This is a genomic window from Halomonas sp. AOP5-B2-8 (assembly GCF_052376475.1).
In the GTDB taxonomy this organism is placed as follows: domain Bacteria; phylum Pseudomonadota; class Gammaproteobacteria; order Pseudomonadales; family Halomonadaceae; genus Vreelandella; species Vreelandella casei.
In genome coordinates, this window is record NZ_JBQSVS010000003.1 from 344,457 (window position 1) to 553,233 (window position 208,777).

A 208,777-nucleotide genomic window follows, 5' to 3' on the forward strand; every position below is an offset into this window, starting at 1 on the left:
CATTAGGATTCATGGCGAGGTACTCAGCGGTGTCATTCACCCCGTGTTGAAGCCCCGCATGGATTAGCTCAAAGGGCAGTTCAAGCTCTTCTAACACCCACAGCACTTTTTTGACGTTGGTAGAATTGTTGCGGCCCCAAAGCGTAATCATGGCAATCCTTGTTGTGTGAGCATAGTAAGGAGGCTGAGTTTATCTCCTATCGCTACTGTTTATCTTGATAAAATTGCATCAGGCTTGAGAAGTCGAGCTTACCGTTACCCTTGGCTTTGTGTAGGGTGAACAGCGAGCGTGCGGCGGAGCCCATGGGCACAGCGGATGCGCTTTGCTGGCTAACATCCATGGCCAGACCTAAATCTTTGATCATTAGATCTACCTGAAAACCGCCCTGGTAATTTTTCGAAGCAGGTGCGTTTTCCATCACGCCTGGATAGGGGTTATACACATTTAACGCCCAGTTACCGCCAGAGCTTTGCTTCATGATTTCTGACAGCACGGCAGGGTCGAGGCCGTTTTTGACGCCCATATTGATCGCTTCGCAGGTGCCTGCCATCAGGATGGATAGCAGCATGTTATTACACACTTTAGCCACCTGCCCCGCCCCATTGTCACCGGCGTGGAAGATATTTTTGCCCATTACGTCCAGCACCGGCTTAGCTTGCTCAAACTGAGCATCGCTGCCGCCAACAATAAATGTCAGCGTGCCCGCCTGCGCGCCACCCACTCCGCCAGACACCGGTGCATCCACAAAGCCAATGCCTTTTTCAGCACCGGCAGCGGCCACACTGCGGGCGGTATCTGCGTCGATGGTAGAGCAATCAATCACCAGCGCGCTTTGCTTAATGACATCAAATAGCGGCGCGTCGCCATCCACATACAGCCCGCGCACGTGCTTGCCTGCTGGCAGCATGGAAATTACAAAATCGGCATCCGTGGCGGCGTCCTGGGCAGAGCGAGCCACTTCACATCCGTGGGATTTAGCGATCTCAAGCGTCTCGGCCGAAAGATCAAACGCACGCACGTTAAAGCCTGCTTTAGCAAGATTGGCCGCCATCGGGCCACCCATATTACCTAAGCCAATAAACGCAACAGTGGTCATTTTTATTATCCTTATTTGTTAGTGACAAAATTTAAGACAGATCGGCGAGCGGGTTTTGATCCCAGGGCGATGCTAGCAACTCGTGAATAAAGGCATTTTCAACCGATGCGACATCAGGATAGCTCCACGCAGGCTGACCATCTTTATCAACGAGCAGCGCCCGCACGCCTTCAGGGAACTCGCGATGGCGACAGCACTGTACTGAAAGCGCCATCTCAGACTGAAACACCTGCGCCAGCGACATGTGCTTGGCGCGCGTTAGCTGTTCGTCAATCAGTTTGATTGATACCGGGCTGCCGTGTGCCAAGGTTTGCTGGGCTTTGCTGAACCACTTGTTCTCGCTTTTTACTGCGGTGATCGCCGCGACGATTTGATCAACGCTGTCGTGATCCATTAGTTCGCGAATCAACGGTGAATGCTGGTAAATGGGCGCTTCAAGCTCAGCGAAGACCGGCTGCGATGTCTGTTCAAGCTCACGCATAATGCGGTTCACTACGCCGTTGGCGTCGGTATCTTCACCTTTGCCCCAGCGTGAATCAGTCAACTGCTGCAGCAGCGCATCACGGTGGTGGCTGGCAATACAGCGGTCGGCTAGGCCAAGGTGCACCGCATCCGGCGCATTAATCTGGCAGCCTGTCATGGCCAGAAAGCGCCCGGCGCCGTTCGGCAGCCTATTTAAAAACCAGCTGGCACCCACATCAGGATAAAGGCCGATGGTGACTTCCGGCATGGCTAAACGTGAGGTTTCCGTCACAACACGATGGCTGCTGGCACTTAACAGCCCCATACCGCCGCCCATCACAATGCCATTGCCCCAGCAGATGACCGGCTTAGGAAACGTGTGTAAGAGATAATCGAGCCGATACTCGGTCTCGAAAAAGCGCTCGGGGAAGCGAGGGTCGCCTTCACCGGCAATGGCTTTATACAGATTGACCACATCGCCACCGGCGCAAAAGGCTTTTTCACCAGCGCTGTCCAGCAGTACCGCCACTACCCGCTGATCTAAAGCCCAGGCATTTAAGCGGGGCAACATCTCTTCGCACATTTCAAGCGTTAGCGCATTTAGCGAACGCTCGGCATTGAGTTTAATTTCTGCAATCACATGCCCATCATGGGTGGCATGTTCGGTAAACAGTACACTGCTCATTGGCCGTCCTTATTCTCTTAAAGCTCGGTGGCGCCGTCTGCCAATACCCGGCGAGAAATGATCAGGCGCATAATTTCGTTAGTGCCTTCAAGAATTCGGTGTACCCGGGTATCACGCACGTAGCGCTCCATGGGGTACTCCTTGATATAGCCGTTACCGCCATAAAGCTGAAGCGCTTCGTCGCATACCTTAAAGCCCACATCGGTGGCAAAGCGTTTTGCCATGGCGCAGTAGGCAGTCGCATCGGGGTGGCCTGCATCTAACTTGGCCGCGGCCATACGTACCAGCTGCCGTGCGGCAACTAGCTCTGTGACCATATCGGCTAAACGAAACTGTAGCGCCTGAAACTCCGCCAGCCGTTTACCAAACTGCTTACGCTCCAGCATGTATTCGCGGGCTTTGTTGATCGCCTGCTGCGCCGTACCAATCGAGCAAGTCGCAATGTTGATTCGGCCCCCATCGAGCCCCTTCATGGCAATTTTAAAACCGTCACCTTCCTTGCCAAGCAGATGATTAGCAGGCACCCGCACATCTTCGAACGTGATCATGCGCGTCGGCTGGCTGTTCCAGCCCATCTTCTCTTCTTTACGCCCGTAGCTGATGCCTTCAGCGTTGGCATCTACCGCAAAGGCAGAAACGCCGCCGGCGCCTTCGCCACCGGTGCGTGCCATCACCACCAGAAAGTCGGTACTTCCCGCACCGGAAATAAACATCTTACTGCCGTTCAACACGTAGTCGTCGCCATCGCGCTTGGCCGTGGTTTTCAATGAAGCGGCGTCGGAGCCTGAATTGGGTTCGGTTAAACAGTAGGAGCCTAAAAGCTCCCCGGTGGCGAGTTTTTCGCCCCACTGCTTGACTGCGGCTGGCGTGCCAAAGTCTGCCAGCATCCAGGTCACCATATTGTGAATAGTGAGATAGGCGGTGGTTGAGGTGCAGCCCATGGAAAGCTGCTCAAAAATGATACTGGCATCCAAGCGCGAAAGCCCAAGCCCGCCTACGCTCTCGGGTGCGTAAAGCGAACAAAAGCCTAGCTCTCCCGCTTTACGAATCACATCAACGGGAAAGAATGCAGTTTGATCCCACTCAGCGGCGTGTGGCTCTAGCTCGTTTTGGGCAAAAGCACGCGCCATATCAGCAAAGGCAACCTGGTCTTCATTAAGCTCAAAATTCATGGCGGATCTCCGCTAATGTGCGTACACACTGGCTGTTGTCGTTATAATTGACGTTAACGTTAACTTATCTATTTACCCCCTAACAAGCAACATAACCAAGCGTGCGACCTTAGGTGTAGGAAGGGTCAGCCATCACAAAAGTAGCGCTAAAAAAAGGCGCCATACGGCGCCCAATATCGGCAAGCAAGAAGCGTTAAAGCGACTCTTCTACTTAAAGTTTTTGCGGTACATTTTGTCCAGCTCACCAATAATGCCGCTACGAAAGCTCAGCACACAAACCACAAAGATGAGGCCCAAAATTACGCTAACCCAGTTGCCTAACGGCGATTGCGCGAGGATATGCTGCAGGCTAACCACTAGCCCTGCGCCCATCAAAGGCCCCAGCAAGGTACCCACGCCGCCTAGTAGCGTCATCAAAATTACCTCACCGGACATATGCCAGTGTGCATCGGTCAACGAGGCCAGCTGAAACACAACCGTTTTGGTCGAGCCGGCTAAGCCCGCCAAGCCTGCAGAGATCACAAACGCCACTAGCTTATAGGCATCGGTGTTGTAGCCCAGCGATACGGCCCGAGGCTCATTCTCACGGATCGCCTTGAGCACCTGACCAAACGGCGAGTGTACGGTGCGCTGAATGAGCGCAAAGCCTGCGATGAATATCGCAAACACAAAGTAATACATCGACAGGTTACTGCTCAGACTGATCACTCCAAACAGATGCCCGCGGGGGACGCCGTGCAGGCCATCTTCACCGCCGGTAAACGGTGCCTGGATATACATAAAGTACACCAGCTGAGCAATCGCCAAGGTCACCATGGCAAAATAGATACCCTGGCGCCGAATAGAGAGCACACCAAACAGTACGCCTAGTAGCGTTGCCATTAACGTGCCGGCGAGAATGCCTAGCTCCGGCGTTAACCCTGGGTAGCTGGCCAGCAGGTAGCCGGTCACATAGCCGCCGGTCGCTAAGAAAGCCGCATGCCCAAAGGACAATAGCCCCGCATAGCCAAGCAGCAGGTTAAACGCGCAGGCGAACAGTGCAAAACAGAGCACTTTCATTAAGAAAACGGGGTAAACCATAAAAGGCGCCACCAGCCCCACTACAATCAACGCCAGATAAAACATATTGCGGCGAAATTTGGCGCGTTTTTGGCGTTCAAGCACGGCCGTTGGCGCTAGCGTCGTTTGAGGTTCTGTCATGTTTATGCCTCCTTACCGAATAGCCCAGCGGGGCGCAACATGAGCACGAGGATCATGACAAGAAAGATCACCGTATTAGATGCTTCGGGGTAATACACTTTGGTTAAGCCTTCGATAATCCCCATCGCCAAACCGGTGATAATAGCGCCTAAAATAGACCCCATCCCACCAATGACCACCACCGCGAATACCACGATTAGTAGGCTTGAGCCCATGGTTGGTGACACGGGATAGAGCGGCGCCGCTAACACGCCGGCAAACGCGGCTAACCCGACGCCGAACCCATAGGTAAGCGTGATCAGCAGCGGCACATTGACGCCAAAGGCCTGCATCAGCTGGGAGTTTTCGGTGCCCGCCCGCAGGTAGGCGCCTAACCGCGTACGCTCAATCATGAACCAGGTGAATAGGCACATCGCCAAAGCGGCCACCAGTACCCAGGCGCGATAAGTGGGCAAGAACATAAAGCCAAGGTTCAAGCCACCTTGAAGAATCTCGGGCGTAGCATAGCGCGCCCCGGAAACACCAAAGAAATTGACCAGCGTACCTTCAAAAATAAGCGCTAAACCAAAGGTTAGTAGCAGCCCATAGAGATGATCCAAATGGGCGATGCGGCGCAGTAAAAACCGCTCTAGCAACACACCGAAAGCACCGACCACAAGTGGTACTAAGAACAGCGCCAGCCAATAGTTAATGCCCAGATAGCGAAAGCCCAGTAGCGCAGCGAAGGCGCCCAGCATGTATTGCGCCCCATGGGCAAAATTGACGATCTTCAGTAGGCCGAAGATGACCGCCAGGCCCAGGCTAAGCAGTGCGTAAAAGGCGCCGTTCACTAGACCCAGCGTTAGCTGGCCCATGAAGACAGCCATAGGCACGCCGAATATCATCGTCATGATGTGAATCTCCTCGCCATCAAGCGGCTGGCGGCATGACGCCGCCAACCATTGCTACACATCACGTGTAAAATCACTCCAGATGAGTTCTTATCCAAATTAGCTCTTATGCAAATCAGTTCTGTACCAGCTTGCACTGGCTTTCGGATAGTGGACGGTAGGCTTCTTCGGCGGGAATAGTGCTGAGGATCTCGTAAAGGTCCCATTCACCGGTAGACTCTTCAGGCGTTTTTACCTGAGCAAGATACATGTCGTGCACCATGCGGCCATCTTCACGAATACGGCCATTGCGTGCGAAGAAATCGTTGATCGGCATCTCGGCCATTTGGGCACGAATGGTTTCAGGGTCGTCAGTACCGGCCTCTTCAACGGCTTTCAGGTAATGCATGGTGCTGGAGTAAATACCGGCTTGCACCATCGTCGGCATACTGCCCACTTCATCAAAGTAACGCTGAGACCATTCACGCGACTGCTCGTCCATATCCCAGTACCAACCGGTGGTCAGCAGCAGGTTTTGGGTGGCTTCTAAACCAAGCGCGTGAACATCGTTCAAGAAAATCAACAGGCCCGCTAGCTGCTGACCGGATTGAGTTAGACCAAACTGGCTGGCCGTGGTGATGGCATTAACGGTATCGGCTCCCGCATTGGCTAGGCCAACAATTTTGGCGCCCGACCCTTGGGCCTGCAGGATATAAGACGAGAAATCGTTAGTCGGGAACGGATGGCGGACACCGCCGACGATTTCACCACCGCTGGCTTCAACTACCTTGGTCACATCGGCTTCCAGGGCATGGCCAAAGGCGTAGTCAGCTGTCAGTAGAAACCAGGTGTCGCCGCCCTGCTCTACGACCGCTTTCGCAGTACCGTTAGCGAGCGGATAGGTATCGTAGACCCAGTGAATGTGGTTAGGGGTGCAGTGCTCATTGGTAATACTGGACGCCGCCGAGCCAGACACAATACCGAGGCCGTTATTTTCCTCAAGCACTTTAGTGACCGCAATCGACACTGAAGAGGCGACCAGACCCGCCACCATGTCTACGTTGTTCTGATCGATCCAGCCACGCACCGTATTGGCACCCACGTCGGCACTGTTGCGGTCGTCTGCGCTGAACAACACAATTGGGCTACCGTTTACGCTGCCGCCGAAATCCGCAACGGCCATTTCGAGTGCGGTTAGCCCGCCGGGGCCTGCCAAGTCACGATAAGTACCGGACATATCGGCCAGGTAGCCAATTCGAACTTCGCTATCGCTCATTTCGGCGTGAGCGGTGGAAACAGCAAAGCTAGCGGCGGCCGCAACGGCAATGCTGGCAGCCAGCTTTGTTTTCGTAAGGTTTTTCATAAAGGTCATGTTCGTCTCCTGGCCCTTAGGGCCTTTGTTGTTGTGTAACGACATACTTTTTATAGTGGTACTTATTTATAGTGATGCTTAGTTAGAGTGATGCTTAGGCGAGTAATGAAAAGGTGCGTTTTATCGGCGCGCTATACCCCTAACATGGAGTTGAGATGCTCACGGCGCGAGGGTAGCTGCGCGGCGGTAATTTCTTCGACAATCTGGCCGTGATCCATCACAAAGTGGCGGTCGGCTAGCGGTGCTGCAAAGCGAAAGTTCTGCTCTACCAACACAATGGTCATACCGCGCGCTTTTAGCTGAATTAATACCTCGGCTAGTTTCTGCACAATCACCGGGGCAAGGCCTTCGGTAATTTCATCAAGCAGCAGCATGCGCGCGCCGGTGCGCAAAATTCGCGCCATGGCCAGCATCTGCTGCTCCCCGCCGGAAAGCCGCGTGCCCTGGCTTTTACGCCGCTCGTAAAGATTCGGAAACATGGCGTAGATTTCATCTAGGCTCATGCCGCCTGAGCTAACGGTCGGGGGTAACAGTAGGTTTTCGTGAACATCAAGGCTGGCAAATATGCCGCGTTCTTCCGGGCAATAACCAATGCCTAAACGCGGAATATGGTGCGGCTTCATCGCAAGCGTTTCATTGCCATTAATCACGATAGAGCCCGTACGCCGCCCCACCATGTTCATAATCGCTTTCAGCGTAGTGCTGCGTCCTGCGCCGTTGCGGCCCAGCAGTGTCACCAGCTCGCCGCGCTTTACGTTAAAATTTACGCCGTGCAGGATATGCGATTCACCGTAAAACGCGTGTAGATCCTGAACACGTAACATTTCCAGGCTTTGAGTATTTTTGATTAGAGCAGGGTCGGTTAAAGCAGAGTCGATAGGCGCTTGCTCTTCAGCAGTATTCATACGACGGCCTCCTCTTCAGCGGCATCACTGCCCATATAGGCTTCGCGAACCAGCGGATTACGAGACACACTTTGATAGTCACCTTCTGCTAATACTGATCCTCGCGCCAATACGGTGATGCGATCACACAGGCGGCTAACAACGCTCAGATTGTGTTCTACCATCAACACGGTGCGCCCTTTCGATACACGTTTAATCAAGGCCACGATACGATCAACATCTTCTGCGCCCATGCCCTGCGTTGGCTCATCCAGCAACATCATGGTCGGGTCTAGCGCCAAGGTAGTTGCCAGTTCAAGCGCTCGCTTGCGCCCATAGGGCATTTCCACTGTCAAGGTATCGGCGTACTCACGCAGGCCCACTTCTTCCAGCAGTTCAAGGGCGCGTTCATTGAGATGATCAAGAGACTTCTCTGACTTCCAGAAATGAAATGATGTCCCTAGCTTGCGCTGCAGCGCCACTCGCACATTTTCTAATGCCGTCATATGGGTAAACACGGCTGAGATCTGAAACGAACGCACCAGGCCTAGCTGAGCAATCTGATTCGATTTTTTACTAGTGATCGATTGGCCTCGATACAAAATATCGCCGCGAGTCGGCGGTAGAAACTTTGTTAGTAGGTTAAAGACGGTGGTCTTGCCCGCGCCATTAGGACCAATCAGCGCATGAATATGCCCTTCCTGCACCTGGAGATTAACGTCGTCTACGGCGGTGAAGCCGCGAAACTCTTTGGTCAGCCCTCGTGTTTCGAGGACAGGCCCCTGAATGACATCGCTTGCACTCATAGAGTGGCAGACCTCTTATTGTTCTTGTGCTAAATCTTCACAGGTAAGCAGAAGTCCCTACCACTGCCTTGACCTGAACGTAAGGTATGTGTGCAAACTAGCAACTCTAGCCGTGGCAGCACAATTACAACTTTGGTCTATCGGCTTTATGTACCTAAACAATCACGCACCCTAAAACATTAATTATCAACAGCTTAATTGCTTTCAACGCATTTCAACTGCGCACAACTATTGCTTTACGTTAACGTAAACTTGTTTTAGCCTCATGGTCAGTGTTCCATAGGAGCTATAGCTAAGATCTATATCTAGGAACAAGCCTTTTGAGAGAACGTCGACCATGAGCAAAACTTACTCGATCAGCGAATTGGCCAGCGAGTTTGACTTAACTACCCGCAGCATCCGTTTTTATGAAGATCAAGAGTTGCTCCACCCTACTCGGCGCGGCCAAACGCGTGTTTACAGCAGCAAAGACCGGGTGCGGCTTAAACTCACTATCCGCGGCAAGCGGCTGGGGTTTTCACTGGCTGAAATTCGCGAACTATTTGAGCTGTGGGATGAGACGCGCAGCGGCAGTAAAAAACAGCTGAACTTAATGCTCAGCAAAATTGGCGAGCGGCAGGCGGCGCTTGACCAGCAAATGAAAGACATCACCATGGTGCAGCTAGAGCTTGAAAGCGCCGAAATACGCTGCCGCCAAGCGCTGGAAGAATTGTTCGAAAAAGATCCCAGCGAAAAAACACCCAAACCAAAAAAGCCGAAAGAAGAACAGTCGGGTACAAACAAGCAGCCCCAATCCCCCTCTTCCGCCAGCGTCTAGTCATCACAGTTCACTAACCGTTATCAGTACAATTTATAAAAGGTGATTGACCATGTTTTCACACTACTCAGAACTCAATTTTGGCCTCGATGACGAACTGAATATGCTGCGCGAGCAGGTCAATGCCTTTGCCGCCAGCGAAATTGCCCCGCGCGCCGCCGAGATCGATCGCAGCAACGAGTTCCCCAACGACCTGTGGAAGAAATTTGGCGACATGGGGCTGCTGGGGATTACTGTTTCTGAAGAAGACGGCGGCAGCGGCATGGGCTATCTGGCTCACTGTATCGCCATGGAAGAAATTTCTCGCGCTAGCGCATCGGTTGCCCTTTCCTACGGCGCTCACTCTAATCTGTGCGTCAACCAGATCAAGATTAATGCGACCCCTGAGCAGAAAGCGAAATATCTGCCCAAACTGATTAGCGGCGACCACGTAGGTGCGCTGGCGATGTCAGAACCCGGCGCGGGTTCTGACGTGGTGTCGATGCAGCTTCGCGCCAAGAAAGATGGCGATCGCTACGTGCTAAACGGCAACAAAATGTGGATCACCAACGGTCCGGATGCGGACGTACTAGTGGTGTATGCCAAGACTGATCCAGAGGCCGGTTCAAAAGGGATCACCGCGTTTATCATCGAAAAAAGCATGCCCGGTTTTTCTACCGCTCAAAAGCTCGACAAGCTCGGCATGCGTGGCTCTAATACCTGCGAGCTGGTGTTTCAGGACTGCGCCGTACCCGCTGAAAACATCCTGGGCGGTGAAGGCAAAGGTGTTCGCGTGTTAATGAGCGGGCTGGACTATGAGCGCACCGTGCTGGCCGCAGGCCCGATTGGCATTATGCAAGCCGCCATGGACGTGGTGATGCCGTATATCCACGAACGTAAGCAGTTCAACCAGTCGATTGGTGAGTTTCAGCTGGTGCAGGGCAAAGTCGCTGACATGTACACCACGTTGAACGCCTGTCGCGCCTATTTGTATGCCGTGGCGGGCGCCTGCGACCGCGGCCAAACCTCGCGCAAAGACGCGGCGGGGGTCATTCTTTACTGCGCTGAAAAAGCCACTCAGGTAGCGCTGGATTCTATCCAACTGCTGGGCGGCAATGGCTATATCAACGAATACCCCACTGGGCGCCTGCTGCGTGATGCCAAGCTGTATGAAATAGGCGCGGGCACCAGTGAGATTCGGCGGATGTTGATTGGCCGCGAACTCTTCACCGAAACCCTTTAGCAAGCGGGTTTCATAAACGTCTTTAACAAACGTCATTAGGGTCGCGCCATGAGTACTATCAATAGCCAAGTCAATCCGCGTAGCGATGTGTTTCAAGCCAATGAAGTCTCACTGCTCGGCGAAGTTAATAAGCTGCGCGAGCTAACGGCCAGCGTTGCCCAAGGAGGCGGTGCCAAGGCCCGCGAACGCCACGAGAGCCGCGGCAAGCTGTTTGTGCGTGACCGCATTGATCACTTGATTGATGAAGGCTCTCCTTTTTTAGAGTTTTCCGCGCTGGCGGCCCATAACATCTACGATGGTGATATCCCCGCCGCAGGTGTTGTGACTGGCATTGGTCGCGTCTCTGGCGTTGAGTGCGTCATTGTGGCCAACGATGCCACGGTTAAAGGCGGCACCTACTTCCCGCTGACCGTTAAAAAGCATCTTCGCGCCCAGGAAATTGCCCGCAAGCATCGCCTGCCGTGCATTTATTTAGTCGACTCCGGCGGCGCTTTTTTGCCCCGCCAAGATGAAGTCTTTCCTGATCGCGACCATTTCGGGCGGATTTTCTATAACCAGGCCACTATGTCAGCGGAAGGCATTCCGCAAATTGCCGTGGTCATGGGTTCCTGTACTGCAGGCGGTGCCTACGTTCCCGCCATGGCCGATGAGTCGATCATCGTTAAAGAGCAGGGCACGATTTTTCTCGGTGGCCCGCCACTGGTCAAAGCGGCGACCGGGGAAAGCATTAGTGCAGAAGATTTGGGCGGTGCGGACGTTCACGCCAAGATCAGCGGTGTTGCCGACCATTACGCCGAAAACGACGTCCATGCGCTGCAGCTCGCTCGCGCCTGCGTCTCGCGTTTGAATTGGCAAAAGCGCGGCAAGCTCGCCATGCAGGCGCCCAAGCCACCAAAACTCGACCCTGCTGAGCTGTACGGTATTGTCGGCACCGATCTTAAAAAGCCCTATGACGTGCGCGAAGTCATTGGCCGCATTGTTGATGACTCCGACTTTGATGAGTTCAAACGTTACTACGGCGAAACCTTGGTGACCGGCTTTGCGCATATCCATGGCTTCCCGGTTGGCATCGTGGCCAACAATGGCGTGCTGTTTTCAGAAAGCGCTGTCAAAGGTGCGCACTTTATTGAGCTGTGCGCCCAGCGCAAGATTCCGCTGATTTTTTTACAGAACATTACCGGCTTTATGGTTGGCTCTAAGTACGAGCACGAAGGCATCGCCAAGCATGGCGCTAAGCTGGTGACCGCCGTGGCCTGCGCGAAGGTGCCCAAGTACACCGTGCTGATTGGGGGTAGCTTTGGCGCCGGTAACTACGGCATGTGTGGCCGTGCTTATGATCCCAACCTACTGTTTATGTGGCCCAACGCACGCATTTCCGTCATGGGCGGTGAGCAGGCAGCAGGCGTACTGGGACAGGTAAAACGCGAGCAGCACGAGCGCGAAGGCCGCGAGTGGAGCAAAGAGGAAGAAGAAGCCTTTAAGCAGCCCACCCGCGAGCAGTATGAACATCAGGGCCACCCCTATTACGCCAGCGCCCGCTTATGGGACGACGGCGTGATTGATCCGCTGCAAACCCGCGATGTGCTCGGGCTTTCCCTCGCCGCGGCGATGAATGCTGAAGTTGAAGAGACGCGCTTCGGCGTGTTCCGGATGTAGGGGCAAACACGATGACTTACTCAACACTGACAACTGAAAGCGGCGTAGCGCGCCTGACCTTAAACCGCCCAGAAGTGCATAACGCCTTTGACGATAGCCTGATTGCCGAACTGAACGAGCACCTGCACACGCTGCATAAGCTTGCCACCACAGGCGAGGTGCGCGTCGTCGTGCTGGGCTCCGAAGGCAAAAGCTTCTCAGCGGGTGCCGACTTAAATTGGATGAAACGGATTGTCGATTACGATCTTGAAGACAATTTAGCCGACTCCCGCAAGCTTTCCGCGCTTATGCACGGCCTGGATACGCTGCCCTGCCCCACGGTTTGCCGTGTACAGGGAGCAGCCTATGGCGGCGCGGTAGGCCTTGCTGCCTGCTGCGATGTGGTAATTGCCTCAGATAAAGCCAAATTCTGCCTGTCAGAAGTCAAAATCGGCCTCTCGCCAGCGGTGATTAGCCCCTATGTACAGCGCGCCTTAGGTGAACGCCAGATGCGCCGCTATGCGTTAACGGCGGAAATCATCGATGCCCCCACGTCGTTAGCGCTCGGCTTAACTCACCAAGTCGTGGAGCACGAGACATTAGATACCGCCGTAGACACCATGATAGCCACACTGCTGGCGGGATCGCCTCAAGCCCAACGCACCTCTAAGGCACTGATGGCCACGGTTGCTCAAGCACCTGATGCTGATAAGACCCGCGAGCATACCTGCCAGGTGATCGCCAAGCTGCGGGTAAGCCCAGAAGGCCAAGAGGGGTTATCCAGCTTCTTTGAAAAGCGCCGCCCCGCCTGGGCCGAATCTAACCATGCATCTCACGCTTCGGAGCGTCGCTCATGAGTCACTCGCCTTTTGATACCTTACTGGTCGCTAACCGGGGCGAAATTGCCTGCCGGGTGATGCGCACCGCGCGGCGTATGGGTTTAAAAACCGTCGCGGTCTATTCCGATGCCGACGCCAATGCGCGGCACGTGCGTGAAGCCGACGAAGCCATTCGCCTTGGCCCCGCCGCCGCGCGCGAAAGCTACCTTAATATCGACGCGGTCATTGACGCTGCCAAGCGCACAGGTACCGGTGCAATCCACCCGGGCTACGGCTTTCTATCCGAAAATGGCAGCTTCGTTAAAGCCTTAGAACAGGCGGGAATCACCTTTGTCGGCCCGCCCGCATCGGCAATCGCGGCAATGGGTGATAAATCCGCGGCGAAAGTGCGTATGGCCAACGCCGGCGTGCCGCTGGTGCCCGGCTACCACGGCGATGACCAGGATGACGCCCTGCTGCGCGCTGAAGCAGACAAAATAGGCTACCCGGTGATGCTAAAAGCCAGCGCGGGTGGCGGCGGTAAAGGCATGCGCGTGGTGGAAAGCGGCGATGCGTTTCAGGCCGCGTTAGACGGCTGCCGACGCGAGTCTAAAGCCGCGTTCGGCGACGACCGCATGCTGATCGAAAAGTATCTGGTGCAGCCGCGCCATGTGGAAGTCCAGGTATTTTGCGATCGCTACGGCAACGGGGTGTATTTATTCGAGCGCGACTGCAGCGTTCAGCGTCGTCATCAAAAAGTCATCGAAGAAGCGCCCGCCCCCGGCATGACCGCCGAGCTGCGCAGTGCCATGGGCGACGCCGCTGTTCGCGCCGCTCAAGAGATAGGCTACGTAGGCGCGGGCACCGTCGAATTTTTGCTAGACGGTTCGCCAGGACAGGATGGCTCGTTCTACTTTATGGAGATGAACACCCGCCTTCAGGTTGAGCACCCGGTCACAGAGATGATCACCGGCCAAGACCTGGTTGAATGGCAGCTGCGCGTGGCCATGGGCGAACCGCTGCCCTGCTCCCAAGACGAGCTGACCATTAGCGGGCATAGCTTTGAAGCGCGGATTTACGCCGAAGACCCGGATCAAGATTTTTTACCGGCAACCGGCCTGCTCACCCGCTTTTCGCTTGATTTAGAAGGCGCGGGTTTAGACTCTTTTGAAAATCAGGATCAGGTACGCCTGGACAGCGGCGTGGAAAGTGGCGATGCGGTGTCCATGCACTACGACCCCATGCTCGCCAAACTCATCGTGCATGGCGCTGACCGTAATGCAGCGCTAGCCACGCTTAACCGCGCGCTAGCGGCCCTGGACGTGCAGGGCGTGGTGACTAACCGTGCCTTCTTAATGCGTTTGGCGACTCACCCGAACTTCAAAGATCTGGGCGCTAATAACGTCGAGCTGGACACGCGCTTTATCGAGCGCAACGAAGCTACTCTTTTCGCCCCGCGCGTCTTCAGCAATGAAGACTACGCCAGCGCAGCGCTGATTGGCCTTAATCAGTTGGCTAACGAATGCCACAGCGATTCTCCCTGGGACCGTCACGACGGCTTTCGCCTGAACGCGCCTCACACTATCCGCATTGCGCTGTGCGACCCTGCCAGTGCCCAGACTGCCGAGGGCGAAAATGCCGTGGTGATAGTGGAAGGCAAACGCAACGCCGGCGAGTCACTCTGGAACCTGACTGTCGGCGATGAAACCCTCACGGCCAGCGTACAGCCGCTGACCGGCGATGCGGTAGCGGTGACGCTAAACGGCCACCGCCGCCGGCTACAGGCGCACCGAGATGGCAACGTAGTCGTCATGGCCGACCCCAGCGGTGAAACCCGGCTATTCTGGCGGCGTATTGATGCCATCAATCACGGCCAGCATGAGGCGGAGTCTACCCTGACCGCGCCCATGAATGGCACCGTCGTCGCGCTGCTGGTAGCGCCCGGCGCGGCCGTTGAGAAAGGCATGCCGCTGATGGTCATGGAAGCGATGAAAATGGAGCACACCATGATTGCGCCTGCCGACGGCAGCGTGGAAACCTTTCATTTCCAGGCAGGCGATACCGTTAATCAAGGGGCCGTGCTGCTCGATTTTGCGGCCGACGAATAAGGAACTCATCGATGTCACTGCCTACGTCAGTCAGGCTTTTCGAAATGGCCCCCCGTGACGGCCTACAAAACGAGCCGGGGGCAATCGTTCCTAGCGCAACCAAAATTGCTCTTATCGAACGGCTTGCTAGCGCGGGCATCACGCATATTGAAGCCGCCAGCTTTGTCTCGCCCAAGTGGGTGCCGCAAATGGGTGACGCGGCTGAAGTAATGCGCGGCATTCAGCGCCAGCCAGGCGTGGTCTACTCCGCGCTTACTCCCAACCTGAAAGGGCTGGAAAACGCACTCTCCGTCGGTGTGGAAGAAGTCGCGGTATTTGGTGCCGCGTCAGAAGCCTTCTCGCAGAAGAACATTAACTGCTCGATTGCTGAGTCGCTGGCGCGCTTTGAGCCCGTACTTGAACGTGCTCACGAAGCGGGTGTGCGGGTACGCGGCTATGTGTCCTGTGTGCTGGGCTGTCCTTACGAGGGAGATATTGCCCCTGCTAAAGTGGCGGCAGTCGCCAAGGCGCTTTATGCGATGGGCTGCTACGAGGTGTCACTGGGCGATACGATTGGTGTCGGCACCCCGCTGGCGGCCAAGCGTATGATTGAAGCCACACGGCAGCACGTGCCGATCGAGCATCTCGCCGCTCACTTTCATGATACCTACGGTATGGCGCTGGCTAATTTATATGCGGTAATGGAAGAAGGCATTTGCGTTATCGATGCCGCCACGGCTGGCCTTGGCGGCTGCCCGTATGCCAAAGGTGCGTCCGGCAACGTAGCCACCGAAGACGTGCTCTATTTGCTTGAGGGGCTAGGCATTAAAACGGGAATCGACCTGCAGGCCATTATCGATACCGCCTTTTGGGTGACAGGCGAGCTAGGCCGCAAGCCAAGCTCTAAAGTGGCGTTGGCGAAAGGTCTTATACAACAATAACGAACGCCCATAGCAGCCGCCAATCAGCCTCTGGCTATCCGTCTGACAAGAAAAAATATCGGAGAGATCGACCATGTCCTCACCAGCATCCACCTTACCCAGCTACACCAGCAGCACGGCAGACAAACCTTTACTCGGCATGACTATCGGCGACAAATTCGATCAGATAGCGCACCAGCATGCCGATAACGATGCCCTGATCGTCGTGCATCAAAACATCCATTGGAGCTATCAAAAGCTTCAGGAAGAAGTTAACCGCTGCGCCCGTGCCCTGCTGTCTATCGGCGTTAAAAAAGGCGATCGCGTAGCGATCTGGGCGCCCAACTGCAGCGAGTGGACGCTAACGCAGTTTGCCACCGCTAAAATTGGCGCCATTCTGGTCAACATTAATCCTTCCTACCGAACTCATGAGCTTGAATACTCGCTTAACCATTCCGGCGCACGCTTTTTAGTCACCGCCAATCGTTTTAAAAACTCTGATTACAGCGAGATGCTGTATGAGCTAGCGCCAGAACTTAAACAGGGGCTTAACGATTGCATGGAAGGTGAACTGAAGTCGCAAAAGCTGCCAGATCTTGAATGCATCATCAACTTAAGCCACGACAAGCTGCCCGGCATGTGGCGCTGGTCAGATCTAATGCAGGAAGCCGATAAGGTTAGCCAAACCGACCTCAATGACCTGCAGGCCACGCTGCAATTTGATGATCCGATCAATATTCAGTACACCTCTGGCACTACCGGCTTTCCCAAAGGCGCCACACTTTCCCATCACAACATTCTTAATAATGGTTTTTTCGTTGCCGAAAGCATGGGATTTACGAGCCAAGATCGGCTGGTTATTCCGGTGCCGCTGTATCACTGTTTCGGCATGGTAATGGGTAACTTGGGCTGTATTACCCACGGCGCAACGATGATCTATCCGGATGAAGGCTTTGATCCAGGCAAAGTGCTTAAAGCGGTTGAGGAGCTAAAAGCCACCGCTCTCTATGGCGTGCCGACGATGTTCATCGCAGAGCTTGATCATCCTGACTTCCCTACCACCGACCTATCATCCCTGCGCACGGGCATTATGGCGGGCTCGATCTGCCCGGCCGAGATCATGAAGCAGGTGATCAGCAAGATGAATATGAAGGGAGTTCAGATCGCTTACGGCATGACCGAAACCAGCCCGGTTTCTACCCAGACCGGCGCCAATGACAGCATTGAGAAACGCGTTTCTACCGTGGGCCGTACCCAGCCTCACCTGGAAAACAAAATTGTCGACCCCGGTAACGGAGGTATTCTACCGCGGGGTGAAATCGGCGAGCTGTGTACCCGGGGCTACAGCGTAATGCTGCGATACTGGAACAATGACCAAGCCACCTTGGAAGCAATAGACGAGGCTGGCTGGATGCACACCGGCGACCTGGCCACCATGGATGAAGAAGGCTATATCCAAATCGTAGGCCGCATCAAAGACATGGTCATTCGCGGCGGCGAGAACGTTTACCCTAAAGAGGTCGAGGAATTTCTATACGCCCACTCTGCGATCTCCGATGTGCAGGTCACCGGCGTGCCTGACAAAAAGTACGGCGAAGAACTGATTGCCTGGGTAAAACTTAACGGCACTGCCGGCGACGTCACCAGTGACGATCTACGCGAGTTCTGCAAAGGCAAGATCACCCACTTCAAAATCCCACGCTACTTTAAGTTCGTTGACGAGTTCCCGATGACAGTAACCGGCAAGATTCAAAAATTCAAAATGCGCGAAATTTCCATTCAAGAACTGGGCTTGGATAAACCGGGCCTGGATCAAGAGTCAGGCTTGGAACAAGAGAAGTAATCCGCCATGCCATCCTTCCATCCGCTAGCGGACCACTATCAGCGCGCCCTGCGCGCTGATGACGTGCTGGCTCAGATCGATGCTCACTATCCGGACGGCCCCACGCTGCACCAGCTAGCCCCGTTGGATCAGCTACATATTGGCGGCGTAGCGGCCTCTTCCCGGCTGCTCGAACGGCTCAGCGCGAGCTTGGATATTCGCGCCCACCCGAAAGTGCTGGATATCGGCGCAGGGTTAGGGGGGCTGATGCGCCAAGGCGCCGCGCTCGGCTTTCAAATGACCGGGCTGGATATTACGCATGGCTTCAGCGCACTCAATAAAACGCTGAGCATGCGGGTTCATCAGCCTGAGGCGCACGTGCTTTCCTGGGTAACGGGCGACGCAAGTGCTCTGCCGTTTGCGGACAATAGTTTTGATGCGGTGCTGTTTCAGCATAGCCTACTCAATATGCCCGATGCGGCCCGGGTGCTGGCGCAAAGCCGCCGCGTAATCCGCCCGGGCGGGCAGCTAGTAATGCACGAAGTGGTCAGTGGGCCCAACGTAGCAGCACTGCGTTTCCCTGTGCCCTGGGCAGTATCGCTTGAGCACTCTCACCTGCTGAGCCTAATAGAATTAACCCAGCTGCTTGAAGCAGGTGGTTTTGCTATTGAGCACGTGGACGATTGGAGTGATACCGCCTTAGCGTGGCGCCATCGCCAGCGCCAAAAAGAACAAACGCCGCGACAGCCCGTGCTCTCGCCCCAGTGGGTGTTCGGAGAACGCTTCACCAGTATGGGCAAAAACCTAGTCGACAACTTGGCTGAAGGTGCAATTAAAGTGGTAGAGATTCAGGCCAGTTGCTAATCTGAATGCAAATAATGTTTTCTCCCCTGCGATAGGTGTACGAGAAATGCCAATAAAACGCTTGGCAAGCACCCTACTTTGTTGCTCTGTTCCGTGGTTAAGCAGCTACGCCGATGATACCCCGCCGGTAATGGCCTACACGGCTGCCGACAGCGAACTTATGCAGCTAGACAACGGTGTTATCTTGGAGGGTAGCGATCTCAGCAGCCTAGACACGTATACCACCGGCTTTCGGCTAACGGCAGGGTTTAGCCCTTGGCGGCTTCCCCAGCTGGATATCGGCGCTGAAATTGCCTATCGCGAAAGCGAAGAAGCCGCTATCGCCTCCAATATTAACCCGCTGATTATGGATACGCTGAGCTTGGGCGGCGCCATTATTGCCGGAGTTCGCATGGGCGCCTTTAGCGTCTATGCGAAATCCGGCATCACCGAATGGCGCGGTGAGAGCAATGTTGAAGGGGTCGACGAAAGCGGCAGCGCGATGCTGCAAGGCTTTGGTGCAACCATGACGATTAATCGGCTGGTCAGTCGCTTAGAGTACGAACGTATCGACGCTCCCACCCTTAGCCACCTCAATATGTTAAGCGCCTCGTTGCATCTGCCGTTTTAACGGCCTTCATCTTCTGAAGACGCTGGCGGTGTCCAAATCGGTACATCTTCGCGCTGTGGTTCGTTCCAATTCTGCTGCATAGCGCTGTTCAAAGCGCTTTCCAGCTTCATAAACAGCTCGCCGTAGCGGGGGCTGAAGCTAATACCTTGCTCTATTTCTTTCCAAACGTTAAACAGCTCATCTTCATGGGCCTCTTCATTTTGCACAAAAGCCCAGGTCATTTGCTTAGCCCGCATGGGGTGAACGCCCATGGCGGTTAGCGCATGGCCGCCCAGCTCTAGAGCAGAATGATAGGTTTCGCTTACCACATCATCGGCGCCTGCTTCTCGCAGCCGATAGCCGTGGCCACGGTCGAAGGCCCGCGCTAGCACCCAGAGCTTGGGATAGAACTGCTTGACGTGCTTAACCATTTGCACAGCGCGGTCAGGGTCGTCTATTGCGATGACGATCAACCGCGCGTTCTCAATCCCAGCGGTTTCTAGCAAATCGGAGCGGGTGGCGTCACCAAAGTAGCTTTTAATATTGATCTTACGCAGGTTCTCGATCTGCTCGATCTCATGATCCAGCGCCACAATAGGAATGTTGTTGGCGCGTAGCAAACGGCAGATAATTTGCCCAAACCGACCGACGCCAGCGACGATAACGGGCGCCTCTTCTTCGATCATATCAGCCTCACGATCATCGTTGGAGGCAGTTCTATAGTACGGCAACACTAGCCTGTCGTAGACGATAAACAGCAGCGGCGTTAAGAACATCGACAGGGCCACAACGAGCGAAAGAACCTGAGCAATATCAGCCGGTATAACGCTATTTTGTACGCTATAGGTAAGCAATACAAAACCAAACTCGCCGGCCTGGGCTAGGCTTAAGGTAAACAACCAGCCGTTACTGCCCCGCACTTTGAACAGCAGCGCCAAGCCCAGCAAGACGATGCCCTTGACCACGATAACCGCCAAGCCTAACGAGAGAATCGTACCCCACTCTGCTGCCAGCACTGAAAAATTGATCCCCGCCCCAACGGTAATAAAAAACAACCCCAGCAGCAGGCCTTTAAACGGCTCAATATTGGCTTCAAGCTCGTGCTTGAACTCACTGTTAGCGAGCACCACCCCGGCTAAAAAGGCACCCAACGCCGGCGATAAATTAACCAGGCTCATTAGTGCGGCAATGCCTATCACCAGCATTAGCGCCGTGGCGGTAAACACCTCACGCAGGCCAGAGCCAATCACATAGCGAAACAGTAAAGGTACTAGGTAGTAGCCACCAACCACCACGCTCCCAATGGCCGCCACGACCACCAGGGCATGTGCCCAGCCAGGCAGGCTGGATACTAGACTTAAGCTTGCGTGGCCGTCATCACCGCCGGCGCTCATTAATTCAGGCAGCGCCAGCAGCGGAATAAGCGCCAGCATGGGAATAACAGCAATATCTTGAAACAGTAAAACCGAGAAAGCACTGCGCCCACCTTCGGTTTTAACAAGCCCCTTTTCATTTAGCGTTTGGAGCACAATCGCAGTAGACGAAAGTGCAAAAATAAACCCGATAGCTAATGACGTTTGCCACACCAAGCCCAGCCACCAAGCGATAGCCGCACCGGCTGCCGCCGTTAGCACCACCTGAAGCCCTCCCAATCCCAGCAGACGTACGCGCATGGCCCACAGCGCCTTGGGATCAAGCTCCATGCCGACTAAAAATAGCATCATCACGACGCCAAATTCCGCGAAGTGTTGAATCGTATTAGTCTCTTGACCGACCAGCCCTAGGATGGGGCCAATGACCACACCGGCAACCAAATAACCCAATACTGACCCCAGACCAAAGCGCTTGGCGAGAGGAACCGCAATCACCGCGGCCAGCAGATAGATAAACGCTTGAACAAAGTAGGCCGTCATTATTTCATCCGCTGTAAGGGTAGAGCACGAAACCAACTAAACATGCCAAATTGGCAATAACCATCAGCCAAAAAACGACTCGGAAGCTGGTTTTTTGCGTTTTATGCCGCCACCGTTGCTGCGCCAGCAATGCCCCTGGCCAGCCACCGGCTAGTGCAAGCAGGTGAAGCAATTTCTCACTCACCCGTCGGCGGTTTTTAATCGCCGCTTTTTTATCGACAACATAAGTGATGTAGGTGATCACGCTAACCACCGCATAAAGTGCCGCAATATAAATCAATATGGTTGAACCTGAAAAAGATAAGCAATGATCGTCGCTGTTGGCTACTTACGCCGCTGAGAAGGCTTGCCACCGGCGGTAGGCTTCCCCCGCGCGATGTGTCCTTTACCCGCCCCTTTCGCGCCAGCTTTGCCCTTGGCGCCGGGTTTATTTGCGCCAGGCTTTCCTACCGTCGAGCTTTTGCCTTTGGCATGGGGCTTACCTGATCCAACAGTTTTAGCTCTTGGGTCTTTGTGTACTTTGCCGCTGGCAGCCTTGGCGCCAGGCTGGTTTTTCTTTTCAGTATTTGAACGTGCGCTGTAGTTGGGTCTGTCAATTTTAGGTTTGCTTTTCTTCTTCTCTGGCGCAGCCTCTGAGCTTTCGGTCAGCGTGACGATGGTATCGATCTCTTTAACGGTTAAATCGCGCCAGTCGCCCAGCGCTAAGCCTTTAAGCGGTACGTTCATAATCCGCGTGCGAATTAGCTGCGTAACGTCATAGCCAAAATATTCGCACATGCGGCGAATTTGGCGATTGAGCCCTTGCACCAAGGTAATCGTGAATACAAACGTCGACTCTTTGCGCAGTTTACAGCGCTTGGTCACCTTGCCGAGAATAGGTACACCATTCTGCATGCCGTCAATAAACTCATCGGTAACCGGTTTGTTCACCGTCACCTGATACTCTTTTTCATGATTGTTATTAGCGCGCAAAATCTTATTAACCAAGTCGCCGTTATTGGTTAAAAAAATCAGCCCTTGGGAGTCTTTGTCGAGCCTACCGATGGGAAAAATGCGCGCGCCGTGTTTTACAAACTCAACGATATTGTCTTTCTCGCTGGATTCGGTAGTGCTGACAATGCCCACCGGCTTATTCAGCGCAATCAGAACCAGATCGTCCTCTTCCTGAGGCTCAATGTCTTGGCCATTAACTTTAACCAGATCCCCCGCGACCACCTGGTCGCCGGTAGTGGCGCGACGACCGTTAATCCAGACGTTGCCCTGCTCCACAAAACGGTCGGCTTCGCGTCGCGAGCACATACCGCTTTCACTAATGTACTTATTAATACGAGTAGATTTTCGTAACGACATAACGCGCCATGAAGCCAATAGGTATACAAAATTAAAAGGACGAACCGGGCTGCTTCAGAAAAGCCAGCTCCTCGTCAGTCGAGGCCCGGCCCAACAGTGCATTACGGTGAGGATAGCGCCCAAAGCGATCAATGATTTCTTTGTGACGCACCTCAAAATCAAGATTATTTTCTAACCCCGGCTGGTTAAACAGCTGCATGGCAATATCATGAATCGCAGCAGACTCACTATGCATAAAGGGCATATAGAGAAATGCCCGCTGCGCACTCGCAAGCTCGGTGTCGGCACCCACTGCCACGGCCTCTTGAGCAAGCGCCAGCGCTAAGGTATCGGTAGCGAAAGCACGGGCGTCGTCACGATACATATTGCGTGAAAACTGATCCAGCACAATGATCTCGGCAAGTCGCCCTTGGGCCACTTGCCGCCAAGGATAGCACTCACACTGCGCGGCCTGGGCATGCAGCTTGCTGAATCGCTCAAGAATCGTACGATCCATCTGCGCATCTTTTTTAAACCACTGAGCTGGCGTCAACGCTTCAAACCAAAAATCGAGTACCGCTTGAGCATCTGAGGACATTGACGCCTCCTTGTTGTAGAACGTTATGCTAGAACGCTGTGAAAATAAAAACGCTTAGCCTGTGTTGCGTAAGCCAGCGGCGATACCGGCCATGGTGACCATGAGCGCACGCGAAAGGTCTGCGCTAATAGCACCGTCGGCGTCACGATTACGCTGCAGCAACTCCGCCTGGAGGCCGTGGAGCGGGTCGATGTAAGGATTACGCACATCAATCGCCTGACGAATCAACGGAGTGTTCTCCAGCAACTTTTCTTGCTGAAGAATATCGAGTACCGCATCTTCCAATGATGCGAAACGATGGCGTAACTTTTTACCAAGCGCTTTTAGCGAAGGTTCATCCACCAAGCGGTGCTCGTAATAAGCGGCAATCGCCACGTCAGCTTTGGCCAACAGCATCTCAAGCATGTCCAAGTAGGTACCGAAGAACGGCCAGTCCTTACGCATTTCCTGCAGCACTTCACGCCCGCCGGGCTGTTCAAGTCGCTTCGCAAAAGCTTCGCCGCTGCCCAGCCATGCGGGCAACATTAAGCGAATCTGTGTCCAGGCGAAAATCCATGGGATCGCACGCAGCGTTTCGACGCCGCCATCCTGACGCCGTTTAGTCGGCCGCGAACCTAGCGGCAGTCTGCCTAACGCGCCTTCCGGCGTAACTGCTCGGAAGTAAGGCACAAAATCTGGGTCTTCACGCACCACGCCTACGTAGGCGGCATGGCCGACCTTCGCGAGCTGGTCCATCTCCTCGCGCCACTGAGGTTCTGGCGCACGCGGCGGCAGCAGCGTCGCTTCAAGCACCGCACAGGCATAGATTTCCATAGAGCGCAGCGCGATATCCGGCTGGCCAAACTTGAAGCGAATCATCTCACCCTGTTCGGTCACCCGCAGGCTTCCGTTCACCGAGCCCGGGGGCTGAGAGAGAATCGCCGCATGGGCAGGACCGCCGCCACGGCCTACCGTGCCACCGCGACCATGAAACAAGGTTAAGTCCACGCCATGGCGCTCACAGACAGCCACCAGCGATTCTTGGGCACGGTACTGAGCCCAGGCTGCGGCAAGCTGACCGGCATCTTTAGCCGAGTCTGAGTAGCCAATCATGACCTCTTGACGGTCGCCAATCAGTGCACGATAGCCCGGTATAGAGAGCAACTGATCAACCACGGCGCCGGCATGATCCAGATCGTTGAGCGTCTCAAACAGCGGTGCAATCGGCAGCGTCATCTGCCCACCCACTTCTTTCATCAGCAGCGCTACGGTGAGCACGTCTGAAGGCTCTGCTGCCATGGAGATAATGTAAGTGCCCAGCGCTTCGGTGTGCTCTTGAGCAATCACTTTAAAGGTGTCCAGCACTTCACGAGACTCGGCCGAGCATTCCCAGCGGCGCGGAATCAGCGGTCGACGCGAGGCAAGCTCAGACAGCAGGAATTCTTGGCGCTTGGCTTCGTCCCACTCTTGGTAGTGGCCAAGCCCAAGTGAACTGGTTAGCTCTTCTATGACCTGGGCATGGCGGCTCGCTTCTTGGCGCAGGTCCAGCTTGGTTAGCGTCACGCCAAATACCGCGACTCGGCGTAGGGTATCAAGCAGCGCGCCGTTGGCGATGGTATCGAGGCCAACATCGCACAGCGAGCGGTAGCAGGCGAGCAGCGGCGAGTAGAGCTGATCGCGGGTTTCAATAATAGGCCCGCCGTCATAGTTACGCCCATCCAGCTCGGCTTTAGCCCAGTCGCGGGTCGCTTCGACTCTGGCTAGCAAGCGTTTGAGAACTTCGCGGTACGGTTCCGCCACATCACCGGCTTCGGCTTTAAGCGCACTATTGGCCTTCCACATGGAAAGCTCTGTTTTCAACTGTTCAAGATCGCGCAAATACAGATCGGCGGCCATCCAGCGACCCAGCAATAGCACTTCGCGGGTCACCTTAGCGGTAACGTTGGGGTTGCCATCGCGATCGCCGCCCATCCAGGAAGCGTAGCGTATAGGCGCGGCATCCAGGGGGAGCCGCTCACCGGCGGTATCCAACAGCAGGTTGTCCAGATCGCGATGAAAATCGGGCACCGCCTGCCACAGTGAATTTTCAATGACAGCAAAACCCCACTTGGCTTCATCCACCGGCGTTGGCCGCTCGTGGCGGATCTCATCGGTGTGCCAGGCTTGGCTAATCAGCTCTTCCAGGCGCCCCTGGGCACGGGTGCCACGCTCAGGATAATCTTCCGAGCTTTCAATAGCGGTTAAGCATTCATCAATCGCATCGTATTTTTGAATGAGCGTGCGGCGAATAACTTCGGTGGGATGCGCGGTCAGCACAAGCTCAACGCGCATATTGGCGAGCGTTTCGACCAGCTTACGCGGTGAATTACCTGCTTTTTTGGCACGCTCAAGCAGTTCGCCGAGCACTGGCTGGAAGCCAGGTTTGTAATCTTCAACGCGACGAAAACGCGCGCGATAGTGCTGTTCGGCAATGTTAGCCAGATTCAAAAACTGGTTAAACGCCCGAGTGACCGGCAGCAGGTCACGCTCGGGTAGCTGGCGAAGATACTCAATTAACTCACGCTGCTGCAGCGAATCACCCTGACGTCCGCGCTTGGCATGAGCGCGAATCGTTTCAATTTTATCGACAAATGCTTGGCCTAAATCATCGGCAATCGTCCGCCCCAGGCTATCGCCTAGAATGCGTACGTTATCGCGCAGGGATTCGTGTAGGTCTTGACTCATTGGCATGGCCTCCTTGCAGGGGTCGCGTCATCATTAGATTAAGCATGATTAAATCAGCAATGGCTGGGTTGTTTTTCTTGTGCTTTAGCTGCCTGCCAGTGGGCCTCCATTTCATCTAGAGAGGCATCTTCTAGCGGCCGTTGGGCAGCGCTAAGCTCGCGCTCGACATGGCGAAAACGGCGTTCGAACTTAGCATTAGTGGCGCGCAAGCACTGTTCAGGGTCTGCATTCAGCGTGCGGGCAAGATTAGTGACCGCAAACAGCAGGTCGCCCACTTCTTCTTGGGCATGCCGCTGGTCGCCGGCGGCGAGCGCTTCCTCGACTTCGGCCAGCTCCTCACGAATTTTGGCTATCACGCCTTGAGCATCAGGCCAATCGAAGCCCACCCTTGCGGCCCGTTTAGACAGCTTAGCGGCGCGACTAAGTGCAGGTAGCGTGCGCGGCACGTCGTCGAGTACCGATGGCATATCGGCGGCTTTTTCGGCGCGCGCTCTTTCCTCACGTTCTTCAGCTTTCAGCGACTCCCAGCGGCTGTTGACCTGTTGGGTTTGAAGCTCTTCGGCACTGACACCCGGTGGGCGGCGCGAGGCAAGCGTGCCGTTGGGAAACACGTGTGGATGACGCCGCAGCATCTTAGCGATCAGCGTATCGACAATATCAGCAAAGTCGAAGCGCTGCTCCTCTGCACCGAACTGGGCGTAGTAAACCACTTGGAAAAGTAGGTCGCCTAGCTCGCCGGGCAGTTCATCAAAAGCACGCCTTTCAATGGCATCGGCCACTTCATATGCCTCTTCCAAGGTGTGCGGCACGATGCTTTCCCAATCTTGCTGCAGGTCCCACGGGCAGCCCTGCTCGCTATCGCGCAGCACCTGCATGAGGGTCAGCAGATCATCCATTCGGTGGCGCATTATGCTCCTCCCTTGTGACGTTGATGCTCAGGGTCGGCATTACGCAGGCGACGCACTTCGGTGACGTTAGGCAGTTGCTGAATACGTGAAAAAAGGCGACCCAGTGACTCAAGGCCATCCACTTCTAAGGTAATCCGCAGACGAGCAATGCTCTCGTCGATATTGGTTAAGGTGTTGACGGCAAGCACGTTGACCTTTTCATTACCTAATAAGCTGGTGACATCGCGCAGCAGCCCCGAACGATCCCAGGCTTGGATTTCAATCGTCACCGGATAGCGCGTCTGGGCACGCTCGCCCCACTCTACCTCAATAATGCGTTGAGGCTCATCCAGGCGTAATTGCAAAATGTTGCTGCAGTCCTGGCGATGAACGGTGACGCCACGGCCTTGGGTGATAAAGCCAACGATCGGCTCGCCGGGCACCGGGCGGCAACAATTCGCCATGCTGGTTTTGAGATTGCCCACGCCAAGCACCGTAATATCGCTTTTCGTAGCCTTGCTCGATTGGCGCTTAGGCTTGGCAAGCAGCCGGTCGAGCTGCTCTTGATCATCGGTTTCACCGAACAGCTGCTGCGCTTGGTGCAGCACTTGGCCAATACGTAAGTCACCGGCGCCGATCGCGGCATACATATCCTCAGCATTGAGGTAGTTCACGGCCTTCGCCAATCTAGGCAGGTCAAGGTCTTCTACATCTAGGCGGCGCATCTCGCGGTCAAACAGCGCGCGCCCTTCGTCAAGGTTCTGATCCCTCGCCTGATGCTTAAACCACGCCTGTATTTTGGCTCTACCGCGAGAAGTCCGCACGTAGCCCAGGCTAGGATTTAGCCAGTCGCGGCTAGGCCCGCCTTTAGTGGCCGTCAGGATCTCCACCTGCTGACCGGTTTTCAACTTATAAGTCAGCGGCACAATGCGGCCGTTAATCTTGGCGCCCCGGCAGCGGTGGCCTATTTCCGTGTGCACACGGTACGCAAAATCGATGGGGGTCGCGACACGCGGGAGGTCAATCACGTGGCCATCTGGGGTAAAGACATAGATACGGTCAGGGGCGACATCGCTGGCCAGTCCTTCGCGAAGATCGCCAAAGCCGCCCACTTCATCCTGCCACTCAAGCACTTGACGCAGCCAAGCGATTTTTTCTTCGTAGCTACGGCTTTTAGCGTTGGTGTCATGGCCTTTGTAGCGCCAGTGGGCACAAACACCAAGCTCGGCTTCTTCGTGCATAGCGAAGGTTCGAATCTGAATTTCGAGAACCTTATTTTCCGGCCCCATAACGGCCGTATGCAGCGACTGATAGCCATTTTTTTTGGGGTTGGCGATGTAGTCGTCGAACTCGTTGGGCACGTGATGCCAGCGCGAGTGAATAATCCCTAGCACGGTGTAGCAGTCGGTCACCTCAGGCACCAAAATGCGCACCGCGCGCACATCGTGAACCTGGGAAAAGTCGATCCGCTTACGCTTCATCTTTCGCCAGATCGAGTAGATGTGCTTTGCGCGTCCATCCACGTCGTAGCGGTGAATGTGCTGCGCTTCCATCAAGGCTTTGATGGTTTCCACGACATCATGGATATAACGGTCGCGGTCCAGACGCTTTTCCGCCAACAGCTTAGCAATCGCTTTGTATTCATCTTCGTGCAAATAGCGAAACGAGAGATCTTCCAATTCCCACTTAAGCTGGCCAACCCCTAGCCGATGCGCCAGCGGGGCATAAATATCGGCGACTTCACGGGCAACCTGTAAACACTTTTCCAGCGGCGCGTCTTTGACCTGACGAAGCGCACAGGTACGCTCGGCGATTTTGATCAGCGCCACGCGCACATCACCAATCATATTGACCAGCATTTTGCGCAGATTTTCCTGCTGATTATGCTGCCCCATAGCATGGTCAGGCGCTACTGGATAGCTGATAGCGGCCATTTGCAATACGCCATCAATGAGACTGGAGACCTCATTGCCAAAACGCTTGGTGACGCCTTCAAGGCTGAGCAAACCCTCTCGCACCGAGCGGTAGAGTACAGCGGCTTCAAGAGTGGCTTGATCGAGCTTCAAATCACCAAGAATATCCGCCATTTCCAGCCCCATTCGGAAGCTAGAGCCAGGCGATAGCCAGACGCGATGCGTACGTGGTGCCTCAGTTTCCAGCGTTTCGGCTAGTTTACAGGCGTCGACTAATCGCTCTGGATCCCTTAGGCGCACATCTTCTTGCAGGCGCGTTAACCATTGTTGTATGTCTACCTGCCCGCTAGCAGTGAGCGGCTGGTCTTCACGCACTTTTACCATGACAATAATTCATCCATTCAGAGAAGCGGTCTCCACACGACCGCCTCCGTGGCTCGATGCGATGGGCGAAAATAAGCCCCGGCACTTCCAACCTATCAGCCTACAAAGCGCCTGCTTAACTAACAACAACTTAAATAATCTTTGCTTAAAACCATTTGCTTAAAACCATTTACTTAAAACTGTTTACTTAAGGCCATCCACCTAAACACCATCAGCCTCAAACAGCACCAGCGTTTCCATATGCGCAGTGTGAAGGAACATATCGGCGACGGCCACTTGCTTCACACGGTAACCCGCATGCACAAGATGTGCCGCATCTCGGGCAAGCGTTGCGGGGTCACAGGAAATATAGACCACTCTGGGTACCCGTTGATGAGCCAGCCCCTGACATATTGCTTCACCGCCGATGCGCGGCGGATCAAGCACCAGCGCGTCGCTATCACGATGGGTGGCTAACAGCGCCTTAACGTTCGCGGGGTCGCTCAAATCCCCCTGCTCACCGCTTACTACCAGCTGATTACGCGCAGCATTGTCGGCAATGCGCGCCACCATGGCGGGGCTCCCTTCTACCGCATGTACTTCGGCGCCGGCTGCTGCGATGGGCAGGCTGAAATTGCCAATACCCGCAAACAGGTCGAGTATTTTTTGCCCAGGCTTAGGCGCTAGCCATTCAATCACTTGAGCCACCATTTGCTGGTTAACCTGAGCGTTGACTTGTAAAAAATCGCCTGGCGCAAAGCTGAGCGCAAGCGGCGGCTGCCCGTCGAGCGTCAGCGATTCTTCCAGCACCGGCGGCGCACCATCCCAGTGCAGCGTGGGCGTTTCACGCCCCAGCCAAGTGCCTAACGCTACCCGCTGGCTTTGCGCAAAGGCCTTCCAGCGCTCGGCATCCGGTGCATGTTCTTTTAACTGACGGACTAACACTACCTGCGCACTGGCCGTTGCCAGTAGTTCGATATGACCTACCTGACGCGGAGCCTCTAGCGTTTGCAGCAGTTCACGCAGGGGCGTTAGCAACTGCTGTAACGAGTCAACCAATACCGGGCACTGTTCAATATCGACCAGCCGATGGCTATGGGCGGCCCGAAAACCTAGGTGGGTACTGCCTTGGCTATCCACTTTGACGCCTAACCGGGCACGCCGCCTATAGCCCTGGTCACTGCCCTGAATCGAACTAATATCGCCCAGCGTGATGCCCTGACGGGCAAAGAGATCGCGCACCACGTCGCGCTTATGCGCACGCTGCGCGTCAATATTCAAATGCTGCAAATCGCAGCCGCCGCAGCGGCCAAAGTGTAGGCATGGCGGCGTTACGCGCTGCTCAGAGGTGGTCAACAGTGATTTGATATGCGCTTCGTCGTAGCGTTTGCGCGTCAAGTGAATAGCAACATCAACCCGCTCACCCGGCAATGCCTGAGCGACAAACACGGTTTTACCGTTGGCCGCATGGGCAACACCCCGGCCATCGTGCGCTAAGCGCTCAATCACTAACGGTGAGCTATCTTCGGAGAGGGCATGCACCCCTTTGCCACCTGGCGTACCCGCTAAACCAGAATGGCCCGATGCAGGCCTTGGTGGCCGCCGCTTTCCCAACATAGCCATCGTTATACTCCTGGGGCAAAAAGGCCGGTGGAAAGATAGCGATCACCGCGATCACAGACGATAAACACGATCACGGCATTTTCCGTTTGCTCTGCGATACGCAGCGCACCGGCCAAGCTGCCACCGGAGGACACACCCGCTAAGATGCCTTCTTCACGCGCTAGACGTCGCATGTGCTCTTCCGCCTCTTGCTGGCCGATATCCAGCGTGACATCCACGCGGGGGGCTTCAAAAATAGCCGGCAGGTATTCTTTCGGCCAACGACGTATACCGGCGATGCTGGCGCCATCAGCAGGCTGCAAGCCAATAATTTGAATTGCCGGATTCTGCTCTTTCAAATAGCGCGATACGCCCATGATGGTGCCGGTGGTGCCCATGGAGCTTACAAAGTGAGTCACTTCCCCGCCCGTTTGCTGCCATATCTCAGGGCCGGTTGTACGGTAATGCGCCAGCGGGTTATCCGGATTAGCGAACTGGTTGAGCGGCTTACCTTCCCCTCTGGCTATCATGTCATCCGCAATGTCGCGAGCCCCTTCCATGCCTCCCGCTTTGCTTGCCGAAATTAATTTTGCCCCGTAGGCAGCCATTGCCTGCTTACGCTCATCCGAGGCATTTTCTGGCATTACCAGCACCATCTGATAGCCTTTAATCGCCGCTGCCATGGCAAGCGCAATACCGGTATTGCCTGAAGTTGCCTCTATCAGTGTATCGCCGGGAGAAATTTCGCCGCGGGCTTCTGCCTCTATTAACATAGACAGTGCTGGGCGATCTTTGACCGACCCCGCGGGGTTATTACCTTCAAGCTTGGCTAGCAGTGTATTGTTGCGCCCAGCGCTAATTCGCTTCAGCCGCACCAGCGGCGTATTGCCCACCACATCTTCTAGCGTAGGATAGTTTGTAAAATCGTTTTTGAGATCGTTTTTGAAATCGTTCTTGAAATAGCTCATCGAACATTCCTTATCGTAACCGTTATGCTGCATTATATCGGTGCTGCCTCGGCCTGGACAGGCAACCTCATTGAATCAGCGAGCTTCTTTCATGTCTTTGAATACCCGTCTGCTGTTTGCCTTACTCGGTCTACCCCTTTTGGTATACGCCATCATGGCCGTACTCCTGATGGTACAGAACGATGCCCAGACGCATACCATGAAAAAAGAGCGCTTAGAAAATGCTGTCGAACTAATAACACCCAGCCTCAGTGAGGCAATTGCTGATGCCGACCTTGAGCAGCTTGAGAACTTAGCGCGTCAGCTACTGAGCCTCAATGGACTGAGGACGGTTGCGGTGTTTAATGAGCAAGGCAGTCGCCTATTGTTACTTGGCAAGCCCGCCCCCGTGCCGCTGAGCCCACCGGCGGATCAGCAGCTTATTATTGATGACGATAGGTGGCGATTACGCATACCGCTCACGACGTTTAACGCTAGCGATTTAAATATCCTAGGCTGGCTAGATGTAGAAATGGAAATCCGTGCGCTGACGCTTGAGCGCTATAAATTGATTGCCAGCCTTAGCCTAGGTGGCATGCTACTGGGGCTGCTGTTGTTTTTAATCGCCTTTGCCATCAGCCGTTACGTTACCCGGCATATTGAAGAAGCCAGTCATGCTTTGTATCGCTTATCCCGCGGCGATTATCAGCTGCGTTTAGCGTCCTCGGGTGCCGCGGAACTTAATCACCTCTATACCCATGTCAATACCCTTGCGGAACACTTTCAGCAGTCACAGCGCGATATGCAAACGCAAATCGAGCAGGCCACCAGCGAGCTGCAAGCATCAATGAAAACCATTGAAGAGCAGAACATAAAGCTCGATTTGGCTCATCGCAGCGCGCTGCGTGCAAACGCTGTGAAGTCTGAATTTCTTGCCAATATGAGCCATGAAATCCGTACACCGCTGAACGGTATTATAGGCTTTTGCCGATTACTGGGCCGCTCATCACTGGACACCCGCCAGCAGGAATGGCTTCAACACGTGCATCGCGCCAGCGACAACCTGCTCATGTTGGTTAATGACGTGCTCGACTTTTCTAAACTTGAGGCCAATCGCCTGACCCTAGAAGAAGCCGATATTGATATCGTGACGCTGGTCGATGAGGTTATGGGGCTGCACGCGCCAGAAGCCCAGCGTAAGCAATTGCATTTAGTGGCGATGGTATACGACGATGTGCCGACACCGCTATGCGGCGACCCGCTACGCATCCACCAAGTATTGAACAACTTAATCAGCAATGCGCTTAAGTTCACCCATCAGGGTGAAGTGATTGTTCGCGTCATGCTGGATAACCATGAAGGGCAGCATGTGGTGCTGAGCATCAGCGTCAGTGACACCGGCATTGGCTTAAGCGACACCCATCAGCAGGCGTTATTTAACGCGTTTACACAAGCAGAGCCCAGCCATTCGCGCCAGTTTGGCGGCACCGGCTTAGGGCTAACCATTTGTCGCCAGTTGATTGAGCGCATGGGTGGCGAGATCAGCGTTGAAAGCGAGCTTGGCACGGGTACTACGTTCTCGTTTACGCTGCCAATGCTAGCGCATAAAGCCATTGAGCGCCCCCCGGAAATCAGCCTAGATAATCCCCATATACGCCTGTATGAAGAGCACCTGCCCACTCGGCATATGCTGGAGCATTTGCTTCAGCGCTGGCAAGCGATACCAATGCCATTAGATGCCTTAGAGCAGGAGCAGCTGCTAATACTGGGGTTAGAGCACAATGATTTTAGCCCCGAACGTCAAACCTATTGGCAAAACGTGATTGACCAAACCCCGTGCCCGGTGTTGGTTTTAGCCAATAGCAATAGCTTTGACCTGCCGCCACTGCGTTTAACCTATGGTGGCGAAACGCTTTATAAGCCCTTTTCACGTGATCAGTTGGCAACTTCGCTGGATCAACTGCTGTTACCTGCGCTTGTTCCCAGTAAGCCTGCCGACCATCCCAACTTGCCACCTACTGGCTCGCCGGTCTTAAAGCTGTTGATTGTGGACGATAATGCGTCGAACCGGGAGCTGCTTAAAAGCATGCTAGAAAGCCCGACAATTCACATCACAGCGGTAGAAAGCGGTCATCACGCGTTAGGGTTCGCACGCAACCATAACGTTGACATGGTGCTAATGGATATTCGCATGCCGGGACTAGACGGCGTTCAAACCACTCACGCGCTGCGCCGTCTGAGCAGCACCTGGGCACGCTGCCCGATTGTGGCCGTTACCGCCCACGTACTCAGCAGTGAGCGCGAAAAGTGGCTAGCGGAAGGTTTAGATGACGTACTCATCAAACCCATCGATGAGACGCAGCTGCACCAGCTACTGAGTAGATTTTTAAGTCATACGTATCGACTGGCCGATTTTACGACACCATCGTTCTCACCGAGGGGAACTAAAATGGCCATTAAACCACGCTATGCCACTACCAAGCCTGCGACCTTACCGGTGGTAGATTTGGAGCTGGGAGCGCACCTAGCGGGCGGCAAAGACTACCTAGCGCGCGAGCAGCTAAAGCGGCTAATTGATGGCCTTGAAGAGAGTGAAAAACAAATGCGCAGCGCCTACTCACAGCAAAACTTGGCGACGCTGCTGGATTGGGTGCACGGTTTGAATGGCGCTAGCCGCTACTGTGGTGCACCTGAATTGGCGTTGCTGGTAGAAACGCTGGAAACCCGACTTCGCACCAGTGGTTTAGACCATGTACATGGGCTCTTAGAAGACCTGTATAGAGCCATGGCAAAGCTGCGAACGTACCGTCCGCTGCTACTTAGGCATTAGTGCAGGCTCTTTTTACAAACGCTATAGGCTAATCACTGGCTTGATGGTTAAGCGATTAGCGCTCCAGCACCACGAAGGCCACAGCATACTCAGCCTCATCGCTTAGCGTGACATGGCTAGCCGTGACGCCCGCCGCTAGAAGGAGTCGTTTGGCTTCACCACTAAGCAAAAAATGCGGCTTACCCAAAGTGTCATTAAGCACCTGAATATCACACCACTGCATGCCTTCTCGCAGGCCCAGTCCGAGCGCTTTCACAAACGCTTCTTTAGCGGCAAACCGTTTGGCCAAGAAGGCGGCAGGCTGTGATTTTTGCAGCCATGCAGCATGCTCATCGGGGCCTAAAATACGCTGAGCAAAGCGCGGACCGTGACGTTTTACAGCCTGTGCAAAGCGCTCGACGCGGGCAATATCAGAGCCAATTCCCACTATCATCGCCAACATAACCTCTAAACAGATGAACCTCTAAACAGATGAACCTCTAAGCAAAGACACCGCTCATTAGTGCCCGCAGCATCCGTTATGGCGATGCTCAATATCGCCTGCATGGCCAGCGCTCGCGCCATGCGAATGATCGTGTTCCAGGTCATGAGCATCTAACGCTGCCATTAAGCCTGCCTCTTGCCCGGCAACGATCAGACGCTTCATCTCCTGCACGGCCTCTTTGAGACCCACGAAAAGCGCGCGCGCAATGATGGAATGACCAATATTGAGCTCATTAATGCCCGGCAATGCGGCAATTGCCTCAACGTTGTGATAGTGCAAACCGTGACCGGCATTGACGATCAAACCCAGTGACATGGCGTGAGTAGCGGCAACGGTTAAACGATGATATTCCGCATTCGCGGCATCGCTGCCAGACCGAGCTTGCGCATAGGCACCGGTGTGCAGTTCGATAGTGGGTGCACCAGCACGTTGGGCTGCGTCAACCTGAGCCTCCTCAGGATCGATAAACAGCGAAACGTCACAGCCTACTGCACGCAGACGCTGGCAAGCGCTCTCAATCGCGTCAAAGCCACCCACGACGTCCAAACCGCCTTCGGTGGTTAACTCTTCACGCTTTTCAGGCACTAAGCAGACATGCGCAGGGCGCACTTCCTCAGCCAGGGCCAGCATCTCTTCGGTAACGGCCATTTCCAAGTTCATGCGCGTATTCAGCATCTCGGCCAAAATACGCACGTCTCGCGGCTGTATATGGCGGCGGTCTTCGCGCAAATGCACCGTAATGCCGTCGGCACCGGCCTCCTCGGCGACTAAAGCCGCCTGCACGGGGTCGGGATAACGCGTGTCTCGGGCTTGGCGAAGTGTCGCAATGTGATCAATATTGACGCCTAACAGTATCCGAGGGGGATGCATAGTGCCTCCAACGCAGCAAGAAGATAAGAGTTAATAAGTTATTAAATACAGCCATCAAGAGCGATGACGACGGCGAGCCAAATCGAGCATCAGCTCTCGTGAGCGCAAAACAGCGGTGCCTAGATGAGGCGCCAGTGCTGCGCGCATAACGGCTTTAAGCGCATTGGCAAGCCCTTCATGCTGCCAATCGCCTTGCTCAATGTAGCGCAGCGTTCGGCCATCTAGCCCACGTTCGTCAGCGGCAAACGCCCTGCTAACGACATCGAAACGATAGCGTAAATGGGGGTCTAAAACGCCACCGTCAAGCGTCGTAAACTGCGGCGTTGCCTCCAGCGTTTCTAGCAGCGCCCATTCATAGCGGCGCAGCGCTAGCGCACGTTCGGCAGGGATCGGCAATGCTTCTAACAGCACCGTATAAAACGCGAACACGTCCGACGCCGACAGTTCTAATGGCATAAGCCGCGTGGCGATTTCATTCGCATAGAGCCCGCACAGCAGCCCTTCACCTGCCAGTAGCGCCGTTTGCCCACGAGACTCCATCAGCGTAAGCCGCTTCAACTCACGCGTACCTTGCCAAGTGACAAATAGCGGTGTGAATGGCTGCAAGCGCTGGCGCGACTTTGAACCAGGTCGCTGACCGCCGTGCGCAACGGCACGCACCCTACCGTGGTTGAGCGTTAGTAGATCTACTAACGCGCTGGTTTCACGGTAGGGCCGCCGGTGCAGCAGAAAAGCCGGCTCCGGCGGCATCGCTAGACTCAATCTAGGTCGTAACCCAGGCTTTTCAACGCGCGTTCATCGTCTGACCAGCCGCGTTTTACTTTAACCCATAGGTTGAGCATTACTTTTGTGCCTAGCGCGCGCTCCATATCCAGACGCGCCTCACGGCCAATGCTCTTGATCCGATCGCCGTTTTCACCAATCAGTATGACTTTCTGACCTTGGCGCTCGACCAGAATCAACGCACTGATATGTGTCACCCGCTCTGTTTCGCGAAACTCTTCAATTTCAACGGTCATCTGATAAGGCAGTTCATCGCCCAGTTGGCGCATGACTTTTTCACGCACCATCTCAGCCGCCATAAAGCGCATGCTTTTGTCGGTAATCTGATCTTCGGGGAAAAAGTGAACGCTTTCAGGAAGGTATTTAGCCACCTCGTCTTCTAGCGTGTCTACCTGGGTGCCGTGCTTGGCGGAAATAGGCACCACCGCGGCGAAATCGCGACGCGCACCGACCTCTGCTAACCACGGCAACAGGTCGCCTTTTTCACTCAGCCGATCAACTTTGTTAACGGCAAGAATCACCGGCGCTTTTACATGTTCCAAGCGCTTAAGAACGGCCTGGTCTTCTTCTGTCCAGCGGGTGCGGTCAATAATGAACACCACGCAATCAACGTCGCGCAATGCCTGAGTCGCCGCTTGGTTCATAAAGCGGTTAATCGCCTTATTACGATCTTTGGACATAATATGCATGCCCGGGGTATCGACATAGACAAACTGCGTCTCTTCAACCGTTTTAATGCCCATCACCTGATGCCGCGTGGTTTGCGGGCGACGTGATGTAATCGACACCTTCTGCCCTAGAATACGGTTCATGAGGGTGGACTTGCCCACGTTGGGTCGACCGACAATGGCAACGAATCCACAGGATTGGCTCATGATTTGTCTCCAGGACTTTTTTCAAGATACGAAAGCGCTTCTTCTGCCGCTTGTTGTTCAGCATGGCGGCGGCTAGGGCCTTTACCGGTGGTATGCTCAGTCAACAGGTCAATGTAGCATTCCACGGTAAAGGTCTGGGCATGCGCCTCACCCTTGACGCAGACAACTTCATAGCGCGGCAATGCTGCTTGGCGCGACTGAAGAAATTCCTGCAACCGGGTCTTTGGATCCTTTTGGGTATCTTGTAGCGAGATATTGCCAAGCCGCTCTGCATACCAATCCAATACGCGATCACGCACAACGTCCATGCCGGCATCCAGATAGATGGCGCCAATGATGGCTTCAACCGCGTCTGCCAAAATTGATTCGCGCCGATGTCCGCCGCTTTTCATTTCGCCAGACCCTAGCCGTAAACATTCGCCAAACTCCATTTCACGCGCAAGCTCGGCCAACGTTTGGCCTTTCACTAATCGCGCGCGCAGGCGTGAAAGCTGGCCTTCACGCGCCTGTGGGAAGAGCTGAAACAGCGCTTCGGCAATCACAAAATTGACAATAGAGTCACCTAGGAACTCCAGGCGCTCATTGTTACGACCACCGAAGCTGCGGTGGGTCAAGGCCAACTCCAATAGCATATCATCGCCAAAGGTATGGCCGATTCGTCGGCAAAAAGCGTTCAAGGAATTACTCACAGCTCTCCTACGTCATTGACGTTAACTAAAGTGGCATAACTGACTAAACTCAACGTAAGCAAAACCTTCATTCAATGCGCCGCACACTGGTAAAACTCGGCAACCCGCCGTCCCAGTGCATCCATACCGCAAAGGCACGACCGACAATATTTTCTTCCGGCACAAAGCCCCAATAGCGGCTGTCGTTGGAATGGTCACGATTGTCACCCATCATGAAATAATGCCCTGCCGGCACTTCCACTTCACGCATTTGCGGGCCAGGGTCGCGCGGGTTGTTATAAACAAAGTGGTCAGCGCCGCCTAGTGTTTCTGCTAACAGTAGCTGTTCAGGAGAGGCCTCAGGCCCCTCTTCAGCCAGCTCTTTAGCAATCGGCTCATCGTTGATGTAAAGCTGCTTGCCCTCATAACGAATGCGATCTCCCGGCAACCCCACCACGCGCTTGATGAAATTCACCGAGGGCTCGTCAGGGAAGCGAAATACCATCACATCGCCACGCTCAGGGTCATCAACATCGATAAAACGGGTATTCACCACCGGCAACCGCAGGCCGTAGGCAAACTTATTGACCAGGATAAAGTCGCCCACTTCGAGCGTAGGCCGCATTGAACCCGAGGGGATCTGGAACGGCTCAACAATAAAGCTGCGCACTACGAGCACGATCAACAGCACCGGAAAAAACGAACGGGCGTAATCGACCGGCCACGGTTCTTTCAGCAGCTTTTCACGGGTGGGCTCGTCTAACCCTTCCTGGGTATTGGCATCAGCTGTCGCAACACGCTGGCGACGTTTAGGCCTTAACAGCACCACGTCGAGCAGGTAAATAACGCCCGAAAGCGCAACGGCGAGTACCAGAAGTAATGAAAAATCCATAAGTGGTATTCTTTCCTAGTCGTTAACCTTGAGCACAGCAAGGAAGGCATCCTGAGGGATTTCCACACGCCCTACTTGTTTCATGCGTTTCTTACCCGCTTTCTGTTTCTCGAGCAGCTTCTTCTTACGGCTAACATCGCCGCCATAACATTTAGCCGTTACGTTTTTTCGCAGCGCTTTTACCGTTGAACGTGCCACGACCTGGCCACCGATAGCGGCCTGAATAGCTACGTCAAACATCTGCCGTGGGATCAGTTCTTTCATCTTCTCCACCAGCAAACGACCGCGATGATGGGCGTGATCGCGGTGGATAATGACCGCTAGCGCGTCTACTTTATCGCCATTAATAAGCACATCAAGGCGCACCAGCTTAGCCATCTCAAAGCGCTCGAAGTTATATTCAAGCGATGCATAGCCTTTGGAGATCGATTTCAGACGGTCAAAGAAGTCCATGACCACTTCCGACATGGGCAATTCGTAGGCCAGCTGAATCTGATTACCCAGAAACTGCATGTCTAGCTGAGTACCACGGCGCTGTTCGCATTCCGTAATGACGTTGCCAACATACTCCTGAGGAACCAAAATATTAGCGCGCACTACCGGTTCGCGCATTTCATCAACATCGGCCATGTCTGGCAATTTAGAGGGGTTGGAGACGTAATTAAGGTCGCCATTTTTCATCGCCAGTTCATAGACAACGGTCGGCGCGGTAGTGAGCAGATCAATATCATACTCACGCTCAAGGCGCTCCTGAACGATTTCCATGTGCAGCGTGCCAAGAAATCCCACCCGGAAACCAAAACCCAATGCATCGGAGTTTTCAGGCACATAGGCAAGCGAGGCATCGTTAAGTGCCAGCTTCTCAAGGGCGTCACGAAAATCTTCGTAATCATCCGCACTCACCGGGAACATGCCGGCGTAAACCTGCGGCTTAACTTTCTGAAAACCGGGCAACCGTTCTACATCGGGTGTTTTAGTGTGGGTAATGGTATCGCCCACAGGCGCGCCGTGAATCTCTTTGATACCGGCCACAACAAAGCCGACTTCACCGGCACGCAGAATATCGGTCTGCTTACGCAGGGGCGTAAAAACACCCACTTCCGTGGCATTCCAGTCGCGGCCTGTCGATTTGATGCGAAGCTTATCGCCTTTGCGCAGCGTGCCATCAAATAGCCGCACCAGCGATACAACACCTAGATAGTTATCAAACCAGGAGTCGATAATCAGCGCTTGCAGAGGCGCATCCGGATCGCCTTTGGGGGGCGGAACATCACGTACCAGACGCTCTAAAAGTGCATCAATACCAATACCGCTTTTGGCAGATACCTGGCAAGCATCGGTCGCGTCCAGACCGATAATTTCTTCAATCTCTTGCGCTACTCGATCCGGATCAGCCTGAGGCAGATCGATCTTATTCAGCACCGGCAGTACTTCTAGTCCTTGTTCAATGGCGGTATAGCAGTTAGCCACCGACTGAGCCTCCACGCCCTGTGCGGCATCAACAACTAATAGCGCGCCTTCGCAGGCATAAAGCGAACGGGATACTTCGTAGGAGAAATCGACGTGGCCCGGCGTATCGATAAAGTTCAGCTGGTAAACTTGCCCATCGCTCGCGGTGTAATCCAGCGTGACCGACTGCGCTTTGATAGTAATACCGCGCTCGCGCTCGATGTCCATGGAGTCAAGCACTTGCTCTTTAAGCTCTCGTGCGGTTAAGCCGTCGCAGGTCTGAATAAGACGGTCAGAGAGCGTCGATTTACCATGATCAATGTGTGCGATAATGGAGAAATTACGTATGTGCTTAAGTTTTCCGTTGGGAACGTCTTGGGACATCGATTCTGTTCTGCCTTAGTGGTACGCAAGCGGCCTAGATTACAGCCCGCTTCGAGAATTCAAAGCTCGAAAACAGCTGCCATTTTTTTCATAAAGGCTATTTTCGACAAAAAGATAATCGCTATTGTAGCGATATGCGCAGGATAGGAACAGCAGTCCGGCGAGAACCGCCGGACTAGGTGTGCAAAAAAGGTGTTTATTCCAGACGTAACGCGACGAACAACGAGCGGCCTTCGCGGAATAGACGTATTGGAATGGCGCGATCAGAGGGCAATCCTTCGACAATCTTCATCAGCTCGTCCGACGAGGATACGCTGCGATGATCAACACTCACCAGCACATCGCCGGGGCGAATGCCGGCATCAGCAGCGACGCTGTCAAGCTCAACCTGGCGAACCTCTACACCGCCTGGAATACTTAGCTGCTCGCGTGTCTCTTCATCAACCTCTGCCACCGTTACCCCAAGACGTACCTGATTATTACTACCGGCCTGGCTCGCCTGCCCTTCAGCATCTGGCCAGTTACCCAGCTCGACGGACTGAGAAATTTCTTCACCGTCGCGAATCAAGGTTAACGCCACCTCTGAACCAGGCTCTCCACGGCCAATCAGGCGCGGCAATGAGCTGGAGCGTTCGACCTCTTCGCCATTGACCTCAATAATCACATCGCCCGCTTGTAAACCACCCTGCGCAGCAGGACCTTCAGGATCGAGATCGGCAATCAAGGCGCCAATAGCGTTTTCCATGCCGAAAGATTCTGCTAAATCGCGGGAGACAGGCTGAATCATTACACCCAGCCAGCCCCGATCTACCCGGCCACTTTCACGCAGTTGATCGACCACATCCATCGCCACGTTGATGGGAATCGCAAACGAGACACCCATAAAGCCACCGCTGCGGGTAAAAATTTGCGAGTTAATACCAACCACTTCACCGCTTAAGTTAAACAGTGGCCCGCCCGAATTGCCGGGATTGATAGCGACATCCGTCTGAATAAAGGGCACATATGCATCGCGTGGCAAGGTGCGATTAATCGCACTCACGATACCTGCCGTCACTGAGTGATCAAAGCCAAAAGGCGAGCCGATGGCGGCAACCCACTCGCCCACCTTCAGTTCGTCGGAGTTACCTAGGGTCAGTGTCGGTAGATCAGCTGCATCAATCTTCAATAACGCCACGTCAGTTTGTGGGTCAGAGCCAATCAGCTCGGCACTCAACTCACGGCGGTCGTTCAGGCGCACCAAGATTTCATCAGCATCCTGAACCACATGAGCATTTGTCATGACATAGCCGTCATCACTAATGACAAACCCCGAGCCTAACGACTGGCGCTCTTCGCTATGCCCCTGCCCCTGCCCCTGCCCGCCATCTGGGGGCGATGGCCGGTTACCACCAAAGCTCTCTCCAAAAAAATGTCGGAAAATTTCCGGAATTTCCTGGCCACCAAACCCTTCATATCCAGGCGAACTGCTTCGCTGGATCGTTCGGCTTGTCGAGATATTCACCACACCTGGCGCGGCGGCTTCAACGAGTTCGGTGAAATCCGGCAGGCTTTGGGCATTAGCAGCCTGCCCAGCCGTTAGCAATGCCACCATGCATACCCAGAGCGTGGAAGGGAGAATCAAGCGCTTCATGCAAGAGCTCCTACTGAACGTAATAATCATCAAAGGCCGTGCAACTCGTAGCGAGGTGCGGGAGAACTAACAGACCAAGCGAGGGCGAAAGCGTTCACTTCGCTCACGCAATAATACTTTCATACTAATAGCACCCACGATTAGGCCCGCAAAAAACACCAGTGGCGCAAGCCACTGAGCAGTGCTGATTAGCGGGACTAAGCCAGCCAACAAGAGTGCCGCCATTAAGGGGAGTGCATATACAAAAAAAGCCAGCAGCGTAACAGAGGTTCGCGGCAGGCTTATGGTGACCTGTTGGCCTAATGGGTAGCACTGTTCAACTGACTGGTCGGTATCGATTGAAGCTGCACACGGAAGCGCAACGACTAATTGCCGGCTACGCTGACGGGCCAGCAGCCCTACCCCACAGCCTCGGCCCTTAGCGCACTGCTCGCAGCCTTCCTGAGCGACCACCTCAACAACAAGTCCGTCATTAGCATGGGCAACTATCTTGGCCACACGCAGCAAAGAGGCGCAGGTAGTTTCCGTCACCACGCGGCCCCTATTGAATCGCTAAGGATCTGCACGACCGCTCTCTTCTTCAGCATCTTGATCAAAAGTAATTGAGCGAGCAATTCGCTGGAGGGTAGTGACCGGCATTTCACCAATGGCAATCAACTGCCAGCGCCCCTCGTCGGTGGTGTAATGCTCAATAGCCACGGCAGATACGCCCACCTGTTGCACACCTTCGCGCAAGCCGTCAGCTTCATCTTCCTCAAGAGGTTCGACAAAAATACTCACGGTGGCTAAACCGTCGCTATAAACACGCTGCTGAACGTCGTTGCCAGAGAATGCAACCGGCTGGCCCACAAAACCTTCGGGCAACCAAGTCGTACGCCATGATGTACTGAGCGCAACCTTCGGAGAGTCTATGCGGATATTTCCGGTGTACTGCTCAGGCGATTGAAGCTGAGTAATTTGGAAGGTCTCAATAATGCGACCCTGCTGATCAATAAGCACGTGCTTGAGCAGCAGCCCTGTCTCACGATCTAACCACCACTCGTGAGCAAAACGCCATTGATCAAGAGGCTCAAAAATTAGTTTTACGGCGTCTCGACCAGCGACACGCGCATCTTCCTCAAGATCAATCTGATAATATTCTTCAAGATGGGCTGCCCACCTAGCTGGGGAAGGAAACCCACCACTGCCACTGTCTTCGGTCCACGCTAGCCTACCTACCGGCGAACGCCGCTCAATGCTGACTGAGGGGCCATCCAAATACTGCACCACCTGCTGACGTATGCCGTCTTGAATGCGGTGCGAAAGTGCCAGTGTACGCACATTGATAGCATCTATAGCCACGGCTCTTGCCTGAAAAGCATAGCAGTGGCTAGCCCATAAGCCGCGTTCTAGCCACTCGGTGCCGGTACTGGGTGTCGAAATCAAGGTATCCGCACACTCATACCCAGAATTAGCCTGAGTATCGCTTTGCGCTTGTACCTGAAGCGAAAACATACCGACCGACAGTGCCAGTACCCATGCATGCCTCACTCGCAAAGGCATTAACACCTTGAACGCTCTATTTCCCAGCACGCTCTACTCACCTAGCAGTACTCCACCGAATGATGGCAGATAATTAGCGCTGGCCCAGCGGCTCAGTTACCGCTGAAGAACGCATGAGCGGCATCCAGCTGTCGCCACTTCCGTAAGCAGCACTTTGAGTATGTTGCTCTAGGTAGGATTGCAACATGCCAATTTGATCAATATTAATGTTAGTCCCTTGCGAGGCACTAACACCCTGAGATGCCTGAGTAGAGAAGCCTGCTTCACTAATATTCATCAAGCCGCTCGGAGCTGACTGACCGCTAATGCGAAAAGGCGTTGGCTCAAACATAGGCATATCGGCATTTGATGCTATAGCAGGCTGTCTGGCTAAATTGACCGGCTGTACCTGGCTAGTCACATTAGGTGATGATGCGGCAATACCGCCACTACCCTGGCCCTCAGACAGACCGTTGCCAAAGAACTGTACGCCTGTGATCACCATTAGCGATACGGCGGCCGCAACACCCGCGCCGCGAGCGAAGGAAATTCCACCGGCACGCGTGGCAACACGCTCTTCAATATCCATGGAAGGAGCGGACTCGTCGCGCAATCGGGCCATGATGCCAGCAGAAAGATCAATACTTACATCAACCCCTCTTTCACGCTGCATCATGCTGCGTGCTAAATGGTAACGCCTCCATGTCTCTGCGGCACCGTCATCATTTGGCAGTGCTTTCAACACTCGGCGTAGCTCAAGCTCATCACTCTCGCCATCCATTAACACCGAAAGTGATTCCCGTGTGTTTTGACTCATACTTCACACCCTCACACTGTTTAAAAGAAGTACTGAGGCAACACTTGCGAGTTAAACGCACTATCACCCCGACGACTTCACTGGCCAAAACAAGTATTAACAACTGCTGCTTAAGGCCCATCTTTTCAATCTTTTGCCAATTAGCATTTTTGTCAATTAAGACAATGCCTACTAATCAAGGCAGTCAGCTCTATGACGCGTCATTTCCCAGACAGTTCACAAAAAAATAAAAGCTAATTCTTGTGAAGGCATTCCTAGCCAGCCATATTGCTTGCTACTTATGACCATCATTCATCGCGACTGTTCCGTGCCGTGGAAACAAGCGGGCGAATATGTTCGTCGACCGCTTCGCGAGCGCGAAAAATACGCGAACGCACGGTGCCTACCGGACATTGCATCACCTGCGCTATATCTTCATAGGCAAGACCATCTAACTCGCGCAAGGTAATAGCCGTACGCAGATCGTCGGGCAGGTTATCAATTGCCTGATAGACCGCTGCCTCTAACTGGTCTCTGGCAATGGCAGCTTCTGGCGATTCAGAATCTGCCAACCGACCGCTTTGATCGATAATCTCAGCATCAACAATATCTAAGTCGCTACCGGGTGGCCGACGCCCCCGCGAAACCAAATAGTTTTTCGCCGTATTGATCGCAATCCGATACATCCACGTATAAAAAGCACTTTCCGCACGAAATTTACCTAAGGCGCGGTACGCCTTAATAAATGCCTCCTGCGCCACATCCTGAACTTCAGAGTGATCGTGTACGTAGCGGCTAATGAGACCAATAATTTTATGCTGGTATTTTTTTACCAGCAGATCGAAAGCACGCGTATCTCCTTTTTGAGCACGTTCAACAAGCTGTTGGTCTGTTTCCCGAGTGCCCATTCACACGCTCCTCAAGCTCGTACGGCATGCGCCGAGCCCCATTCCTATTAGCCCTAACCTGTGGGCGTTCACAGCAAGCAGCATAGCGTCCCTTGGGCATTGATTAATAATAAGTGAAAGCAAATGGCGAACGTAGCGTTGGTACTTGTTGCCACACTCTATGATAAAGCTATATTTTTTTAACTAGCTAAGCGCGTTGACCCGCTACATTTTATAACAATATGGCGACAGTGTTACGCGTTCTGTGCGGCGCATCAAGCGCTTAATCTGAATACACAAAAACCTTGTGGCTGACACTTTTCGACTACCGATAGTTCCACAGCAATTGATTTTTACCTGCTCAGCAAGCGATAGTAGGCGCCACTTTTATCGCTCCCTCACTTTTTTCAGCCATTACGCAAGCATAGGTAGCAAGATGTCAGAACAACAGGTTAATAACCTTAACGTCCTCGCTCAAGACGTACTCACCACACCAGAAGCCCTCAAGAATGCCGTACCGCTCACTGATGCGGCAGAACGCACCGTCATTGAGGGCCGCCAAACCATCCAGAATATCCTAGATGGCAACGACCCGCGACTGCTGGTCGTTGTCGGCCCATGCTCAATTCACGATGTCGATGCTGCGCTGGATTACGCTCGTCGCCTACGCACATTAGCCGATCAAGTCAGCGACAGCCTGTATATAGTCATGCGCGTATACTTCGAGAAGCCGCGCACAACGGTGGGCTGGAAAGGCCTTATCAATGACCCGCATCTCAACGATTCCTTTGAGATCGATGAGGGCCTGCACATCGCACGCAAACTGCTGGTCGATCTTGCCGAAATGGGCCTACCTTTGGCCACCGAAGCGCTAGACCCAATTTCGCCACAGTACATGCAAGACTGTATCAGCTGGTCAGCCATTGGCGCACGTACCACCGAGTCTCAGACTCACCGCGAAATGGCGTCTGGCCTCTCCTGCCCCGTCGGCTTCAAAAACGGTACAGATGGCAGTCTCGATGTCGCTATTAACGCGCTTGAGTCTGTTGCCAGCCCGCACAATTTCTTGGGCATTAACCAGGCCGGCCAAGTGGCCATCATTCGTACGCGCGGCAATGCCTACGGCCATGTAGTACTGCGTGGCGGTAACGGCAAGCCCAACTACGACAGCGTAAGCGTGGCACTCGCAGAGAAAGAGCTGAAAAAAGCCAAGCTCTCACCCAACATCATGATTGACTGCTCTCACGCCAACTCCAATAAAGATGCGGCGCTACAGCCACTAGTACTAGAAAACGTCACTAACCAAATTTTAGAAGGTAACACTTCCATTATTGGGTTAATGATTGAATCTAATATTGGCTGGGGCAATCAGAAACTAACTGAAGACCTCAGCCAGCTTCAGTATGGCGTATCCATTACCGATGCATGCATCGACTGGGACACCACGGTAGAGGCGTTCAATCGCATGAACGACAAACTCACCGTTCCACTGGCTAAGCGTATTGCCAAGTAACACTGCGGTTTGTCACATCCAAAACTCCGCCACGGCGGGGTTTTTCATTACCGGCTGATTTCACGCCGAAATGGCGGCAGCGCATCCATCAAGGCCTGCCCATAGCGGCGGGTAATCACACGTTTATCTAGCAAGGTAATCGTGCCGCGATCGCTTTCTTTACGAATCAGTCGCCCACAGGCCTGAACCAGTTTTATAGACGCATCGGGCACGCTAATGCGCATGAAGGCATTGCCGCCCTGGCTTTCTATCCACTCTGCCAAGGTGGCGCCCACCGGGTCATCGGGTACCGCAAACGGCAAGCGCGTAATGACCACATGAGTTAGGTAGTCACCTGGCAGATCGATACCTTCAGCAAAACTAGCCAAGCCAAAAATAATGCTCCCATCGCCTTTATCAACCGCTGCACGATGCCTTTCGATCAGCTCACGCTTGGGCAATGCATCCTGCGCCAATACGCGAGCTTTAACGCCAGCAGGCAATGCCTTATCGACGGCTCGCAGCTGCGCACGGGAAGAAAACAGCACCAGCGCCGCCTCTTTGTCGGCCAACTGAGAGACAAAGCTGACGATGGCTCGCTCGTGGGCTTCTCTATCGCTAGGGTCAGTCGCCTCTTTAGGCACTCGCAACACGGCGTTGGCGTAGTCAAACGGGCTGGGTAATGCCTGATAACGATAGCGATTAGCCAGGCCCGCGCGCTCTTGTAAGCGCTCAAAGCGACCTAGCGCCGTCAACGTTGCCGAGGTTACGACCGCGCCGTGACAGCGGCCCCACAAATGCTTAGCCAGGGTGTGGGCAGCCGAAACGGGACTGGCCGAAAACTCAATTTCCGGCTCTCCAGCCACACGGCTCAGAGTGATCCAGCGGGCACTGGGCGCTTCATTAGCAACATCCTGCTCGCTGAACGCCTGCCACAAGGCATGCGCCTCTAACGCCCGCCCGTGAAGCAACGCCACGAGCGGCAACCAGGCTTCTGCCTGCTCGCGATCAAGGCCGGTCTGCTTATCAGGATCAAGGCTTTCGCGCAGAATATCGCTGATGCTTTCCAAGCAGCGCGACAACGAGGCAAACATCACCAGCAACTGCTGCGCCTGCTCCAGAAGGGCATCGGGCACCTGGCCCTTTTCGAACCGCGACTGATGGGCGGCCTCTTCGTCAGCCAGGCCGTTAGGCCGCTCCGCCAGTTGGTGCCCCATGCTAAACACGTCTCCCAGCGCGGGCTCCAGATTATGAATCAGCTCTGGCAAGCTGACTAAAAGTCGCGACACCGTTGGCTGAATAGCCAACGCCTGGTGGAGGTCGGTCAAACTGCTTCTCAGCGTTTTCAGCCAACGCAAACAGCCGTGCACCGCAAAGCGGTGGGCAAAGTGAGAAAGCGCCTTCTCAGGCAGGTGATGGCCTTCATCAAACACGAAAATACAGTCTGCCGGGTCGGGCAAAATAGCACCGCCGCCCAGCGCTAAATCAGCTAGCACAAGGTCGTGATTGGCGACGATGACGTCGGCATTTTCAAGCTCGCGCCGAGAACGAAAAAAAGCGCAAGCAGCAAAATGCCCGCAGCGCCTGCCCGTGCACTGGCGATGGTCGACCGTTAAGCGTCGCCAATGCGCATCGTCAATGGCCGCCGGCCAATTATCACGATCGCCTTCCCACTCCCCCTGGCCGTATGCCTGCGCCATATCGCTAGCGAGTACGCTAAAATCGCTACTTTGTGTTTGCAACGACTGCTCAAAAAGCGAAAGCGTTGGATTGGGGTCAGTACCTTCCAGCTCTTGATCCAAACGTGCCACGCAAACATAGCGACCTCGCCCTTTCGCTAATGCGTAGCGAAAGGCAATGCCACTATGGCTAGCCAACGAAGGTAAGTCCTGGTTGAGCACCTGCTCCTGGAGAGCGACCGTTGCGGTCGATACAATTAGCCGCTTGCTTCGCGCCTTAGCAATCGGTAGCGCGGCAATCAAATAGGCCAGCGTCTTCCCCGTACCGGTACCCGCTTCCAGCACGCAGACATGGGTATCGTTAGTCCGCTTACCCTCGCTATCACTTTCGATATTACCGAGGGTGCGGGCAATTTCGGCGATCATCATACGCTGCCCGTAGCGTGGGGTTAGCCCAAGGCTTTCCACCACGCGACGATAAGCGTCTTGAATCTCGCCTTTTAGGGCTGTATCAAGCATGCGGTCTAGAGCATACCTTCCGGCGGATGTACGCAGGGCAGCTTGTCGTTGATGTACTGCTCGATTTCCGGCAGTGAAAACGCATCTTCTTCACCGACAAAGCTAATCGAGACGCCCTTCGCACCTGCACGCCCGGTGCGTCCAATGCGATGCACGTAGTCTTCAGGGTCTTCAGGCAGGGTGTAGTTGATAACGTGGCTTACGTCTTCAATATGAATCCCACGGCCGGCCACATCGGTTGCGACCAATACCTGAATTTCGCCTTCACGAAAGCTTTCCAGAGTTTTGATACGCTGATTCTGCGGCACATCGCCCGACAGCATCGCCACGCTCACGCCGGCTTTGCTGAGCAGATCATTCAGCTTACGTACCAAATCACGACGGTTACCGAAGACCATGACGCGCTCAAAGCTTTCCTGCTGTAGCAAATTGACCAGCAAGCGTTGCTTATCGTCATCTGATACTAGGTAAACGCGCTGATCTATATCTGCCTGGCTTTCAACCGTCACTGCTATTTCAACGTGGGCAGGATCAAGCGTCCACTGGCTGGCGAGATTGAGAATGTCGTCGGTAAAGGTAGCCGAGAACAGAAATGTTTGACGCTCTTCTGTTTTCGGCGTGTAGCGAATAATCCGCTTCACGTCAGGGATAAAGCCCATCGATAGCATACGGTCGGCTTCATCCAGCACCAGTACTTCGACTTCACTGAGATCGATATCGCGCTTTTGATGAAAGTCCAGCAAGCGCCCTGGCGTTGCCACCAGAATATCGATTTTGCTACCCAGGCTCTCACGCTGCTTCTGATAGTCCATACCGCCGACGACGCTGGCCACGTTGAGCTGCGTAAAGCGTGCTAAGGCTTTGGCATCTTTTTCAATCTGCAGCGCCAGCTCGCGGGTAGGCGCAATGATCAGCGCGCGTGGTGCACCCGGCTTTTGACCATCGGGCGTGGGCTCTTCCAGGAAGTAGCTCATGACTGAGATCAAAAAGGCGGCTGTTTTACCGGTTCCCGTTTGCGCTTTGCCGACAATGTCACCACCTAAAAGCGTCTGGCGCAGAGCCTCAGCTTGAATAGGTGTGCAGTATTCAAACCCTTGGGCATGAATAGCACGCATCAGTGGCAGCGGCAAATCAAAGTCATGAAAGCGCCACTTGCCGGCCACGGCGGGCACCTGAAACTGACGAAGATCCCAGCTCGACTGGCGACGACGCGGCTTCCGACGGCGGCGTTTTGGCTTGCGGTTCTGGGCCGGTGCTGTGGTCTGTTCCGACTCGCTCATAGGCTGTCTATCTGTCCATTGCTGTGGAGGTTAGGCATCAAGAAGTGCGTATTGTACCAGGGCTTGGCGATAAGAGCGCGTCCTGCTGTCGAAGGAGGCCCAAGGCCTGTTAGAATAGCCCTCAAATCGACGTAAGGAGCGCGACATGACGCGTAAGAAAAAAACTCGCTCACTGGCCGACAAGGTCACTATACGTACCGGGCGGCGCAAAGATTACAAAAAATGGCGCCACGACAACCCTGATCAAGTGGTTTCCTCGGTGCGTTTTGTAGCCAAAAAGCAGCAGCAGCGCAAGCTTCAAGCGGTGAAAAAGCTCGCCCGCCAACAGAGCGGCCAAACCATTGCTATTCATCCTGACAAGCCTGACAGCCCTAAAGGAAGCGACTCGTAATGCGCTTGGTTTCGTTCAACATCAACGGTATTCGTGCACGTCTTCACCAGCTACAGGCACTGATCGATACCCAGCAGCCTGATGTGATTGGCCTGCAGGAAACCAAAGTACAAGACAGCGAATTCCCGCTCGCAGACGTAGAAGCGATGGGCTACCACGTTTTTTATCACGGCCAAAAGGGACATTATGGCGTTGCCCTAATGTGCCGCCAAGCGCCGCAAGACGTGTTGTACGGCTTTCCGGATGATGAAGAAGACGCACAGCGCCGCATGATTGGCGTACGCCTGCTAGCTGACGATGGTGAACCCGTAACGATCTGGAATGGCTACTTCCCTCAGGGTGAAAACGTTACGCACCCCACCAAGTTTCCGCACAAAGAACGCTTTTATGGCCAGCTCGCCAGATTGCTAAATGAACAGCATCGACCTGACGAGCGGCTAGCGGTGATGGGCGACTTCAACATTTCGCCCGAAGACCAGGATATCGGCATTGGTGAAGCTAATCGCAAGCGCTGGCTACGCGAAGGCAAAGCCAGCTTCCAACCGATTGAGCGTGAGTGGCTCGCTGGCATTAAAGCCTGGGGATTAATCGATAGCTATCGTCTTTGCTACCCCCATATCGACAATCGCTTTAGCTGGTTTGACTACCGCTCCAAAGCGTTTGACCAAGACCCCAAGCGCGGCCTGCGCATTGATTACATCCTGGTCACCAAGCCGCTGGCCGAATGCACCACTGAGTCAGGCATTGACTATGACCTGCGAGGCATTGAGCGCCCTTCTGATCATGCGCCGATTTGGAGCGATTTTAACCTAACGCTCAAAGCTTAGCTAAAACTGGCTAGCCACTGCTCTGCTTCATCGTCGCCCAACGCTGACGCTCGAGTGAACGCCTGCTTGGCCTGCTGATCGTCACCCCAGGCGTAAGCTAACTGGCCATAGGCACGCCAATCAGCGGCGGACTCGGTATGTAGCGCTAAGGCCTGCCAGGCATTCAGCGCATTTTCAACATGCTTTGCCTGCTGCCAAGCACTGGCCAGCAGGCGCAACGTCGATTCCTCACGGACAATAGCGCCTTCACTCAGCGCTTGCTCAAGATACTCTGCCGCCCGGGCAGGCGTTCCTCCCGCAAGATGCAGCTGAATTAACAACCAGCGATCCTCAGGCTGCGTTAGCTTGCCCAGCTGCCATGCCATGTCCCATAGGCCAGCGGCAACGTTTGCCTGCCCCGCCTGCTGAGCCAGCCCAGCCGCCTCTCGCCATTGAGCGGCTTCGCTTTGAGCATCCAAACCATCCAGCAAACGGCTCAGCGCCTGCTCACTCTGCCCTGCGTTTCGATAAACGGCCAGCATCAAGGTATGCTGAGCGTCACTCGGCTGTGATGTTTGTTCCAGCGCCGTCTCAAGCCAGCCAGCGGCTTCATCCCAGCGCTCTTGCTGGGCAAGCAATCGGGTTAACTGCCAGCTAACATCAGCATCTTGATGATTAGCCAACCACTCACTAAGCAGTTCAATTGCCTGGTCACGCTGACCGGCAGCGCGACGCAATGACGCTTCTTCTCGTAGCCACTGTGCCGCCTGCTCGCTATCAACGCCATTTAGTCCGCGGGCAATGGCCAGCCTATCGGCCGCCTCACCTGGCTGGTCCTGGCGCATCAATGCACCGGCTGCAAGCTGCTGATAGAGCGCGCCAGCCCAGCGGTCTGACTGATTACCGCTGGCTAATCGCTCCGCCTGCGACGTCGCCCGCTCTACAACATCACTTAATAGACCTTGCTGCAACTGACGCTGCAATCCAGTGAGATCAGCAATAACATCGCCCGGCAGCGCTGGGCTTGCAAGCGCTCCGGCAGACCAGACGCTGAGCAATACAATTGACATCAGACGTTTCATAGCGCTACCTCAACTCAAACTCGATCCGCTGGGTGGCATTGCGCAACTGATCGCTGGGTTCAAATTGCCACTGGGCAATGGCTTGCTGCGCAGCCTCTTCAAATACCCGGCGCGGCTGCGCGTTAGTGACGCGTATCGAAGAAGCATCAACGCTGCCATCACGACGAATCATAAAGGCCACTTCTACAAACCCCTCCATGCCCCGGCGCTGCGCACGCGATGGATAGCTGGGGTTAACTCGGCTAGTCGGCGTGGCCTGGCCAACGCTCACGGGCTCATTAGAGGGCGCAGGCTCAGCCTGTGGCGCGGCTTCACGTTCGGCGGGCGCTGCTTCCGAGGCACTAGATGCAGCCTCACGCTGAGTAGGCGCGGGCTCCGCGGGTGTCGGCTGAGGCCGTGGCGTTGGCGCTGGCGCTGGCGTCGGCTCCGGGGTTACTTCGGTCAATTCAGGTAGTTCACTGTCCATCTCAACCGGCTCGACAGGCTCATCCGGCAGTTCAATTTCAGGCATGCTAATCGCGCTTTCTGATACCGGCGGTGGCTCCGGTGTCGGCATAGGAGGCGGCGCCTGCTGCGGAGCAGCCTCGGCGGGTTGCGGTGCTGGGGTTTCTTGCTCAGGCGCGACGTCTGGCATTTCCACCATATTCATGGCCATGCTCATAGTTATTTTTTCTGGCGTGGGCTCCGGCGGCGTCACCAATTGCGCCAGCAGCCAAAACAAGCCTACCGCCAATACCGCGCCGCCTAATAACGACAGCCCATGTCGCATCATGGCCCGCTCCGACTCGCTGCCACCGCTACCTGGTCGACCCCCGCCTCACGTAAACGGTCCATGACTTCAATCAATAGTCCGGTGGTAGACGCGCGGTCTGCCTGGATAACGACAGAGCCATCTTTACTCAACATACCGGCCACCTGCTGACCAATCCGGTGCACGTCGACAGGACTACCGTCGACCCAGACTGCACCCTCAGGCGAAATAGCCACCAACACCTGAGCATCCGGGCGTGGGCTGGCAGCACTGGACTCAGGCCGCTCAATCTCGACACCGCTCTCTTTGACAAAGCTCGTGGTGACGATAAAGAAAATCAACATAATAAACACGACATCAAGCATCGGAGTGAGGTTAACCTCATTGCTCTCCGCATTGTTATCTATAGAACGGCGTCTACGCATCACTTTCCTCCAACGCCCGAGCCAAGCGATCATGCAGCCGCTGGTCTTCCCGACGAATAACGTGTTCTAAGCGGCTAATAAACAATAGACCCACCACCGCAATGGCCATACCGGTCAGCGTAGGCAACGTGGCTCGCGCCACGCCATCCGCCATAGCGCGAGCCTGATGGGTTTCACTTAGCGACAGGCTATCAAACACACTGATCATGCCTGTCACCGTACCCAGCAGACCTAACAAGGGGCATAGTGCCACCAGCAGCTTCAGCCATGGCAGCGGTTTGCGCAGTTTGGCCACCAATGCTTCGGCCCATACTTGGCGTAATGTTCGCGCGCTCCAACTGGTGTGATCACTGCGAGCAGCCCAGCGGTGCAGTAGCTCGCGCCTTGCCACGCGCCAAGTGATGCGGTAGTACCACCAGCGCTCCATGGCCATGGCGAAAACCAGTACGGCCACCACCGCCAGCACCACTAATACAACACCGCCAGCTTCCACCAAGCGCTCAACGGGTTCGAGCCATAGAGGAAGAGAGGACATGTTAAGTCACCGTATGAGCAGGCGCGTGAGTCTCAAGGTGGTCGGCCAATGTCGCACTCGCCTGCCCTTCGATCACATGCGTTAAATAGCGGCTACGACCAGCAAGCGCGGTCTGCACAAAGAGCAGTGGCACCGCTGTAATGAGGCCAAGCACGGTGGTAACTAGTGCTTGGCTAATCCCACCTGCCATTAGCTGGGGGTCACCGGTACCAAAGACGGTAATCGCCTGGAAGGTCACAATCATACCGGTCACGGTGCCCAGCAAACCGAGTAACGGCGCAATAGCCGCCAGCAGCTTAACCATGGGCTGGCTTCGCTCGAGCCTCGGCAGTTCAGCCAACACCGCTTCGTCTAAGCGCGCCTCCAATGCCTCGGAGGTTTGATGTTTATCCATACCCTCAAAGCGCAACAGTACACGCCCTAGCGGATTATTGGTTTGCAGCTGGCTTAGCGATTGGCGCTGACGCTGCACGCGCATGCTCACCAGCACCAGATACGCGTACTGCCCTAGGCCAACCACGAGGCCAATAATACCGAGCACCACAACGACATATCCCACATAGCCGCCCTGCTGAAAACGCTCCCATAAGCTGGGCTGCTGAGCGAGTGCTTGCAGCACGCTGCCCTGGGTTGGGTCAACGGCGAACACACGACTCTCGTCCTGAAAATAAGCAGGCAATAGCGCACCAATTTGCCGTGGAGTACGAGGCAACACCGCCAAACCGCCGTCTCCCTCGCTGCGCTGGAGCAATTCAGACGCGCTAAAAATAGCAAAATCGCCAAGCCGCACAACGGCTTGAGGCGCTATGTCGCCATTCGCGTCCGCCACCGCTAGCTCAAGGCGCTCCGCGCGCCCTGTGCTGGCGGTCAATGCGGCTAGCCGATCCACCACGTTTTCTAACTGGTGGCGCTCCAACACTTCCACATTATCCAAGCGCGGCGGCAGTGCGTCTTCACTTATTGCCAGAAGGCTGTCACCGCCTAGCTCATTGCGAATATCCGCACTGTGCTGAGCAAGACTCGCCAGCAAGCCGGACATTGCCTCACCCTGTTCAGACTGACGCTCAGTTAACTCACTGGCCTGCTGCGCCTGTTCTGCCTGCTGCGCCTGTAGCGTTTCATACTGCTGCTGAGCCTCTTCATTTTCGGTCCGCGCTTGCTCCAGCGCAGACTCCAATGCCTCCTGATCGTCTATAAAGCCCATTAGCCGCTGTTGATCACGCGTTTCGGCGGCCTCGCGGGCCTCGCGCAGCGAGGTAGTGCTATCAGTCTGCGCTATTGAAACGCCGCTGACCGCTACCAACCCCACTAGGGCACAAGCACAGCCAACTCGGCGAAGTGATAGTCGGCGAAGGGATAACCGATGCGTCGATAGGTAATCAGTAATTAAGCAAAAACGGCTCATGGATGCTCTCCCCGCGGTTCACTGGCACTGATCGAGAGCGGCAAGGTTAATAGGTCAGGGGCACGCTGGTCTTCCGCCATGCGCAGCCCGTTGCGCACTTCGCGCAGGTAGGCATCATCCAGGGCCTGCCATGCGGCGTCTTCTGCATTCCAAACGCCACCTTCACGCCCATCCGGTGTCAGGTAGTAAAAGCCGATACGTCCAATACGCAAGAAGTCCACTTCCCGCTCACGCCCATCTTGTTGCAAACGGCCGCGCCAGCTGTCGATTTCGCGCCCGTAATTAAGCTCAACGCGCCACGCTTCAAGCAGCCCGCCAATACGCTCAATGGTATCCGCGCCCTGCTCATCTTGTTGGCGTTCAACGCGCGCTAGGCGCTCATCGCGTAGAAATGGCAGATCACTTTCGATCCATTGGCTTAGCTGATCGGACATATTTTGTTCAATCACGGGAAGCGCTGCACGGGTTTCTTCAAGGGTATCTAACGCGGTAGCAAGGCGCTGCTGACGCTCGGCTTCTGAGGCTAAACGTCCGGCCAAGGAGACATTATCAGTCGTTAACTGCCGGCTTTCACGCTCTAAACGGCGCAACTCTTCTAACTGAGCGCGCGTCTGCTCATCAGCGGCATCTATCTGTTCCTGGAGAGCTGCCTGGGTTTGCTGGGCTTGTACACTTTGGGCCGCTTGAGCCACTGCTTGATCACTTGTCATTAGCGCACTACTGGCCAGCACTCCTGCTAGCCAACATCCACGCAAAGCAAAGAAAGGCCTGTTCAGCACGTCGACTCTCCGTCACTGAGTAGCGGGCAACTGCTGCCGCCCGACTAAAAACTAATTAGGTATTAGAACGATTTGCGTTCATCTTTTACGATGCATAGCCTACCATTAATAGAATTAATGACAATATTTATCATTAACAATTAGATGATTTTGCCCACCGAGCGCGCATAAAAAAAGACGCCTATTGGCGCCTTTCAGCAAAAAATCATTATGAGTGATCTGCAACGATATGCTCTCTTGTCAGCGGCGCTAACGTAAGCTGCCAAGCTTCTTCACGAGTTACCCATTTTGCTTCGGCAATTTCAGCAGCCGCTTCAACAGGTTCATCAATAACAAGACTAAACAGGTGCGCTTTTAGCATCATGCCCGGCTCATTGGCCGCGGGAGCAGTGTGTATACCTAATGGAGAGAGTTCCTCACTATTCACACTCAAGCCCAGTTCCTCTTTTAGCTCACGACACAGCGCTTCTAGCGCTGTTTCACCCGCATCGATCTTGCCACCAGGCTGCATAAAGAAGGGAGTGCTCTGCTTACGCACTAATAATAAACGCCCATCGAGATCGCTCACCACCGCAGCAGCAATTTTTAAAACGTTCGCTGAGTTGTTTGGCATGCCCCCTCCTTTATACCTGTCGCTGCATCTCTAGTACGTGGCTATATTAAAATGACCAGTCGTCGTCTTCAGTGGCGACGGCTTTACCAATCACATAAGAAGAGCCTGAGCCTGAGAAGAAGTCATGATTCTCATCGGCATTGGGTGACAGCGCGGCCATGATAGTAGGGTCAACATCAGTGACACTGCTGGGAAACAGTGGCTCAAACCCTAGATTCATCAGTGCTTTGTTGGCGTTGTAATGAAGGAATTTTTTAACATCTTCACTCAAGCCTACCTCGTCATACAGCGACTCTGTGTAGCGCACTTCGTTATCGTACAGTTCCAGCAATAGCTCATAAGCGTAATCTTTCACCTCTTGCTGTCGTGCCGGTGCCGCTTCAGCCAATGCCTGCTGGAACTTGTAGCCGATGTAGTATCCATGAACCGCTTCATCGCGAATGATCAAACGAATCAAGTCGGCGGTATTGGTCAGTTTGGCATGGCTTGACCAGTACATAGGCAGGTAAAAGCCGGAGTAGAACAAAAACGACTCAAGGAAAACGCTGGCCACTTTACGCATCAACGGATCATCAGAGCGGTAGCGCTCTAGGATCAGCTGAGATTTTGCCTGCAGTGTGGGGTTCTCTTCACTCCACCGGAACGCATCATCAACATCGCGCGTGGCGCAAAGCGTAGAGAAAATAGAGCTGTAGGAGCGCGCATGCACCGACTCCATAAAGGCGATGTTGGTATAAACCGCCTCTTCGTGAGGCGTACGCGCGTCTTCCATCAGCACCGGCGCACCAATGCTGCTTTGAATGGTATCCAGCAGCGTAAGGCCGGTAAATACTCGAATTGTCAGTTGCTTCTCTTGCTGAGTCAGTGTATTCCACGACTGGATATCGTTAGAAAGCGGCACCTTTTCGGGTAGCCAGAAATTGCTGGTTAAGCGGTTCCAGACTTCCAGGTCTTTATCATCCTGAAGCCGATTCCAGTTAATCGCGTCAACCCGCGACAAACGTTGCATGGTGTTCATGGCAGTGCTCTCAAAGCTCGGTTAGCAAACCGTAGCGTTCAATAATAGACACGGGGCGCAAAGCGCTTTGCTGGTTACAGCGTGCACGAAACACAGCCTTCCACTTCGGTGCCTTCTAACGCGCTCTGACGCAGACGAATGTAGTAAAGCGTTTTGATGCCTTTACGCCAGGCGTAAATCTGCGCTTTATTGATATCACGCGTACTGGCAGTATCCGGGAAGAACAGCGTCAGTGATAGGCCCTGGTCAACGTGCTGCGAAGCTTCGGCGTAGGTATCAATGATTTTTTCCGGACCAATTTCATAGGCGTCCTGGAAATAGTCAAAATTAGCTTCATTCAGGAACGGCGCTGGATAATAAACACGGCCAAGCTTGCCCTCTTTACGAATCTCAATTCTCGCCGCCACCGGATGGATACTGGAGGTGGAATTGTTGATGTAAGAGATCGACCCAGTAGGCGGCACAGCCTGCAAGTTACGGTTATACAAACCGTGTGCCATGACCGATGTTTTCAGCTCCTGCCAATCCTGCTGATTCGGCAAGGTAATCCCGCTTTTCTCAAACAGCTCACGGACTTTATCAGTACGCGGTAGCCACGCTTGATCGGTATATTTATCGAAGAAGGTGCCCGAAGCGTAGGTAGAGTCTGCAAAGCCTGCAAAAGTGCCGCTGTGCTCAATGGCTAAGCGATTAGACGCGCGGATGGCATGGAAAGCCACGCAGTAGAAATACAGGTTGGTAAAATCCAAGCCTTCATCAGAGCCGTAATAAATATGCTCCCGCGCCAAATAGCCGTGCAGGTTCATTTGACCCAAGCCTATCGCCCGCGACTGCGCATTGCCTTCAGCAATAGAAGGCACGCTGCGTAGATTACTCATTTCCGACACGGCCGTGAGGCCACGGATAGCAATTTCTACGCTGGTACCGATATCGCCCGCGTCCATCACTTTGGCGATATTCATCGAGCCCAGGTTACACGAGATGTCTTGACCTACATGGCGATAGCCGAGGTCTTCGTCATATTCGGTGGGCGTATTAACCTGAAGAATCTCAGAGCAAAGGTTACTCATATTGATACGGCCAGCTATCGGGTTAGCCCGGTTGACCGTGTCTTCAAACATAATATACGGATAGCCCGACTCAAACTGCAGCTCAGCCAATACTTGGAAAAACGCTCGCGCATTAATTTTGTGCTTGCGAATACGCGCATCCGCCACCATTTCGTGATACTTCTCGGTGACGCTGATATCACCAAACGGCACGCCGTAAACACGCTCTACATCGTAGGGCGAGAACAGGTACATGTCGTCGTTGCGCTTAGCCAGTTCAAAGGTAATATCCGGAATCGTCACGCCCAGCGACAGCGTTTTGATGCGAATTTTCTCGTCGGCATTTTCTCGCTTGGTATCCAAGAAGCGCAGGATATCCGGGTGGTGGGCGTTAAGATACACTGCCCCCGCCCCCTGACGGGCACCTAGCTGATTAGCGTAGGAAAAGGCGTCTTCCAGCAACTTCATAATCGGAATGATGCCCGACGACTGGTTTTCTATACGCTTAATAGGCGCTCCAGACTCACGAATATTGGTGAGCAAAAAGGCCACACCACCGCCGCGTTTAGAGAGCTGCAGCGCGGAGTTAATCGCCCGACCAATTGACTCCATATTGTCTTCAATACGCAGCAAGAAGCACGACACTAGCTCGCCACGCTGCTGTTTACCGCAGTTCAAAAAGGTAGGCGTGGCGGGCTGAAAACGTCCGCTGATGATTTCATCCACTAGCGACTTGGCCAGCGCTTCTTCACCGCGTGCAAGCGTCAACGCCACCATGCAGACACGGTCTTCGTAGCGCTCTAAGTAGCGCTTGCCGTCAAACGTCTTCAGGGTATAGCTGGTGTAATACTTAAAAGCGCCCAAAAAGCTGGGAAAGCGAAATTTGTACGCATAGGCCTGTTCAAACAGCGCTTTTACAAAGGCAAAGCTGTACTGCGCAAGCATTTCGGCTTCGTAATACTGCTCTTCAACCAAGTAATCTAGCTTTTCTTCCAGCGAGTGGAAGAAAACCGTATTCTGATTGACGTGCTGTAAAAAATACTGCCTCGCCGCCTCGCGGTCTTTGCTCAACTGCAGTTCGCCATTGGCACCGTACAGGTTGAGCATGGCATTAAGCGCATGATAATCCAGAGTACGTGTCTCAGAAGCCGCCGCTGGCCGCTTTGCTTCTGCCCCGTTTTGTGTGACTGAGTTTTTTGTGGCTACGCTTGTCGTTTCCAAAACGCTACTACTCCTTTGCGGACATTGGCGACGTCATCGTCGGTGCCAAAAAGTTCGAACCGATACAGCAGAGGGACGCTACACTTTTTCGCAATAATACGGCCAGCTAGACCATACGCATCGCCAAAATTAGTATTTCCCGCTGCAATTACCCCCCGCAGGAAGTGACGGTTATGTGCATCATTGAGAAAATGAATGACTTGCTTTGGCACTGCGCCCTGCGCTCCGCCACCACCATAGGTAGGCGTAATTAAAATAAAGGGCTGGTCGATGCGTACAGCAGGCTCATCTCTATTCAGCGGTAGCCGCGTTGCGGCGAAACCAAGCTTTTCTACAAAGCGACGGGTATTGCCTGACTTGGTAGAGAAATAAACCAACGTGCCGGCTACCGATATTTCTGCACAATTTGCCAGCATGACAATGATCTATCTAGGCCAGTGCTTGAATACGATCAGGACGGAAACCCGACCAGTGATCTTCACCTACAACGACGACAGGAAGCTGGCGATAGCCAAGCGCTTCGACTTCTTCTTGTGCACCAGACTCCGCCGTAATATCGATAACCTTATACTCAAGGCCCTGCTTATCAAGCGCACGATAGGTAGCCGTACATTGCACACACGCAGGCTTGCTATAAATCTGAATTTCCATGGATATTCCCCTGTTCAAAGCGGCATTTTTAGGATAGAGCACATGTAGCGCCTCTCCCCTCTCAAAGGCACCATAGATACTATATATAGACTACTTAAAAATCAATTCAAGCACATGTGGTATTTTTCTTTTTAGTTGTATTGACAATTCAGCGCTAACTCTGCGCCCCATAACGAAAAAACCGCCCACTAAAAAGTGGACGGTTTTTCACAGCTTTACGAGCAAACGTTGCTAGTAAATCACTGCCGTATTAGCTAATCGCTGCTTGGTAGCGACGCTCAACATCTTCCCAATTCACAACGTTAAAAAACGCGGCAATGTAGTCAGGACGCTTATTTTGGTATTTCAGATAATAGGCGTGTTCCCAAACATCCAGACCGAGCAGCGGCGTATTGCCGTGCATCAGCGGACTATCCTGATTCAACGTGTTTTCCACTACCAGCTTCTTCTCGGGCGTCAGAGACAGCCACGCCCAGCCGCTGCCAAAACGACCAACCGCCGCTTTCTTGAACTCTTCCTGGAAAGCTTCTAAGCCACCCAGTTCAGCGTCGATTGCTTTAGCAACATCACCCTGCGGCTTACCACCAGCGTTGGTCGACAGCATCTGCCAAAACATAGAATGGTTGGCATGGCCGCCGCCATTGTTGATAACCGCTTGGCGCTTGGCTTCTGGAACGCGATCCAGGCTAGCAACCAGTTCTTCAACGGGAACATCTTCAAGACCTGTGCCTTCTAGCGCGGCATTCAGGTTAGTGATGTAGGTCTGATGGTGACGAGAGTGATGAATTTCCATCGTCATCGCATCGATGTTTGGCTCGAGAGCGTCATATGCGTACGGCAGTTCGGGTAATGTATGTGCCATATCATCATCTCCTTGAGTGGCTTTCGTTGCTTACACTACTGATATGCGGTCAGCCCGCAGATTTTCAACCACCGAAGTGGTTTTCTTACTCTTTATCTTAGCACCTACAGCTTACTCTCAAGCTCAGGCAGGATCTCAAACAGATCACCGACCAGGCCGTAATCGGCCACTTGGAAGATCGGCGCTTCGTCATCTTTGTTGATCGCAACGATCACCTTGGAGTCTTTCATACCCGCCAGGTGCTGAATCGCGCCAGAAATACCCACCGCAATGTACAAGTCCGGTGCGACGATCTTGCCCGTTTGACCGACCTGCATGTCATTGGGCACAAAGCCTGCGTCTACCGCTGCACGTGACGCGCCAATCGCCGCGCCTAGTTTGTCGGCAATGCCGTCGAGTAGCTTGAAGTTCTCGCCATTACCCATGCCGCGACCGCCAGAGATCACCACCTTGGCGCCGCCTAGCTCGGGGCGGTCTGACTGGGCCAGCGCTTCTTTTACAAAGCGGGACTGGCTGTTTTCAACCACCGTATCGACCGCTTCCACAGAGGCGTTGTTACCTTCGCTCACGGCATCAAAGCCGGTGGTGCGTACAGTGATTACTTTCAGCGCATCGTCACTTTTCACCGTGGCAATCGCATTGCCAGCATAAATTGGGCGCTTGAAGGTGTCAGCGCTTTCGACGGCAATAATGTCAGAAAGCTGGCTAACATCTTTTAACGCGGCTAGGCGGGGCAGCACATTTTTGCCGGTAGTGGAGGCGCTGGCGAGAACGTGGGTGTAATCACCGGCCAGCTCAACCAGCAGCGCGCCCATGGGCTCGGCTAGCTGATGGGCGTAGACCGCGTGGTCGGCCACGCGCACCTTGCTCACGCCATCCAGTTTAGCGGCAGCCTCAGCGGCGGCTTGAACGCCTTCACCGGCAACGAGAACCTCAATATCGCCGCCGATGGCTTTAGCGGCCGCTACCACGTGAGCGGTGGCCCCGGCCAACTGGCCTTCGTGAAGGTCGGCAAGTACCAAAATGCTCATAGAATCAGCTCCTTTCAAAGCGTTTATTTAAAGTACGGGGGTCAATAACCGACCTTAAAGAACTTTGGCTTCGTTTTTCAGTTTGTCGACCAGCTCGTCTACCGAGGCAACTTTGACACCGCCCTTACGCTCAGCGGGCGACTCTACTTTGAGCAGGCTGACCTTGGAGGCCACCTCAATGCCATAGTCGGCGGGGGCTTTAACACCCAGCGGCTTTTTCTTGGCCTTCATGATGTCGGGCAGCTTGGCGTAGCGGGGCTCGTTGAGACGCAGGTCGCTGGTGACGATGGCAGGTAGCGTCAGGGCGATGGTTTGCAGACCGCCGTCGACTTCACGGGTGACGCTAACGCTGTCGCCGTCGACCGCCACTTCAGAGGCAAACGTGCCTTGAGGCAAGCCAGTCAGCGCGGCGAGCATTTGGCCGGTTTGGTTATTGTCGGTATCAATCGCCTGCTTGCCGAGAATCACCAGGCCGGGTTGCTCTTCTTCGACCACCTTGGCCAGCAGTTTGGCGACCGCCAGCGATTCCGCACGCTCATTAGTTTCAATATGAATAGCGCGATCGGCGCCCAGCGCCAGCGCAGTACGCAGCTGCTCTTGGGCAGCTTTGGGACCAACGGAGACAGCGATCACTTCCGTGGCCACGCCCTTCTCTTTTAGACGCACCGCCTCTTCCACGGCAATTTCGCAGAAGGGGTTCATGGCCATTTTGACATTCGTCAGATCAACGTCCGAATGATCCGCTTTAACGCGAATTTTAACGTTATAGTCGATGACGCGTTTAACCGCGACGAGTACTTTCATAGATTCCTCGCTTGTCTTGTCATAAAAGCCGTTAATCAGAGACAGCACCCGCCAAGCAGGCACCTCCTATCAAATACTAACGTGCTATCTAATACCGCCTTGTTAGCAAATACCGCCTTGAAACACTTAACCTAGGCGCCGCTAGGCGCTAATAGCCGAGCCACGCCCTAAAATTCATGTGCGCGTTTGATTGTCACACCGTTGAAAAACGCTACCAATTTGCCACAGCCTAGCGGCTAGCAACAATAGCCGCTGGTTCAGACCTGGATATTAGGGCTGCAAAACAACGCGTCACAACGTTGAGAAAAGCTGCTTTAGCCATCGTAGGCGTGACGTGACACAGGTATTATGCCTATGATGAGCAACAACCAGAAGCAAACGACCGTTTTAAATTAAGGCCAGCCTTTTATGCACCAGCTCTCTTGTCAGCTAGTTTCAGTAATCGGCGGCACTTAACGAGAATAAGGAGAAACCGGGTGGAAACTGTTGAACGCGATGTAATGGACTTCGATGTCGTCATTGTCGGCGCCGGCCCGTCCGGACTTGCCGCTGCTTGCCGCCTGATGCAACAGGCCAACGATGCAGAGCAAGAGTTCACGGTCTGCGTGGTGGAAAAGGGTTCCGAAGTTGGCGCGCATATTCTGTCAGGCGCGGTGTTTGAACCCCGCGCACTAATGGAACTATTCCCGGACTGGAAAGAGCGTGGCGCACCACTGACGACCCCGGCGATTCGCGACGATGTTTTCTTACTGAAAGACGCCGAAAAAGCACAGAAAGTGCCTAATGCGCTCGTGCCTAAGAGCATGCATAACACCAGCAGCGAGCAGCCACGCTACGTTATTAGCGCGGGCAATCTATGCCGCTGGCTGGGCGAGCAGGCCGAATCGTTGGGCGCTGAAATATTCCCAGGTTTCGCTGCTCAAGAGGTTATTGTTGAAGATGGCGCCGTGCGCGGCATCCTTATTGGTGATATGGGCGTCAGCGCCGACGGCACGCCCAAAGATGGCCATATGCCCGGCATGGAACTGCGCGCCAAATACACGCTGTTTGCAGAAGGCGCGCGCGGCCACCTAGGCAAACGTTTAATCAAAGACTTCTCGTTAGATGCAGGACGTGACCCTCAGCATTACGGCATTGGCTTAAAAGAGCTATGGGACGTGCCTGCTGATAAGCATGAACCCGGGCTAGTAGTACACGGTTCAGGCTGGCCGCTAGATAAGAGCACCCACGGCGGCTGGTTTCTCTATCACGCGGAAAACCAGCAGGTCGTGGTGGGCTTGATAATGGATTTAGGCTATCAGAATCCATGGCTGTCGCCGTTTGATGAGTTTCAGCGCATGAAACACCACCCGGTGCTTAGCCAGTATTTAGAAGGCGGCAAGCGGGTTGCTTACGGTGCCAGAGCCATCACCAAAGGGGGGCTAAATAGCCTACCTAAAATGACCTTTCCAGGCGGCCTGCTCATCGGCTGTGATGCGGGCACCCTCAGTTTTTCTAAAATTAAGGGCCTGCATACCGCCATGAAGTCCGGCCTGGTGGCGGCAGAGAGCGTATTTGAAGCAATCAAAGGTGGTGATGAAGGCGCGCAGGAATTAACCAGCTTTACTCAGAAATGGGAAGCCAGCTGGGCCTATCAAGAGCTGAAGGAAAGCGCCAGCTTCGGCCCTGCGATCCACAAATACGGCACCGTGGGCGGTGGCGCGTATAATTTTGCGCATCAGCTGCTGGGCAATAAGCTGCCTAACGTGCACGATACCACCACTGACTATGGGGCTTTAAAACCTGCGGCTGAGTTTGAAAAGATCAACTATCCCAAGCCGGACGGTAAGCTTTCATTCGACAAGCCTTCCTCTGTGTTTCTGTCGAACACCAACCATGAAGAAGACCAGCCGTGTCATTTGCACCTGGATGACCCGGAGCTACCGATCCGCGACAACTTACCAAAGTACGCTGAACCGGCACAGCGCTACTGTCCGGCCGGTGTCTATGAAGTGGTTGAGGATAGCGCTGGACAGCCACGTTTTCAGATTAACTTTCAGAACTGCGTGCACTGCAAAACCTGCGATATTAAAGACCCTGCGCAAAATATCACCTGGGTGGCACCAGAAGGCGGCGGTGGGCCTAACTACCCCAATATGTAATCCATACCATCAGCCGGGTTACGGCTAGCGCATAGCCGTAACCCGCTGAGCATGCGTGCTGTCTCGCCACGCTATCACAGCACGGATTGTTGCGGCGTTTCCAGCAGTTCAATGGGCGCACGACGTGCAATAAGCCGCCGCCGTCCGGCCTGATCAAAGCGCACATCAATGACCGGATCACTGGTATTTCCCTCTACTGCCGCGATCTCGCCCTCCCCAAACACCGCATGCAAAAGCCGCTGACCGGGATAAAAATGCGTGCCTGCAACATACGCTGCTTTAGCCTCTTCAACCTGCGCCGCGGCAAGCACAATATCGTCACGACCTAAGCGCATTAAATAGCGCTCAACCAATCCAACCGAAGTCACCTGCAACGAAGTCGCTGGCGCACTGCTGCTCGCCAAGCAAGACGCCACGCGCATACTGTCCTGCCAAGCGCTTTCAGCAATAAAGCGACTAGGACGATGGGCGCCACCATCATGAAGTACTAACAGTTGCTCTTGAGCCCGCGTAATCGCCACGTAGAAAAGCCGCCGCTCCTCCTCTAAGCGCTCGTCGCTGAGTGGATTATCGCGACTGTAGTGGGGAAAATCTTCCTCATTGACACCGGCCACAGCAACCAGTGGCCATTCCAGCCCTTTGGCGCCATGTACGGTACTAATAAGCACGCCACCCGCCTGATTCTCTACCGGGCGTTCTAGCAGCTCGATAAAGGCATCGGGATCTTGGACGCTCTGCGCCTGCTCAATCAGCACGTCAAGAAGCCGAACGTCCTCTTCGCCCTTGTCGCGACGCGCGGCGGCCCTCTTGAGCGTTTTTTCCGCGTCAATGCTGTCGACGACATGCCTTAACAGCTTTGCTGGCGGCCAAGCACCCAGTTGAGGCAACTCACACAGCAGCACCCAGCGTTTTTTTAACGTGCGGCGCTGGATTGGCTTCAACTCTGTCAGCATCGGCTCATGCCGCTCTGGCCACTGCTGAGTAGCGGCCAGCTGTTGGGCTAGGCGCTGCAGCCGCTCACGGGCAACAAACGGGGTCGGCTGGGAAAGCAGTAACAAGAGCTGCTGTGGGTCACGCAGAAGACCGGGACGGCGTGATAGCTTTAAATAGCCCGCCAGCGCCTGCACCAGCGGCAGACGAAAGACAAATCGATCCTCTCGCTGAAGGCGAAACGGAATCCCGGCCTGTAACAACGCCAGTTGAAACGGCACCGACAACGCCCAGCTGCGCACCAGCAAACTGGTTTCATTAAGCGCCCGCCCCTGGGCCTGCCAGTCCATCAACGCATCAAGTAGCAAGCGGCTACCTTGACCTACTAGCAGCCGGGTCTCTGGATTATTGGGTGCGGCGAGGCACAGCTGGTTAGGGCGACGCTGATTAGTGGCGATAGCATGATTAGCGGCCAGCGCCAGGGCATGGCCGTGGCGAAAGGTAGTCGAGAGCGGATAGTCGGTAGCATCGCCAAAAGTGGCGGTAAAATTCTCTAGCATGGTATCGGGCTTGGCACCGCGCCACTGATAGATACACTGATTGGCATCCCCGACGGCCATCACGCTGGCGTGAGTACCAACGAGCACGGATAAAAGACGCTGCTGCGCGGCGTTAATGTCCTGATATTCATCAATAATGACGTGATCGAGAAACCCTTCAACGCGATCCCGTAGCGCGCTATCCGCCTCTAAAGCCTGCAGTGGTCGATAAAGCAAGTCGGCATACGTCATTACAGCTTCTGACTCTAATAGCCGCTCTGCTTCGACAAAAGCGGCCGGAAAATAGTCGGTATCGGCATCCAAATTAAGCCGCTCGTAAAGCGCCTCGGGCGTTATCATTTCCGCTTTCACTAAGCCACAAAAGTGCGCCAGGGTTTCAAGCCGGTCGCCTTCCAGGGCAGCATCACGGCGCTCGACGGCATCACGCAGCACATTAAGGCTCGCTTGACGAAGTAGCCTTTCTAACTGCCAATCGGCAGATAACAAATGACGTGAGGCTAGCGCACCCCAGCGACATAGGCTTTGCGTTAAGCGGTGACCCAGCGAATGGAAGGTTCGAACATCAGGCAGCATTTGCCCGGCGGGCGCCATCGACGCTAAACGACGTTGAAAATCATCTTTCGCAGAGCGGTTAAACATTAGCACCAAAATACGCTTGGACGGCACACCGCTGGCCAATAAATACAGCACTCGGGCAGCCATAGTTGTGGTCTTGCCTGCCCCCGCCACGGCCGCTACCCGCGCGTGCCCAGTACTATGATTAACAACGGCTTGCTGTTCAGCGGTTAACTTCACGGCGCCTCGCCTGTTGAATCATCGTCCAGCTGGCCCAGCGCAAACCAGCCCCCGGCGCTGACTAAGCCAATCTCGGTCACGCCATTGCCAACATCGCGGGCCTCTGCGGCCTCAACCAACTGATAGTAGACGTTGCGATGCAGCCGTGCGGCTAGCCCAAAACGTACCGGCAGCTGCGGCACCCGCTCACCCTGGGAGTTTAAAGTAACGCTAAGCGGATGGTCGGCATCTAAGCGAACGACGTCATCAAACTGGGTGGTGAACCACCAGGCATCGTCATGAAAGTCAGCTTCAACGGCGACCAGCGGAAGATCTTCAACCTGGACGCGCCAGCGCTCAACTGGCGTCACTAAGCAGTAGCCATCGGCATTTTGGCGCAGCAACGTTGCTAGCAAACGGGCCACCTTGGTGCGGGCAAACGGCCGCCCCTCGTGCCACCAGGTGCCATCAGCATGAATACTTAGATTCATGTCACCGCAAAGCGCTGGATGCCACTCATCTAAAGGAGGGATAGCGCTGGCATTTTCTTCTGCTGAATCGCGCTGCTGTATCAATCGATCAATATTCATTACCCACCTCGTTTAATCATGCCGATGGCTCTAACGGGCTACACAAGCCCCGATTTTGCCAGCGCCTCTTTAACATGTGCGGGAGTATCAGGTGCGGCCGCACGAAAAAGTTGATAAAAATTCGCGGTGGTTTGCATCGCGACTTCATCAACGCTGATGCCCCGTTCTTGAGCAATGCACTCGGCGACGGCCACTACCCAGGCAGGCTGGTTGGGCTTGCCACGATGAGGCACTGGCGCCAGATAAGGGCTATCGGTTTCAATAAGCAAGCGATCCAACGGCAGCTGGCGGGCCAGCTCTCGCAGCGCCGCTGCATTACCGAAAGTAATAATACCCGAGAGGGAAATATAAAAGCCTAGCCGCACCGCTTCACGCGCCATCGCTAAGTCCTCAGTGAAGCAGTGTAATACACCGCCCACTTGAGGGTCGCTATACTCTCGCAGCAGGGCCAGGGTTTCCTCTTTGGCTTCTCGCGTGTGAATAATCACCGGCAGGGCAAGCTCTCGCGCGGCAATCAAATGACGCTTGAAGCGCTCATGCTGAATTTCAACCGCAACGCTATCGCGGTAGTGATAATCCAGGCCCGTTTCACCGATGGCTACCGCGCCGTATTGCTCAGCGGCGTCTTTAATATCCTCAACGCTGGGCTCCCTTTCGGGCGTATGCAGCGGGTGCAGGCCAGCCGAAATCGCTACATCTTGATGATCACGCGCTATCGCCGCTAGCGCGGGCATATCATCTAAGTTGACCGCAACGGCCAGGAACTGACTAACGTGGGCAGCGCGCGCAGCCGCCAAGGTGGCGGCGAGATCGCCTCCATGGGTCTGGTCGGATAAACGATCTAGATGACAGTGGGAATCGACAAACATGCGGGTCTCGGCAGCGAAGGAAAAGAAGCTAAACAGTGTTATTCAGAGCTGTGTTATTCAGAGAAGTATTATTCAGAGCGTGAACGAGGGCGCGACGCTATCTAACTGGCCGGCAAGCAGCGTTTCAATCCGTTCACGTACGGATGAAGCGTGCGGGCTAAAGTGCACGCCAATACCAGCAATACGTTGCCCGCTAACGCCTTCAGGTGATACCCATGCAACCTGGCCAGTCACCGAGCGACGCTGGCTTTCGCCCGGCAGCGTGAGTAATAAAAAAACCTGCTGGCCCATCGTGTAAGGCGTTAGCGTGGGAATAAAGATGCCGCCGCGGTTCAGAAAAGGCATGTATGCAGAGAGCAGCGTTGCTACATCGGGGACGTTGAGTGATAGCGCTTTCTGAGCTGTCATAGCGACCTCGTTGCACGGCGAGCGATAAGAGCGTTAACGCAGCTATGAGCGTAGCAGCGCCGCCCAGCGCACTAGCCATGCTTCTAGCACTAGCTGGGGATTGGGGTTGGCCCCCACCGACAATAGCCGCCGCTGCTCACGGGCGTAGTCCAGCAAGCGAAACCAGTCTTGCACGCGACCATTTTTAACCGCTTGACGATAGAGAGGCTCAAGATCAGGGTTGTGCAGTACCGCTGCGTCACCGGATAAACCTAAGCGAATCAAGTCTTCAAGCCATGCAATACCGTACCACAAGATGGCATCAATCGCCTGGCGATCCAAACGCGCGGCTTCTGAAACGGGCTCGGCGCCGCGCACTAACTGCTCAAAACTGTCGTGAATTTTATGGCGCAGGGCGCGCTCTTCCGGCGCCGCCAGCTCAACGGCAAGTAGCGGCAGACCGCCCGCCACTTGCCACCAAAAGTAGGCTTCATCAGCGCTGCTCAGCTGCTCAATTAGCCATCCACGGCACGCTTCAAAGGCAACGGTGGGTAACGACCACTGTTGGCAACGAGAGCGAATGGTAGGCAGCATGCGCGAAGGCACGTCTGACAGCAGGATAAACAGCGTCTTTTCACCGGGCTCTTCAAGGCTTTTAAGCAGCGCATTGGCGGCAGCGATATTCATTGCCTCCGCAGGAGAAATAACGATGACCCGGTAGCCACCCTGCTGAGCCGTTTGCGAGACAAAGCGGTTAACCTCGCGAATGGGATCAATACGAATCTGGCGTTTGCCCTCTTCCGGCGAGACGCGCAGCAGGTCCGGATGATACCCGGATGCCAGCATGGAACAGCTATGGCAGTGCCCACAGGCAAGATCTGCAGGGCCTGCACATAGCGTTCGGGCGATCAACGCTTCGGCAAGCTGCTGCTTGCCAACGCCATGGGCACCGTTAATGAGGAGCGCATGGGGCATTCGTCCTCCGTCAGCCAAGCGGATTAACTGCTGCCAGGTGGCTTGATGCCACGGCATAACGCCGGTTAATACCATTCAGCAATCCGCCCCATCAGGGCTTGACGAATTTGTGCTTGAACATTTTCTAGTGTGTGCTGGGCATCAATCACGGCAAAACGCTCGGGCGCCTGCTCGGCACGCGCTAAGTAGGCACTCCGCACGGCCTGGAAGAAATTGACGTGTTCTTGCTCAAAACGATCCCGCTGCTCTGAGCGGTCACGTAGTCGTGACTCTAGGCGTTGCTTCGCAGCTGCCTCAGGCATATCGAGCAGCAGCGTTAAATCGGGCGCAAGCCCCTGCTGAACGAACGCTTCCAATACGGCGATGCGCTCTACGGGGATGCCACGACCACCACCCTGGTAAGCAAAAGTAGCATCGGTAAAACGGTCGCACACCACCCAGGCGCCCCGGGCCAGCGCAGGAAGGATTTTTTCCGCCAGATGCTGTGCTCGGGCAGCAAACATCAACAGCAGCTCAGCGTCGACATGCAGCGGCTCTAGAGGAGCGGGGTCCAGCAGCAATGCGCGCATAGCTTCGCCGCGCTCGGTGCCACCCGGCTCGCGGGTACGCACCACCTCCAGGCCCTGGGTTTCCAAACACTCGGCGACGAAGCCTACATTAGTGGATTTTCCCACGCCCTCACCGCCTTCCAGCGTAATGAAGCGTCCACGCTTGGTCATCGTGCTTCCTTACTGTGGTGATGAATCGTCAGTGATCAATCATTGGCGAAAGATCCCGACGATTATCGATTACGAATATAGCGATTGACGGCATTATTATGCTCACGCAGCGTACGCGAGAACTGGTGAGTACCATCCCCACGGGAAACGAAGTAAAGCGTTTCACCCGGTAACGGATTCACCGCGGCCTCTAACGACGCGCGCCCCGGCATGGCAATGGGCGTGGGCGGCATGCCGTCAATCACATAGGTATTGTAAGGCGTTGCCTCACGCAGGTCAGCACGGGTAATCCGCCCGTCATAACGCTCGCCCATACCGTAAATAACCGTTGGGTCTGTTTGTAAACGCATGCCTTGCTCCATGCGCCGTTTAAACACACCGGCAATCTCATTGCGCTCCTGCGGCGCACCGGTCTCACGCTCAATTAACGAGGCCATAATGAGCGCTTGGTAAGCAGACTCAATCGTTAAGTCATCGCCGCGCTCTTCCCAAACTTCGTCAAGAATACGCTCCATGCGCGCTAGGGATTGCCGCAAAACATCCACATCGCTCATGCCTAGGTGATAGCGATAGGTATCGGGGAAAAACCAACCTTCCGGAAATACGTCTTCGCGGCCAAGCAGCGTCATGACCTCGGCATCGCTCATATCTGCTGTACGGTGTGCAAGCTTCGGTGCTGCATTCAGCAGCTCGCGCATTTGCCGAAACGACCAGCCCTCAGGAATAGTCAGCGAGTAGGTCACGACTTTGTCACTGCCCAGCAGCGCCATCATTTCCAGCCCGCTCATTTCAGGCAATAGCTGATACTCGCCGGTACGTAAACGCGGCACACGCTCTGGCTCAACCTTCGCCAGCAGCTGGAATGCCCAGGCATCGTCTACTACGCCTTGCGCCTCTAGCTGCGCAACCACCTGATTGAACCCGGCACCGGAAGGAACCTGGTAGAGCATGGGTGCATCCAGGGCGAGCGGTGCATTTAACCGACTCTGCCAATAAAAATAGCCGCCCACCACACTTGTAGCCCCAACGACCACTAGTACTAACAAAGCGGTTAATAACCGTTTCACCATGACACCTCGTTGAAAATTGCGGGGCGATACCTAATAGGATTCTGGCGCATAGCCTAATAGCTGGTGCGCCAAATGCTGCAGAGAATCCGCTTTACATGCAGGCCAGCGCTTTAGCACCGACCCGTCGGCTGCCAGTAGCGTGGTAACGGGCCACATGCCCTGAACAGAGTTCGCCACCCAGCATTGCTCCACCGCCGGCAATTGACTAAGCCGCAGCGTTGCTTGCTTTACAGCCCCTTGATCCATTAATGCAGCACTCAGGGTTCCCGCAACACCGCACTGGTCAGTCAGCGGTGTAAACACCTCCCCCGCCTGCTGCCAGAACACGTTCATGCTGGTGGCCTCCACGACAGCATCATCGCTATCGACGAGCAGGCCTTCAGCAATACCGGCATCGGTCCACTCTTGGCGAGCCAGCACATTTTCTAAACGATTAAGATGCTTTATACCCGCCAGTCGCGGCTGACGACTTAGGCGAAGGTCACAAAGCCGTACCGTGACCCCCGAACGCCAGCGCTCAGCCGACGGCTGAAATGGCGTTCGTCGGCTGAGCAAACGCGGCGCTACTGTGTCCGGCTGGGCATAGCCCCGGCCACCGCTGCCACGAGTAAGGATGATTTTCAGCACTTCCAGTGTGGCCGTAGGCGCGCCCTGCCATGTCGCGTCAAGCGACGCTGAGCAAGGCACGTTGATCCCCAGCCGCTGGCAGCCTTGCCTCAGGCGCGCCATGTGGTAATCCCACAAGACAGGCTTGCCCGCGCGCAACAGCACGGTTTCAAACACACCGTCACCGTATGCGAGCCCACGGTCATCGAAGGGCACTTGACCCTCAAACGCAGGCTCATCAGCTGACAGTGGGGGCGGTATCATCGCTAACTAAACTTTCTTAAATAGCAGCGAGCCGTTAGTGCCACCAAAGCCAAACGAGTTGGAAAGCGTCATATCAATACGCATGTCACGGGCGGTATGTGGCACGTAATCCAGATTGCAGCCTTCCTGCGTGTTATCCAAATTAATCGTTGGCGGTGCCACCTGGTCACGGATAGCGAGGATACAAAATACCGCTTCTACCGCACCAGCCGCACCCAGCAAATGCCCAACCATTGATTTGGTCGAGCTGACGGCCACGCTATTAGCGGCATCACCCAAAACGCTTTCAATAGCACGACTCTCGGCCAAATCCCCTGCGGCCGTCGACGTTCCATGAGCATTGATATAATGCAGTTTGGACACATCTATTTGGGCATCTTTAATTGCATTACGCATAGAGAGCGCCGCGCCGCGACCATCTTCGGGTGGCGAGGTCATATGGTACGCATCGTCACTCATGCCGAATCCCACTAGCTCAGCATACATGTGCGCGCCACGGGCTTTGGCATGTTCATACTCTTCAAGTACCAGTACACCGGCACCGTCAGACAATACAAAGCCATCACGATCCTTATCCCACGGACGGCTAGCAGCCTGCGGGTCATCGTTGCGCGTGGAAAGCGCGCGCGCGGCAGAAAACCCACCCAGACCAAGCGGCGTGGTGGCCATTTCTGCACCGCCACAGACCATTACGTCAGCATCGCCATAGGCAATCGTACGCGCGCTGTAACCAATATTATGCGTGCCCGACGTGCAGGCCGTCGTAATCGCAATATTGGGCCCTCTAAAACCATGCTGAATCGCCATGTTGCCGGAAATCATATTGATGATAGAGCCTGGCACAAAGAACGGTGACACCTTACGAGCGCCGCCTTTATTCAACGCGTTGTGGTTATGCTCAATCATTGGCAAACCACCAATGCCTGAGCCAATAGCCACACCGATGCGATCGGCATTTTCTTCGCTGCACTCGATACCCGAGTCTTCAACTGCCTGGGCACCCGCTGCCATGCCGTATTGGATAAATAGATCCATTTTACGGGCGTCTTTAGGGCTCAGATACGGACTAATATCAAAGTTTTTAATAGAACCACCAAAGCGCGTGTTAAATCCGCTGGTGTCGAAATGTTCAATCGGTGTAATGCCACTTTTGCCTGCAACAATGTTAGCCCACGACTCATCAACACTATTACCCACCGGAGTCACCAGGCCTAGCCCAGTTACCACTACCCTTTTCCGTGCCATCTGCTTTCCTCCATGCATCCATGGTGATGCAACCCACTTGGGTCATTTGCTGCTTAAATTTGGTCAATAGTATAACGGACTTTGAACGTTATAAGCATTGTTGCAGCAAAGCAAAAAAGCCGTCCTGCGAAAGGACGGCTTTTAAGGCGGGTGCTAGCACCCCACCCAGGTTCGATGCATCGATACAGCCCTTACTGGTGGGCGTTCACGTAATCGATGGCTTCTTGAACCGTGGTGATCTTTTCAGCTTCTTCATCAGGAATTTCAGTATCAAACTCCTCTTCCAAAGCCATTACCAGCTCAACGGTGTCGAGCGAGTCAGCACCCAAGTCTTCTGTAAAAGAAGAACTGTTTTGGATGTCTTCTTCTTTAACGTTCAGGCGCTCTGCTACAACTTTCTTCACGCGCTCTTCAATAGTACTCATTAACGTACTCCAGTCGTTCACATTAGCCGTTTTTGATAACCAGCTATTTGGAAACCGCAAGCCAAAAGCTGCGGGGTAGTTTATAGACGCCCTTGGATCGACGCAACCGCCAAGCCCAAGGCCATCAACGCATATTCATGCCGCCGTTAACGTGAAGCGTCTCGCCGGTGATATAACCGGCTGATTCACTGGTCAAAAACCCCACCGCTGCGGCGATCTCTTCAGGCGCCCCTAAGCGGGCCAACGGAATTTGCTTAAGCAGCATTTCATGCTGCGCCTCAGGCAGCGCTCCGGTCATATCAGTGGCGATAAACCCCGGCGCCACTGCGTTAACCGTAATGGCGCGCGAGGAAACCTCTCGAGCCAAAGCGCGACTAAAGCCCTCCATACCTGCTTTTGCGGCCGCATAGTTAGTTTGGCCCAGGTTGCCCATGGTTGCCACCACAGAACTAATCGACACGATACGCCCAAAACGTGCTTTGGTCATACCACGCAAGCAGGCTTTGCTTACACGGTAGACAGATTTCAAGTTGGTATCCATGACGGAGTCCCACTCGTCCTCTTTCATGCGCATCAGCAAATTGTCGCGCGTGATACCCGCATTATTAACCAAGATAGTCGGCGCACCAAAGCGCTCAGTGATGGCTTTCAACACTTCATCAATGCTGGTCTGATCAGTCACATTCAAGCATAGCCCGGCCCCGTCGATGCCATTCTCTTTGAGATCGGCATCAATTTTTTCAGCGCCGGACTCGCTCGTGGCCGTGCCAATCACAATGCGACCCTGGCGACCTAACTCGCGGGCAATTGCTTGCCCAATGCCACGACTCGCGCCAGTTACCAGTGCCACTCTACGTTCTTGCGTCATAACGTTCTGCCTTCAACCGTGTCTACACGTTAGGATAGCGATCAAAACAGCTTGCGGTCACGCTTTGCCAATCAACGCTTCACGCGCTAGCGCTAGCGCCGAGTTAAGACTGTCAGGGTCGTTCACTGCCAGCCCCTTGCTACCCTTCACGATACGCTTATTAAGACCAGTCAACACCTTTCCTGGCCCGCACTCAATAAATACCTCAACGCCCTGACCCGCCATCACTTCAACGCAGGCACTCCAGCGCACCGGCTGATACAGCTGCTCAATAAGGCGTGTACGCAGTGTAGCAATATCGGCATGGGCCTGGGCATCAACATTCTGGATTACTTTATAGCGCGGCACTCGCAGTTCAATATCCTGCATAGCCGCCTCCAACCGCTCAGCAGCGGGCCACATCAGCGCACAGTGCGATGGCACCGAAACCGGCAGCGCCATAGAGCGCTTAGCCCCCGCCTCTTGGCAGGCTACCATTGCCCGCTCAACGGCCGCTTTAGCGCCGGCAATAACCACCTGCCCCGGAGAGTTATAATTCACGGCAGACACAACATCACCTTGAGCCGCCTTTTCACAAGCGGCCTCGACAGCATCATCTGCCAAGCCAAGAATGGCCGCCATGCCGCCCTCACCCGCGGGCACTGCCTCCTGCATAGCATCACCGCGCAGGCGTACTAAATTTACGCCTTCGGCAAAGCTCATGACGCCAGCGCACACCATCGCACTGTATTCGCCCAAGCTATGGCCAGCCATCACACTCGGACGCGGCCCTTCTAACTCCTGCCAGACGCGCCAAATAGCCACGCTTGCAGAGAGCAGCGCAGGCTGGGTGCATGCAGTTGCATTAAGGGATGCTTCAGGACCTTCTTGGACGACTTTCCACAAGTCATAGCCCAAAGCATCAGACGCTTCCTCAAATGTCGTTCCCACTACACTATAGCGCTCGGCCAGCTCTCGCAGCATTCCCAACTGCTGAGAGCCTTGCCCGGGGAAAATGAGGGCAAGGGGTTGAGACATGTTGTTCACCTTTGCTCTTGTAGGCATTTGCTCATATGAGCGATAGGCGAGGCCATTGGCACATCCTGATGCCACCTAATAGCCCGCAAAAAATTCTTACCGTTTATTATCTACTCATGGCTAGCGAGCGCCATCGCTTTCAACTAATGACGCCTGCCAGCGGCCTGCGATCCTCGCAGGTAAATTGTGTTCCACTTCCTTTAGAGCCCGCTGAATAGCGTAGTAGAAACCATCGGCATGCGTGCTGCCGTGACTTTTCACCACAATCCCACGCAGCCCTAACAAACTAGCCCCATTATAGCGAACGGGATCAAGCTCTCGCTTCAACCGCTTCAACACAGGCTTGGCCAGTAGGCTTGCCAAACGACCGCTCAGACGCGACTCAAAGGCCATCTGTACGCGCTCGACCAACATACTTGTCAAACCTTCGCTTGTCTTAAGCACTGCATTACCTACAAAGCCGTCGCATACCACTACGTCCAGCTGGCCCTTAAACAGATCACCACCTTCAGCATAGCCTTCGTAGGTAAAGGCATCATCGTTAGCATACTCGCGCAACAGGCGATCGGCCTCCCGCACGCTAGCGCTTCCTTTGGTCGCTTCTGAGCCAACGTTAAGCAGCGCCACCCGAGGCATAGGCGTACCATCGACACACTGCGCCATCGCCGCACCCATTAGCGCAAAATCGAGCAGTCGACTCGCAGGCGAATCAACGTTAGCACCCAAATCAAGCAAATAGCAGCGATGCCCACCGCGGGCCGGGATTGCAGTACTGATCGCTGGGCGAGAAATACCCTTGATCATTCCCAGCTCTCGCCTTGCAAGCGCCACCAGCGCGGCCGTATTACCCGCACTAACGCCCGCATCTGCTTCGCCCTGAGCAACGCTGCGCAACATATGCGCCATGCTACTCGAACGACCTCTGCGTAATGCCCAGGCAGCCGTTGCTGATGGCATGATGCTATCGGGAGCATCACAGGCCACCAAACGCGACGCTGCCGCAGCCAAAGGCTGCGGCAAGCGCGAAAGCTCAGCAAGAATCTGCTGACGCGGGCCAAACAAAATCAGCTCTAGGCTTGGGTTTTCTACCGCAGCCCTGGCAGAGCCAGCGACAATTGCACGAGGGCCTTGGTCACCCCCCATTACATCAATCGCTAGGCGCATACCGCACCGAATCCGTTTAGCCGCTTAACAGTGCCGTTGAGACTTATACCTCAACAACCTTACGACCACGGTAGAAGCCATCTGAGGCAACGTGGTGACGCAGGTGAGTAGTACCGGTTTCTTTGTCCTGAGACAAAGTCGGGCCGGTCAGTGCATCGTGGCTACGACGCATGCCGCGCTTGGAACGAGTTTTACGATTCTGCTGAACTGCCATGGGTGTTTACTCCAAGGTATTTAAGGTAAAGGGTGCTTATTTTTTGCCTTTCAAGACATTCAGCACCGCGAAAGGGTTCGTCGCTGGCGTTACTTCTGTCGCCGCGCCTTCTGTTTTGCTGACCAGCTGCTCCGCCGAGACATGACATTCGGCTTCATCGTGATAGACCACCTGAGGCAGGCTAAGAATCAATTCATCCTCAACCACGGTCAGAAGATCCAGCTGTTCCTTTTCCACCAGCACCGGTTCATGACTCGCAGGCAGCTCGGCCGCTAAGGCTTCATCAGTGATCATTCCAAGCAGAAAGTCACTGTCCACCTGTTGAGGCAGCGGCACCAGGCAGCGTCGGCAGGCAAGCGCTAATGTCGCTTGCAAGTGGCCACGAATTTCACGACGACCTTGAGCATCGACGCCAAACTCAAGCACGACATGACAGTCGCCAGTTTGGGCACCCGCTTCATCGGCAAGACGTGGCAGCTTATCAAGCGCTACCAAGCCTTCGATTCGTTCGTGGCGGGCTGCAAGCTTATAAGGCTCAACCCGGCTGGGGAGTTGTGAGGTCAACATAGGCGCGCAATGATAGGCACTCCCCCTGCTGGTGTCAAAGCCGTCGGTGCAATTCTTCATAGCTTCCTCAATAAATAACCCGAATAGGGCTCAATAAACAGCCCATCTGGGGCTTAATCAACCCCCCAATAGGCAGGCTTAACTGCTTTCGCTACACTCTACTGCTTAGACCGCTCTACTTAGACACTGCTTTAACCTAATCACAGCAGAAACAACCGATGCCATCACGCTGCCAGGAGCTTTTGTGACTTCACCAATGATCGAACCATTAACAACCGAGCTGGTACTGGCCTCCAGCTCACGCTGGCGACGCGAGCTACTTGACCGCCTGCAGCTTCCTTACCAATGCTACTCGCCTGACATTGATGAAACACCGCGTAGCGGCGAAACACCGCATGCGTTAGTGCATCGCCTCGCGCTTAGCAAAGCCAATGCTGTTGCAACGCGCTTTCCACATCACTGCATTATCGGTTCCGATCAAGTCGCGGTATTTGAAGGCGACATTCTCGGCAAGCCGCATACGTCAGAAAAAGCACGCGCCAACCTTGCTCGCTTTTCCGGCCAGCGCGTCACATTTCTCACAGGGCTCGCACTTTTAGATACACGCCATCAGCGACATCACGTGCACGTGGAGCCTTTCGAGGTCGTTTTTCGCACCCTGAGCACCCAGGAAATCGAAAATTACGTCACCAAAGAGCAGCCGTTGGACAGTGCTGGCAGCTTTCGGATGGAAGGATTAGGCATTGCGTTGTTTGAAAAACTGGAAGGTCGCGACCCCAACGCGCTGATTGGGCTACCGCTGATCGCACTGTGCGATATGCTACGCCAAGCAGGGCTAGACCCGCTTGGCGCTTCATAACAGGCAGCCGCTTTATCTATACAGGCATACCCATACGGCGCACTCAAGCTAAAAGCGCAGCGGCGTGCTAGGCGCGCGCACACCCAACACCTCAGCAGCAACCTGGGCAAAGCGTCGCGTCAGGCGCTCAAACGGATCAAGGCTCGGCGTGTAATCAATCCATTCGGTATCGCCAACCTGCTCGCGCGCCACCTGCTCAAGGCTACCCAACTGATCGACTAAACCCAGCTCGAGGCTCTGCTCTCCGCTCCAAATCAGGCCAGAGAAAATATCCGGACTATCGCTGAGCCGATCGCCCCTTCCTGCACGCACATCGTCAATAAACTGCCGATGGGTCTGGCTAAGCACGCCCTGCCAAAACGTCTCGGCGTCGTCATCTAGCGGCTGAAAAGGATCTAAGAAGGCCTTGTTCTCGCCCGCGGTCAACACGCGACGTTCAACGCCGAGACGAGATATCGCCTCTTCAAAACCAAAGCCCGCATAGATAACGCCGATTGAGCCGACCAGGCTCACAGGCGATGCGACAATTTCGTCGGCCGCCGCGGCAATGTAATAGGCACCGCTGGCACCGATATCTTCAATGACCGCAATAATCGGCTTATCGCCTTGCTCTCGTAGCCGCATGATCTCCGCATAAATTCGCTGTGACTGCACCGGACTACCGCCAGGACTATTAATATGCAGCACCACGACGGCTGCGCTTTGCGCCTCCCAGGCGCGGTTAAGCCCCAGAATAATACGCTCAGCATTGGCAGGAGAATCACTGGCGATCACGCCATTAACCTCCACAATACCTAAATGACGCTGGGAAGGTGCGGTCGCGCTAGGATTATTCCAAAACAGCCCATAAAGCGTGGCGAATAGGACCACTAACACCACTGCGAGCATCATCAAACGGAAAAACAGCTTCCAGCGCCGCGTGCGGCGCTGCTCGGTTAAAACACCGCCGACCCAACGATCCATCATATCCACCTGCGCCAGGCGTTGACGCTCACGCAGCGTTTCAGCATCGTCTCCCGGCGCTTCGGGCACTGGGCCTACGTTTTCTGATGAAACCTCGGCCCCTTCTGTCCAGCGATCGTCACTCATAAAATATCCTTATATAGACGTAGGCTACTCGCTATGCAATCGCTCAAAAAGCTCACCGACACTATGCGCTAGCCACTTAGGACGGCTCAGCGAGAGGCGCTCTGGCGTATGCACACCATAGGTTACCCCGATGCGGTCCATGCCAATCGCTCGCGCCATTTCCAAGTCATACTCGGTATCGCCCACCATCACCGCCCGCTCAACCGGGACCGAAAGCTCTGCCAACAGCTCGGTAAGCATTTGCGGATGGGGCTTCGAGCGCGTCTCATCCGCCGTACGACTGGATTCAAACCACCCACCGCTACCCGTCTCCGCAAAAATGCGATCAAGACCACGGCGACTTTTGCCCGTCGCTACTGCCAAACGCTGCCCCTCGCGTTCGCGCAGACGAGCGATGTGTGTCTCTACGCCGGCAAAAAACATCATTGGCGTTGCGTCGGCGTGCACAAAATGGTGCGAATAGCGCTCGCGAAGCCGCTCCGCCTGAGCCGGAAGAATGCCTGGGCAAAGTTTAGCAATCGCCTCGGGCAGGCCGAGGCCAATAATATCCTCAACGTCCGGTGCTGAGAGCGCGCCCCACTCTGCTTCTAAGGCAGCAGCCTGCATGCACGAGACAATACGCGGCACCGAGTCCATCAGCGTGCCATCCCAATCAAATATTATCAGCTCGTACTGCATTACAGATCCTTCTTGGCAGGCATATAAACAAAGGGCCGCTTATCGACGGGCGCGCTTGAGGGTTTCTTCCAAAACCTCTGGCAGCGGTGCTTTAACCGTTACCGGGCGGCCATTCGTAGGCTCAGGAAAGGTCAGCGCACGGGCATGCAAGAAAAGTCGCCCCAGCCCTAGCTGCTTAGTAAGAAAGCCACTTTCACGGGTGGCGTACTTATCGTCCCCCAGCAGCGCATGGCCTGCATGGGCAGCGTGAACGCGAATTTGATGCGTGCGCCCCGTCACCGGCTCAGCTTCAATCAGGGTGACTTTCTCGAACGCTTCAACCACCGAAAAATGCGTCCGCGACACCTTCCCGTTAGGGTCAACCCTAACCCGCCGCTCCCCATTACCTGCATCAAACCGGTCCAGACGAGCGCTTTCATAGGTTTTGCGCGCAGGCCAGCGCCCGCTCACTAAGGCCAAGTAGCGCTTATCCATGCCGTGCTTTTTTAATGACTCGTTGAGCGTCACTAGCGCATCGCGGGATTTAGCAAGCAGCAAACAGCCTGACGTATCGCGATCAAGCCGGTGAACCAGCTCTAAGAAACTCAAATCATCACGCACTTGGCGCAGCGCCTCGATCAAACCAATTTTAACCCCGCTGCCACCGTGCACCGCCAGCCCTGAGGGTTTATTGAGCACCATCCAATCAGGGCCTTCCATAATGACGCTGCCGACTAACAGATCACGCAGATTATCACTGACTTCTTTCACTGCCTCACGCGGTGCCAAACGCAGCGGCGGCACGCGAACCAAATCGCCGGCCTGCAACCGGTAATCCACCTTAACGCGCTTTTTATTAACGCGGACTTCACCCTTGCGCACGATCCGATAGATGAGCGCCCGCGGCGCCCCCTTCAAACGTGTCATGAGAAAATTATCAATTCTCTGCCCTGCTTGTTCTGGGGCAATATCCACCCACTGTACTTCACGCCCTTCGGACATTACTTGCTTACTCCTGCTGTTACTCTATGACGTCAGGCTAAAAACGGCATTCTAGCGTAGACCCAAGAGCATTGCGTCAATTGCTGGTCGTTGTCTTTACTGTTATATTCAAAAATGCTCACCAGCCTAGCGCAGAAAGCTGTCTTATCTAGCGCTATCACTAGCTGATCAATAGCTAATTGGCAAAATTACTTAGCAGAATGTATCAACGCTGAGTTTGGTTAATGCGCCTGCCCGACAAACACGCAGGCCAGAGCACGAAAAACGGCACCAGTGTACGCATTGCCCGTTTTTCCGGCATCGAAATATGATCTAAAAATGCAACAAATCTGCCGCCCGTTCTTTTTGTCGGCAGATGAACGTAAGCCCAGCCCTTAACGGCGGGTAGAAACTTAAAAAACGCCACGTGCTGAGCAGCCCCTCCTTTTTCGTCACAAGGTGCCGACTGACTCAGGACGACCAGTTCAACGCTGTGCCGGTGGCCGGCGTTGGTGAATCGATGAATGCCAGGTGTTGGCGGTGTCAGCAGGGCCGGATGGACGTGACAGCCACCGGAACATGTCCTGCCTCCGCCACGTACTCAACGCCCTATTGGCCGGGTCGGCGATGACGCCCTCCCGGTTTTACGCGTCAGCATAGCTATGCGCCGAGCACAAGCACGCAGCAACCAGCGATTCACCTACGCCATGCCGTAGTTAGTTCGCCGGCACGTAACGCTATGTGAGACAACATGAAACGGATGCTTATTAATGCGACCCAGCCTGAAGAGCTGCGTGTCGCCTTGGTTGATGGACAACGCCTGTACGATTTAGATATCGAATCCGGCGCTCGAGAACAGAAAAAAGCTAATATCTATCGCGGTAAAATCACTCGTGTAGAACCTTCACTAGAAGCTGCCTTTGTCGATTACGGCGCCGACCGTCACGGCTTTTTGCCGCTTAAAGAAATCTCTCGCGAGTACTTCGTTAAAGACGTTTCCGGGCGTCCGAGCATTAAAGAAGTGCTCAAAGAAGGCCAAGAGGTCATCGTTCAGGTCGACAAAGAAGAGCGTGGCAACAAAGGTGCCGCGCTGACCACGTTTGTCAGTTTGGCAGGCCGATTTTTAGTTTTAATGCCGAACAATCCTCGTGCTGGCGGTATTTCGCGTCGCATTGAAGGAGACGAACGCAGCCAGCTCAAAGATGCTATGGGCCAGCTGACCGTGCCTGACAAAATGGGCCTGATCGTGCGCACCGCAGGCATTGGCCGCAACCCAGAAGAGCTGCAGTGGGACCTGGATTACCTAGTCCAAGTATGGGAGTCCATCACTACTGAAGCTGCTAAGCGCTCTGCTCCGTTCCTGATTTATCGTGAATCTAACGTCATCATCCGTGCCATGCGCGACTACTTACGTCAGGACATCGGCGAAGTATTGATCGATAGCCCAGAGGTTCATGCCGAAGCGCTGGGCTTTATCCGCCAGGTTATGCCCTCTTATCAGCAAAAAATTAAACTCTACTCTGATGAAGTCGCGCTGTTCTCCCGCTTCCAGATCGAATCGCAAATCGAGACAGCCTATCAGCGCGAAGTAAAGCTGCCATCTGGTGGCTCGATTGTCATCGATCACACCGAGGCCCTGGTCTCCATCGATATCAACTCCGCTCGCGCCACCCGCGGCAGCGATATCGAAGAAACCGCGCTACAGACCAACTCCGAAGCCGCCGATGAAATCGCTCGGCAGCTGCGCCTGCGCGACATCGGTGGCTTGGTGGTTATCGACTTCATCGACATGGGGCCTGCGCGCAACCAGCGTGACGTTGAAAACCGCATGCGTGACGCGCTCAAGCTAGACCGTGCGCGAGTGCAAATCGGCCGTATCTCGCGCTTTGGCTTGATGGAAATGTCTCGTCAGCGCCTGCGCCCTTCGCTGGGTGAAACCAGCGGTGTGGTTTGCCCACGTTGTAATGGCCAGGGCACCATCCGCGACGTGCGCTCGCTTTCGCTTTCCATCATGCGCCTGATTGAAGAAGAAGCCATGAAAGAGAATAGCGCGCAGATTCGCGCCATTCTGCCGGTACCGGTCGCCACCTACTTACTTAACGAAAAACGCAGCGTGTTGGCAGATCTTGAATCCCGCCAGGGTGTTCGTGTGGTGCTGCTGCCTAATCCTGATATGGATACGCCGCATTACGATGTCCAGCGCCTGCGTGATGACCATCTGGACGAAGACGACACCCAAAGCCTTTCAAGCTTTGAACTGTCTACCGATACCGAAGTAGGTAAAGAGCCTGCACCGAGCTTTGTACCCCCCGCTCAACGTGCTGAAGCTGCCGTTAAAAGCGTTACTCACAACGCACCAGCACCGGCGTCGCTACAAACTGAAGAAACAGCGCCTGCCGCCGCACCTACTGCGACCAAAGCAGCCGTAGCCCCTAGCGAGCAGCCTAGCGTTATTGGTCGCTTCATGCGCGGCTTTGCAAAGCTTCTAGGCAGCGACGATACGCCCGCTGAGCCAGCGGCTGTGGCAAAGGTTGAAACGCCAGCGACACGTCGTCCAAGTGAGCGCAGAAGCAGTCAGCGTAACAGCGAGTCTCGTCAGCGCTCCGCGCGCGGTGAGCGCAATGACAGCAATAGCAGTAGAAACGAGTCGCGCAGCGAAAGCCCTGCCAAAACTGAGCAAAAGGCTGAGCCACGCAGCAGCACGCCACGCTCAGTGAGCGATGATAATAGCGATAAACGCAGTGGCCCTAGCCGCACGCGCAATCGTCGCCGCCATCCTCAGCAAAACGAAAACACTGCGCAAGACAGCGTTAATACCGCAAAAGACAGCCACAGCAACAATGTTGCTAGCAAGCCCGCCGCCCAGAAAGAGCCGCGGCGCGAACCAGCTCGCGACAATCAGCGCGAGGAAACGGTTCAACAGCCGGCTAATGCTACCGCCCAGCCGAAAGTCCAGCAGGATGACGATAAGCCCAAGCGTACGCGTAACAACCCACGTAATCGTTCGCGCACCCAGGCTATTAATCCTCAGGCAGAAGCCGAGCAGCTAAAACTGCAGGCCGAAGCGCCCAGCGAAGCACTAGAGGCCACGCCAACGCCAAGCGAAGCGTCTATCGAACGGCCCGCAGTGGCCAGTGAAGTGCCTGTTAATGAAGCACAGACGGCGAAATCGGCAGATAACGACAATGACGCTGACAACACGACGACGGCTGAACGCCCCGTGACGGAGAATGCCAAAGCGCGCAGATCAACGCACCAGCGCCGCCAGCCGAAAGCGGCTCCGACAGCGCCTGAGGCAGAAACTACTGAGCTGCCAGAAGCCTTTGCTAAACCAAGCGAGCCGGTGACCTCAGCCAGCAACGCGCCTGAGGCAGAGCCTTCGCAAGCGACCGAAGCTGAAACGCTTACGGAGCAGCCAGACGTTCAGCAGGCCCCGCCAAGTCAACATGCGCCCCACGTTGACGAACCCTTCGTGCCTGAACGCGCTGAAACGCCGCGCGCCGCCGATCCGACCATCAGCGCTGATCAGAGTGAATCAAGCAGCAATAGCCAGTCCGCTGCCTCCAGCGACGCTGACGAAACTCACCAGCAAGCAGCCGCTTCTAGTGTTCCTGAACATATCGTTGAGGCTCAACAGCCAGCGCCTGCGGCTGAAGAACAGCCTAGCGTGATATTGCAAGGCGCTGAGCAACAGGCATCTGGACAGCAGGCGTCTGAGCAACAGGATTTTGAAAAACAAAGTTTTGAAAAACAAGACTTTGAAATCCAAGAGCCTGAAAGCCAAGAGCCTGAAAAACAGGCTGCCGAGATCAGTGCTGAACAATCAGTCGTTGAGCCACAGGCTAGCCCTGCACCAACAGCGCAAGCAGAGCCTCAGCCCAGCCTCCCGTTAGCCAATGAAGCGCAAGCTGAGACAACGACCGCTGAAGAAGTACCTGCTGAAGCATCTGTTGAAGCATCTGTTGAAGCATCTGTTGCAGCACCTATTGAAGAGATGCCGAAGCCTCGTCGGCGCACTCGTGCGCACAACGATCCACGCGAGAAGCGTAAACAGACACAGCAAGACACGCTCCCAGAATAAATTGATGGTGTGTGGCAACAGCAAAATCCCCGCTTCGGCGGGGATTTTTTTGTTTCGCATTTGCATTAGCTTATGTATTGGCGCCGCTCAGTTTAGGGCAGATTTAAGGATTAATTAAACGCGGCTCTGGCGATAGTCGTACGCCAAAGCGCGCCTCCACCTGAACAGCAATGTAGCTGGCTATTTTCATCAAGCCATGGCGATCGCCGCCACCAAAATGCACCAGCACCAGCGCCTGATGTTGATGAACCCCAAAGACACCATCACGCATCCCCTTTAAACCGCACTGGTCGATCAACCAGCCAGCCGCCAGCTTTGTCTGCCCTTTCATTTGAGGGAAATGCGGCATATCAGGATACTGACGCAGCAGACGGGCCGCCTGGTCATCAGATATCAGAGGGTTTTTAAAAAAACTCCCTGCATTGGCAAGCACCTTTGGGTCAGGCAATTTTTCACGCCTAATCGTACAGACCGCCTCAGCGACCTCAAGCGGCGTGGGCACCGGCGATAACCGAGCGGCAAGATCACCATAGCCAAGCTGCGGGGCAGGCTTTCGTGATAAGCGCAAAACTAACTGAGTAATGACTACTTTATCCGCCATCGCCCCTTTAAACACGCTGTCGCGATAGCCAAACTGGCACTCCTGCGCGCTTAACCAGGCAAGTTGGCCGGAGGCAACCTCCATGACCTGCACCGACTGAAGCGTATCGGCAAGCTCTACACCGTAGGCACCAATATTTTGCACCGGCGCCGCTCCGCAGCTGCCAGGGATCAGCGCAAGGTTCTCGATCCCCCACAGCCCTCGCCGGGCGGTCGCCATTACTAAGGCATGCCAGTTTACGCCCGCGCCCACATGCACTAGCACATGGCCCTGCTGCTGGCTGAGCCACCATTGACTAAGCGCCGGACGTACCGTCAAGCCCGGTAACTGCTCGGGCAGTAGCACATTACTGCCGCCGCCTAATAGCGTGATTGGCCACTCCTGGCAGCGCGCTTTCGCTAGGGTACTACGCAGCGCGGACAAGGTACCTGGGGCTGAAAAACGCTCAGCCCGGCATGGTAGCGCCAGCGTATTGGCGGACGTGAGATCCACATGACGAGTAATATTCAACTCAGCCACTTTAAGCACTTGGCTCGGCAAATAGCGCGCGTACTCGCTCTAAATCCTCAGCGGTATCGACACCGGCGGGATTTACTTCGCAGGCTAAAGCCACCTGAATAACGTGACCATGCTGTAGTGCACGCAGCTGTTCGAGCTGTTCGAGCTGCTCAAGACTCGACGCAGGCCAATCGAGATACGCCTCTAGGAAACGCACACGATAAGCATAAATGCCGATATGACGCAGCCATTGATCGCTCGCTAGTAGCGTGGGCGGCTGTTTAAAATGCTCGCGATCCCAGGGAATCGGCGCACGAGAAAAGTACAGCGCTCGCCCCTGCAGAGTGCGCACCACCTTGACCACATTGGGATTAAACAACGACGCCACGTCGCTAATCGGCTCTGCCAGCGTTGCTATCGATGCCTCTTGGTCCTCAGCCAGGCGCAAAGCCACCTGGTCGATCAACGCTGGAGGAATCAACGGCTCGTCGCCCTGGACGTTAACCAGCAGCGCATCTGCCGGCAAGGCCAAACTAGTCGCCACTTCGGCCAAGCGATCAGTGCCCGAAGGGTGATCATCGCGCGTCATGATCACCTCAGCGCCATAAGCCTGCATAGCATCGCGTATGCGCGCATCGTCGGTTGCAATCACCACCCGACTAGCATGGCTTTGGCAAGCACGCCGCCAAACGTGCGCGACCATTGGCTCACCGGCAATCTCAAGCAGCGGCTTACCGGGTAATCGAGAAGAGCCATAGCGCGCGGGAACAACAGCGGTAAATTCAGGAAAGGTGACGCCAGGCGTCGTAAAATCAGTAACAGCCATTAAGCGTCTCCAGTGCGTCCCGGCGACGTAGGCAGCTTTTCATCGGCATCCATTGCGCGGGCTTCTTCCAGCAGCATGACAGGGATACCTTCTTGAATGGGATAGGCCAAGCCATCGTAATGGCAGCGAAGCTCTTGCCCCTCACGATCATATTTTAGCTTAGCGTTACACAACGGGCAGACCAGCATTGCCAGCAGTTCCTTATCCATGCGAACGTCTCCTTTAGGAAAGTGCCGACAGTCGCGCTGCCAGCCAGTGCTCAAACTCTGATGGAAGCGTCGCTTCCACGTCTAATATCCAGCTATTGGGCGGTGCCAGGTCATAACACTTTACGGCGTCTTTGGCCGTCATCACCACTGGCCGCGACTCTGCAAAGCTTAGCGCCTCAGCACTAAAACGCTGATGGTCTGCTAACGGGTGCCAGTCACCCTCGACTCCGAGGGTAGATAACGTCCGAAAAAAACGCTCGGGATGACCGATGCCCGCCACGCCATGCACCGGCAATGCAAACGGCAAAGGTGTTAACGGAAAGCGAGTGCCGTCTGCCAGTCGTCGCCAGCAGACCGGTGCCAGCTGCATATGAGTGACCGGCGCAACGGGTAGCGACTGCTTTAGATCCCCATTGACGATCACCGCATCGACTCGCTGTAGCCGACTAGGCGATTCGCGCAGCGGCCCGGCTGGCAGGCAATAACCGTTACCAAGGCCTCGGGTGCCATCAACAACGAGCAGCTCGATATCTCTAGCCAGTGCCAGGTGCTGTAAACCATCGTCACTGAGAACAATATCGCACCCCGCCGCTATCAGCGCCTGCACACCCCGTACGCGATTGGGATCCGCCACTACCGGCAGCCCGGTTTGCTGTGCCAGCATAAGCGGCTCATCGCCACTTTCAGCCACCTTCGTACTGGCCGTCACTCGCAGTGGATAATGCGGCGCTTTTCCGCCATAGCCGCGCGTCACAATCCCCGGCGTGTAGCCCTGCCCCACCAGCCAACTAGCGAGCCAGGCCACCAAAGGGGATTTACCCGTTCCACCAAGGGTGATATTGCCAACCACAATGGTCGGCACCGGCGCCTTCCAAGAGGCTTTTCTTCCGCGCCGGTAGGCTTGTTCACGACGCGCCATGCCCCGCTGGTACAGAGCCCCTAGCGGTTTAAGTAGCGCTAGCCAGCGGCTGCCTTGATAAGCGGCTTTTAGCCATCGTTCTGCTAGCGTTTTCGCAGGCAGCTTCATACCGCTTCTTGGAACTGTAGTTGATACAGTGCCGCGTAGGCACCGCCCACTTCAAGCAGCGCCTGATGGGAGCCTTCCTCGATGATACGCCCTTGATCCATCACCACAATTCGGTCGGCTCGCTCAATAGTCGAAAGCCGGTGTGCAATGACCAGCGTGGTGCGCCCCTCACAAACTCGCTCAAGGGCTTTTTGAATATAGCGCTCAGACTCAGTGTCCAGTGCCGACGTTGCTTCATCTAGTATTAGCAATGGCGCATCCTTAAAGATGGCTCTGGCAATTGCCAAACGCTGACGCTGCCCACCCGACAGCATAACGCCATTTTCACCGACCGTGGTGGCATAGCCGTTGGGCAGTTTATCGATAAATTCATGCGCATAGGCAGCCTCGGCGGCTGCTTTAATCGCCTGCATATCAGGATTGGCTACACCGTAAGCAATGTTATCGGCAATCGAGGCATTAAATAGCGTCACCTGCTGAGAGACCAGCGCAATCTGCTGACGCAGCGGCCCTAGCGCGTAGTCATCAACATTGATGCCATCAATGGTAATCGCGCCCTGGCTAGACCGATAAAATCTCGGTAACAGACTAACCAGTGTCGACTTTCCGCTCCCCGAGCGCCCGACGATGGCGACTAACTCTCCAGGTGCCAAGTGAAGGTTAATGTCATGCAGTACGTCAGGCTGGTCGTCGGCGTAGCGAAAGCTGACGTTATCAATCACGACATCGCCTTTTAAACGGCTGGCTATGTGCTTTCCAGTGTCCTGTTCAGGCGACATATCCAGCAGTCCAAATAGCTCCGATGCCGCGGCCAGTCCTTTTTGGATTTCACCATTAATCTCAGTCAGTTGGCGCACTGGCTTAATCATCAGCGCTGCCGCTGTAATAAACGCCACGAACTCACCGGGCGTCATGCTGGCCATTAGCGAGGGCGACATGGCAAGCCAAACCAGCAGCGCCATGGAGATGGCCACGAGCATCAAAATCACCGGCGAGCTAACGGCGCGCGTCATGGCTTCCTTCATACTTTGACGGCGGTTCTCTTCGCTCACTCGCGCAAAGCGCTGCTTCTCATAAGCTTCAGCACCATGCGTACGCACGACGCGATAACCCGAAAGGGCTTCCGAGGCAATGTGGGTCACATCGCCCATAGAGTGTTGAATGCGTTTTGAAATACGTCTAAATCGCTTACTTACATAGCTAACCACCACGGCGATGATTGGCGTCACACCCAAAAACAGCAGTGTTAACATCCAGTTCGTCCAAAGCAGATAGAGAATCAAACCAATTACGAAGAGGCCTTCGCGAAGAATGATGGTCACTGCTTTGGTGGCTGCTCCGGCCACCTGCTCAACATGATAGGTTACTCGCGACACCAGCTGGCCGCTCGAATGATGATCAAAAAACCAGCCGGGAAGATGAAGCAAATGGGCGAACACATCGCAGCGCAGCGTGTGGATCACGTAGCGCCCAACGTAGGACATGAAATAGGTACTTAGGAAGGTGCCAACCCCACGGGCGAAAAACATAATAATGACAAACAGTGGCAGAAATAGCCGGAAGGCTGCATCTGGGTTTTGAATGCCATCAATCAGGCGCTTCATCATCTCCGCCAATGCGGTGCTTGATGCGGCATAAACCACAAACCCCACCAGCGCCAGCGCAAACGCCTGCCAATGTGGCTTAACGTAGCTCAACAACCGCTTATAGACATCCCAACTTGAATCGGTCACACGCGCTCCTGGCAATAGTGTGCAGTGCGCTGAATTCTACCTTAAGGCGGCGTGCTTCAACACCGGTTGCGTTGTCCAGATAGCTTACGTGTCGTTTTGATTTGTATGAGATCGTTAGCATCTAGCCAAAAACGCAGCGCGCCATCCTGCGCGGTGCTCCATAAACAGCTATTTTCATAGCGAAAACGTCGTACCACTTGATCAGCCGGGTGTTGGAACTGATTGCTTTTTCCTGCGCTGAAAATAACGTGCTGGGGCGTCGTATGGCGCACAAACTGAATACCCGAGCTAGTGCGGCTGCCGTGATGCCCAGCCACCAGCACACTGACCGGCGGGCGCACGTCCTGCAACATGTCGTGTAATAAGCGCCGCTCTATGTCGGCACCGACATCGCCGGTTATCAACAGTCTGTGCTCGCCTACGCTGACTTCCAATACGCAGGAGCGATCGTTAGCAGAAAGCGTATTAGCACCGGCAGGTGGCCAGAGAATACGAAAGCCAACCCCATCGCGCTCCCATGCCTGGCCTCGCGCGCAAGCAACGCTTGGCACGGGCAGTGATTCTCCTAAGGGGGCCAGCCACTGATTGACCTGGTGATCAGAGAGTAACGCCTCAACCCCACCTGCGTGGTCGTTATCGGCGTGGCTAATAATCACTTGATCAAAACGCTGCCCCGGCGACCACAGCGTCTCTAAGGGCATAAACCCACCCCTAAACCGCGGCCCTGCATCATAGAGAAGACGATAGTGCTGACTACGCAGCTCGATCAACTGCCCCTGGCCCACATCGTGCACGCTCACTCTAATAACGCCTGGCGCAAACGGCGGTGCAAGCGACCACCAAGGCAACGCAACTATCAGCGCGGTCGAAAGTAGCCGCAGTCCAGGCAGAACACCCGGCAACCCCCAGCACAGCGACAATAGCAGCAGTGCAAAGGCTAGCGGATACGTCAGCAGTCGGTCAGGCTCCCAAAGCGGCCATTGTTGCGACGACAGCGTCAGTAAAAGATGAAAAACGTTGAGCGCTGCCTCAAATATCCACCACGCCACATGGCCCACGAGAGGAAATGGCGCTAGCAGCCAGCCTAATAGCGCCGTAGGCACCATGATCGAGCTAACCCAGGGCACGGCAACTAAGTTAATCAGCGGAGCCACCGGGGCCACTCTGCCAAACGCCACCAGCACAGCGGCGGCCATGAGCGGGGCTAAGAGTAATTGCGTTCGGATCAGCGCCCAGCACCACCCTTTAATACCCCGCGGGCGTTGACGCCCCTGCCAAATAACGATTAACCATGCGACGGCAACAAAGGACAGCCACATACCAGGCCGCCATAAAGCCAGAGGATCAAACATCAGCACTAGCGCGAGTGCCAGCCACCATGCTTGCCAAGCGCCGGGGGCATGTCGACCGCTAAGTACCCACAGGCCAATTAGCGTCATCACCATTGCTCGCATAGCGGGTGGCGCCATTCCTGCAAGCACGGCGTATGCAACGCAGCCCACTGCTGCTGCCCACCATGGCCAGACTCGCATGCGCCAGTTGCCGGGAGTTAATAGCCGTGCAGCGAGCTTTGCTAATAGCAGTACAAACGAAGCTACCAAGCCAACGTGTAATCCCGAAATAACCACCAAGTGGGTGGTGCCGGTGGCATTTAGCAGCGACCAATCATCTTGTGTCAGCTGGCCGCTTTCACCTAGCGTCAGCGCCGCCAACCAGCGCTGGGTGCGTTCGCTGAGTGCTTGTTGTGATAAGAAGTCTAGCGCTAGCTGGCGCAAGGAGACGCTAGCGGTCGATAGCCGTTCAGCCTGGGGGTCCTGACGCAGATACCCCGTCGCATGAATACCTTCTCGCCAGAGCCACTGCTCAAAATTGAAAGTATGCGGATTGGCAAAACCACCAGGAGGACGCAAACGCAGCGTCATTCGCCACTGTTCCCCTGGCTTAAACACCTCATCGCTATAGGCCGATACCCGCACTTTGGAAAGTGACGAGCAGCTAGGGCGCTGCGCCGGGCTATGGCACGTATCAAGCGCAAGCAATAGTCGAGTAGCCTGAGAAGATGGTACAGAGAGCGGCTGAGCTGTTAAAACGGTTGCTTCAACAACAATATCTTCACCGCTTAACCCGGCCGGCAGGCGGCCAGACCACTCGCGCTGTACACTAATAAAAACCCATAGGCCGATTAAAAGCCAAATACCAAGACGCGGGCGCCACGTCATCACAAACAACGTAGCCACCAAACCCCATCCTAGCGCGCTGGATGTCATATCTGAAAAAGTGCTATACCAAGCAAAAATGCCCCCGCTCAGTGCCGCAAAAGCGGCTGGCATAGCAACACCGAACCGCATACAGCTCTCCTTTGCGTTAGCTCATTCACTGTCCAGCATAGCTTAAGGGCGGCGCTATATGGATAATAGGCGAGATCGATAGGTAAGAGTGTCCGCTATGCCGCGCCGATTCCTGCAGCGCTACATGCCCAAACCCGACACTATCAGGAAACAGCGCTCATTACGGTTCTTAGCGCCGCTGATTGCAGACCCGGGGTTGTGGCTTTTAACTCGCCGAAGCGTTGCGAATGCGTTTAGCGTGGGCGTGTTTTGCGCCATGCTGCCCATTCCTTTTCAAATGGTGGTGGCAGCGCTGGGCGCTCGCTTAACGCGCTGTAACTTAGCGTTATCAATCGGCCTGGTATGGATTACCAATCCTCTAACGATGCCACTCATTTTCTACGGCAACTACCGAATTGGCACATTTATACTCGGCGCGCCGGTACGGGAGGCTCCTTCTAGGATTTCAACGCACTGGATTGCCGAACAGATGCACGACATTATGCCGCCGCTGATCGTCGGATCATTAGTAACAGCGTTTTTTTTAGCCATCGTCGCCAATATTGGTATTCGCCTGATTTGGCGCTGGCACGTTTCTTATAATTGGAAACGCCGCCGCCTAAAACGTCGGCAGCGGCGTGCGCGCATCGAAGCAGAGTTTGATGACTGAGCTGGATGACTAAAGGGCGGGCGTTTGCTCGATAAGTTTTCCTGCATCCAGCTTGAGTACGCGATCTTGATGAGCAGCCAAGCCAACGTCATGAGTCACAATTACAAACGCGCAGGCGCTTTCTTTTGCCAACTCATCCATCAGTGCCAAAATAGTGGCTGCCGTGGTCTGATCCAGGTTGCCCGTCGGCTCATCCATTAAGACCAGGCTTGGATCCGTCACCAGCGCACGAGCGATCGCCACGCGCTGACGCTCGCCTCCGGACAGCTCACCAGGCCGATGATTAGCCCGCGGCGTCATGCCTACTCGCTCAAGTATTTGCATAGCGCGCTGCTCGGCCATTTTTTTCGACTGACCGCGAATAATCAGCGGCAAAGCGGCGTTTTCAACAGCGCTGAACTCCGCCAACAAATGGTGGAATTGATACACAAAACCAATATAGCGATTACGGAAGTTGCCAAGCGCCGTTTCATTTAAGCCTGCTAGCGGCTCTCCGGCAATGGTCACGCTGCCTTCACTGGGGCGGTCAAGGCCGCCCAGTAAATTCAATAGCGTTGTCTTACCTGAACCCGAACTGCCGACGATAGCCACCCGCTCTCCGGCACGCACCTGCAAGTTGAGCTGGTCCAGCACCGTAAGTTCTTGGGGCCCTTCGCTATAGACCCTGCTCAGCGCCTGGCAATCGAGCATCACCGCCGCGTCTTGGCGTGTGTTCAGAGGCATCGTATTCATAGACATCCTGGCATCCTTATTGCTGCTCTCGTTATTGCCGCTCTCATGACTACTCATAGCGCAATACATCGGCAGGCTGAACCCGCGCTGCGCGCCAAGCGGGATAGAGCGTTGATAGGAACGTCAATCCAAAAGCGGCCAACACGATACGACTGACATCACTCCACTCCAGACGTGAGGGCAGATCACTGATGAAGTAAACCCCGGCATCTAGGAACTGAATGCCCAGCGTTCCTTCGACCCAACCAATGAGGTCCGCAATCGTTAGCGCGAGCAGCACCCCCACCGCAACACCAATGGCGATACCAATAATCCCGATCGCCATGCCTTGAACAATAAAAATGCCCATAATCGAGCTTGGCTTAGCACCAATAGTGCGCAGAATGGCGATATCTGCCCGCTTGTCGGTGACGACCATGACCAGTGTCGAAACGATATTAAACGCTGCCACGGCAATAATAACGGTGAGCAGTAGCGCAATCATGCGCTTTTCCATTTGTATCGCTTGAAACAGATTACCCTGGGTAAACGTCCAGTCGCTGCCGCGATAGCCGGAACCAAGCTCATTGATAATGGCCTGGGTTTCGCTGCTAGCCGCAAACAGATCATCCAACTCTAGACGCAAACCGCCCACTGCATCGCCTAAACGCGCAAGGGTCTGCATATCTTCAATATTGGCATAAGCCAAGTTGGCATCAAGCTCAGCGCCGACGCTAAAAATACCGCTGACGGTAAAGCGCTTTAAGCGCGGAAAGACCCCGGCGGGCGTAATCGATGCTTCGGGCACTAACAGCGTGACCCGATCGCCCACGCCAACACCCAAACTGCGTGCCAGTGCCGAGCCCATCACCACGTGCCATTCACCGGGCACAAGGTCAGCCAACTTACCTTCACGCATGTGATCGCTGATGATGGACACCTTATCTTCCCACTCAGGATTAATGCCATTGACCATGGCGCCTTGATTGCGACCACCGACCGAAAACATACCCTGCTGTTCAACATAGGGCGCTGCGCCGATAACACGCTCACGCTGCATCAACTGCTCAGCCAACGACTGCCATTCAACTAAGCCTTCCCGGGACTCAATTTTAGCATGGGGCACCATCCCCAAAATGCGTGTGCGCAGCTCGTGATCGAAGCCGTTCATCACCGACAACACCAGGATAAGGACCGCAACGCCCAGCATTAATCCCAGCATTGAGGTCAGCGAAATAAAAGAAATAAAGTGGTTTCGGCGTTTAGCGCGCACGTAGCGCAGCCCCACCAGAAAAGGCAAACGATCAAGCATGGCGTGATTCCTTATCAATAAGCGCTCATGGTACGGTTTTTTTAATGTCTCTGCATGCTCAAACAGCCATTAGAGCGGTCTACACCGTGAGCGTTCACAGCGCATGCTTGCAACTTACCTCGCCACCGCCTACATTGCGGCGATTTACTGCTTGTCGCAGAGTAAGCTAGTGTTTCTAGAGGCTGCCTGCAATCTACTCGATACACTCTTCGCAAAGGGCATTCAAGACGTTGGCTACTATGACTTATCGCTTACTACCCGAATGGCATCCACAGGATGGTATTCAGCTTACTTGGCCTCGTCACGACGGCGATTGGGCGCCCCTGCTGGCTTGCATCGAAGCGACTCTTGAACGCATTGTAGTGGCCACTACGCGCTATCAACGCGTCCTTATTTGCGTACCGAATGAGCTGACGAAAGAACGCCTAGCGGCCACCTTCACGGCCTATCAAGTGCCGAGTGAACGACTACTGCTGATCGTTGCCCCCACCGATGATACCTGGGCGCGGGATCATGGGCCGATTACCGTCGTAGACGAAGATGGCCAGCGATTAATGCTCGATTTCACCTTCACAGGCTGGGGCGGTAAGTTTTCCGCTGAGCACGATAATCAGTTGACTCAGCGACTTGCTGACGCAGGCGTTTGGTCATGCCCCATAGCGTCGCGAGATTTAGTGCTGGAAGGCGGCGGCATCGAAACAGATGGCGAAGGCACTCTACTGACCACCGAAGCCTGCTTACTGAACGCTAATCGCAATCCCACGCTCTCGCGTACAGACGTAGAAGCACAGCTGGCGGCAGATTTTGGCGTTGACCGCGTGCTGTGGCTGGCTAACGGTCATCTAGAAGGCGATGACACCGACAGCCATATTGATACGCTCGCACGCTTCTGTGATCCGGCGACCATTGCCTACGTGCGTTGCGATGATCCTAATGACGCGCACTACCCGGCACTAGCGGCGATGGAGCAGGAGCTTCAACACTTTCGACAACGTAATGGCGAGCCCTACCGTCTTATTGCGCTGCCCTGGCCACAGGCCTGCTTCGACCCAGACGACGGCCATCGCCTACCGGCGACGTACGCTAACTTTTTGATCATCAATCAAGCCGTACTAGTACCCACCTATGGTGACCCAGCCGACGTCGCAGCCCTTCAGGCGCTAGCGTTAGCATTTCCAGAGCACACGCTTATCCCGATCGAGTGCAATAGCGTTATTCGCCAACACGGCAGCCTACACTGCTTAACCATGCAGCTACCCCAAGGCACGCTGGCAGCGCTCACTACTTGATAAAGGAGTCATCATGTCGACTACGCTAACCGTAGGGGTTGTTCAACAATCTGCTTGGCCAGATAAAGCCCAAAGCCTAGCCGTGAGCGAGCAAGGTATTCGCGATGCCGTTCGCCAAGGTGCTCAACTGGTGTTGCTTCAAGAGCTACATGCCACCCATTATTTTTGCCAGTTTGAGGATCCTGCCCTGTTCGACTTGGCTGAACCGCTTGATGGGCCAACGGGACAGCGCCTGGCCGCGCTCGCACAGGAGCTTGATATTGTGCTGGTCGGCTCACTATTTGAACGTCGCGCGCCGGGCCTATATCACAATACCGCAGTGGTATATGACCGGGCTAAAGGCCGCGTAGGTCAGTACCGAAAAATGCATATCCCCGATGACCCGGGCTTTTACGAGAAATTTTACTTCACCCCTGGCGACTACGACAGCGCGCGCGGCGAAGGATTTACGCCGATTGAAACTTCGCTAGGGCGCCTGGGCGTGCTGGTCTGCTGGGACCAATGGTATCCAGAAGCAGCGCGACTGATGGCTCTCGCGGGTGCGGACTTATTGCTTTATCCGACGGCGATTGGCTGGGACCCAAGCGATGACGAAGCCGAGCACGTTCGCCAAAAAGACGCCTGGACGATCATTCAGCGTGCTCACGGCGTGGCGAATGGCCTGCCTGTGATAGTAGCCAACCGGGTAGGGTTTGAAGCAGACCACTCTGGCGTTGGCGGCGGCATTCAGTTCTGGGGCGGCAGCTTTATTTGCGGACCGCAGGGGGAGCTATTAGCGCATGCAAAAGAAGACGCGGAGCAGCTAGTGGTTACACTAGACATGGCGCGCAGTGAAAACACGCGGCGTATATGGCCCTACCTGCGAGACCGTCGCGTGGATGCCTACGCAGATATGACCCGCCGCTATCGTGACTAGGTAAAGCCAAATGTTCTTCATACGTTAAACGCAACATTCGTTTCACTAGCACACAAAAACGCCTGCCCCAATGAAGATAGGGGCAGGCGTTTTTCATTCCACACTGGCGGCTGGCTAGCGGGTAGACTACTTCCAGAAATCGCGAATCGACGCGATACCTTGAGCACCCACGGCGCGCGCATGATTCGCGTCAAAGCGGGTCATGCCTCCCAGTGCAAAAACGGGCATACCTGCACGCTCAACCAATTGCTGGAAATCATGCCACCCAAGCGGTGAAACTTCCGGATGCGAGGGCGTGGTACGTAACGGCGAGAGGCTGACAAAGTCGCAGCCTAAAACCGCCGCTTTTTCCAGCTGTGTTTGGTTATGTGTTGACGCAGATAGCCATTTATTTTCCGCAATGGGACGACGCTCAAGCTGCATTAAACGTTCGCTGGTCAGATGAATACCGTCGGCATCAACCTCCTCTAGCAGCGCTGGTTCACCATTGAGAAGCAATCGTGCGCCGTGCTCGCGACACATTTGCAAGGCTCGCTTCGCGCGCGCAACGTAGGCCGCTTCGTCCAGCTGCTTTGCGCGCAGTTGAACTAAGCGGACATGATCTTCGCGCAGCGCGCGCTCTAAAAATGCATCAAACCGCGCATCGTCAGCCTCTTCCCCAGTGATCAGGTACTCGGTGGGCAGTCTTACTGCACGCAAGATAGGCAAATTAGCAGCGGGGAAGGGATAGTTTGAAAGCTCGCTCATGGGCACCCAGCGAACCGCCTGCCCTTCACGGCCAAAAGGTTCGCCAGCAAACTCATGCACCTGCCATACATCCAACAAAATATGCTTGTCAGGATACTCATGGTGCACGCGAATCAGTGGCTGGGCACAGATAATTTCAATCCCAAGCTCTTCATGCAACTCACGCTTTAGGCCTTCAAGCCCGGTTTCGTAAGGTGCAAGCTTGCCCCCCGGAAATTCCCATAGCCCGCCATGGTCAACGTTTGACGGCCGACGAGCGATCAATACTTGCTTCCGATCGGCGCTCACAATTGCAGCCGCCGCGACGTGAACCCGCCGTTTCACCTTTACACTCATTGCGTCTTTATCCACTGTCTGCGCAGCGACGCTACTGCCGCCGCTGCTATCTCACTGCGTTTGCCCTTTACCCCAGCCATCGCGTCAGCGCTGGAGGTAATTCGTTAGCTACGGTAATCCGCGTTGATAGACACATAGTCATGGGAGAGATCAGACGTCCACACCGTGGCACTTTCGTCACCGCGTCGCAAATTAATGCGAATAGCAATCTCAGACTGCGCCATCACTGCACTTCCCGCTGCTTCGGTGTAGCTGGCTGCACGTCCGCCATTTTCGACTAAGCGAACATCGCCTAAATCAATCACCACACGATTAACGTCAAAATCGCTGACAGGTGCCCTACCCACTGCTGCTAAAATACGCCCCCAGTTAGCATCCGAGGCATACAGCGCGGTTTTCACCAGCGGCGAATGCGCAACAGTGAAAGCCACATCAAGCGCCTCTTGGCGGCTGTTCGCCCCATCAACGTGAAGCGTCACAAACTTCGTTGCCCCTTCTGCGTCGCGAATAATCGCCTGAGCAAGCTCTGTCATCACCACCTGCAACGCATCGCGGAATGCCGACACGTCACCCTTATCGACAATGCTAGGCCCCGTACCGGTGGCCGCTAACATGCAGGCATCATTGGTCGACGTATCGCTGTCCACGGTGATGCAGTTAAACGAGTGGTCGACTGTCTCGCGCAGCAGGCGATCTAACAGCGGCGTCTCAATGGCAGCGTCAGTCACCACAAACCCCAACATGGTCGCCATGTTGGGCTTAATCATGCCCGACCCTTTGGTAATGCCGTTAATCGTCACCTGCTGGCCATGAACCTCCAGCGTCGCGGTTGCACCTTTCGCTCGAGTATCGGTCGTTAAAATACCCTGGCCCGCATGCTGCCAGGCGATATCGTCACTAGACAGGCTTTCAAGGGCGGGAGCCAAGCCCGCCAACAGACGATCCATCGGTAGCGGCTCACCAATCACACCGGTTGAAAACGGCAAGACATCCTGCGCCGAAACACCTACCTGCTCAGCAAGCGCTGCACAGCTGGCGTAGGCATCGCGCATGCCTGCTTCGCCGGTACCGGCGTTTGCATTGCCGGTATTAATCAGCCAAAAACGTGGTGATCGTCCTTGAGCACGGCAGTGCTCAAGGTGCTGCTTCGCCACTGCCACAGGCGCCGCACAAAATGCATTGCGGGTAAAGACACCGGATACCGTTGCTGACTCAGGTAGCTCAATAACTACTAAATCACGACGACCCGGCTTTTTAATACCCGCCATTGCCGTTCCCAGGCGCACCCCGTTAAGGGGCAGCATCTCTGGAAAAGGAACATTTCCAACTGCCATGATTCTCTCCTTTAGGCAGGCCCATATTGAGACGCTTTCGCCGTTAGCTCAGCTTGCCGCAGCACTGTTTGTACTTCTTACCCGAGCCACAAAAACACGGGTCGTTGCGACCTACTTTAGGCCCTTCCCGACGCACGGGCTGTCCATCAACGACTGGCTCATCTTGGGCATTTTCCAGCTGTTCTTCGGCAGGATCATCGTGCCGGCTTGCCGCGGTGGTCGCTTCGCGCTCCAACGTTTCACGCCGGCTACGCTCAAGGGCATCTACCTCTTCAGGTTGACGTACCTGAACGTGGCTAAGAATACGCGTTACGTCTGCTTTAATATGGGTCAGCAGGTGCTGGAACAGTTCGAACGATTCGCGCTTATACTCCTGCTTGGGGTTCTTTTGAGCATAGCCGCGCAGGTGAATGCCGCGACGCAGGTGGTCCATTGACTGCAGATGCTCTTTCCAGCGAGTGTCTAACACTTGCAGCATTACCTGCTTCTCAAAGCGCCGAATAAGCTTCTCACCCGCCGCATCAATTTTGGCGGCATAGGCTTCGCGGTGCATCGCTTGCAGTCGTTCGCGCAGCTGCTCCTCGCTGAAACGCTCATCTTCTGCGGCCCATTTAACGACGGGCACATCAAGATTAAATTCCGTCTTGAGATGCGCTTCTAAGCCAGGCAAATCCCACTGCTCGGGCAGACTCTGAGGAGGCACATAGTCGCTAATCGCCTCTTCCATTACCTCTTCGCGGATGCCAATAACGGCATCAGCAACGTTGTCGGCAGCAAGAATGTCATTACGCTGCTCATAGATAACACGACGCTGATCGTTAGCAACGTCATCGTATTCCAACAGCTGCTTACGAATATCGAAGTTGCGGCCTTCAACTTTCTTTTGCGCACGTTCAACGGCGTTGGACACCATCTTATGCTCAATCGCTTCACCGCGTTCAAGGCCTAATGCCTGCATCAAACGCTTGACACGATCAGAGCCAAACAACCGCATCAGGCTATCTTCAAGCGACAGGAAGAAACGCGTTGAACCAGGGTCGCCTTGACGCCCAGCACGTCCGCGCAGCTGATTATCGATGCGCCGTGACTCATGGCGCTCAGAGCCCACCACGTGCAAACCGCCAGCAGCTAACACGCCATCATGACGCACCTGCCACTCGGCCTTCAATTCATCAATTTGCACTTGGCTAGGGTTCTGCAGTTTGGCAACTTCAGCCTCCCAGTTACCCCCCAGCATTATGTCGGTACCACGACCCGCCATGTTGGTGGCAATCGTAATCGCACCTGGGCGGCCTGCCTGGGCAATAATTTCGGCTTCACTTTGGTGCTGCTTAGCATTAAGGACGTTAAACGTGAGTCCTGCTTCGCGCATCAGCGTGGCCAGATATTCCGATGTTTCAATCGAAGCAGTACCGACTAAAACCGGGCGCCCTGCTTCCGTCTCCGTCCTTACGTCCTTAATGATCGCTTCATATTTTTCTTCAGCGCTCAAATAAACCAGGTCGTTCAGGTCTTTACGTGCCAAGGCCCGATTGGTCGGAATAACGATCACGTCGAGGCCATAAATCTGGCGAAATTCAAACGCTTCAGTATCGGCCGTGCCCGTCATCCCGGCTAATTTCTCGTACAGCCGGAAGTAATTCTGGAAAGTGGTCGATGCCAGCGTTTGGCTTTCACGCTGTACGGTGACGCCTTCCTTTGCCTCAACGGCTTGATGCAAACCTTCCGACCAGCGGCGGCCAGGCATTGAGCGGCCGGTGTGCTCATCAACAATCACCACCTGATCTTCCGACACAATGTAGTCAACATCGCGGTTATACAGATAGCGAGCGCGCAGCGCTGAATGCATATGCTGAAGCAAATTAAGGTTTTGTGCGGCGTAAAGAGACTCTTCGACACCTAGCAGGTTTTCAGCTCGCATGAGCTCTTCAACCTTGTTATGCCCCTGTTCGGTCAGCTCGACTTGTTTTTGCTTTTCATCAACAACAAAGTCGCCGGTTACCGGGGCATCTTCATCTTCAGATGCTTCGCCTTGCTCAAGCTGCTGGGCAAGTACGTTAACCACTTTGTAAAGATCGGTATTTTCATCGACCGCCCCAGAGATAATCAGCGGTGTACGCGCTTCATCGATAAGAATCGAGTCAACCTCATCGACAATCGCGAAATGCAGTCCACGCTGTACCTTATCCTCCAACGAGAATGCCATGTTATCGCGCAGGTAATCGAAGCCAAACTCGTTGTTGGTGCCGTAGGTTATATCGCACTGATAAGCATGACGCTTCTCTTCACCGGTTTGGCCAGAGAAAATAACGCCTATGCTCAGGCCTAGAAACTCATAAAGCGGACGCATCCACTCAGCGTCACGACGCGCCAAGTAATCGTTCACGGTAACGACATGCACGCCTTTACTGGTCAGCGCATTGAGATAAACCGCCAACGTAGCGACGAGTGTTTTACCCTCGCCCGTTTTCATTTCAGCAATACGGCCACGGTGCAGCGTCATCCCGCCGACCATCTGGACGTCAAAGTGGCGCATCCCCATCACGCGCTTACTGGCTTCGCGAACGATAGCAAACCCTGGCGCTAGCAAGCTATCTAACGGTTCACCCGCATCCAGGCGCTGACGAAGCTCGGCAGTCTTGCCCTGTAAGTCAGCATCGGTAAGAGCCTCAAACTCCGCTTCAAGAGCGTTAATCTGCGGCACATTTTTATGCATGCGTTTTACTTCGCGGTCATTCTTAGACCCAACGACTTTACGTAACAAATTATTCAGCATGGAGTATCCAGATATTCACGAGCGCCCCCTCAGGAGCTACTCTTTTTTCTGCAAGCTCTTTTATTCAAGAGCAGAGACAAAGTAGCTTTATGAACGAATGTCTCGGCATGAGGGCGGGCCGCGTTGGGTCAAAACATCGCTCGCCGCGACAAGGGCTATTAGCGGGGGAAGCCAGTTAAATCGCGCCCGAATCGGCGTGACACTACGGCGACGCTGAGACCAGCGGCGCAGTGCTCGACGCCTTTTTGCAACCCAGTGCGACTGGGCGCGCAAAATAGCGGGCACCCAAAAACAGATAGTAACGTTGCGTTCACCGCCGCGAAAAGCGTCCGCGGGACTTAAGCTCGCAGGTAGGAGGCAACTTACAAGCAAACCAGCCAGCCACCAACGTGCTATACCGTAGCGGCGCTGGCGCCGCGGCAGAGCAGTTTGTACTTCAAGCGTAGGCGACATGCTGTAGACCGGCTCCTTAGCGTGGTAGGCTCTGCAAATGGGTAATCGGCTTGAATCCGCCGATGTAACGATTTAGGGGTACCTAGGAATTAAGTGTATGAGTATAAAGGTTAAGCGTTCTCACGCACAGCCCATCGCCCGTCTGCTGTCAAAGTCCGGTGATATTAGCCAGTTAATGCGCCTATCTCGCTTAATCGATCAGGCGCAGCGTCACCTGCGCGCTCATTTACCCGAAGACATGCGCGAACATATCTTCGTGGGCGGCTTTCGCGATGGCCGCCTAACCGTTATTAGTGGTCAAGCTAGCTGGCTGACTTGGCTGCGCTTCGAACAGCGCCGCCTGCTAGACCTGCTTCACCAGCTGCCTGGCTTTGAAGGCGTGAATGGCTTTACGTTTAAAGTTCGCCCAGTACGCCCCATCGTGGCCCCTGCACGCAATACTCGCAGCCTGTCATTAGATGCTGGTAAAACATTAGCTGAGTGTGCCGAAGACACCACCAACCCCGCATTAAAACGGGCTCTTGAAAGGCTTGCCTCACATGCTCGCCCACCAACCAAGCAACCGCTTTGACGAATACACAACTAGCCTCTTTAAGTGGGCCTGAAATGCATAAAGCACCACATGAGTGGTGCTTTATAAAACTGACAATTAACGATTCAGTAATGAACGCCGACCTTACGCCATAGCAGGGGCTGCATAAGAGATCGGTGCAACCGCTTTTTCTTCTTCAAAGGTAATGATTTCGTAAGCATCGGGCTGCGCCATTAGTTCTCGACACAGCTGATTATTAAGCGCGTGACCTGATTTTACACCTCGGAACTCACCAATCAGGCTATAGCCCAACTGGTATAAATCACCAATCGCGTCCAGGACTTTATGCTTAACAAACTCGTCTTCATAACGCAGGCCACCTTCGTTAACAATGCGATAATCATCTACCACGATCGCATTATCTAGACTGCCGCCTAGCGCCAGATTATTAGAGCGCAAAAACTCTAAATCACGCATAAAACCAAAGGTACGGGCACGCGACACTTCTTTAACGAAAGACGTGGTTGAAAAATCAATCAGCGCCGTCTGCTTTTGCTGTTCAAACACGGGGTGGTCAAAGTCGATCGCGAACGAGACCTTAAACCCTTGGTGGGGCAGAAAAACGGCTTCTTTATCGCCATCGGTGACGGCCACACGACGCTTGATACGGATAAATTTCTTAGCTGCATTCTGCTCTAAAATACCCGCCGACTGAATCAAAAATACGAACGGGCTAGCGCTGCCATCCATAATGGGCACTTCAGGCTCGCTTACATCAACGTAAGCATTATCAATACCGAGCCCTGCAAAGGCGGACATTAGATGCTCAACCGTGGCTACTTTAACCCCGTTATACGCAAGCGCCGTGCATAGTCGGGTATCTTCTACCAACTCAGCTTTCGCGGGCACGTGCGCAGCGGGCTCCAGATCGGTTCTAACAAACACAATCCCTGTATTGGCTGGCGCCGGACGCAAAGCCAGATGGACTTTCTTGCCAGAATGCAGGCCCACTCCGGTAGCGCGAATGACGTTTTGAAGGGTGCGTTGTCTGATCATGGATAGTAGTCGTACTCTTATGACGGTGATTACCGCAGGGAAAAAGTTATCAAACAGTGTTCACTTTAACAGTAAGCGAGCGTTTTAGCCAATAAAACGCTTGCTCACTGTTAAAGCCTGCCTGATAAAGAGGATCAATCCGCCTGGCGGCGTAGAAACGCAGGGATGTCCAGATAGTCATCGGCTTCAGTCGACCGGCGCTTTTCAGAACGTGGTTTAGCATTGGCTTCTGGCGCTTCAGAGCGGGCCGTCGCCTGCTGACGCATCACGGTTGGCTGTTGCAGTTTACGATAGTCAGATGAAGATTCTGCCGCCGAACGACGTGCCGGTTCACGCGCAGTCGTTTTAGCTTTGTGATTGCCATCTAAGCCTGCAGCCACAACGGTGACACGCAGTTCGTCGGACATTTCCATATCAATGGAGGTGCCCACAACAATAGTAGCGTCTGGAGAAGCAAATTCTTGCACCGTCGCGCCCACATCATTGAACTCACCAATCGACAGATCAGGTCCTGCAGTGATGTTAACCAGAATACCGCGCGCACCATGAAGATCGATATCTTCCAATAGCGGGCTGCGGATAGCTTTTTCAGCTGCTTCACGAGCACGGTTCTCACCCGTCGCGCCGCCGGTACCCATCATCGCCATGCCCATTTCGGACATCACCGTACGCACATCTGCAAAGTCGACGTTGATAATACCTGGGCTTGTGATCAGCTCGGCAATGCCCTGAACCGCCCCTAGCAGCACATCGTTAGCGGCGCTAAAAGCTGTCAACAGCGTGGCATTTTTACCCAACACAGAAAGCAGCTTTTCGTTGGGGATCGTAATCAACGAATCAACGTGCTGAGAGAGCTCTTTCATACCCTCTTCAGCTGCACGCATACGCTTAGGCCCTTCAAAGGGGAAGGGGCGTGTTACTACCGCAACTGTCAGTATCCCCAGCTCTTTGGCGACCTGTGCAACAACCGGCGCACCGCCAGTGCCAGTACCACCGCCCATACCGGCAGTGATAAACACCATGTCAGCGCCTACCAGCAATTCAGCAATGCGCTCACGGTCTTCCATGGCCGCCTGACGACCCACTTCAGGATTGGCACCTGCGCCCAATCCTTTAGTGATCTCACTGCCTAGCTGCAATACCGTTTTAGCTGACACGCGCTTTAATGCCTGCGCGTCAGTATTGGCGCAAATAAACTCTACGCCCTCAATATTGCTTTCGACCATATGGTTAACAGCATTGCCGCCACCGCCGCCAACACCCACCACTTTGATGACCGCACTGCTCGAGGGTGCGTTATCTACCAATTCGAACATAAGCCCCGTCTCCTGAACCGCGCTTGCGGCCCTGTCAGAAATTTCCTTTGAACCAGCCTTTAAATCTTGCCAGCGTCGAACCGTGGTCTTCCTTGATATCACGCCGGGCAAGTTCGTTGCGGCCTTTATGAGCTGCAACAACTCCCCCGTGGCTTTTCAAGCCTTGCCCATAACGCGTTTCCTGCAAGGCATAGTGCAGCAAGCCAACCCCCGTCGCATAAATCGGGTTACGGACGACATCCGCCAAACCTTTTACATTTTGAGGGCAAGCGATACGAACAGGCATATGGAAAATTTCTTCCGCCAATTCGCTAACGCCTTCCATGCGCGAAGTACCGCCGGTAAGCACTATCCCTGCAGCGACCATATCCTCATAGCCACTGCGACGTAATTCATCTCGTATTAGCGTAAACAGCTCTTCGTAACGTGGCTCTACCACCTCAGCAAGCGCCTGGCGTGATAAATCACGAGCAGCGCGATCGCCTACGCTAGGAACTTTAATCATTTCATCACTTGCCGCTAGATGCGTCAGCGCACAAGCGTATTTAACTTTGATTTCTTCTGCATGCTGCGTGGGCGTACGCAATGCCATTGCAATATCGTTGGTGACCTGGTCGCCAGCAATAGGAATAACCGCTGTGTGACGTATAGCACCTTCGGTAAAGATAGCCATATCGGTAGTGCCGCCGCCGATGTCTACCATGCACACACCCAGTTCACGCTCATCTTCTGTGAGCACGGCCATGCTTGAGGCAAGCTGCTCTAAAATAATTGCGTCTACTTCTAAGCCACACCGCCGCACGCATTTTTCGATATTCTGCACCGCGTTTAGCGCCGCGGTGACCAAATGTACCTGAGCTTCTAAACGTACGCCTGACATACCTAATGGCTCACGAATGCCGCCCTGAGCGTCAATCGAAAATTCTTGAGGTAACACATGAAGGACGCGCTGCCCTTCTGAAATAGCACGAGCACGAGCCGAATCAATAACACGCTCAATATCTGAAGGGGTTACTTCACGCTCTTTAATGGCCACGACGCCATCAGAGTTCATTGAGCTAATATGGCTGCCTGCGACGCCAACATATACCGAGTGAATATCACAGCCAGCCATTAACTCAGCTTCTTCTACTGCCCGCTGAATAGACTGCACGGTGGATTCAATATTGATCACCACGCCGCGCTTCATGCCACGCGAAGGATGCGAGCCAATACCGGCAATTTCAATTCCGCCGTCATCGGTAGGTTGACCGACTATCGCGACGACCTTGGACGTTCCAATGTCCAGCCCGACCACCATATTGGATGCGTTGGGTGAGCCTGCCATGAGTCGGTAAATCTCCTTGCGTCATGTTTAAAGGTAAATATAAATAGGGAGACGCTTAATCCAACGTTAAACATTGAAGGCGTACAACCCGAAATAATCAGTGATGTTTCTCAACTCTTGCTAAGTACAAATAGTCGAATTTAAAAACTATTTAACCAGCGCTTGGGCCATAGTATAGAAACAATAGTAGCAATACGACTAGTACAAACACACAATAATAGGCTTTGAAAGCAAAATGAAGCCTAATATCGACTTTTCAGCGATTGCAACCACTCACTTTTACACCTTATTTGCACTAAGTAATAGCATTGTTACTCATCTGGCTCCTCAAATTCACTTTCTCCATGCCACGCAACGGCAACGCCATTAGGGTAGCGAAGATCAATATAACGAATCTTGTCACCAAGAGAATATAGCTCTCGTTGCCATGACGCAGACAATCTGGCTAAGCGGACTTCGTGCTGCCGACGGCCCAACATTACCCAAACACCATCATTTAACTGTAACCGCCAAGCCCCCCTTGGCTCTAAACGCAGTTGCGTTAGATCAAGCGATAACTGTGCAAAGTGAGATTTTAACCGCTGGTAATAGCGCAATACCTCTGCACTGTTTCCGTTAGGCCCTGCTAAATCTGGGAGCCCGGACGGTGGAGAAAGCGGCGCAAAGGCAAAAGCCTCGCCCTCGGGATTAACTAAAAAGTCATCGTTCCAACGTGCAACGGGCTGCTGCTCAACCAACTCAAATACTAAGGCATTGGGCCATTCACGGGAAATACGAACTTCATTCAACCAGCCAATATTAAGAGCTCGATCACGAAGTTCACCCAGGTCTGCCGACAGCCAAGTAGCATTAACGACTAGCGGAGCAAGCTGAGTACGCAAATAATCAGCGCTCACGTACTCCCATTCGCCACGAATAGATACCCGCTCAATGGGGCGATCTAGCCACAGCCAAAGCGCACGCCCTCCGGCCCCCATGAGCAAAGCGAGCAGGATAATCCCCAACCAAGCATTACGCCTTTTCATAAGGCACTTTTTAATAAGGCATTATTCATGCTGTCACTGCTCGCTTGCGGTGTTGAGTATTTGTAGCACGAGATCATCAAAATCAATCCCAGCGTAAGCGGCCGCCTGAGGAACCAGGCTATGACCGGTCATACCCGGCACGGTATTGACTTCCAATAGCCAAAAGCGCCCTTCGCCGTCGTGCATAACGTCAACACGCCCCCAGCCCTCACAACCAATGGCGGCAAACGCCTGCTGGCAGAGCACGGCAAGTGCTGTCTCTTGCTCAACAGACAAGCCGCAGGGCAGATGATACTGAGTCGTGTTGGCGATATATTTGGCTTCGTAGTCGTAAAATCCGCCCGGCACCTCAACGCGAATCGCCGGCAGCACCTGATCGCCCAGCAGCGCGACGGTGTACTCATCCCCAACGACAAAACGCTCCGCCATGACGCGCGCATCAAATTGCGCTGCTTCTTGGTAGGCCGATTCCAGCGCTGCCTGACTTTTCACAATGCTGATACCAAGCGTTGAGCCTTCATGCACTGGCTTCACCATCAACGGCAAACCAAGCTCAGCTACCACGGCAGACCAGTCAGAGCTTGCATCCAGCATAATGCTTTCAGGCGTTGGTAGACCCATCGCGCGCCATACTTGCTTAGTGCGCTGCTTATCCATACCCAGCGCAGAGGCAAGGACACCGCTGCCCGTATAAGGGATATTGAGCAATTCCAAAGCGCCCTGTAGCGTTCCGTCTTCTCCACCACGTCCGTGCAGAGCGACAAACACCACGGAAGGCGCCAGCTGCTCCAAGCCAACTAGGCCTTTATCGCGAAGATCATAGCCACATACCGCCACGCCTTTACGCTTCAGCGCATCCAGAATCGCGGTACCGCTTTTGAGCGACACATCGCGCTCAGCAGACGTGCCGCCGTAAACCACAACGACGTTTTGTGTATTGGTCACATCAACGCTCACAGTTCTACCTCATTCATCACTAGCTGCGCCTGCGCCAGGCGAAGAGAAATTCCGCCCACATCGCCGGCCCCTTGAGTAATTAAAATATCACCGGGGCGTAGCACGTTGGCGAGCAGAGTTGGCAGCTCATGCTTATGCTCTACAAATAGCGGGTCTACTTCGCCACGTTGGCGAATAGAGCCTGCCAGCGTTCGCCCTTCTGCACCGGGAATCACGGCCTCACCGGCACTATAAACATCCAGCAGCACCAGCGTATCAACCTGGGAAAGTACCCGCACAAAGTCTTCGTACAAGTCACGAGTCCGGCTATAGCGATGGGGCTGATAGAGCATTATCAAGCGGCGTTCGGGCCAACCTGCGCGAATGGCCTGAATCACCATGTCGACTTCACGCGGATGATGACCGTAGTCATCTACCAACATGATGTCGCCATCTCCTTTTGGTGCAGGAAAGTGGCCATGCACCTGGAAACGGCGCCCTACCCCAGCAAAGCCCGCCAAACCGCTTAAAATAGCGGCATCGCTAACGCCAGCATCGGTGGCCACGACAATCGCCGCCATGGCATTTAATGCATTGTGACGCCCAGGCATCGCTAAACGTACCTTTAGCGGTTCAACGTCTCCCGGGCGCAGCGCGGTAAATGTGACTTCACCACCGCACTGAGAAAAATCTACAATGCGATAGTCCGCATCGCTGTCAAATCCATAGGTCACGAATTGGCGCTTAACTTGCTCGCAGAGGCCGCGAATGTGCGGATCATCAATGCAAAGCACCGCCAACCCATAAAACGGTAGGTTGTGCAGAAACTCGATAAAGGTGCTCTTCAGACGTTCGAAGTCACCGCCATACGTCGCCATATGATCAGCATCGATATTGGTAACAATGGATACCATCGGCTGAAGATGCAAAAACGAGGCATCCGATTCATCGGCTTCCGCGACCAAGTAATCACCGGCGCCCAAGCGTGCGTTAGCGCCGGCACTGGTGAGCTTCCCACCAATCACAAACGTAGGATCAAGCCCACCTTCAGCTAGCAGCGTCGCCGTTAAGCTGGTCGTCGTCGTTTTACCATGGGTACCGGCGACGGCAATGCCATGTCGAAAACGCATCAGCTCTGCCAGCATTTCTGCCCGGCGCACGACCGGCACGCGGTGCTCGTGGGCCCAGCGAATTTCCGGATTCGTGTCATCAATGGCGCTTGATACTACCACCACATCCGCGCCATCAACGTGGGCTTCAGCATGGCCAATATCGACACAGACGCCGCATTGACGCAGCCGCTCCACCGCGGAGGAGGCGTTCATGTCACTGCCACTAACGGTGTAACCCTGATTGGCGAGCACCTCGGCGATACCGCACATACCGACGCCACCGATGCCCACAAAATGAATACGCCGGATGCGGCGCATTCCCGGGGCCGTGGTACAACCACGCTGGGGCGTCATGGACTTGATTAAATCGGTCACGCGGAGTCTCCTAACGACACCATCGCCAAACACCCTTCCGCTAAGCGCTCTGTGGCGTCTAAATGAGCGGCTTGGCGTGCTTTAGACGCCATCATTGCCAGAGTATTCGGGACGAGCAATTCATTTAAAAAATCGGTTAAACGCTCAACGGTCAGATCTGACTGAACAACGCACTGTGCAGCACCGGCGTTTACCAGCACCTGGGCATTGATACGCTGATGGTCGTCAACCGCAAACGGAAAAGGCACCAGCAGCGCTGGCTTAGCCGCCGCAGCCAGCTCAGCGACCGTTAAGGCGCCCGAACGGCATACGACAAGGTCAGCCCAATCATAGGCAGCGGCCATGTCATCGATAAACGCACTGACCTCCGCGACAACACCGTATCGCTGGTAAAGCGCTGCTGTATCTGCGTCACGACCTTTGCCTGCCTGATGGCGCACCTGGGGGCGTTGCTCTTCAGGCAGCTGCGCCAAAGCAGGCGCCAAGCGCTCATTAAGCGCAACCGCGCCAAGCGAGCCACCCACTACTAACAATCGTAGAGCGCGCGCGGACAGTACAGTCACATCACGCGGCGCACTGCCTAGGCTGGCAATATCGTCACGCACCGGGTTGCCGATAACGTCAGCTCGCGCGCCAAAGGCTTCCGGAAAAGCCGCAAAGGTGCGCTTGGCGAAGCGTGATAAAACGCGGTTGGTGAGCCCCGCCACAGCATTCTGCTCGTGAATAATCAGCGGGATGCGCATTAGCCATGCCGCCAGCCCACCGGGGCCGCTGGCAAAGCCGCCCAGCCCTACCACAACCTGGGGTTTGAAATCGCGAATAACTGCGCGTGCCTGCAAAACGGCGCGGGTAAGATTGAGCGGCGTCTTGAGCCAGCCCATTAACCCGTTGCCACGTAGTCCGCTTACTGCAATGGTGTGCAGTGTAATGCCTGCCTCAGGAACAAGGCGATTTTCAATGCCCCTGGGGCTGCCTAGCCATTCAACGTCTACTTGCTGCGCTTGCAATGCCCGAGCGAGTGAAAGCGCTGGAAACACGTGACCACCGGTTCCACCTGCCATGATCAGCACTCTTCGACGTGCGTTCGTGGTCACATTAAACTCCTAAAATGCCTACGATAAACGCGGCTCATGGCGCGGCTTATAAGGGGTAGAGGCACGCCGAGGACGATGGCGTGTTTCGGCATCGACGCGCAGCAGTAGCCCCACCATCATACCGGTCACCAACAGGCTCGAGCCGCCATAGCTTATCAGCGGCAGCGTTAGCCCTTTGGTAGGCAGCAAGCCTGAACTGACCGCAATATTGATAAATGCTTGAGCCGCGATGACAAAGCCAATACCGTAACTGACATAAGCACCAAACAGATGGCCCGCCAGCTCAGCACGCCGCCCAACCCACATCGCGCGGGCTATAAAAAGTGTAAACAGTAAGACAACAATAATGGCGCCAATCATGCCGAGCTCTTCAGCAATGACGGCAAAAATAAAGTCGGTGTGCGCCTCAGGCAAATAGTGCAGCTTTTGAACACTGTTGCCCAAACCAGTGCCGGTAACATGGCCACGACCAAACGCAATTAACGCCTGAGTCAACTGGTAGCCCGTAGCGAACTGATCCGCCCATGGGTCGAGAAAACTGGTCCAACGCGCCAGCCGGTAGGGTTCAATAACGACCATCATAACGGCGCCAAACCCCAGCAGCCCGCCACTACCGAGCAGTAACACCAGCGATGCCCCGCTCATCATCAGCATGCCGATGACACAAATAGCGAGCACCACCATGCCGCCAAAATCGGGCGCTAGAAACAGCAGGCCAACAGGTGCCGCCAGTACAGCCAGCGGGCGCCACATGCTAAATGCCCGCTGACGCAGGTCGTAGGTAAAGCGCGACATAAACGCCGCCATGTAGAAAATAAGCCCAATTTTGGCAAACTCAGAGACCTGTAAGCTAGGCAAGGGTCCCGGCAGCGCAATCCAGCGTTTACTACCATTAATTTCTTGGCCAACGAACAGCACCAGAATCAACAGAAAAATACTGGCCATGAGAATCAGTGCGGCATTTTGGCGCCAAACTTCAAGCGGCACGCAGAGCATAAAGATACAGGCGACAATAGAGATCACTAAAAAAACGCCATGCTGGCGAGAGTAGTGAAAGGTATCTTCCAGCAGGCCAATCGATGCTGAGCTGACCATGACCCACCCCAGTCCCGCTAAAGCAACGGCTGCGATAATCAGCCAAATATCGCAAGGTAGATCGCGGGTCGTAAGTGCACTGCGCAAACGCTGAAGCCTGCTCATAGCGAGGCCTCGATGGCACGCTGCGCCCTCTGCTCTACCCAGCGTCGAAACATATCGCCGCGCTCTTGATAATTGGCAAACTGATCTAGGCTGGCACAGGCGGGGGATAAGAGCACGCAATCTCCGGGTTGAGCGAGTTTAAAGGCAGCCTCCATGGCTTCGGATAAATCGTCTACTTCTTGAACACTCACATGCTTAATTAAGGCGTCAGCTAAGCGCGGGGCATCTAAGCCGAATAGCAATACATGCCGCGCACATGAGGCAAGCGGTGCCGCTAAAGGAGAAAAATTCGCCCCCTTACCTACTCCGCCAGCCAATAGAATCAAGCGCCCGTCAAGCGAGGCGCCAATACCGTTAATGGCCGCTAACGTAGCCCCCACATTGGTGCCTTTAGAGTCGTTCACCCAGGTAACGCCGTTAATACGCGCCACTACTTCACTACGGTGCGCCAAGCCTTTAAATTCGCGAAGAGCATTACACATGGGCGCTTCGATAAAGCCTAGCGCCTGCCCCATTGCTAGCGCTGCAAGTGCGTTTGCGTAATTGTGCAGGCCGGTCATTGGCATCTCATCAACTGCCAGCCAAGGCTTATTGCCTTGCATTAACGTCAACGTATCGTGATAAAGCGCCAATCCCCACTCAGAATTTCTAGGCACTTTCGTTGAGAAGTGAGCAACCTGGGCAACAGGCTGGTCCGGCCACGTTAAAGGCTCATCGGCATTGACAACGGCGTGCTGCGCTCCGATAAAAACCCGCTGCTTAGCAGTGCGATAACCGTGCATGTCACCATGACGATCCAGATGATCTTCCGACAAATTTAAAAAAGCTGCACAGCTGGCGCCCAAACGAGGCGTTGTCTCAAGCTGGAAACTGGAGAGTTCTAGTATGAAAAGTTCAGCATTAGGATGACTGGCCAGCAAATCCAGCGCGGGAGTGCCTAAATTACCGCCGACAGCTGCATCAACACCGGCGGCAGCCGCCATATCGCCCAACAGCGTAGTGACCGTAGACTTCGCATTAGATCCTGTGATCGCCGCAATAGGTGCATGGGCTGCACGCACAAAGAGCGCAATTTCACCGACCACCATTGGCTCGCCGGTGTCAGGGTTTAACCGATCAGCAAGGCTTTCTAGTCCCGCCATACGAGGATCAAGACCTGGGCTCACTACTACCTCTTTTACATCGCTCAAATCAAGCGCTGTGAGCGCGCCACAGTGAATAGCAACCCCAGGATGAGCAGCGCGAAAGTCATCCAGCCCCGGTGGCGCGACGCGTGTATCGGCGACCATATAGGGCAGATTTAAGCGCGTTAAATGACGGCAAATAGCGCGACCTGAAACCCCTAGCCCTACTACCAGCGTCAAACCTTTAGCTACTCGAACCATCAACGGCTCCTTGTCGCACAATGCCACGCCCATTAGGCGTAGCCGTCATGACCACGTGCATTAACGAATTTTGAGCGTCGCAAGGCCGAGTAACACCAGCACTACGGTAATAATCCAGAAGCGTACGATGACGCGAGGCTCGGGCCAGCCTTTCAATTCATAGTGGTGGTGCAACGGCGCCATACGGAAGATGCGACGCCCGGTAAGTTTGTAAGATCCCACCTGAAGAATCACTGACACTGTTTCGAGGACAAAAATGCCGCCCATAATAAATAGCACTATTTCTTGGCGAACAATTACCGCCACCACGCCGAGCGCAGCGCCCAGTGCTAGCGCGCCCACATCGCCCATAAAAACTTGCGCGGGGTAGGTGTTAAACCACAAGAAACCCAGCCCAGCACCGGCAATCGTGGCGCAAAAAACCGCTAGCTCACCGGTGCCGGCAATAAACGGAATATGCAGGTAGTCGGCAAACACGGTGTTGCCGCTCGCATACGCGAAAACCGACAGCCCCATCGCCACCAGCACGGTAGGCATAATCGCCAGGCCATCCAGACCATCGGTCAAGTTCACCGCGTTGGAGCTACCCACAATGACAAAATAGGTAAGAACGATATAGAAAACGCCCAAAGGCAGGGCAACGTCTTTGAATAGCGGCACGAGCAAACTGGTTTCAACCGGCGTAGAGGCGGTGACATAAAGCAGCACCGCGGCACCTAACCCCACGATAGATTGCCAAAAGTATTTCCAGCGAGCAGGCAGACCGCGCGGATTTTTCTCAACCACTTTACGATAATCGTCCACCCAGCCAATGGCGCCAAAACCTAAGGTGACTGCCAAGACAATCCAAATATACAGATTCGTTAAGTCACCCCACAGCAAGGTACTGATCGCAATGGCCAGCAGTATCATTGCCCCGCCCATCGTGGGCGTGCCTGCTTTAGAGAGATGAGACTTAGGCCCATCATCACGCACTGCTTGACCAATTTGCCCTTCAACCAAACGCCTGATCATCCATGGCCCTAGCCACAGGCACAGCATTAATGACGTGAGGGCACCTAAAATCACCCGCAGGGTTAAGTAATTAACAACCTGGAAAGCAGATTGGTACTGCGATAAAAAATTCGCCAAGTGAAGTAACATGAACGGCGTTTACCTTATTTCATCCGAACGCAGCGCTTTAACGACATTTTCCATGCCTGCGCTGCGCGATCCTTTCACCAGCAACGTGGTATCAGGCGGCAAAGTATTAGTGACATGGCGCGTTAGCGCCTCGTGGTCGTTAAAATGCAGCCCTCGACCAAAGGCATCGCTGGCGGCACGGGCGGCCTCGCCTAGCGTCAACAGTTCATCAATCCCCAGTGCCGCGGCATAGCGGCCAATCTCTGCATGCAGCGCGTCCGACTCACGGCCTAGCTCACCCATCGCACCTAGCGCACACCAGCGGGGCGCAGGAAAGCTTGCCAGCGTATCCAAAGCCGCCTTGACCGCGCCAGGGTTAGCATTATAGGTATCGTCGAGCACATTGGCCCCACGTAAACCGGGCACAACGGCCAACCTACCTGCTAACGTTTGCAGAGACTGAAGGCGTTCAACAACCTGCTCTGCAGTAACGCCTAGCACTAATGCCGCTGCTGCCGCAGCCAGCGCATTACTGACATTATGCTTACCCAGCAACCGCAGTTGAACGCGGCCTAACGCTGCACCATTATGCATAAGCGTGAAAGCATAACGTCCTTGAGGATCACAGGAAAGCGCTGAGGCGCTAACATCAGCCAAGCTGTGAAAGCCAAAACTCACTAATCGCCGAGGTGCATTGCGCGCGGCCCAAAAGGAAAAATAGCGATCGTCGCGATTCACTATGGCTGTACCGCTCTCGCTTAGGCCGTCCAGCACTTCGCTTTTCGCCTGTGCGATCTGGCCCATTCCGCCAAACTCACCGACATGAGCACCGGTCACGTTGGTAATAAGCGCAACGTCAGGCTTTGCCATGTGAACCGTCCAGGCAATTTCACCTAGATGGTTCGCCCCTAACTCTATCACGGCAGCGGCGTGACTCGGCGCTAGCCTCAACAGCGTAAGTGGCGCACCGATATCATTGTTCAGATTGCCTTGAGTGGCTAAAACATTGCCCAAAGGTGCCAGCAGCGCCGCACACATTTCCTTAACGGACGTTTTACCACTATTGCCAGTCACGGCCACTAAAACGCCATGCCATGCTTGGCGATGCGCCCCGGCGAGCAACCCTAGACCTAAACGCGTGTCGGGGCATACCAGCTGAGGCACATCGCTATCGATAGGCGTATCGACTAAAACCGCTGCAGCGCCGAGTTCATAGGCATGTTTGACAAAGTCATGGCCATCAAAAGTAGGCCCTCTTAGCGCCACAAACAGGCACCCTGGCTCAATTTTACGGCTATCGATGACGATCGAGCTGATCAACAGCTCAGCATTGGCGGTAGGCACGGCAATGCTGAGCATTGTGGCTAGCTGACCGAGCGTCCAGCGCATCACAAGGCTCTCCGTACAGCAAAGGCGCGCAGGATCTCTTGACTGTCTTCATAGGCGTGGCGCACCCCTTGCACATCTTGATACGCCTCATGCCCTTTTCCAGCGATCAGCACCACGTCCTGAGCACTAGCATCATGAATAGCGGTCGCCACGGCCTGGCGACGATCCGCTATTTCAATAGGCTGTGCAGCAGCGGAGAAGCCTGCCAATATTTGCTGACGAATGTCTGCAGCTGCCTCATACCGAGGGTTATCATCGGTAACCACAACGTTGTCCGCGAGCTGTTCGGCGATCTTGGCCATTTCGGCACGCTTTCCCGTATCGCGATCGCCACCACAGCCAAATAAGCACCATAGCTTACCTGCACTGCCCAAGTGCGCTCGCAGCGCTTGCAATGCGCTGCGCAGAGCGTCTGGCGTATGAGCATAGTCGACGACCACACTAGGCGTATCAGTATCGCGGTAGAGCGCCATGCGGCCGGGTACGGGAGTAAGCGATGGCGCGGCCTCAAAGAGCGCATCAATCGACTCTCCGATCCCATAAAGCACAGCCATTGCCTGCAGCACATTGTCTAAATTAAAACGGCCCATCAGTTTTAACGACAGTATTTTCTCGCCTTCCGGCGTTGCAATCATTGCCTGCTGACCATGCTCAAAGGCCTGCCAGTCCATCACTCTGAACGTGACCGCCTCGTCTTGGCCCGTCGCCAAGACACGAACGCCTTTGGTGCAGCCTGCCAGCATTAAACGCGCCAACGGATCATCACCGTTCACAACGACTAAGCTAAGCTCTGAGCGACGAAATAGCTTCGCTTTTGAGGCCGCATAGGCTGCCATGCTGCCGTGGTAATCCAGATGATCGCGGGTCAAATTGGTAAACACGCCCACGCTAACGTTGACGGCCTCCAAGCGCCGCTGATCAAGCGCGTGAGAAGAGACTTCTACCGCGACACGACGAACGCCCTGCTGCGCAAGCTCGCCCAGCGCCGCTTGAAGCATCAGCGGACCCGGCGTTGTTAAACCGCTATCATTAAGCGCACCTGGACGCCCCATTCCTAACGTACCAATGACACCCGCTTTTGTTCCCAGCGCCTCGCTGAGAGCTGCGATGTAATGCGTCACTGAGCTCTTACCATTGGTACCGGTAACGCCGATGACTTCAAGATCAGACGGCACTTTAAACAGCGCGCTGCCGAACTCACCCAGGCGCGCCGACAGATGAGGAAGCGCCAACACCCGCCCCTCTAACTGCATATCGTCATCCAGGCCTTGCGCCAAGACAAGCGCAGCGCCAGCTTTAATAGCCAGCTCAATAAAATCGCGCCCGTCACGCTGGCTACCCGGCACCGCCACAAAAATGTCGCCCGGCTGAAGCTTGCGCGAATCTGTTTCGATCCGCACCTCTGCTGGGAGCGTAGGCAGGTCAACGGGCAGCGGTGACGCTGGCCATACCTGCCTGAGCGCCGTCAACACATCGCCTTGACTCAGCGTCATGCCATCTCCTTAAAAGCTACTCCGCCTCGTGATCTGGCGGCACATCTAACAAGCGTAAAGCATTACCCGTTACGCTGGAAAACACGGGCGCTGCAACGGCTCCGCCGTAAAACCCACCCTCTTTGGGGTGATCAATCATGACAACGGTAACAATTCGCGGATCTGAAATAGGCGCAATCCCAGCAAAAACACTGCGATAGGCATCAGTGGTATAGCCCTGCTGGCCTATTTTACGCACCGTGCCCGTTTTACCCCCCACGCGATAGCCTTCAACGCGTGCTCGTCGTCCGCCGGTATAGGCGGCAACCGAGGTTTCAAGAATATTAAGCAAGTCATTGGCAACCGTAGGCGACATCGCCGGTATACCCTGAGGCGGTTCAGAAAGGCGCAGTAAAGACGGCGGCAAACGTTCGCCATTGTTTGCAATAGCGGTGTAGGCACTCGCCAACTGGACCGCTGAAACGGATAGGCCATATCCATAGGCAAGCGTTGCCCGCTCGCTGCGCGACCAGCGTACTGGGGCAGGCAAACTGCCCGTCGACTCACCGGGGAAGCCGGTGCCAGGTGCCTGCCCTAACCCTAACTGATTGTACTTTTCCCAAATCGCAGTATCGCTGAGTCGTAGCGCCAAACGAGACATACCCACGTTTGAAGAGTGCTCAAGGATCCCCGCTAGATCTAACTCACCGTAGTCACGAAAATCGCGAATGGTAAACTGATCCAACCGCATCCAGCCAGGCGAGGTGTCTACCAAGGCATCACGATCTACGACACCACTTTCCAGCACGGCGGCCATTGCCAATGGCTTCATTACCGAGCCTGGCTCAAACACATCCACCAGCGCCTGATTACGCAGCCCACGAGGATCAAGCCCCGCCCGGTTATTGGGGTTGTAGGAAGGCAGGTTGGCCATCGCCAACACCTCCCCAGTGCGTGCATCCATCATCACCAGCACACCGCCATCCGCATCATGTTTGGCGACCGCCGCTCGCAGCTCGCGGTAGGCCATGTACTGGATGCGCTGATCAATCGCTAAAATCAGCTCGCCCCCTGGTTGGGCCTCACTAATCACACCCAGCTCGCGTACCAAGCGGCCGCGGCGATCTTTAATCACGCGGCGCTGCCCCGGGTGCCCGGCTAAGTAGGACTGATAGGAGAGTTCTAATCCCTCCTGGCCGACATCATCCACGTTGGTCACCCCCAGCAGCTGGGCAGCCACCTCACCGGCAGGATAATAGCGCTTATATTCACGCTGGGGATAAACGCCCGGAGTGCGCAAGTCGAGAATTCGCTGAGCGGCAGCAGGCGTCATTTGGCGACGTAAATACATAAATTCACGTTCACTATAACGCGAGACCCGCGATTCAAAATCGTCCAGCGTCATTCCTAGCGCTTGCGCTAACATCACGCGTTGAATAGCGTCTGCTGGCAATTCCTGTGGATTGGCCCACAGCGTTACTACGGGTGTAGAAATTGCCAGCGGCTCGCCATTGCGATCTGTAATCATACCCCGGTGGGCAGGTATCGCTTCATGACGAAGGGTTCTGGCATCCCCCTGACTCTGCAAAAAGGGACGATCAATAACCTGCAGAAGAGTGATACGGCCAATGAGGATCGTAGACGCCAAAGCAACGGCGATAAGAATAAAAAGAAAACGCCCGCCGCCTAAAGGAGGCGCAACGGGCTGCTGACGAGAGGTGCCGCCTCGACGCTCACGCATCATGGTCGAATCACCTCTACATCGTTGACATCGGGAATTCGCATACCCAGGCGATCAGTAGCAATTTGCTCAATCCGTGCAGGTGTTGACCAAGCGCCTTCCTCAAGCAATAGCTGCCCCCATTCAGTTTGCAACTGACTCTCCTCTTGCTCTAGCTGTTGCAACTGAGCAAATTGAACCCGCGTCATGTAAGTCGTGACGACGACGCCCAACCCAGAGGCCATGCAGAGTAAAAACAACAGGCTAATAATGACGGGCCAAGTGCGCAAACGCAGCTTAAAAGGCCATTCGGTGCGTAGCGTGGTTGCCCACTGCTCAATCCGATCCATGCTCATGATTACATCCGTTTACGCGCAGCCCGCATCACGGCGCTGCGTGAACGAGGATTAGCATCCACTTCCTCTCCGCTTGGCCGCACGCCTCTGCCCAGCGCTTCAAGGCGGCGATTCAACTGATCGTCGCGGATAGGCACGCCGCGCGGCAGATGAGTATCGCCGCGCACATGATGACGAATAAAACGTTTCACACGACGATCTTCCAATGAGTGAAAGCTGATCACAACCAAATGCCCACCGGGTGCCAGCGCCTCTAACGCGGCATCTAGCGCGCTGTCCAGCTGCTCAAGCTCACCATTGACAAAAATGCGCAGCCCTTGGAATGCTTTCGTTGCGGGATGCCGTCCTTTTTCCCAGGCGGGATGAGCGACTTTCAGCACTTCTGCTAAGTCCACCGTATGGGTGAACGGCCTTTCAATGCGCCGGGTCACCACGGCACGCGCTAGGCGTTTGGCATAGCGCTCTTCGCCATAGGTTTTGAACACGTAGGCAATATCGGCTTCGCTCGCCCGCGCCAGAAACTCAGCAACGCTTTGTCCCTGGGTAGGATCCATTCGCATGTCCAGAGGGCCGTCGCGCATAAAACTAAAGCCGCGCTCAGGATCATCCAACTGAGGCGATGAAACGCCCACATCTAGCAGTATCCCTGAAAGCTTGCCGAACACGCCCTGCTCGCGGGCAAACTCGCCCAGCTGGGCAAACTCACGCTGGGTAATGTGGAAGCGCGAATCGTCTATTTCAGCGGCAGCCGCAATGGCCTGAGGGTCGCGATCCATCGCCAGCAACCGGCCATGCTCATCAAGCCGGTCCAAGATCACGCGTGAGTGACCACCTCTCCCGAAAGTACCATCCAGATAAACACCTTGGTTGTCATTGACCAAGGCATCGACAGCACCCTCCAGTAATACGCTGGTATGGCGAAAGCGGTTAGCAACCTGTTCAGCGTCAGGAGAAGGCATGTTTCTCTCACAGAAAATTTGGGAAGGCGTGCATGCACGCCTTGGTATAAAAAAGGGGAGTCGGCCGATAAGCCGGGTTCTGTCGTGGACAGCCATTCCTCTAGGCGCTGCGTTACCACAGCGCTCAAGCAACCTACCCGGACCCAGCGCGGGCCACGCCATTGGGTCCCTATTTGGTCTTGCTCCGAGTGGGGTTTACCATGCCACGCACTGTTGCCAGGCGCGCGGTGCGCTCTTACCGCACCCTTTCACCCTTACCGGCCCCCAGCATCTATATCCGGGGGCTTAGGCGGTCTACTCTCTGCTGCACTTTCCGTCGGCTCGCACCGCCCAGGCGTTACCTGGCACTCTGCCCTATGGAGCCCGGACTTTCCTCCCCCGACACCTTTTAAGGGGTATCAGCGGCGACTGTCTGGCCAACTCCGGCGGCAAGCATACCAGCGCCCTCGCCTAGCCTCAATGCTCACCTTTGATTGCTTGCAAACGAGCGTACCAAGCTTGCTTGCGTCCACCAAGCATTCGCGCGGCAATTGCGGCTCCCTGCTTCACTCCAACACCCTCCGCCAATAGCGCTTCTAATAGCGCATCCGCTGAAATATCTTGGCGTTCACTTTGCACAACGGGCGGCGCACCGGCCACGATCACCACAAATTCGCCACGCGCTTGATTCGTATCTTCCGCCAGCTGTGCCAATAACAGCTCGGGAGTGCCATGAAGAAACGTCTCAAAGGTTTTCGTCAATTCACGTGCCAGCACTACGTCCCGCTCAGCCATCTGTTCTTGTAAGGCCTCCAGGGTATGCACGATGCGATGAGGAGACTCATAAAACACCAGCGTCTCTTCGCGGGTTTTCCAAGACTCTAACGCCTGACGGCGAGCGCCTGGCTTAGCAGGCAAAAAACCGCCAAATACAAAACGGTCTGTTGGCAAGCCTGCCCCAGACAGCGCGGTAATTAATGCACAAGGGCCCGGGATCGGCACAATATGACGATTACGAGCGCGCAGCTCACGCACCAGTACAAAACCTGGGTCGCTAATCAGCGGCGTACCTGCATCACTGATCAGCGCAATGTCTTCGCCCGCAGCAAGATAGCTGTCTAACGTATCTACCCGGCGCGCCTCATTATGCTCATGCAATGAGAGCATCGGCTTATTCAGCCCTAAATGTGCCAAAAGACGGGCACTATGACGAGTATCTTCCGCGGCAATGCGCGATACTTGCCCTAATACTCGGGCGGCACGTGAGGTTAAGTCTTCTAAGTTCCCAATTGGCGTAGCAACCACGTACAATGTGCCCGGATTATGATCTGTCATTGATGACTCTCGATTCGTTGATGGCTTGCTCTGCCGGTGCGCTATGCTTGTGCAGTGGCCTCGTCAATCGCAGGCAAGCTGCGACAGCGCAAATGGACATTTTAAGGAAGGATACATGAAACAGTCATTACGTGGCTTACTCGCCGCTGCCCTCATGGCACTTCTGGTTGCTGGCTGTGCTATGCAGCCGCCCAGCGTGGTTGACCGCGCGTCCGGCGAGGACGCCGGCCAATTACTCAGCCAGGCAGAACAACAAGCACCGGAGCAAGCCGCCAAAACCCGCCTCGAAGCAGCCAGCATTTTGGCCGGTCAAGGCGAGCGTGATAAGGCGTTTGAAACCGCCGATGCCATTGATGAAAGCCTTTTATCGGAAGGCGATCGCGTACGCTGGGCGCTGCTTTTCTCTGAACTGGCACGGGCGCTAGATGACCCACGTGCTGTGCTACGCGCCACCCAGGTACTCAACGACGAACTGCCGATGCAGGCTAATCAACAGGAAACCCTGGAGGAACGCCAGCGCTGGGCACGAGAAGCGTTAGATCAGCAGGGCATGGCCAATGTTGCGCTACCCGAGCTTGAAGGCCAAGAAATACGCCGCATTGTGGTTGCCCTACCCGAATCGGGCCCGCTTAGCAGCGTTGCCAACACCATCGCGACCGCCATGCGCAAGCACCATGACACTAAAGGTGATAACACAGAGCTCAGCTTTCTAGATGCCTCACGCTATTCACTGGATGAGCTGTACCAGCAGGCTCAGCAAATGAATGCACAGCTAATGATTGGCCCGCTTGATAAAGACCAGGTCACTCAGCTAGAACAGCGCGACAGCGTACCCCTGCCGACACTGGCGCTCAATTACGGCAGCGGTGACCACAACCAGGCACAACGCCTGTTCCAGTATGGTCTTTCCGCTGAAGATGAAGCTCGCCAAGCCGCTCGCCGCGCTTGGCAAGATGGTCACCGTCAAATGTCAATGATGGTGCCCGATAATGGCTGGGGGCGCCGCGTAGGCGAAGCCTTCTGGAACGAGTGGAAAAGCCAGGGTGGCGAAATTACCAATGCCGTTCGCTACAATCCTGAAAGCTCTGTTTCTACCGCCGTCCAAAGCGCACTCAACGTAAGCGGTGAACGTGCGCGCTTAGGCAACATTGATGCCCTCTTTCTGCTTGCCTTGCCAGAATATGCTCGCCAAGTACCACCTACGATGGATTACTACTACGCCCCCGACTTACCCATCTACGCCACCTCACATCTACACGAAGGGCGCCTACAGACTCGCCTGGATCAAGACCTTAACGACGTGATGTTCATGGATATCCCGTGGCAAATTCCGGACGCGGCCGTCGGTGGCGAAGAAGCACTGCCCTTCTCAGCCTCTTACCGCAGCTTTCGCGATGAGTCCGATGCCTCGATGTTCCGCCTAATGGCGATGGGCGTTGATGCTTACGAGCTGGCTATTCGCTTTTCTAACCTAGCGGAGTTAGAAGGTTTAAGTGGCAGCACCGGTACGCTGTCCTTGAGAAGCGACGGACGCATTTACCGCGAACTGCCGTGGGCGAAATTTCAAAACGGCGCTCCCGCACCTATTTTAATTCCTAACCTGGATAACAGTGGCGAATAATGCCCAAACCGCTCGGGCGCGCGGCGCGGCCATAGAGCAAATAGCTGCTCAATGGCTGTGCCAGCAAGGCCTCACCCTCGTTACGCAAAATCATTACGTGAAAGGGGGTGAACTTGACTTGGTGATGCGGGATGGCGATATTCTTGTGTTTGTCGAAGTCAAACATCGCACCACCACGCGCTACGGGCACCCGCTGGAAACCGTCACGCATCAAAAGCAGCAGCGCCTAATACGCGCTGCAAGGCTATATCTCGCTCGCGGCGGGCTTTCATCGCCCTGCCGGTTTGATATCCTGGCAATTATTGGCAAGCCGCCCAACCTAGAGTTTCACTGGGCGAAAGCTGCTTTTGATGCCTTTTGACTCTATCTAACCAGGAAGCCCTGATGGACTTTCAGACTCGTATACTTGGCCATTTTAACGACAGCATTGACACCAAAACCTACGCCAGCGAAGTACTTCCACCGTTTATTGAAGTGGCGAGCCAAATGATGGTGCAGTGTCTGGTCAGCGAAGGAAAAATTCTTTCTTGCGGCAATGGCGGTAGCGCAGGAGACAGCCAGCACTTCTCATCTGAGCTACTCAATCGCTTCGAGCGAGAGCGCCCTAGCCTGCCTGCATTGGCGCTCACCACCGACACATCTACGCTTACGTCGATTGCGAATGACTATAGCTATAACGAAGTCTTTTCCAAGCAGATCCGCGCGCTCGGACAGCCTGGCGATGTACTATTGGCCATTTCCACCAGCGGCAATTCCGGCAACATTGTACAAGCCATCCAAGCCGCCCATGACCGCGATATGACCGTGGTTGCGCTAACCGGGCGTGACGGTGGCGACATGGCTTCACTGCTAGGGCAAGATGACTGCGAGATTCGCGTACCCGCCACCTCTACGGCTCGCATTCAGGAAGTTCATCTACTGGTTATTCACTGCCTATGCGACCTCATTGATGAACAGCTGTTTGGCAGCGCCTAAACGCCTATTGGCTTCGAATTTTTTATCCGTATTTTTCTTACCAACATGTTTCATATATAACTATGCGTAAACCACTTGCCTCATGGAGCTATACGATGACCCAGCGCCTCTCTCCCCGCAGCTTAATGGCGGCCACCCTTTGCGCAGTATTGCTGCTCAGCGGCTGCGCCAATAACTCCGCGTCCAATCAATCTAACTACTCCCAGCGTAGTAACGATGTTGAAGCCGTTGATGCCACAATCGAGCGCGAAATTCAGCGCGCGCTAGAACGAGCCGATGCGCGCCTGGGCGATGCGCGTATACGGGCTAATAGCTTTAATGGCGCTGTCTTACTGGTTGGTCAAGTACCAAGCGAAGAGCTTCGCGACATGGCCGGCGAAGTGACCGGCAATTTGCGAGGCGTTGATGAAGTACATAACGAGCTGACCGTTGCGGCACGCCTTCCCGCCAGCCAACGGCTGACCGATACGTGGCTTACCACTAATGTCGTCAGCCATTTAGCGACCAATGATCATATCGATTCTGGAAAAATAAAAGTGACCACCGAAAACGCTAGCGTCTACCTGATGGGGATTGTTACGCGTGAAGAGTCAGACCGTATCGTCAACGCCGCTTCCGCCGTGGGCGGCGTGCAGCGCATTGTTAAGGTGTTTGAATACATCGATTAACTGCGCCGCCATTAAAAAGCCTCGCTCTTATCTAAGAGCGAGGCTTTTTTATTGCGCAATGCAGGGCTGATTACTTAACGACCCTTAGCGTTGGCTTTTTCTTCGGCTTAGCATCGTCACCCGATGCTTTTGAAGAAGCCTTGGAATTACCGCCTCCCTCAGAAACCGGTGCGGTTATCGAAAGTTCTGGCTTGACTGAAGGCTCACGCTTAACTGAGGGCTCTGGCGAATCAGAAGCGCTGGCGTCATCCTCAATATCACCAAAGGACTCGGCCCCATCTTCAAGTTCGGGCTCATGACCAAACACCATCCCCGCGCCGTTCTCACGGGCGTAAATGGCAATTAATGCCGGCGTAGGAATCATCACCTGCATCGGCTGGCCACCAAAGCGAGCATTAAAACTGATCGCTTCGTTTTCCATGAAAAAATCACGCACCGCCGTCGGCGCCGCGTTTAATACAATCTGGCCATTTTGCACTAGCTGGCGAGGCACCTCGACACCTGGCTGAGTAGCATCCACCACCAAGTAAGGAGTTAACTCATTATCTAACAACCACTCATAAAGCGCTCGGGCGAGATAGGGGCGACTCGACTTCATCTAGACTCCCTCCTCCAACAGTAAGGCTCCCCGCCTTTACTCAAAACAAGGGAGCCGAATGAATTCAAGCGCGCATCTCTTTTTCACGCTCACTTAAAGATGCCTTAAACGCTTCACGCTCAAATACTCGCGACATATACCCCAACAGCGGCTTAACCTGCTTTTCGGGCAGGTCAATATTGAGATCAGGCAAACGCCATAGAACCGGTGCTAAACAGCAATCCACCAGCGTAAACTCTTCACTCATGAAGTAAGGCATGTCTTCAAAGATCGGCGAGATACCAATAAGGCTCTCGCGTAGTTCTTTACGTGCCTTATCCGCTTCTTTTTTTCCACCGCTGCGAATTTGGTCGACCATTGGGCACCACTCGCGCTCAATGCGGTGCATCCATAGGCGACTTTGTGCACGCGCCACAGGATAAACAGGCAATAGCGGAGGATGCGGGAAACGCTCATCCAAGTACTCCATCATGACTTTGGATTCATAAAGCACCAGGTCACGATCCAATAGCGTCGGTACGCTATTGTACGGATTGAGGTCTGCCAGCTCTTCCGGTGGTTTTTCGTCGAGTACATCGACGATATCAACGGCAACCCCCTTCTCGGCCAACACAATGCGCACACGATGACTGAAATGATCATCACTACCCGAGTAAAAGATCATCGACGACCGCTTGGCCACAACACCCATGAAAGCATCCTCGCATCAAAACAATCTTGGATAATAACACGCCAGCACTCCCTTAGGGGAAGCTAGCTTGCTTTGCTTTTGTTGCCATGCTGACAGTCAAAAAGGCGCGCGACCTTTGTCGCGCATCCCATTGCCCGCCAGAACCGGCGAATTAGTGAATGTCTCGCCAATACTCGCGCTTGAGCAGGTAAGCCATCACCCCAAAAATGAAAATAAAGATCAGCACTTTAGGCGCCAATGCCTGAGCCTTAAGCCTGGAAGGCTCACCAACATAAGCGAGAAAATTAGTTAAATCATAAACCGCCTTCTGAAACTCAGCGGGTGCCAGCTCACCTGGCTCCGTTACTTTCAGCCCCTCGCAGGGTTGGCTTTGAGCCGACAACGCATTCGCGTCTCGGCCATCTTCTTCAGCGCAGACCAGCGTCTGCACACCTTGCAAAGGCTCCAGCACATTAGGCATGGCCACTAAATCGGATAGCGTATTGTTAACACCCGTCGGTCGACTAGAGTCTTGATAGAAACCAAGTAAAAAAGCGTAAATCCAATCAGGACTGCGTAGGCGCGCCTGCAGGGTCAAGTCTGGCGGCACAGCACCAAACCACTCCTTGGCATCGTCACTTTCAAGCGCTATAAGCATTTGATCGTTATAGGCTAATTCAGACGAAAAAATTAAATTTGCCTCGACCAAGTCCTGCGGGATCCCTAAATCATCAGCCGCCCGAGAAAAACGCTGATATTCTAGCGAATGACAGCCCATGCAATAGTTCACATAGAGCTTCATGCCATTTTGCAGCGACGCTTGATCCTGAAGATCCGGCTCCATCGAATGGGCCGCGCCAGCACTAGCTGCTGCCAACATGGCGGTAAAACACCCAACGACTAACACTCTCAATCGACGCTTTCTCATTAGCCGCTCACCCTGTCAGGAAGCGGCTTTGTCTTCTCAAGCTTGGTATAAATCGGCATTAACAGGAAGAAAGCAAAATAAACAAAGGTACACACCTGCGCCAACATGGTTCGTCCCGCGGTTGGCGGCAGAACACCTAAAACCCCTAGGAGCACAAAACTAACAACGAACAAAAGCAGCATCGCTTTGGACATCCATCCCTTATAGCGCATAGACCGCACCGGGCTGCGATCAAGCCAAGGCAAAACGAAAAGCACCGCAATGGCCCCTCCCATAAACACAATGCCCAAGAACTTAGCCTCTAAGCCAAACACTGAGAAGGTGATCGCACGCAGAATGGCGTAAAAGGGCGTGAAGTACCAAACGGGCGCAATATGATCAGGCGTTTGCAGAGGATTGGCGGGCTCAAAGTTGGAATTTTCAATAAAATATCCGCCGCCTTCCGGAAAATAAAACACTACCACGCAAAAAACGAACAAGAATATAGCTACGCCAACAAGGTCTTTGACCGTGTAGTAAGGATGAAAAGGTATTCCATCTAACGGCACACCTGCCCCATCTTTGCGCTGCTGGATATCAATACCGTCAGGGTTATTGGAACCCACCTCATGCAGCGCAATAATATGCAGCACTACCAGCGCCAGAATAACGAGGGGCAAAGCAATAACATGTAGCGCAAAAAAACGGTTAAGGGTAATACCTGAAATAAGATAGTCACCGCGTATCCACTGAGCTAGATCAGCACCCAACCCCGGAATAGACGAGAATAGCGAGGTAATGACCTGCGCACCCCAATAAGACATTTGGCCCCATGGCAGCAGATAACCCATAAAGGCCTCGGCCATTAATACGAGATAGATGCTCATGCCAAATATCCACACTAGCTCGCGCGGTGCCTTATAAGAGCCATATAAAAGCCCCCGAAACATATGCAGATAAACAACTATAAACAAGGCTGAAGCGCCCGTGGTGTGCATATGGCGGATCAACCACCCCCACTCTACGTCGCGCATAATGTATTCGATAGATGCAAAAGCCCCCTCAGCAGAGGGATTAAAACTCATCGCCAGCCAAATGCCTGTCAGGATTTGGTTAACCAAAACCAGCAGTGCCAATGAACCAAAACAGTACCAAAAGTTAAAATTCTTCGGTGCGTAGTAGCGGGAAAGGTGCTTTTGCCACATTTGTGTGGCAGGGAAGCGGTCATCTATCCAGCGCATGGCCCCTTTTTCAGCCTTAGACTTATTGGGTTTTTCCATCAGGCCTCCTCATCTTCGCCAATGACAATAATGTCATTGCTTGCAAAGCGATAAGGCGGCACCTCAAGATTGGTTGGCGCAGGAACGTTACTGAACACGCGGCCCGCCAAATCAAAGCGCGAGGCGTGGCAAGGACAAAAGAAGCCGCCCGGCCAGTTATCAACACCCACACCGGCGGCATCTGGCTCTGGCCGGAAAAGCGGTGAACACCCCAAGTGAGTACAAATACCCACAAGCACGCCAATTTCTGGCTTGATAGAACGCAAACCACCGGCAATATAGGCTGGCTGCTGCGGGACATTGGAATCTGGGTCTGCCAAGCTCGCCACATCTATTGCCTGCGTTCGCGCAATCATTTCGGGCGTGCGGTTAATAATCCACACAGGACGGCCGCGCCACTCAACGGTCACTCTCTGCCCTGGCTCAAGACGCGAGATATCTGCCCGAACGGGAGCACCGGCCGCCTTGGCTCGGGCACTAGGCTGCCAAGAAGCCACAAAGGGAACCGCCACCCCGACAGCCCCCACCGCCCCGACAACGGAGGTGGCCACCACGAGGAAACGGCGTCGGCTTTTGTTAATGCCGCTATCTGCCATTTCAGATCCCTCCCCCTAGCCTACCCGCTATGCTGAAAAGCCTTGCGGTGAATAATAATGACCGACCGTACACGACGATGACAATTCGGACAGCCTATCTTTTTGAGATTCCAATAAAAAACGCCCAGGTCGATGACCTGGGCGTTTTGCAGCGCTGGTTAAAATTAGCGCTTGGAGAACTGCGGACGACGACGTGCTTTGCGTAGACCAACCTTCTTACGCTCAACTTGACGTGCGTCACGCGTTACGTAGCCAGCGGCACGTAGCGAAGGACGAAGGTCTTCGTTGTAGTTCATCAGGGCGCGAGTAATGCCGTGACGAATGGCGCCAGCTTGAGAAGAGCCACCGCCACCAGCGACAGTCACAAAGATGTCAAACTGGCTTACCGTTTCAGTCAACTCAAGCGGCTGACGAACAACCATACGACCCGTTACACGACCAAAATAAAGGTCAAGGTCTTGATTGTTGACGGTAATTTTACCAGAGCCCGGCTTCATAAACACGCGAGCGGTGGAAGTCTTGCGGCGCCCGGTACCGTAATACTGCTGTGTCATGGCGAAGATTTCCTCAGATGTTCAGTTCAAGCGGCTGTTGGGCAGCATGCGGATGCTCAGCACCGGCGTACACTTTCAATTTAGTGTACATGGCGCGGCCCAAAGGACCTTTCGGCAACATGCCTTTAACGGCAGACTCGATGATGCGCTCAGGGGCATGATCAAGCATTTTGTCGAATGTCATAGAGCGCAGACCGCCCGGGTAACCAGTGTGGCGATAGTAGGTTTTAGCCTTCGCCTTGTTACCGGTCACGTGGACTTTCTCTGCGTTGATCACGACAATGTAGTCGCCAGTATCAACGTGAGGGGTAAATTCGGGCTTATGCTTGCCACGTAAGCGGCGAGCAATCTCGGTTGCCAGACGACCGAGCGTTTTGTCCTTAGCGTCGACAACATACCAGTCGCGCTGGACGGACTCAGGCTTAGCACTGAACGTCTTCATGGATGAAATCACCAGATTAAATGTATTGGGCGACTCACACCGCTTACACGGCGAAGCACCATCCCTATTTTTCTTGGTTGCTTGCATTGCAAATTGCAAGCAACGTGTAGCGAGGCGGCATTCTACAGCAAGGACCGAGACAAGTTAAGCCGCATCACCACTTTTTTACACTATCGGCAATGGCTAGGGTTTATGTGCTAACGCCAGATACTCCTGCGACTGCATTTCTTGTAGGCGTGAGAGAGTACGCTGGAACTCAAATGTCAGCTTTCCACCGCTATACAGCTGCTCGACGGACACCTCTGCCGACATCAGTAGCTTGACGCCGCGATCATAAAACTCATCGACCATATTGACAAAACGGCGCGCCTGATCATCCGTTTTGGCATCCATACGCACAACGTTAGACACCAGTACGGTATGAAACTCTCGCGCCAGCTCAATGTAGTCATTCTGGCTGCGCGGGCCATCACATAGCTCTAAAAACTCAAACCAAGCAATATCTTCATGCAGTCGGCGCGCTTTTAGCACGCGACCATTTATCTCTAACGAGGCGTCTGACTCGCCCTCATGCCCTGCTATCTCTCTGAAGCTTCGCGACAGCTCACGCTCAGCCAAATCATCCAGCGGCGAGTAAAAAATGGCGGCACGCTCTAGCGCTCGCAACCGGTAGTCCACGCCAGAGTCCACATTCACCACGTCACAATGACGATTAATAAGTTCGATAGCCGGTAGGAAACGCGCCCGCTGCAGTCCTTCTTTGTACAAATCGTCAGGCACGATATTAGAGGTCGCGACCAACACCACACCTCGTTCAAAGAGCGCTTCCAGCAGGTTGGAAAGAATCATTGCGTCGGTAATATCTTTGACAAAAAACTCATCAAAGCAGATCACTCGATACTCGGTCGCAAACTTTCCAGCAATCAGTGTTAAGGGGTTTTTTTCGCCTTTATAGTGCGTCAGCTCATTGTGAACGCGCTGCATAAAGCGATGAAAGTGAGTGCGCATTTTGTCGGAAAAAGGCAGCGCCTCATAAAATGTATCGACTAAGTAGGTCTTTCCACGCCCTACACCGCCCCAAAAGTAGAGCCCTTTCACCTGAGGCAACATGGGCTCACGCGAAGAAGAAGACTTCTTTCCCATTAGCCCCGCCATTTTGGCTTTAAGCCCCTTGTGGGCAACCAACGCCTTGGGCATGGTTGTTGGCGCCGCGACAAGCTCATCGTAAAGTCGCTGCAAGTGCTTTACCGCTAACTCTTGCGCTGCATCATATTGAAAATCATCGCGTTCTAAGTCCGCGCGATAGCGCTCTATAGGCGTCGCAGGACGCGCTTTTGGCACAGACCTACCCGCAGCAGATGTTGATGACATGCAATCGCCTCCTACAGCGTGCAAAGCGGTAGCCACAATCGTTACTACCCGCCTTAAAAGGCTGCGATTATACCCACTGAGGCACCATAACGCATGAGCGGATTGACCCGACTAGCGGACTGACGCCTATAATGGCAGTCTGTTAGTTCACAACAGCTGGCTAATAACGTCGGCTGTTATATACAAGGCGCCAGGGAGAACACTGTGGACGCAAGCTCACCATTAATCTTTGCTGTTATCGGTCTTATCGTCGGTTTTATTATCGGAATGGGCTGCTATCGCCTATTCAGCAAAAGCCAGCGCGAGACGGCCTCCATGCGCCAGCAGCTACTTGAACGCGAACATCAAATCGCCGAAATGAAGACCAGCGTAGGCAGCCATTTAACCGGCATCTATGAACGTCTCAGCAATATTCGTGATGAAGCTAACCAGCTGGAGCTTCAGCTCAAAGAGGATGCCGAGGAATGGAACATTCGGGATGCTACCATTCAGCACAGCCTTGATCTTTCCGGTATCAATTCAAAGCAGCAACCGTCAGAAGATAACACCACGCCCGCGATGCCGCGTGATTACGCTGACGGCAAAGGTGGCACGCTATCCGAAAATTTCGGCTTAAAAAGCCATGAGGTAGCCACTCCCCAGCCACCACGCTATTAATCGATATAGCAGGCCCCGACAGCCGTCAAAAGCCGTTATTCGCGACTGATGGCTAAAAACGCGCCGGGGCCCATTGGTTAGGAAGGCCTCTAGGCAGGATTATCAATATCCACAAACCGGTGTTCGATCGCATACTCATCGGCCAGCCACTCCCCCAGCGCCTGAATACCGTAACGCTCGGTAGCATGATGGCCCGCGGCGATATAATGAATCCCCATTTCGCGCGCAAGATGCGTGGTTCGCTCCGATATCTCACCCGATACAAACACCTGCGCACCGGCTTCACACGCAGAGGCAATCATGTCTTGAGCCCCGCCTGTGCACCAAGCAATACGCTCAATTTCGCCCACTTGCGGCGCTTCAACCACCAGCGGCTCACGCTGCAACGACTGCGTGATTTGTGCAGCTAACGCGTGTATCGAGCTCGGCTGAGTTAAACGCCCAGACCATAAGAGCCCTTCCCCCAGCTCACCATCAATGCACCCCTCAACTTTCCAACCCAGACGCCTAGCCAGCTCGGCGTTATTACCTAACTCTGCATGCGCATCAAGGGGCAAGTGATAAGCGAGTAAATTAATCCCATGATCGAGCAGCGTTTTGATGCGTTTCTGCTTCATACCGGTAATCGCAACAGGCTCGTTTTTCCAAAAGTAGCCGTGATGCACCAGCACCATGTCTGCCTTCCAAGCGACCGCTTCGTCCAGCAGCGCTTGGCAGGCCGTCACGCCCGTCATCACACGCTTAACACAGTCAGTGCCTGCGACCTGCAGCCCATTAATCGTAAAGTCTTTGAATTGGGCCGCGCGCAGCTGATGATCACAGGCTGCCACTAGTTGGTCGCGATATATCATGCTGACTCCTTTCGTTAATGGTTGAATTGCACCCGTGAGGAACTCGCTAAGAAAGTGTTACCATACGGCCATTGTTAAACTCGCTTCTTTTGTCACGATTGGCAAGACTGACTCGTTAAGGAATTTTTTGCATGAGACGCTATGTGCTGCCTTATTTATGGCCAGTCATCACTGGCGTATTGATCGCTTTGCTGATCTTACCGGGGCTCCCAGATCTATTATCGAACCCGTTTCAAAGCCCAGCGCCGCAAGCACCCGCCCCAGCAGTGGTCACGGTACCGGCCGTTGTCGAACCAAGCCCCAATCGCCCCGCTCCCGAGATACACCAAGCAGAACCGATGGCGCGTAACCAAGGACCTTCTAGCTACTCATATGCGGTGGATCAAGCTGCCCCCGCCGTCGTCAACATTTACTCTTCGCGCATTGTAGAGCGCGACCAGCATCCGCTGATGTCTGATCCTTTTTTCCAGCAGTTCTTTGATGACCAGGGCGATGATACGACCACCCATCAGCGCATGCTTTCGAGCCTGGGCTCTGGCGTTATCGTGAGTGACGATGGCTATGTGCTCACTAATCACCATGTCATCAACGGAGCTGATGAGATACAAGTGGCCTTACGCGATGGACGTGAGACGCTAGCTGAAGTGATTGGGACTGATCCTGAAAGCGACCTGGCAGTACTGCGTATTGAGCTAGACGATTTGCCGGTGATTGAGCTGACCGACTCAGCAGACGTGGCGGTTGGTGACGTAGCGCTGGCCATCGGCAACCCGTTCGGCGTGGGCCAAACGGTGACCATGGGCATTATCAGCGCCACTGGGCGTAATCATTTAGGGCTCAATGCCTACGAAGATTTCATACAAACCGATGCCGCCATCAACCCAGGCAACTCGGGGGGTGCTTTAGTCAATCCTGACGGCGCGCTAGTTGGCATCAATACGGCTATTTTCTCGCGCTCAGGCGGCTCACAGGGTATTGGCTTTGCAATCCCTGCCAATCTCGCCCACAGCATACTCGATGAGCTTGTCACTCAAGGGCGCGTCATTCGTGGCTGGCTGGGCATCGAGGCACAGGCACTTTCTCGCGAGCTTGCCGCCTCTTTTGGCCTGCAAACACCGCAGGGCGTTATCGTCGCCGGGGTTGTCAGTGATGGCCCAGCCGCCGAAGCAGGGCTGGAGCCTGGCGACGTACTGCTCGCCGTTGATGGGCAGGCTATCTTGGATGCGCGTACCGCAATGAGTGACATCGCCTCTATTCCACCGGGCACTTCGCTGCCGCTGACCATCGTACGTAGCGGCGAGCGTATGGACATGACGCTAGTGGTGGGCGAACGACCGCCGCCGGCTATCCCTATTAACGAAGTCGTGCCGCGCCAACGCGACTCATAATAGTGTCACGTTGGCGTAGCGGATCCGCCCCCAGCACTATTCACAAAGAAAACTACGAGAAGCTTAATCGCAGATGCGGTATTCAGCGGAGCGTGCGTGAGCCGTTAACGACTCGCCCCTGGCCAATACCGAAGCGATCTTGCCCAGCTCAGATGCTCCAACAGCAGAGCAGTGAATGATGGATGAACGTTTCTGAAAATCATACACGCCTAGTGGAGAAGAGAAACGTGCGGTGCCTGACGTGGGTAGCACGTGATTCGGACCGGCACAGTAATCACCTAAAGCTTCTGCGGTGTAACGCCCCATAAAGATCGCACCGGCGTGACGAATATCGTCTAGCCATGCCTCAGGCGCGGTGACCGATAGCTCTAAATGCTCTGGCGCAACGCGATTGATGATCGTCACGGCCTCTTCGGCATCCTGGCAATGAATGAGGGCACCGCGGTTGCGCAGCGACTCACGCACAATGCCTTCACGCTCTAAACTCGGCAGTAATCGCTCAATTGCAGCCTCGACAGCGTCCAAATGCTCGGCATCCCAACTAATTAATAGCGCCTGAGCATCTTCATCGTGCTCTGCCTGAGAAAACAAATCCATCGCCAGCCAGTCAGGATCAGTTTGCCCATCGGAAACGACCATGATCTCCGATGGACCGGCGATCATATCAATGCCCACCTGACCAAACACCGCACGTTTAGCCGTCGCGACGTAAATATTGCCCGGCCCCACAATCTTGTCGACCCGAGGCACGCTTTCAGTACCATAAGCGAGCGCGGCGATCGCCTGCGCACCGCCGATAGTGAATACATAGTCGACACCGGCCAAATGCGCCGCGGCTAGCACCAGCTGGTTTAAGACGCCATCCGGAGTGGGTACTACCATGACTATTTCACGCACCCCTGCCACATGAGCGGGAATGGCATTCATCAGTACCGACGACGGGTAAGCCGCCTTACCGCCTGGAACATAAATACCGGCGCGATCAAGCGGCGTCACTTTTTGCCCTAACACCGTGCCATCAGCTTCTTCATACTGCCAAGAATTCGGCTTCTGACGCTCGTGATAGCGCTTAATTCGCTCTGCTGCCTTCGTCAGCGCATCGCGCTGGCTGGCGGGCAAGTGGTCATACGCGTGCTTCAACTGCTCATGCGTTAACCGCAGCTCGTCCATACAAGTAGCGGAAAGGCGATCAAAACGATTAGTGGCATCGATCACGGCAGCGTCGCCATGCTGCTTAACGCTAGCAAGAATTTCATCAACCCGTGCCTGCACCGCTTTATCGGATACGCCCTCCCAGTCCAGCAAAGCATCAAGACGCTGGTGGAAGTCAGCAGCGCTGGTCGACAGGCGTGATACCGTGGCAGCAGTTTGTTCGCTTGTGAGCTCGTTCATGGATTACCTCAGATCAATCGGCAAGTGCTATCTGGCGCTTTTTGACCGCGCTTTCTAAACGCGCCAAGAGCGGCTGAATACGCTCATGCTTCATTGTCATGGCCGCTTTATTAACCACTAATCGCGTACTGATATGGGCAATGAACTCACGCGGCTCCATCCCGTTCGCCCGCAGAGTATTGCCGGTATCGACGATATCGACAATCTCATCGGCTAGGTTCATCAGGGGCGCAAGCTCCATGGCGCCGTAAAGCTTGATCACCTCAGCCTGAATCCCCTGCTCGGCATAGTAACGGCGAGCTATATTGACAAACTTAGTCGCCACACGACGCCGGGCGCGAGCAGGCAACTGGCCCTTAACCCCAGCCGTCATCAATTTGCAGCGAGCAATATCTAGATCTAGCGGCTCATACAGGCCTTCAGCACCATGTTCAAGCAGCACATCTTTACCTGCGATACCCACGTCCGCAGCGCCTAGCTGAACGTAGGTTGGCACGTCGGTCGCCCGCAGAATTACCAGTTTCACATCGGGCAGATTGGTATCAAATAGCAGCTTGCGGCTTTTGCTTAGATCCTCTGCGGGCGTGATACCCGCATCGGCCAATAGTGGCAGCGTTTCTTCAAGAATACGGCCCTTCGAGAGGGCTAAAATCAGTTGCTTACTCATCGTGTCGGCCCGTCGGTTTTAACCTGGAATACGGCGAATACGCGCACCCAGCAGCTGCATTTTCTCTTCGATACATTCGTAGCCACGATCAATGTGGTAGATCCGATCTACCAGCGTTTCGCCCTCGGCCATCATCGCCGCGATGACTAGCGACGCGGAGGCACGCAGATCGGTGGCCATCACTGGCGCGCCGGAAAGCTTTTCAACCCCTTCAATCAAGGCCGTATTACCTTCCAGTACGATCTTAGCGCCCATTCGATTAAGCTCTTGAACGTGCATGAAGCGATTTTCAAAAATGGTCTCAACCACGCGAGAGTTGCCTACGGCCACCGCATTCATAGCCACAAACTGTGCCTGCATGTCGGTAGGGAAAGCAGGATAAGGCGCCGTGCGAATATTAACGGCCTTGGGGCGCTGACCATGCATATCCAATGCAATCCAGTCATCGCCACTGGTAACCTCGGCACCGGCTTCTTCTAACTTAGCAATAACGGCGTCAAGAATGTCCGCACGGGTGCGCTTAACCTTTACCCGCCCACCGGTCATAGCAGCAGCGACCAGGAAAGTACCGGTTTCGATACGATCAGGCATTACATCGTGCTCACAGCCGTGCAGCTTCTCGACACCCTCAATAGTAATGGTATCAGTACCATGGCCGCTGATTTTAGCGCCCATTTTGATCAAGCACTGCGCCAAATCAACAATTTCAGGCTCGCGGGCAGCGTTTTCTAGAATCGTTTTGCCTTCGGCCAACGTGGCAGCCATCAGCAGGTTTTCGGTGCCGGTTACCGTTACCGTATCGAAATATATAGTGGCGCCCTTCAGGCGGCCATCGACACGCGCACGGATATAGCCTGCTTCAACGCGTATCTCCGCCCCCATGGCTTCTAAGCCACGAATGTGCAAATCCACCGGACGCGAACCAATCGCACAGCCGCCGGGTAGCGATACATCGGCCTTGCCAAAGTGAGCCAGTAAGGGGCCTAAAACGAGGATGGACGCACGCATCTTTTTAACAAGTTCATAAGGCGCGTGGCAGTGAGTAACCTGCGAACCATCCAGCTGTATGCTCAGCTTTTCGCCCATCACCGGTTCAACGCCCATACGGCCTAGCAGCTCTAGCGTGGTGGTAATATCTTGAAGATGCGGAAGATTACCAATAATCACGGGGCCATCGGCCAACAGGCTGGCACACAGAATAGGCAGCGCTGCATTTTTAGCGCCGCTTGCCCACACTTCACCGTCTACCGACCCGTTGCCGGTAATGAGTAATTTATCCATAGGAATGCCGTTATTGAACGTTCTCCGACGCAGTTTGCCACTGCGTCGGAGTAAACGTTTTGATGCTAATAGCGTGGAGAGCACCCGAAGCGATTTCGTCGCTGAGCGCAGAGTAAACTAACTGCTGACGTTTGACCGGAGAAAGGCCGTCAAAGGCTTCGCCAACCGCAATCACCTGAAAATTACAGCCTTCACCCTGGATGTGAAACTGGCATCCGTCGATACGGGACTCAAGCAGTGCTTTTACCTCGTTGGGTTGCATGGGGCAGAAAACTCCTTTGGGGTCATCGTGATTAATGAGCGTAAGCGGGTCGACATAATAAAGAAAAGCGGTGCACTTGGCGATGCCGCACTGTTAAACGGCTAGTGCCGTGGACGGGTTCTCAATTAGATCGTCCAACTCAGCCAATGACGCTAGCCGCTTAAGCGGCTCAGACAAATCAATCGCATCAACGCCGATGGCACGCTGCTGGCAAATACGCAGCCATTCAAACAGCACGCTAATAGCAACGCTGCTGGCTTTATCAACGCCGCTAAAATCAAACGTCACGGCGTCTAGCTCAGTGCTTTTCAGCCACTTAACGCCACTGGCGGCCAAATCGGCCGCCAGTGCTACGTTTACGTCGCCTATGACCCTTAGAGTCGTGGTTTCTACGTGAATAGAGACGTCAGTGTGCGAATACAGCACTGTCACGCATCGCCTCCTTGTTCCAACTCTTCAACGCCTACTTCGGGCGACCACCCATTAATGACCGCATCATAATCGCGGTTATTATCACGCATCGCCTGGTCGAACTGATTACGGAATGTTAGGCCCAAATTAATGCCATTGACGATTACATTGACCACACGCCATTCGCCACCTGAAAGTCTCAGGCTATAGCTCACGGGATACACTTGGCCGTTGTTGGCAACTACTTCCATGGCAACACTAGCTTGGTCGTCGTAGCGCTGAGCCTGCTGGGAATCCAGCACTCGCAGCTCGTCATAATCAAAGGTCACCAATCCACGCGTATAGGTGTCAATCAATGTTTGACGAAACACATCGGCAAAGCGGCTACGCTGCTCCGGCGAGGCATTGCGGAAATAGTTACCCATGACGCTGGCACCGATATAGCGAAAGTCAGCTACTTGATCGAGGCTGCTATCCACCAGCGCTTCAAGCTCATTCAAGTTATTGGCGTAGTAGTCTTCTCTACCGTCAAGATCCGCCATTAACGAACTTATATTGTCACGGATCATATCTTCGGGCGATTGAGACTGCGCCAGCGCCTGAAAAGGTAGCGACATTGCAACCAGCATGGTGGCTGCGACAAGCCAACGGCTAACGGCGTTATTTGCTTTTTTCATCACTTTAATCTCCCTGTTCGTTATCCTATGAGAACGGCGTTTAACGTCCTGTTGCCATTAACTACTTGCCATATTGGACACAAATTGTTGAATAAGTTCTTCTAGCACCAGCGCAGACTGGGTGTCACGAATCGAGTCGCCGTCTTCGAGCATGTCCGGATCACCGCCTACGCTCAGGCCAATATACTGCTCACCCAGAAGGCCCGCCGTTAAGATAGAGGCAATGGAGTCGCTAGACAGCAGGCCTTCAAGCTCGCTATTCAAGCTCAATACCACGCGGGCATCATACCACTGCTGGTCTAGCTCAATGCTTTCTACCCGTCCTACCGTTACGCCTGCCATGGTGACCCGCGCACGCGGCTTTAGCCCGCCGATATTGGCAAAGTTAGCTTCCAACTGAAACGACTGAGAGGGCGCTGAAAGCGTTAGCCCACTGACGCGCAAGCCGAGGAATACCAGGCCCAAAATGCCGGCAATCATAAACAGGCCAACACCAAACTCCATGCTTTTACTACGTCTCATGAAACGACTCCACCCATCAAAGGCCGCCAAACATAACGGCCGTCATCACAAAATCAAGCCCCAGAACTGCAAGCGACGAATACACAACCGTGCGCGTGGTGGCACGTGAGATACCTTCAGAGGTAGGCACCAGATCATATCCTTGAAAGACAGCAATCCACGTCACTACCAGGGCAAAGACCAAGCTTTTGATCACGCCATTGCCAACATCGTTAACGAAGGCGACGTTAGCCTGCATATTGCTCCAATAGGAGCCTTCAAACACGCCTAGCCACTCAACGCCGACTAAATAACCACCCCAAATACCCACCACGCTAAACCCGACGGTCAGAATAGGCAGTGACACGAACCCCGCCCACAGCCGTGGCGCCACGACTCTGCGCAATGGATCAACGCCAATCATCTCCATGCTGGTTAACTGCTCAGTGGCTTTCATTAATCCAATTTCTGCGGTCAACGCAGAGCCGGCGCGGCCAGCAAACAACAGCGCGGCCACCACCGGCGCGAGCTCACGCAGCAGAGACAGCGCCACCATTTGACCCAGCGCTTGCTCAGCGCCAAAATCGACCAAAATGGTGTACCCCTGCAGCGCCAGCACCATGCCGATAAACAACCCTGACACCAGCACAATAGCCAACGAGAGTACGCCAACAAAGTGCATTTGATGCACCCATAACCGCCACCCCTCCCGAGAGGGAACGCCGACTGCCGACTGGGCAAGAAACACCCCAGCGCGGCCTAAGGCTTCCATTAAATCGCACCCTTTGCGCCCCAGACGGGTAATACGCGCGGTGCCGTTTGAGAATTTTGACTGCATTGACCCTGCCTTTGTACATTTTGCCTATTGTCGTAGCGCGGCTTGCCCCAGAATATCGCGATAAAACGCCTCAGCGGGGTAGTGAAACGGCACGGGACCGTCGGGCTCGCCATGAACAAATTGACTAACCCGTGGATCCTGGTTGATATCCAGCGTATGCGGCGTGCCATGCGCCACTACCTGCCCATCAGCGATCAAATAGAGGTAGTCCGCAATACTCAAGGTTTCTTTAATATCGTGCGAGACCACGACAGAGGTCAGCTGTAGCGCTTGACTGAGGCGCTTAATCAGCTGAACCAAAACGCCCATTGAAATAGGGTCCTGACCAACGAAAGGCTCATCGTACAAAACCAGCTCGGGGTCTAGTGCTACGGCTCGCGCCAAGGCGACTCGCCGCGCCATTCCGCCTGAAAGCTCCGCGGGAGTTAATTCACGCGCTCCACGCAAACCTACCGCCTGCAGCTTCAGCAGCACCAGATCACGCACCATCGTGTCGGGCAAGTCGGTGTGCACGCGCAGCGGAAAGGCGACATTTTCAAACACGTCTAAATCTGAAAATAACGCACCACTCTGAAACAGCATACCCATGCGTTTACGTAGCGTGAACAGCGCTTTGCGTGAGAGGCGATGAACGTCCTGACCATCAATTAAGACTCGTCCTCGGTCCGGCGCCAACTGGCCACCTATGAGCTTAAGCAGCGTTGTCTTGCCGGTGCCACTGGGCCCCATGATAGCAGTGACTTTACCCCGCGGAATCGTCATATTGACGCCACGAAAAATCTCGTGATCGCCACGAGAAAAATAAAGATCTTCAATTTCTATGAAGGGTGTCTCTGTCATAGCTCAGTTGACTCTTAGCGCGACGCGGCTAGGGCTAACTATTATACGCCACTTGCCGCTGCCGCATTTAAAAAAACAGCGTTCTAATACATTATCGAACAACGTACTATAACTCTACTAAGCGCTATCACGCTAACCGATGTTGCGATTATTAAGCACAGCATATCTCAGCACATCTGCCCCAATAGCAGCTGAAGTACTGCCTACTAGCACTGCCAAGATGTTATTCTTAGCGCTTGTCGCCTTTTATATTTTCAATCGCCAAGAGATATCGCTATGCGCCAGCCTCTCGCCTCCCTCAGCTTACTGCGCGAAAGTGCCTTACGTACGCTGCAAATTGAGCAGGCAGCTATTGGTGGCCTGCAGGCCAAGTTAGATGAAAACTTTGACCGCGCCTGCGAGCTTATACTCGCCTGCCAGGGGCGCGTCGTGGTCACTGGCATGGGTAAATCTGGCCATATAGCCGGCAAGCTTGCCGCCACCCTAGCCAGCACCGGCACACCCGCCTTCTTTGTTCACCCAGGTGAAGCCAGTCACGGCGACCTGGGCATGATTACTCGCGCCGACGTTGTGTTGGCCCTGTCTAACTCAGGCGAAACGGCCGAAGTGACCGCCCTTCTGCCGCTACTGAAACGTTTAGGTACGCCGCTGGTCAGCATGACAGGGCGGCCTGGCTCCACGCTCGCTAAGCATGCTGATGCGCATCTAAATAGCGGCGTTGAGCGCGAGGCATGCCCGCTGGATCTCGCCCCCACTAGCTCGACCACTGCCGCCCTAGCGCTGGGTGATGCGCTCGCCGTAGCACTGCTGGAAGCCCGAGGCTTTACGGCAGAAGATTTCGCTCTTTCCCATCCGGGTGGCAGCTTAGGCAAGCGCTTGTTGCTGCGCGTGAGAGACCTTATGCACGATGGCGCACGCTTGCCGCAAATTCCGCTAGGCAGCCCGCTGCGCGACGCTTTATTGGAAATTACCCGCCAAGGGCTGGGCTTTACCTGCGTGGTTGATAGTGACGGTCGTTTAGCCGGGGTATATACCGATGGCGATCTGCGGCGCACGCTGGATCAATACCACAACTTACGCGACGTCTTAGTCGATGATGTCATGACTCGGCCAGGTAAACGTATCGGCCCCGACATACTGGCAGCAGAGGCGGTACGCATTATGGAAGAGGGCCGAATTACGGCACTCGCGGTGGTTGATGAACAACAGCGCCCGGTTGGTGCCTTACATATGCATGACTTGCTTGTTAGCGGCGTTATTTAACGTATTTATCGCAAGATTTAGCGACTTCTTAAAAGAATGGAGGCTTTATGACCCTATCTGCAGCCCTACTTGATCGACTTCGCCGCGTTCGTCTATTGGCGTTAGATGTTGATGGCGTACTCACCGATGGTCGACTTTACTTTCAGGCTGACGGCATCGAAATTAAAGCCTTTCATACTCAGGATGGCCATGGTCTAAAGCTGCTTAAGCGAGTCGGCATCCACGTCGCGCTGATTACTGGCCGCGATTCGCCCATGGTTAGTCAACGTGCCGCAGCGCTGGGTATCGACCATGTCTTTCAAGGCTGCGAGGATAAGCTCGCCACCTTGCGCGGCCTGTGCCAGCGTTTGGATATAGAGCTAGAGCAAGTCGCCTATTGCGGCGATGATCTCCCCGACCTATCGGTTATCAAGCGCTGTGGTGTCGGCATTACCGTCCCCAATGCGCCGGACTATATGCACACTCATGCCGACTGGACAACGGAACGGCTTGGCGGGCACGGCGCGGTACGCGAAATTTGCGATACTCTGCTTGAAGCCCAAGGGCACTGGAGCGCAGTGCTCGACACTTACTTGCACGGCCGCACATAAATGCTTAAGCATCTTAAAACACGCCTAGGATTAACAGGGCTTTTTATCGCCTTGGGCGTGCTATTGGTGTGGCTTGGCCCAGGCGGGCCTCAAAAAACCGCTATCGACCCAGAAGCGCAGGCCCAAGAGCCAGGGCACGTACTTCAGGATGCTGAAATCACTCTGTTTGGCGACAACGGTAACGTCTTGCAATCATTAAAAACACCGCGCCTCATCCATACGCCGCAAAGCGGGAAAACCTGGTCTGAGAGCCCTCAGGCCACCCTGTATGACAGCGATGAGCGCCAGTGGCTAGCCAGTGCCGATGTGGGCACGCTTAATACCAATACGCAGTCCCTCGTTATGTCCGGCTCCGCGCGACTTATTGCGCCAGACGAAGGATGGCAGCTGGATACTGAAGAACTGCACTATGATGGCCTCACTCAACATGCATGGAGCGAGGCACCGGTATTACTGCAACAGCCGCCCCAGCAAATGAATGCTTCACATATGGATGTATGGTTAAACGATAGCCAGGTCCGCTTATCTGACGGTGTGCGCGGCACTCATCCACCGGCCACACAACGCTAACAGGAGTCGCCATGAAAGCACTTATCTACACCGCCCTTTTTGCGCTTGCCGTGCCGCTATCCGCGGCAGCCCAAACCAGCTCGTCTTCACAACAGGCCCCCGTGGAGGTGGAAGCCGACCGCCTAGATCTTGATCAGCGCGCGGGCACCGCCGTCTACACTGGGGATGTCAATATTCGCCAGGGCGAAATGCAGCTGCGCGGCGAACGAGTGGAAATTCAACGCAATGAGGCGGGCGAGCTTTCACGGGCAACGTCGACCGGTGAGCGTGCTTATTTGCGCCATCAGGCCGAAGGGCAAGAAGGCCCGACGGAAGGCTGGGCTCGGCGGATTATTTATCACGTCGCCGAACGCCGAGTGGAGCTCGTTGATCAAGCTGAATTGACACAGCAGGACGACAAATTTACCGGAGGTCGGCTTGAATATTTCATCGACCGTGAAGTGATTCAAGCGCGCTCAGACGTTGAAGGTAGCGAGCCACAGCGTATACGCATGACCATTCAGCCTGAACAATAGAGAGTCTATCGATGGCAACTGCTGACAATGCGCCGATAAAAACATTATATGCCCACCACTTGGCAAAAAGTTACAAACGTCGCCGCGTAGTTAAAGATATTAACTTGGAAATCTCCCAAGGCAGCGTCGTTGGCTTACTCGGCCCTAACGGCGCGGGCAAAACCACGTCGTTTTATATGATTGTCGGGCTGGTCAAATCTGACGCCGGCAAAGTGGGTATTGACGACTTAGATTTAACTCGCGCTCCGATGCATGAGCGCGCAGCGGCGGGCATTGGCTACCTGCCCCAAGAAGCGTCTATTTTTCGCAAATTATCGGTTGCCGATAACATTATGGCGATATTAGAAACGCGCAAAGAGCTCGACCGCCCAGGTCGCGAAGAGCGCCTGGAGGCTCTGCTTGAAGATTTCCATATCACCCATATTCGCGACAACCTAGGCATGAGCCTCTCAGGCGGAGAGCGTCGCCGTGTAGAAATTGCCCGCTCGCTAGCGACCGAACCCGCCTTCATCTTGCTAGATGAGCCCTTTGCCGGGGTTGACCCCATTTCAGTGGGCGAGATTAAAACCATCATTCGCGCGCTGAAACAGCGCCACATTGGCGTTCTGATTACCGATCATAACGTCCGTGAAACGCTGGACATTTGCGATATCGCTTATATTGTCGGCGATGGCCATATCATCGCCAGCGGCCCCCCGGCATCTATCCTCACTAACCAGCAAGTCAGGGATGTTTATCTGGGCGCAGATTTTCGTCTGTAGGCTTATTTTTGCCCATAAATCCCGCCTTATAACGCTTTAACTACCAATGGCATGCTTATTGCACTTGCACCCAGCTCCCACTCGCACTAGGGTAAAGCATTCCGATTAACGAGTGGTTCTCAAATGGTCATGAAAGCTTCTCTTCAACTGCGCATTGGGACACAGCTGACCATGACACCTCAGCTGCAGCAGGCTATCGCCCTGCTGCAGCTATCGACTCTGGATCTTCGTCAGGAAATTCAGCAGGCCTTAGATGCCAACCCCATGCTGGAACAGGAAGATGAGTTCGGTGAAGAGGCCGTAAGCGAGCCTAAAGAGGAGGAGTGGTCAGAGAGCATTCCCACCGAGCTTTCCGTTGATAGCGACTGGTCGGACACCTATCAAGACATTGGCGGCACTGGCAGCAGCAGCGAGGGCCCTGATTTTGAGCGCCAGGCTGCCGAACAGAGCCTTCACGGCCACCTATTGTGGCAACTCGCCATGACCGATTTTAGTGTGCGTGAACAGCTGGTTTCCGAGAGCCTCATTGATGCACTAGATGCCAACGGCTATTTGACCCAGCCGCTTAATGATATTCGTGAAGGGCTACGCGCCCAGGGCATTGATAGCCTTAGCCAGCGCGAAGTCGAAACGACATTATTAAAACTGCAGCAATTCGAGCCCACCGGTATTTTTGCCCGCGACCTGCGTGAATGTTTGATGCTGCAGCTCGCCGCCCTGCCAGATGATACGCCACTGCTGGTGCCTGCTCGTAGGCTAGTGCGTCAGTTTCTTGAAGCGCTCAGCAAAGATGACATGCGCTTACTCAAGCGACGCTTAGGACTCGATGACGAGCAGCTAGCCGATGTCATCCAGCTAATTCGCAGCCTAGATCCACGCCCAGGCAGCGCTTATGGCGTGACCAACGACAGCTACATCACGCCCGACCTGGTGGTGCGTCATGATAATGAAGGCTGGCATTTAGAGCTCAATCAGGACGCCCTGCCTCGGTTAAGAATCCAACCTGATTACGCCAGCCTGATAAAGCGTGCGGACAAAAGTCAGGATAATCAGTTTTTGAAAGAACACCTGCAGGAAGCGCGCTGGTTAATTAAAAGCCTTTCGAGTCGTAACGACACGCTGCTGCGAGTGGGCCGTGAAATCATTACCCGTCAAATCGGCTTTCTCGAACATGGCGAAGAATCCATGAAACCGCTGATTTTGGCCGATATAGCCGCAGCCGTTGAAATGCATGAATCAACGATTTCACGGGTGACAACGCAGAAATATATTCATACGCCGCGTGGCGTGTTCGAGCTGAAATACTTTTTCTCTAGCCAAGTGAGTGGCCAGGATGGCGACAGCCACTCCAGTACCGCGATCCGCGCCCGCCTGAAAAAGCTGGTTCACGAAGAAGCGCCCAGCAAACCGCTTTCTGATAGCCGCTTAGTGACATTATTAGAAGAAGGTGGCATTCAAGTTGCAAGGCGTACGGTAGCCAAATATCGTGAAGCCATGGGCATTCCCTCTTCCAGTGAGCGGCGCCGTTTGCGCTAGGATCTGCCAGGTTGCAGCGAAACTCTCGACAAGGGCTTTGCAACGGGGCAAAAAGGGTTACAATCAAAAGGGCTACATATCTAAGTACTAAGTACAGTCCCTAAGTACGGTTCCTAAGCACGGTTCCTAAGTACAGTCCGATAGATAAGGAGTACGTCAATGCAAGTAAATATCACTGGTCATCACGTAGAACTGACTGACGCCTTGCGTGACTATGTTAATGAAAAGCTTGAACGTGTTGAGCGTCATTACGACAATATAACCACTGTGCAGGTCACCCTATCGGTGGAGAAAGAACGCCAACAGGCAGCCTGCACACTGCATGCAGCAGGCGCTGACTTACATGCAGAAGCCCTAGACAGTGATATGTATGCCGCTATCGATGCGCTAGCGGACAAAATTGATCGTCAACTCGTTAAACATAAGGAAAAAGCACAAGCTCGCGCCCAAGGCGCAGGTGTGCGTTAATTCAATGACGTTGGAAACCATACTCCCCCCAGAGCGCGTTCTTTTCGACGTCCCTGGGGGCAGCAAAAAAAGGGTGCTGGAATTTTTCAGCACCTTTATCGCCCAAAATACGCCCAGTTTAGATAGCCAAGAAGTGTTCAGTCGCTTAATCGGCCGAGAACGCTTAGGTAGCACAGGGATTGGTAACGGCGTGGCTATTCCACATGCCCGCAGCCCTCACTGCTCTACGCCTATTGCTGGTTTTTTAAAACTCTCAGAAGCGATTGATTTTGATGCTATCGACGGCGACCCCGTTGATCTAGTGTTTGTGCTGCTCGTACCGGAACAAGCGGATGACACACATCTCTCTTTGCTAGGCCAAGTAGCCACCATCATGAATGATGCGGATACTCGCCAGCGGCTACGCAAAGCAGGCAGTCAGCGCGAACTACTCGACCTCATTACAACTAAAATTCGTGAGCATTCAGCGGATTAAGCGACAATCAATGACCATCAAGTCCCTATTTAAGCCGTTGGATTAACGCGAAGAGAAACTCTATGCAACTGGTCATCATTAGCGGTCGTTCTGGGTCTGGCAAATCTATCGCCTTACAGGCGTTGGAAGACCTAGGCTACTACGCGATTGATAACCTTCCCGTCATGCTGCTGGGGTCACTGGTCGACGAATTACGCGACCAGAGTGATCGTACCCATCTGGCGGTCAGCATTGATGCACGCAACTTACCGGGGGCTCTTGAACGCCTGCCCTCGCTATTACAAGAGTTGCGCCAGCGCACCATTGATTTCCAAGTTATCTACCTAACCACTGATGCCCGAATTCTTCTAGAGCGTTACTCCGCCACACGCCGCCGACATCCGTTGACGCGCAATAGCGAAATGACCCTTGAAGAGGCTATCAATAAAGAAGAAGAGACCCTGCATGACATACGTGATCTAGCCGATCTATTGATCGACACATCGCGACTGTCAGTACACGACCTACGCCGCCGGATTACTGACCAGGTGGCTCACCAGCAGTGCGACCAGTTGACGTTGACGTTTGAATCGTTCGGTTATAAGCGTGGGGTACCCTTGGATGCTGACCTCGTCTTCGACGTGCGCTGCCTACCCAATCCTTACTGGGACCCAACGCTGCGACAATCGACAGGCCGTGACGCCAACATCGTTGCCTTCTTAAAAGGCTATCCCGTTGTGGATGCCATGAGTAACGATATCCAGGCATGGCTTGAGCGCTGGTTACCGGCTTATCAGAATAGCCAACGTAGCTACATGACCGTTGCTATTGGCTGCACCGGTGGTCAACATCGCTCTGTCTATATGGTGGAGCAGCTAGCAAAAAGCTTAGCGGCTCGTGTGGGCGAAGTTCAATTGCGCCACCGAGAGCTAGGCCTGCAATATACGCTGAGCGAACAACCCCCAACGCCGTTGACCAGTCTCTCCTCGACCAGCGATCAATTACCAACGACTTAAGCACGTCTATTGATTAATGACACCACTCGGCGAAAAGGAACCAGGGTGCCAGAAAGAACACTCACACTCACCAATCAACGCGGACTACATGCCCGCGCGGCGACGAAACTAGTTAAATGCGGCCAACAGTTCACGGCTAATATACGTGTCTATAAGCAGCAGCAGGCTGCCGATGCCGCTAATATTATGTCGCTATTAATGCTCGCCGCCCCGTGCGGTACTGAGCTAGCTATACACGCCGAGGGCGACGACGCAGAACAGGCGCTTGATGCGATTCAAGCGCTGTTCGAGGCTCGCTTTGAGGAAGATCAGTAGCCATTTACGCCGATTAGTTACCGGCTACTGTCATCGCATCAATCAACCAGCTACCCGTGTGCACGCTGCCACGGGTATCGGTATCATCACCAATGCCCACTAGGCCCGCGAACATCCGCTCCAGATTACCAGCGATCGTAAACTCTTCGATCGGGTATTGAACCTTACCGTTCTCGACCCAAAAGCCGGCCGCCCCACGGGAGTAATCGCCGGTAACGCCATTAACGCCCTGGCCCATCAGCTCCGTCACCCAAATACCTTTCCCCATCTCTTGCAGCAGTGCTTCGCGAGGCTTCAGCGGTGCTGTCAGGCGTACATTGCGCGCCCCACCAGCATTGCCCGTAGTCTGCATACCCATCCGCCTAGCGCTGTAGGAAGACAGCATATAGCTTTCGATACGCCCCTCATCGATAAAGCGATTATTGCGCGTTTGCACCCCTTCGCCATCAAACGGTGAGCTCGCGGTAGCGCCCACTTCCATGGGTCGCTCTTCAAGGCTAAACCAGTCGGGAAAGAGCACAGTACCAAGCCGATCACATAAAAAAGATGACTGGCGATACAACGCTCCACCGGCGATACCGCCCAACAAATGCCCGATCAAACCACCGGATAACGACGGATCAAACAGCACTGGAAAGGTCCCCGTGGGCGGACGCTGAGCACCCAGCCTACGCAGCGTGCGTGCGGCGGCTTCACGCCCCACGTCAGCGGGGTCACGCAGTGCTCTGGGATCACGCGCAGAGGTATAGTCGTAGTCACGCTGCATGCCGCCGTCATCTTGAGCAATCAGCATGCATGATAGTGAATGGCTACTGCCTTTTTGAGTGCCTAAAAAACCATGGCTATTGGCATAAACGCGCACCCCTTCACCGCTGGACAGCGAGGCACCATCCGACTGAGAAATACCTTCCACGTCACGCCCCGCCTGCTCGCAGGCAAGCGCTAATTCAATCGCTTCATCCGTGGTAAGCGCCCAAGGATAGTGCACTTTCAAATCGGGCAGCTCGCTTGCCATCAGCGCCGCATCGGCTAGCCCTGCGGCGGGATCTTCACCGGTATATCGAGCAATCGCCAACGCTTTCTCTACGGCGGCCTGAATCGACGCGCTGCTGGCATCTGTAGATGAAGCGCTACCCTTACGCTGTCCTACGTAAAGCGTCACGGCAATACCCTGGTCTCGGGATAGCTCAACCGTCTCAACTTCGCCCAGACGCACGCTCACGCCTATACCCTGATCCACGCTTGCGCCCACTTCGGCGGCATCTGCGCCCATACGTTTTGCCAACGCTAGCGCCTCTTCGGCCCGCGCGGTGAGTAGCGACTGCTGCGCGGATGCATCAAATGCCTGTGCCATATGGCCTCCTTTTTCGCCGAATCTCTCTCAATAGAATGTCTTTGGCGAATCAATGTTGTACTCGCAGCTGGTATAATGCCGCAACGAATCTTGTCTGTGAGTCACATTATGCGTAAGCAACGTCCCGATCCAGTTGAAGTAGAAGAACAGGAAGAACGCCCTAGCAAGTCGCAACTCAAACGCGAAATGCATGCCTTACAGGCACTTGGGGAAACATTGATCGCTATGCGACCAGCAGAACGCGCCCGTTTCCCCCTCTCTGACGATATGCTGCGCGCAATTGAAGAAACCGCACGCATTCGTTCTCATGAAGGTCGCCGACGTCATATGCAGTACGTTGGCAAATTAATTCGTAAAGAAGATCTCACTGCCATTCAAGGCGTATTCGATTCCATTGATCAGGAACAAGAGCAGCGCGATCACGCCTTTCATCGCCTCGAAAAATGGCGCGAACGCTTAATTGACGAGGGCGATGAGGCTGTCGATCTGTTCATGACTGAACACCCCGACGCCGATCGTCAAACGCTGCGTCAGCTCATTCGCAATGCCCAGCGAGAACGCGAAGAGGGCAAGCCGCCAACGAGCTCGCGCAAGCTCTTCAAACACCTGCGCGAAACCCTGGCACTTTAAGCCCGAGCGTAAGACAGCGCTTACGAATGAGTACCGCCGACCGTCAGCTCATCCAACTTGAGGGTGGGCTGACCAACACCGACCGGCACCCCTTGTCCTTCTTTACCGCACACACCAATCCCGGTATCAAGGGCCATATCGTGACCGATCATCGAAACGCGCCCCATCGCCTCAGGGCCATTGCCAATAAGCGTTGCGCCTTTGACCGGCACAGTCACTTTGCCATCTTCAATTAAGTAAGCTTCACTGGCGGAAAATACGAACTTACCCGACGTTATATCAACCTGGCCACCCGCAAAACTTACTGCGTAAATGCCACGTTTTACGCTTTTGATAATGTCACTAGGCTCATCCTGACCAGCCAGCATGACGGTATTGGTCATTCGCGGCATCGGCATGTGAGCAAATGACTCGCGCCGAGCATTTCCTGTCGGCGCCATTCCCATCAAGCGAGCATTGAGCTTGTCCTGCATGTAACCGGTCAAAATACCGTCTTCGATAAGCGGCGTGTATTGGCCAGGTGTACCCTCATCATCGATACTCATTGAGCCACGACAATCGGCTAGCGTCGCATCATCTACAATATTGACGCCCTTCGCGGCGACCCGCTTGCCCATCTGCCCCGAAAAAGCGGAGCTTCCCTTACGGTTAAAATCCCCTTCAAGACCGTGGCCCACGGCTTCATGCAGCAAAATACCCGGCCATCCTGACGCCAAAACCACGGGCATTTGACCCGCGGGCGCATCAACGGCTTCGAGGTTCACCAGCGCCTGACGCACAGCTTCTTTAGCATAGCGCTCCGCCACCTGCTCATCACGCAGCTTTGCCATTGAATAACGGCCACCGCCGCCCGCGCTGCCGCGCTCACGACGACCATTTTTAACGGCAATAACGCTAACGTTAAAGCGAACCAACGGGCGAATATCCGCCGCCAGAGTGCCATCGCTGGCACGCACCAATACGACTTCATAGGTACCGGAGAGAGAGGCACTCACTTGGCTAATACTCGGGTCCGCTGCACGCGCCACGCAATCGGCCTGCTTGAGCATGGCCACCTTATCTTCCGCGCTCAGACCTGCCAATGGATCAATCCCGACATAGCGTGACATAGCAGACACCGGGCGGACCAGTTGCCCAGGCAGGCGCTTACCGCTGCGCACAATGCCTGCCGCGGTGCGGCCAGTATCCATTAGCGCATCGGCGGTAATTTGATTTGAGTAGGCAAAGCCGGTTTTTTCACCCGCCAATGAGCGCACGCCAACCCCACCATCAATGCTGTAGCTGGCTTCTTTTACTTCGCCATCTTCTAATACCCAGCCTTCTTGCCAAGTACGCTGAAAATACAGATCAGCGTAGTCTATGCCCGCGCCCATCGCGTAGCCAAGCCCGGTTTCCAGAGCATCTAAATCCAGCCCCCCGGGTGTCAACAAAATGGCGGCAGCCGTGTCTATATCACTTTTATATACGGTCATAGGGGGCCCTCTAAAGTAACCTGCGGCGAAGTCCAAGGGCCTCGCACGCGATAATGAAGTGTCGTGACCCGATCTAGCGCGTCACCAAAAAGCTTGTCTGCGATGAATAGCGCACCGCCAACAATGGGCGCACCGACAGCAATTGCCGCGATAGGTAAACTTTGTGTCACTGGCAGTGTGACGCCAAGCCGCTGATCAAGTTCACGCGTAACCAGGTCGACATTGCCGGTAAGCGTTAAGGTGGTAGCCGGGGCATCAATTTCCAATGGCCCTCGCAGCGTTAGCAGTCCACCGGTGACATCGGCAGTACCACTGACACTGTCAAACGCCGTGCCTTGGCCGGTAACGTCAGAAAAATCTAAGCGTATGCGGCGTAAAATATTATCGAAATTGAGCAGTCCGATTAAACGCGCAGGCGCAGATTCTAGGGTGGCAAAACGGCCATCACGCATATCCGTGCTTAGGGAGCCATCGGCATTGCGCAAATCGAGCTGCCAAGGCGCTCCCGGCCAGTTCAGCGATGCTTTTACGTCGGTACTGCGGCTACGCATCACCACAGGCTGATCAAGCCGCTCAAGCGCCGTGCCGATGTCTCCACCTTGAATAGAGATATCCGCCCAAGTGTGGCTGGTGGTTGAATCTCCTTCCCAGTGAAGCTCGCCACGAGCGGAAAGCTGCCCCATGGTGAGACCGACTGGGGTCAGCGAAAACCGCTGCCCGTCGGTTTGCCAATACGCGGTCAACGGACCAAAGCGACGCGTGCCCATGGCAATCTCTGCTAAGCGTAAACGGCCATTCGGCACATCGGCCAGCCACTCGGGAATCACCGTCGGCGGCTTGCGCTGGGTCTCAACCGCCTGCCACCAGGAATCGGGTGCTGGCGTCTCGCTGTCATGCTCGACATTAGCGAGTTTCAACAAACGGTCTAGCGCAATGCCATCAATCGCAATATCCAGCGGCTGCGGCGAATCACCATTGTACAGCAAATGCCCGGTGACTAAATTACCGCCCACATCAAGATCGACCTGGCCGCCGCTGACACTACCTGACGCGTTGACATTGCCTAAACATTCCGCCTGATAAACCACACAGGACGTTGTTAGCGAGACATTCAGCGGCATTTGGCTATCTGCGCCACTCGGTTGAGATGCGCTTAGCGCCATCATTGGCTTAATAGCCTGCTGCCACGCCAGTGGATCAATACGCGGCACATTCGCAACGAGATTTATCCCAGGCTGAGCTGGCCAAGCAGGCACTTGCTCTGCGGCACTGCCCAGATGCATCGTGCCGGCCAGCGCTTGATGACCGAACAGCCCTCGCGCAGAGAAAATATCAGCTAAGCGGCTTTCAATGCGTCCGGAATCGATATCCGCGGTCAACACCCATGGCCAGGGCTGCTGTGACGTTTTTGCAAAGGGTTCAGGTAGGTGGCTAGTAACGCCGACTAAACGACTTTCCACTCTCACGGTCGGTGTGGGCAACAGGCCAACGTGGCCCTGCCACTGTAGCTGTCCCTCTAGCGGCAAGCGCCCCTGGCTATCGTCTAACCCAGCCAAACCGAAAAGTGCCGCCGTCGCAACGCTACCTTGCAGTTGAATCCCGTCGCCCAGCGTATCAATATCGGCGTTTATTTCACCGCCCAAGACTTGGCCACTCGCCGTGCCAACCAGCCCTCCGTTTTCGCCATTTTGTAACCAGCGTAGATCCCCTTCGGCCGACCGGAGACGCACCCCCAGCGGTAGATAAACAATCTCAGAGAAGCGTGGCTGCGCATTGATTTCTAGCTGAAGTGTCTCGGGCGTTTTCAGCGGCAGCGAAAGCGCAATATCGCCATCAACGTCACCGGTTATCCGCAAATCACTCAGCTGCGAAAGATCAATATCAGGCATGGCCTGAAGAAACGACATAAGCGCCGAGCCTTCCGACTGTAATTCCCCGGAGAGCTTAAGCGTCTCATCTTCCATTACCAGCTCGCCCTTGGAAGCTGCCACGCCATGGCTCTGGGCACGCTCTATCTCCGCTTTTAACACTTTATCCTGCCACTTGAGGCGGCCCTCAATATCGTCAAGGCGCGGCCAGCCGGGCGCAATGGGCAAATGTCCTTGGGTAACGGCCAGCGCTAGCGTCGCGGTAAAGTCATCAGCGCCGACGGTTTCACCAATCGGCAAACTCAGCTGTAATGATCCTTCGGTCACGTAGCCGCCAATATCATCAAGCAGCCAGTCCTGAAGCTCATTATCCATAACACTTAGCGGCAGCCATTGAGCCAACGGGCGTTCAAGGGCATCCACATCGCTAAAATCAAGGTCTAAACCAAAATGACCGCGCTGATTACCGCTGACCAATCCGAAGCCACCCGACACCTGAGCCCCATCCCACTCAACGTTTAGCTGCTTGCCGCTAACCATCGTGTTAGGGCCGTCGTATACCCACTCAACCTCTCCTTCGGCGCTTTGCAACTGCATGGGAGCGGCAAAAAACTCGGGGAAATAAAGGGTGCTGTCGCCGTCACTACTAAACTGCACACGACCGCGAAAGTCACGCGCTTGAACCCAGGCATCAAGCGGGCCGCCGCCGGGCACCTGCTCCCAAGGCGATACTTCGACATCGCTAAGGGCGGCGTCTACTCCCCAACGACCATCCTGCTGCCCCACCTGCAGCCCCTGCACCTGACCGCGCGGCGAAAGCGTTTGCAAAACGCGCGTCAACGATTCGGGCAGCAAGACATAGTCACGCCAAGCAGTAAGCGATGCGAGTTCAAAGGCACTGGTGCGCACTTCCCACCGACCCGGCTGATGCGTGGCATGCCAATGTCTCGGCAAGGCGGGTCCAACGCTAGCACCAGGCGGCTGCGCCCACTCGACCCTGTCCGCATCGCCACTTAGCCATGCCTCACCGCCATCACCGTCGCGCTGCCACAAACCGCTGGTTTTAATATCCCTTAACACCGCGTACTGAACGTCATGGCGCAGCGTCAGTTCAGGAACTTTGACAGAAACCCTCGCCTCTTCAAGACGCCCGGCGCTCCAACGTCCCCACAGCCGCGCACTGCCACCCGCCTGCTCTAAATAAGGCATATGATCGGGGCGAAACATAGCGGCTAGCACGACCAATTGATCTAACTGAATATCCAACTGCAAAGCAGCCGAAAAGTCGCTAAAGCCATGCTGGCCAGGCTGCATTTCGACCTTTATTTCAGCCGCAGGCAGAGCAATCTCGTGTGCCTGCTGCAGTGACTGTGCAATATTGATAGCACCTTCAAGCCTCGTACGCCGCTCATCACCGGTCAGCAGCAGGGTCTGGGCATGCAGCAGCACGGTATCTTCCCGGCCATGCAACACGACACGCGTGTCATCGACCCACAGCCGTTGGCGCAAAATTAAGCCCGTCCAGTCGTCGACAGTGGCTAGATCCATATCGGGGTCAGGTGCCAATAGCGGGAGCTTAGCAGGCTCAGGCCACTGCCACGCTGCGCCGGCGCCCTGATAAAGATGAAACTGCGTGCCGGTAATGCGAGCGTCGCTAAAGATCGGCGCTAAATTGGCAAGTGACGCCCATGTATCCAGCTGCAAGCCCGCATGGTCCAGCGAAAACAGCGCCTGACCATCCGGCGTCTCCGCATTAACGCCGTCAAGACTTAACAGCAGATCATTACGAGAAAGAGATAGCGACATGCGCTCGATAGTGACAGGCACGCCGATACGCGCTTCAAGCAGCGCTTCAATACGCGGGGTTAAGGCATCGGACTGGCTCATCACCAGGCGGAGTAACAGCAGCAGCACGGCGATGCTGCCCAATACCCATGCCGTGGCCGCCAAGCTCCAACGCACCAGTAAACGAGTCTGCATGATTTACATCAGCACGATATCGTACTGCTCTTGGGAATAGTGCTGTTCAACCTGAAAGCGAATCGTTTTGTTGATAAAGGTTTCCAGGTCTGCCACCGCCGCTGACTCCTCATCCAGTAACCGGTCAACGACTGACTGCGAGGCAAGCACCATGTAGGTTTCAGCACTGTAGGCGCGCTCTTCGCGCAGAATCTCCCGAAAGATTTCGTAGCAAACGGTTTCTGGCGTTCTCAGCGTTCCCCTGCCACTGCAGGTGGTGCAAGCTTCACAGAGCGTTTGCTCCAAGCTTTCGCGGGTACGCTTGCGGGTAAGCTGAACAAGCCCAAGCTCTGTGACGCCCGTGCACTTGGTTTTAGCATGATCGCGCTCTAAAGCTTTTTCTAAAACGCGCAAGACCTGGCGCTGGTGCTCAACGTCAATCATATCGATAAAGTCGATAATGATGATGCCACCCAAATTGCGTAGCCGAAGCTGGCGAGCAATCGCTGTTGCCGCCTCCAGGTTGGTTTTAAAGATAGTCTCTTCAAGATTGCGGTGGCCGACATAGCCACCGGTATTAACATCGATGGTGGTCATTGCCTCGGTCGGGTCAATCACGAGATAACCACCAGACTTCAGCTGCACCCTACGACCCAATGCCTTTTGGATCTCATCTTCGACGCTATAGAGATCGAAAATGGGCCGCTCGCCAGGATAATATTCAATGCGATCAACGGCATTGGGCATGAACTCTTCAGCAAACTCAACTAACTTGACAAAATTTTCACGCGAATCGATACGCACTTTTTCGATGTCATCACGCATCACATCACGCAGCGTGCGCATGAATAGCGGCAGGTCATCATAAATAACGGTTTGTGGGGCCGCACTGACTTTCCGCTCGCTGACGTTACGCCATAGTCGCAGCAGAAAATTCATATCGCCTTTAAGTTCTTCGTCGCCCACACCTTCGGCCGCCGTACGAACAATAAATCCACCCGTCACTTCTAGCGTTTGCTCGCTAATACTGGCATCCAATAGCGCCTTTAAGCGCTCACGCTCATGCTCATCTTCAATGCGCTGAGAAACACCGTGGTGTGGTGAATCAGGCATATAAACCAAGTAGCGCGAAGGGATCGAAAGATGTGTAGTTAAGCGCGCACCTTTACTGCCAATAGGATCTTTGGTCGCCTGCACGACGAGCGCCTGACCTTCATGTAGCAGTTGAGCGATCGTTTGCTGCTCATCCTGAGGCGTGCCGGGCGGCATCACTTCATGCACATGAATGAAGGCTGCGCGCTCAAGGCCAATATCGACAAAAGCAGCCTGCATACCAGGCAGCACGCGTACCACTTTGCCTTTGTAGATATTGCCCACGATGCCACGCCGTCGGGAGCGCTCGATCAGTGCCTCTTGCAAAACGCCATTTTCCACCAGCGCAACGCGGGTTTCCATTGGCGTTAAATTGATGAGAACTTCACCGCTCATGCACAAATCCTTATAGGTTGACGTATTCCTTGCTAGCGATACATGCGCCGATCTACCCATGCTTAGCGCGTTAAATGCACTGCCAAATAGGAACTCCCTGTCGGCGTAGCAAGCTCGTCGTCTCAAATAGCGGCAGCCCCACTACTGCAGAATGGCTGCCTTGAATCTCTTTTACAAATATCGATGCTAAACCTTGGATGGCATAGCCTCCCGCTTTATCAGCCGGCTCACCGGTCTGCCAATAGGCAGAGATTTCCTGCTCGTTAATTACGCGCATCGTTACTTGAGTGGTGACGCAGCAAGAGAGCATACCCTCCGGCCCGGTCACGGCTACTGCCGTGAGCACTTGATGCGATCGCCCTGACAATAGGCGCAGCATCGAGGCTCCATCTTGAGCATCCGCCGGCTTACCTAGAATACGCCCATCAACAGCAATAGCGGTATCGGAACCTAAGGTTGGCAAGTCAGTAAGCGACATAGCCGCCTCTACTTTGGCAATCGCTAAGCGACTCACATAGGTCGTCGCCGACTCCCCAGTTAGCGGCGTTTCATCAATATCACAGGGATGAACCGTTACCGGCACCCCGATGGAGGCCAGCAAAGCACGCCGACGCGGCGAAGCGGAGGCCAGGCACAAGACCGGCACTGAAGCGCTCATGAAGCGGCTAACCGGCGTTCCAATGCCTGAAACATCGTGGATAGCCAAGGCCACAGCAGAGCGCTAATCAAGGAAGGAATCAAAAAGGCCAAATGGATCGAAAAATCGCCCACGATAGTACGCAACCATTGCGCAACAAGCTGCACTAAACCAATGAGCACCAGCACGAGCGCCGACTGCTGCACCAGCGAATAGGCGCGGAATCGGGGGTATACCAAGGCACATAAAAAAGCCAGCAGTGCATAAACCATCGCATGCTGGCCTAGCGCAGTGCCTTCTATTAAATCCATCAAGATACCCAGCACAAAGCCGTGAAAAACGCCGACTCTATCGGGCGTGCGCATACACCAGTAGACCAGCATCAGGCCCAGCCATTCAGGGCGATATACCTGCCAGCCATCGGCCAGCGGCATTACTTGAAGGCACAATGCTAATAACAGGCTTAGCCAAACAAACAACAGCGGAACAATCGGTGCGCGGGCCATCAGGGCACCTCTTGGGATGATACATTTTGATCGGGATTGGATAGTTGAAGCGAAGAGCGCAGCGCTGCTGCGGAAATATCCAACGTCTCATCCCATGCATGTTCGTCAATCTCTTGCTGGGGAGGTGGAAAAAGTAGCAAGAAGTGGCGCGAGCGCTGCAACTGCGCCATTGGCTCAGCCGTTACGCGTGCAAAAGGTTGACCCGGATCATGATAGACCTCGGTCACTCGGGCTACGGGATACCCGGGAGGAAAGCGCCCGGCCAGGCCTGACGTGGTTAGCAGATCACCCTCACGAATGTCTGCAGTATCCGGCACGTGCATTACATTGACGCTGCTGTAGCGCCCGGCACCCTGCACAATAAAGCGCAGACCGTTGCGATTTAGCTGCACAGGCAAAGCATGGCTGGCATCGGCCAATAGCAGTACGCGGCTAGAGTAAGCCGAAACCGCCGTAATTTGGCCGACTAAACCCGATGCATCGATGACAGGCTGTCCCACGTAGGCACCGTTGCGGTGCCCGCGATTAACCACCATTTGATGGCTGAAGGGATCGTTATCCAACGACAACAACTCGGCGGTGATATAGGGAATGTCACGTCGCTCGGCGGCATTGAGCAAATCACGTAATTCGCTATTTTCTGCCGTCAGGTTAGCCATACGCTGACCGCGATGGGAAAGCGTTAGGATTTGCTCGCGCAGACGACGGTTTTCGTCCACCAGCGCCTGCTGATCGGAGAGCGCAAGCGAGCCCCAGTTCAATAGATCGCTAGGCACACTAACGATCCATTGAACAGGCGCCACAACCATCGACATTTGCGCGCGCACCTGCTCCATACGCGTGAAATGATGGTCGACAAACATCAAAGCACTGGCGGCCAACGCGCAAAAAAACAGCCGGTAGCCCGGCAATGGCCCGTGCGAAAACAGCGGTTTAATAGGCAATCCCCCCGCATTAACCGCTGAGATCAGTCGCTCGACAGCAACTCAAAGGTATGCTGATCAATCATTTCCAGCGCTTTACCACCACCGCGCGCAACGCACGTCAGCGGGTCTTCAGCCACAATCACCGGCAGCCCTGTTTCTTCAGCAATCAGCTTATCCAGATCGCGAAGCAAGGCACCGCCACCGGTCAACACCAAGCCACGCTCGGCGATATCAGAGGCCAATTCTGGGGGCGACTGCTCAAGAGCGCTTTTGACCGCGGAAACAATGGAGCCAAGGGTTTCTTGCAGGGCTTCAAGCGTTTCGTGAGAATTTAGCGTAAAGCTGCGTGGAATACCTTCAGCCAGGTTACGTCCGCGCACGTCTATTTCGCGCAGTTCGCCACCCGGATAAGCACAGCCAATCTCTTCTTTAATGCGCTCGGCCGTCGCCTCACCAATCAAGCTGCCATAGTGACGACGAACATAAGCGGTAATGGCTTCATCAAAGCGGTCGCCACCCACCCGAATAGATTCGGAATAGACCACGCCGTTGAGTGAGATAATCGCAATTTCAGTGGTACCACCACCGATATCCACCACCATTGAACCCTGGGCTTCATCAACCGGAAGGCCTGCGCCAATCGCTGCCGCCATGGGCTCTTCAATCAAGAACACCTCGCGGGCGCCGGCACCTTCCGCCGACTCACGAATCGCCCGTCGCTCAACTTGCGTTGACATGCAAGGAACGCACACCAGCACACGCGGGCTAGGGGTTAAAAAGGTGCTTTGGTGCACTTTGCGGATAAAATGCTGAAGCATTTGCTCGGTCACGGTGAAATCGGCGATAACGCCATCTTTCATCGGACGGATCGCAGTGATATTGCCAGGCGTACGACCCAACATTCGCTTGGCATCAGTACCGACTGCCGCAACGCTGCGCATAGTGCCAGACTGGCGAATAGCGACCACGGACGGCTCATCAAGCACGATACCGCGACCGCGTACATAAATCAGTGTATTGGCCGTACCCAAGTCGATCGACAGATCGCTGGAAAACAGCCCCCTCAAACGTTTAAACATGGATGTCGTTACCTAGTGCAGACCGGGAACCCTGTGCGGATGCAAACGGTATCACCGCAACCCCCTGGCAGCAAGCACGAGTCGTGCCTAATACTGCCCGTTAAGGCCAAGATGTGGTACCTTTTGCGGCTATTTTCCACGTCTGCGACACAAGACGTTTTTTTGATATCGGTATGTATACCGCTTAAAGCGGATTATGTTCCCTTACGTTTATGAGGAAATTCCGATCATGGCGCTTGAAGAATCTCATGTGCGCCGGGCTGCCCACCTAGCCCGACTCGCCGTCAGCGATGACCAAGCCAGCGGCTTTGTAGATGATCTAAGCCGGATTCTGGACATGGTCGACCAACTACAAGGCGTTGATACCGAAGGTGTTTTACCGCTATCTCATCCGCTAGATGCGACCCAGCGGCTGCGCGCCGACGAAGTCACTGAAACCAACCAGCGCGATACTTTTCAGCGCTGTGCTCCGGCAGTGGAAAACGGCCTGTATCTCGTCCCCCGCGTTGTTGAATAAATTGGTTGAACAGAAACGCGTTCGAGATTACTGAGCCGCCACTTTCGCCGCTATTTTTTTCGCCCCTGAACGGAGCTTCTGGGTCATGTATGAGAAAACATTAACGCAACTCGCTGTCGCCTTAAAAAAAGGCGAGTTTTCGAGCCGCGAACTGACCACACATTATTTACAGCGTATCGAAAAGGCTGATAGCAAGCTCAACAGCTTCATCAGCGTAACCGCAGAGCAAGCGTTGGCGCAGGCTGACGCAGCCGACAGCACGCGCGCCGCTGGCAAAGCAGGAGCGCTCACGGGCATTCCTCTAGCGCTCAAAGATATTTTTTGTACTCGCGATGTAAAAACCAGCTGTGGCTCCAAAATGCTGGATAATTTTATTGCGCCCTACAATGCCACCGTGGTTGAAAAGCTCAACGCTGCGGGCACGGTCAGCGTGGGTAAAACTAATATGGATGAGTTCGCTATGGGCTCTTCCAATGAAAATAGCTTTTACGGCCCGGTAAAAAACCCCTGGGATCTGAGTGCAGTACCCGGCGGCAGCTCCGGCGGCAGCGCGGCAGCAGTGGCAGCAGGCTTAGTACCCGCGGCGATGGGCACCGATACTGGCGGCTCCATTCGCCAACCGGCGGCGTTTTGTGGGATTACCGGTTTAAAGCCTACTTACGGCCGAGTGTCGCGTTACGGCATCATCGCCTACGCTTCAAGCCTTGATCAGGCAGGCCCCATGGCACGCAGCGCTGAAGACTGCGCGCACCTGCTAGGGGTAATTGCAGGCCACGATGGCCGCGACTCCACCAGCGTTGCGCGTGGCGTACCGGACTATGTAGAAGGGCTTAACGCCCCGCTTTCAGGGCTCAAAATCGGGTTACCTAAAGAATATTTTGGCGACGGATTAGACCCCGCGGTTGAAAAAGCCGTGCGTGAAGCGGTCAGCGTTTACGAGTCGCTGGGTGCCACGGTGCGTGAAGTCAGCTTGCCGCATACGCACTACGCCATTCCGGCTTACTACGTTATCGCTCCCGCCGAAGCATCTTCAAACCTGTCACGCTACGACGGCGTGCGCTTTGGTCACCGCTGCGAAAACCCCAGCGACTTAATTGATTTATATACCCGCTCACGCGCAGAGGGTTTCGGTGAAGAGGTCAAGCGGCGCATTCTGATCGGCACTCATACGCTCTCAGAAGGCTTCTTTGACGCCTACTACACCAAGGCACAAAAAGTGCGCCGCCTGATCCGTCAGGACTTCTTAGACGCTTTTCAAGACGTGGATGTACTGATGGGGCCAGCCTCGCCCACGCCAGCTTTCGACCTGGGTGCTAAAAAAGACCCGGTGTCGATGTACCTGCAGGATATTTACACCATCGCCGTTAACCTAGCGGGCATTCCCGGCATCAGCGTACCCGCCGGTTTTGTCGGCAAGCGTCCCGTTGGCCTGCAGATTCTAGGCACCCATTTTGCTGAGGCGCAGCTGCTTAACGTCGCCCACCAATTTCAGCAAGCGACCGACTGGCACCTACAACGTCCTGCCTTTGCCGAGGAGAACGCCTAATGCAATGGGAAACCGTGATTGGGCTTGAAGTCCACGTTCAGCTCGCTACGCGTTCAAAAATCTTTTCCGGCGCCTCAACGGCGTTTGGCGCTGAGCCAAACACCCAGGCCTGCGCGGTTGACTTGGGTCTGCCGGGCGTGCTGCCAGTGCTCAACGAACAGGCCGTCGCCATGGCCGTTCAGTTTGGCCTGGCGGTGCATGCCGATATTGCTGAAGTATCAATATTTGACCGCAAGAACTACTTCTACCCTGACCTGCCTAAGGGCTATCAGACTAGCCAGATGTATCACCCGATTGTGGGCCCTGGTGATGTTGAGGTCACTTTGGAAGATGGCAGCACCAAACGCATTCGCATTCATCATGCGCATCTTGAAGAGGATGCAGGCAAGTCGCTGCATGAAGACTTCCAAGGCATGACGGGCATTGACCTCAACCGTGCGGGAACACCGCTGTTAGAGATCGTGTCTGAGCCAGACATGAGCAATGCCAAAGAGGCCGCTGCGTATCTTAAGGCGATTCACTCAATCGTTACTTACCTGGGCATTTCCGATGGCAACATGGCGGAAGGCTCTATGCGTTGCGATGTGAATGTCTCGGTGCGTCCGAAAGGCCAAGCAACGTTAGGCACTCGGGCTGAAATCAAAAACGTTAACTCGTTCCGCTTTGTCGAGCGCGCGATTGCCTTTGAGGTTGAGCGCCAAATTGAGCTCATCGAAGACGGTGGCAAAGTCGTTCAAGAAACACGCCTGTTTGATCCAGACCGCGATGAAACGCGCAGCATGCGCACCAAGGAAGAAGCCAACGACTACCGCTACTTCCCCTGCCCGGACCTACTGCCGATAGTGCTTGATCAGGCCTATCTGGACCACCTGCGCGGCCAGTTGCCCGAGCTGCCTGCCGATAAGCGCGAGCGCTTCCAAAGCGAGCTGGGCCTGTCGGCTTATGATGCCAATGTCATCTCTGCTAGCCGGGATATGGCCGAGTTCTTTGAAGCAGTGCATAACGTATGTGGCGATGCCAAGCAGTCGGCCAACTGGGTGCAGGGAGAGTTTTCCGGTGCGCTTAATCGCGAAAACCTGAGCATTGCCAATAGCCCCATTTCCGCACGCCAGTTAGGCGAGCTGATTAGCCGTGTACTCGACGATACGATTAGTGGCAAGGCGGCTAAAGATGTTTTCCAGGCGCTTTGGAACGGTCAGGGCGAAACAGCCGATGAGATCATTGACGCTAAAGGCCTCAAGCAAGTCACTGATACCGTTGCTATTGAAGCCATGATTGATCAAGTGATCGCAGACAGCCCTGCTCAGGTGGCCCAGTATCGCGACTCAGAGCCCGACAAGCGCGGCAAAATGATTGGCTACTTTGTTGGCCAGGCGATGAAAGCGTCACGGGGCACCGCTAACCCACAGCAGGTAAACGGTATATTGAAGCAGAAATTGGATGCGCTGCTTTAATCTCGTTTGAACATTCTTAGACGTTAGTGGCTGCCTCGGCAGCCGCTTTTTTATGGCCTGTTAGCCACTCGCCAGTTGGCTAGGCTGGGTAAAACTCACTAATTGCGCGCAGCCTGCAGCCCATATCTCGCCTGTCAGCTCGGCAATAGCCGCCGTAGGAAAACCAACGCCCTGAGCGCGGCTACCCCCCACCAGCCAACCCGCCAGATCCCCCACCAAGGGCATATGGCCGACCAACATTATCGGCGCACCTTCTGCCTGCTCAAGCAGCCAGTCGCCAACGGCCGAGGGCGCGTCATCGGGAGTAATAAAATCCAGCGTTTCCAGCCCAATGCCCAGCGCATCACACAGCGCCTGTGCCGTCTGCTGCGCGCGCACATAGGGGCTAGCGTAAAGCCTTGGCATGGGCAGCTCGCCCTGGGCAACACGCTGCGCCAGCCAGCTCGCCATTGTTTCAGCTTCCTGCACGCCACGTGGAGTCAACTGGCGTGCATGATCGGGAGATCCCGGCGCGGCCTCACCATGACGCATAATCAGCATACGCTGCATGCTAATCCCCTTTCTTAAGCGGTGACGGGGTTTGAGAAGAAGCATGCTGATTAGGCTGATCACGATGGGCCTGCAGTACGGACTCACGAGGCAAGATAAACTCTACATCACTGCTCTGCTCCCCCATCATTAATGTGCGCGCCATATCCTGTGCCGGCACGCCATCAAATAATACGCGAGAAAGTCCCTCAGCTAAGGGCATATAAACACCCATTTCACGCGCTTTAGCACACACCAATTTGACGGTATTGACCCCTTCTGCGACCTGGCCAAGCGAACTGACGGCCTCTTCCAGCGTGCGCCCCTCACCCATGGCATGCCCGACTCGATAGTTGCGCGACAAGTTAGACGAACAGGTAACGATTAAATCTCCGACCCCCGCCAGCCCCAGAAACGTCATCGGATTAGCGCCTTCAGCGACGGCAAAGCGGCTCATCTCTGCCAAGGCACGCGTCATCAGCATACTGCGGGTGTTTTCACCCATGCCCAGCGCCGCTGCCATTCCTGCGGCTATCGCATAAATATTTTTCAACGCACCGCCCAGCTCGACGCCATGGCGGTCATCGCTGGCGTAAACTCGAAAGTAGCGACAGCCTAATGCTTGCTGAACTCGAGTTCGCGTTAATGGATCGGCGCTTGCAATCACGGTAGCAGTGAGCTGCTTATCGGCAATTTCCGAGGCCAAATTGGGGCCTGCAATCACACCAATGTGCTCAAAGCCGGTTTCTTGCTCAAGCACTTGGCTCATTAATAAAAAGCTATCTGGCTCGATCCCTTTCGTAGTGCTAACCAAAATCTGCTCAGGCGTTAACCATACTTTGGCCGCTTGCACTACGCTGCGAAAAGCCTTTGAGGGAATCGCGATCAGCACCAGCGAGGCATCGGCCAACACGGCTTTAAGATCGGTTGAGGCCTGCACGGCAGGATTGATAGCGTAATGGGGCAGATAACGCCCGTTACGATGTTCCTGGTTAATCTGCGCCACCAGCGCTTCGTCACGCATCCACTGGCGAACGCGGGCGTTATTATCCGCGGCAATGCTTGCCAGCGCCGTACCGAAACTACCGCCTCCAAGCACCGCAACATTGATGGGCACCGCGCCGTTGATTTGCTGCTCAGCCATGATGATGTCCTAATAAGTCTCGCGGAACGTATAGCTACTGTATCAAAATCGATTTATTAAAGCAGACGGCCCGCTTGGATAACCAAACGGGCCGACGGCATAGCAACGCTACATTACCGACATTGCCTAAGGGCGTGCGTAAAACAGCGCCTAAATTAGGCGGTCAGCACGCTATTAAGACGCTTCACGTAAGCGGCGGGGTCATCCAGATGTCCGCCTTCGGCAATAATCGCCTGATCTAGCAATATGTAGGAAAGCTGGGTGAACAGTTCGCCCTCAGCGCTTTCAAGGCGTGTCACTAACGCATGATCCGGATTAAGCTCAAGAATCGGCTTCACTTCAGGCAGCGGCTGTCCCGCAGCTTCCATAATACGGCGCATTTGATAGCCCATTTCATGCTCGGGCAACACGACGCACGCCGGCGAATCGGTCAGGCGGTGGGTCACTTTAACGTCTTGAACACCGTCACCCAACGCTTCTTTGACACGCTTGACCAGATCTTCTTTGGCTTTAGCCGTTTCTTCCTGGGCTTTCTTTTCCTCTTCGTCCTCGACATCGCCAAGATCGAGTTCGCCTTTGGCCACATCGGCAAAGGTTTTGCCATCAAACTCGGTTAAATGACTCATCAGCCAATCATCGATACGGTCAGAAAGCAGCAGTACTTCGATACCTTTTTTACGAAAGATCTCCAAGTGCGGGCTATTTTTTGCCGCATTGAGGCTGTCAGCGACCACATAATAAATCTTCTGCTGACCTTCTTTCATGCGCTCAACGTAATCGACTAAGGCGTGTTCTTGGGCAGCAGTATCGGTATGCGTTGAGGCAAAACGCAGCAGGCTGGCAATTTTTTCACGATTGGCTGAATCTTCTCCAGGACCTTCTTTCAACACGCTGCCGAAGGTATTCCAGAAGGTTTGATACTGCTCTTTGTCGTTGGCAAGTTTTTTCAACATGTCCAAGCCGCGCTTGGTGAGCGCTGCCTTGATCTTGTCGACCTTAGGATCTTGCTGGAGCAGCTCGCGAGATACGTTTAGCGACAGCTCGCGGGTGTCCAACACGCCTTTGACAAAGCGCAGGTATAGCGGCAGGAACTGTTCGGCATCATCCATAATAAAGACGCGCTGAACATAGAGCTTAACGCCGCGTGAACCATCACGATCGAACATATCGAACGGCGCACGGCCGGGCACATACAGCAGGCTAGTGTATTCAAGCTTGCCTTCAACCTTATTGTGACTCCAGGCCAGCGGATCAGAAAAATCGTGCGCCACGTGCTTATAGAACGCTTTGTACTCGTCCTCGGAAACATCACTCTTCGGACGCGCCCATAGCGCTGTCGCTTCGTTAACTGTTTCCCACGTCGTTACTTCACTACCTTCAATGCTGTTGCCTTCGTCATCTTTAGGCGTTTCGGTTTTCGGCATGCGGACCGGCACTTCGATATGATCCGAGTACTTACGCACTAAGCCTTGCAGGCGATAGTCGTCGGCGAACTCTTTTGCATCTTCTTTTAAGTGCAGAGTAATTTCGGTACCGTGCTGCGCGCGCTCGATATCGGCAACGGTAAACTCGCCCTCGCCTTTTGAACGCCACTCAACGCCTTGAGCCGCATCGGTGCCTGCTTTACGGGTACGTACCGCAATTTCATCGGCAACAATAAAGCCTGAGTAGAACCCCACACCGAACTGGCCGATCAGCTTGGCATCTTTTTGCTGCTCGCCGGAAAGCTGCTTAAGAAACTCAGCAGTACCAGAGCGCGCAATCGTGCCCAGGTTGGCGATGACATCTTCGCGATTCATACCCACACCGTTATCGCGCAGGGTAATAGTATTGGCATCGCGGTCATGCTCAATTTCGATGCGCAGCTCACTGTCGCCTTCATACAGCGCATCGTTATCCAGCGCGGCATAGCGAAGCTTGTCGCAGGCATCTGCTGAATTCGAGATAAGCTCGCGCAAGAATATTTCGCGATTAGAATACAGGGAGTGAATCATCAGATTCAGGAGCTGCTTAACTTCCGTTTGAAAGCCAAGAGTTTCTTCATGGGTAGCAGTAGTCATGCGCTTAGCCCCTTATTTATGGATCACGTTTTAGGATCAGGTTGAGTCATGCGCCTCTGCGCCATGCGCCCAGAGGCATAATCTAGTTTCGTGAGCCTTATATGGTGTTAAGCAACGTTTTTTCAAGCAGGTAGGTGATAACTAGCGGACAAGTATTAAGACGGCGTCATATCGGGGTTGGTGTATTTCCAGGCACGATAGCCTTCTAAGCGCTGATCAATACGGTTTAACAGCCATCCCACAATTAGCACATCATCAATAATGCCAATCAGCATCAAAAAATCGGGAATCAGGTCGAACGGCATGACTAAATACGCCAGTGCCAATGCCATCATGGCGAATGCCGACCAAGGAACAGGCCGAAAATCGCCTCGCAAGACGTCCCGGGTCATGGGTAAAAACAATTTTAAAGCCCGCAGAATGCGTTTTGTGACCCAAACGCGTGATTTGAGTCGACGCAAGAACCACCAAGTGGATAATGGAGCCATCGTAATTGAATCCTCCTAGTCTCTAAGTTGTCGGATCATCATTGTAAACATTGGTTCATTTTAGCGGTTGCTCAGCAATCCCTCAGACCTAAATAGACGTCAATCAATAGAGAGAGAGAGCACCATGTTGGTTTCGCCATTTCGCCATACCGCTCGTGTGCTGTGTACGGCACTGCTGGCTGGAATTCCCACGCTGTCCTGGGCCGCTTCAGATAGCGACCTCCGTGACGCCCTCAGCGCAGCCAGGGAGCAGCAGTGGCAGCGCGTCGACGAGCGCTTGATTGAAGACCACCAGCTGCGCGGCTACGTTGATTATCATCGCATAAGAGGACAGCTGCCGAACGTGTCCCCTGAAAGGGTCCTGCAATTTATGGATCAGTATGCGGATTCGCCACTGGCCGGTTGGATCCGTGGTCAAGCCATTGCTAACTATGGCCATGCGGGCCGCTATAGCGACTTACTTAGTGTGGCTGATGGCGAACCGGCCGGCACCGCGCGCCAATGTTACTACTACACTGCGCTACTCAACGCCCAGCCGCAGCAGGCCAATCAAGCGGGTCTTGACCTGTGGCTGACTGGCGGCTCTCAGCCTGACGCTTGCAATACGCTTTTTGAGCGTCTTCGCGCCAACGGCACGATTGACGCCACGGCGATCTGGGAGCGCAAGATGCTGGCGTGGCAGGCAGGAGAAAACAATCTCTCAAGCTACCTGGGCGGGCTTTTAAGCGGACAGTGGCAAACCGCTCTAGACACCGTTGATGACGTTTCAGCACGCAGCCGGGCCATTACCCAGGCCCCGCTATGTTTGGGCCCTGAGTGCGCAGCAACCGCAAGCTTCTATCGAGCGGCGATGCAACGCTTCACCCGCGAAGACACCCCCGCCGCCTTTGCCGCGTGGCAAGAAATAGCACCGCGCCTAAGCCTACTGCCCAGTGACCAGCAGGCCATTGAGGAAGAGCTGGCTTTTTATGCGTTGGTGCGCGAGGTTCCGGGTACGCTTACCTGGGTCGACAGCGTACTTCCATCACTGGATAGCGAGCGCGTACTAGAACTGCGCGTGCGCCGTGCACTGGCAGAACGCCGCTGGGATGATGTCGTCCATTGGATTGCCGAAATGCCGGCCGGCCAGCAAGAAAACAGCCGCTGGCAATATTGGTTGGGACGTGCAAACGGCCAGCTTGGCAATCAGGTAGCCGCCGAATCGCGCTATCAGCAGGCCGCCACGGATCGCAGTTTTTATGGCTTTGCCGCTGCAGAAAAACTCGGCCAGCCTTACCAGTTGAATCTTGAACGCAATCATTTTGACGCAGCATCGCGGCAGCGCATCGCCCAGCTACCGGCCGTCCAGCGTACTGAAGCATTACTGCGCATTGGTGAAGATGGGCTAGCTAACAGCGAGTGGCTACACGCCGTTCAGAGCGGCACACCCCAACAGGCCAGGGCGTTGGCAGACTATGCCGCCAGCCAGCAGTGGCACGCACGTTTGGTGCAAACCACCATTGCAGGGGAGCTATGGGACGCCCTCGACTGGCGCTTCCCCCAGGCCTATCACGACAGCTTCCTACACTGGGGCAGGTTAACCGGCGTAGATCCTTACCTGCTCATGGCCATTACACGCCGTGAAAGCGCCTATAACCCCAATGCCCTTTCACCTGCAGGCGCACGCGGATTAATGCAGCTGATGCCGGGCACTGCCAGCCAGGTCAGCCGCGAACTGGGGATTAGCGATCCTGGGCCTTATGGCGTGCTGGACCCTGAGCTAAACATCCGTTTAGGCAGCACCTATCTGCGCGATAAGCTACAGCGCTATCAAGGCAATCGTCTTGCAGCGACCGCGGCTTACAATGCAGGTCCGGGGCGCGTTGACCAGTGGCTCGGCAATAGCGTAGAAGAGTTTGATCTGTTCGTGGAAAGCATTCCTTTTCGTGAAACTCGCGACTACGTGCAAGCGGTGCTCAGCTATCGAGTGATTTTCGAGAGCCTCGCAAACGGCGGTAATAGTGAAGGCGTTTCTCTGCTTAGCGACGCTGAACAGCAGGTACGCTATGATCGCGCGCTACTTGCCCGCCGCTGAATCTAAGCCAACGGGCGAAGCCGCTTAGCGTGAAATTGCCATTCACAAAACCATGCATTGCTCAGCGCCCCCTCTATAGGGGGCGCTGCGTTAGCGCAAGCCGGATACCAAAGGCAATCAAAACGGTGCCGGTCACAGCATTTAAGATTTGTGCAACCCGCGCACTGGCCAACCACTTACTCGCACTGCCTACCATCAGCACGACGCCAATTTGCCAAACGTTGGCAATCATAAAATGCACGCTCGCTAGCCACAGTGACTTCAGTAAAACAGGGTCGCTTGGTGCAATAAACTGAGGCAAAAAGGCCATATAGAACACCACCGTCTTGGGATTCAACACATTAGACAAGAACCCCTCTTTAACGGGTTGCCAGCGAGAGACGGCAGCGCCCCCTTGCAACACTCCGTTAACGGGCAGCGGCTGCCCACGGCGTGCCGCCAAAAGGCTCGTCACGCCCAGCCAAATCAGATAGCCCGCCCCGACCAGTTTAAGCAGATGAAACGCCCATGCTGACTGCAGTAGAATCAGTGAGATTCCCAACGCAGAAATAGTTGCATGAGCAAATAGCCCGCAGCAAATAGCAACGCTGGTAGTGACTCCATCACGAATACCGCCACGCGCGGTATTACGAATCACCAGCAGCGTATCCACCCCAGGGCTAATGGTTAATAGCGTGATCGCCACCAAAAAAGACAGAAACTGCGGGTCAATAAAGCCAAACTGCATCATGATTGTGTGCTCATAACGAAATGAAAAAATCTTAGGAGTCTGGCTGGACGACAGCCTAATTTACATCTAGAGTAATTGTAGCGGGTGGACAATTGAGTTGCCCGTTTGATTACTAAGCAAGTTAAGGAAATTAGAAAATGGCAACTGGCACAGTTAAGTGGTTCAACGATACTAAAGGCTTCGGCTTCATCTCTCCTGATGACGGCGGAGACGATCTGTTCGCCCACTTCTCCGAAATTCAAGCTGAAGGCTTCAAGACCCTTCAGGATGGTCAAAAAGTCAGCTTTGAAGTGACTCAGGGTAAAAAAGGCCTTCAGGCTTCCAACATCCAACCCGCTTAATTGCGAACGGATGGACAAAGGCCCGCTAATGCGGGCCTTTTTTATTGCTAGTTATTAATTCTGGCGTTCCGATGGTAACGCTGGCCCGCTCTGAGCCTCCTCACTCTCCATCTCTTTAAACTGCTCCTCAAGACGCTGCTCGGCTTCTTCAAAGCGGCGCTCAGTATCTTCAATTAAAGCGTCTACATCGGTAGATTCAAGACCGTCGTCTAACGGCGTGCGCTCTGGAATACTGCTGTTGGTTTCCCAGCTAGGCGGGATATCTTCACTTTCCATCGGTTCAAACGCGGGAGCCTGCTGCTCAACCTCCTGAAACTGTTCCTCAAGACGCTTTTCGGCTTCCTCAAAGCGACGCTCGGTTTCTGCAATCATCTCGTCCACATCGGAACGCGTTGCCTCACCGGGCATTGCACTATCTTCATTAAGCGCATCGTCAGGGTCAGCGGCCAAAGTCTCTTCACCTGCCTCTAACGTTTCACTCTGTGTGGCCCCCTCAGTATTGCTTTCCTCTGTTTCGTCATCACGCAGGGCATCGGCGCGCTCAAGCTGCTCCTCGGCCTGACGCGCCTCGATGTCATTTTCTACTTCTTCAGGCGTTGCCATCTCTGCCGCATTTTCAGCCGCAGCGGGCCCTTCATCCTCGCGTACCATTTCGTCATCCGCCACTTCAGCATTATCAGCGGGTGCCACGGCAGGATCTTCTTGAGAGTCTCCACAGGCGCTTAGCATTAATGCCACGACGGCAAGTGCAGGTATCCACACGCGATTTGCCATTTGATACGTCTCCTTCATAACAATAAAATTCTGAGTCCACCCATTAATGCTGATGGGCGGAAGATAGCAACGGGCAATCCTCGGGTATCAGCACGCGCAGCGCAAGCGGCACCACTTCAGCACAGAAATGATCGTACCAGCGCGCCTCGCCGTCTAGGGTAAGCGGCCAAGGAGGATCATCTGCCTGAGTGGTCACTGTCAGTTGGCTAGTCGTGAAATAGCGAACAAACTTTCCGTCATAAGGAAAATCTTGCAGCTCACCAATCAGCTTGGTCAGCTCAGTGACGGAGCTAAAGTCTTTCACCAGCAGCACATCTAAACGCCCGTCATCAAGCTTAGCGCGAGGGGCTAACACTTGCCCGCCGCCTGACTGGCGGCCATTGCCCAATGCCAGTAGCAGCAGCGATGCCCTCTCCTCCTTGCCATCCCAGTGAAGCGTGCCGCGATAGCTGCGATGGCGCCAAGCCTTTAGTGCGCCCATCAGCGAATAGGCTCCACCGCCCAACATACGCTTGAGCGTTTTGGGCGTGGAGGAGGTAATTTCAGCGCCAAACCCGCCGGTAGTCATGTTGATATAATAGCTGGTCGTCGCTTCGCCCTCCTTTCCTGCCGTCACCCGTATAACGTCAATGGGGTGTGAGTTTAGCGTCATCGCTGCCGCTAACGCCTGGCCGGGCTCCAAAGGTAAGCCTAAGGAGGTAGCAAAGTCATTCGCGCTGCCCAGTGGCACAATACCCAGTGCGGGGCGGTGATCGTGGGGCAGCCGCATTAGACCATTCATAACTTCGCTGACAGTGCCATCACCTCCACAGGCGATCACATGCGTGATACCCATCGCCTTTGACTGCTCGGCAATATCAGCAGCATCGCCGCCCTCCCAAGTAGCGCGAACGGTGATTAGCATCCCTGCTTGGCGTTGCTCATCAACGGCTTCACGCAATGCCGGATTACCGGCAGATTTACCATTAATAATGAGTAAATAATGCTGCTGAGAGTCTGTCACCGTTATTTTTCCTTTCCTTGGTTAACCACCGTTGCTGACCGTCATGCCAACGCCTTCTCAACCACCTCATATACATTGGAAGATAGCGGTTCTTTTTGAATACGCTCAAGTTGAGACCGCATTAATCCCTGACGGGTTTCATCGAAGCGCTGCCAGCGCGTTAACGGCGTAATCAGACGGGCTGCAATTTCGGGGTTAAGTCGGTTGAGCTCAATCACCACATCGGTCAGCAATTGGTAACCCTGGCCATCTAAACGGTGGAAATTTACCCGGTTCTGAGCAAACGCCCCGATCAGTGCGCGAACCTTATTGGGATTTTTAAGTGAAAACGCAGGGTGCTGCATTAAATACTTAACTCTCTCCAGCACATCCGCCTGAGGACGCGATACCTGAATGGTGAACCACTGGTCCATCACCAACGGGTCGTGCGCCCATTTTTCCCCGAATGCTTTTAACGCCGGCGATGCAAGGTCATCACGATCACTATGCACCATCAGCGTCAGCGCTTGACGGACATCGGTCATGTTATGGTCGGCGCTGAACTGCGCTTCGCACAGTGCCAAGCCCTGCTCATCTTCAATCGACATCAAGTAGCAAAGTGCAATGTTCTTCAGACTGCGCTGGGCAATTTGCTCTGGTGTCGGCGCGTATGGCTGCTCAGTCATATTGGCTTCGTAAACAGCGATAAACTCGTTGCGCAGAGCAACCGCCAGCGACTGGCGTACGAACTCACGGGCAGCATGAATTGCATCGACATCAACGATTGGCTGCTGCTCGGCGATATACGCTTCAGAGGGTAGCGTCAGCATTTCTGCCAGTACCGCCTTATCACTCATTGATCCGGTCAAAAGCGTCTTAAAGGCTTCTGTCACCCGGCTATCCATGACCTTTTCCACGCCGTTGCGATGGGCCGCAATCAAGTCATCTAATGCTAATAAAGCGAGGCGCTGACCTGCATCCCAACGGTTGAAGCCATCGCTATCATGGGTCAACAAAAACGCCAGATCTTCTCGCGAGTAGGGATAATGCAGCTTCACCGGCGCAGAGAATTCACGCAGCAGTGACGGTACGGGCGCTTCAGCCACATCGGTAAAGATAAACGTATTCTCATCATCACGCAGATGAATGACCGCATCTTTGCCTAATTCTTCACCGTTTAATGTCAGCGTGAGATCTTGCCCAGACTTAGTGCCAACTAGCCCCATACGCACAGGGATATGCAACGGCAGCTTGTTTGGCTGCCCTGGCGTTGCCGGCGTGCGCTGGCGTAACGTTAGGTGATATTCGCCGTGAACGTAGTCATATTCGCCATGAGCATCAATATCCGGGGTTCCTGCCTGAGAATACCAGCGCATGAATTGGCTAAAATCCTGGCCGGAAACCTCCGCCATACAGCCGACAAAGTCTTCAATCGTCACCGCTTGACCGTCGAAACGCTCAAAGTAAAGATCAGAGCCCTGACGAAAACGCTCTTCGCCAACCAAGTTGCGCAGCATGCGTACGACTTCGGCCCCCTTCTCGTAAATCGTCAGGGTGTAGAAGTTGGTAATTTCAATAAAGCGGTCGGGGCGAATCGGGTGCGCCGTGGGGCCAGCATCTTCGGCAAACTGCGCGGTACGGAAAAAAGACACGTCTTGGATGCGCTTAACCGGCGCAGAGTTCGTATCCGCCGAAAAACACTGATCACGAAAGACCGTAAAACCTTCTTTCAGCGAGAGCTGAAACCAGTCTCGGCACGTCACCCGATTGCCGGACCAGTTGTGGAAATACTCGTGAGCAACAATGCCCTCTACATTCTGAAACGCAGCATCGGTGGCGGTATGAGGATGCGTTAATACGGCAGCAGAGTTGAAAATATTGAGGCCTTTATTTTCCATCGCCCCCATATTGAAATCATTGACGGCGACGATCATAAACAGGTCAAGATCATACTCACGGCCGTAGGCCTGCTCATCCCATGCCATCGCTCGCTTTAGCGACGACATCGCATGCTCAGTTTTATCGACATTATCTTTTTCCACCCAGATCTGCAGCGTGACCTCACGCCCGCTCATGGTGGTGAAGTGGTCTTCGACGCAATGCAGATTGCCTGCCACTAGAGCAAACAGGTAACAGGGCTTGGGATGTGGGTCTTCCCACGTGGCAAAATGGCGACCGCCTTCCAAGTTGCCGCGCTCAATAGGATTACCGTTGGCGAGCAGCACCGGCTCACGCTGCTGGTCACCAATAACGGTCACCTTGAACGTCGCCATTACATCCGGACGATCAGGATAAAACGTAATGCGCCTAAAACCTTCAGCTTCGCACTGAGTACAGTACATGCCGTTAGATTGATAAAGGCCTTCTAACGCCGTGTTCTCCTGCGGAGCAATTTCAACGTCGCTTTCCAGCACAAACCGTTCAGGTACCTGGGCAATATGCAGGCCCTTTTCATCAAGCTGATACGACGATGCATCCAGCGCCTTTTCATCAATGGCGAGGGAAATCAGTTTTAAGTGCTCGCCGTTTAATATTAGCGGCGTGTCGGCGTCAGCGTCGGAATGACGCTCAATCGACAGGCGCGCTTTCACACGGGTCGCGGCGGGGTCAAGATCAAACGTCAGCTCGGCATGAGTAACCCGGTAGGCGGGTGGCTGGTAGTCGCTTAAAAAAACCGGCTGCGGATCAGACATAGTGCTTGACTCCTGTATAAAACGATCATTCACATGATTAAATGAGGGCGATGACGGTGGGCTGCGTTAAAGCCCTGGACTAGTCGCGAAAATTATCAAACTGCAGCGGCAAGTCGGGCCCTTCTTCAGCGCGTAGTAACGCCATGACGCCTTGTAAATCATCGCGCTTTTTACCCGTGACGCGCACTTTCTCACCTTGAATTTGCGCCTGTACTTTTATCTTGCTGGCTTTGATGCGCTTGACCACATCTTTTGCCTCTGCTGCATCAAGTCCCTGCTTGAGCGCAACTTCTTGGCGCGCCTTAACGCCGGAAAGTACGGGGTCTTGAATATCCATGCAGCGGGCATCAATGCCGCGAGCAATTAATCGCCCGCGCAGTACGTCCAGCATTTGCTTGAGCTGGAAATCAACGTCTGCCTCTAGCTGCACTTTATCGGCTTCAAGTGTGAAGCTGGCATTGACGCCTTTAAAGTCAAAACGAGACTGTACTTCGCGATTTGCCTGATCAACGGCGTTAGCACCTTCGTGCTGATCAAACTCTGAGACAATATCAAATGAGGGCATGATTCAATTCCTGACAAGACATGGCCCACCATTCTAGAGCAGGCAGCCCCCTACCGGCCAATTCTCTTCGCTTTCTGTGTGTTTTAAGCGCCCATTCATTAAACAGCTCTTAACGCAGGTTCATAATTAGTTGTACACAAGTTATTCTAAAGAAGACTCAAAAAAATGTTCAACGCAAAGTGGATGGCTTACGCTAACGCGCTACCTTGACCATCGTTATGATTAAGTGCTTTCCAGGAGACACCATGAGTGATCGCGACACCCGCCACAAAGCATCGATGCAGAAGCTCAAAGCACGCGTAGATGAGAAAGTCGCCAGCGCCAATGAGCAACGCGGCCTCATTATCGTCAACACGGGCAATGGGAAAGGTAAAACGACTGCTGCCTGGGGAACGGTGACCCGCGCCTTAGGCTATGGTTACAACGTGGCGGTTGTGCAGTTTATTAAAGGATTATGGGAATGTGGTGAGCGCAATCGTTTAGAAGAAGATAGCCACCTAGAGGTGGCGATTATGGCCACAGGCTTTACTTGGGATACGCAAAACCGACAGGCAGATACCGAGGCCTGTCACGCGGTGTGGAAAGAGGCGGAGCGCATGCTGGCCGACCCAGAGATGTACCTGGTGGTGCTGGATGAAATTACTTACATGCTTAAGTTTGGCTACTTAGAGATTGAAGCGGTGAAACAGGCATTGGAGAATCGCCCGCCGGAACAGACGGTCATTATTACCGGTCGCAACGCCCATCGTGAGCTAATCGCCATGGCCGACACGGTAACCGAAATGCAGGAAATCCGCCATGCTTTCAACAACGGACTTCAGGCGCGTAGAGGTATCGATTACTAACCTTCTACACAAATCGATTTTAAATACGCGACGTTTAGTCCGCTGTTTTAAATATAAAAAAGGGGCAATTTAATTGCCCCTTTTCGCATCCTCCAGCTTACGCTCAGCCGGCGCTACCCACCATTAGCTTGTGAAGGGATTACGCAATACGATCGTTTCCATGCGGTCCGGGCCGGTGGAAATGATATCGATGCTGGTGCCTACCTGCTGCTCAAGATAGCTAATGTAAGCACGTGCATTGGCGGGCAAATCTTCTACTCGCTTAGCACCCAGGGTCGACTCCTTCCAGCCCGGTAAGTCTTCATAAAGCGGTTCGATGGCTTCAAAGCCCTCTGAATCCACCGGGTTATCCATCACATCGCCATCTTTGCTGCGGTAACCAACGCATACACGGATATTTTCCAACCCGTCTAATACATCAAGCTTGGTCAAGCAGATACCGGAGACGGAGTTAATTTGCACCGCGTGGCGTAGCGCCACAGCGTCAAACCAACCACAGCGACGTGCACGCCCAGTGGTAGCGCCAAACTCATGACCGCGCTCGGCAAGGTGGCGCCCGTCTACGTCAAAAAGCTCAGTCGGGAATGGACCAGAGCCCACGCGCGTGGTGTATGCCTTAGTGATACCAAGCACGTAATCCAAATACAGCGGGCCAACGCCAGAACCGGTTGCAACCCCACCAGCGGTCGTATTGGAGCTAGTAACGTAAGGGTAAGTACCGTGATCGATATCCAGCAGTGAACCCTGGGCACCTTCAAACAGAATGTTCTCACCGGCCTTACGCAGGTCGTGCACCATGCTGACCGTATCGCATACCATCGGGCGCAGCTCTTCAGCCATCTGCATGGCCGAGTCGAGTACTTCTTGAAAATCGACTGCCGGTTCGCCGTGGTAATTAACTAGCACAAAGTTGTGGTAGTCGAGCACTTCTCCCAGCTTAGAAGCGAAACGCTCGCGGTGCAGCATATCGCCTAAACGCAGGCTACGGCGCGCCACCTTGTCTTCATAGGCGGGGCCAATGCCGCGGCCGGTGGTGCCAATCTTAGCGATACCACGGGCTTTTTCACGCGCCTGATCCAAACGTACGTGGTACGGCAAAATTAGCGGGCAGGCCGGCGAAAGGCGCAGTCGCTCACGCACTGGCACGCCCTTGGCTTCCAGCTCACGGATCTCTTTGATCAGCGCTTCTGGTGAAAGCACCACGCCATTGCCGATCACACACTTTGTGCTTGGGCGTAGAACACCTGAAGGGATCAGGTGAAGGACGGTTTTTTCACCGTCGATGACCAGCGTATGGCCAGCATTGTGGCCACCCTGAAAACGTACCACGGCAGATGCGGACTCGGTTAGCAGATCAACGATCTTACCTTTGCCCTCGTCACCCCACTGGGTGCCCAGCACTACGACATTCTTACCCATTATGATGCACTCGTCTCTTGTGTCAGGGTCGCTGGCTGCCAACGACCATCGATAAGCTCAAGACAGCGGTCACAGTCGTGCTCCGCCGGCCCAGTACGCTGCCCAGGCAGCGCTTGAATCACGCGTTCGCCCTGCTCACGCAGCGCGACAATGGCAGCGTTGAGCGACTCATCCTGATTAGCAGGCGCCCAAATGCTACCGCGACTAGGCGATGCTAACGCCAGCGAGGCTAGCTGTTTCAGATCCATAGAGAAACCCGTGGCCGGGCGCGCACGGCCAAAGGCCCGACCAGTATCGTCATAGCGTCCGCCTTTGGCGAGCGCATACCCATAGCCAGGCACGTAGGCGGCAAACATCATACCAGTATGGTATTGATAGCCACGCAGCTCAGCCAGATCAAAGTACAGCGACACGTCAAAGCGTGCGAGCACCCCTTGATAAAGAGCATCCAGCTGATCCAATGCCGCCGTTACCGTGGCGGGCGCGCCCGCAAAGCGATCGCGCGCCTGATTTAATACATCCGCCCCGCCGTGCAGCTCGCCAAGTGCCAGCAGCATCTCGGCCAATGCCGGCTCTGAGACACTCGCCTGCACAACGTCTGCCAGTTGGCCGGGAGACTTTAGTGCCAGGGCATCAAAGAGCGCTCTTTCTTGCTCATTACTCAGCGCCGCCGCCTCAACAAGGCTACGATAAATACCGATATGCCCCAGCGCTAGATGAATTTCTTCAGCGCCAGCAGCCTTTAAGCTGGCCAAGGCGAGATAAATAATTTCACTGTCGGCATCGAGACCCGCATGACCAAAAAGCTCTGCACCTACCTGCACTGGGCTTCGCCCGCCCTGATGCTGATCAGCCTTAGCGCGCAGCACATTAGTACAATAGCATAGCCTCACCGGGCCCTGGCGTCTTAATGAGTGGGCATCCATACGTGCGACTTGCGGCGTAACATCCGCCGAAACCCCCATCATACGGCCCGTTAGCTGATCGGTCAGCTTAAAGGTCTGTAGATCAAGGTCCGTACCGGTACCGGTGAGCAAAGAGTCTAAAAACTCTACCGGTGGTGGCATTACTTGTTCATAGCCCCAGCAATGGTAAAGATCAAGCAGCGCACGGCGCAGTTCTTCCATACGGCTTGCCTGAGGCGGAAGCACCTCATCCATGCCGTCGGGCAGTAGCCAGCGGTCAGCGATGGTCATGTAAACAATCCTACAGACGATGAAGGCCCAACAAATTCAAGCAGTAACGGCTCAAGACCGTTAATGCCGCTCGCATTAAATGAGGGCCACAAAAAAACCGGGCGACGCCCGGTTAACAAATTCTATCACGTTTATTGGCTAGGTGAACCCCGCCTGGACGTCAACCAGCCAAGACGAGGAGCACCACAACCATCGGCGAATTATTCGCCGCTGTCGTCACCACTTTCCGGCTCAGCGCTGCGCAAATAGCGGAAGAAATCGCTATTAGGTTCTAAAACCATCAAATTGCCATCGCCAGCGAAGCTTTCACGATAAGCATTCAGGCTACGCCAGAAAGAAAAGAACTCCTGATCTTGACCATAGGCTTCGGAGAAGATCGCAGCGGCCTGCGCATCACCCTCACCACGTAACGTTTCAGAACGTTCGTTAGCCTGGGCAAGCAAGACCTGACGACGACGATCCGCATTAGCGCGAATACGCTCGGCCTCTTCTTGACCCTGTGCACGCCACTCGCGGGCCTCACGCTCACGCTCAGAACGCATACGCTCAAAAACAGCAGCGGAAACGTCGTCAGGCAAGTCGATTCGCTTAATACGAATATCCCGAATGGCCACGCCCAGCTCTTCACGCATCAGCTCATCAAGCTCAGCGGTTGGCCCAACCATCAAGTCATCACGGCGTTCAGCGATAATCTCTTGAAGATTAAGGCGGCCAAACTCGTTACGCAGGCTTTCATCAACGCGAGGCTGAATCAAGCGAACGGCCATCAATTCATCGCCAGCCGTTGCTTCGTAGTAACGGGTTGGATTAATGACCTGCCACTTCACATAGGAATCTACGATGACCGCTTTCTGTTCAAGCGTCAGATAGCGACTGGTATCGGTGTCCAATGTCAGTAAGCGAGTGTCAAACTTACGGATCGTCTGGGCAATGGGCACTTTTGCGTGCAAACCAGGCTGAATATTTTCTTCAATGACTTCACCAAAACGCAATTTAACAGCGCGTTCGGTTTCGTCAACGACGTACAAAGTGTTGCTCGCAAGCCATGCGACTGCGGCTAAAACACCCACCACTAGCAAGGATCGATTATTAATCATTTACCGGCCCTCCCTGCGGATGGAGCTACTATTGCTATTGCCTGAAGAGCTGCTCTGAGTGCTGCGTAAACGCTCAATCACGTCAGGGTCTAACTGCTCTTGGCTGCTATCACTATTGCTATTAGACGATGAGCCGGTTCGATTACCACCACCGCTACCGCCACGCATCTGATCTAGCGGAAGATACATCAAAGGCGCGTTCTCACTGACGTCTAAGAGCACTTTCGGCGTACTGCTGAACACGTCTTCGATTGTGTCTAAGTACATGCGCTCACGCATGGTCTCAGGCGAGTTACGGTACTCGGTCAACAGCGAGTTAAATCGGTTGGCCTGACCTTGCGCCTCGGCAACAACCGATTCGCGATAACCTTGACCCTGCTCTACCACACGCTGCGCCTGACCTTGGGCCGCAGGAATGATAGCGTTCGCATAAGCCATCCCTTCGTTAATCGTACGCTGGCGATCCTCACGAGCGCGGATAACATCATCAAAGGCATCGATAACGGGCTCAGGCGCAGTGGTAGACTCAATGTTAATGGTTTGCAGACGAATACCGGCACCATAGTTGTCGAGGTAAGACTGCAGACGACTAGAGACAGAGCTGCCCAAAATCTCACGCCCAGAGGTAAGAATATCGATCATATCGGTACCGCCGACCACGTGACGCAGCGCAGAGTCCAGCGCGTTCTCAATCGAAATGGCGGGATCACGAACGTTTAGTACAAAATCGCGAGGATTAGCGACTTGGTACTGCGCCGAAATTTCCACTTCTACAATGTTTTCATCGCGCGTCAGCATCGACTGCATTTGTGTCAATGAGCGCACTCGCGTCACGTTAACCATGCGCACTTCATCTATCAGCGGTGGGTTCCACTGAAGGCCTGGATCGACGATACCCTGGAACTCACCGAAGCGCAGCACAACGCCACGCTCAGATTGGTCAACTAGGTAGAAACCCATGGCAGCCCAGATAGCCAACGCAACAACAATCAGTAGGCCGGGTAAAGCAAGAGGATTACGGTTTTTACCGCCACCGCCCCCATCACTTTTTTTACCGCCGCTCTTCTTGCCACCGCCAAAGATGCCGCTCAGCTTTTCCTGGAATTTCTTCAGCGCTTCATCAAGGTCAGGCGGGCCTTGGTTATTGCCCCCTTTATTACCATTGTTGTTGCCGCCGCCGTTATTGCCGCCATTATTGCCACCGTTACTGCCATCTTGGCTTCTGTCGCCGTCGTTTCCACCTCGTCGGCCACCGCTGCTCCACGGGTCGTGCTTGTCCCCACCACCAGGCTCATTCCAGGCCATACATCGTCTCCACTAAGAAATTCACTAACGGACGTGACTCCATCGGTAAGAGAAGCCGTCGCGTTTTGATATTATTGCTATATAAATCTTGTCTCATTCTTATGCGAAACAGAAAATCGGCAGTGCACTGAACATCTTAATAGTAAGACTACCACTCATCGGTTTCACGTAGTGCTTTAGGTAAATACGTATTAGCGCGCTCGCCCAATTGCGCCATCAGCTGATTAAAATCACGCCGAGGCAGACGCACACCCAATACAGAATGACCCTGTTCGTCAAAAGACTCTGTGCGAACGGCATTAAGCTCATGCAACCCTGCACGCAGCTTACCTTGCTCAGGACTGAGTGTCAGCGAAAAGCCAATGACATCGTTTGCCAATCGCTCGCTGAGCGCCTCATGCAGCAAATCAAGGCCTTGCCCTTCCTGCGCCGAGAGCCAAACGACTTCCGGCACGCCTTGGCCATCACGTTCTATGCGCGGCGCGCTGCCCAGCCTATCTATTTTATTCATAACCTTGAGCACCGGCACATCATCAGCACCGATCTCTTTTAACACTAGCTCTACCTGCTTCACGTTGAGTTCGCGGTCAGGGTCGGCAGCGTCAATGACATGCACCAGCAGTGACGCTTCAGACGCCTCCTGCAGCGTTGCCTGAAACGCCTCAACCAACTTATGTGGCAAATGGCGAATAAAACCAACGGTATCCGCCATAACCACAGGGCCAACGTCTGCAATCTCAAGGCGCCGTAGCGTCGGATCCAGCGTGGCAAACAGCTGATCCGCGGCATACACATCGGCATTGGTTAACGCGTTAAACAACGTTGACTTACCAGCGTTGGTATAACCCACTAACGAGACGCTGTGGATTTCAGCGCGAGCACGGGCGCGGCGATTCTGATCGCGCTGACTACGCACCTTATCAAGCCGTTTATGAATCGATTTAATCCGACCACGCAAAAGGCGTCGGTCAGTTTCAAGCTGAGTTTCACCCGGGCCACGCAGGCCAATACCGCCTTTTTGGCGCTCTAGGTGCGTCCAGCCTCGCACTAAGCGAGTGGACATATATTCAAGCTGGGCAAGCTCTACCTGCAGCTTACCTTCATGAGTTCGTGCCCGCTGCGCAAAGATATCGAGAATAAGACCGGTACGGTCTAACACTCGGCATTTGAGCTCTTGCTCAACATTGCGCTCTTGAGAGGGGCTTAAGCTATGGTTGAAGATAACCAGTTCTGCTTCATGAGCCGCAAGCAATGCCCGCAACTCTTCCAACTTACCGGATCCAATAAACGTGCGTGAATCTGGGCGATGTCGGCTAGCAGTGAGTAGAGTCGCAGGCTCTGCACCAGCAGAGCGCACGAGCTCTAAAAACTCACCCGGGTCTTCACGTTTTTGTTCATCATGGAAATCAACGTGAACAAGAACTGCCGTTTCACCGGCGTCTGGGCGTTCGAAAAACAATCAATACCTCGTGGACTCTCTTGCTTATCCAGCGGTGTTAAATCTCTGCATCCTGCTCTGCCGGATCTTGCGCAGGCAAACGTACATTGCGAGAAGGCACAACCGTGGAAATAGCGTGTTTATAAACCATCTGGCTGACGGTATTACGCAATAAGATAACAAACTGGTCAAACGATTCAATCTGGCCCTGCAGCTTAATGCCGTTGACCAAAAAGATTGAGACCGGAATGCGCTCCTTGCGCAAAATGTTCAAGTAAGGGTCTTGAAGGGACTGCCCTTTGGACATGTTGCTCTCCCTAAAACTGTCGTTGGGGTTAATTATCAATGGCGCGCCCTACTGGTGCTACGCCGCAATCTTGTTGCCCGAAAGGCCAAGCCAACTGGCCGCTCGAAAACACACATTCACTAGATCACCATCTTACGCTAAGCACTGCTTTCACGCACGATTTTCAGCACCTTATCCATCAAGTCATCACGCTGCGAATCTATCCACGTTAACTCTGGCCAGCTTCTTAGCCACGTCAATTGACGCTTAGCAAGCTGGCGCGTTGCTATGACACCCCGCTCAACGAGAGTGGCATAATCGTACTCGCCATCCAGATATTCCCAGACCTGGCGATAGCCAACGCTTTTCATTGCAGGCAGGCCTGAATGTAAGTCATTACGCTTTCTGAGGGCGGCGACTTCATTTATCAAGCCTTCACCCAACATTAGTTCAAAGCGCTGCTCGATACGCCGGTGCAAGAAGCTGCGATCGTTAGGCGCTAATGCTATCGACAGCACCCGCCATGGAAAGGTTTCCGACTGCTGCTCGGCCCAAAGCTCACTCATAGGCCGTCCGCTGGCGTAATAAACCTCCAGGGCACGCATGATGCGCTGAGGATCATTAGGATGAATGCGCTCAGCGGATAGCGCATCAACCTGTGATAAGCGCTTATGGAGCGCCAAAAGCCCCTCCGCCTGGCACTGATCCTCAAGCTGCTGACGGATCAACGAATCCGCTGAGGGAAGATTGGCAACGCCCTCAATCAGTCGCTTGAAATACAGCATGGTGCCGCCCACCAGCAGAGGCACCTTGCCAGCCGCGCTAATTTGTCGCATGTGCGCCAGCGCATCTTCACGAAAATCAGCGGCCGAATAAGGCTCTGCGGGGTCACGAATATCAATCAAGCGATGGGGCGCACGGGCGAGCTCTGCAGCACTCGGCTTTGCGCTGCCAACATCCATGCCGCGGTAAACCATGGCTGAATCAACGCTAATGAGCTCGTGCCCTAAGCGCTCATGCAACGCTATAGCGGCATCGGTTTTACCCGCAGCCGTAGGGCCCATCAAAAAAATCGCCCAAGGGCGCGTATCAGCCATGCGCAGTTGAAACTCCCGATTAAAAAAGGCGCCTTAGCGCCTGTTGAACAAACCATCACTGGCCAAGCGAGTAGCGGCTACTGACCACGTAGAAATAAACGATCAAGCGCCTTTAGGCCCATTTGCGTCCAGGTGGGGCGGCCGTGGTTACACTGGTCGCTGCGCTCGGTGCGCTCCATATCGCGCAGCAATCCATTCATTTCATCAAGAGTAAGCCGCCGATTGGCGCGCACGCTACCGTGACAGGCCATCGTGGAAAGCAGCTCATGCAGCCGTGCCTCAACCTGGTGAGTACGGCCATAGCGGGCGAGCTCCTCCAGCATCTGACGCACCAGCGCTTCAGGATCAGCCTGCGCCAGTAGCGCTGGCATCTGACGAACCAGCAGCGTCTCTGGCCCGGCAATATCAAGTTCAATACCCAGCTTGGCAATCGCCTCCTGCTCGCTCTCGGCCGTCGCCACCTCCGCCCCACTGGCAGCAATAGAAACAGGTACCAGCAGCGGCTGAGCATCTAAGCCTTTCGCGGCTGCCAGCTGTGTTTTCATGCGCTCGTAAACAATGCGCTCATGAGCAGCGTGCATATCCACCAGCACGAGCCCCTGCGCATTCTGCGCCAAAATATAAATACCGTGCAGCTGGCCTAGCGCAAAACCAAGCGGCGGCGGCGCTGTCGGATCGTCAGCCGGCATTGCCAGCGGCACTTCTCGCACTTCGCTAGCACCATGACTGCCGCCCATTGCGCTAGCGCTTAGATCAGTCGGGCCGCCGGACTGCGGGGTCAACAGCGTTTCTTCATGATTGGGGTGAAGGGCCTGATAGCCCTGCATAAAGCGGCGCACGCGCTCAGCGCCCGGATGACGATCCGGCGAGTGGGTAAGCGCAATCCCCTGCTGCTGCCAGCGCGGCTGCTCAGCGTTTTCCGCCATGCCCTCTTGCTGATGACCGCCATCGCTCTCATTCGCCTCATTGCCGTCGGCATCATGATCAGCCGCGGGCTTAGAAGACGCCAGGCAATGGTGCAGACTCGAATACAGAAAATCGTGCACCATACGGCCATCACGAAAGCGTACTTCATGCTTGGTCGGATGAACGTTGACATCGACAACGTCAGGATCAAGCTCAAGATAGAGTACAAACACCGGGTGACGGCCATTAAACAGCACATCACGGTAAGCTTGGCGCACCGCATGTGCGACTAGCCGGTCGCGGACCACACGCCCATTCACAAAAAAGTATTGCTGATCGGCCTGCGAGCGTGAATGAGTAGGCAGCCCCACCCAGCCACTTAACCGCAGACCGCCCGCCTCGCGTTCAATATAACGAGCATGCTCAATAAAGTTCTTACCTAGCAGCGACGCAATTCGACGCTCCCGGGCTGCGACAGAGTGCCCCGAAGGCAACTGATGAATGACTTTCTGATTGTGCCGCAGCACCCACGTGATGTCGTAACGCGACAGCGCCTGTCGGCGAAACGCCTCTTCTACGTGAGCAAATTCTGTCTTTTCGGTACGCAAGAATTTACGCCTGGCAGGCGTGTTAAAAAACAAATCGCGCACACCAACACTAGTGCCACGGGGATGCGGCGCTGGAGTAACTCTAGCCTCCATCCCACGCCCCTCTGCCACCACTCGCCAACCATGGCGAGGGTCATCCTCAGCGTTAGAGATCAGCTCTAAGCGTGAAACCGAGCTGATAGACGCCAACGCCTCACCCCGAAAACCTAACGAGCTAACGCCCTCCAAGTCTTCCAGGCTACCGATTTTACTGGTCGCGTGGCGCGCCAAGGCCAGCGGCAAATCCTGCTCACCGATGCCGATACCATCGTCACGCACCTTGATGAGCCGCGTACCCCCTTGCTCAATATCGACATCAATACGCTGGCTGCCGGCATCAATGGCGTTTTCTATCAGCTCTTTGGTTACCGATGCAGGGCGCTCAACGACCTCGCCAGCCGCAATCTGGTTGGCCAAGCGCGGATCGAGCACATGAATACGCGATGCGGTAGCGGTTATATCAGTCAACACAGCACCTCATAAACAGCACCTCATGAGCTGGGAATCTGTAGTACTTGGCCAACGCGAATGGCGTCACCGTTTAAGTCATTGGCTTGGCGAAGCTGGCCCACTGGCACTCCGTGGCGTATGGCAATCGCCGACAGCGTATCGCCAGACTGAATGCGGTACTCATTACCTGAAGGCCGGCGCTGGTTATCACGCTGCCAAGAAAGCAAGCTGGCGGGCGGCGGGTAGCGCTCAAAATGCTCGCGCAAGCCGCCAAAAATAGCCTGTGACAGCCCCGTTTGATGCACTGGGTCACGTAAGCGACGCTCTTCATCAGGGTTGGAAATAAAGCCAACTTCAATCAATAGTGACGGAATATCCGGCGATTTGAGCACCATAAACCCGGCCTGCTCGACGCGTGTTTTATGCAGTTGATTGACTCGGCCAAGCTGTTCCAGCACCTGTCCACCGATAGATAACGAATCGTTCAACGTGGCCGTCATGGTCAAATCTAGCAGTACGCCACGCAGCACTTGGTCCTTATCACGCAACGAAAGACTGCCATCAACGCCGCCGATAAGATCAGAACGGTTTTCGCTATCGGCCAGCCACTGCGCGGTTTCCGAGGTTGCCCCGCGTTGAGAAAGCGCATACACCGAGCTGCCTTGAGGACGCGGACTGGTGAAGGCATCGGCATGCACGGAAACAAAGAAATCGGCTTTTTGCTCGCGAGCCAGCGCTGTACGCTGACGCAGGCCTATGTAGTAATCACCGTCGCGTGTCAGTACCGCCTTGAACCCTTCGGTGCTGTTCACTTCAGCGGCTAAGCGCCGGGCAATTTCAAGCACGACGTCTTTTTCACGGGTACCTGAAGGACCAATGGCGCCTGGATCTTCGCCGCCGTGCCCTGCATCGACTGCAATAATAATATCTCGACGCGGATGCGGCCTGGCTTCCTGCACTTCTGTCGGCGGGCTTGGCACAGGCGGCGATACGACACCCGGCACCTGCTGCTGAGCGATCGCACGCTGAGAAGACTGAATTTCCTGATCCCGAATCATTGCTTCAATCGGGTCAATGGGGTTTTCAACGGCACTCTCACCAGGATACTCAAGGTCAACAACAAGACGATGTCCGTATTGATCGTTCGGCGTTAGAGTGAAGTGGCGCGGCTCTATCTCGCGATTAAGCTCAAGCACTACCCGCAAGCCACCACCGTCGCGCAGCCCTGAACGCACTGATGTGATGGCACTGTCATGAAGCGGCAGCGTACTGGGATCAGTATCCATTTGCGTATCGTCTAAATCGATCACTAACCGCGCGGGATTTTCCAACGAGAAGACATTGGCATTCGCAGCAGCCGACAAATCAAACACTAGGCGCGCATGATCAGGTGCCGCCCATAAACGCATACTCTCCACGGTGGCCGCCTGGACATTGACAGCCACTAAGGTAAAAAGCCCCGTGGCCAGCAGACGGCATGCGCGCGCTACTGCGCCCTTCATTTCCATTGAATCACACCATTCTCCAGCTGGTCGGAACGAACCTGACTTATTTCACTCACTTGGCTTTGTAATAATGCCAGCACAAGCCTACCTTTATCACTGCACGCCGTTAATGCGGCCAAACGCCCGTGAGCAGCTACCTCTAGCGCTAAGCGAAGATCAGGTGCAGGCAACCACCCTTCGCCACGACTGGGCCACTCGACAATACTAAGGGCATCGTCGGCCAGCACATCGCGACCACCGATAAATTCAAGCTCCTCTGGATCAGACAGTCTATACAAATCCAGATGATACACCCGCTGAGATCCTATCTCGTAAGGCTCTACAAGCGTATAGGTAGGGCTTTTTACGGCCCCTAGATAACCATAAGCGCGCAAAATGCCGCGTGATAGCGTCGTTTTACCGGCGCCTAACTCACCTTCAAGATATACCAGCCCGCGGCCTTGCAAAGCATGCCCTAGCGCTTCGCCAAAAGAAACCTGGGCATCTTCATTGTCTAATTGCACCTGCATGTGGGCTGCCTTCAAGGATTAATCAATTTTCGCGCATAGGATGCCAGATCGCTGGCCAGCAGGCCACGCTCGCCTTCTTGCTCAGCCGCACGATCAGCGGCTAACGCATGCACCATCGTGCCAAGCCAAGCGCTGAACTCAACCTCGCCACGCTGGGCAATCAGCCCGCCCAGCATGCCGCTTAGCACATCGCCCATTCCACCGCTGGCCATGCCTGGATTGCCATACGGGCAAACGACTAACCCCGCAGGGCCAGCGATTAAGCTGCCTGCGCCTTTTAATATCACCACGCCGCCGCGTGCTCGCTGCAGCGCCTGAACAGCGGCGGGCCGATCAGCCTGGATATCGGCCACTGTACATCCCAGCAGCCTTGCGGCTTCGCCGGGATGCGGCGTCAAAATCCAGTTATCCCTACGCACATCAGGCCACTGGCGCGCCAAAAGATTCAAAGCGTCGGCATCGATGACCAGCGGCGCATCCGCTTGCAACGCGCTTTGTAGTACGGCCTGCCCCCAGGCCGCCTGCCCAAGCCCGGGCCCCACAACGACAACATCCGCATTGTGGGGCAACTCGCCGGCCTCAGCACCACCGCGCACCCCATGCGCCATCACTTCAGGGCAGCGCACCAGGCTGGCAGAGATATGTTCGGGCGCCGTTGCCAAACTTACTTTCCCCGCCCCCATGCGCGCAGCCGCCTGACACGCCAACAAAGCGGCCCCACCAAACCCTGGCGCGCCCCCCATCACCAGCACGTGGCCCATTGTGCCTTTATGACTAGTGCGCAGGCGCGGTGTAAAAGCGCCTGCTAAAAGGGATTCATCCAGCCGCCAAGCGGTGGGGGGAATATCAAAATATGCCTGGGCTTTAACACCCAATGAGCGAAAATCAATCTCGCCGGTGCAGGCTGGCGCATCGCCCGTGTGTAAACCGACCTTATCGCCGATAAAAGTCACCGTGCAGGCAGCATTAACAGCGACACCGGGCATAGCACCGGTATCGGCTACCAGCCCAGAGGGAATATCAATCGCCAGTACCGGTCGACCAGCGGCATTGATCATTTCAATGACACGCTTGAAACGCCCTTCTACTGCGCCATTCAAACCGGTCCCCAGCAACGCATCAATGATCACTTCGCCCGTTAACACAATGCCCGCATGCCACTCTTCGCAGCCAACACCCGCCGATGTTGCCAGCTCTGCCGCGCGGGCCGCGCTACCGCTCAGTTCATCAAGAGGCTTAAGCGTTATCCGCTGAACCTTTAAGCCGGACTGCATGCCCAGCGCCGCGAGCACGTGACCATCGCCGCCGTTATTACCATGGCCACACACCACCGTTAAACTGCGCGCTTGCGGCCAGCGTGAGCGGAAACAATGCCAAGCACTGGATGCAGCGCGCTGCATTAATGCAAAGCCATCAATACCGCCGGCAATCGTACGTCGATCAAGCTCGCGCACCTGGGCGGCTTTATATAGAGGGCGTAGCATGGAAGTATTCGGGACCGTCACGATCTCTCCTTTCACGTATTTTGATGGCTGCCAATGCGTTAGCATAGCGCGCTTATAGCCTTGCCGTAGACTGACGGCCGCTTTGCTGGCGACTGCTTAACTTGCGTTACTAGACTGACGACGACCTGACTATATTATTTAACTCACTCTCTATTTGATTCACTATTTATTGACTAACTATGCCGGATTCCACTGCCGTTAAACGTTCTAGCGATGCACTGACTGACGAAAAGCTTGCTCGCCTTGCCGACCTGATAAAGACCTGGGGGCAGGAGCTCGGCTTTCAGCAAGTCGGCATCACCGATACTGAACTGTCTGCCCACGAGGCGCATCTCGACGCATGGCTAGAAAAAGGCTATCACGGCGACATGGGCTTTATGGCCAAACACGGCACCAAACGCACGCGACCTGCACAGCTAGAACCTGGCACCCAGCGCATTATCTGCGTCCGAATGGATTACCTACCCCCTGAGGTAGAAACCACCAAGGTGCTTGGCCAGCCCAGCAAAGCCTATGTATCGCGTTACGCGCTGGGGCGTGATTATCACAAGCTAATCCGTAAACGGTTAGCCCTATTAGCAAAAAAAATTGAGCAGGAAGTCGGCGCGTTCGGCTACCGCGCGTTTGTTGATTCAGCGCCAGTCATGGAGCGCGCTTTGGCCCAAAAAGCCGGACTGGGCTGGTTTGGCAAAAATGCCATGCTGCTCAATCCCAAAGCAGGCTCGCTGTTCTTTCTTGGCGAACTGTATACCGATCTACCGCTGCCTATTGACGCCCCCTTTGAGCATGAGCACTGCGGCAGTTGCAGCACCTGTCGTACCGCCTGCCCCACCGGCGCCATCGTTGACGACAAAGTGGTCGACTCACGCAAGTGCATCTCATATCTCACTATTGAACTGCATGACGCGATTCCAGTGGAGTTTCGCCGCGCCATGGGCAACCGGATTTATGGCTGTGACGACTGCCAGCTAGTCTGCCCTTTTACTCGCTTCACTCGCATTACCCAAGAAGATGACTTTGCACCGCGCCATGATTTAGACCGCGCAACGCTGATCAGCCTGTTCGCCTGGGGCGAAGCGGAGTTCCTGGACAAAACCGCGGGCAGCCCCATCCGGCGCATTGGCTACGAACGCTGGCTGCGTAATATCGCTATTGGCTTAGGCAACGCACCCTGGAGTGACGCCGTTGAGACAGCCTTATGGGCGCGGCGTGGCTTTCCCAGTGCGCTCGTGCGCGAGCACGTTGCCTGGGCACTGCAGGAACAGCACATCAAGCGTGGCGAGCTGATTGCCACCGCCTAAATGGCTACTCTTTTTCGTCGCGGCGCTGATCAACGCGTAAGAAGGTCGTGCGATAGTGGGCCAGCTCAGCAATAGACTCTTTAATATCGTCCATTGCCAGGTGCACGTTGCGCTTACTAAAGCCCGCCAAGGCGCCTGGATTCCAGCGTTTAGCCACTTCTTTCAACGTCGATACATCCAGATTGCGATAGTGAAAAAAGTTGAGCAGCTCAGGCATTTCACGCTCTAAAAAACGCCGATCCTGATGGATACTATTGCCACACATCGGTGACGACCCCGCCACGGCGTAGTGTTTTAAAAATGCCAAAGTTTGCTGCTCAGCGTCTGCAGTTGCCACTTGACTGGCTTTCACCCGAGCGACCAAACCCGATGCACCGTGAGTCTTCTGATTCCAATCATCCATTTTCGCTAGCAGGCTGTCGGGCTGCTTTACGGCCACAACAGGCCCTTCTGCCACCACGTTCAAATCCGCATCGGTAATCAGCGTAGCCACTTCAATAATGCGCTCTTTGTTAGGATCTAAACCGGTCATTTCCAGGTCAATCCATATCAATAGGTCATCGCGGGGCACGGCGGTCTCAGTCGTATCATTACTCATTGGGTTCATCCCTTTGCCAAAATAGCCGTTATCAGCATGCAATTATGGCGTAAAGTCAGTTTAAAATCAGAATAGTGCCTTAAATCGCATTGCCAAGCAGCCCATGCAGGACAGCTTGGCTACTTGATAGGTACAATGGCCGCTATTGTACTCAGCATCAGGTGGACATGAGCAAACGCAAATTAAGTCGCCAGCAACAGTGGCGAGTCGACAAGGTTCAGGCAGAACGCGCCCAACGTGCTGAGAAGCGCGATGTGCAAGACGCTGAAAAGCTCTCTGCTGGCGAATACGGTGCCGAACAACCGGGCCGAGTCGTTGCTCACTTTGGGCGTACCCTAGAGGTGCGCAATAGCGATAATGAACCGGTGCGCTGCCACTTACGCGCCAACCTAGACGGCCTGGTCACCGGTGACCGCGTGATCTGGCGTGCCGGGCAAGAAGGCTCTGGCGTCGTGGTGGCGCGAGAAGAACGCGACAGCGTACTCAAGCGCCCCGATGCCCGAGGCCTGCTGAAACCGGTGGCAGCTAATATTGATCAACTGCTGATTGTGTTTGCCGTGGAGCCCGCGCCCCACGCTAATTTAATCGACCGCTATCTCGTCGCTGCCGAAGCTACCGGCATTGCGCCAGTTTTGGTCCTCAACAAAACGGACTTACTGCCCGAGGATGGCGGCGAGCTGGGTAAACTTTTGGAGCGCTACAGCGCTTTAGGCTATCCGGTCGTGCGCACCACCACTGCCACAGACTCGGGGCTTAATGAGCTGCGCAGCCAGCTTGAGGGACGCACATCGGTATTTGTTGGTCAGAGTGGTGTGGGCAAATCATCGCTCATCGACCTGCTGTTGCCAGATGAAACCCTGCGCATTGGCGCGCTCTCGGAAGACTCCCGCAAAGGCACACATACCACCACGACAGCGCGCCTTTATACGATGAGCCGTGAAGAAGTGGCCGACGGTGATTTAATCGACTCTCCGGGCATTCGCGAGTTTGGCCTGATTCACCTCAACGAGCAGGAAGTTACCGACGGCTTTATTGAGTTTCACGCCTTTATTGGCCATTGCCGCTTTCGTGACTGTCGTCACCGCGCCGAGCCCGGCTGCGCGCTACTCGAAGCCGTTGAGGCCGGCAAGATCCATCCCGCCCGTTTCGCCAGCTATCGACGCATCCTTGATAGCCTGGATGGCTAACGTTTACAGGAGTTACCCATGAGCACTGAAAGCCCATCGTCAGAAGCCAATCTTTTTTCGCTGATCGTAGAGCCCGAACAGCTTCAGGAACACTTAAACGATCCTCAACTGCTGATTATCGACGTGCCCGTTAATGGCGATAGCTATCGTCAGGGCCACGTACCAGGGGCTATTTTTCTCGATTTTCGCTACTTAATGCGTGGCGAAGGACCGGTACCCAACGACGTTCCCAGCGTTGAAGCGCTGTCCCGCCTGTTTAGTGCCCTAGGCCTAACACGCGATACCCACGTTGTGGCTTACGATGATGAAGGTGGCGGCTGGGCAGCACGCCTTCTGTGGACGCTAGACCTGATCGGCCATACCCGCTACTCCTATCTAAATGGCGGCATTCATGCTTGGCGCGACGCGGGGCTTGAAGAAAGCACCGAATCGAAATCGCCAACGCCCAGCGACTACCAGGCTAACATTCTTAATCCGCACGCCCTGATTACGTGTGAAGAGATCAAGTCAAAGCTGGGCGATAGGCAGTTCGCCGTATGGGATGCTCGCTCGCAAGGTGAATATGACGGCGAGCGGGGCAACAACAAGCACCTGGGTCATATACCGGGAGCGGTGAACATGGATTGGCTGCAGGCCATGGATCGCCATCGCGCTTTGCGTATTCGTGATTATGCCGAACTCATCACTGAGCTGGGCGCTCTGGGCCTAACGCCGGATATGGAAGTGGCGACCCACTGTCAAAGCCATCATCGCAGTAGCTTTACGTGGCTGGTAGGCAAAGCACTGGGCTTTAATATGCGCGGCTACGCTGGCTCTTGGGGCGAGTGGGGCAACCGCGACGACACACCGATTGAGAAGTGAACCGACGACCGTGACCGTTTCCCAAAAAGCTTTTTCGCTACTTCAATACCCGCTGCCACACCACGCGCTTTCGCGCCTGACGGGGCATTTCGCTCAATGCGACAACCCCTGGGTGAAAAATCACCTGATTAAAGCGTTCATCAAACGCTTTAATGTGGATATGAGCCAAGCCTTAGAGCCCGATCCTAGCGCGTACGCAACCTTTAACGACTTCTTCACCCGCGCCTTAAAGACAGATGCACGCCCGCTGGGCGAAGGCATACTAAGCCCGGCCGATGGCACGCTGTCGCAATACGGGCGCCTGCAGGCGGGTCAGCTAGTCCAGGCCAAGGGCCACACTTACTCGGCTCAGACGCTGCTGGGTGGCGATACCGCCCTGGCTGAAGAGTTTCTCGGCGGCAGCTTTGCCACCGTTTACCTTTCACCACGGGACTACCATCGCGTACATATGCCGGTAACCGGCACGCTGCGGGAAATGATTTATGTCCCTGGAAGGCTGTTCTCCGTGAATCAAGCGACGGCCACTTACGTGCCAGGGTTATTCGCGCGTAATGAACGCTTGGTGTGTATTTTTGACACCGAGTACGGGCCGCTCGCGATGGTTTTAGTCGGCGCGATGATTGTTGCGGCGATTGAAACCGTTTGGTCCGGGCAGGTCACGCCGCTGTCGGGCCAGCCCCAGCGCATGCAATTTGGCCAACCTATTACGTTAGCCAAAGGTGCTGAGATGGGACGCTTCAAACTCGGCTCTACGGTGGTGATGTGCTTTGCCAAGCCCGTAAGCTTTGACGAATCGGTTCAAACCACGGCGGTTCAGATGGGCCAATCCTTGGGCACTACTGAAGGCCTCAAGAAATAGCCATCGACATTAGGCCTGCGGGCGGGCAACACCAGCGAGAAATATGTCCACGCAGCGCTGGGCACGGGCATTACACTTTGCCTCGTCAAGCTGCAGGTCGCGGCCTAGTAAGGCGTCGATATGCCACTCGCCAAGCAACATGCCCATGAAAATACCGGCAGCCTCACGGGGCTCTTCAAGCGCTAGGCGGCCACCTTCAACCTGATCACGCAGGTAGCAGGCGAGCGCTTGGCGTGTGTGATCAGGGCCGCGGGCCAGGAACATCTCGCCAAGTTCAGGGGCTCGCTCGGCCTCAAATGCTAGCCCTCGCACCAAACGAATCACGCCTGCATCAAATACCAGCATCAGCATGCGACGCCCCAGCTCGTAAAGCACCTGCTCGGGGGCCTGCTGATCCCGACGCCCCTCTTCTAGCACGGCCCAAGCAGTGGCGATATGCCGCTCCATCGCCGCCGTAAACAGCCCCTCTTTATTACCAAACTGCTTGTAGAGCGTTGCCAATGAGCCACCTGCACGAGCAACCACTTCATTAACACTGGCGCCCGCATAGCCCTGCTCGAGAAACACATCTCGCGCCGCGTCTAGCAAGCGTTCACGACGCGCCACCCCGCGCGACGTCAGCATCACATCGCTTTTGTTAGCATCATCGGCCGAGTCTTTCATGATTGAGAGAGGCATCCACACTCCAATATAGAGGCATGCTAAAAGAGCATTAATTATACAGACGCTGCGCTAAACAGTTATTTTTTACGCTAGTCATGTAATGTAGCATTCATTACACTATATATCCTCACAACCTTTCCCGCCTGCGTTCAGCATGTCACTTCTCGCCATTGAGCAGTCTTTTCGGGGTGATAGCGTTTCTTAGGGATGACATCGTTAAGGAGTGTCCATGTCGGAAAATGGCAAGCAAGAAGCTCATACCGGTAAAAAATCTAAGGGCAAGATACTGGCTGTCATCATCGTCTTAATCGCGCTAGGAGCGCTGATTTGGTGGGGCGTCGGCTGGTGGCAGACCGGGCGTTTCATGGCAGAAACCGACAACGCCTACGTGCGCACCGATAGTGTCGCCGTGCGTGCAGAGCTGTCAGCACGCGTCGCGCAAGTGGCTGTGCATGACAACCAAACGGTGAGCCAAGGCGATCTACTCATACGTCTGGACGATGCCAGCTATCGCGACCAGTTGGCTCAAGCGAGAGCACAACAAGCGGTGGCCGCCGCATCAATCGTTCAGTCACAGCGTCAGATAGCCTTACAGCAGGCATCTATCGACCAGGCTAATGCCCAGGTAGATGCCGCCGAAGCCGATGTCGGCCAAGCTCGCCAGCACCTTGAGCGCTCGTCTTCTCTTGCCGCCAGCAACTATGGCTCTCGCCAGCAAAGCGAGGACGATCAAACCACGCTCAGGGTTGCTGAGGCCAACCTGGCTCAGACCCGCGCCGCGGTTATCTCGGCCAGGCGTCAGCTGGAGGTGGCAGAAAGCGACGTGACCCGCGCCGAAGCCAATCTGGATGCTGCAGGCGCCGATTTTGACTATGCCCAACACCAGCTCGACAAAACGCGTATCGTCGCGCCGCGGGCGGGCATCATCGGCAACCTTCAGGTGAAGGCCGGCGCGCTGGCGCAGCCATCCCTAACGCTGCTGCAACTGGTGCCCATTGAATCAGCCTACGTAGCGGCTAATTTTAAGGAAACCCAGCTTGAGCGGATACGCGTCGGCCAGCCGGTCAATATTCATTTAGATGCCTACCCGAACATCACATATCAGGGCGTGGTCGACAGCCTATCCCCGGCCACGGGCACTGAGTTCAGTCTGTTGCCTCAGGATAATGCTACCGGCAACTTCAATAAAATCGTGCAGCGCGTGCCCGTCAAGATTCGCTTTACCGGCCCACAAGATGCATTAAATCTACTGCGTGCAGGGCTTTCGGCGGTGCCGGAAATCGATACTCGCAACCTTGAGCCAGGCAACGACACAGGGGTTGCCCACGTAAATACCCCGGGTAGCACCCAGGAACGCCGCGACTTATGAGCGAGGCAGCAGGAAGCCCGTCCACAGGCGTTAGCGACATGCCATCCTGGCGCCAGCGAGTCGGTTTTATTGCCGCGGTGTTTGGCATGTTTATGGCGATTTTGGATATTCAGATCGTCGCCAGCTCGCTAAACGAGATCCAGTCAGGTCTTTCGGCTAGTGCAGACCAGATATCCTGGGTGCAAACCTCTTATCTTATTGCAGAGATAGTGATGATTCCGCTATCGGGTATGCTGATGCGGATTCTTTCAACTCGCGTCGTCTTCACCCTTTCCTGCGCGGGCTTCACCTTGGCAAGCCTTGGCTGCGCCATGGCTACTTCAATTGAACAACTTATCGTACTGCGTGCCATTCAGGGCTTCATGGGCGGCGCGATGATTCCCATTACGCAAGCTGTCAGCTTCTCGATCTTTCCTCGCCGGGTGATGGGCAGCGTACAGGCAGTCATTGGCATGGTGGTGACCATGGCGCCTTCAATTGGCCCCACGGTGGGCGGCTACATCACTGAAGCCCAGAGCTGGCACTGGTTATTTCTAGCCAATATCATTCCGGGAATACTGGTGTGCTGGGCATCATGGAAGTTTCTAGATATCGACAAGCCTAATCACGCGTTAGCGCGCAAGCTTGATCTTATCGGCCTGGCCCTGATCGCGGTGTTTCTAGGATCACTTGAGTTCGTCCTTGAAGAGGGCCCGGGCGATGACTGGTTCGCCAGTGATCGTATCGCCATCTTCAGTGTGGTGTGCCTGCTGGCGGGCGTATGGTTTTTTACTCGCACATTGCGAAGCGATCACCCGATTGTCGACTTGCGCGCTTTCGCCAACCGCAACTTCGCGATCGGCGCGGGAATGGGCTTTATTATCGGCATTGCGCTGTATGGGCTGGTTTACATCATGCCGCTGTTCTTTGGCTACGTACGCGGCTACTCAAGCCTACAGATCGGTCAAGTCATGTTTGTCACCGGGGTAACGATGTTCCTGTGTGCACCGATCGTCGGCCAAGCCACGAATCATCTAGACCTTCGCGTGATGCTGTTTTTCGGTTTACTGCTGGTAGGCGTGGGCACCATGATGAATAGCAACCTCACCGTGGAGTCGGGGTTCTGGCAGTTCTGCTTACCGCAGATTGTGCGCGGCATGGGGCTGATCATGTGCATCATTCCGGCCTCGCGAATCGCGCTAGGCACCCTTCCACCCAGCGAAGTGGGCAACGCCAGCGGGCTCTTCAACGTGATGCGCAATTTAGGCGGCGCCATGGGGCTTGCACTGCTTGATACGGTGCGCGATATCCGCGAGGACTTTCACTGGAATCAGCTAATTCCGGCCATCGATACCGGCCGAGAGGTGGTAGTGACTGAAATCGCCAAGTATGAAGCCATGCTCAGCGGGTCGGTACCTGATGCCTACCACGCGGCCGTTGGCTTACTCGTACAGCGGGTCTCACAGCAGGCCCAGGTACTGGCCTTTAACGATATTTTTACGTGGATGGGCCTGATCTATATCACCACAGTGCCGCTGGTGTTTCTACTCAAACGCATCAAGGCATAAGACGTATCCCGCCCTAACAATGGGGTGTTGAAAATGCGAGTACGTCTTCCAAGCGCGCCTTTCCCAGCGCCAACTGAATAAGACGGTCGATGCCCAGCGCCACGCCTGCCCCCTCGGGCATGCCATGCTCAAGCGCGGCCAGCAGGTTCTCGTCAATATCCACTTCCGGCAAGCCTAAACGACGCCGCTCGGCGTTATCAGCATTAAAGCGCAGGCGCTGCTCTTCTGCATCGGTTAGCTCATCGTAGCCATTGGCCAGCTCAATACCATTAACATAAAGCTCAAAGCGAGACGCCACCCACTCGCCATCCGCATCCTGATGGCGGCGTGCCAGCGCCGCTTGGCTGGTAGGGTAATCGGTGACCACGCTAAGCTCCTGCTGGCCAAGCTGAGGCTCAATTACCATGCTCATCAATAAGTCCAAACAGGTATCACGCCCTTCATCGGCCAAGGCATGAGCAGACATTTGCCCCCGCTCTGAGGCCAACGCCCGCAGTTTTTCCAGCGACGATGTAAAGGGGTCGACCGCCAGGTGGGTATGAAACAGCTCGCGGTAACGATAATGCACAATGTCGCCAGGCGCAGCTGGCAGCAGAGCCATAACCAGCGCCGCCGTTTCTGCAATCATCTCATTGAGCGAAAACTGAGGCCGATACCACTCAAGCATGGTGAACTCGATATTATGCCGCGCACCCACTTCACCATCGCGAAAACTTCTGGCTAGTTGAAAAATCGGCCCACTGCCGGCAGCCAGCAGCCGCTTCATATGAAACTCAGGCGAAGTTTGCAGCCAGAGACGGCGCTGCCCTCGGTCAGTCCGTGCCAGAGTATTCAGTGAGACCAGATGCACATCCGTGCTGCCGCCCTGCCCTAACACCGGCGTTTCGACTTCTAGCACAGTACGCGCAGCAAAAAATGCCCGCACGCTGGCCATTAAACGCGCACGCTCGCGCAATGTTTCGATAGACGCTGTGGGGTGCCAATCAATGGCCATTACGACTCCTAGGGCAAGGCACGAAAAAAAGCCACGCTCGTTGCGTGGCCTTTAAATCATATCATCGGCAGCAAAACTGATTAAGCGCGCGAGACGTAATCGCCGCTGCGCGTATCAATTTTTAGCACTTCACCACGGTTGATAAACAGCGGTACGCGTACTACGGCACCCGAGGTAAGCGTTGCAGGCTTAGAGCCGCCCTGGGCCGTATCGCCCTTCAAGCCAGGGTCTGTTTCGACGACTTCCAGCTCAATGAAGTTGGGCGGCGTAACAGAAATAGCCTTGTCGTCCCACAACGTAATGGTATAAGGCACCTGCTCTTTAAGCCATTTTGAGGTATCGCCTAGGGCTTTCTTTTCCACGGCATACTGCTCGAAGGAGCCATCGGTCTTCATGAAGTGCCACATGTCACCGTCGGTGTAGAGATATTCCATCTCTAAATCCATGACATCGGCGCCTTCCAGCGAGTCACCGGATTTGAACGTCTTCTCACCCACACGGCCAGTCATCAGGTTACGCATTTTAACGCGGTTAAACGCCTGCCCTTTACCTGGCTTGACCAGCTCGTTCTCGACAATCGAACAAGGGTCGCCGTCGAGCATTACTTTCAAACCGGCTTTGAATTCATTGGTAGAATAGTTCGCCATATCGCCTCTCAATTACCTATTCTTAGCTACGTGGTCTGCGAAGCCGCGGCTTCACGCTTATGATCAGTGCGTCGCATGATAACCCGAAGGAGGGCTTTTTTGCAGGAGAACATCATTATTGCCGCGTCTAAGACGCCCCTGACTTGGCAACAGCAACTTTCTATGGCCATTCGCGACCCGCAGGTGCTGTGCGACCGGCTAGGATTAAGCAGCCAGTGGCTAGCAGGCGCACAGACGGGGCATGCGCTGTTTGACGTGTGCGTGCCCGATGCTTATCTCAACAGAATAGCGTATGCCGATCTAAACGATCCACTGCTACGCCAGGTTCTGCCCGTCGATAAAGAGGCGCTTACGCCCCCAGGCTATGTGGCTGACCCGCTGGAAGAGAGCGGCCATCAACCGGCAAAAGGGTTAATCCACAAATACGCTAACCGTGTACTGTTAATTGCCAGCCCGACCTGTGCGATCAACTGCCGCTACTGCTTTCGCCGTCACTTTCCCTATAGCGACAACGCCCCTTCGCGAGCGCAGTGGCAAGAAGCGCTCGACTACCTGCGAGCAGATACGTCGATCCATGAGGCGATTCTTTCCGGGGGCGACCCGCTGGCTGCCAATGACCGCCAGCTAGCATGGCTGGTTGATCAACTTGAGGGCATTCCGCACATTAAACGGCTACGCGTTCACACCCGCCTGCCGGTGGTGATACCTGACCGAGTTGATGACGCCTTATTGGCATGGCTAAGCAATACGCGGCTACAGAAAGTGATCGTCTTGCACATCAACCATGCCAACGAAATTGACCAAGCCGTGATAGATGCCTGCACCCGCTTGAAGCAAACAGGCGTGACGCTACTTAACCAGAGCGTGCTGCTGCGCGGCGTGAACGACAATGTGACGACGCTGGCCACTCTCTCCGAGCGCCTGTTTGAAGCAGGCATACTGCCTTACTACCTGCACGTATTGGACCCGGTGCAGGGCGCGGCGCATTTTGATGTGGCGGATAGTGAAGCAAAGGAACTGATCGCCGAGCTTCGTGATCACTTGCCCGGTTTTTTGATGCCACGCCTAGTGCGGGAAATCCCCGGCAAAGGGAGCAAAACGCCGCTTTAATATCGCGGCACTCATCTGCCGGATCGACTTTTAGCGCATTACTACCCACTCACAGCGGGAAGATTTTCTGAAAAACAGATCTCCATTGCCGTCGGGGCGGGCTCTGGGTGATCACCATGTCCATCACGCCTTCGATTAACATGCCTCGGGTATCGGGAGTCAGCCCATGGCCTATGAAGCTGGCGTGATGATCTCTTTGCTTTTTCGCGCACTGATATTGGTCGTGGCCACAAACCTTGAAAAGCAAAATCGCAACAGCGGCATGAGAAGCCATAAAACAGGTACCAGTATCCAGCGCCAAACAAAGCGCACCATCAGAAGAACCGGCAGCAGCACCAACAGCCAGATGACAAACTGCCCCAGCCATACTGGTAAGCTGAGCCATTTCGCCACATTGGCTCCCAGTGCGCTTACCAGCGACGGATGGCGAACCACCACATAAGCAGTGCCAGCAACCGCCGCCACTTTGGCCATACGTGGCAGGCTGGCAAAGCGCCCACCACCTGCCGCTAAACCTGAGCGTAATCCAGAGCGAGCTCCCTGTGCCTCAACACTGCTTAGACGTGCGTCTCGCGCAACACCCCCTGCCCGCAGAACCTTAACGGTGCTCGCCATCAATAAAAGGTCTACGCCCGCCCAACCCACGTCCACGGCACCAATCGCCTCATCACGACGCCATTGATTTTCCAGATTACGTAGACCGCTGGTAAAGAAATCGCTGAGCCCTGCAACGACACGCTCCCCTTGGAGCCAGTGCACATCGCCCGCGCTACCCACCACAAACTGATTGAGCAAGCCATGACCTTCAGCTTCCAGTAAGGCAATGCCCATTTGGCCTCGCCGATATGGGCTCCACACGGATACTTCGGTTACCTCGCCCTGTCGCTGCGCCTGTTCAGCATCCTCATTCCACCAGCGGCTCAACTGCTGGTAGTGCTCACCCACCCAATGCTGAGCACGCAGCGTGGCGATATCATTATCGTGATAATAGATAATTGGCAATACGGCATCGGGACCGAAACGTACCAGCACCTGCTGAAACTCAGGCAGTGCGGCATACTCAAGTAACGCAACACGGGCGATATCGCCATAACGCATGATGGCCAGCTGGGCGTTCATCCAGAGCGCCTGATCGCTTGCGTAGTGAAGAAAAACTGCGTTGAGATCGGCCGACTCTTGAGCCAGCGAAGCTTCAATGGAAGGTAGTGTGCGCTGCGCTTCAAGCCGTACTAGTCGTGGTTCAAAGGCCTCACTGGAGGCTAGCGCCGATAGCCCGCCCGCCAATACGGTCGCTATCGCAAGCATTGTCAAAAAGATACGCATACTTCGCTCTTCTTATTGGGCAGAGATTGCCATTGTAGCGCGCTCGCTCATCCACAAAGTTAACTATTAAGCAGCGTTTTTAGCATTACCTATCATTTCTGGCGACCCAAACCGAGCAATACTTTATTTTCTTTCTATACTCTGTATATACCCACCCCGCCTCGTCGGGGTTTTTAACACTTCAAAAGAAACAACCAGCATCTACGGGCAAATTAGATGCGAACAAACATAGCCCTATGATAAAGTTACCAGGCTAACTTTATTCTCAATATTTAGTTCGTGTTAGGGCATTCCCACCTGGAGACCAGAACGCCATGTCGCAACCACTCAGGGCTAAAATGGGCGCTATCGTGCTATTGATAGCTTCGCTCTTCGGGCTAGCCATCGCCCTCTATGCCTACTTCACACCGCTGACCGGGGTCACCGGCACACTCGGTGTGCTAGTCGCTAGCGCGGCTTGTTTTGCACTTGCGGTGATGGCGCTGCTTCTTATGGTGGCCACCGGGCGAGGCGCCACTATCGTATTGCGACTGCTGATCCTTATTGGACTTGCCGGCACTTTCTTCGCTGGATTTCTCCTGCACCAGTGGTGGGTCGACGCTGCCATGGTGGTCGGTCTGATTGGTCTTATTATTGATATGGCTCGTCCATCATCCCATGCCCGCCCCACCCACGCCTGAGGAGCCGTCCATGCCGATTTTTTTACCTGTTATCAATACCCGCTTCAAAGCAGTTACATCTGGGTTGGGCACAGCTACCGTTATAGCCGCTTGTCTAACGCCGCTCACGCTGCTAGCACAAGATCAGCCAGGCTCGCCAGAGACTCGCTCCCAGCCACAAGGACAGCAGGCTGACGCTGACCCGATTCCACTAGTACCCGGCGAGCCGATCTGGAATAGCTTTCACGGCCAGCTCAATGCGCAAAAGTACAGTCCGCTTGAGCAGATTAATACCGACAACGTGGGTGACCTAGAGAAGGTCTGGGAAGTGCATACCGGCGATGTTTCAGATGGGCACGGCGATCTGCCGCCGACCGTCTGGTCCGCAACGCCGGTATTCGCCAACGATACGCTCTATATCGGCACGCCGTTCTACCGCATTCTGGCGCTTGACCCGGGTACTGGCGAAGAAAAGTGGAGCTTTGACACACAGTCCACTCTCGAAGCCTTGACCCAGCCCGCCTTAAAAAATCGTGGCGTCGCTTACTGGGAAGCCGATGAGCCTGATGCTGGGGAAGCCTGCCAGAAGATCGTCTATCTAGGCACCATGGATGCGCAGCTGTTCGCAGTCGATGCCGATAGCGGCCAGCCGTGTGCCAGCTTTGCCGACAATGGCGTACTGGATGTGAACCAGTGGAATAACACCAACGCTGAGTGGCCGCTTTCGCTGCTGCAGCCGCCGACCGTGGTCGGTGATCATCTAATACTCGGCTGGGCAGGCAAAGACTGGGCGTTTGAGCAGGCGCCTCCAGGCAACGTGTTCTCGATCAACGCGCGTACCGGCGAGCGTGAGTGGACGTTTGAGGTACTGCCCGAAGAAATGCGTGAGCAAAGCGGCACAGCAAACGTCTGGACGCACATGTCAGCGGACGAAGAGCTTGGATTGGTCTATCTGCCCGTCTCCTCGCCGTCACCCAACTACTGGGGCGGCAACCGTACCGAGAGCGCCCCACTAGCGACGTCGACGACGGCACTCGATATCGAAACTGGCGAGGTAGTGTGGTCGCGCCAATGGGTACATCACGACATCTGGGATTACGATATTAACTCGGCCCCCACGCTGATGGATATTACCGTGGACGGCGAAGAGATTCCGGCTCTGATCCAAGCAACCAAAATGGGCTTCCTGTTCGTCGTAAACCGTGAAACCGGCGAAGACGTTTGGCCTATTGAGGAACGCCCGGTGCCAGGCGGCGATGGCTCGGTTGAAGGCGAGGTTTACGCCCCGACTCAACCCTTCCCAACGAAGCCCGCACCACTACTAGACCAATCAGAGAAGCCTAAGGTGTGGGCACTTGCCGACGCGGTGAGCTTTGGCCAATGTTCAGCGCTGTGGGAAGATCTTTGGTATGAAGGCATGTACACCCCGCCAACCACCCAAGGCGAAGGTGCACTCACTTACCCAGACAGCTCCGGCGGCGTTCAGTGGGGAGGCGTTGCCTTTGACCCTGAGAACCAGATTGCGGTGGTCAACACGTCTCACATCGTGCAATACGTGAAACTTTACAGCCGGGAAGATTACGATAAAGCGGATAGCGGTTCAGGCAACGAGAGTGGTTTTTCACCTCAAGCTGGCGCGCCCTATGGCATGCGTCTTGAGGTAGCCCGCAACTGGCTTGGCATGCCTTGCTGGGAACCGCCTTTCGGTGAACTTGTGGCGCTGGATATGACCACCGGCGACGTCAAATGGCGTCGGCCAGTAGGCGTATCGCAACAGTATGGCTTCTTCATGCCAGAGAGCTGGGGCTCACCTACTATTGGCGGCCCTGCGATAACGGCTGGCGGCATTATCTTCATCGGCGCATCGATGGATGCCAAGGTGCGTGCCTACTCTCTGGAAACAGGTGAAGAGCTGTGGTCTGATCAAGCACAGGCGCCGTCTGTGTCCATTCCTGCCGTCTACGAATATGAAGGCCGTCAATACGTTGCCTTTATCGCCGGCGGTAACTCCATTCTCAAGGATCAGGTCGGCGATCAAATCGCGGTCTACGCACTACCTGAGTAACGCCAGTAAAACCTACGTTAAAGTAGCGTAGCCTGACGGGGTGGCCCGTTGCAATGCAAAGGGCCACCCCGCTTTGCGTTAAAACGGGAAA

General features: G+C 54.6%; 195 protein-coding genes and 1 other RNA gene (1 of these 196 running past the window's edge). 52 read left to right on the top strand and 144 right to left on the bottom strand.

What is annotated here, in order from left to right; genetic code table 11:
- From ACT3RP_RS09165 to ACT3RP_RS09205, 9 genes are all read right to left on the bottom strand, one after another.
- A protein-coding gene (locus tag ACT3RP_RS09165) for a glutathione S-transferase family protein (protein ID WP_483393675.1) crosses the window boundary here: on the bottom strand, positions 1-151 show its beginning. 476 nt of this gene lie to the left of the window's left edge; the window shows 151 of its 627 coding nt (coding positions 1-151); its start codon is at positions 149-151; its stop codon lies beyond the left edge, outside the window.
- Positions 152-203: 52 nt separating this feature from the next.
- The gene (gene mmsB, locus ACT3RP_RS09170; RefSeq protein WP_483393676.1) at positions 204-1,097 is read right to left on the bottom strand and encodes a 3-hydroxyisobutyrate dehydrogenase; all 894 of its coding nucleotides are present in this window, start codon (positions 1,095-1,097) and stop codon (positions 204-206) included.
- Positions 1,098-1,128: 31 nt separating this feature from the next.
- Complete coding sequence (locus tag ACT3RP_RS09175) at positions 1,129-2,244, bottom strand: enoyl-CoA hydratase/isomerase family protein (RefSeq protein ID WP_483393677.1); 1,116 nt, start codon at positions 2,242-2,244, stop codon at positions 1,129-1,131.
- A 17-nt stretch (positions 2,245-2,261) separates the two neighbouring features.
- Positions 2,262-3,416: an acyl-CoA dehydrogenase family protein gene (locus ACT3RP_RS09180; RefSeq protein WP_441685855.1), complete on the bottom strand. Its 1,155-nt coding sequence runs from the start codon at positions 3,414-3,416 to the stop codon at positions 2,262-2,264.
- A gap of 207 nt (positions 3,417-3,623) precedes the next feature.
- Positions 3,624-4,616 carry a branched-chain amino acid ABC transporter permease gene (locus ACT3RP_RS09185; RefSeq protein ID WP_483393678.1) on the bottom strand — a complete coding sequence of 331 codons (993 nt, stop codon included), beginning with the start codon at positions 4,614-4,616 and terminating at the stop codon, positions 3,624-3,626.
- Positions 4,617-4,618: 2 nt separating this feature from the next.
- Positions 4,619-5,506 carry a branched-chain amino acid ABC transporter permease gene (locus tag ACT3RP_RS09190; RefSeq protein WP_096280416.1) on the bottom strand — a complete coding sequence of 296 codons (888 nt, stop codon included), beginning with the start codon at positions 5,504-5,506 and terminating at the stop codon, positions 4,619-4,621.
- 115 nt (positions 5,507-5,621) lie between these two features.
- Complete coding sequence (locus tag ACT3RP_RS09195; protein WP_444625542.1) at positions 5,622-6,857, bottom strand: ABC transporter substrate-binding protein; 1,236 nt, start codon at positions 6,855-6,857, stop codon at positions 5,622-5,624.
- Between the two features lie 131 nt (positions 6,858-6,988).
- Positions 6,989-7,762 carry an ABC transporter ATP-binding protein gene (locus tag ACT3RP_RS09200; RefSeq protein ID WP_444625543.1) on the bottom strand — a complete coding sequence of 258 codons (774 nt, stop codon included), beginning with the start codon at positions 7,760-7,762 and terminating at the stop codon, positions 6,989-6,991.
- Positions 7,759-8,547: an ABC transporter ATP-binding protein gene (locus ACT3RP_RS09205; protein WP_444625544.1), complete on the bottom strand. Its 789-nt coding sequence runs from the start codon at positions 8,545-8,547 to the stop codon at positions 7,759-7,761. Before ACT3RP_RS09205 ends, ACT3RP_RS09200 begins: the two co-directional genes overlap by 4 nt.
- A gap of 337 nt (positions 8,548-8,884) precedes the next feature.
- On the opposite strand from ACT3RP_RS09205, the gene ACT3RP_RS09210 reads away from it, so the two are divergent.
- The 9 genes from ACT3RP_RS09210 to ACT3RP_RS09250 all read left to right on the top strand — a co-directional run bounded on the left by ACT3RP_RS09210 (position 8,885) and on the right by ACT3RP_RS09250 (position 19,342).
- Positions 8,885-9,364 (top strand): MerR family transcriptional regulator, encoded by a 480-nt coding sequence (locus ACT3RP_RS09210; RefSeq protein ID WP_444625545.1) that lies wholly within the window; start codon positions 8,885-8,887, stop codon positions 9,362-9,364.
- Between the two features lie 52 nt (positions 9,365-9,416).
- On the top strand, positions 9,417-10,586 hold the full coding sequence (locus ACT3RP_RS09215; RefSeq protein ID WP_483393679.1) for an isovaleryl-CoA dehydrogenase: 1,170 nt from the start codon (positions 9,417-9,419) through the stop codon (positions 10,584-10,586).
- 48 nt (positions 10,587-10,634) lie between these two features.
- Positions 10,635-12,242: a carboxyl transferase domain-containing protein gene (locus ACT3RP_RS09220; RefSeq protein WP_483393680.1), complete on the top strand. Its 1,608-nt coding sequence runs from the start codon at positions 10,635-10,637 to the stop codon at positions 12,240-12,242.
- Positions 12,243-12,253: 11 nt separating this feature from the next.
- Complete coding sequence (locus ACT3RP_RS09225) at positions 12,254-13,078, top strand: enoyl-CoA hydratase/isomerase family protein (RefSeq protein ID WP_483393681.1); 825 nt, start codon at positions 12,254-12,256, stop codon at positions 13,076-13,078.
- Positions 13,075-15,147 (top strand): acetyl/propionyl/methylcrotonyl-CoA carboxylase subunit alpha, encoded by a 2,073-nt coding sequence (locus ACT3RP_RS09230; protein WP_483393682.1) that lies wholly within the window; start codon positions 13,075-13,077, stop codon positions 15,145-15,147. Before ACT3RP_RS09225 ends, ACT3RP_RS09230 begins: the two co-directional genes overlap by 4 nt.
- An 11-nt stretch (positions 15,148-15,158) precedes the next feature.
- Entirely contained in the window at positions 15,159-16,067 is a 909-nt protein-coding gene (locus ACT3RP_RS09235) for a hydroxymethylglutaryl-CoA lyase (protein WP_483393683.1), read from the top strand.
- Between the two features lie 73 nt (positions 16,068-16,140).
- Positions 16,141-17,889 carry an AMP-binding protein gene (locus tag ACT3RP_RS09240; RefSeq protein WP_483393684.1) on the top strand — a complete coding sequence of 583 codons (1,749 nt, stop codon included), beginning with the start codon at positions 16,141-16,143 and terminating at the stop codon, positions 17,887-17,889.
- Between the two features lie 6 nt (positions 17,890-17,895).
- Positions 17,896-18,732: a class I SAM-dependent methyltransferase gene (locus ACT3RP_RS09245; RefSeq protein WP_444625551.1), complete on the top strand. Its 837-nt coding sequence runs from the start codon at positions 17,896-17,898 to the stop codon at positions 18,730-18,732.
- 46 nt (positions 18,733-18,778) lie between these two features.
- A complete protein-coding gene (locus ACT3RP_RS09250; RefSeq protein WP_444625552.1) occupies positions 18,779-19,342 on the top strand; it encodes a putative outer membrane beta-barrel protein in 564 nt (187 codons plus the stop codon).
- Here the strand turns inward: ACT3RP_RS09250 and ACT3RP_RS09255 are convergent.
- The 9 genes from ACT3RP_RS09255 to cysM all read right to left on the bottom strand — a co-directional run bounded on the left by ACT3RP_RS09255 (position 19,339) and on the right by cysM (position 31,597).
- On the bottom strand, positions 19,339-21,234 hold the full coding sequence (locus ACT3RP_RS09255; RefSeq protein WP_483393685.1) for a monovalent cation:proton antiporter-2 (CPA2) family protein: 1,896 nt from the start codon (positions 21,232-21,234) through the stop codon (positions 19,339-19,341). The two genes, ACT3RP_RS09250 and ACT3RP_RS09255, sit on opposite strands and share 4 nt — an antisense overlap.
- 4 nt (positions 21,235-21,238) lie before the next feature.
- Positions 21,239-21,514 (bottom strand): DUF1294 domain-containing protein, encoded by a 276-nt coding sequence (locus ACT3RP_RS09260; RefSeq protein WP_483393686.1) that lies wholly within the window; start codon positions 21,512-21,514, stop codon positions 21,239-21,241.
- A 44-nt stretch (positions 21,515-21,558) separates the two neighbouring features.
- Positions 21,559-22,584, bottom strand: coding sequence for a 23S rRNA pseudouridine(2604) synthase RluF (gene rluF / locus ACT3RP_RS09265; protein ID WP_192536217.1), 1,026 nt, complete (start codon positions 22,582-22,584; stop codon positions 21,559-21,561).
- 31 nt (positions 22,585-22,615) lie between these two features.
- A complete protein-coding gene (locus ACT3RP_RS09270) occupies positions 22,616-23,161 on the bottom strand; it encodes a DUF924 family protein (RefSeq protein WP_444625555.1) in 546 nt (181 codons plus the stop codon).
- Between the two features lie 54 nt (positions 23,162-23,215).
- Entirely contained in the window at positions 23,216-25,864 is a 2,649-nt protein-coding gene (gene ppc / locus ACT3RP_RS09275; protein WP_483393687.1) for a phosphoenolpyruvate carboxylase, read from the bottom strand.
- Positions 25,865-25,917: 53 nt separating this feature from the next.
- The gene (mazG, locus tag ACT3RP_RS09280) at positions 25,918-26,772 is read right to left on the bottom strand and encodes a nucleoside triphosphate pyrophosphohydrolase (protein ID WP_483393688.1); all 855 of its coding nucleotides are present in this window, start codon (positions 26,770-26,772) and stop codon (positions 25,918-25,920) included.
- Positions 26,772-29,048, bottom strand: a complete 2,277-nt coding sequence (relA, locus tag ACT3RP_RS09285) for a GTP diphosphokinase (protein ID WP_483393689.1) — start codon at positions 29,046-29,048, stop codon at positions 26,772-26,774. Before relA ends, mazG begins: the two co-directional genes overlap by 1 nt.
- Before the next feature lie 201 nt (positions 29,049-29,249).
- Positions 29,250-30,650, bottom strand: a complete 1,401-nt coding sequence (gene rlmD / locus ACT3RP_RS09290; protein ID WP_193063580.1) for a 23S rRNA (uracil(1939)-C(5))-methyltransferase RlmD — start codon at positions 30,648-30,650, stop codon at positions 29,250-29,252.
- Positions 30,651-30,652: 2 nt separating this feature from the next.
- Positions 30,653-31,597, bottom strand: a complete 945-nt coding sequence (gene cysM / locus ACT3RP_RS09295) for a cysteine synthase CysM (RefSeq protein ID WP_193063578.1) — start codon at positions 31,595-31,597, stop codon at positions 30,653-30,655.
- 91 nt (positions 31,598-31,688) lie between these two features.
- Between cysM and ACT3RP_RS09300 the strand changes: the two genes are divergently transcribed.
- Positions 31,689-34,406, top strand: coding sequence for an ATP-binding protein (locus tag ACT3RP_RS09300; RefSeq protein ID WP_483393690.1), 2,718 nt, complete (start codon positions 31,689-31,691; stop codon positions 34,404-34,406).
- Between the two features lie 55 nt (positions 34,407-34,461).
- Here the strand turns inward: ACT3RP_RS09300 and acpS are convergent, their stop codons facing one another.
- From acpS to rpoE, 12 genes are all read right to left on the bottom strand, one after another.
- On the bottom strand, positions 34,462-34,839 hold the full coding sequence (gene acpS, locus ACT3RP_RS09305) for a holo-ACP synthase (RefSeq protein ID WP_441671672.1): 378 nt from the start codon (positions 34,837-34,839) through the stop codon (positions 34,462-34,464).
- Between the two features lie 66 nt (positions 34,840-34,905).
- A complete protein-coding gene (gene pdxJ / locus ACT3RP_RS09310; RefSeq protein WP_441671674.1) occupies positions 34,906-35,760 on the bottom strand; it encodes a pyridoxine 5'-phosphate synthase in 855 nt (284 codons plus the stop codon).
- A gap of 54 nt (positions 35,761-35,814) precedes the next feature.
- On the bottom strand, positions 35,815-36,510 hold the full coding sequence (gene recO / locus ACT3RP_RS09315) for a DNA repair protein RecO (protein ID WP_441671676.1): 696 nt from the start codon (positions 36,508-36,510) through the stop codon (positions 35,815-35,817).
- An 8-nt stretch (positions 36,511-36,518) separates the two neighbouring features.
- Positions 36,519-37,418, bottom strand: a complete 900-nt coding sequence (era, locus tag ACT3RP_RS09320) for a GTPase Era (RefSeq protein ID WP_096280486.1) — start codon at positions 37,416-37,418, stop codon at positions 36,519-36,521.
- Positions 37,415-38,107, bottom strand: coding sequence for a ribonuclease III (rnc, locus tag ACT3RP_RS09325; RefSeq protein ID WP_096280489.1), 693 nt, complete (start codon positions 38,105-38,107; stop codon positions 37,415-37,417). The genes era and rnc overlap by 4 nt, the downstream gene beginning before the upstream one ends.
- A gap of 67 nt (positions 38,108-38,174) precedes the next feature.
- Positions 38,175-38,978, bottom strand: a complete 804-nt coding sequence (lepB, locus tag ACT3RP_RS09330; protein ID WP_441671679.1) for a signal peptidase I — start codon at positions 38,976-38,978, stop codon at positions 38,175-38,177.
- 15 nt (positions 38,979-38,993) lie between these two features.
- Positions 38,994-40,811, bottom strand: a complete 1,818-nt coding sequence (lepA, locus tag ACT3RP_RS09335) for a translation elongation factor 4 (RefSeq protein WP_441671681.1) — start codon at positions 40,809-40,811, stop codon at positions 38,994-38,996.
- 196 nt (positions 40,812-41,007) lie between these two features.
- Positions 41,008-42,444 (bottom strand): DegQ family serine endoprotease, encoded by a 1,437-nt coding sequence (locus tag ACT3RP_RS09340; RefSeq protein ID WP_483393691.1) that lies wholly within the window; start codon positions 42,442-42,444, stop codon positions 41,008-41,010.
- 66 nt (positions 42,445-42,510) lie between these two features.
- Positions 42,511-42,975, bottom strand: coding sequence for a SoxR reducing system RseC family protein (locus ACT3RP_RS09345; protein WP_319022216.1), 465 nt, complete (start codon positions 42,973-42,975; stop codon positions 42,511-42,513).
- A 21-nt stretch (positions 42,976-42,996) separates the two neighbouring features.
- Positions 42,997-44,016 (bottom strand): MucB/RseB C-terminal domain-containing protein, encoded by a 1,020-nt coding sequence (locus ACT3RP_RS09350; protein WP_483393692.1) that lies wholly within the window; start codon positions 44,014-44,016, stop codon positions 42,997-42,999.
- A gap of 43 nt (positions 44,017-44,059) precedes the next feature.
- The gene (locus tag ACT3RP_RS09355; protein ID WP_441673172.1) at positions 44,060-44,782 is read right to left on the bottom strand and encodes a sigma-E factor negative regulatory protein; all 723 of its coding nucleotides are present in this window, start codon (positions 44,780-44,782) and stop codon (positions 44,060-44,062) included.
- Positions 44,783-45,069: 287 nt separating this feature from the next.
- A complete protein-coding gene (gene rpoE, locus ACT3RP_RS09360) occupies positions 45,070-45,669 on the bottom strand; it encodes an RNA polymerase sigma factor RpoE (RefSeq protein ID WP_096280508.1) in 600 nt (199 codons plus the stop codon).
- 415 nt (positions 45,670-46,084) lie between these two features.
- On the opposite strand from rpoE, the gene ACT3RP_RS09365 reads away from it, so the two are divergent.
- Positions 46,085-47,161, top strand: a complete 1,077-nt coding sequence (locus ACT3RP_RS09365) for a 3-deoxy-7-phosphoheptulonate synthase (RefSeq protein ID WP_441673174.1) — start codon at positions 46,085-46,087, stop codon at positions 47,159-47,161.
- Between the two features lie 47 nt (positions 47,162-47,208).
- On the opposite strand, the gene dinG is transcribed toward ACT3RP_RS09365, so the two are convergent.
- On the bottom strand, positions 47,209-49,338 hold the full coding sequence (dinG, locus tag ACT3RP_RS09370; RefSeq protein WP_441673176.1) for an ATP-dependent DNA helicase DinG: 2,130 nt from the start codon (positions 49,336-49,338) through the stop codon (positions 47,209-47,211).
- Positions 49,339-49,343: 5 nt separating this feature from the next.
- The gene (gene rhlB / locus ACT3RP_RS09375) at positions 49,344-50,618 is read right to left on the bottom strand and encodes an ATP-dependent RNA helicase RhlB (protein ID WP_441673178.1); all 1,275 of its coding nucleotides are present in this window, start codon (positions 50,616-50,618) and stop codon (positions 49,344-49,346) included.
- 145 nt (positions 50,619-50,763) lie between these two features.
- Between rhlB and ACT3RP_RS09380 the strand changes: the two genes are divergently transcribed.
- Together ACT3RP_RS09380 and xthA are read left to right on the top strand one after the other, a co-directional pair.
- The gene (locus ACT3RP_RS09380) at positions 50,764-51,009 is read left to right on the top strand and encodes a hypothetical protein (protein WP_096280520.1); all 246 of its coding nucleotides are present in this window, start codon (positions 50,764-50,766) and stop codon (positions 51,007-51,009) included.
- A complete protein-coding gene (gene xthA / locus ACT3RP_RS09385; protein WP_441672604.1) occupies positions 51,009-51,836 on the top strand; it encodes an exodeoxyribonuclease III in 828 nt (275 codons plus the stop codon). The genes ACT3RP_RS09380 and xthA overlap by 1 nt, the downstream gene beginning before the upstream one ends.
- On the opposite strand, the gene ACT3RP_RS09390 is transcribed toward xthA, so the two are convergent.
- The 14 genes from ACT3RP_RS09390 to ACT3RP_RS09455 all read right to left on the bottom strand — a co-directional run bounded on the left by ACT3RP_RS09390 (position 51,833) and on the right by ACT3RP_RS09455 (position 64,041).
- Positions 51,833-52,897: a tetratricopeptide repeat protein gene (locus ACT3RP_RS09390; RefSeq protein WP_483393693.1), complete on the bottom strand. Its 1,065-nt coding sequence runs from the start codon at positions 52,895-52,897 to the stop codon at positions 51,833-51,835. The genes xthA and ACT3RP_RS09390 overlap by 4 nt on opposite strands.
- Before the next feature lie 4 nt (positions 52,898-52,901).
- Entirely contained in the window at positions 52,902-53,669 is a 768-nt protein-coding gene (locus ACT3RP_RS09395) for a TonB family protein (RefSeq protein WP_483393694.1), read from the bottom strand.
- On the bottom strand, positions 53,666-54,073 hold the full coding sequence (locus ACT3RP_RS09400; RefSeq protein WP_096280532.1) for an ExbD/TolR family protein: 408 nt from the start codon (positions 54,071-54,073) through the stop codon (positions 53,666-53,668). Before ACT3RP_RS09400 ends, ACT3RP_RS09395 begins: the two co-directional genes overlap by 4 nt.
- Positions 54,066-54,608, bottom strand: coding sequence for a MotA/TolQ/ExbB proton channel family protein (locus ACT3RP_RS09405; protein WP_441672601.1), 543 nt, complete (start codon positions 54,606-54,608; stop codon positions 54,066-54,068). The genes ACT3RP_RS09400 and ACT3RP_RS09405 overlap by 8 nt, the downstream gene beginning before the upstream one ends.
- Position 54,609: 1 nt before the next feature.
- Positions 54,610-56,013, bottom strand: coding sequence for a MotA/TolQ/ExbB proton channel family protein (locus ACT3RP_RS09410; RefSeq protein WP_441672599.1), 1,404 nt, complete (start codon positions 56,011-56,013; stop codon positions 54,610-54,612).
- Positions 56,010-56,792: a DUF3450 domain-containing protein gene (locus ACT3RP_RS09415; RefSeq protein ID WP_441672597.1), complete on the bottom strand. Its 783-nt coding sequence runs from the start codon at positions 56,790-56,792 to the stop codon at positions 56,010-56,012. Before ACT3RP_RS09415 ends, ACT3RP_RS09410 begins: the two co-directional genes overlap by 4 nt.
- Positions 56,793-57,000: 208 nt before the next feature.
- Entirely contained in the window at positions 57,001-57,405 is a 405-nt protein-coding gene (locus ACT3RP_RS09420) for an NUDIX hydrolase (protein ID WP_441672595.1), read from the bottom strand.
- A gap of 46 nt (positions 57,406-57,451) precedes the next feature.
- The gene (nrdF, locus tag ACT3RP_RS09425; RefSeq protein ID WP_441672593.1) at positions 57,452-58,423 is read right to left on the bottom strand and encodes a class 1b ribonucleoside-diphosphate reductase subunit beta; all 972 of its coding nucleotides are present in this window, start codon (positions 58,421-58,423) and stop codon (positions 57,452-57,454) included.
- 74 nt (positions 58,424-58,497) lie between these two features.
- Positions 58,498-60,693 carry a class 1b ribonucleoside-diphosphate reductase subunit alpha gene (gene nrdE, locus ACT3RP_RS09430; protein ID WP_441672591.1) on the bottom strand — a complete coding sequence of 732 codons (2,196 nt, stop codon included), beginning with the start codon at positions 60,691-60,693 and terminating at the stop codon, positions 58,498-58,500.
- Complete coding sequence (nrdI, locus tag ACT3RP_RS09435; protein ID WP_441672589.1) at positions 60,675-61,109, bottom strand: class Ib ribonucleoside-diphosphate reductase assembly flavoprotein NrdI; 435 nt, start codon at positions 61,107-61,109, stop codon at positions 60,675-60,677. The genes nrdE and nrdI overlap by 19 nt, the downstream gene beginning before the upstream one ends.
- 13 nt (positions 61,110-61,122) lie before the next feature.
- A complete protein-coding gene (nrdH, locus tag ACT3RP_RS09440; RefSeq protein WP_096280553.1) occupies positions 61,123-61,344 on the bottom strand; it encodes a glutaredoxin-like protein NrdH in 222 nt (73 codons plus the stop codon).
- A 250-nt stretch (positions 61,345-61,594) separates the two neighbouring features.
- Complete coding sequence (locus ACT3RP_RS09445) at positions 61,595-62,206, bottom strand: superoxide dismutase (RefSeq protein ID WP_483393695.1); 612 nt, start codon at positions 62,204-62,206, stop codon at positions 61,595-61,597.
- Positions 62,207-62,310: 104 nt separating this feature from the next.
- On the bottom strand, positions 62,311-63,237 hold the full coding sequence (locus tag ACT3RP_RS09450) for an electron transfer flavoprotein subunit alpha/FixB family protein (RefSeq protein ID WP_483393696.1): 927 nt from the start codon (positions 63,235-63,237) through the stop codon (positions 62,311-62,313).
- 54 nt (positions 63,238-63,291) lie between these two features.
- Entirely contained in the window at positions 63,292-64,041 is a 750-nt protein-coding gene (locus ACT3RP_RS09455; RefSeq protein ID WP_441672583.1) for an electron transfer flavoprotein subunit beta/FixA family protein, read from the bottom strand.
- A gap of 476 nt (positions 64,042-64,517) precedes the next feature.
- Here ACT3RP_RS09455 and ACT3RP_RS09460 point away from each other — a divergent pair, with 476 nt between their 5' ends.
- On the top strand, positions 64,518-66,182 hold the full coding sequence (locus ACT3RP_RS09460) for an electron transfer flavoprotein-ubiquinone oxidoreductase (RefSeq protein WP_441672820.1): 1,665 nt from the start codon (positions 64,518-64,520) through the stop codon (positions 66,180-66,182).
- 74 nt (positions 66,183-66,256) lie between these two features.
- Here ACT3RP_RS09460 and ACT3RP_RS09465 read toward each other — a convergent pair whose 3' ends face one another.
- The 15 genes from ACT3RP_RS09465 to ACT3RP_RS09535 form a co-directional block, all read right to left on the bottom strand.
- On the bottom strand, positions 66,257-68,467 hold the full coding sequence (locus ACT3RP_RS09465; protein WP_483393697.1) for an ATP-dependent helicase: 2,211 nt from the start codon (positions 68,465-68,467) through the stop codon (positions 66,257-66,259).
- Positions 68,464-69,036: a DUF1285 domain-containing protein gene (locus ACT3RP_RS09470; RefSeq protein ID WP_483393698.1), complete on the bottom strand. Its 573-nt coding sequence runs from the start codon at positions 69,034-69,036 to the stop codon at positions 68,464-68,466. Before ACT3RP_RS09470 ends, ACT3RP_RS09465 begins: the two co-directional genes overlap by 4 nt.
- A gap of 38 nt (positions 69,037-69,074) precedes the next feature.
- Positions 69,075-69,905 (bottom strand): TatD family hydrolase, encoded by an 831-nt coding sequence (locus tag ACT3RP_RS09475; protein ID WP_444671766.1) that lies wholly within the window; start codon positions 69,903-69,905, stop codon positions 69,075-69,077.
- Between the two features lie 72 nt (positions 69,906-69,977).
- Positions 69,978-70,313, bottom strand: a complete 336-nt coding sequence (locus ACT3RP_RS09480; protein WP_193062629.1) for a PilZ domain-containing protein — start codon at positions 70,311-70,313, stop codon at positions 69,978-69,980.
- A 42-nt stretch (positions 70,314-70,355) separates the two neighbouring features.
- Entirely contained in the window at positions 70,356-71,342 is a 987-nt protein-coding gene (locus tag ACT3RP_RS09485; RefSeq protein ID WP_193062628.1) for a DNA polymerase III subunit delta', read from the bottom strand.
- Complete coding sequence (gene tmk, locus ACT3RP_RS09490; RefSeq protein ID WP_193062626.1) at positions 71,333-71,986, bottom strand: dTMP kinase; 654 nt, start codon at positions 71,984-71,986, stop codon at positions 71,333-71,335. Before tmk ends, ACT3RP_RS09485 begins: the two co-directional genes overlap by 10 nt.
- A 62-nt stretch (positions 71,987-72,048) precedes the next feature.
- Positions 72,049-73,056 carry an endolytic transglycosylase MltG gene (gene mltG / locus ACT3RP_RS09495; protein WP_193062625.1) on the bottom strand — a complete coding sequence of 336 codons (1,008 nt, stop codon included), beginning with the start codon at positions 73,054-73,056 and terminating at the stop codon, positions 72,049-72,051.
- A gap of 30 nt (positions 73,057-73,086) precedes the next feature.
- Positions 73,087-73,926 carry an aminodeoxychorismate lyase gene (pabC, locus tag ACT3RP_RS09500; RefSeq protein ID WP_444671765.1) on the bottom strand — a complete coding sequence of 280 codons (840 nt, stop codon included), beginning with the start codon at positions 73,924-73,926 and terminating at the stop codon, positions 73,087-73,089.
- A gap of 6 nt (positions 73,927-73,932) precedes the next feature.
- Positions 73,933-75,171: a beta-ketoacyl-ACP synthase II gene (gene fabF, locus ACT3RP_RS09505; RefSeq protein WP_441684121.1), complete on the bottom strand. Its 1,239-nt coding sequence runs from the start codon at positions 75,169-75,171 to the stop codon at positions 73,933-73,935.
- 191 nt (positions 75,172-75,362) lie between these two features.
- On the bottom strand, positions 75,363-75,596 hold the full coding sequence (acpP, locus tag ACT3RP_RS09510; RefSeq protein WP_008956801.1) for an acyl carrier protein: 234 nt from the start codon (positions 75,594-75,596) through the stop codon (positions 75,363-75,365).
- A gap of 124 nt (positions 75,597-75,720) precedes the next feature.
- A complete protein-coding gene (gene fabG, locus ACT3RP_RS09515) occupies positions 75,721-76,464 on the bottom strand; it encodes a 3-oxoacyl-ACP reductase FabG (protein WP_193062619.1) in 744 nt (247 codons plus the stop codon).
- Positions 76,465-76,521: 57 nt separating this feature from the next.
- Positions 76,522-77,481 carry an ACP S-malonyltransferase gene (fabD, locus tag ACT3RP_RS09520; protein WP_444671764.1) on the bottom strand — a complete coding sequence of 320 codons (960 nt, stop codon included), beginning with the start codon at positions 77,479-77,481 and terminating at the stop codon, positions 76,522-76,524.
- A 120-nt stretch (positions 77,482-77,601) separates the two neighbouring features.
- On the bottom strand, positions 77,602-78,645 hold the full coding sequence (gene plsX, locus ACT3RP_RS09525; protein ID WP_193062615.1) for a phosphate acyltransferase PlsX: 1,044 nt from the start codon (positions 78,643-78,645) through the stop codon (positions 77,602-77,604).
- A 43-nt stretch (positions 78,646-78,688) separates the two neighbouring features.
- Positions 78,689-78,859 (bottom strand): 50S ribosomal protein L32, encoded by a 171-nt coding sequence (rpmF, locus tag ACT3RP_RS09530; protein WP_096280598.1) that lies wholly within the window; start codon positions 78,857-78,859, stop codon positions 78,689-78,691.
- A 36-nt stretch (positions 78,860-78,895) separates the two neighbouring features.
- Entirely contained in the window at positions 78,896-79,426 is a 531-nt protein-coding gene (locus ACT3RP_RS09535) for a YceD family protein (protein WP_193062613.1), read from the bottom strand.
- A gap of 256 nt (positions 79,427-79,682) precedes the next feature.
- Between ACT3RP_RS09535 and ACT3RP_RS09540 the strand changes: the two genes are divergently transcribed.
- Positions 79,683-80,285 carry a Maf family protein gene (locus ACT3RP_RS09540; protein WP_193062707.1) on the top strand — a complete coding sequence of 201 codons (603 nt, stop codon included), beginning with the start codon at positions 79,683-79,685 and terminating at the stop codon, positions 80,283-80,285.
- A gap of 48 nt (positions 80,286-80,333) precedes the next feature.
- On the opposite strand, the gene sppA is transcribed toward ACT3RP_RS09540, so the two are convergent.
- From sppA to ACT3RP_RS09555, 3 genes are read right to left on the bottom strand one after another with little or no spacing between them, the layout of a single operon-like run.
- Positions 80,334-81,374, bottom strand: coding sequence for a signal peptide peptidase SppA (sppA, locus tag ACT3RP_RS09545; RefSeq protein ID WP_483393699.1), 1,041 nt, complete (start codon positions 81,372-81,374; stop codon positions 80,334-80,336).
- Positions 81,375-81,398: 24 nt separating this feature from the next.
- Positions 81,399-82,052 (bottom strand): HAD family hydrolase, encoded by a 654-nt coding sequence (locus tag ACT3RP_RS09550; protein ID WP_483393700.1) that lies wholly within the window; start codon positions 82,050-82,052, stop codon positions 81,399-81,401.
- 39 nt (positions 82,053-82,091) lie between these two features.
- Positions 82,092-83,033 (bottom strand): RluA family pseudouridine synthase, encoded by a 942-nt coding sequence (locus ACT3RP_RS09555; RefSeq protein WP_096280609.1) that lies wholly within the window; start codon positions 83,031-83,033, stop codon positions 82,092-82,094.
- A gap of 730 nt (positions 83,034-83,763) precedes the next feature.
- Here ACT3RP_RS09555 and rne point away from each other — a divergent pair.
- A complete protein-coding gene (rne, locus tag ACT3RP_RS09560) occupies positions 83,764-87,093 on the top strand; it encodes a ribonuclease E (RefSeq protein ID WP_483393701.1) in 3,330 nt (1,109 codons plus the stop codon).
- Positions 87,094-87,196: 103 nt separating this feature from the next.
- Here rne and murB read toward each other — a convergent pair whose 3' ends face one another.
- Genes murB through ACT3RP_RS09590 form a run of 6 tightly spaced genes read right to left on the bottom strand, consistent with a single transcriptional unit; the run spans position 87,197 to position 94,335 of the window.
- Complete coding sequence (gene murB / locus ACT3RP_RS09565) at positions 87,197-88,204, bottom strand: UDP-N-acetylmuramate dehydrogenase (protein ID WP_444625878.1); 1,008 nt, start codon at positions 88,202-88,204, stop codon at positions 87,197-87,199.
- 10 nt (positions 88,205-88,214) lie between these two features.
- The gene (kdsB, locus tag ACT3RP_RS09570; protein WP_444625838.1) at positions 88,215-89,018 is read right to left on the bottom strand and encodes a 3-deoxy-manno-octulosonate cytidylyltransferase; all 804 of its coding nucleotides are present in this window, start codon (positions 89,016-89,018) and stop codon (positions 88,215-88,217) included.
- The gene (locus ACT3RP_RS09575; protein WP_483393702.1) at positions 89,018-89,227 is read right to left on the bottom strand and encodes a Trm112 family protein; all 210 of its coding nucleotides are present in this window, start codon (positions 89,225-89,227) and stop codon (positions 89,018-89,020) included. Before ACT3RP_RS09575 ends, kdsB begins: the two co-directional genes overlap by 1 nt.
- Positions 89,228-89,240: 13 nt before the next feature.
- Positions 89,241-90,254, bottom strand: a complete 1,014-nt coding sequence (gene lpxK, locus ACT3RP_RS09580) for a tetraacyldisaccharide 4'-kinase (RefSeq protein ID WP_444625839.1) — start codon at positions 90,252-90,254, stop codon at positions 89,241-89,243.
- Positions 90,251-91,987: a lipid A export permease/ATP-binding protein MsbA gene (gene msbA / locus ACT3RP_RS09585; RefSeq protein WP_444625840.1), complete on the bottom strand. Its 1,737-nt coding sequence runs from the start codon at positions 91,985-91,987 to the stop codon at positions 90,251-90,253. The genes lpxK and msbA overlap by 4 nt, the downstream gene beginning before the upstream one ends.
- A gap of 56 nt (positions 91,988-92,043) precedes the next feature.
- The gene (locus ACT3RP_RS09590; RefSeq protein ID WP_444625841.1) at positions 92,044-94,335 is read right to left on the bottom strand and encodes a DNA internalization-related competence protein ComEC/Rec2; all 2,292 of its coding nucleotides are present in this window, start codon (positions 94,333-94,335) and stop codon (positions 92,044-92,046) included.
- Positions 94,336-94,432: 97 nt separating this feature from the next.
- Between ACT3RP_RS09590 and ACT3RP_RS09595 the strand changes: the two genes are divergently transcribed.
- Complete coding sequence (locus tag ACT3RP_RS09595) at positions 94,433-94,984, top strand: DUF2062 domain-containing protein (protein ID WP_193062596.1); 552 nt, start codon at positions 94,433-94,435, stop codon at positions 94,982-94,984.
- Between the two features lie 9 nt (positions 94,985-94,993).
- Here ACT3RP_RS09595 and ACT3RP_RS09600 read toward each other — a convergent pair whose 3' ends face one another.
- Positions 94,994-95,722 carry an ABC transporter ATP-binding protein gene (locus tag ACT3RP_RS09600; protein ID WP_193062594.1) on the bottom strand — a complete coding sequence of 243 codons (729 nt, stop codon included), beginning with the start codon at positions 95,720-95,722 and terminating at the stop codon, positions 94,994-94,996.
- Positions 95,723-95,765: 43 nt separating this feature from the next.
- Positions 95,766-97,007 (bottom strand): lipoprotein-releasing ABC transporter permease subunit, encoded by a 1,242-nt coding sequence (locus ACT3RP_RS09605; protein WP_193062591.1) that lies wholly within the window; start codon positions 97,005-97,007, stop codon positions 95,766-95,768.
- Positions 97,008-97,246: 239 nt separating this feature from the next.
- Between ACT3RP_RS09605 and ACT3RP_RS09610 the strand changes: the two genes are divergently transcribed.
- Together ACT3RP_RS09610 and ACT3RP_RS09615 are read left to right on the top strand one after the other, a co-directional pair.
- The gene (locus ACT3RP_RS09610) at positions 97,247-98,296 is read left to right on the top strand and encodes an agmatine deiminase family protein (RefSeq protein ID WP_483393703.1); all 1,050 of its coding nucleotides are present in this window, start codon (positions 97,247-97,249) and stop codon (positions 98,294-98,296) included.
- 13 nt (positions 98,297-98,309) lie between these two features.
- Positions 98,310-99,212 carry a carbon-nitrogen hydrolase gene (locus ACT3RP_RS09615; RefSeq protein WP_193062586.1) on the top strand — a complete coding sequence of 301 codons (903 nt, stop codon included), beginning with the start codon at positions 98,310-98,312 and terminating at the stop codon, positions 99,210-99,212.
- A gap of 126 nt (positions 99,213-99,338) precedes the next feature.
- Here the strand turns inward: ACT3RP_RS09615 and ACT3RP_RS09620 are convergent, their stop codons facing one another.
- From ACT3RP_RS09620 to ACT3RP_RS09635, 4 genes are all read right to left on the bottom strand, one after another.
- The gene (locus tag ACT3RP_RS09620; protein WP_483393704.1) at positions 99,339-100,295 is read right to left on the bottom strand and encodes a Nudix family hydrolase; all 957 of its coding nucleotides are present in this window, start codon (positions 100,293-100,295) and stop codon (positions 99,339-99,341) included.
- Between the two features lie 104 nt (positions 100,296-100,399).
- Positions 100,400-101,629, bottom strand: a complete 1,230-nt coding sequence (gene argJ / locus ACT3RP_RS09625; RefSeq protein ID WP_483393705.1) for a bifunctional glutamate N-acetyltransferase/amino-acid acetyltransferase ArgJ — start codon at positions 101,627-101,629, stop codon at positions 100,400-100,402.
- Between the two features lie 43 nt (positions 101,630-101,672).
- Positions 101,673-104,405 (bottom strand): preprotein translocase subunit SecA, encoded by a 2,733-nt coding sequence (secA, locus tag ACT3RP_RS09630; protein WP_483393706.1) that lies wholly within the window; start codon positions 104,403-104,405, stop codon positions 101,673-101,675.
- Positions 104,406-104,492: 87 nt separating this feature from the next.
- On the bottom strand, positions 104,493-104,858 hold the full coding sequence (locus tag ACT3RP_RS09635; protein ID WP_226938526.1) for a hypothetical protein: 366 nt from the start codon (positions 104,856-104,858) through the stop codon (positions 104,493-104,495).
- Between the two features lie 97 nt (positions 104,859-104,955).
- Here ACT3RP_RS09635 and ACT3RP_RS09640 point away from each other — a divergent pair, with 97 nt between their 5' ends.
- Positions 104,956-105,429, top strand: coding sequence for a DUF721 domain-containing protein (locus ACT3RP_RS09640; protein ID WP_193062578.1), 474 nt, complete (start codon positions 104,956-104,958; stop codon positions 105,427-105,429).
- A gap of 105 nt (positions 105,430-105,534) precedes the next feature.
- Here the strand turns inward: ACT3RP_RS09640 and lpxC are convergent, their stop codons facing one another.
- The 17 genes from lpxC to rsmI all read right to left on the bottom strand — a co-directional run bounded on the left by lpxC (position 105,535) and on the right by rsmI (position 124,548).
- On the bottom strand, positions 105,535-106,446 hold the full coding sequence (gene lpxC / locus ACT3RP_RS09645; protein WP_193062576.1) for a UDP-3-O-acyl-N-acetylglucosamine deacetylase: 912 nt from the start codon (positions 106,444-106,446) through the stop codon (positions 105,535-105,537).
- A 134-nt stretch (positions 106,447-106,580) separates the two neighbouring features.
- On the bottom strand, positions 106,581-107,762 hold the full coding sequence (gene ftsZ, locus ACT3RP_RS09650; protein ID WP_193062574.1) for a cell division protein FtsZ: 1,182 nt from the start codon (positions 107,760-107,762) through the stop codon (positions 106,581-106,583).
- Between the two features lie 34 nt (positions 107,763-107,796).
- Positions 107,797-109,089 (bottom strand): cell division protein FtsA, encoded by a 1,293-nt coding sequence (ftsA, locus tag ACT3RP_RS09655; RefSeq protein WP_483393707.1) that lies wholly within the window; start codon positions 109,087-109,089, stop codon positions 107,797-107,799.
- A gap of 311 nt (positions 109,090-109,400) precedes the next feature.
- Positions 109,401-110,114: a cell division protein FtsQ/DivIB gene (locus ACT3RP_RS09660; protein WP_441684089.1), complete on the bottom strand. Its 714-nt coding sequence runs from the start codon at positions 110,112-110,114 to the stop codon at positions 109,401-109,403.
- Between the two features lie 33 nt (positions 110,115-110,147).
- The gene (locus tag ACT3RP_RS09665) at positions 110,148-111,071 is read right to left on the bottom strand and encodes a D-alanine--D-alanine ligase (protein ID WP_444625846.1); all 924 of its coding nucleotides are present in this window, start codon (positions 111,069-111,071) and stop codon (positions 110,148-110,150) included.
- Positions 111,068-112,516, bottom strand: coding sequence for a UDP-N-acetylmuramate--L-alanine ligase (gene murC, locus ACT3RP_RS09670; RefSeq protein WP_193062703.1), 1,449 nt, complete (start codon positions 112,514-112,516; stop codon positions 111,068-111,070). Before murC ends, ACT3RP_RS09665 begins: the two co-directional genes overlap by 4 nt.
- Positions 112,517-112,533: 17 nt before the next feature.
- On the bottom strand, positions 112,534-113,631 hold the full coding sequence (murG, locus tag ACT3RP_RS09675; RefSeq protein ID WP_441684085.1) for an undecaprenyldiphospho-muramoylpentapeptide beta-N-acetylglucosaminyltransferase: 1,098 nt from the start codon (positions 113,629-113,631) through the stop codon (positions 112,534-112,536).
- An 18-nt stretch (positions 113,632-113,649) separates the two neighbouring features.
- The gene (ftsW, locus tag ACT3RP_RS09680) at positions 113,650-114,831 is read right to left on the bottom strand and encodes a putative lipid II flippase FtsW (protein ID WP_441684083.1); all 1,182 of its coding nucleotides are present in this window, start codon (positions 114,829-114,831) and stop codon (positions 113,650-113,652) included.
- The gene (gene murD / locus ACT3RP_RS09685) at positions 114,828-116,216 is read right to left on the bottom strand and encodes a UDP-N-acetylmuramoyl-L-alanine--D-glutamate ligase (RefSeq protein WP_441684081.1); all 1,389 of its coding nucleotides are present in this window, start codon (positions 116,214-116,216) and stop codon (positions 114,828-114,830) included. Before murD ends, ftsW begins: the two co-directional genes overlap by 4 nt.
- Before the next feature lie 60 nt (positions 116,217-116,276).
- Complete coding sequence (mraY, locus tag ACT3RP_RS09690; protein WP_192535909.1) at positions 116,277-117,359, bottom strand: phospho-N-acetylmuramoyl-pentapeptide-transferase; 1,083 nt, start codon at positions 117,357-117,359, stop codon at positions 116,277-116,279.
- 9 nt (positions 117,360-117,368) lie between these two features.
- Positions 117,369-118,727, bottom strand: a complete 1,359-nt coding sequence (locus ACT3RP_RS09695; protein ID WP_441684079.1) for a UDP-N-acetylmuramoyl-tripeptide--D-alanyl-D-alanine ligase — start codon at positions 118,725-118,727, stop codon at positions 117,369-117,371.
- Positions 118,727-120,220 (bottom strand): UDP-N-acetylmuramoyl-L-alanyl-D-glutamate--2,6-diaminopimelate ligase, encoded by a 1,494-nt coding sequence (locus ACT3RP_RS09700; protein WP_444625849.1) that lies wholly within the window; start codon positions 120,218-120,220, stop codon positions 118,727-118,729. The genes ACT3RP_RS09695 and ACT3RP_RS09700 overlap by 1 nt, the downstream gene beginning before the upstream one ends.
- A gap of 16 nt (positions 120,221-120,236) precedes the next feature.
- Positions 120,237-121,943, bottom strand: a complete 1,707-nt coding sequence (locus ACT3RP_RS09705) for a peptidoglycan D,D-transpeptidase FtsI family protein (protein WP_441684075.1) — start codon at positions 121,941-121,943, stop codon at positions 120,237-120,239.
- Positions 121,940-122,275: a cell division protein FtsL gene (gene ftsL, locus ACT3RP_RS09710; RefSeq protein ID WP_192535905.1), complete on the bottom strand. Its 336-nt coding sequence runs from the start codon at positions 122,273-122,275 to the stop codon at positions 121,940-121,942. The genes ACT3RP_RS09705 and ftsL overlap by 4 nt, the downstream gene beginning before the upstream one ends.
- 2 nt (positions 122,276-122,277) lie before the next feature.
- Positions 122,278-123,234 carry a 16S rRNA (cytosine(1402)-N(4))-methyltransferase RsmH gene (gene rsmH, locus ACT3RP_RS09715; RefSeq protein ID WP_441684072.1) on the bottom strand — a complete coding sequence of 319 codons (957 nt, stop codon included), beginning with the start codon at positions 123,232-123,234 and terminating at the stop codon, positions 122,278-122,280.
- Positions 123,235-123,286: 52 nt separating this feature from the next.
- Positions 123,287-123,658: RNase P RNA component class A (gene rnpB, locus ACT3RP_RS09720), an RNA gene on the bottom strand.
- Between the two features lie 32 nt (positions 123,659-123,690).
- Entirely contained in the window at positions 123,691-124,548 is an 858-nt protein-coding gene (gene rsmI / locus ACT3RP_RS09725; RefSeq protein ID WP_483393708.1) for a 16S rRNA (cytidine(1402)-2'-O)-methyltransferase, read from the bottom strand.
- A 115-nt stretch (positions 124,549-124,663) separates the two neighbouring features.
- Here rsmI and ACT3RP_RS09730 point away from each other — a divergent pair, with 115 nt between their 5' ends.
- From ACT3RP_RS09730 to ACT3RP_RS09745, 4 genes are all read left to right on the top strand, one after another.
- A complete protein-coding gene (locus ACT3RP_RS09730) occupies positions 124,664-126,169 on the top strand; it encodes a penicillin-binding protein activator (RefSeq protein ID WP_441684070.1) in 1,506 nt (501 codons plus the stop codon).
- Positions 126,159-126,530: a YraN family protein gene (locus ACT3RP_RS09735; protein ID WP_441684068.1), complete on the top strand. Its 372-nt coding sequence runs from the start codon at positions 126,159-126,161 to the stop codon at positions 126,528-126,530. Before ACT3RP_RS09730 ends, ACT3RP_RS09735 begins: the two co-directional genes overlap by 11 nt.
- A 23-nt stretch (positions 126,531-126,553) precedes the next feature.
- Positions 126,554-127,144, top strand: coding sequence for a phosphoheptose isomerase (locus tag ACT3RP_RS09740; protein WP_096280705.1), 591 nt, complete (start codon positions 126,554-126,556; stop codon positions 127,142-127,144).
- Positions 127,145-127,239: 95 nt separating this feature from the next.
- Complete coding sequence (locus tag ACT3RP_RS09745; RefSeq protein WP_444625851.1) at positions 127,240-127,812, top strand: BON domain-containing protein; 573 nt, start codon at positions 127,240-127,242, stop codon at positions 127,810-127,812.
- A 70-nt stretch (positions 127,813-127,882) separates the two neighbouring features.
- Here the strand turns inward: ACT3RP_RS09745 and ACT3RP_RS09750 are convergent, their stop codons facing one another.
- The 8 genes from ACT3RP_RS09750 to zapE form a co-directional block, all read right to left on the bottom strand.
- Positions 127,883-128,410, bottom strand: a complete 528-nt coding sequence (locus ACT3RP_RS09750) for a ClpXP protease specificity-enhancing factor (protein WP_441684064.1) — start codon at positions 128,408-128,410, stop codon at positions 127,883-127,885.
- Between the two features lie 64 nt (positions 128,411-128,474).
- Positions 128,475-129,101 (bottom strand): stringent starvation protein SspA, encoded by a 627-nt coding sequence (gene sspA / locus ACT3RP_RS09755; protein ID WP_441684062.1) that lies wholly within the window; start codon positions 129,099-129,101, stop codon positions 128,475-128,477.
- A gap of 151 nt (positions 129,102-129,252) precedes the next feature.
- Positions 129,253-130,008, bottom strand: coding sequence for a cytochrome c1 (locus tag ACT3RP_RS09760; RefSeq protein WP_483393709.1), 756 nt, complete (start codon positions 130,006-130,008; stop codon positions 129,253-129,255).
- Positions 130,008-131,267: a cytochrome b gene (locus ACT3RP_RS09765; RefSeq protein ID WP_483393710.1), complete on the bottom strand. Its 1,260-nt coding sequence runs from the start codon at positions 131,265-131,267 to the stop codon at positions 130,008-130,010. Before ACT3RP_RS09765 ends, ACT3RP_RS09760 begins: the two co-directional genes overlap by 1 nt.
- The gene (gene petA / locus ACT3RP_RS09770; protein ID WP_441684056.1) at positions 131,267-131,863 is read right to left on the bottom strand and encodes a ubiquinol-cytochrome c reductase iron-sulfur subunit; all 597 of its coding nucleotides are present in this window, start codon (positions 131,861-131,863) and stop codon (positions 131,267-131,269) included. The genes ACT3RP_RS09765 and petA overlap by 1 nt, the downstream gene beginning before the upstream one ends.
- Positions 131,864-132,027: 164 nt before the next feature.
- Positions 132,028-132,417 (bottom strand): 30S ribosomal protein S9, encoded by a 390-nt coding sequence (gene rpsI / locus ACT3RP_RS09775; RefSeq protein WP_096280725.1) that lies wholly within the window; start codon positions 132,415-132,417, stop codon positions 132,028-132,030.
- Positions 132,418-132,430: 13 nt separating this feature from the next.
- Positions 132,431-132,859, bottom strand: coding sequence for a 50S ribosomal protein L13 (gene rplM / locus ACT3RP_RS09780; protein WP_096280728.1), 429 nt, complete (start codon positions 132,857-132,859; stop codon positions 132,431-132,433).
- Between the two features lie 183 nt (positions 132,860-133,042).
- Positions 133,043-134,230, bottom strand: a complete 1,188-nt coding sequence (zapE, locus tag ACT3RP_RS09785; protein WP_444671751.1) for a cell division protein ZapE — start codon at positions 134,228-134,230, stop codon at positions 133,043-133,045.
- Between the two features lie 204 nt (positions 134,231-134,434).
- Here zapE and ACT3RP_RS09790 point away from each other — a divergent pair, with 204 nt between their 5' ends.
- Positions 134,435-134,887, top strand: a complete 453-nt coding sequence (locus ACT3RP_RS09790; RefSeq protein WP_441684054.1) for a Z-ring associated ZapG family protein — start codon at positions 134,435-134,437, stop codon at positions 134,885-134,887.
- An 89-nt stretch (positions 134,888-134,976) separates the two neighbouring features.
- Here ACT3RP_RS09790 and ACT3RP_RS09795 read toward each other — a convergent pair whose 3' ends face one another.
- Positions 134,977-135,738 carry a Nif3-like dinuclear metal center hexameric protein gene (locus ACT3RP_RS09795; protein WP_441684052.1) on the bottom strand — a complete coding sequence of 254 codons (762 nt, stop codon included), beginning with the start codon at positions 135,736-135,738 and terminating at the stop codon, positions 134,977-134,979.
- 131 nt (positions 135,739-135,869) lie between these two features.
- Here ACT3RP_RS09795 and ACT3RP_RS09800 point away from each other — a divergent pair, with 131 nt between their 5' ends.
- The gene (locus ACT3RP_RS09800; RefSeq protein WP_441684050.1) at positions 135,870-137,126 is read left to right on the top strand and encodes a Do family serine endopeptidase; all 1,257 of its coding nucleotides are present in this window, start codon (positions 135,870-135,872) and stop codon (positions 137,124-137,126) included.
- A gap of 63 nt (positions 137,127-137,189) precedes the next feature.
- On the opposite strand, the gene hisD is transcribed toward ACT3RP_RS09800, so the two are convergent.
- The 9 genes from hisD to ACT3RP_RS09845 all read right to left on the bottom strand — a co-directional run bounded on the left by hisD (position 137,190) and on the right by ACT3RP_RS09845 (position 143,995).
- The gene (gene hisD / locus ACT3RP_RS09805) at positions 137,190-138,518 is read right to left on the bottom strand and encodes a histidinol dehydrogenase (RefSeq protein WP_441684048.1); all 1,329 of its coding nucleotides are present in this window, start codon (positions 138,516-138,518) and stop codon (positions 137,190-137,192) included.
- A 13-nt stretch (positions 138,519-138,531) separates the two neighbouring features.
- Positions 138,532-139,185, bottom strand: a complete 654-nt coding sequence (hisG, locus tag ACT3RP_RS09810; protein WP_096280745.1) for an ATP phosphoribosyltransferase — start codon at positions 139,183-139,185, stop codon at positions 138,532-138,534.
- An 18-nt stretch (positions 139,186-139,203) separates the two neighbouring features.
- Positions 139,204-140,466 (bottom strand): UDP-N-acetylglucosamine 1-carboxyvinyltransferase, encoded by a 1,263-nt coding sequence (gene murA / locus ACT3RP_RS09815; protein ID WP_301735504.1) that lies wholly within the window; start codon positions 140,464-140,466, stop codon positions 139,204-139,206.
- A gap of 10 nt (positions 140,467-140,476) precedes the next feature.
- Entirely contained in the window at positions 140,477-140,728 is a 252-nt protein-coding gene (locus ACT3RP_RS09820; RefSeq protein WP_096280750.1) for a BolA family protein, read from the bottom strand.
- 93 nt (positions 140,729-140,821) lie between these two features.
- Entirely contained in the window at positions 140,822-141,160 is a 339-nt protein-coding gene (locus ACT3RP_RS09825) for an STAS domain-containing protein (RefSeq protein WP_441684045.1), read from the bottom strand.
- Positions 141,157-141,816 carry an MlaC/ttg2D family ABC transporter substrate-binding protein gene (locus tag ACT3RP_RS09830; RefSeq protein WP_096280757.1) on the bottom strand — a complete coding sequence of 220 codons (660 nt, stop codon included), beginning with the start codon at positions 141,814-141,816 and terminating at the stop codon, positions 141,157-141,159. Before ACT3RP_RS09830 ends, ACT3RP_RS09825 begins: the two co-directional genes overlap by 4 nt.
- A gap of 57 nt (positions 141,817-141,873) precedes the next feature.
- Positions 141,874-142,338, bottom strand: coding sequence for an outer membrane lipid asymmetry maintenance protein MlaD (mlaD, locus tag ACT3RP_RS09835; RefSeq protein WP_483393711.1), 465 nt, complete (start codon positions 142,336-142,338; stop codon positions 141,874-141,876).
- Positions 142,339-142,354: 16 nt separating this feature from the next.
- The gene (gene mlaE, locus ACT3RP_RS09840; RefSeq protein ID WP_096280762.1) at positions 142,355-143,155 is read right to left on the bottom strand and encodes a lipid asymmetry maintenance ABC transporter permease subunit MlaE; all 801 of its coding nucleotides are present in this window, start codon (positions 143,153-143,155) and stop codon (positions 142,355-142,357) included.
- A gap of 24 nt (positions 143,156-143,179) precedes the next feature.
- The gene (locus tag ACT3RP_RS09845; RefSeq protein ID WP_483393712.1) at positions 143,180-143,995 is read right to left on the bottom strand and encodes an ATP-binding cassette domain-containing protein; all 816 of its coding nucleotides are present in this window, start codon (positions 143,993-143,995) and stop codon (positions 143,180-143,182) included.
- Between the two features lie 276 nt (positions 143,996-144,271).
- On the opposite strand from ACT3RP_RS09845, the gene ACT3RP_RS09850 reads away from it, so the two are divergent.
- The 10 genes from ACT3RP_RS09850 (at position 144,272) to ACT3RP_RS09895 (ending at position 151,483) form a co-directional block, all read left to right on the top strand.
- Entirely contained in the window at positions 144,272-145,258 is a 987-nt protein-coding gene (locus tag ACT3RP_RS09850; RefSeq protein ID WP_096280768.1) for a KpsF/GutQ family sugar-phosphate isomerase, read from the top strand.
- Positions 145,259-145,305: 47 nt separating this feature from the next.
- Complete coding sequence (locus tag ACT3RP_RS09855) at positions 145,306-145,848, top strand: KdsC family phosphatase (RefSeq protein ID WP_096280771.1); 543 nt, start codon at positions 145,306-145,308, stop codon at positions 145,846-145,848.
- A complete protein-coding gene (gene lptC / locus ACT3RP_RS09860; RefSeq protein ID WP_483393713.1) occupies positions 145,849-146,418 on the top strand; it encodes an LPS export ABC transporter periplasmic protein LptC in 570 nt (189 codons plus the stop codon).
- A gap of 11 nt (positions 146,419-146,429) precedes the next feature.
- Entirely contained in the window at positions 146,430-146,933 is a 504-nt protein-coding gene (lptA, locus tag ACT3RP_RS09865) for a lipopolysaccharide transport periplasmic protein LptA (RefSeq protein WP_096280776.1), read from the top strand.
- 11 nt (positions 146,934-146,944) lie between these two features.
- Positions 146,945-147,694, top strand: coding sequence for an LPS export ABC transporter ATP-binding protein (gene lptB / locus ACT3RP_RS09870; protein WP_096280778.1), 750 nt, complete (start codon positions 146,945-146,947; stop codon positions 147,692-147,694).
- A 123-nt stretch (positions 147,695-147,817) separates the two neighbouring features.
- Complete coding sequence (locus ACT3RP_RS09875; protein WP_096280782.1) at positions 147,818-149,230, top strand: RNA polymerase factor sigma-54; 1,413 nt, start codon at positions 147,818-147,820, stop codon at positions 149,228-149,230.
- Positions 149,231-149,389: 159 nt separating this feature from the next.
- On the top strand, positions 149,390-149,698 hold the full coding sequence (gene hpf, locus ACT3RP_RS09880; protein WP_007114683.1) for a ribosome hibernation-promoting factor, HPF/YfiA family: 309 nt from the start codon (positions 149,390-149,392) through the stop codon (positions 149,696-149,698).
- A gap of 4 nt (positions 149,699-149,702) precedes the next feature.
- A complete protein-coding gene (locus ACT3RP_RS09885) occupies positions 149,703-150,173 on the top strand; it encodes a PTS sugar transporter subunit IIA (protein WP_483393714.1) in 471 nt (156 codons plus the stop codon).
- A 62-nt stretch (positions 150,174-150,235) separates the two neighbouring features.
- The gene (gene rapZ / locus ACT3RP_RS09890) at positions 150,236-151,168 is read left to right on the top strand and encodes an RNase adapter RapZ (RefSeq protein ID WP_096280788.1); all 933 of its coding nucleotides are present in this window, start codon (positions 150,236-150,238) and stop codon (positions 151,166-151,168) included.
- Between the two features lie 45 nt (positions 151,169-151,213).
- Positions 151,214-151,483 (top strand): HPr family phosphocarrier protein, encoded by a 270-nt coding sequence (locus ACT3RP_RS09895; RefSeq protein ID WP_096280790.1) that lies wholly within the window; start codon positions 151,214-151,216, stop codon positions 151,481-151,483.
- Between the two features lie 13 nt (positions 151,484-151,496).
- On the opposite strand, the gene pmbA is transcribed toward ACT3RP_RS09895, so the two are convergent.
- Entirely contained in the window at positions 151,497-152,837 is a 1,341-nt protein-coding gene (gene pmbA / locus ACT3RP_RS09900; RefSeq protein WP_441684038.1) for a metalloprotease PmbA, read from the bottom strand.
- A 108-nt stretch (positions 152,838-152,945) separates the two neighbouring features.
- On the opposite strand from pmbA, the gene yjgA reads away from it, so the two are divergent.
- The gene (gene yjgA, locus ACT3RP_RS09905) at positions 152,946-153,467 is read left to right on the top strand and encodes a ribosome biogenesis factor YjgA (protein WP_096280795.1); all 522 of its coding nucleotides are present in this window, start codon (positions 152,946-152,948) and stop codon (positions 153,465-153,467) included.
- Positions 153,468-153,487: 20 nt separating this feature from the next.
- Here the strand turns inward: yjgA and tldD are convergent, their stop codons facing one another.
- The 7 genes from tldD to ACT3RP_RS09940 all read right to left on the bottom strand — a co-directional run bounded on the left by tldD (position 153,488) and on the right by ACT3RP_RS09940 (position 163,402).
- The gene (gene tldD / locus ACT3RP_RS09910) at positions 153,488-154,939 is read right to left on the bottom strand and encodes a metalloprotease TldD (RefSeq protein ID WP_444671745.1); all 1,452 of its coding nucleotides are present in this window, start codon (positions 154,937-154,939) and stop codon (positions 153,488-153,490) included.
- On the bottom strand, positions 154,936-158,787 hold the full coding sequence (locus ACT3RP_RS09915; protein WP_483393715.1) for a YhdP family phospholipid transporter: 3,852 nt from the start codon (positions 158,785-158,787) through the stop codon (positions 154,936-154,938). Before ACT3RP_RS09915 ends, tldD begins: the two co-directional genes overlap by 4 nt.
- Before the next feature lie 3 nt (positions 158,788-158,790).
- Positions 158,791-160,254 (bottom strand): ribonuclease G, encoded by a 1,464-nt coding sequence (gene rng / locus ACT3RP_RS09920; protein ID WP_096280804.1) that lies wholly within the window; start codon positions 160,252-160,254, stop codon positions 158,791-158,793.
- Positions 160,255-160,324: 70 nt separating this feature from the next.
- Positions 160,325-160,912 (bottom strand): Maf family protein, encoded by a 588-nt coding sequence (locus ACT3RP_RS09925; protein ID WP_096280807.1) that lies wholly within the window; start codon positions 160,910-160,912, stop codon positions 160,325-160,327.
- Positions 160,909-161,397: a rod shape-determining protein MreD gene (gene mreD / locus ACT3RP_RS09930; RefSeq protein WP_096280809.1), complete on the bottom strand. Its 489-nt coding sequence runs from the start codon at positions 161,395-161,397 to the stop codon at positions 160,909-160,911. The genes ACT3RP_RS09925 and mreD overlap by 4 nt, the downstream gene beginning before the upstream one ends.
- Entirely contained in the window at positions 161,397-162,341 is a 945-nt protein-coding gene (gene mreC / locus ACT3RP_RS09935; protein WP_096280812.1) for a rod shape-determining protein MreC, read from the bottom strand. The genes mreD and mreC overlap by 1 nt, the downstream gene beginning before the upstream one ends.
- 23 nt (positions 162,342-162,364) lie before the next feature.
- Entirely contained in the window at positions 162,365-163,402 is a 1,038-nt protein-coding gene (locus ACT3RP_RS09940) for a rod shape-determining protein (protein WP_096280814.1), read from the bottom strand.
- A 229-nt stretch (positions 163,403-163,631) separates the two neighbouring features.
- On the opposite strand from ACT3RP_RS09940, the gene gatC reads away from it, so the two are divergent.
- The 3 genes from gatC (at position 163,632) to gatB (ending at position 166,919) form a co-directional block, all read left to right on the top strand.
- Positions 163,632-163,919, top strand: coding sequence for an Asp-tRNA(Asn)/Glu-tRNA(Gln) amidotransferase subunit GatC (gene gatC, locus ACT3RP_RS09945; protein WP_096282380.1), 288 nt, complete (start codon positions 163,632-163,634; stop codon positions 163,917-163,919).
- Between the two features lie 85 nt (positions 163,920-164,004).
- Entirely contained in the window at positions 164,005-165,465 is a 1,461-nt protein-coding gene (gatA, locus tag ACT3RP_RS09950; protein ID WP_096280818.1) for an Asp-tRNA(Asn)/Glu-tRNA(Gln) amidotransferase subunit GatA, read from the top strand.
- Positions 165,465-166,919, top strand: coding sequence for an Asp-tRNA(Asn)/Glu-tRNA(Gln) amidotransferase subunit GatB (gene gatB, locus ACT3RP_RS09955; RefSeq protein ID WP_096280821.1), 1,455 nt, complete (start codon positions 165,465-165,467; stop codon positions 166,917-166,919). Before gatA ends, gatB begins: the two co-directional genes overlap by 1 nt.
- A gap of 60 nt (positions 166,920-166,979) precedes the next feature.
- Here gatB and sixA read toward each other — a convergent pair whose 3' ends face one another.
- From sixA to ACT3RP_RS09975, 4 genes are all read right to left on the bottom strand, one after another.
- A complete protein-coding gene (sixA, locus tag ACT3RP_RS09960) occupies positions 166,980-167,468 on the bottom strand; it encodes a phosphohistidine phosphatase SixA (RefSeq protein ID WP_483393716.1) in 489 nt (162 codons plus the stop codon).
- Position 167,469: 1 nt separating this feature from the next.
- The gene (locus ACT3RP_RS09965; RefSeq protein ID WP_483393717.1) at positions 167,470-168,591 is read right to left on the bottom strand and encodes an NAD(P)H-dependent glycerol-3-phosphate dehydrogenase; all 1,122 of its coding nucleotides are present in this window, start codon (positions 168,589-168,591) and stop codon (positions 167,470-167,472) included.
- Between the two features lie 155 nt (positions 168,592-168,746).
- The gene (gene htpG / locus ACT3RP_RS09970; protein ID WP_096280831.1) at positions 168,747-170,651 is read right to left on the bottom strand and encodes a molecular chaperone HtpG; all 1,905 of its coding nucleotides are present in this window, start codon (positions 170,649-170,651) and stop codon (positions 168,747-168,749) included.
- Positions 170,652-170,806: 155 nt separating this feature from the next.
- Positions 170,807-171,043 (bottom strand): YkvA family protein, encoded by a 237-nt coding sequence (locus tag ACT3RP_RS09975; protein ID WP_427047023.1) that lies wholly within the window; start codon positions 171,041-171,043, stop codon positions 170,807-170,809.
- Positions 171,044-171,263: 220 nt separating this feature from the next.
- On the opposite strand from ACT3RP_RS09975, the gene ACT3RP_RS09980 reads away from it, so the two are divergent.
- A complete protein-coding gene (locus tag ACT3RP_RS09980) occupies positions 171,264-173,213 on the top strand; it encodes a transglycosylase SLT domain-containing protein (protein WP_444625863.1) in 1,950 nt (649 codons plus the stop codon).
- Between the two features lie 73 nt (positions 173,214-173,286).
- Here the strand turns inward: ACT3RP_RS09980 and ACT3RP_RS09985 are convergent, their stop codons facing one another.
- The gene (locus tag ACT3RP_RS09985) at positions 173,287-173,943 is read right to left on the bottom strand and encodes a LysE family translocator (protein WP_096280839.1); all 657 of its coding nucleotides are present in this window, start codon (positions 173,941-173,943) and stop codon (positions 173,287-173,289) included.
- Between the two features lie 137 nt (positions 173,944-174,080).
- On the opposite strand from ACT3RP_RS09985, the gene ACT3RP_RS09990 reads away from it, so the two are divergent.
- Positions 174,081-174,284: a cold-shock protein gene (locus ACT3RP_RS09990; protein WP_096280842.1), complete on the top strand. Its 204-nt coding sequence runs from the start codon at positions 174,081-174,083 to the stop codon at positions 174,282-174,284.
- 54 nt (positions 174,285-174,338) lie between these two features.
- Here ACT3RP_RS09990 and ACT3RP_RS09995 read toward each other — a convergent pair whose 3' ends face one another.
- From ACT3RP_RS09995 to ACT3RP_RS10010, 4 genes are all read right to left on the bottom strand, one after another.
- Positions 174,339-175,058, bottom strand: a complete 720-nt coding sequence (locus ACT3RP_RS09995; RefSeq protein ID WP_096280845.1) for a hypothetical protein — start codon at positions 175,056-175,058, stop codon at positions 174,339-174,341.
- A 43-nt stretch (positions 175,059-175,101) separates the two neighbouring features.
- Complete coding sequence (gene yegS, locus ACT3RP_RS10000; protein ID WP_483393718.1) at positions 175,102-176,061, bottom strand: lipid kinase YegS; 960 nt, start codon at positions 176,059-176,061, stop codon at positions 175,102-175,104.
- Between the two features lie 41 nt (positions 176,062-176,102).
- A complete protein-coding gene (gene pepN, locus ACT3RP_RS10005) occupies positions 176,103-178,733 on the bottom strand; it encodes an aminopeptidase N (RefSeq protein WP_444625865.1) in 2,631 nt (876 codons plus the stop codon).
- Positions 178,734-178,812: 79 nt separating this feature from the next.
- Positions 178,813-179,298, bottom strand: a complete 486-nt coding sequence (locus ACT3RP_RS10010; protein ID WP_193062500.1) for a YajQ family cyclic di-GMP-binding protein — start codon at positions 179,296-179,298, stop codon at positions 178,813-178,815.
- Positions 179,299-179,543: 245 nt separating this feature from the next.
- Between ACT3RP_RS10010 and cobO the strand changes: the two genes are divergently transcribed.
- Complete coding sequence (cobO, locus tag ACT3RP_RS10015; RefSeq protein ID WP_193062498.1) at positions 179,544-180,143, top strand: cob(I)yrinic acid a,c-diamide adenosyltransferase; 600 nt, start codon at positions 179,544-179,546, stop codon at positions 180,141-180,143.
- A gap of 123 nt (positions 180,144-180,266) precedes the next feature.
- Here the strand turns inward: cobO and ACT3RP_RS10020 are convergent, their stop codons facing one another.
- The 11 genes from ACT3RP_RS10020 to ACT3RP_RS10070 form a co-directional block, all read right to left on the bottom strand.
- Positions 180,267-181,562: an adenylosuccinate synthase gene (locus ACT3RP_RS10020; protein WP_193062496.1), complete on the bottom strand. Its 1,296-nt coding sequence runs from the start codon at positions 181,560-181,562 to the stop codon at positions 180,267-180,269.
- Positions 181,562-182,758, bottom strand: a complete 1,197-nt coding sequence (locus ACT3RP_RS10025) for an ATP phosphoribosyltransferase regulatory subunit (protein ID WP_483393719.1) — start codon at positions 182,756-182,758, stop codon at positions 181,562-181,564. Before ACT3RP_RS10025 ends, ACT3RP_RS10020 begins: the two co-directional genes overlap by 1 nt.
- Positions 182,759-182,958: 200 nt before the next feature.
- Positions 182,959-183,855, bottom strand: a complete 897-nt coding sequence (hflC, locus tag ACT3RP_RS10030; protein WP_193062492.1) for a protease modulator HflC — start codon at positions 183,853-183,855, stop codon at positions 182,959-182,961.
- The gene (hflK, locus tag ACT3RP_RS10035) at positions 183,856-185,160 is read right to left on the bottom strand and encodes an FtsH protease activity modulator HflK (protein ID WP_193062490.1); all 1,305 of its coding nucleotides are present in this window, start codon (positions 185,158-185,160) and stop codon (positions 183,856-183,858) included. It abuts the gene before it with no gap.
- 148 nt (positions 185,161-185,308) lie between these two features.
- Complete coding sequence (hflX, locus tag ACT3RP_RS10040) at positions 185,309-186,619, bottom strand: ribosome rescue GTPase HflX (RefSeq protein ID WP_193062488.1); 1,311 nt, start codon at positions 186,617-186,619, stop codon at positions 185,309-185,311.
- Positions 186,620-186,656: 37 nt separating this feature from the next.
- Positions 186,657-186,905: an RNA chaperone Hfq gene (gene hfq, locus ACT3RP_RS10045; RefSeq protein ID WP_007114649.1), complete on the bottom strand. Its 249-nt coding sequence runs from the start codon at positions 186,903-186,905 to the stop codon at positions 186,657-186,659.
- A 137-nt stretch (positions 186,906-187,042) separates the two neighbouring features.
- Positions 187,043-187,981 (bottom strand): tRNA (adenosine(37)-N6)-dimethylallyltransferase MiaA, encoded by a 939-nt coding sequence (gene miaA, locus ACT3RP_RS10050; protein WP_444671735.1) that lies wholly within the window; start codon positions 187,979-187,981, stop codon positions 187,043-187,045.
- 77 nt (positions 187,982-188,058) lie between these two features.
- Positions 188,059-189,993 carry a DNA mismatch repair endonuclease MutL gene (mutL, locus tag ACT3RP_RS10055; protein ID WP_483393727.1) on the bottom strand — a complete coding sequence of 645 codons (1,935 nt, stop codon included), beginning with the start codon at positions 189,991-189,993 and terminating at the stop codon, positions 188,059-188,061.
- A gap of 32 nt (positions 189,994-190,025) precedes the next feature.
- Entirely contained in the window at positions 190,026-191,492 is a 1,467-nt protein-coding gene (locus ACT3RP_RS10060) for an N-acetylmuramoyl-L-alanine amidase (RefSeq protein ID WP_193062484.1), read from the bottom strand.
- The gene (tsaE, locus tag ACT3RP_RS10065; RefSeq protein ID WP_193062482.1) at positions 191,483-191,998 is read right to left on the bottom strand and encodes a tRNA (adenosine(37)-N6)-threonylcarbamoyltransferase complex ATPase subunit type 1 TsaE; all 516 of its coding nucleotides are present in this window, start codon (positions 191,996-191,998) and stop codon (positions 191,483-191,485) included. Before tsaE ends, ACT3RP_RS10060 begins: the two co-directional genes overlap by 10 nt.
- Positions 191,999-192,009: 11 nt before the next feature.
- A complete protein-coding gene (locus ACT3RP_RS10070) occupies positions 192,010-193,482 on the bottom strand; it encodes an NAD(P)H-hydrate dehydratase (protein WP_441685988.1) in 1,473 nt (490 codons plus the stop codon).
- 200 nt (positions 193,483-193,682) lie between these two features.
- Between ACT3RP_RS10070 and queG the strand changes: the two genes are divergently transcribed.
- On the top strand, positions 193,683-194,804 hold the full coding sequence (queG, locus tag ACT3RP_RS10075) for a tRNA epoxyqueuosine(34) reductase QueG (RefSeq protein WP_483393720.1): 1,122 nt from the start codon (positions 193,683-193,685) through the stop codon (positions 194,802-194,804).
- 4 nt (positions 194,805-194,808) lie between these two features.
- Here the strand turns inward: queG and orn are convergent, their stop codons facing one another.
- Positions 194,809-195,402, bottom strand: a complete 594-nt coding sequence (gene orn, locus ACT3RP_RS10080; RefSeq protein WP_444625871.1) for an oligoribonuclease — start codon at positions 195,400-195,402, stop codon at positions 194,809-194,811.
- A gap of 167 nt (positions 195,403-195,569) precedes the next feature.
- On the opposite strand from orn, the gene rsgA reads away from it, so the two are divergent.
- Genes rsgA through asd form a run of 3 tightly spaced genes read left to right on the top strand, consistent with a single transcriptional unit; the run spans position 195,570 to position 198,309 of the window.
- Positions 195,570-196,589, top strand: a complete 1,020-nt coding sequence (rsgA, locus tag ACT3RP_RS10085; RefSeq protein ID WP_096280891.1) for a small ribosomal subunit biogenesis GTPase RsgA — start codon at positions 195,570-195,572, stop codon at positions 196,587-196,589.
- An 18-nt stretch (positions 196,590-196,607) separates the two neighbouring features.
- Entirely contained in the window at positions 196,608-197,450 is an 843-nt protein-coding gene (locus ACT3RP_RS10090) for a sulfurtransferase (RefSeq protein WP_483393721.1), read from the top strand.
- 10 nt (positions 197,451-197,460) lie between these two features.
- A complete protein-coding gene (gene asd, locus ACT3RP_RS10095; protein WP_096280897.1) occupies positions 197,461-198,309 on the top strand; it encodes an archaetidylserine decarboxylase in 849 nt (282 codons plus the stop codon).
- 9 nt (positions 198,310-198,318) lie between these two features.
- On the opposite strand, the gene ACT3RP_RS10100 is transcribed toward asd, so the two are convergent.
- Entirely contained in the window at positions 198,319-198,987 is a 669-nt protein-coding gene (locus tag ACT3RP_RS10100; RefSeq protein WP_193062476.1) for a TetR/AcrR family transcriptional regulator, read from the bottom strand.
- Positions 198,988-199,201: 214 nt separating this feature from the next.
- On the opposite strand from ACT3RP_RS10100, the gene ACT3RP_RS10105 reads away from it, so the two are divergent.
- The gene (locus ACT3RP_RS10105; RefSeq protein ID WP_096280903.1) at positions 199,202-200,341 is read left to right on the top strand and encodes an HlyD family secretion protein; all 1,140 of its coding nucleotides are present in this window, start codon (positions 199,202-199,204) and stop codon (positions 200,339-200,341) included.
- 38 nt (positions 200,342-200,379) lie between these two features.
- Positions 200,380-201,888, top strand: a complete 1,509-nt coding sequence (locus ACT3RP_RS10110) for a DHA2 family efflux MFS transporter permease subunit (protein WP_225734265.1) — start codon at positions 200,380-200,382, stop codon at positions 201,886-201,888.
- Between the two features lie 13 nt (positions 201,889-201,901).
- Here ACT3RP_RS10110 and epmA read toward each other — a convergent pair whose 3' ends face one another.
- On the bottom strand, positions 201,902-202,882 hold the full coding sequence (epmA, locus tag ACT3RP_RS10115) for an EF-P lysine aminoacylase EpmA (RefSeq protein ID WP_096280908.1): 981 nt from the start codon (positions 202,880-202,882) through the stop codon (positions 201,902-201,904).
- 80 nt (positions 202,883-202,962) lie between these two features.
- Positions 202,963-203,529, bottom strand: coding sequence for an elongation factor P (gene efp / locus ACT3RP_RS10120; RefSeq protein ID WP_096280910.1), 567 nt, complete (start codon positions 203,527-203,529; stop codon positions 202,963-202,965).
- Positions 203,530-203,628: 99 nt separating this feature from the next.
- Here efp and epmB point away from each other — a divergent pair, with 99 nt between their 5' ends.
- The gene (gene epmB, locus ACT3RP_RS10125) at positions 203,629-204,639 is read left to right on the top strand and encodes an EF-P beta-lysylation protein EpmB (protein WP_225734264.1); all 1,011 of its coding nucleotides are present in this window, start codon (positions 203,629-203,631) and stop codon (positions 204,637-204,639) included.
- 171 nt (positions 204,640-204,810) lie between these two features.
- Here epmB and ACT3RP_RS10130 read toward each other — a convergent pair whose 3' ends face one another.
- On the bottom strand, positions 204,811-205,962 hold the full coding sequence (locus ACT3RP_RS10130) for a hypothetical protein (RefSeq protein ID WP_483393722.1): 1,152 nt from the start codon (positions 205,960-205,962) through the stop codon (positions 204,811-204,813).
- Positions 205,963-206,276: 314 nt separating this feature from the next.
- On the opposite strand from ACT3RP_RS10130, the gene ACT3RP_RS10135 reads away from it, so the two are divergent.
- A complete protein-coding gene (locus ACT3RP_RS10135; protein ID WP_096280915.1) occupies positions 206,277-206,642 on the top strand; it encodes a hypothetical protein in 366 nt (121 codons plus the stop codon).
- 10 nt (positions 206,643-206,652) lie between these two features.
- A complete protein-coding gene (locus tag ACT3RP_RS10140; protein WP_096280918.1) occupies positions 206,653-208,686 on the top strand; it encodes a pyrroloquinoline quinone-dependent dehydrogenase in 2,034 nt (677 codons plus the stop codon).
- Positions 208,687-208,777 lie beyond the last annotated feature (91 nt).

Excerpts from the sequence above, each read along its gene's own strand:
- mmsB (WP_483393676.1), bottom strand. The coding sequence starts at position 1,097 with ATGACCACTGTTGCGTTTATTGGCTTAGGTAATATGGGTGGCCCGATG.
- ACT3RP_RS09175 (WP_483393677.1), bottom strand. The coding sequence starts at position 2,244 with ATGAGCAGTGTACTGTTTACCGAACATGCCACCCATGATGGGCATGTG.
- ACT3RP_RS09180 (WP_441685855.1), bottom strand. The coding sequence starts at position 3,416 with ATGAATTTTGAGCTTAATGAAGACCAGGTTGCCTTTGCTGATATGGCG.
- ACT3RP_RS09185 (WP_483393678.1), bottom strand. The coding sequence starts at position 4,616 with ATGACAGAACCTCAAACGACGCTAGCGCCAACGGCCGTGCTTGAACGC.
- ACT3RP_RS09190 (WP_096280416.1), bottom strand. The coding sequence starts at position 5,506 with ATGACGATGATATTCGGCGTGCCTATGGCTGTCTTCATGGGCCAGCTA.
- ACT3RP_RS09195 (WP_444625542.1), bottom strand. The coding sequence starts at position 6,857 with ATGACCTTTATGAAAAACCTTACGAAAACAAAGCTGGCTGCCAGCATT.
- ACT3RP_RS09200 (WP_444625543.1), bottom strand. The coding sequence starts at position 7,762 with ATGAATACTGCTGAAGAGCAAGCGCCTATCGACTCTGCTTTAACCGAC.
- ACT3RP_RS09205 (WP_444625544.1), bottom strand. The coding sequence starts at position 8,547 with ATGAGTGCAAGCGATGTCATTCAGGGGCCTGTCCTCGAAACACGAGGG.
- ACT3RP_RS09210 (WP_444625545.1), top strand. The coding sequence starts at position 8,885 with ATGAGCAAAACTTACTCGATCAGCGAATTGGCCAGCGAGTTTGACTTA.
- ACT3RP_RS09215 (WP_483393679.1), top strand. The coding sequence starts at position 9,417 with ATGTTTTCACACTACTCAGAACTCAATTTTGGCCTCGATGACGAACTG.
- ACT3RP_RS09220 (WP_483393680.1), top strand. The coding sequence starts at position 10,635 with ATGAGTACTATCAATAGCCAAGTCAATCCGCGTAGCGATGTGTTTCAA.
- ACT3RP_RS09225 (WP_483393681.1), top strand. The coding sequence starts at position 12,254 with ATGACTTACTCAACACTGACAACTGAAAGCGGCGTAGCGCGCCTGACC.
- ACT3RP_RS09230 (WP_483393682.1), top strand. The coding sequence starts at position 13,075 with ATGAGTCACTCGCCTTTTGATACCTTACTGGTCGCTAACCGGGGCGAA.
- ACT3RP_RS09235 (WP_483393683.1), top strand. The coding sequence starts at position 15,159 with ATGTCACTGCCTACGTCAGTCAGGCTTTTCGAAATGGCCCCCCGTGAC.
- ACT3RP_RS09240 (WP_483393684.1), top strand. The coding sequence starts at position 16,141 with ATGTCCTCACCAGCATCCACCTTACCCAGCTACACCAGCAGCACGGCA.
- ACT3RP_RS09245 (WP_444625551.1), top strand. The coding sequence starts at position 17,896 with ATGCCATCCTTCCATCCGCTAGCGGACCACTATCAGCGCGCCCTGCGC.
- ACT3RP_RS09250 (WP_444625552.1), top strand. The coding sequence starts at position 18,779 with ATGCCAATAAAACGCTTGGCAAGCACCCTACTTTGTTGCTCTGTTCCG.
- ACT3RP_RS09255 (WP_483393685.1), bottom strand. The coding sequence starts at position 21,234 with ATGACGGCCTACTTTGTTCAAGCGTTTATCTATCTGCTGGCCGCGGTG.
- rluF (WP_192536217.1), bottom strand. The coding sequence starts at position 22,584 with ATGTCGTTACGAAAATCTACTCGTATTAATAAGTACATTAGTGAAAGC.
- ACT3RP_RS09270 (WP_444625555.1), bottom strand. The coding sequence starts at position 23,161 with ATGTCCTCAGATGCTCAAGCGGTACTCGATTTTTGGTTTGAAGCGTTG.
- ppc (WP_483393687.1), bottom strand. The coding sequence starts at position 25,864 with ATGAGTCAAGACCTACACGAATCCCTGCGCGATAACGTACGCATTCTA.
- mazG (WP_483393688.1), bottom strand. The coding sequence starts at position 26,772 with ATGCGCCACCGAATGGATGATCTGCTGACCCTCATGCAGGTGCTGCGC.
- relA (WP_483393689.1), bottom strand. The coding sequence starts at position 29,048 with ATGGTAAAAGTGCGTGAAGACCAGCCGCTCACTGCTAGCGGGCAGGTA.
- rlmD (WP_193063580.1), bottom strand. The coding sequence starts at position 30,650 with ATGGCTATGTTGGGAAAGCGGCGGCCACCAAGGCCTGCATCGGGCCAT.
- cysM (WP_193063578.1), bottom strand. The coding sequence starts at position 31,597 with ATGAGCTATTTCAAGAACGATTTCAAAAACGATCTCAAAAACGATTTT.
- ACT3RP_RS09300 (WP_483393690.1), top strand. The coding sequence starts at position 31,689 with ATGTCTTTGAATACCCGTCTGCTGTTTGCCTTACTCGGTCTACCCCTT.
- acpS (WP_441671672.1), bottom strand. The coding sequence starts at position 34,839 with ATGATAGTGGGAATTGGCTCTGATATTGCCCGCGTCGAGCGCTTTGCA.
- pdxJ (WP_441671674.1), bottom strand. The coding sequence starts at position 35,760 with ATGCATCCCCCTCGGATACTGTTAGGCGTCAATATTGATCACATTGCG.
- recO (WP_441671676.1), bottom strand. The coding sequence starts at position 36,510 with ATGCCGCCGGAGCCGGCTTTTCTGCTGCACCGGCGGCCCTACCGTGAA.
- era (WP_096280486.1), bottom strand. The coding sequence starts at position 37,418 with ATGAGCCAATCCTGTGGATTCGTTGCCATTGTCGGTCGACCCAACGTG.
- lepB (WP_441671679.1), bottom strand. The coding sequence starts at position 38,978 with ATGGATTTTTCATTACTTCTGGTACTCGCCGTTGCGCTTTCGGGCGTT.
- lepA (WP_441671681.1), bottom strand. The coding sequence starts at position 40,811 with ATGTCCCAAGACGTTCCCAACGGAAAACTTAAGCACATACGTAATTTC.
- ACT3RP_RS09340 (WP_483393691.1), bottom strand. The coding sequence starts at position 42,444 with ATGAAGCGCTTGATTCTCCCTTCCACGCTCTGGGTATGCATGGTGGCA.
- ACT3RP_RS09355 (WP_441673172.1), bottom strand. The coding sequence starts at position 44,782 with ATGAGTCAAAACACACGGGAATCACTTTCGGTGTTAATGGATGGCGAG.
- rpoE (WP_096280508.1), bottom strand. The coding sequence starts at position 45,669 with ATGGGCACTCGGGAAACAGACCAACAGCTTGTTGAACGTGCTCAAAAA.
- ACT3RP_RS09365 (WP_441673174.1), top strand. The coding sequence starts at position 46,085 with ATGTCAGAACAACAGGTTAATAACCTTAACGTCCTCGCTCAAGACGTA.
- dinG (WP_441673176.1), bottom strand. The coding sequence starts at position 49,338 with ATGCTTGATACAGCCCTAAAAGGCGAGATTCAAGACGCTTATCGTCGC.
- rhlB (WP_441673178.1), bottom strand. The coding sequence starts at position 50,618 with ATGAGCGAGTCGGAACAGACCACAGCACCGGCCCAGAACCGCAAGCCA.
- ACT3RP_RS09380 (WP_096280520.1), top strand. The coding sequence starts at position 50,764 with ATGACGCGTAAGAAAAAAACTCGCTCACTGGCCGACAAGGTCACTATA.
- xthA (WP_441672604.1), top strand. The coding sequence starts at position 51,009 with ATGCGCTTGGTTTCGTTCAACATCAACGGTATTCGTGCACGTCTTCAC.
- ACT3RP_RS09390 (WP_483393693.1), bottom strand. The coding sequence starts at position 52,897 with ATGAAACGTCTGATGTCAATTGTATTGCTCAGCGTCTGGTCTGCCGGA.
- ACT3RP_RS09395 (WP_483393694.1), bottom strand. The coding sequence starts at position 53,669 with ATGATGCGACATGGGCTGTCGTTATTAGGCGGCGCGGTATTGGCGGTA.
- ACT3RP_RS09400 (WP_096280532.1), bottom strand. The coding sequence starts at position 54,073 with ATGCGTAGACGCCGTTCTATAGATAACAATGCGGAGAGCAATGAGGTT.
- ACT3RP_RS09405 (WP_441672601.1), bottom strand. The coding sequence starts at position 54,608 with ATGTCCTCTCTTCCTCTATGGCTCGAACCCGTTGAGCGCTTGGTGGAA.
- ACT3RP_RS09410 (WP_441672599.1), bottom strand. The coding sequence starts at position 56,013 with ATGAGCCGTTTTTGCTTAATTACTGATTACCTATCGACGCATCGGTTA.
- ACT3RP_RS09420 (WP_441672595.1), bottom strand. The coding sequence starts at position 57,405 with ATGCCAAACAACTCAGCGAACGTTTTAAAAATTGCTGCTGCGGTGGTG.
- nrdF (WP_441672593.1), bottom strand. The coding sequence starts at position 58,423 with ATGAACACCATGCAACGTTTGTCGCGGGTTGACGCGATTAACTGGAAT.
- nrdI (WP_441672589.1), bottom strand. The coding sequence starts at position 61,109 with ATGCTGGCAAATTGTGCAGAAATATCGGTAGCCGGCACGTTGGTTTAT.
- nrdH (WP_096280553.1), bottom strand. The coding sequence starts at position 61,344 with ATGGAAATTCAGATTTATAGCAAGCCTGCGTGTGTGCAATGTACGGCT.
- ACT3RP_RS09445 (WP_483393695.1), bottom strand. The coding sequence starts at position 62,206 with ATGGCACATACATTACCCGAACTGCCGTACGCATATGACGCTCTCGAG.
- ACT3RP_RS09450 (WP_483393696.1), bottom strand. The coding sequence starts at position 63,237 with ATGAGCATTTTGGTACTTGCCGACCTTCACGAAGGCCAGTTGGCCGGG.
- ACT3RP_RS09455 (WP_441672583.1), bottom strand. The coding sequence starts at position 64,041 with ATGAAAGTACTCGTCGCGGTTAAACGCGTCATCGACTATAACGTTAAA.
- ACT3RP_RS09470 (WP_483393698.1), bottom strand. The coding sequence starts at position 69,036 with ATGAATATTGATCGATTGATACAGCAGCGCGATTCAGCAGAAGAAAAT.
- ACT3RP_RS09475 (WP_444671766.1), bottom strand. The coding sequence starts at position 69,905 with ATGTTTGTCGATTCCCACTGTCATCTAGATCGTTTATCCGACCAGACC.
- ACT3RP_RS09480 (WP_193062629.1), bottom strand. The coding sequence starts at position 70,313 with ATGACAGCTCAGAAAGCGCTATCACTCAACGTCCCCGATGTAGCAACG.
- ACT3RP_RS09485 (WP_193062628.1), bottom strand. The coding sequence starts at position 71,342 with ATGGTATTAACCGGCGTTATGCCGTGGCATCAAGCCACCTGGCAGCAG.
- tmk (WP_193062626.1), bottom strand. The coding sequence starts at position 71,986 with ATGACCAAGCGTGGACGCTTCATTACGCTGGAAGGCGGTGAGGGCGTG.
- mltG (WP_193062625.1), bottom strand. The coding sequence starts at position 73,056 with ATGGTGAAACGGTTATTAACCGCTTTGTTAGTACTAGTGGTCGTTGGG.
- pabC (WP_444671765.1), bottom strand. The coding sequence starts at position 73,926 with ATGATACCGCCCCCACTGTCAGCTGATGAGCCTGCGTTTGAGGGTCAA.
- fabF (WP_441684121.1), bottom strand. The coding sequence starts at position 75,171 with ATGGCACGGAAAAGGGTAGTGGTAACTGGGCTAGGCCTGGTGACTCCG.
- acpP (WP_008956801.1), bottom strand. The coding sequence starts at position 75,596 with ATGAGTACTATTGAAGAGCGCGTGAAGAAAGTTGTAGCAGAGCGCCTG.
- fabG (WP_193062619.1), bottom strand. The coding sequence starts at position 76,464 with ATGACGCAAGAACGTAGAGTGGCACTGGTAACTGGCGCGAGTCGTGGC.
- fabD (WP_444671764.1), bottom strand. The coding sequence starts at position 77,481 with ATGTCTCAACCCCTTGCCCTCATTTTCCCCGGGCAAGGCTCTCAGCAG.
- plsX (WP_193062615.1), bottom strand. The coding sequence starts at position 78,645 with ATGCGCCTAGCGATTGATGTAATGGGGGGTGACCAAGGCCCTCGTGCA.
- rpmF (WP_096280598.1), bottom strand. The coding sequence starts at position 78,859 with ATGGCAGTTCAGCAGAATCGTAAAACTCGTTCCAAGCGCGGCATGCGT.
- ACT3RP_RS09535 (WP_193062613.1), bottom strand. The coding sequence starts at position 79,426 with ATGTTGACCTCACAACTCCCCAGCCGGGTTGAGCCTTATAAGCTTGCA.
- ACT3RP_RS09540 (WP_193062707.1), top strand. The coding sequence starts at position 79,683 with ATGATCGAACCATTAACAACCGAGCTGGTACTGGCCTCCAGCTCACGC.
- sppA (WP_483393699.1), bottom strand. The coding sequence starts at position 81,374 with ATGAGTGACGATCGCTGGACAGAAGGGGCCGAGGTTTCATCAGAAAAC.
- ACT3RP_RS09550 (WP_483393700.1), bottom strand. The coding sequence starts at position 82,052 with ATGCAGTACGAGCTGATAATATTTGATTGGGATGGCACGCTGATGGAC.
- ACT3RP_RS09555 (WP_096280609.1), bottom strand. The coding sequence starts at position 83,033 with ATGTCCGAAGGGCGTGAAGTACAGTGGGTGGATATTGCCCCAGAACAA.
- rne (WP_483393701.1), top strand. The coding sequence starts at position 83,764 with ATGAAACGGATGCTTATTAATGCGACCCAGCCTGAAGAGCTGCGTGTC.
- kdsB (WP_444625838.1), bottom strand. The coding sequence starts at position 89,018 with ATGGCTGTTACTGATTTTACGACGCCTGGCGTCACCTTTCCTGAATTT.
- ACT3RP_RS09575 (WP_483393702.1), bottom strand. The coding sequence starts at position 89,227 with ATGGATAAGGAACTGCTGGCAATGCTGGTCTGCCCGTTGTGTAACGCT.
- lpxK (WP_444625839.1), bottom strand. The coding sequence starts at position 90,254 with ATGAAGCTGCCTGCGAAAACGCTAGCAGAACGATGGCTAAAAGCCGCT.
- ACT3RP_RS09590 (WP_444625841.1), bottom strand. The coding sequence starts at position 94,335 with ATGCGGTTCGGTGTTGCTATGCCAGCCGCTTTTGCGGCACTGAGCGGG.
- ACT3RP_RS09595 (WP_193062596.1), top strand. The coding sequence starts at position 94,433 with ATGCCGCGCCGATTCCTGCAGCGCTACATGCCCAAACCCGACACTATC.
- ACT3RP_RS09600 (WP_193062594.1), bottom strand. The coding sequence starts at position 95,722 with ATGTCTATGAATACGATGCCTCTGAACACACGCCAAGACGCGGCGGTG.
- ACT3RP_RS09605 (WP_193062591.1), bottom strand. The coding sequence starts at position 97,007 with ATGCTTGATCGTTTGCCTTTTCTGGTGGGGCTGCGCTACGTGCGCGCT.
- ACT3RP_RS09610 (WP_483393703.1), top strand. The coding sequence starts at position 97,247 with ATGACTTATCGCTTACTACCCGAATGGCATCCACAGGATGGTATTCAG.
- ACT3RP_RS09615 (WP_193062586.1), top strand. The coding sequence starts at position 98,310 with ATGTCGACTACGCTAACCGTAGGGGTTGTTCAACAATCTGCTTGGCCA.
- ACT3RP_RS09620 (WP_483393704.1), bottom strand. The coding sequence starts at position 100,295 with ATGAGTGTAAAGGTGAAACGGCGGGTTCACGTCGCGGCGGCTGCAATT.
- argJ (WP_483393705.1), bottom strand. The coding sequence starts at position 101,629 with ATGGCAGTTGGAAATGTTCCTTTTCCAGAGATGCTGCCCCTTAACGGG.
- secA (WP_483393706.1), bottom strand. The coding sequence starts at position 104,405 with ATGCTGAATAATTTGTTACGTAAAGTCGTTGGGTCTAAGAATGACCGC.
- ACT3RP_RS09635 (WP_226938526.1), bottom strand. The coding sequence starts at position 104,858 with ATGTCGCCTACGCTTGAAGTACAAACTGCTCTGCCGCGGCGCCAGCGC.
- ACT3RP_RS09640 (WP_193062578.1), top strand. The coding sequence starts at position 104,956 with ATGAGTATAAAGGTTAAGCGTTCTCACGCACAGCCCATCGCCCGTCTG.
- lpxC (WP_193062576.1), bottom strand. The coding sequence starts at position 106,446 with ATGATCAGACAACGCACCCTTCAAAACGTCATTCGCGCTACCGGAGTG.
- ftsZ (WP_193062574.1), bottom strand. The coding sequence starts at position 107,762 with ATGTTCGAATTGGTAGATAACGCACCCTCGAGCAGTGCGGTCATCAAA.
- ftsA (WP_483393707.1), bottom strand. The coding sequence starts at position 109,089 with ATGGCAGGCTCACCCAACGCATCCAATATGGTGGTCGGGCTGGACATT.
- ACT3RP_RS09660 (WP_441684089.1), bottom strand. The coding sequence starts at position 110,114 with ATGAAAAGGCGTAATGCTTGGTTGGGGATTATCCTGCTCGCTTTGCTC.
- murC (WP_193062703.1), bottom strand. The coding sequence starts at position 112,516 with ATGACGCCCCAGCGTGGTTGTACCACGGCCCCGGGAATGCGCCGCATC.
- ftsW (WP_441684083.1), bottom strand. The coding sequence starts at position 114,831 with ATGAGCAGGCTTCAGCGTTTGCGCAGTGCACTTACGACCCGCGATCTA.
- murD (WP_441684081.1), bottom strand. The coding sequence starts at position 116,216 with ATGGTTCGAGTAGCTAAAGGTTTGACGCTGGTAGTAGGGCTAGGGGTT.
- mraY (WP_192535909.1), bottom strand. The coding sequence starts at position 117,359 with ATGTTACTTCACTTGGCGAATTTTTTATCGCAGTACCAATCTGCTTTC.
- ACT3RP_RS09695 (WP_441684079.1), bottom strand. The coding sequence starts at position 118,727 with ATGCGCTGGACGCTCGGTCAGCTAGCCACAATGCTCAGCATTGCCGTG.
- ACT3RP_RS09700 (WP_444625849.1), bottom strand. The coding sequence starts at position 120,220 with ATGACGCTGAGTCAAGGCGATGTGTTGACGGCGCTCAGGCAGGTATGG.
- ACT3RP_RS09705 (WP_441684075.1), bottom strand. The coding sequence starts at position 121,943 with ATGATGCGTGAGCGTCGAGGCGGCACCTCTCGTCAGCAGCCCGTTGCG.
- ftsL (WP_192535905.1), bottom strand. The coding sequence starts at position 122,275 with ATGAGCATGGATCGGATTGAGCAGTGGGCAACCACGCTACGCACCGAA.
- rsmH (WP_441684072.1), bottom strand. The coding sequence starts at position 123,234 with ATGCCTTCTCCTGACGCTGAACAGGTTGCTAACCGCTTTCGCCATACC.
- rsmI (WP_483393708.1), bottom strand. The coding sequence starts at position 124,548 with ATGACAGATCATAATCCGGGCACATTGTACGTGGTTGCTACGCCAATT.
- ACT3RP_RS09730 (WP_441684070.1), top strand. The coding sequence starts at position 124,664 with ATGAAACAGTCATTACGTGGCTTACTCGCCGCTGCCCTCATGGCACTT.
- ACT3RP_RS09740 (WP_096280705.1), top strand. The coding sequence starts at position 126,554 with ATGGACTTTCAGACTCGTATACTTGGCCATTTTAACGACAGCATTGAC.
- ACT3RP_RS09745 (WP_444625851.1), top strand. The coding sequence starts at position 127,240 with ATGACCCAGCGCCTCTCTCCCCGCAGCTTAATGGCGGCCACCCTTTGC.
- ACT3RP_RS09750 (WP_441684064.1), bottom strand. The coding sequence starts at position 128,410 with ATGAAGTCGAGTCGCCCCTATCTCGCCCGAGCGCTTTATGAGTGGTTG.
- sspA (WP_441684062.1), bottom strand. The coding sequence starts at position 129,101 with ATGGGTGTTGTGGCCAAGCGGTCGTCGATGATCTTTTACTCGGGTAGT.
- ACT3RP_RS09760 (WP_483393709.1), bottom strand. The coding sequence starts at position 130,008 with ATGAGAAAGCGTCGATTGAGAGTGTTAGTCGTTGGGTGTTTTACCGCC.
- ACT3RP_RS09765 (WP_483393710.1), bottom strand. The coding sequence starts at position 131,267 with ATGGAAAAACCCAATAAGTCTAAGGCTGAAAAAGGGGCCATGCGCTGG.
- petA (WP_441684056.1), bottom strand. The coding sequence starts at position 131,863 with ATGGCAGATAGCGGCATTAACAAAAGCCGACGCCGTTTCCTCGTGGTG.
- rpsI (WP_096280725.1), bottom strand. The coding sequence starts at position 132,417 with ATGACACAGCAGTATTACGGTACCGGGCGCCGCAAGACTTCCACCGCT.
- rplM (WP_096280728.1), bottom strand. The coding sequence starts at position 132,859 with ATGAAGACGTTCAGTGCTAAGCCTGAGTCCGTCCAGCGCGACTGGTAT.
- zapE (WP_444671751.1), bottom strand. The coding sequence starts at position 134,230 with ATGTCATCAACATCTGCTGCGGGTAGGTCTGTGCCAAAAGCGCGTCCT.
- ACT3RP_RS09795 (WP_441684052.1), bottom strand. The coding sequence starts at position 135,738 with ATGATATATCGCGACCAACTAGTGGCAGCCTGTGATCATCAGCTGCGC.
- ACT3RP_RS09800 (WP_441684050.1), top strand. The coding sequence starts at position 135,870 with ATGAGACGCTATGTGCTGCCTTATTTATGGCCAGTCATCACTGGCGTA.
- hisD (WP_441684048.1), bottom strand. The coding sequence starts at position 138,518 with ATGAACGAGCTCACAAGCGAACAAACTGCTGCCACGGTATCACGCCTG.
- hisG (WP_096280745.1), bottom strand. The coding sequence starts at position 139,185 with ATGAGTAAGCAACTGATTTTAGCCCTCTCGAAGGGCCGTATTCTTGAA.
- murA (WP_301735504.1), bottom strand. The coding sequence starts at position 140,466 with ATGGATAAATTACTCATTACCGGCAACGGGTCGGTAGACGGTGAAGTG.
- ACT3RP_RS09820 (WP_096280750.1), bottom strand. The coding sequence starts at position 140,728 with ATGCAACCCAACGAGGTAAAAGCACTGCTTGAGTCCCGTATCGACGGA.
- ACT3RP_RS09830 (WP_096280757.1), bottom strand. The coding sequence starts at position 141,816 with ATGAAAAAAGCAAATAACGCCGTTAGCCGTTGGCTTGTCGCAGCCACC.
- mlaD (WP_483393711.1), bottom strand. The coding sequence starts at position 142,338 with ATGAGACGTAGTAAAAGCATGGAGTTTGGTGTTGGCCTGTTTATGATT.
- mlaE (WP_096280762.1), bottom strand. The coding sequence starts at position 143,155 with ATGCAGTCAAAATTCTCAAACGGCACCGCGCGTATTACCCGTCTGGGG.
- ACT3RP_RS09845 (WP_483393712.1), bottom strand. The coding sequence starts at position 143,995 with ATGACAGAGACACCCTTCATAGAAATTGAAGATCTTTATTTTTCTCGT.
- ACT3RP_RS09850 (WP_096280768.1), top strand. The coding sequence starts at position 144,272 with ATGCGCCAGCCTCTCGCCTCCCTCAGCTTACTGCGCGAAAGTGCCTTA.
- ACT3RP_RS09855 (WP_096280771.1), top strand. The coding sequence starts at position 145,306 with ATGACCCTATCTGCAGCCCTACTTGATCGACTTCGCCGCGTTCGTCTA.
- lptC (WP_483393713.1), top strand. The coding sequence starts at position 145,849 with ATGCTTAAGCATCTTAAAACACGCCTAGGATTAACAGGGCTTTTTATC.
- lptA (WP_096280776.1), top strand. The coding sequence starts at position 146,430 with ATGAAAGCACTTATCTACACCGCCCTTTTTGCGCTTGCCGTGCCGCTA.
- lptB (WP_096280778.1), top strand. The coding sequence starts at position 146,945 with ATGGCAACTGCTGACAATGCGCCGATAAAAACATTATATGCCCACCAC.
- ACT3RP_RS09875 (WP_096280782.1), top strand. The coding sequence starts at position 147,818 with ATGGTCATGAAAGCTTCTCTTCAACTGCGCATTGGGACACAGCTGACC.
- hpf (WP_007114683.1), top strand. The coding sequence starts at position 149,390 with ATGCAAGTAAATATCACTGGTCATCACGTAGAACTGACTGACGCCTTG.
- ACT3RP_RS09885 (WP_483393714.1), top strand. The coding sequence starts at position 149,703 with ATGACGTTGGAAACCATACTCCCCCCAGAGCGCGTTCTTTTCGACGTC.
- rapZ (WP_096280788.1), top strand. The coding sequence starts at position 150,236 with ATGCAACTGGTCATCATTAGCGGTCGTTCTGGGTCTGGCAAATCTATC.
- pmbA (WP_441684038.1), bottom strand. The coding sequence starts at position 152,837 with ATGGCACAGGCATTTGATGCATCCGCGCAGCAGTCGCTACTCACCGCG.
- yjgA (WP_096280795.1), top strand. The coding sequence starts at position 152,946 with ATGCGTAAGCAACGTCCCGATCCAGTTGAAGTAGAAGAACAGGAAGAA.
- tldD (WP_444671745.1), bottom strand. The coding sequence starts at position 154,939 with ATGACCGTATATAAAAGTGATATAGACACGGCTGCCGCCATTTTGTTG.
- ACT3RP_RS09915 (WP_483393715.1), bottom strand. The coding sequence starts at position 158,787 with ATGCAGACTCGTTTACTGGTGCGTTGGAGCTTGGCGGCCACGGCATGG.
- rng (WP_096280804.1), bottom strand. The coding sequence starts at position 160,254 with ATGAGCGGTGAAGTTCTCATCAATTTAACGCCAATGGAAACCCGCGTT.
- ACT3RP_RS09925 (WP_096280807.1), bottom strand. The coding sequence starts at position 160,912 with ATGAGCGCTTCAGTGCCGGTCTTGTGCCTGGCCTCCGCTTCGCCGCGT.
- mreD (WP_096280809.1), bottom strand. The coding sequence starts at position 161,397 with ATGGCCCGCGCACCGATTGTTCCGCTGTTGTTTGTTTGGCTAAGCCTG.
- ACT3RP_RS09940 (WP_096280814.1), bottom strand. The coding sequence starts at position 163,402 with ATGTTTAAACGTTTGAGGGGGCTGTTTTCCAGCGATCTGTCGATCGAC.
- gatC (WP_096282380.1), top strand. The coding sequence starts at position 163,632 with ATGGCGCTTGAAGAATCTCATGTGCGCCGGGCTGCCCACCTAGCCCGA.
- gatA (WP_096280818.1), top strand. The coding sequence starts at position 164,005 with ATGTATGAGAAAACATTAACGCAACTCGCTGTCGCCTTAAAAAAAGGC.
- gatB (WP_096280821.1), top strand. The coding sequence starts at position 165,465 with ATGCAATGGGAAACCGTGATTGGGCTTGAAGTCCACGTTCAGCTCGCT.
- sixA (WP_483393716.1), bottom strand. The coding sequence starts at position 167,468 with ATGCAGCGTATGCTGATTATGCGTCATGGTGAGGCCGCGCCGGGATCT.
- ACT3RP_RS09965 (WP_483393717.1), bottom strand. The coding sequence starts at position 168,591 with ATGGCTGAGCAGCAAATCAACGGCGCGGTGCCCATCAATGTTGCGGTG.
- htpG (WP_096280831.1), bottom strand. The coding sequence starts at position 170,651 with ATGACTACTGCTACCCATGAAGAAACTCTTGGCTTTCAAACGGAAGTT.
- ACT3RP_RS09975 (WP_427047023.1), bottom strand. The coding sequence starts at position 171,043 with ATGACCCGGGACGTCTTGCGAGGCGATTTTCGGCCTGTTCCTTGGTCG.
- ACT3RP_RS09980 (WP_444625863.1), top strand. The coding sequence starts at position 171,264 with ATGTTGGTTTCGCCATTTCGCCATACCGCTCGTGTGCTGTGTACGGCA.
- ACT3RP_RS09985 (WP_096280839.1), bottom strand. The coding sequence starts at position 173,943 with ATGATGCAGTTTGGCTTTATTGACCCGCAGTTTCTGTCTTTTTTGGTG.
- ACT3RP_RS09990 (WP_096280842.1), top strand. The coding sequence starts at position 174,081 with ATGGCAACTGGCACAGTTAAGTGGTTCAACGATACTAAAGGCTTCGGC.
- ACT3RP_RS09995 (WP_096280845.1), bottom strand. The coding sequence starts at position 175,058 with ATGGCAAATCGCGTGTGGATACCTGCACTTGCCGTCGTGGCATTAATG.
- pepN (WP_444625865.1), bottom strand. The coding sequence starts at position 178,733 with ATGTCTGATCCGCAGCCGGTTTTTTTAAGCGACTACCAGCCACCCGCC.
- ACT3RP_RS10010 (WP_193062500.1), bottom strand. The coding sequence starts at position 179,298 with ATGCCCTCATTTGATATTGTCTCAGAGTTTGATCAGCACGAAGGTGCT.
- cobO (WP_193062498.1), top strand. The coding sequence starts at position 179,544 with ATGAGTGATCGCGACACCCGCCACAAAGCATCGATGCAGAAGCTCAAA.
- ACT3RP_RS10020 (WP_193062496.1), bottom strand. The coding sequence starts at position 181,562 with ATGGGTAAGAATGTCGTAGTGCTGGGCACCCAGTGGGGTGACGAGGGC.
- ACT3RP_RS10025 (WP_483393719.1), bottom strand. The coding sequence starts at position 182,758 with ATGACCATCGCTGACCGCTGGCTACTGCCCGACGGCATGGATGAGGTG.
- hflC (WP_193062492.1), bottom strand. The coding sequence starts at position 183,855 with ATGATTAATAATCGATCCTTGCTAGTGGTGGGTGTTTTAGCCGCAGTC.
- hflK (WP_193062490.1), bottom strand. The coding sequence starts at position 185,160 with ATGGCCTGGAATGAGCCTGGTGGTGGGGACAAGCACGACCCGTGGAGC.
- hfq (WP_007114649.1), bottom strand. The coding sequence starts at position 186,905 with ATGTCCAAAGGGCAGTCCCTTCAAGACCCTTACTTGAACATTTTGCGC.
- miaA (WP_444671735.1), bottom strand. The coding sequence starts at position 187,981 with ATGGCTGATACGCGCCCTTGGGCGATTTTTTTGATGGGCCCTACGGCT.
- ACT3RP_RS10060 (WP_193062484.1), bottom strand. The coding sequence starts at position 191,492 with ATGGAAATGAAGGGCGCAGTAGCGCGCGCATGCCGTCTGCTGGCCACG.
- tsaE (WP_193062482.1), bottom strand. The coding sequence starts at position 191,998 with ATGCAGGTGCAATTAGACAATGAAGATGCCCAGGTTTCTTTTGGCGAA.
- ACT3RP_RS10070 (WP_441685988.1), bottom strand. The coding sequence starts at position 193,482 with ATGCTACGCCCTCTATATAAAGCCGCCCAGGTGCGCGAGCTTGATCGA.
- queG (WP_483393720.1), top strand. The coding sequence starts at position 193,683 with ATGCCGGATTCCACTGCCGTTAAACGTTCTAGCGATGCACTGACTGAC.
- orn (WP_444625871.1), bottom strand. The coding sequence starts at position 195,402 with ATGAGTAATGATACGACTGAGACCGCCGTGCCCCGCGATGACCTATTG.
- rsgA (WP_096280891.1), top strand. The coding sequence starts at position 195,570 with ATGAGCAAACGCAAATTAAGTCGCCAGCAACAGTGGCGAGTCGACAAG.
- ACT3RP_RS10090 (WP_483393721.1), top strand. The coding sequence starts at position 196,608 with ATGAGCACTGAAAGCCCATCGTCAGAAGCCAATCTTTTTTCGCTGATC.
- ACT3RP_RS10100 (WP_193062476.1), bottom strand. The coding sequence starts at position 198,987 with ATGCCTCTCTCAATCATGAAAGACTCGGCCGATGATGCTAACAAAAGC.
- ACT3RP_RS10105 (WP_096280903.1), top strand. The coding sequence starts at position 199,202 with ATGTCGGAAAATGGCAAGCAAGAAGCTCATACCGGTAAAAAATCTAAG.
- ACT3RP_RS10110 (WP_225734265.1), top strand. The coding sequence starts at position 200,380 with ATGCCATCCTGGCGCCAGCGAGTCGGTTTTATTGCCGCGGTGTTTGGC.
- epmA (WP_096280908.1), bottom strand. The coding sequence starts at position 202,882 with ATGGCCATTGATTGGCACCCCACAGCGTCTATCGAAACATTGCGCGAG.
- efp (WP_096280910.1), bottom strand. The coding sequence starts at position 203,529 with ATGGCGAACTATTCTACCAATGAATTCAAAGCCGGTTTGAAAGTAATG.
- ACT3RP_RS10130 (WP_483393722.1), bottom strand. The coding sequence starts at position 205,962 with ATGCGTATCTTTTTGACAATGCTTGCGATAGCGACCGTATTGGCGGGC.
- ACT3RP_RS10135 (WP_096280915.1), top strand. The coding sequence starts at position 206,277 with ATGTCGCAACCACTCAGGGCTAAAATGGGCGCTATCGTGCTATTGATA.
- ACT3RP_RS10140 (WP_096280918.1), top strand. The coding sequence starts at position 206,653 with ATGCCGATTTTTTTACCTGTTATCAATACCCGCTTCAAAGCAGTTACA.